At 70.6% G+C, this 227,105-nt stretch carries 201 protein-coding genes and 14 pseudogenes (1 of these 215 running past the window's edge); 123 read left to right on the top strand and 92 right to left on the bottom strand.

Annotated elements, in window-relative coordinates; translation table 11 throughout:
- Positions 1–768, top strand: partial view of an alpha-L-fucosidase gene (locus ACTMVF_RS15275; RefSeq protein ID WP_441271557.1) — the final stretch only. 783 nt of this gene lie to the left of the window's left edge; the window shows 768 of its 1,551 coding nt (coding positions 784–1,551); its start codon lies beyond the left edge, outside the window; it ends in the stop codon at positions 766–768.
- A gap of 59 nt (positions 769–827) precedes the next feature.
- Here ACTMVF_RS15275 and ACTMVF_RS15270 read toward each other — a convergent pair whose 3' ends face one another.
- The gene (locus tag ACTMVF_RS15270) at positions 828–1,262 is read right to left on the bottom strand and encodes a hypothetical protein (RefSeq protein ID WP_441271556.1); all 435 of its coding nucleotides are present in this window, start codon (positions 1,260–1,262) and stop codon (positions 828–830) included.
- An 88-nt stretch (positions 1,263–1,350) separates the two neighbouring features.
- On the opposite strand from ACTMVF_RS15270, the gene ACTMVF_RS15265 reads away from it, so the two are divergent.
- Complete coding sequence (locus tag ACTMVF_RS15265; RefSeq protein ID WP_441271555.1) at positions 1,351–2,022, top strand: helix-turn-helix transcriptional regulator; 672 nt, start codon at positions 1,351–1,353, stop codon at positions 2,020–2,022.
- 27 nt (positions 2,023–2,049) lie between these two features.
- Here the strand turns inward: ACTMVF_RS15265 and ACTMVF_RS15260 are convergent.
- A pseudogene (locus ACTMVF_RS15260) lies at positions 2,050–2,529 on the bottom strand (substrate-binding domain-containing protein); the annotation flags it as partial.
- A 13-nt stretch (positions 2,530–2,542) separates the two neighbouring features.
- Between ACTMVF_RS15260 and ACTMVF_RS15255 the strand changes: the two are divergent.
- A pseudogene (locus ACTMVF_RS15255) lies at positions 2,543–3,160 on the top strand (glycoside hydrolase family 38 C-terminal domain-containing protein); the annotation flags it as partial.
- A 106-nt stretch (positions 3,161–3,266) separates the two neighbouring features.
- Entirely contained in the window at positions 3,267–4,091 is an 825-nt protein-coding gene (locus ACTMVF_RS15250) for an N-acetylmuramoyl-L-alanine amidase (RefSeq protein ID WP_441271554.1), read from the top strand.
- Positions 4,092–4,124: 33 nt separating this feature from the next.
- On the opposite strand, the gene ACTMVF_RS15245 is transcribed toward ACTMVF_RS15250, so the two are convergent.
- Positions 4,125–4,277 carry a hypothetical protein gene (locus ACTMVF_RS15245; RefSeq protein WP_441271553.1) on the bottom strand — a complete coding sequence of 51 codons (153 nt, stop codon included), beginning with the start codon at positions 4,275–4,277 and terminating at the stop codon, positions 4,125–4,127.
- 240 nt (positions 4,278–4,517) lie between these two features.
- Between ACTMVF_RS15245 and ACTMVF_RS15240 the strand changes: the two genes are divergently transcribed.
- On the top strand, positions 4,518–8,090 hold the full coding sequence (locus ACTMVF_RS15240) for a tetratricopeptide repeat protein (RefSeq protein WP_441271552.1): 3,573 nt from the start codon (positions 4,518–4,520) through the stop codon (positions 8,088–8,090).
- Here the strand turns inward: ACTMVF_RS15240 and ACTMVF_RS15235 are convergent.
- A complete protein-coding gene (locus tag ACTMVF_RS15235; RefSeq protein WP_441271551.1) occupies positions 8,080–8,781 on the bottom strand; it encodes a FadR/GntR family transcriptional regulator in 702 nt (233 codons plus the stop codon). The two genes, ACTMVF_RS15240 and ACTMVF_RS15235, sit on opposite strands and share 11 nt — an antisense overlap.
- A gap of 196 nt (positions 8,782–8,977) precedes the next feature.
- Between ACTMVF_RS15235 and ACTMVF_RS15230 the strand changes: the two genes are divergently transcribed.
- Genes ACTMVF_RS15230 through ACTMVF_RS15195 form a run of 8 tightly spaced genes read left to right on the top strand, consistent with a single transcriptional unit; the run spans position 8,978 to position 16,861 of the window.
- On the top strand, positions 8,978–10,048 hold the full coding sequence (locus ACTMVF_RS15230) for a sugar ABC transporter substrate-binding protein (protein ID WP_441271550.1): 1,071 nt from the start codon (positions 8,978–8,980) through the stop codon (positions 10,046–10,048).
- Entirely contained in the window at positions 10,045–11,571 is a 1,527-nt protein-coding gene (locus ACTMVF_RS15225; protein WP_441271549.1) for a sugar ABC transporter ATP-binding protein, read from the top strand. The genes ACTMVF_RS15230 and ACTMVF_RS15225 overlap by 4 nt, the downstream gene beginning before the upstream one ends.
- Positions 11,564–12,589: an ABC transporter permease gene (locus tag ACTMVF_RS15220; RefSeq protein WP_441271548.1), complete on the top strand. Its 1,026-nt coding sequence runs from the start codon at positions 11,564–11,566 to the stop codon at positions 12,587–12,589. The genes ACTMVF_RS15225 and ACTMVF_RS15220 overlap by 8 nt, the downstream gene beginning before the upstream one ends.
- Positions 12,590–12,635: 46 nt before the next feature.
- On the top strand, positions 12,636–13,988 hold the full coding sequence (locus tag ACTMVF_RS15215) for an L-fuconate dehydratase (protein WP_441271547.1): 1,353 nt from the start codon (positions 12,636–12,638) through the stop codon (positions 13,986–13,988).
- Positions 13,985–14,740, top strand: a complete 756-nt coding sequence (locus tag ACTMVF_RS15210) for an SDR family NAD(P)-dependent oxidoreductase (RefSeq protein ID WP_441271546.1) — start codon at positions 13,985–13,987, stop codon at positions 14,738–14,740. Before ACTMVF_RS15215 ends, ACTMVF_RS15210 begins: the two co-directional genes overlap by 4 nt.
- On the top strand, positions 14,737–15,726 hold the full coding sequence (locus ACTMVF_RS15205; protein ID WP_441271545.1) for an aldo/keto reductase: 990 nt from the start codon (positions 14,737–14,739) through the stop codon (positions 15,724–15,726). Before ACTMVF_RS15210 ends, ACTMVF_RS15205 begins: the two co-directional genes overlap by 4 nt.
- Entirely contained in the window at positions 15,726–16,040 is a 315-nt protein-coding gene (locus ACTMVF_RS15200) for an L-rhamnose mutarotase (RefSeq protein ID WP_441271544.1), read from the top strand. Before ACTMVF_RS15205 ends, ACTMVF_RS15200 begins: the two co-directional genes overlap by 1 nt.
- Positions 16,025–16,861 (top strand): amidohydrolase family protein, encoded by an 837-nt coding sequence (locus tag ACTMVF_RS15195; protein ID WP_441271543.1) that lies wholly within the window; start codon positions 16,025–16,027, stop codon positions 16,859–16,861. The genes ACTMVF_RS15200 and ACTMVF_RS15195 overlap by 16 nt, the downstream gene beginning before the upstream one ends.
- Here ACTMVF_RS15195 and ACTMVF_RS15190 read toward each other — a convergent pair.
- Entirely contained in the window at positions 16,849–18,270 is a 1,422-nt protein-coding gene (locus ACTMVF_RS15190; RefSeq protein WP_441271542.1) for a lipase maturation factor family protein, read from the bottom strand. The genes ACTMVF_RS15195 and ACTMVF_RS15190 overlap by 13 nt on opposite strands.
- Before the next feature lie 121 nt (positions 18,271–18,391).
- Here ACTMVF_RS15190 and ACTMVF_RS15185 point away from each other — a divergent pair, with 121 nt between their 5' ends.
- From ACTMVF_RS15185 to ACTMVF_RS15175, 3 genes are all read left to right on the top strand, one after another.
- Complete coding sequence (locus ACTMVF_RS15185; RefSeq protein WP_441271541.1) at positions 18,392–19,648, top strand: DUF6777 domain-containing protein; 1,257 nt, start codon at positions 18,392–18,394, stop codon at positions 19,646–19,648.
- An 89-nt stretch (positions 19,649–19,737) separates the two neighbouring features.
- Positions 19,738–21,825 carry a SpoIIE family protein phosphatase gene (locus tag ACTMVF_RS15180; RefSeq protein WP_441271540.1) on the top strand — a complete coding sequence of 696 codons (2,088 nt, stop codon included), beginning with the start codon at positions 19,738–19,740 and terminating at the stop codon, positions 21,823–21,825.
- Between the two features lie 31 nt (positions 21,826–21,856).
- Positions 21,857–22,720: an Fpg/Nei family DNA glycosylase gene (locus ACTMVF_RS15175; protein WP_441271539.1), complete on the top strand. Its 864-nt coding sequence runs from the start codon at positions 21,857–21,859 to the stop codon at positions 22,718–22,720.
- 2 nt (positions 22,721–22,722) lie between these two features.
- Here ACTMVF_RS15175 and ACTMVF_RS15170 read toward each other — a convergent pair whose 3' ends face one another.
- From ACTMVF_RS15170 to ACTMVF_RS15160, 3 genes are all read right to left on the bottom strand, one after another.
- Entirely contained in the window at positions 22,723–23,376 is a 654-nt protein-coding gene (locus tag ACTMVF_RS15170; RefSeq protein ID WP_441271538.1) for an anti-sigma factor family protein, read from the bottom strand.
- 151 nt (positions 23,377–23,527) lie between these two features.
- On the bottom strand, positions 23,528–24,043 hold the full coding sequence (locus tag ACTMVF_RS15165; RefSeq protein WP_441271537.1) for a hypothetical protein: 516 nt from the start codon (positions 24,041–24,043) through the stop codon (positions 23,528–23,530).
- Between the two features lie 136 nt (positions 24,044–24,179).
- Entirely contained in the window at positions 24,180–24,728 is a 549-nt protein-coding gene (locus ACTMVF_RS15160; protein WP_441271536.1) for a sigma-70 family RNA polymerase sigma factor, read from the bottom strand.
- 211 nt (positions 24,729–24,939) lie between these two features.
- Here ACTMVF_RS15160 and ACTMVF_RS15155 point away from each other — a divergent pair, with 211 nt between their 5' ends.
- Positions 24,940–26,088: a CapA family protein gene (locus ACTMVF_RS15155; protein ID WP_441271535.1), complete on the top strand. Its 1,149-nt coding sequence runs from the start codon at positions 24,940–24,942 to the stop codon at positions 26,086–26,088.
- 57 nt (positions 26,089–26,145) lie between these two features.
- On the opposite strand, the gene ACTMVF_RS15150 is transcribed toward ACTMVF_RS15155, so the two are convergent.
- Positions 26,146–26,619: a MarR family winged helix-turn-helix transcriptional regulator gene (locus tag ACTMVF_RS15150; RefSeq protein WP_441271534.1), complete on the bottom strand. Its 474-nt coding sequence runs from the start codon at positions 26,617–26,619 to the stop codon at positions 26,146–26,148.
- A gap of 57 nt (positions 26,620–26,676) precedes the next feature.
- Here ACTMVF_RS15150 and ACTMVF_RS15145 point away from each other — a divergent pair, with 57 nt between their 5' ends.
- On the top strand, positions 26,677–27,504 hold the full coding sequence (locus tag ACTMVF_RS15145) for an alpha/beta fold hydrolase (RefSeq protein WP_441271533.1): 828 nt from the start codon (positions 26,677–26,679) through the stop codon (positions 27,502–27,504).
- A 54-nt stretch (positions 27,505–27,558) separates the two neighbouring features.
- Here the strand turns inward: ACTMVF_RS15145 and ACTMVF_RS15140 are convergent, their stop codons facing one another.
- Positions 27,559–28,020 carry a universal stress protein gene (locus ACTMVF_RS15140; RefSeq protein WP_441271532.1) on the bottom strand — a complete coding sequence of 154 codons (462 nt, stop codon included), beginning with the start codon at positions 28,018–28,020 and terminating at the stop codon, positions 27,559–27,561.
- 88 nt (positions 28,021–28,108) lie between these two features.
- Between ACTMVF_RS15140 and lysX the strand changes: the two genes are divergently transcribed.
- Together lysX and ACTMVF_RS15130 are read left to right on the top strand one after the other, a co-directional pair.
- Entirely contained in the window at positions 28,109–31,387 is a 3,279-nt protein-coding gene (lysX, locus tag ACTMVF_RS15135) for a bifunctional lysylphosphatidylglycerol synthetase/lysine--tRNA ligase LysX (protein ID WP_441271531.1), read from the top strand.
- 117 nt (positions 31,388–31,504) lie between these two features.
- A complete protein-coding gene (locus tag ACTMVF_RS15130; RefSeq protein ID WP_441271530.1) occupies positions 31,505–32,353 on the top strand; it encodes a polysaccharide deacetylase family protein in 849 nt (282 codons plus the stop codon).
- A gap of 29 nt (positions 32,354–32,382) precedes the next feature.
- Here the strand turns inward: ACTMVF_RS15130 and ACTMVF_RS15125 are convergent, their stop codons facing one another.
- Positions 32,383–33,057 carry a class F sortase gene (locus ACTMVF_RS15125; RefSeq protein WP_441271529.1) on the bottom strand — a complete coding sequence of 225 codons (675 nt, stop codon included), beginning with the start codon at positions 33,055–33,057 and terminating at the stop codon, positions 32,383–32,385.
- Positions 33,058–33,388: 331 nt separating this feature from the next.
- On the opposite strand from ACTMVF_RS15125, the gene ACTMVF_RS15120 reads away from it, so the two are divergent.
- A complete protein-coding gene (locus ACTMVF_RS15120) occupies positions 33,389–33,883 on the top strand; it encodes a hypothetical protein (protein WP_441271528.1) in 495 nt (164 codons plus the stop codon).
- A 99-nt stretch (positions 33,884–33,982) separates the two neighbouring features.
- On the opposite strand, the gene ACTMVF_RS15115 is transcribed toward ACTMVF_RS15120, so the two are convergent.
- The 3 genes from ACTMVF_RS15115 to ACTMVF_RS15105 form a co-directional block, all read right to left on the bottom strand.
- Positions 33,983–34,489, bottom strand: coding sequence for a hypothetical protein (locus ACTMVF_RS15115; RefSeq protein ID WP_441271527.1), 507 nt, complete (start codon positions 34,487–34,489; stop codon positions 33,983–33,985).
- Positions 34,490–34,743: 254 nt separating this feature from the next.
- Positions 34,744–35,508 carry a DUF4239 domain-containing protein gene (locus ACTMVF_RS15110; protein ID WP_441271526.1) on the bottom strand — a complete coding sequence of 255 codons (765 nt, stop codon included), beginning with the start codon at positions 35,506–35,508 and terminating at the stop codon, positions 34,744–34,746.
- Positions 35,509–35,523: 15 nt separating this feature from the next.
- Entirely contained in the window at positions 35,524–36,075 is a 552-nt protein-coding gene (locus ACTMVF_RS15105) for a hypothetical protein (protein WP_441271525.1), read from the bottom strand.
- Positions 36,076–36,454: 379 nt separating this feature from the next.
- On the opposite strand from ACTMVF_RS15105, the gene ACTMVF_RS15100 reads away from it, so the two are divergent.
- The 3 genes from ACTMVF_RS15100 to ACTMVF_RS15090 all read left to right on the top strand — a co-directional run bounded on the left by ACTMVF_RS15100 (position 36,455) and on the right by ACTMVF_RS15090 (position 40,708).
- Positions 36,455–37,444 (top strand): SCO0930 family lipoprotein, encoded by a 990-nt coding sequence (locus ACTMVF_RS15100; protein WP_441271524.1) that lies wholly within the window; start codon positions 36,455–36,457, stop codon positions 37,442–37,444.
- A gap of 319 nt (positions 37,445–37,763) precedes the next feature.
- A complete protein-coding gene (locus ACTMVF_RS15095; protein WP_441271523.1) occupies positions 37,764–38,576 on the top strand; it encodes an SAM-dependent methyltransferase in 813 nt (270 codons plus the stop codon).
- Positions 38,573–40,708 (top strand): putative bifunctional diguanylate cyclase/phosphodiesterase, encoded by a 2,136-nt coding sequence (locus ACTMVF_RS15090; RefSeq protein ID WP_441271522.1) that lies wholly within the window; start codon positions 38,573–38,575, stop codon positions 40,706–40,708. Before ACTMVF_RS15095 ends, ACTMVF_RS15090 begins: the two co-directional genes overlap by 4 nt.
- A gap of 99 nt (positions 40,709–40,807) precedes the next feature.
- On the opposite strand, the gene ACTMVF_RS15085 is transcribed toward ACTMVF_RS15090, so the two are convergent.
- Positions 40,808–41,692, bottom strand: coding sequence for a LysR family transcriptional regulator (locus ACTMVF_RS15085; RefSeq protein WP_441271521.1), 885 nt, complete (start codon positions 41,690–41,692; stop codon positions 40,808–40,810).
- A 119-nt stretch (positions 41,693–41,811) separates the two neighbouring features.
- On the opposite strand from ACTMVF_RS15085, the gene ACTMVF_RS15080 reads away from it, so the two are divergent.
- The 5 genes from ACTMVF_RS15080 (at position 41,812) to ACTMVF_RS15060 (ending at position 47,275) form a co-directional block, all read left to right on the top strand.
- A complete protein-coding gene (locus ACTMVF_RS15080; RefSeq protein WP_441271765.1) occupies positions 41,812–42,483 on the top strand; it encodes a succinate dehydrogenase in 672 nt (223 codons plus the stop codon).
- 1 nt (position 42,484) lies between these two features.
- Positions 42,485–44,434 carry a fumarate reductase/succinate dehydrogenase flavoprotein subunit gene (locus ACTMVF_RS15075; RefSeq protein WP_441271520.1) on the top strand — a complete coding sequence of 650 codons (1,950 nt, stop codon included), beginning with the start codon at positions 42,485–42,487 and terminating at the stop codon, positions 44,432–44,434.
- Positions 44,431–45,177 (top strand): succinate dehydrogenase/fumarate reductase iron-sulfur subunit, encoded by a 747-nt coding sequence (locus ACTMVF_RS15070; RefSeq protein ID WP_441271519.1) that lies wholly within the window; start codon positions 44,431–44,433, stop codon positions 45,175–45,177. Before ACTMVF_RS15075 ends, ACTMVF_RS15070 begins: the two co-directional genes overlap by 4 nt.
- A 302-nt stretch (positions 45,178–45,479) precedes the next feature.
- On the top strand, positions 45,480–46,250 hold the full coding sequence (locus tag ACTMVF_RS15065; protein ID WP_441271518.1) for a GNAT family N-acetyltransferase: 771 nt from the start codon (positions 45,480–45,482) through the stop codon (positions 46,248–46,250).
- A 14-nt stretch (positions 46,251–46,264) separates the two neighbouring features.
- A complete protein-coding gene (locus ACTMVF_RS15060; protein WP_441271517.1) occupies positions 46,265–47,275 on the top strand; it encodes a lysophospholipid acyltransferase family protein in 1,011 nt (336 codons plus the stop codon).
- Here ACTMVF_RS15060 and ACTMVF_RS15055 read toward each other — a convergent pair.
- Positions 47,265–49,601, bottom strand: coding sequence for an ATP-binding cassette domain-containing protein (locus tag ACTMVF_RS15055; protein ID WP_441271516.1), 2,337 nt, complete (start codon positions 49,599–49,601; stop codon positions 47,265–47,267). The two genes, ACTMVF_RS15060 and ACTMVF_RS15055, sit on opposite strands and share 11 nt — an antisense overlap.
- A 167-nt stretch (positions 49,602–49,768) precedes the next feature.
- Between ACTMVF_RS15055 and ACTMVF_RS15050 the strand changes: the two genes are divergently transcribed.
- Entirely contained in the window at positions 49,769–51,085 is a 1,317-nt protein-coding gene (locus tag ACTMVF_RS15050) for a phytase (RefSeq protein ID WP_441271515.1), read from the top strand.
- Positions 51,086–51,109: 24 nt separating this feature from the next.
- Here ACTMVF_RS15050 and ACTMVF_RS15045 read toward each other — a convergent pair whose 3' ends face one another.
- The 8 genes from ACTMVF_RS15045 to ACTMVF_RS15010 form a co-directional block, all read right to left on the bottom strand.
- A complete protein-coding gene (locus ACTMVF_RS15045; RefSeq protein WP_441271514.1) occupies positions 51,110–52,120 on the bottom strand; it encodes an LLM class flavin-dependent oxidoreductase in 1,011 nt (336 codons plus the stop codon).
- Positions 52,121–52,154: 34 nt separating this feature from the next.
- A complete protein-coding gene (locus ACTMVF_RS15040) occupies positions 52,155–53,540 on the bottom strand; it encodes an FAD-binding oxidoreductase (protein ID WP_441271513.1) in 1,386 nt (461 codons plus the stop codon).
- 144 nt (positions 53,541–53,684) lie between these two features.
- Positions 53,685–54,866: a GTP-binding protein gene (locus ACTMVF_RS15035; RefSeq protein ID WP_441271512.1), complete on the bottom strand. Its 1,182-nt coding sequence runs from the start codon at positions 54,864–54,866 to the stop codon at positions 53,685–53,687.
- Positions 54,867–54,872: 6 nt separating this feature from the next.
- Entirely contained in the window at positions 54,873–55,043 is a 171-nt protein-coding gene (rpmF, locus tag ACTMVF_RS15030) for a 50S ribosomal protein L32 (protein WP_030052879.1), read from the bottom strand.
- 83 nt (positions 55,044–55,126) lie between these two features.
- Entirely contained in the window at positions 55,127–55,534 is a 408-nt protein-coding gene (locus ACTMVF_RS15025; RefSeq protein ID WP_441271511.1) for a (2Fe-2S) ferredoxin domain-containing protein, read from the bottom strand.
- Positions 55,535–55,548: 14 nt separating this feature from the next.
- On the bottom strand, positions 55,549–57,144 hold the full coding sequence (locus ACTMVF_RS15020) for a solute symporter family protein (protein ID WP_441271510.1): 1,596 nt from the start codon (positions 57,142–57,144) through the stop codon (positions 55,549–55,551).
- Positions 57,145–57,146: 2 nt separating this feature from the next.
- The gene (locus ACTMVF_RS15015) at positions 57,147–57,833 is read right to left on the bottom strand and encodes a DUF485 domain-containing protein (RefSeq protein ID WP_441271764.1); all 687 of its coding nucleotides are present in this window, start codon (positions 57,831–57,833) and stop codon (positions 57,147–57,149) included.
- 58 nt (positions 57,834–57,891) lie between these two features.
- A complete protein-coding gene (locus ACTMVF_RS15010; protein ID WP_441271509.1) occupies positions 57,892–59,115 on the bottom strand; it encodes a right-handed parallel beta-helix repeat-containing protein in 1,224 nt (407 codons plus the stop codon).
- A gap of 123 nt (positions 59,116–59,238) precedes the next feature.
- On the opposite strand from ACTMVF_RS15010, the gene ACTMVF_RS15005 reads away from it, so the two are divergent.
- On the top strand, positions 59,239–59,730 hold the full coding sequence (locus ACTMVF_RS15005) for a phosphatase domain-containing protein (protein WP_441271508.1): 492 nt from the start codon (positions 59,239–59,241) through the stop codon (positions 59,728–59,730).
- 54 nt (positions 59,731–59,784) lie between these two features.
- Here ACTMVF_RS15005 and ACTMVF_RS15000 read toward each other — a convergent pair whose 3' ends face one another.
- The 5 genes from ACTMVF_RS15000 to egtA all read right to left on the bottom strand — a co-directional run bounded on the left by ACTMVF_RS15000 (position 59,785) and on the right by egtA (position 64,437).
- Complete coding sequence (locus tag ACTMVF_RS15000) at positions 59,785–60,000, bottom strand: dodecin (RefSeq protein ID WP_301995048.1); 216 nt, start codon at positions 59,998–60,000, stop codon at positions 59,785–59,787.
- Between the two features lie 66 nt (positions 60,001–60,066).
- Complete coding sequence (gene egtD, locus ACTMVF_RS14995) at positions 60,067–61,029, bottom strand: L-histidine N(alpha)-methyltransferase (protein ID WP_441271507.1); 963 nt, start codon at positions 61,027–61,029, stop codon at positions 60,067–60,069.
- Complete coding sequence (gene egtC / locus ACTMVF_RS14990) at positions 61,026–61,817, bottom strand: ergothioneine biosynthesis protein EgtC (RefSeq protein ID WP_441271506.1); 792 nt, start codon at positions 61,815–61,817, stop codon at positions 61,026–61,028. The genes egtD and egtC overlap by 4 nt, the downstream gene beginning before the upstream one ends.
- Positions 61,817–63,136 (bottom strand): ergothioneine biosynthesis protein EgtB, encoded by a 1,320-nt coding sequence (gene egtB / locus ACTMVF_RS14985; RefSeq protein ID WP_441271505.1) that lies wholly within the window; start codon positions 63,134–63,136, stop codon positions 61,817–61,819. Before egtB ends, egtC begins: the two co-directional genes overlap by 1 nt.
- On the bottom strand, positions 63,133–64,437 hold the full coding sequence (gene egtA / locus ACTMVF_RS14980) for an ergothioneine biosynthesis glutamate--cysteine ligase EgtA (RefSeq protein WP_441271504.1): 1,305 nt from the start codon (positions 64,435–64,437) through the stop codon (positions 63,133–63,135). Before egtA ends, egtB begins: the two co-directional genes overlap by 4 nt.
- Positions 64,438–64,753: 316 nt before the next feature.
- Here egtA and ACTMVF_RS14975 point away from each other — a divergent pair, with 316 nt between their 5' ends.
- Positions 64,754–65,584 carry a TIGR02452 family protein gene (locus ACTMVF_RS14975; RefSeq protein WP_441271503.1) on the top strand — a complete coding sequence of 277 codons (831 nt, stop codon included), beginning with the start codon at positions 64,754–64,756 and terminating at the stop codon, positions 65,582–65,584.
- Here ACTMVF_RS14975 and ACTMVF_RS14970 read toward each other — a convergent pair.
- The 4 genes from ACTMVF_RS14970 to ACTMVF_RS14955 all read right to left on the bottom strand — a co-directional run bounded on the left by ACTMVF_RS14970 (position 65,569) and on the right by ACTMVF_RS14955 (position 69,356).
- Positions 65,569–66,015: a type II toxin-antitoxin system PemK/MazF family toxin gene (locus tag ACTMVF_RS14970; protein WP_441271502.1), complete on the bottom strand. Its 447-nt coding sequence runs from the start codon at positions 66,013–66,015 to the stop codon at positions 65,569–65,571. The genes ACTMVF_RS14975 and ACTMVF_RS14970 overlap by 16 nt on opposite strands.
- Before the next feature lie 42 nt (positions 66,016–66,057).
- Positions 66,058–67,533, bottom strand: coding sequence for an SPFH domain-containing protein (locus tag ACTMVF_RS14965; protein ID WP_441271501.1), 1,476 nt, complete (start codon positions 67,531–67,533; stop codon positions 66,058–66,060).
- Positions 67,534–67,666: 133 nt separating this feature from the next.
- A complete protein-coding gene (locus ACTMVF_RS14960; protein WP_441271500.1) occupies positions 67,667–67,885 on the bottom strand; it encodes a hypothetical protein in 219 nt (72 codons plus the stop codon).
- A 46-nt stretch (positions 67,886–67,931) separates the two neighbouring features.
- The gene (locus ACTMVF_RS14955) at positions 67,932–69,356 is read right to left on the bottom strand and encodes an amidase (protein ID WP_441271499.1); all 1,425 of its coding nucleotides are present in this window, start codon (positions 69,354–69,356) and stop codon (positions 67,932–67,934) included.
- 221 nt (positions 69,357–69,577) lie between these two features.
- Between ACTMVF_RS14955 and ACTMVF_RS14950 the strand changes: the two genes are divergently transcribed.
- The gene (locus ACTMVF_RS14950; protein ID WP_441271498.1) at positions 69,578–70,966 is read left to right on the top strand and encodes a glycoside hydrolase family 43 protein; all 1,389 of its coding nucleotides are present in this window, start codon (positions 69,578–69,580) and stop codon (positions 70,964–70,966) included.
- A gap of 197 nt (positions 70,967–71,163) precedes the next feature.
- On the opposite strand, the gene ACTMVF_RS14945 is transcribed toward ACTMVF_RS14950, so the two are convergent.
- Positions 71,164–74,817: a LamG-like jellyroll fold domain-containing protein gene (locus tag ACTMVF_RS14945; RefSeq protein WP_441271497.1), complete on the bottom strand. Its 3,654-nt coding sequence runs from the start codon at positions 74,815–74,817 to the stop codon at positions 71,164–71,166.
- Positions 74,818–75,284: 467 nt separating this feature from the next.
- On the opposite strand from ACTMVF_RS14945, the gene ACTMVF_RS14940 reads away from it, so the two are divergent.
- From ACTMVF_RS14940 to ACTMVF_RS14895, 10 genes are all read left to right on the top strand, one after another.
- Entirely contained in the window at positions 75,285–76,331 is a 1,047-nt protein-coding gene (locus ACTMVF_RS14940; RefSeq protein WP_441271496.1) for a LacI family DNA-binding transcriptional regulator, read from the top strand.
- A gap of 143 nt (positions 76,332–76,474) precedes the next feature.
- Positions 76,475–77,722, top strand: coding sequence for a sugar ABC transporter substrate-binding protein (locus ACTMVF_RS14935; RefSeq protein ID WP_441271495.1), 1,248 nt, complete (start codon positions 76,475–76,477; stop codon positions 77,720–77,722).
- Positions 77,723–77,743: 21 nt separating this feature from the next.
- Positions 77,744–78,727: a carbohydrate ABC transporter permease gene (locus tag ACTMVF_RS14930; protein ID WP_441271494.1), complete on the top strand. Its 984-nt coding sequence runs from the start codon at positions 77,744–77,746 to the stop codon at positions 78,725–78,727.
- The gene (locus ACTMVF_RS14925; RefSeq protein WP_441271493.1) at positions 78,724–79,584 is read left to right on the top strand and encodes a carbohydrate ABC transporter permease; all 861 of its coding nucleotides are present in this window, start codon (positions 78,724–78,726) and stop codon (positions 79,582–79,584) included. Before ACTMVF_RS14930 ends, ACTMVF_RS14925 begins: the two co-directional genes overlap by 4 nt.
- Before the next feature lie 92 nt (positions 79,585–79,676).
- Positions 79,677–81,413 carry an amylo-alpha-1,6-glucosidase gene (locus ACTMVF_RS14920; protein ID WP_441271492.1) on the top strand — a complete coding sequence of 579 codons (1,737 nt, stop codon included), beginning with the start codon at positions 79,677–79,679 and terminating at the stop codon, positions 81,411–81,413.
- 266 nt (positions 81,414–81,679) lie between these two features.
- Entirely contained in the window at positions 81,680–81,865 is a 186-nt protein-coding gene (locus tag ACTMVF_RS14915; RefSeq protein ID WP_403330932.1) for a hypothetical protein, read from the top strand.
- 22 nt (positions 81,866–81,887) lie between these two features.
- On the top strand, positions 81,888–82,598 hold the full coding sequence (locus ACTMVF_RS14910) for a hypothetical protein (RefSeq protein ID WP_441271491.1): 711 nt from the start codon (positions 81,888–81,890) through the stop codon (positions 82,596–82,598).
- Entirely contained in the window at positions 82,595–83,626 is a 1,032-nt protein-coding gene (locus tag ACTMVF_RS14905) for a DUF6895 family protein (RefSeq protein ID WP_441271490.1), read from the top strand. Before ACTMVF_RS14910 ends, ACTMVF_RS14905 begins: the two co-directional genes overlap by 4 nt.
- Entirely contained in the window at positions 83,623–84,543 is a 921-nt protein-coding gene (locus ACTMVF_RS14900; RefSeq protein ID WP_441271489.1) for a DUF6895 family protein, read from the top strand. Before ACTMVF_RS14905 ends, ACTMVF_RS14900 begins: the two co-directional genes overlap by 4 nt.
- The gene (locus tag ACTMVF_RS14895; RefSeq protein WP_441271488.1) at positions 84,540–85,619 is read left to right on the top strand and encodes a serine hydrolase domain-containing protein; all 1,080 of its coding nucleotides are present in this window, start codon (positions 84,540–84,542) and stop codon (positions 85,617–85,619) included. Before ACTMVF_RS14900 ends, ACTMVF_RS14895 begins: the two co-directional genes overlap by 4 nt.
- A gap of 93 nt (positions 85,620–85,712) precedes the next feature.
- On the opposite strand, the gene ACTMVF_RS14890 is transcribed toward ACTMVF_RS14895, so the two are convergent.
- On the bottom strand, positions 85,713–87,077 hold the full coding sequence (locus ACTMVF_RS14890; RefSeq protein WP_441271487.1) for an alpha-lytic protease prodomain-containing protein: 1,365 nt from the start codon (positions 87,075–87,077) through the stop codon (positions 85,713–85,715).
- A gap of 218 nt (positions 87,078–87,295) precedes the next feature.
- On the opposite strand from ACTMVF_RS14890, the gene ACTMVF_RS14885 reads away from it, so the two are divergent.
- The 7 genes from ACTMVF_RS14885 to ACTMVF_RS14855 all read left to right on the top strand — a co-directional run bounded on the left by ACTMVF_RS14885 (position 87,296) and on the right by ACTMVF_RS14855 (position 93,980).
- On the top strand, positions 87,296–87,745 hold the full coding sequence (locus tag ACTMVF_RS14885) for a Fur family transcriptional regulator (protein WP_441271486.1): 450 nt from the start codon (positions 87,296–87,298) through the stop codon (positions 87,743–87,745).
- Between the two features lie 24 nt (positions 87,746–87,769).
- Positions 87,770–89,983, top strand: coding sequence for a catalase/peroxidase HPI (gene katG / locus ACTMVF_RS14880; RefSeq protein WP_441271485.1), 2,214 nt, complete (start codon positions 87,770–87,772; stop codon positions 89,981–89,983).
- A 222-nt stretch (positions 89,984–90,205) separates the two neighbouring features.
- Positions 90,206–91,312 carry an NAD(P)/FAD-dependent oxidoreductase gene (locus tag ACTMVF_RS14875; protein ID WP_441271484.1) on the top strand — a complete coding sequence of 369 codons (1,107 nt, stop codon included), beginning with the start codon at positions 90,206–90,208 and terminating at the stop codon, positions 91,310–91,312.
- Between the two features lie 177 nt (positions 91,313–91,489).
- The gene (locus tag ACTMVF_RS14870) at positions 91,490–92,185 is read left to right on the top strand and encodes a hypothetical protein (RefSeq protein ID WP_441271483.1); all 696 of its coding nucleotides are present in this window, start codon (positions 91,490–91,492) and stop codon (positions 92,183–92,185) included.
- Positions 92,182–92,469 carry a BON domain-containing protein gene (locus ACTMVF_RS14865; protein WP_441271482.1) on the top strand — a complete coding sequence of 96 codons (288 nt, stop codon included), beginning with the start codon at positions 92,182–92,184 and terminating at the stop codon, positions 92,467–92,469. Before ACTMVF_RS14870 ends, ACTMVF_RS14865 begins: the two co-directional genes overlap by 4 nt.
- On the top strand, positions 92,466–93,230 hold the full coding sequence (locus ACTMVF_RS14860; protein ID WP_441271481.1) for a metallophosphoesterase family protein: 765 nt from the start codon (positions 92,466–92,468) through the stop codon (positions 93,228–93,230). The genes ACTMVF_RS14865 and ACTMVF_RS14860 overlap by 4 nt, the downstream gene beginning before the upstream one ends.
- Positions 93,231–93,452: 222 nt before the next feature.
- Positions 93,453–93,980 (top strand): hypothetical protein, encoded by a 528-nt coding sequence (locus ACTMVF_RS14855; protein ID WP_441271763.1) that lies wholly within the window; start codon positions 93,453–93,455, stop codon positions 93,978–93,980.
- A 6-nt stretch (positions 93,981–93,986) separates the two neighbouring features.
- On the opposite strand, the gene ACTMVF_RS14850 is transcribed toward ACTMVF_RS14855, so the two are convergent.
- Complete coding sequence (locus tag ACTMVF_RS14850; RefSeq protein WP_441271480.1) at positions 93,987–94,550, bottom strand: hemerythrin domain-containing protein; 564 nt, start codon at positions 94,548–94,550, stop codon at positions 93,987–93,989.
- A gap of 72 nt (positions 94,551–94,622) precedes the next feature.
- Complete coding sequence (locus ACTMVF_RS14845; protein WP_441271479.1) at positions 94,623–94,805, bottom strand: hypothetical protein; 183 nt, start codon at positions 94,803–94,805, stop codon at positions 94,623–94,625.
- A 336-nt stretch (positions 94,806–95,141) separates the two neighbouring features.
- Between ACTMVF_RS14845 and ACTMVF_RS14840 the strand changes: the two genes are divergently transcribed.
- The 3 genes from ACTMVF_RS14840 (at position 95,142) to ACTMVF_RS14830 (ending at position 98,760) form a co-directional block, all read left to right on the top strand.
- Positions 95,142–96,392 carry a polysaccharide pyruvyl transferase family protein gene (locus tag ACTMVF_RS14840; protein ID WP_441271478.1) on the top strand — a complete coding sequence of 417 codons (1,251 nt, stop codon included), beginning with the start codon at positions 95,142–95,144 and terminating at the stop codon, positions 96,390–96,392.
- A 75-nt stretch (positions 96,393–96,467) separates the two neighbouring features.
- Complete coding sequence (locus ACTMVF_RS14835) at positions 96,468–97,919, top strand: FAD-dependent oxidoreductase (RefSeq protein ID WP_441271477.1); 1,452 nt, start codon at positions 96,468–96,470, stop codon at positions 97,917–97,919.
- A 61-nt stretch (positions 97,920–97,980) separates the two neighbouring features.
- Positions 97,981–98,760 carry an SDR family NAD(P)-dependent oxidoreductase gene (locus tag ACTMVF_RS14830; RefSeq protein WP_441271476.1) on the top strand — a complete coding sequence of 260 codons (780 nt, stop codon included), beginning with the start codon at positions 97,981–97,983 and terminating at the stop codon, positions 98,758–98,760.
- Positions 98,761–98,797: 37 nt separating this feature from the next.
- Here ACTMVF_RS14830 and ACTMVF_RS14825 read toward each other — a convergent pair whose 3' ends face one another.
- Positions 98,798–99,373 (bottom strand): GNAT family N-acetyltransferase, encoded by a 576-nt coding sequence (locus tag ACTMVF_RS14825; protein ID WP_441271475.1) that lies wholly within the window; start codon positions 99,371–99,373, stop codon positions 98,798–98,800.
- A 46-nt stretch (positions 99,374–99,419) separates the two neighbouring features.
- On the bottom strand, positions 99,420–100,073 hold the full coding sequence (locus ACTMVF_RS14820; RefSeq protein WP_441271762.1) for a phosphoribosyltransferase: 654 nt from the start codon (positions 100,071–100,073) through the stop codon (positions 99,420–99,422).
- A 146-nt stretch (positions 100,074–100,219) separates the two neighbouring features.
- Here ACTMVF_RS14820 and ACTMVF_RS14815 point away from each other — a divergent pair, with 146 nt between their 5' ends.
- The 3 genes from ACTMVF_RS14815 to ACTMVF_RS14805 all read left to right on the top strand — a co-directional run bounded on the left by ACTMVF_RS14815 (position 100,220) and on the right by ACTMVF_RS14805 (position 101,483).
- Complete coding sequence (locus ACTMVF_RS14815) at positions 100,220–100,672, top strand: YbhB/YbcL family Raf kinase inhibitor-like protein (protein ID WP_441271474.1); 453 nt, start codon at positions 100,220–100,222, stop codon at positions 100,670–100,672.
- Between the two features lie 64 nt (positions 100,673–100,736).
- Positions 100,737–101,003: a hypothetical protein gene (locus ACTMVF_RS14810; RefSeq protein ID WP_441271473.1), complete on the top strand. Its 267-nt coding sequence runs from the start codon at positions 100,737–100,739 to the stop codon at positions 101,001–101,003.
- Between the two features lie 147 nt (positions 101,004–101,150).
- Entirely contained in the window at positions 101,151–101,483 is a 333-nt protein-coding gene (locus ACTMVF_RS14805; RefSeq protein ID WP_441271472.1) for a hypothetical protein, read from the top strand.
- A gap of 3 nt (positions 101,484–101,486) precedes the next feature.
- Here the strand turns inward: ACTMVF_RS14805 and ACTMVF_RS14800 are convergent, their stop codons facing one another.
- The gene (locus tag ACTMVF_RS14800; protein WP_441271761.1) at positions 101,487–104,393 is read right to left on the bottom strand and encodes a glycosyl hydrolase 115 family protein; all 2,907 of its coding nucleotides are present in this window, start codon (positions 104,391–104,393) and stop codon (positions 101,487–101,489) included.
- Positions 104,394–104,741: 348 nt separating this feature from the next.
- On the opposite strand from ACTMVF_RS14800, the gene ACTMVF_RS14795 reads away from it, so the two are divergent.
- Positions 104,742–105,383 carry a phosphoribosyltransferase gene (locus tag ACTMVF_RS14795; protein ID WP_441271471.1) on the top strand — a complete coding sequence of 214 codons (642 nt, stop codon included), beginning with the start codon at positions 104,742–104,744 and terminating at the stop codon, positions 105,381–105,383.
- A 300-nt stretch (positions 105,384–105,683) separates the two neighbouring features.
- Positions 105,684–106,136 carry a hypothetical protein gene (locus ACTMVF_RS14790; RefSeq protein ID WP_441271470.1) on the top strand — a complete coding sequence of 151 codons (453 nt, stop codon included), beginning with the start codon at positions 105,684–105,686 and terminating at the stop codon, positions 106,134–106,136.
- A gap of 330 nt (positions 106,137–106,466) precedes the next feature.
- On the opposite strand, the gene ACTMVF_RS14785 is transcribed toward ACTMVF_RS14790, so the two are convergent.
- Both ACTMVF_RS14785 and ACTMVF_RS14780 read right to left on the bottom strand, forming a co-directional pair.
- Positions 106,467–107,612, bottom strand: coding sequence for a CapA family protein (locus tag ACTMVF_RS14785; RefSeq protein WP_441271469.1), 1,146 nt, complete (start codon positions 107,610–107,612; stop codon positions 106,467–106,469).
- Positions 107,575–107,886, bottom strand: coding sequence for a hypothetical protein (locus ACTMVF_RS14780; protein ID WP_441271468.1), 312 nt, complete (start codon positions 107,884–107,886; stop codon positions 107,575–107,577). The genes ACTMVF_RS14785 and ACTMVF_RS14780 overlap by 38 nt, the downstream gene beginning before the upstream one ends.
- A 357-nt stretch (positions 107,887–108,243) precedes the next feature.
- On the opposite strand from ACTMVF_RS14780, the gene ACTMVF_RS14775 reads away from it, so the two are divergent.
- Positions 108,244–109,656: an RtcB family protein gene (locus ACTMVF_RS14775; protein WP_441271467.1), complete on the top strand. Its 1,413-nt coding sequence runs from the start codon at positions 108,244–108,246 to the stop codon at positions 109,654–109,656.
- A 133-nt stretch (positions 109,657–109,789) separates the two neighbouring features.
- On the opposite strand, the pseudogene ACTMVF_RS14770 reads toward ACTMVF_RS14775, so the two are convergent.
- A pseudogene (locus tag ACTMVF_RS14770) lies at positions 109,790–110,026 on the bottom strand (NADP oxidoreductase); the annotation flags it as partial.
- Positions 110,027–110,063: 37 nt separating this feature from the next.
- The gene (locus tag ACTMVF_RS14765) at positions 110,064–111,023 is read right to left on the bottom strand and encodes a hypothetical protein (RefSeq protein WP_441271466.1); all 960 of its coding nucleotides are present in this window, start codon (positions 111,021–111,023) and stop codon (positions 110,064–110,066) included.
- Between the two features lie 201 nt (positions 111,024–111,224).
- Between ACTMVF_RS14765 and ACTMVF_RS14760 the strand changes: the two genes are divergently transcribed.
- On the top strand, positions 111,225–113,939 hold the full coding sequence (locus tag ACTMVF_RS14760; protein WP_441271465.1) for a LuxR C-terminal-related transcriptional regulator: 2,715 nt from the start codon (positions 111,225–111,227) through the stop codon (positions 113,937–113,939).
- A gap of 22 nt (positions 113,940–113,961) precedes the next feature.
- Here the strand turns inward: ACTMVF_RS14760 and ACTMVF_RS14755 are convergent.
- Positions 113,962–114,105 (bottom strand): annotated as a pseudogene (locus ACTMVF_RS14755) (ATP-binding protein); the annotation flags it as partial.
- Positions 114,106–114,737: 632 nt separating this feature from the next.
- Here ACTMVF_RS14755 and ACTMVF_RS14750 point away from each other — a divergent pair.
- From ACTMVF_RS14750 to ACTMVF_RS14735, 4 genes are all read left to right on the top strand, one after another.
- Complete coding sequence (locus ACTMVF_RS14750) at positions 114,738–116,198, top strand: glycoside hydrolase family 15 protein (RefSeq protein WP_441271464.1); 1,461 nt, start codon at positions 114,738–114,740, stop codon at positions 116,196–116,198.
- Positions 116,199–116,245: 47 nt separating this feature from the next.
- On the top strand, positions 116,246–117,856 hold the full coding sequence (locus ACTMVF_RS14745) for an MFS transporter (protein WP_441271463.1): 1,611 nt from the start codon (positions 116,246–116,248) through the stop codon (positions 117,854–117,856).
- Positions 117,857–117,891: 35 nt separating this feature from the next.
- Positions 117,892–118,431 carry a hypothetical protein gene (locus ACTMVF_RS14740; RefSeq protein WP_441271462.1) on the top strand — a complete coding sequence of 180 codons (540 nt, stop codon included), beginning with the start codon at positions 117,892–117,894 and terminating at the stop codon, positions 118,429–118,431.
- Between the two features lie 125 nt (positions 118,432–118,556).
- Entirely contained in the window at positions 118,557–118,754 is a 198-nt protein-coding gene (locus ACTMVF_RS14735; RefSeq protein ID WP_441271760.1) for a hypothetical protein, read from the top strand.
- 59 nt (positions 118,755–118,813) lie between these two features.
- Here ACTMVF_RS14735 and ACTMVF_RS14730 read toward each other — a convergent pair whose 3' ends face one another.
- Together ACTMVF_RS14730 and ACTMVF_RS14725 are read right to left on the bottom strand one after the other, a co-directional pair.
- Positions 118,814–120,223 (bottom strand): DUF2252 domain-containing protein, encoded by a 1,410-nt coding sequence (locus ACTMVF_RS14730; RefSeq protein ID WP_441271461.1) that lies wholly within the window; start codon positions 120,221–120,223, stop codon positions 118,814–118,816.
- Positions 120,220–120,861 carry a potassium channel family protein gene (locus ACTMVF_RS14725; RefSeq protein ID WP_441271460.1) on the bottom strand — a complete coding sequence of 214 codons (642 nt, stop codon included), beginning with the start codon at positions 120,859–120,861 and terminating at the stop codon, positions 120,220–120,222. Before ACTMVF_RS14725 ends, ACTMVF_RS14730 begins: the two co-directional genes overlap by 4 nt.
- A gap of 215 nt (positions 120,862–121,076) precedes the next feature.
- On the opposite strand from ACTMVF_RS14725, the gene ACTMVF_RS14720 reads away from it, so the two are divergent.
- From ACTMVF_RS14720 to ACTMVF_RS14700, 5 genes are all read left to right on the top strand, one after another.
- Positions 121,077–121,736 (top strand): HdeD family acid-resistance protein, encoded by a 660-nt coding sequence (locus ACTMVF_RS14720; protein WP_441271459.1) that lies wholly within the window; start codon positions 121,077–121,079, stop codon positions 121,734–121,736.
- 123 nt (positions 121,737–121,859) lie between these two features.
- The gene (locus ACTMVF_RS14715) at positions 121,860–123,218 is read left to right on the top strand and encodes a hypothetical protein (RefSeq protein WP_441271458.1); all 1,359 of its coding nucleotides are present in this window, start codon (positions 121,860–121,862) and stop codon (positions 123,216–123,218) included.
- Positions 123,219–123,592: 374 nt separating this feature from the next.
- Positions 123,593–124,057: an SHOCT domain-containing protein gene (locus tag ACTMVF_RS14710; RefSeq protein WP_441271457.1), complete on the top strand. Its 465-nt coding sequence runs from the start codon at positions 123,593–123,595 to the stop codon at positions 124,055–124,057.
- Between the two features lie 30 nt (positions 124,058–124,087).
- A complete protein-coding gene (locus ACTMVF_RS14705) occupies positions 124,088–124,537 on the top strand; it encodes a DUF7144 family membrane protein (protein ID WP_441271456.1) in 450 nt (149 codons plus the stop codon).
- 22 nt (positions 124,538–124,559) lie between these two features.
- Positions 124,560–125,942, top strand: a complete 1,383-nt coding sequence (locus ACTMVF_RS14700) for a diacylglycerol/lipid kinase family protein (protein ID WP_441271455.1) — start codon at positions 124,560–124,562, stop codon at positions 125,940–125,942.
- 198 nt (positions 125,943–126,140) lie between these two features.
- On the opposite strand, the gene ACTMVF_RS14695 is transcribed toward ACTMVF_RS14700, so the two are convergent.
- Entirely contained in the window at positions 126,141–126,605 is a 465-nt protein-coding gene (locus ACTMVF_RS14695; protein WP_441271454.1) for a hypothetical protein, read from the bottom strand.
- A gap of 129 nt (positions 126,606–126,734) precedes the next feature.
- A complete protein-coding gene (locus ACTMVF_RS14690) occupies positions 126,735–127,190 on the bottom strand; it encodes an archease (protein ID WP_441271453.1) in 456 nt (151 codons plus the stop codon).
- 122 nt (positions 127,191–127,312) lie between these two features.
- Here ACTMVF_RS14690 and ACTMVF_RS14685 point away from each other — a divergent pair, with 122 nt between their 5' ends.
- The 3 genes and pseudogenes from ACTMVF_RS14685 to ACTMVF_RS14675 all read left to right on the top strand — a co-directional run bounded on the left by ACTMVF_RS14685 (position 127,313) and on the right by ACTMVF_RS14675 (position 130,700).
- Positions 127,313–127,753: a TIGR03668 family PPOX class F420-dependent oxidoreductase gene (locus ACTMVF_RS14685; protein ID WP_441271452.1), complete on the top strand. Its 441-nt coding sequence runs from the start codon at positions 127,313–127,315 to the stop codon at positions 127,751–127,753.
- A 201-nt stretch (positions 127,754–127,954) separates the two neighbouring features.
- Positions 127,955–129,307, top strand: a pseudogene (locus ACTMVF_RS14680) (gluconate:H+ symporter); the annotation flags it as partial.
- 64 nt (positions 129,308–129,371) lie between these two features.
- On the top strand, positions 129,372–130,700 hold the full coding sequence (locus ACTMVF_RS14675) for an enolase C-terminal domain-like protein (protein ID WP_441271451.1): 1,329 nt from the start codon (positions 129,372–129,374) through the stop codon (positions 130,698–130,700).
- Between the two features lie 15 nt (positions 130,701–130,715).
- Here the strand turns inward: ACTMVF_RS14675 and ACTMVF_RS14670 are convergent, their stop codons facing one another.
- The gene (locus ACTMVF_RS14670; protein WP_441271450.1) at positions 130,716–131,528 is read right to left on the bottom strand and encodes an amidohydrolase family protein; all 813 of its coding nucleotides are present in this window, start codon (positions 131,526–131,528) and stop codon (positions 130,716–130,718) included.
- A gap of 257 nt (positions 131,529–131,785) precedes the next feature.
- Between ACTMVF_RS14670 and ACTMVF_RS14665 the strand changes: the two genes are divergently transcribed.
- From ACTMVF_RS14665 to ppk2, 4 genes are all read left to right on the top strand, one after another.
- Positions 131,786–132,214 (top strand): MarR family winged helix-turn-helix transcriptional regulator, encoded by a 429-nt coding sequence (locus ACTMVF_RS14665; protein ID WP_441271449.1) that lies wholly within the window; start codon positions 131,786–131,788, stop codon positions 132,212–132,214.
- A gap of 78 nt (positions 132,215–132,292) precedes the next feature.
- Positions 132,293–132,760: an SRPBCC family protein gene (locus ACTMVF_RS14660; protein ID WP_441271448.1), complete on the top strand. Its 468-nt coding sequence runs from the start codon at positions 132,293–132,295 to the stop codon at positions 132,758–132,760.
- A gap of 287 nt (positions 132,761–133,047) precedes the next feature.
- Entirely contained in the window at positions 133,048–133,890 is an 843-nt protein-coding gene (locus tag ACTMVF_RS14655) for a pectate lyase (RefSeq protein ID WP_441271759.1), read from the top strand.
- Between the two features lie 53 nt (positions 133,891–133,943).
- Positions 133,944–134,837 carry a polyphosphate kinase 2 gene (gene ppk2, locus ACTMVF_RS14650; protein WP_441271447.1) on the top strand — a complete coding sequence of 298 codons (894 nt, stop codon included), beginning with the start codon at positions 133,944–133,946 and terminating at the stop codon, positions 134,835–134,837.
- Positions 134,838–134,855: 18 nt separating this feature from the next.
- On the opposite strand, the gene ACTMVF_RS14645 is transcribed toward ppk2, so the two are convergent.
- The 5 genes from ACTMVF_RS14645 to ACTMVF_RS14625 form a co-directional block, all read right to left on the bottom strand.
- Positions 134,856–135,239, bottom strand: coding sequence for a luciferase domain-containing protein (locus ACTMVF_RS14645; RefSeq protein ID WP_441271446.1), 384 nt, complete (start codon positions 135,237–135,239; stop codon positions 134,856–134,858).
- A gap of 116 nt (positions 135,240–135,355) precedes the next feature.
- Positions 135,356–136,276, bottom strand: coding sequence for a YceI family protein (locus ACTMVF_RS14640; RefSeq protein WP_441271445.1), 921 nt, complete (start codon positions 136,274–136,276; stop codon positions 135,356–135,358).
- Between the two features lie 59 nt (positions 136,277–136,335).
- Positions 136,336–137,421 carry a maleylacetate reductase gene (locus ACTMVF_RS14635; protein ID WP_441271444.1) on the bottom strand — a complete coding sequence of 362 codons (1,086 nt, stop codon included), beginning with the start codon at positions 137,419–137,421 and terminating at the stop codon, positions 136,336–136,338.
- Positions 137,418–138,278 carry an intradiol ring-cleavage dioxygenase gene (locus ACTMVF_RS14630; RefSeq protein ID WP_441271443.1) on the bottom strand — a complete coding sequence of 287 codons (861 nt, stop codon included), beginning with the start codon at positions 138,276–138,278 and terminating at the stop codon, positions 137,418–137,420. The genes ACTMVF_RS14635 and ACTMVF_RS14630 overlap by 4 nt, the downstream gene beginning before the upstream one ends.
- Positions 138,279–138,303: 25 nt before the next feature.
- Positions 138,304–140,043: an FAD-dependent oxidoreductase gene (locus tag ACTMVF_RS14625; protein ID WP_441271442.1), complete on the bottom strand. Its 1,740-nt coding sequence runs from the start codon at positions 140,041–140,043 to the stop codon at positions 138,304–138,306.
- A 162-nt stretch (positions 140,044–140,205) separates the two neighbouring features.
- Between ACTMVF_RS14625 and ACTMVF_RS14620 the strand changes: the two genes are divergently transcribed.
- Positions 140,206–142,002, top strand: a complete 1,797-nt coding sequence (locus tag ACTMVF_RS14620; RefSeq protein ID WP_441271441.1) for a helix-turn-helix domain-containing protein — start codon at positions 140,206–140,208, stop codon at positions 142,000–142,002.
- Positions 142,003–142,031: 29 nt separating this feature from the next.
- Here ACTMVF_RS14620 and ACTMVF_RS14615 read toward each other — a convergent pair whose 3' ends face one another.
- Entirely contained in the window at positions 142,032–142,616 is a 585-nt protein-coding gene (locus tag ACTMVF_RS14615) for an AMIN-like domain-containing (lipo)protein (protein WP_441271440.1), read from the bottom strand.
- Positions 142,617–142,813: 197 nt separating this feature from the next.
- On the opposite strand from ACTMVF_RS14615, the gene ACTMVF_RS14610 reads away from it, so the two are divergent.
- The 4 genes from ACTMVF_RS14610 to ACTMVF_RS14595 all read left to right on the top strand — a co-directional run bounded on the left by ACTMVF_RS14610 (position 142,814) and on the right by ACTMVF_RS14595 (position 147,660).
- Entirely contained in the window at positions 142,814–143,980 is a 1,167-nt protein-coding gene (locus ACTMVF_RS14610; RefSeq protein ID WP_441271439.1) for an FAD-dependent oxidoreductase, read from the top strand.
- Positions 143,981–144,136: 156 nt separating this feature from the next.
- Positions 144,137–146,236 carry a molybdopterin cofactor-binding domain-containing protein gene (locus ACTMVF_RS14605; protein WP_441271758.1) on the top strand — a complete coding sequence of 700 codons (2,100 nt, stop codon included), beginning with the start codon at positions 144,137–144,139 and terminating at the stop codon, positions 146,234–146,236.
- 41 nt (positions 146,237–146,277) lie between these two features.
- Positions 146,278–146,733 (top strand): (2Fe-2S)-binding protein, encoded by a 456-nt coding sequence (locus ACTMVF_RS14600; protein WP_441271438.1) that lies wholly within the window; start codon positions 146,278–146,280, stop codon positions 146,731–146,733.
- Positions 146,734–146,793: 60 nt separating this feature from the next.
- Positions 146,794–147,660 carry a fructosamine kinase family protein gene (locus tag ACTMVF_RS14595; RefSeq protein ID WP_441271437.1) on the top strand — a complete coding sequence of 289 codons (867 nt, stop codon included), beginning with the start codon at positions 146,794–146,796 and terminating at the stop codon, positions 147,658–147,660.
- A 31-nt stretch (positions 147,661–147,691) separates the two neighbouring features.
- On the opposite strand, the gene ACTMVF_RS14590 is transcribed toward ACTMVF_RS14595, so the two are convergent.
- The 4 genes and pseudogenes from ACTMVF_RS14590 to ACTMVF_RS14575 form a co-directional block, all read right to left on the bottom strand.
- On the bottom strand, positions 147,692–148,555 hold the full coding sequence (locus ACTMVF_RS14590) for a hypothetical protein (protein WP_441271436.1): 864 nt from the start codon (positions 148,553–148,555) through the stop codon (positions 147,692–147,694).
- Between the two features lie 94 nt (positions 148,556–148,649).
- Positions 148,650–148,823: pseudogene (locus ACTMVF_RS14585) on the bottom strand (MmyB family transcriptional regulator); the annotation flags it as partial.
- 144 nt (positions 148,824–148,967) lie between these two features.
- A complete protein-coding gene (locus ACTMVF_RS14580) occupies positions 148,968–150,161 on the bottom strand; it encodes a CaiB/BaiF CoA transferase family protein (RefSeq protein ID WP_441271435.1) in 1,194 nt (397 codons plus the stop codon).
- A 48-nt stretch (positions 150,162–150,209) separates the two neighbouring features.
- Positions 150,210–150,668, bottom strand: a complete 459-nt coding sequence (locus ACTMVF_RS14575) for a MarR family winged helix-turn-helix transcriptional regulator (protein WP_441271434.1) — start codon at positions 150,666–150,668, stop codon at positions 150,210–150,212.
- A 156-nt stretch (positions 150,669–150,824) separates the two neighbouring features.
- On the opposite strand from ACTMVF_RS14575, the gene ACTMVF_RS14570 reads away from it, so the two are divergent.
- On the top strand, positions 150,825–151,178 hold the full coding sequence (locus ACTMVF_RS14570; RefSeq protein WP_441271433.1) for a hypothetical protein: 354 nt from the start codon (positions 150,825–150,827) through the stop codon (positions 151,176–151,178).
- A gap of 47 nt (positions 151,179–151,225) precedes the next feature.
- Here ACTMVF_RS14570 and ACTMVF_RS14565 read toward each other — a convergent pair whose 3' ends face one another.
- Positions 151,226–152,218 (bottom strand): helix-turn-helix domain-containing protein, encoded by a 993-nt coding sequence (locus ACTMVF_RS14565; RefSeq protein ID WP_441271432.1) that lies wholly within the window; start codon positions 152,216–152,218, stop codon positions 151,226–151,228.
- A gap of 182 nt (positions 152,219–152,400) precedes the next feature.
- Entirely contained in the window at positions 152,401–153,375 is a 975-nt protein-coding gene (locus ACTMVF_RS14560; RefSeq protein WP_441271431.1) for an alpha/beta hydrolase, read from the bottom strand.
- A gap of 234 nt (positions 153,376–153,609) precedes the next feature.
- Between ACTMVF_RS14560 and ACTMVF_RS14555 the strand changes: the two genes are divergently transcribed.
- Entirely contained in the window at positions 153,610–154,605 is a 996-nt protein-coding gene (locus ACTMVF_RS14555) for a TerC family protein (RefSeq protein ID WP_441271430.1), read from the top strand.
- 164 nt (positions 154,606–154,769) lie between these two features.
- Positions 154,770–155,651 carry an LLM class F420-dependent oxidoreductase gene (locus ACTMVF_RS14550; protein WP_441271429.1) on the top strand — a complete coding sequence of 294 codons (882 nt, stop codon included), beginning with the start codon at positions 154,770–154,772 and terminating at the stop codon, positions 155,649–155,651.
- Between the two features lie 10 nt (positions 155,652–155,661).
- Here the strand turns inward: ACTMVF_RS14550 and ACTMVF_RS14545 are convergent, their stop codons facing one another.
- On the bottom strand, positions 155,662–155,880 hold the full coding sequence (locus tag ACTMVF_RS14545; protein ID WP_441271428.1) for a hypothetical protein: 219 nt from the start codon (positions 155,878–155,880) through the stop codon (positions 155,662–155,664).
- A gap of 115 nt (positions 155,881–155,995) precedes the next feature.
- Here ACTMVF_RS14545 and ACTMVF_RS14540 point away from each other — a divergent pair, with 115 nt between their 5' ends.
- Positions 155,996–156,901 carry a LysR family transcriptional regulator gene (locus ACTMVF_RS14540; RefSeq protein ID WP_441271757.1) on the top strand — a complete coding sequence of 302 codons (906 nt, stop codon included), beginning with the start codon at positions 155,996–155,998 and terminating at the stop codon, positions 156,899–156,901.
- A gap of 110 nt (positions 156,902–157,011) precedes the next feature.
- Here ACTMVF_RS14540 and ACTMVF_RS14535 read toward each other — a convergent pair whose 3' ends face one another.
- Positions 157,012–157,575, bottom strand: a complete 564-nt coding sequence (locus ACTMVF_RS14535; protein WP_441271427.1) for an NAD(P)H-dependent oxidoreductase — start codon at positions 157,573–157,575, stop codon at positions 157,012–157,014.
- A 100-nt stretch (positions 157,576–157,675) separates the two neighbouring features.
- On the opposite strand from ACTMVF_RS14535, the gene ACTMVF_RS14530 reads away from it, so the two are divergent.
- From ACTMVF_RS14530 to ACTMVF_RS14515, 4 genes are read left to right on the top strand one after another with little or no spacing between them, the layout of a single operon-like run.
- A complete protein-coding gene (locus tag ACTMVF_RS14530) occupies positions 157,676–158,350 on the top strand; it encodes a TetR/AcrR family transcriptional regulator (RefSeq protein WP_441271426.1) in 675 nt (224 codons plus the stop codon).
- A 58-nt stretch (positions 158,351–158,408) separates the two neighbouring features.
- The gene (locus ACTMVF_RS14525; RefSeq protein WP_441271425.1) at positions 158,409–159,443 is read left to right on the top strand and encodes a LacI family DNA-binding transcriptional regulator; all 1,035 of its coding nucleotides are present in this window, start codon (positions 158,409–158,411) and stop codon (positions 159,441–159,443) included.
- An 18-nt stretch (positions 159,444–159,461) separates the two neighbouring features.
- Positions 159,462–160,640 (top strand): 4-hydroxybenzoate 3-monooxygenase, encoded by a 1,179-nt coding sequence (locus tag ACTMVF_RS14520; protein WP_441271424.1) that lies wholly within the window; start codon positions 159,462–159,464, stop codon positions 160,638–160,640.
- A 30-nt stretch (positions 160,641–160,670) separates the two neighbouring features.
- Positions 160,671–162,107, top strand: a complete 1,437-nt coding sequence (locus ACTMVF_RS14515) for an aldehyde dehydrogenase family protein (RefSeq protein ID WP_441271423.1) — start codon at positions 160,671–160,673, stop codon at positions 162,105–162,107.
- A gap of 9 nt (positions 162,108–162,116) precedes the next feature.
- On the opposite strand, the gene trxA is transcribed toward ACTMVF_RS14515, so the two are convergent.
- Complete coding sequence (trxA, locus tag ACTMVF_RS14510) at positions 162,117–162,503, bottom strand: thioredoxin (protein ID WP_301994950.1); 387 nt, start codon at positions 162,501–162,503, stop codon at positions 162,117–162,119.
- A gap of 131 nt (positions 162,504–162,634) precedes the next feature.
- Between trxA and ACTMVF_RS14505 the strand changes: the two genes are divergently transcribed.
- Positions 162,635–164,068, top strand: a complete 1,434-nt coding sequence (locus ACTMVF_RS14505) for a dihydrolipoyl dehydrogenase family protein (protein ID WP_441271422.1) — start codon at positions 162,635–162,637, stop codon at positions 164,066–164,068.
- 7 nt (positions 164,069–164,075) lie between these two features.
- Here ACTMVF_RS14505 and ACTMVF_RS14500 read toward each other — a convergent pair whose 3' ends face one another.
- Together ACTMVF_RS14500 and ACTMVF_RS14495 are read right to left on the bottom strand one after the other, a co-directional pair.
- On the bottom strand, positions 164,076–165,659 hold the full coding sequence (locus tag ACTMVF_RS14500) for an ABC-F family ATP-binding cassette domain-containing protein (protein ID WP_441271421.1): 1,584 nt from the start codon (positions 165,657–165,659) through the stop codon (positions 164,076–164,078).
- A gap of 145 nt (positions 165,660–165,804) precedes the next feature.
- On the bottom strand, positions 165,805–166,449 hold the full coding sequence (locus ACTMVF_RS14495) for a peptide deformylase (RefSeq protein WP_441271420.1): 645 nt from the start codon (positions 166,447–166,449) through the stop codon (positions 165,805–165,807).
- A 160-nt stretch (positions 166,450–166,609) separates the two neighbouring features.
- Between ACTMVF_RS14495 and ACTMVF_RS14490 the strand changes: the two genes are divergently transcribed.
- Positions 166,610–168,010, top strand: coding sequence for a PepSY-associated TM helix domain-containing protein (locus ACTMVF_RS14490; RefSeq protein WP_441271419.1), 1,401 nt, complete (start codon positions 166,610–166,612; stop codon positions 168,008–168,010).
- A 67-nt stretch (positions 168,011–168,077) separates the two neighbouring features.
- Here ACTMVF_RS14490 and ACTMVF_RS14485 read toward each other — a convergent pair whose 3' ends face one another.
- The 3 genes from ACTMVF_RS14485 to ACTMVF_RS14475 form a co-directional block, all read right to left on the bottom strand.
- On the bottom strand, positions 168,078–168,425 hold the full coding sequence (locus tag ACTMVF_RS14485) for a tetratricopeptide repeat protein (RefSeq protein WP_441271418.1): 348 nt from the start codon (positions 168,423–168,425) through the stop codon (positions 168,078–168,080).
- 95 nt (positions 168,426–168,520) lie between these two features.
- Entirely contained in the window at positions 168,521–168,967 is a 447-nt protein-coding gene (locus ACTMVF_RS14480; RefSeq protein ID WP_441271417.1) for a MarR family transcriptional regulator, read from the bottom strand.
- Positions 168,964–169,455 carry a MarR family winged helix-turn-helix transcriptional regulator gene (locus tag ACTMVF_RS14475; RefSeq protein ID WP_441271416.1) on the bottom strand — a complete coding sequence of 164 codons (492 nt, stop codon included), beginning with the start codon at positions 169,453–169,455 and terminating at the stop codon, positions 168,964–168,966. Before ACTMVF_RS14475 ends, ACTMVF_RS14480 begins: the two co-directional genes overlap by 4 nt.
- Positions 169,456–169,617: 162 nt before the next feature.
- On the opposite strand from ACTMVF_RS14475, the gene ACTMVF_RS14470 reads away from it, so the two are divergent.
- Positions 169,618–170,583 carry a pirin family protein gene (locus ACTMVF_RS14470; protein ID WP_441271415.1) on the top strand — a complete coding sequence of 322 codons (966 nt, stop codon included), beginning with the start codon at positions 169,618–169,620 and terminating at the stop codon, positions 170,581–170,583.
- Positions 170,584–171,501: 918 nt separating this feature from the next.
- On the opposite strand, the gene ACTMVF_RS14465 is transcribed toward ACTMVF_RS14470, so the two are convergent.
- The 4 genes from ACTMVF_RS14465 to ACTMVF_RS14450 form a co-directional block, all read right to left on the bottom strand.
- A complete protein-coding gene (locus tag ACTMVF_RS14465) occupies positions 171,502–175,176 on the bottom strand; it encodes a KAP family P-loop NTPase fold protein (protein ID WP_441271414.1) in 3,675 nt (1,224 codons plus the stop codon).
- Between the two features lie 802 nt (positions 175,177–175,978).
- The gene (locus ACTMVF_RS14460) at positions 175,979–177,316 is read right to left on the bottom strand and encodes a DUF3500 domain-containing protein (protein WP_441271413.1); all 1,338 of its coding nucleotides are present in this window, start codon (positions 177,314–177,316) and stop codon (positions 175,979–175,981) included.
- A 234-nt stretch (positions 177,317–177,550) separates the two neighbouring features.
- On the bottom strand, positions 177,551–179,014 hold the full coding sequence (locus ACTMVF_RS14455) for a sensor histidine kinase (RefSeq protein WP_441271412.1): 1,464 nt from the start codon (positions 179,012–179,014) through the stop codon (positions 177,551–177,553).
- An 8-nt stretch (positions 179,015–179,022) separates the two neighbouring features.
- On the bottom strand, positions 179,023–179,748 hold the full coding sequence (locus ACTMVF_RS14450; RefSeq protein WP_441271411.1) for a response regulator transcription factor: 726 nt from the start codon (positions 179,746–179,748) through the stop codon (positions 179,023–179,025).
- Positions 179,749–181,349: 1,601 nt separating this feature from the next.
- Here ACTMVF_RS14450 and ACTMVF_RS14445 point away from each other — a divergent pair.
- Positions 181,350–182,873 (top strand): DUF1996 domain-containing protein, encoded by a 1,524-nt coding sequence (locus tag ACTMVF_RS14445; RefSeq protein WP_441271410.1) that lies wholly within the window; start codon positions 181,350–181,352, stop codon positions 182,871–182,873.
- Between the two features lie 369 nt (positions 182,874–183,242).
- On the opposite strand, the gene ACTMVF_RS14440 is transcribed toward ACTMVF_RS14445, so the two are convergent.
- Positions 183,243–184,049: an alpha/beta fold hydrolase gene (locus ACTMVF_RS14440; RefSeq protein ID WP_441271409.1), complete on the bottom strand. Its 807-nt coding sequence runs from the start codon at positions 184,047–184,049 to the stop codon at positions 183,243–183,245.
- 123 nt (positions 184,050–184,172) lie between these two features.
- On the opposite strand from ACTMVF_RS14440, the gene ACTMVF_RS14435 reads away from it, so the two are divergent.
- Both ACTMVF_RS14435 and ACTMVF_RS14430 read left to right on the top strand, forming a co-directional pair.
- Positions 184,173–184,745, top strand: coding sequence for a PadR family transcriptional regulator (locus tag ACTMVF_RS14435; RefSeq protein WP_441271408.1), 573 nt, complete (start codon positions 184,173–184,175; stop codon positions 184,743–184,745).
- Between the two features lie 16 nt (positions 184,746–184,761).
- Positions 184,762–185,742, top strand: coding sequence for an NADPH:quinone reductase (locus tag ACTMVF_RS14430; RefSeq protein WP_441271407.1), 981 nt, complete (start codon positions 184,762–184,764; stop codon positions 185,740–185,742).
- A gap of 54 nt (positions 185,743–185,796) precedes the next feature.
- Here the strand turns inward: ACTMVF_RS14430 and ACTMVF_RS14425 are convergent, their stop codons facing one another.
- From ACTMVF_RS14425 to ACTMVF_RS14415, 3 genes are all read right to left on the bottom strand, one after another.
- Positions 185,797–186,078, bottom strand: coding sequence for an Lrp/AsnC ligand binding domain-containing protein (locus ACTMVF_RS14425; RefSeq protein ID WP_441271406.1), 282 nt, complete (start codon positions 186,076–186,078; stop codon positions 185,797–185,799).
- A 34-nt stretch (positions 186,079–186,112) separates the two neighbouring features.
- Positions 186,113–186,364 carry a hypothetical protein gene (locus tag ACTMVF_RS14420; protein WP_441271405.1) on the bottom strand — a complete coding sequence of 84 codons (252 nt, stop codon included), beginning with the start codon at positions 186,362–186,364 and terminating at the stop codon, positions 186,113–186,115.
- Positions 186,365–186,520: 156 nt separating this feature from the next.
- Entirely contained in the window at positions 186,521–187,153 is a 633-nt protein-coding gene (locus ACTMVF_RS14415) for a TetR/AcrR family transcriptional regulator (protein ID WP_441271404.1), read from the bottom strand.
- A gap of 222 nt (positions 187,154–187,375) precedes the next feature.
- Between ACTMVF_RS14415 and ACTMVF_RS14410 the strand changes: the two genes are divergently transcribed.
- The 5 genes from ACTMVF_RS14410 (at position 187,376) to ACTMVF_RS14390 (ending at position 192,791) form a co-directional block, all read left to right on the top strand.
- Positions 187,376–188,239, top strand: coding sequence for an MBL fold metallo-hydrolase (locus ACTMVF_RS14410; protein ID WP_441271403.1), 864 nt, complete (start codon positions 187,376–187,378; stop codon positions 188,237–188,239).
- Between the two features lie 54 nt (positions 188,240–188,293).
- Positions 188,294–189,907: an MFS transporter gene (locus ACTMVF_RS14405; RefSeq protein ID WP_441271402.1), complete on the top strand. Its 1,614-nt coding sequence runs from the start codon at positions 188,294–188,296 to the stop codon at positions 189,905–189,907.
- A complete protein-coding gene (locus ACTMVF_RS14400; RefSeq protein ID WP_441271401.1) occupies positions 189,904–190,848 on the top strand; it encodes a fumarylacetoacetate hydrolase family protein in 945 nt (314 codons plus the stop codon). Before ACTMVF_RS14405 ends, ACTMVF_RS14400 begins: the two co-directional genes overlap by 4 nt.
- A gap of 297 nt (positions 190,849–191,145) precedes the next feature.
- The gene (locus tag ACTMVF_RS14395; protein WP_441271400.1) at positions 191,146–191,865 is read left to right on the top strand and encodes a menaquinone biosynthetic enzyme MqnA/MqnD family protein; all 720 of its coding nucleotides are present in this window, start codon (positions 191,146–191,148) and stop codon (positions 191,863–191,865) included.
- Positions 191,866–191,987: 122 nt separating this feature from the next.
- The gene (locus ACTMVF_RS14390) at positions 191,988–192,791 is read left to right on the top strand and encodes an SDR family oxidoreductase (RefSeq protein WP_441271399.1); all 804 of its coding nucleotides are present in this window, start codon (positions 191,988–191,990) and stop codon (positions 192,789–192,791) included.
- Positions 192,792–193,269: 478 nt separating this feature from the next.
- Here ACTMVF_RS14390 and ACTMVF_RS14385 read toward each other — a convergent pair whose 3' ends face one another.
- On the bottom strand, positions 193,270–194,454 hold the full coding sequence (locus ACTMVF_RS14385) for an IS701 family transposase (RefSeq protein ID WP_441271398.1): 1,185 nt from the start codon (positions 194,452–194,454) through the stop codon (positions 193,270–193,272).
- Positions 194,455–194,611: 157 nt separating this feature from the next.
- On the opposite strand from ACTMVF_RS14385, the gene ACTMVF_RS14380 reads away from it, so the two are divergent.
- Positions 194,612–195,301, top strand: coding sequence for a hypothetical protein (locus tag ACTMVF_RS14380; protein WP_441271397.1), 690 nt, complete (start codon positions 194,612–194,614; stop codon positions 195,299–195,301).
- 33 nt (positions 195,302–195,334) lie between these two features.
- Here the strand turns inward: ACTMVF_RS14380 and ACTMVF_RS14375 are convergent.
- A pseudogene (locus ACTMVF_RS14375) lies at positions 195,335–195,462 on the bottom strand (IS5/IS1182 family transposase); the annotation flags it as partial.
- A gap of 179 nt (positions 195,463–195,641) precedes the next feature.
- On the opposite strand from ACTMVF_RS14375, the pseudogene ACTMVF_RS14370 reads away from it, so the two are divergent.
- Positions 195,642–196,176 (top strand): annotated as a pseudogene (locus ACTMVF_RS14370) (DUF6233 domain-containing protein).
- Positions 196,177–196,192: 16 nt separating this feature from the next.
- Here the strand turns inward: ACTMVF_RS14370 and ACTMVF_RS14365 are convergent.
- The 4 genes from ACTMVF_RS14365 to ACTMVF_RS14350 form a co-directional block, all read right to left on the bottom strand.
- Positions 196,193–196,321 (bottom strand): hypothetical protein, encoded by a 129-nt coding sequence (locus ACTMVF_RS14365; protein ID WP_441271396.1) that lies wholly within the window; start codon positions 196,319–196,321, stop codon positions 196,193–196,195.
- Positions 196,308–196,730 (bottom strand): hypothetical protein, encoded by a 423-nt coding sequence (locus ACTMVF_RS14360; RefSeq protein ID WP_441271395.1) that lies wholly within the window; start codon positions 196,728–196,730, stop codon positions 196,308–196,310. The genes ACTMVF_RS14365 and ACTMVF_RS14360 overlap by 14 nt, the downstream gene beginning before the upstream one ends.
- 634 nt (positions 196,731–197,364) lie before the next feature.
- A complete protein-coding gene (locus tag ACTMVF_RS14355) occupies positions 197,365–198,066 on the bottom strand; it encodes a relaxase domain-containing protein (RefSeq protein WP_441271394.1) in 702 nt (233 codons plus the stop codon).
- A 329-nt stretch (positions 198,067–198,395) separates the two neighbouring features.
- Complete coding sequence (locus ACTMVF_RS14350) at positions 198,396–198,785, bottom strand: DUF6223 family protein (protein ID WP_441271393.1); 390 nt, start codon at positions 198,783–198,785, stop codon at positions 198,396–198,398.
- 239 nt (positions 198,786–199,024) lie between these two features.
- Between ACTMVF_RS14350 and ACTMVF_RS14345 the strand changes: the two genes are divergently transcribed.
- Both ACTMVF_RS14345 and ACTMVF_RS14340 read left to right on the top strand, forming a co-directional pair.
- Positions 199,025–200,152, top strand: coding sequence for a sensor histidine kinase (locus ACTMVF_RS14345; RefSeq protein ID WP_441271392.1), 1,128 nt, complete (start codon positions 199,025–199,027; stop codon positions 200,150–200,152).
- Entirely contained in the window at positions 200,149–200,808 is a 660-nt protein-coding gene (locus tag ACTMVF_RS14340; RefSeq protein ID WP_441271391.1) for a response regulator, read from the top strand. The genes ACTMVF_RS14345 and ACTMVF_RS14340 overlap by 4 nt, the downstream gene beginning before the upstream one ends.
- Before the next feature lie 301 nt (positions 200,809–201,109).
- Here ACTMVF_RS14340 and ACTMVF_RS14335 read toward each other — a convergent pair whose 3' ends face one another.
- Together ACTMVF_RS14335 and ACTMVF_RS14330 are read right to left on the bottom strand one after the other, a co-directional pair.
- The gene (locus tag ACTMVF_RS14335; RefSeq protein ID WP_441271390.1) at positions 201,110–201,568 is read right to left on the bottom strand and encodes an SMI1/KNR4 family protein; all 459 of its coding nucleotides are present in this window, start codon (positions 201,566–201,568) and stop codon (positions 201,110–201,112) included.
- Positions 201,569–201,704: 136 nt separating this feature from the next.
- A protein-coding gene (locus ACTMVF_RS14330) for an IS5 family transposase (protein ID WP_441271389.1) occupies positions 201,705–202,516 on the bottom strand; the annotation gives its coding sequence in 2 pieces (ribosomal slippage) (positions 201,705–202,190 and positions 202,193–202,516; 810 coding nt in all).
- On the opposite strand from ACTMVF_RS14330, the gene ACTMVF_RS14325 reads away from it, so the two are divergent.
- Positions 202,507–202,839: a hypothetical protein gene (locus ACTMVF_RS14325; protein ID WP_441271388.1), complete on the top strand. Its 333-nt coding sequence runs from the start codon at positions 202,507–202,509 to the stop codon at positions 202,837–202,839. The two genes, ACTMVF_RS14330 and ACTMVF_RS14325, sit on opposite strands and share 10 nt — an antisense overlap.
- Before the next feature lie 363 nt (positions 202,840–203,202).
- Here ACTMVF_RS14325 and ACTMVF_RS14320 read toward each other — a convergent pair whose 3' ends face one another.
- Complete coding sequence (locus tag ACTMVF_RS14320) at positions 203,203–203,898, bottom strand: ester cyclase (protein WP_441271387.1); 696 nt, start codon at positions 203,896–203,898, stop codon at positions 203,203–203,205.
- 388 nt (positions 203,899–204,286) lie between these two features.
- Here ACTMVF_RS14320 and ACTMVF_RS14315 point away from each other — a divergent pair, with 388 nt between their 5' ends.
- From ACTMVF_RS14315 to ACTMVF_RS14280, 8 genes and pseudogenes are all read left to right on the top strand, one after another.
- Entirely contained in the window at positions 204,287–205,345 is a 1,059-nt protein-coding gene (locus ACTMVF_RS14315) for a TerC family protein (protein WP_441271386.1), read from the top strand.
- Between the two features lie 678 nt (positions 205,346–206,023).
- A pseudogene (locus ACTMVF_RS14310) lies at positions 206,024–207,146 on the top strand (amidinotransferase).
- A 660-nt stretch (positions 207,147–207,806) separates the two neighbouring features.
- Complete coding sequence (locus ACTMVF_RS14305) at positions 207,807–208,076, top strand: hypothetical protein (protein WP_441271385.1); 270 nt, start codon at positions 207,807–207,809, stop codon at positions 208,074–208,076.
- Between the two features lie 405 nt (positions 208,077–208,481).
- Positions 208,482–208,883, top strand: coding sequence for a hypothetical protein (locus ACTMVF_RS14300; protein WP_441271384.1), 402 nt, complete (start codon positions 208,482–208,484; stop codon positions 208,881–208,883).
- A 78-nt stretch (positions 208,884–208,961) separates the two neighbouring features.
- Positions 208,962–209,543, top strand: a complete 582-nt coding sequence (locus ACTMVF_RS14295; protein ID WP_441271383.1) for a carbonic anhydrase — start codon at positions 208,962–208,964, stop codon at positions 209,541–209,543.
- 14 nt (positions 209,544–209,557) lie between these two features.
- A complete protein-coding gene (locus ACTMVF_RS14290; RefSeq protein WP_441271382.1) occupies positions 209,558–211,036 on the top strand; it encodes a SulP family inorganic anion transporter in 1,479 nt (492 codons plus the stop codon).
- Between the two features lie 136 nt (positions 211,037–211,172).
- Positions 211,173–211,409 (top strand): DUF6186 family protein, encoded by a 237-nt coding sequence (locus ACTMVF_RS14285; RefSeq protein ID WP_441271381.1) that lies wholly within the window; start codon positions 211,173–211,175, stop codon positions 211,407–211,409.
- Positions 211,410–211,440: 31 nt separating this feature from the next.
- Positions 211,441–211,836: a DUF6256 family protein gene (locus ACTMVF_RS14280; RefSeq protein ID WP_441271380.1), complete on the top strand. Its 396-nt coding sequence runs from the start codon at positions 211,441–211,443 to the stop codon at positions 211,834–211,836.
- Positions 211,837–211,858: 22 nt separating this feature from the next.
- Here the strand turns inward: ACTMVF_RS14280 and ACTMVF_RS14275 are convergent, their stop codons facing one another.
- Positions 211,859–212,221, bottom strand: a complete 363-nt coding sequence (locus ACTMVF_RS14275; protein ID WP_441271379.1) for a helix-turn-helix transcriptional regulator — start codon at positions 212,219–212,221, stop codon at positions 211,859–211,861.
- A gap of 522 nt (positions 212,222–212,743) precedes the next feature.
- Here ACTMVF_RS14275 and ACTMVF_RS14270 point away from each other — a divergent pair.
- On the top strand, positions 212,744–213,385 hold the full coding sequence (locus tag ACTMVF_RS14270; protein ID WP_441271378.1) for a carbonic anhydrase: 642 nt from the start codon (positions 212,744–212,746) through the stop codon (positions 213,383–213,385).
- Between the two features lie 44 nt (positions 213,386–213,429).
- Here ACTMVF_RS14270 and ACTMVF_RS14265 read toward each other — a convergent pair.
- Positions 213,430–213,730, bottom strand: a pseudogene (locus tag ACTMVF_RS14265) (L-threonylcarbamoyladenylate synthase); the annotation flags it as partial.
- A gap of 277 nt (positions 213,731–214,007) precedes the next feature.
- Between ACTMVF_RS14265 and ACTMVF_RS14260 the strand changes: the two are divergent.
- From ACTMVF_RS14260 to ACTMVF_RS14250, 3 genes and pseudogenes are all read left to right on the top strand, one after another.
- A pseudogene (locus ACTMVF_RS14260) lies at positions 214,008–214,978 on the top strand (L-threonylcarbamoyladenylate synthase).
- 151 nt (positions 214,979–215,129) lie between these two features.
- On the top strand, positions 215,130–215,645 hold the full coding sequence (locus ACTMVF_RS14255; protein ID WP_441271377.1) for a hypothetical protein: 516 nt from the start codon (positions 215,130–215,132) through the stop codon (positions 215,643–215,645).
- Between the two features lie 722 nt (positions 215,646–216,367).
- Positions 216,368–217,607: pseudogene (locus ACTMVF_RS14250) on the top strand (IS110 family transposase).
- 22 nt (positions 217,608–217,629) lie between these two features.
- Here the strand turns inward: ACTMVF_RS14250 and ACTMVF_RS14245 are convergent.
- The 3 genes from ACTMVF_RS14245 to ACTMVF_RS14235 form a co-directional block, all read right to left on the bottom strand.
- Positions 217,630–217,860 (bottom strand): hypothetical protein, encoded by a 231-nt coding sequence (locus ACTMVF_RS14245; protein WP_441271376.1) that lies wholly within the window; start codon positions 217,858–217,860, stop codon positions 217,630–217,632.
- Between the two features lie 216 nt (positions 217,861–218,076).
- The gene (locus ACTMVF_RS14240) at positions 218,077–218,400 is read right to left on the bottom strand and encodes a hypothetical protein (protein ID WP_441271375.1); all 324 of its coding nucleotides are present in this window, start codon (positions 218,398–218,400) and stop codon (positions 218,077–218,079) included.
- A gap of 656 nt (positions 218,401–219,056) precedes the next feature.
- Positions 219,057–219,275, bottom strand: coding sequence for a hypothetical protein (locus ACTMVF_RS14235; protein ID WP_441271374.1), 219 nt, complete (start codon positions 219,273–219,275; stop codon positions 219,057–219,059).
- A 98-nt stretch (positions 219,276–219,373) separates the two neighbouring features.
- Between ACTMVF_RS14235 and ACTMVF_RS14230 the strand changes: the two are divergent.
- From ACTMVF_RS14230 to ACTMVF_RS14205, 6 genes and pseudogenes are all read left to right on the top strand, one after another.
- A pseudogene (locus tag ACTMVF_RS14230) lies at positions 219,374–220,191 on the top strand (IS5 family transposase).
- Positions 220,192–220,399: 208 nt separating this feature from the next.
- Entirely contained in the window at positions 220,400–220,684 is a 285-nt protein-coding gene (locus tag ACTMVF_RS14225) for a hypothetical protein (protein ID WP_441271373.1), read from the top strand.
- Between the two features lie 170 nt (positions 220,685–220,854).
- A pseudogene (locus ACTMVF_RS14220) lies at positions 220,855–221,700 on the top strand (helix-turn-helix domain-containing protein).
- A 213-nt stretch (positions 221,701–221,913) separates the two neighbouring features.
- Positions 221,914–222,336, top strand: a complete 423-nt coding sequence (locus ACTMVF_RS14215; protein ID WP_441271372.1) for a hypothetical protein — start codon at positions 221,914–221,916, stop codon at positions 222,334–222,336.
- Positions 222,323–223,663: an ATP-binding protein gene (locus ACTMVF_RS14210; RefSeq protein ID WP_441271371.1), complete on the top strand. Its 1,341-nt coding sequence runs from the start codon at positions 222,323–222,325 to the stop codon at positions 223,661–223,663. Before ACTMVF_RS14215 ends, ACTMVF_RS14210 begins: the two co-directional genes overlap by 14 nt.
- Positions 223,660–227,034 (top strand): hypothetical protein, encoded by a 3,375-nt coding sequence (locus tag ACTMVF_RS14205; protein WP_441271370.1) that lies wholly within the window; start codon positions 223,660–223,662, stop codon positions 227,032–227,034. Before ACTMVF_RS14210 ends, ACTMVF_RS14205 begins: the two co-directional genes overlap by 4 nt.
- Positions 227,035–227,105 lie beyond the last annotated feature (71 nt).

Raw genomic sequence — 227,105 nt, 5'->3', positions numbered from 1 at the left:
AGCTGGTACACCCTCGTCCGCTCCCTCGCGCCGGACGCCGTGATCGCCGTGTCCGGCCCGGATGTGCGCTGGGTCGGCAACGAGGGCGGGCTGGCGAGGGAGGACGAGTGGAGCGTCGTACCGGTCCAGGAGAAGGATTACGGCCGGACGGACTACGCCCTCGCCTACGACGCCCCCGACATGGGCAGCAGGGACGCCCTGGTGAAGGCCCGGCCGGTCGCCGACCACCTCCAGTGGTGGCCGGCCGAGTGCGACGTGTCCATCCGGGACGGCTGGTTCTACCACGCCGACCAACAGCCGAAGAGTGTCGAGCAGTTGACGGACATCTACTTCCGGTCCGTGGGCCGCAACTCGGTGCTTCTGCTCAACATCCCGCCGGACACGGACGGTCTGCTGCCCGCGGCGGACGTGGCGCGGCTGCGGGAGTTCCGCGAACGCGTGGAGCGCGAGCTCCCGCAGGACCTGGCACGGGGCGCCCGGATCACCGCTTCCCCGGGGCGCATCGCCGTCGATCTCGGCCGGGAGCGGGAGGTGGACCGGATCCGGCTGGCGGAGGACATCGGGTACGGGCAGCAGGTGGAGAGCTTCGTCGTCGAGGCGCATCGCGACGGTGCCTGGACGGAGGTGACCAGGGCCGGGACGATCGGCCTGAGCCGGATCGTGCTGCTGGCGGCTCCGGTGCGGGCGCGGCGGTGGCGGGTACGGGTGACCGGTTCGCGGGCCGCTGCCCGGCTCGTGGAGTTCGGGCTGTACCGGTCGAGGGTCTGACCGGGTTCCGTGGGGCGGTCACCAGGGCTTCGGCGACGTGGTGACCGCCCTCCCTCGCGTCAGCGCGGTCCGGCGCCGTGATAGCGCTGGGCGAGCCGCGCCAGTGCGACCGCGCCGAGCAGCAGGCCGAAGTCGCGCAGCGCGATGTCGTAGTAGTCGGGAATCGTCAGCAGGTTCACGATGATCCCCGCGAGCCAGCCGGCCACCAGCCAGCCCCCGAAGCGCGGCGCCACCGCGACGGCCAGACCGGCGACGATCTCGATCACGCCGACGGCATACATGGCGGCCTGCGCGCTGCCGGGGACGATGTCGTTGATCCACGGAGCGAGGTACACCGGCCAGTCGACGAGCAGGTTGGTGAACTTGTCCAGCCCGAACAGCACCGGCGCGACGGCGAACCCCACGCGCAGGATCCAGAAGGCCTGGTAGCCGGGGTCCGTGGTGATGGCATGCCGCCCGGTGCCGGGCGTGGCGGTCGAGGATGCGGACGACATGGCGCCCTCCTTCTATAAACAATGTCTGTTATCGATAGAAGCGCATCCTGTCTCTTTAGTCAATGCCGGTTGGTTTTACACTGGCCTCGTGGACCACTCGAAGGACGCACATCGCGACGACCTCTCCGCCATCGCGGCGCTGGAGGAGCCGACGCGCCGTCGGCTGTACGAGCATGTGGCGCGCAGTTCGGGCCCCGTGGGCCGGGACGAGGCCGCCCAGGCCCTGGGGCTGGCCCGGCAGACAGCGGCGTTCCATCTGGACCGCCTGGCCGGCGAGGGGCTGCTGGACGTCGTCTACGAGCGGCGCAGCGGGCGAACGGGGCCGGGTGCCGGGCGGCCGGCCAAGCTGTATCGGCGTTCGAGCCGGGAGGTCGGCGTAAGCCTGCCCGAGCGGCGCTACGACCTGGCCGGGCGGCTGCTGGCCCAGGCGGTGGAGGAGTCCGACGCCACGGGCGAGCCGGTACGCGCGGTGCTGCACCGCAAGGCGACCGCGCTGGGTGAGCGGCTGGGCGGCCAGGCGGCGACCGGAGTCGTGGACCTGCTGGAGCGGTACGGCTTCGAGCCGCGCCGTGAGGGGGAGGCCGTCGTCCTCGGCAACTGCCCCTTCCACGAGCTGGCGCGTGAGCACACCGAGACGGTGTGCGGGATGAACGTCTACCTGTTGCGCGGTGCGCTCGCTGCCTCGGGCGACACCTCGTTCGAGGCGCGCCTGGCGCCGGCTCCGGACCGGTGCTGTGTGGTGCTGGAGCCGGTCCCCTGAGCCCGGCCGGGGATTCCGGCGAGGCGATCAGTCGGTGCGGGCCGCCCCCGTGCTCTCCCGTGCGATCAGCCGCGGCACCGGCACCCGCACGGTCCGAGCCGGGCCTCCGTCCAGCAGCGCCGTCAGCTCCGTCGCCGCCGTACGGCCGAACTCCACGCTGTCCCGGGACAGCGCGGACAGCCACGGCTTGACCATGCGGCACAGCGCGGAGTCCTCCCAGGACACCACCGAGACGTCCGCCGGTACCGCGAAGCCGAGTTCGCCCGCGGCGACCGCCCCGGCGACGGCCATCACGTCGTTGTCGTAGATCAGGGCGGTCGGGGGAGTGCGGACCTCCAGGACCCGGCGGGTGACAGCCGAGCCCTCGGCGTCGGAGTAGTCGGTGGTCACCGACCGCACCTCGGTCAGGCCACGGCGCCCGGCCTCGGCGCGCAGGGTGCGGATACGGCGCTCGGTGTGGGCGAGGCCCGGCAGGCCGGCGATGTGCACGATCCGCCGGTGGCCGAGGCGGGCACTTCTCCCCACGCACACCAACACCAGCTGGGAGGCCGCCAAGTTCGAGGCCTGCAACCACCGCTTCGTGCACCTGGAGGAGCCGGGCTGGAGCGTCGCCCTCGTCAACGACTCGACGTACGGCCACGACGTCACCCGCACGGTCCGCACCGACGGCGACCGCGGTACGACCACCACGGTCCGCGTCTCCCTCCTGCGCGCCCCGCGCTTCCCCGACCCCGAGACCGACCAGGGCGTCCATCGCTTCCGGCATGCCCTGGTGCCGGGTGCGGGCATCGGGGACGCGGTGCGCGAGGGCTGGCGGATCAATCTGCCGGAGCGGTCGATGAGCGGTGCGCGGGAGGTGGCGCCCCTGGTGACGGTGGACCGGGAGGCCGTCGTGATCACGGCCGTCAAGCCGGCCGACGACTGCAGCTCGGACGTGGTGGTACGCCTCCACGAGGCCCACGGCGGACGGGTACGGGCCACGCTGGAGGCGGACTTCGAGGTCGCGGACGTCACGGCGACGGATCTGCTGGAACGCCCGCTGCCCGAGGCGCCGTCGTACGACGGGCGCCGAGTCGCCCTGCGTCTGCGGCCCTTCGAACTGGTGACCTTGCGGCTGCGGCGGGGTCAGGAGCAATGAAACCGACCGGCGGCGCGCCGACGTGATAGCGGATGCCAACTGGCCCCACACTCAATCCAGTTGGCATCCGTGATGTCCCTAATCCTGGCGCGCCCTGGAGGCAATCATGAAGCTCGTCACACGGGCCCAGCTCGGCTGGCCCGCATCCGCCGCACCGGCGCAGACATCGACCAAGGGCGTGAAGGTCCACTACGAAGGCGCGCCCGTCAGCACCAAGCTCCTCGACGACCACGACCTCTGCATCGCCGAATGGAAGTCGATCCGGGCCTCCCACCTGGCGAACGAGAAGGAGAACTACTCGGACATCGCCTACAACTACGGCGCCTGCCCGCACGGCCACCTCCTCGAGGGCCGTGGTCTGCGCAAGCGCACCGGGGCGAACGGCAACCAGGAGCTCAACCGCGGCCACTACGCGATCGTCGGCCTCGTCGGCAACAAGGGGCTCACCGAACCGACGGACGCGATGCTCGGCGCGATCCGCGACGGGATCGAACTGCTGCGCCGCCATGGCGCCGGCAAGGAGATCAAAGGGCACAGGGACGGTCACGCCACCGCATGCCCCGGAACCCACCTGTACGCGTGGGTGCAGAAGGGAGCCCCACGGCCGGGCGGTGGGTCGGGCGGTTCGGACCCGGGCCCGGCTCGGCCGGTGGTGGATCTGTCGCGGGTGGTCGCCGCGGCCCTGCACGACCCGGCCAAGGCCGGCACGCCGGTGTCGTACGCGGGGGTGAAGACCGTGGAGAAGGCGCTCGTCGCGGAAGGCCTCCTCGAAGCGAAGTACGCGGACGGCCACTTCGGCGGGGCCACCGTCAAGGCGTACTCCGCCTGGCAGCACCGGTGCGGATTCTCCGGCGCGGACGCCAACGGCATCCCCGGCAAGGCCACCCTGCTCGAACTCGGGCGACAGCACGGCTTCGACGTGAAGTCGTAGCTCTGAGGCGTCCCGCCGATCGGGCCGCCGCGGTCAGGAGTGGATCAGATCGAGCAGCCAGCCGATGACGGCACGGGCCGAAGCGGTGATCGAGCCGATGAACAGGGCCCGCGCCAGCGGCCTGCACTTCGTACGGGTGGCCCGGTCACGCAAGGCGGGGCCGTCGGACTTGCGGTCAAGGGACATCGTTCCTCCAGGTGAGGCGTTGGCGGTCCGGTTTGGGACAACCGGTCGCCGACGAGCCTCGGGCCCATTTCGGCGCGCTGCCTCAGTTGCGACGAGCACACCGGTGGGACGCGAGCTCGCGCCGGTCACGCGCACGGGACCGACCCGGTGCGAGAGCATGATGCGATGAGTGGCGACCACGGGGGCGGACCCACAAGGCGGCCGCGGAGGCTGGCACGGGCACGGGCGGGGCCGGGCCCGTTGGGCGCTCTGAAGGACTTGCTGTACCGGGTGTACCTGGCGGCGGATGCCCCGACGCTGGACGAGATCGTCGAGGACATCGCGGCAGACGATTCCCTGACCGGGGCACCCGGGCGTGACACGGTCCGACGCTGCATCAGTGCACCCGATGTGCCTGCCAACCAGGCCGACGTGCTTGCCGTGGCAGTCGTACTCGGCCGTCGCGCCGCCTGGAACCGCGAGGAACTGACCATCAGGGTCAGCGAGTTGTGGGTCGATGCGCACCTCGACGAGCAACCGGGCAAGCCGCTCTGCGCGGTCTGCGACCCCTTCGCGCTGGAAGTGCACCGGGCCATCGACCTCGGCCCGCCTGCGGCCGGCACGGCGCTGCCGGAATTGCCGGTCTACGTCGCACGCGCCCACGACGCGACGCTGCTCACCGTCGTGGCGGAGGCCGCGGCGGGCAGCAGTCGTCTCGTGACGCTGGTGGGCGAGTCGTCCACCGGCAAGACACGCGCGTGTTGGGAAGCCCTGCGCGCCCTCCCGGCCGGATGGCGCCTGTGGCACCCGATCGACCCCACGAGGCCCGAGGCGGCCCTCGCCGAACTCGCCCTACTGGCGCCGCGCACCGTGGTCTGGCTCAGCGAAGCCCAGCACTACCTCCTCACCCCCGCCGCCGACCTCGGCGAACGCGTCGCCGCGGGGCTGCGTACCTTGCTGGACGACCCGCGCCGCGCACCGGTCCTGGTCCTGGGCACGATGTGGCCCGAGTACTGGACGAGGCTCACCACCTCGCCGGCCGCACGGACCGGCGTGGATCCCCACGCCCAGGCCCGCGCGCTGCTGACTGGTCACGAATTGCGGGTCCCGGCCGCCTTCAGCGGACCGGACCTGAGGGCGGCCGCCCGGCACGCGGAGCACGACCCGCGTCTGAAGTACGCCGTTGAGCACGCGGAGCAGGGGCAGATCACCCAGTACCTGGCCGGCGCTCCCGCCCTGCTGGAGCGGTTTCGCACGGCGCCTGCCGCGGGCAGGGCCCTGATCAAGGCCGCGATGGACGCCCGGCGTCTCGGGCACGGACTCGCCCTGCCCCTGAAACTGCTCGAAGCCGCTGCCGAGGGCTATCTCACCGACGATCAGTGGGATCTGCTCGGTGACGACTGGCTGGACGCGGCCCTCGTGCAGGTCGCCACGCCTCTGCGCGGCACCCGCGGTCCCCTCAGCCGCATGCGGCCACGGGGCGGACGGACACTGCCGGCGGAACCCTGTCTCAGACTCGCTGACTACCTCGACCAGCATGGCCGCGGCATCCGGCGTACGGCCCCCGTTCCCGAAGCACTGTGGAACGCCCTCGCCGCACATGCGGCCCCGGGCGACCAGCTCAAGCTCGCCCGGGAGGCCCGCGATCGAGGGCTTCTCCGGATCGCGGCCCGTCTGTACGACTCGGCCGCGGCGGCGGGCGACCCTGGTGCTCTCCTGGCCTTGGCCGACATGCTGGACGAAGCCGGGCGCCCGGACGAGGCTCTCGACTGCTGTCGGCGCGCGGCGGAGAGCGGGGGCGTGCCCGCCGTCTGGGCCGCAGCGGAGATGCTGCACGACAACGGACGTGCCGCCGAGGCCCTCGCCTGGTTCCGACGTGCGGCCGAAGCCGGTGACGAGCGGGCGGTGCGAGCGGTGGCGGAGCTGCTGGAAGAGGCGGGCGGCGCCGAGGAGGCGATCCCCTGGTACCAGCGTGCCGCCCGCGCCGGTGACCGCCACGCCCTGCGGGTGGCGGCCCACCTGTTGAACCAGCTGGGCCGGACGGACGAGGCCATCGCTTGGCTGAGACCCTGGGCGGAGGGCGGCGACGGCCAGGCAGCGCGCATCATGGCCAGATTCCTTGGCCGGGCGGGCCACCTGGAGGAGGCCGCCGAGGCCTATGGGCGCGCTACCGCCCTCGGTGACCCGCATGCCGCACGGGAGATGGCTCTCCTGCCGACACGGCCGGGCCGGGGGGCCAGCGCCAGGGCCGTGAGGGACTCGGCTGGCGGCCGTCCCGACACGATGGAGAGCGAGGCCGGGCCGCGGGCTGGTGAGAGCACCGAGGAGACGCTCGCGCGCTTGCGGGGCCGCGCCGACGAGGGCGACGGGCAGGCCATGCGGGCCATGGGGGAGACACTGCGGGACGCCGACCGCACGGACGAGGCGTTGGCATGGCTGCGCCGTGCTGTCGACGCCGGTGACGCCGGCGCCATCATGCCGCTCGGCGACATGATGGCCGAGGCCGGCCGTATCGACGAGGCACTGGGCTGCTATCGGAGAGCCGCGAACGGCGGGGAAGCCGGCGCGGTGTGGGCGGCGGCACGGATGCTGAACGAAGCCGGACGTGTGGACGCGGCGCTGGACTGGTACCGGCAGGCCGCCGAGGCGCACGGTGACGGACACCAGTGGATGGCGACTCGCACGTCAGCTAGGGAGGAGCGGCTGGAAGAGGTCGTCGCATGGCTTGAGGGCGTGGCAGGCGACGGTGACCGCGAGGCCGAGCAAGTCGTGGCTGCCAGGCTCGGGGAGACCGGCCGGGTCAGGGAGGCGGTCGACCGGTACCGGCAGGCTGCCGAGGTCGGCATCGACGATGCGGTGGAGACCGCTGCCGAACTGCTGGCCGAAGTGGGCGAGGTCGACGAGGCGCTCGACCTGCTCCGGGAGGATGCCGACGTCGGCGACACCGACGCGCTGTGGGATCTGGCGAGCATGCTGCGCGAGGCCGGGCGAACGGAAGCCGCGATCGCTGCCTACCGCCGGGCTGCGGCAGCGGGCAGCGAGGACGCCGTGTGGTCCCTCGCCGCCCTGCTGTGCGAGGAAGGCCGGGCGGTCGATGCCCGCGACTGGCTGCGCTTCGCCCCACCCGGGGGCACGCCGATGTCGGGCACCGAGATCGTGGACACCGTGGCCGGGATGCTGGACGAGGCCGGCCACCTGGACGAGGCGATCAGCTGGTACCGGCATGCCGCCGACGCCGGAAGCCGCCTTGCCCTGGAGCGGGCCGTCGAACTGAGCGCTGAGACGGGCCGGACGCAGGAGACACTCGGCTGGCTGCAGCGCAGGGCGGAAGGCGGAGACACACAGACGGCACGGACCATGGCCGAGATCCTGGCCAAGGCGGGTCGGGTCGACGAGGCGTTCGCCTGGTACCGGCGTTCGGCCGAGCAGGGCGACCCGTATGCGGCCCGGGAGGCCGCGGACATGTTCGCGCGGGCCGGCCGACCATCGGATGCCCTCCTGTGGCTGCGGGAGCACGCACAGGTCACAGGAGACGTCAACTGCCTGTGGAAGGGCGCCGGGATGCTCCTGGAAGGGGGCCGCATCGACGAGGCGGTGGCCTGGTACCAGCAGGCCGCCGACTGCGGTTACCCGCTCGCGCTGCCGCGGGCGGTGCAGTTGCTGCACACCGCCGGTCGGACGGACGAGAGCCTGCGACTGCGCCGGTTCGGCTGGGAACCGGACGGCTCCATCGCCGGGCCCTGGCAACCGCGGACTCCGGGCGGCGTGCCGGGCCGGAGCACCGCCGGCGAGGGCCACGTCCGGACCACCGCGCGAGGTACGGTCACGTACTGAGCTGCGCCCGCAGCCACTCCTCCACCTCGCCCACATGCGCGGCCGCCGCGGCCCGTGCCGCCTCCGGGTCGCGGGCGACCAGGGCGCGGTGGATCGCGGCGTGCTCGCGGCGGGTGCGGGCGAAGGCGCCCTCCTCCTGGTAGCCGCGCCAGACGCGGGCGCGGAAGGTGCGCGAGGACAGGCCCTCCAGGATCGCGGCCATGGTGTCGTTGCCGGCGGCGGCCGCGATCTCGCGGTGGAAGGCCAGGTCGTGGGCGAGGATCTCCTCGGGGTCGTCCGTGGCGTTCATCGCGGTGAGGTGCTTCTCGACCTCCGCCAGCTGGTCCGGTGTGATCCGCGCCGCCGCCAGGGCCGTCGCCGTCGACTCCAGAATGCGGCGCACCTCGAGGAGTTCCACCAGACGCGGGCCGCGGGAGAGGTCGGCGACCACGCCGAACGTCTCCAGCAGGTCGCCGGCCTCCAACTGGGTGACGTAGATGCCCGAACCGTGCCGGGCCTCCAGCACGCCCAGCACCGTCAGCGCCCGGATCGCCTCCCGCATCGAGCTGCGGGAGATGCCGAGCCGGCCCGCCAGATCGCGCTCGGTGGGCAGCCGCTGGCCGGGCTCCAGCCGTCCCTCCGCGATCATCGCCTTGACCGCCTCGATGGCGCGCTGCGTCACGGTGCCCTTCTGCGGGGCTGTCTCGTCCACGCCGTTCCTCCCGTCGCCCGAGGCGCCTGAGGGTGCCCGGTGTGCGGCAGTGTAATCACCAGGGTGGTCGGACCACTATGGCCGGAAACTGCGAAATTCCGCTCCCGAAGGGTGTTGTATCGGCGAAGTGGTCTGATAAATATGCGGGCATCTGCTCGGACCATGTGCTCGAACACGCTCAACGAGGAGCCGCCAGATGCACGGCACAACAGCGCGGAAGCAGAACAGCTCACGCAGGGGCAAAGCGGTGGCCGCGGTCGTCGGCGCCTCGCTGGTGCTCGCCGCCTGCGGCAGCACCAAGGACACCGGCGCCGCGAGCGCGGAAGGCGGCGGCAGCGGCAAGGTCGGGGTGATCCTGCCGCTGCTGACCTCGCCGTTCTGGCAGTCGTACAACGACTACGTGCCGAAGATGGCCAAGTCCGAGGGCGTCGACACGCTCAAGACGGTCAACTCCAACAGCGATCCCTCTCAGCAGATCACCGACATCAACAACCAGCTCAACCAGGGCGTGAAGGGCCTGGTCGTCGCCCCGCTGGACAGCGCCGCCATCGAGGCCGGGCTCGACCAGGCGGAGCGCAAGGGCGTGCCGGTCGTCGCCGTCGACGTGGCGCCCGACAAGGGCAAGGTCGCGATGGTCGTGCGGGCCGACAACATGGCGTACGGCGAGAAGGCCTGCCAGTACCTCGGCAAACAGATCCCCTCCGGCAAGGTCGTGCAGATCATGGGCGACCTGGCCTCGGTCAACGGCCGTGACCGCTCCGAGGCGTTCCGGGCCTGCGTGAAGAAGAACTTCCCCAAGCTGAAGGTCCTGGAGATACCGGCGAAGTGGGAGTCCGACACCGCGGCCTCCAAGCTGGACACCCTCCTGAACGCCAACCCGGACATCAAGGGCATCTATCTGCAGGCCGGCGGCGTCTACCTCGCGCCGACCCTCCAGACCCTGAAGTCCAAGGGGATGCTGAAGAAGGCCGGGCAGGCGGGCCACATCACGATCGTCTCCAACGACGGCATCCCGCAGGAGTACGACGCCATCCGCAAGGGCGAGATCGACGCGACCGTCTCCCAGCCCGCCGACCTGTACGCCAAGTACGGCATGTACTACATCAAGGCGGCGATGGAGGGGAAGACCTTCCAGCCGGGGCCGACCGACCACGACTCGACCATCGTCAAGCTGCCCAGCGGCATCCTGGAGGACCAGCTGCCCGCCCCGCTGGTCACCAAGGACAACGTCGACGACCCCAACCTCTGGGGTAACGCGGTCGAATGAGTACGCAGGTACGGAAGACCGTGATCACACCCCTCGTCGAGGCCCGCGACATCGTCAAGCGCTACGGCCCCACCACTGCCCTCGCCGACGGCCGCCTCACGGTGCTCCCCGGCGAGTCCCACGCCCTCGTCGGACGCAACGGCGCCGGCAAGTCGACCCTGGTCAACATCCTCACCGGCCTCCAGGCGGCCGACGAGGGCGAGGTCCGCTTCGACGGCGACCCCGCGCCCGCACCGGCCGACCGCGACGCCTGGCGCCGCAAGGTGGCCTGCGTCTACCAAAGGCCCACCGTCGTCCCCGAGTTGACGGTCGCCGAGAACCTGTTCATCAACCGGCAGCCGCTCAACCGAGGAATCATCAGCTGGCGCAAACTGCGCGCCGAGGCCGCCGAACTCCTCGACACCTGGGACGTCCACGTCGACCCCGAGGCCCGCACCGCCGACCTCAAGGTCGAGGACCGTCAAATGGTGGAGATCGCCCGGGCGCTCAGCTTCGGCGCCCGCTTCATCATTCTCGACGAGCCCACCGCCCAGCTCGACAACCGCGAGATCGAGCGGCTCTTCACGCGCATGCGGGCGCTGCAGGACTCCGGCGTCACCTTCCTGTTCATCTCGCACCACCTCCAGGAGGTGTACGAGGTCTGCCAGACCGTCACGGTCCTGCGCGACGCCCGCTGGATCACCACCGCCCCGGTCGCCGAACTCCCGCGCCGGGCGCTGGTGGAGGCCATGGCGGGGGAGTCGCTGGAGGCCATCGCCGAACAGGCCGTACAGCAGCCGGAAGTCGGTCACGACGCCCCCGTCCTGCTGGAGGCACGGGGGCTGACCTCACCGGCGTACCGGAACATCGACCTCACCGTCCGCCGGGGCGAGGTCGTCGGACTCGCCGGGATCAGCGGCAGCGGCAAGGTCGAACTCGCCGAGTCCTTCGCGGGACTGCACACGCCGACGGCAGGTACGGCCCAACTCGACGGCAGGCGGCTGCCGTTCGGCGATGTGCAGAGCGCGCTGAAGGCCGGAGTCGCCTGCGTCCCCCGCGACCGGCACGACCAGGGCCTCGTCGCCGGCATGACCATCGGTGACAACGCCACCATGAGCGTCCTCGACCGGCTCGGCCGCTTCGGCTTCGTCGGCACCGACCGCAAGCGCGGCTTCGCCGACGCCCTCATCAAGCGTCTCGACATCCACACCGAGGGCCCCGACCAGCCCGTTTCCGACCTGTCCGGCGGCAACGCGCAGAAGGTCGTCATGGCCCGCGCCCTCGCCTCGGACCCTCGGCTGCTGGTGCTGATCAACCCGACCGCGGGCGTCGACGTGAAGTCCAAGGAGTCCCTGCTGGCCCGCGTGGACAGCGCCCGGGAGGACGGCATCGCCGTGCTCGTCGTCTCCGACGAACTCGACGACCTGCGCCGCTGCGACCGCGTCCTCGTCCTGTTCCACGGCCGTGTCGTCGCCGAGCACCCGGCGGGCTGGCGCGACCACGAGCTGATCGCCTCCATCGAAGGAGTGGACAACCATGGCTGACACCAAGGCCCCACCGGCCCTGCCCGTGAAGGTGCCGGACGCCCGTGCCGCCAGGACGGTCCTGCTCCGCCGCGCCCGTGAACTCGCCCTCGTACCCGCCCTGTTGCTGCTCCTGGTGCTCGGCGCGGTGGTCAACGACTCGTTCCTCACCGAGCGCAACCTGATCTCCATCCTCGGTGCCTCGGCCGCGCTCGCGATGGTCGTGCTCGCCGAGTCGCTCGTCCTCATCACCGGCAAGTTCGACCTGTCCCTGGAGTCGGTGGTCGGCATCGCGCCCGCCGTGGGAGCGCTCCTCGTGCTGCCCGTCGCCCAGTCCGGCTGGGGCACCGAACTCCCGGCCGCGCTGGCCCTGTTGGCGGTCCTCGTGGTCGGCGCGGCCGTGGGTGCCTTCAACGGCATCCTGGTCGTGAAGTTCAAGCTCAACGCGTTCATCGTGACGCTCGCGATGCTGATCGTCCTGCGCGGTCTGCTGGTCGGCTCGACCAAGGGCAAGACGCTGTTCGGGATGCCCGACAGCTTCTACTCCCTCGCCACGACCACGTTCCTGAGCATCCCGATGTCGGTGTGGCTCGCGGCAGCGGCCTTCGCGATCGCCGGGTTCGTGCTCAAGTACCACCGCGTCGGACGCGCCCTGTACGCCATCGGCGGCAACGCGGACGCCGCCCGCGCGGCAGGCATCCGCGTCGAGCGCGTGATGCTCGGCGTGTTCGTCGTCGCGGGAACGCTGGCCGCCGCCGGCGGGATCATCCAGACCGGCTACGTCGGGGCGATCAGCGCCAACCAGGGCAACAACATGATCTTCACCGTGTTCGCGGCCGCGGTGATCGGCGGCATCAGCCTGGACGGCGGCAAGGGCACCATGTTCGGCGCCCTGACCGGCGTACTCCTCCTCGGCGTCGTCCAGAACCTGCTCACCCTCGCCCAGGTCCCGTCCTTCTGGATCCAGGCCATCTACGGCGGAATCATCCTGGTCGCCCTCATGATCGCCCGCCTGACGACGGGTCGGGCCCAGGACTGACCCCGCGCCGACCTCATCATCGACGGCACCGACCGAAAGGCCCTCCGTGTCCCCGACCCCCGGCACCCCCGCCCGCATCACCGCGGTCGACACCTACGACATCCGCTTCCCCACCTCACGCGAGCTCGACGGCTCCGACGCGATGAACCCGGACCCCGACTACTCGGCCGCCTACGTCGTGCTGCGCACCGACGCCGCCGACGGGCACGAGGGGCACGGATTCACCTTCACCATCGGGCGGGGCAACGAGGTCCAGGTCGCCGCGATCGAGGCACTGCGCGGACATGTCGTAGGCCGGCCCGTCGACGAACTGTGTGGCGACCCGGGGACCCTGAACCGCGACCTGATCGGCGACAGCCAGCTGCGCTGGCTCGGCCCCGAGAAGGGCGTGATGCACATGGCGATCGGGGCGGTCATGAACGCCGTATGGGATCTGGCGGCCAAGCGCGCCGACAAGCCGCTGTGGCGGCTCCTGGCCGACGCCGACCCGGAGTGGATCGTCCGGCAGATCGACTTCCGGTACCTCACCGACGCGCTCACGCCCGAGGAGGCGCTGCACCTCCTGCAGCGGGGCCGGGAGGGGGCGCAGGAGCGCACGGTGCGGCTCCTGGAGCGCGGATACCCCGCCTACACCACCTCGGCCGGCTGGCTCGGCTATGACGACGACAAGCTCACCCGGCTCGCCGCCGACGCCGTCGCCGACGGCTTCCGGCAGATCAAGCTGAAGGTCGGCGCCGACCTGGCGGACGACGTACGGCGTTGCCGCGTCGCCCGCTCGGTGGTCGGGCCGGACATCCGCATGGCGATCGACGCCAACCAGCGCTGGGACGTCGAGGAGGCGATCCGCTGGACCAAGGCCCTCGCCGAGTTCGACCCGTACTGGATCGAGGAGCCCACCAGCCCCGACGACATCCTCGGCCACGCGGCGATCCGCAGGGCCGTCGCCCCGGTGAAGGTGGCCACCGGCGAGCATGTGCAGAACAGGGTCGTCTTCAAGCAGCTTCTCCAAGCCGGCGCCCTCGACGTCCTGCAGATCGACGCGGCCCGTGTCGGCGGCGTCAACGAGAACCTCGCCATCCTGCTGCTCGCCGCCAAGTTCGGCGTGCCGGTGTGCCCGCACGCGGGCGGCGTCGGCCTCTGCGAACTCGTCCAGCACCTGTCGATGTACGACTTCGTCGCCGTCACCGGCACCACCGAGGACCGCGTGATCGAGTACGTCGACCATCTGCACGACCACTTCCTCGACCCGGTGGTGATCAGGGAAGGTCACTACACGGCACCCACCGCGCCGGGCTTCTCGGCCGCCATGCGACCCGAGTCGATCGCGCGGTACACGTTCCCGGACGGCGCCTTCTGGGCCGCCGACCTCCAGACGCAGAAGAAGGGGCACGCGGCATGAGCGACTTCGACGGTCTCAAGGCGCTGGTGACGGGAGGTGCCTCCGGTATCGGCCGGGCCACGGCCGAACTCCTCGCCGCGCGTGGCGCCCAGGTCGCCGTCCTCGACCTGGACCCGTCGTCGGTGGAGAAGCCACTGCTCGCCTTCCGTGCCGACGTCACCGACGACGCCTCCGTGCGTGAGGCCGTGTCAGCCGCCGTGGCCGACCTCGGCGGACTGGACGTGGTGATCAACAACGCCGGCATCGGCGCCCAGGGCACCGTCGAGGACAACGACGACGCCGAGTGGCACCGGGTCCTCGACGTCAACGTCGTCGGCATGGTCCGGGTCGCCCGCGCCGCCCTCCCGCATCTGCGCGCCTCCGCGCACGCGGCGATCGTCAACACCTGCTCCATCGCGGCCACGGCCGGGCTCCCGCAGCGGGCGCTGTACAGCGCGACCAAGGGCGCCGTGTACTCCCTCACCCTCGCCATGGCCGCCGACCACGTCCGCGAGGGCATCCGCGTCAACTGCGTCAACCCCGGCACGGCGGACACGCCCTGGGTCGGCCGCCTCCTCGATGCCGCCGCCGACCCGGCCGCCGAACGTGCCGCCCTGGAGGCCCGCCAGCCCACCGGCCGCCTCGTCTCGGCCGCCGAGGTCGCGGGCGCCATCGCCTACCTGGCGAGCCCGCTCTCCGGCGCCACGACCGGCACCGCCCTCGCCGTCGACGGCGGCATGCAGGGCCTGCGCCTGCGGCCGGTGGGCCAGTGAGGCGGCTCGGCGGCAGCGGCGTCCAGGTCAGCGAACTGGCCTTCGGCGCCGCGGCCATCGCCAACCTCTACACCGAGGTCGGCGAGCAGCAGGCGTACGAGGCGGTGGACGCCGCCTGGCAGCGCGGCATCCGCTACTTCGACACCGCCCCGCACTACGGCCTCGGCCTGTCCGAACGCCGCCTGGGTGCGGCCCTGCGCGAGCGCCCCCGCGACCGGTACGCGATCTCGACGAAGGTGGGCCGCCGCCTGGAGCCGTCCGACGCCATGGGCGACGACCTCGCCCACGGTTTCGCCGTCCCCGCCACCCACCGCCGCGTCTGGGACTTCAGCGAGGACGGCGTACGCCGCACCCTGGAGTCGAGCCTGCGACGCCTCGGCCTCGACCGCGTCGACGTCGTCTACCTCCACGACCCCGACGACCACGCCGAGTGGGCCTTCCGCGAGGGCTACCCCGCGCTGGAGAAGCTCCGCTCGGAGGGCGTCGTCGGCGCGATCGGCGCCGGCATGAACCAGGCGAAGATGCTCACCCGCTTCGTCCGCGACACCGACGTCGACGTGGTGCTGTGCGCCGGCCGCTACACGCTGCTCGACCAGGAGGCGCTCGTCGAGTTGCTGCCCGCCGCCGAGGCACGCGGCACGTCCGTCGTCATCGGCGGCGCCTTCAACTCCGGCCTCCTGGCCGACCCGAAGCCGGGCGCGACGTACAACTACGCCACCGCGTCACCCGAGTTGCTGCACCACGCCCTGCGCCTGAAGTCCGTCGCCGACCGCCACGGCACCACCCTGCGCGCCGCCGCGCTGGCGTTCTGTGCCGCCCATCCGGCGGTCGCGAGCGTGCTCGTCGGTGCTCGCTCGGCGGCCGAAGTCGTCGACTGCGCCCACCAGTTCGCGGCTCCCGTGCCGGCCGCCTTCTGGCAGGAGCTGCGCGACAGCGGTCTCCTGCCGCCCGACGCCCCCGTGCCCGCCCTCGTCGAGGAGCCGTGATGAGAGTCGCCCTGCACACCAAGGTCCGCGCGGACCGCATCGCTGAGTACGAGGCCGCCCACCGCGAGGTCCCGAAGGAGCTCACGGACGCCATCCGGGCCGCCGGCGCCACGTCCTGGACGATCTGGCGCAGCGGCACCGACCTCTTCCACCTCCTGGACTGCGAGGACTACGGCCGCCTCCTCGCCGAGCTGGAGAAACTGCCGGTCAACGTGGACTGGCAGGCCCGCATGGCCGAGCTGCTCGACGTGGTGCACGACTACTCCGGCGAGGGCGCGGACGCCGGCCTGCCCGTCGTATGGGAGCTGCCGTGATCGTCGACGCCCACGTCCACGTCTGGGACCTGTCGGTACGGGACCAGGACTGGATCGACGAACCCAGCCCGCTGCGCAGGAACTTCACGATCGAGGACCTCGCACCCGACGCCCGCGCCGCCGGAGTCGACCGCACGGTCCTCGTCCAGACGATCACCGTGCCCGAGGAGACCCCGGAGTTCCTGGCCCTCGCCGCCGAGCACGAGCTGATCGCGGGCGTCGTCGGCTGGACCGACCTCACCCGCCCGGACGTCGCCGACGAGCTGGCCCGGCTGCGGGAGCTGACCGGCGGGCCGTATCTGAAGGGCATCCGCCACCAGGTCCAGGGCGAGCCCGATCCGGAGTGGCTGCTGCGGGCGGACGTACGGCGCGGACTGGCCGCCGTGGCAGCGGCGGGGCTGGTCTACGACCTGGTCGTGCTGCCGCACCAGCTGCCGGCGTGCGTCAAGGCCGCCGCGGACCACCCCGGCCTCACCTTCGTCCTGGACCACCTGGGCAAACCGCCCATCGCCGCCGGCGCCCTCGAACCCTGGGAAACCGCCGTCCGCTCCCTGGCCGCCCTCTCCAACACGGTCTGCAAGCTCTCCGGCATGGTCACGGAGGCCGACCTCGCCTCCTGGACGGTCGACGACCTGCGCCCGTACGCCGACGTCGTCCTGGACGCCTTCGGCCCGGACCGGCTGATGTTCGGCTCCGACTGGCCGGTGTGCACCCTGGCGGCGTCCTACGGCCAAGTGGTCGCCACGGCGCGGGAGTTGACCGGCGAGTCCGATCACCAGCAGATCTTCGAGGCGACCGCCACCCGCGTCTACGACCTCTGAGCGACCCCGGCCAGCCTGGTCGGCGGCAGATACTCCCGCACATACGTCCGCTCCCAGCACGCGCCCGTCTCGCGCAGCTCACGCCAGGTCGTGTAGCGGTAGCGGAAGAGGCGGGCACGTACGTAGCGGGGCGGGGCGTCCGGTGGGAACGGTGAGCGGCGCAGGAGCTTCAGCGTGTCGCGGTCGTTCTCCAGGAGCCGCTCCACCAGGGCGCCGAACCACGCCCCGGCATACGCGGGCGACAGCGCGGCGAACCACATCAGCCAGTCCAGCCGCAGGTGGTAGGGCGCGAACTGGCGCGGCCAGCGCCGGGGGTCGCCGGGCTTGCCCTTGAACTCGTACTCCCGCCAGTCCGAGTCCTCTCGCGGTACGTCGTCGTCGGTGCCCTCGATCACCACCTCGTACCGGATCCTGCTGACGCTGCCGAACGCGCCGTAGGTGTTGACCAGATGGAGCGGGTCGAAGGAGCGGTTCATGATCTGGCGGCGGGAGATCATGTTGGCGACCGGGTGGTAGCTCAGGAACACGAGCAGTGCCGCGACCGCCAGGACCACGACCTCGTACCACAGCGGCGCGTCCGGCACGGCCGGCGGATCGCTCGGCCACTGGACCGCCGACAGGGCCAGCACGATGGTGATCCAGTTCAGCCAGGAGAAGTTGCCCGACAGAACCAGCCACAGCTGGGTGACGATCATCAGGGAGGCGGCTGCCGTCGCGATCGGCTGCGGGGTGAACAGGAGGACCGGCACGACGAGTTGGGTGAAGTGGTTGGCGGCCACCTCGACACGGTGCACGGGCTTCGGCAGATGGTGGAAGAACCAGCTCAGCGGCCCCGGCATCGGCTGGGTCTCGTGGTGGTGGTCCAGGCAGGTGAGTTTTCGCCAGCACTCGTCGCCGCGCATCTTGATCAGACCCGCCCCGAACTCGACCCGGAACAGGATCCAGCGCAGCAGGAACAGCACCACGACCGGCGGCGCCACCTCGTCGTTGCCCAGGAACACGGCGAGGAAACCGACCTCCAGCAACAACGACTCCCAGCCGAACGAGTACCAGGTCTGACCGACGTTGACGATCGAGAGATACAGCACCCACGGGATCAGCCACAGCAGCATGGCGCCCCACAGGGGCACCATGGAGTCCAGCCCGGCCAGCAGCGCCGCCGACACCGCGCAGCCCGACCAGGCACAGACGGCGAAGAACCGGTCCGAGTAGTGCAGTTGGAAGACGCTCGGGGCGGCCTTGAAGGGCACCCGCTCGACGAAGCGCGGCACGGGCAGCATGCCGCGTTCACCCATCAGCGCCCGGAACTGCAGGGCCGCCGTCAGGAAGGCGACGAGATACACGCCGGCCAGAGCCCGCTGGAAGACCAGCCGGCTCGTCCAGTACTCCGGTGCGATGAACCACTCCACGGCCGTGTCCTCCTCTCCTCATTGTCGCGCCGCCGACCCGGGTGACACTGCGTATACCACGCCTCCGTTTGCGTAACCCAAGTGAGTGAAGCAGACAATGGTGCAGGCAGTGGGGGACGACATGCCCGACGACAGGCGGGAGGACATGGTGCGGACACCCACCCGAACCATCGTCACGGCCTGCACGCTCTCGGCGGCGCTCGCCGTCACCGGCTGCGGCGCGGACGACGGCGACAAGGCCCCGGAATCGAGCGGGGAAGTCCTCCTCCAGCCCGCGGCGGGACAGGGGCCGGATCCCTTCACGGACACCACGGCGACCTCGACCGTCACCCCGTCGCCGGTCACCCGAACGCCGAGGCCGGCGCACTCGGGGCGGGCCGGGCTCCGGTCTCTGTCCGGCGAGACGCCCGGCCTGTACGCCGGTACCCGGGGCGCCGGCAGCTGCGATGTCCAGCGGCAGATCGACCGGCTCACCGCCGACCGGGCCAGGGGCCGGGTCTTCGCCCAGGCCGCGGGCGTCTCCCAGGCATCGATCCCCGGCTATCTGCGCGGACTGACCTCGGTCGTGCTGCGCGCCGACACAAGGGTCACCAACCACGGGTACCGCGACGGCATGGGAACGGGTTACCAGTCCGTCCTGCAGGCGGGAACCGCCGTCCTCGTCGACAGCCGCGGTGTGCCGCGTGTCCGCTGCGCCTGCGGAAATCCGCTGGCCCCGCCCGTCGGCCTGCGCGGCAGACCCGGCACCAGCGGCCGGGCTTGGCAGGGATACCGGCCGGACCAGGTGATCGTGGTGGCCCCGACGACGCAGCTGATCACCAACATCACGATCATCGACATCGCCGACAACACCTGGATCGAACGGCCGATCGGCCATCGTGGCCACGGCCGCGACCACGTCGTACGGCCGCCGAAGCCGGTGACCCCGACCCCGGTCCCACGCCCGCACGACAGCGCCTCCAGCGCCTCGCCCGGCGAGAGCAGCGCGTCCCCCTCGCACAAGTCGCCGACCGACTGCGCGACCCCGACGGTCACCGTCACCCCCAACCCTGGCGCCACCGACCCGCCGCCGAAGACCGTTCCCGCCGAGTGCCCGTCGGCCACCGTCACGGCGTCGCCCCCGACGGCCGACCCCGGCCGTACGCCCGCGTCGCCGGAATCCTCCGAGCCCGCGGAGTCCCCCGAGGAGTCGACCCCGTCCGACTCCCGGACGACACCGGACACCTCCCCGAGCCCTCCGGACGCCCAGCAGGAGACCGGCCACCCCGAGGCCGTCCCCGACACCCCCGACGTGCCCGACGGCGGCGGGCGGATCCCCGACGACCCGGGCACCACCGACAGCATCTTCGGCAGCCCCACCGACGTCTTCGACGGCTGACCGGGGCAGGGGCGACGTCCCGCCCACGGTCCGCAGGCAGTTCCGTCGCCCCAGTCGAAGATTCCGGCAAATCCTGGCAAGGTGGCCCCATGGTTGATCGGGGAGCGAGCGCCCTGTCACTCCCGGACGACTGGCCCGCCCACCCGGATCCGATCCTGGCGCTCAACCGCATGGGCAGTTTCGACTGGGACCTGGACACCGGTCTGTTCCACATGGACGCCCAGGCCCACGAGGTCTTCGACCTGCGCCCCGACGAATACGACGGGCACCCCACGACCCTCGCGGTCCGCGTGCCGCCCCCCGAGGCCTACCGGCTGGACGGCCTGGTCTCCAAGGCCCTGAAGGACGGCAGCGAGAACTACGGCGCCTACTTCCGCATCCGCTGCCGCGACGGCACGCTGCGCTGGACCCACACCCAGGGCTACATCCGCCGTGACGACACGGGCCGCCCGCGCCGCATCATCGGCATCCTCCGCGACGCCACCGACGAACTCGCCGAGAGCGAGGAGCGGCGCGAGCAGGCGGCCGAGGACGAGGCCCGCCGGCAGCAGACCAGCGTCGTCCAGCTCACCACGGCCGCCCTCGCGCACGCCCGCACCGTCCAGGACGTCATCGACGTCCTCAAGGACACCCACGGGCTGAGCAACCTCGGCGCCACCAGCCTCGTCATGGGCCTGGTCGAGGCCGGCCGCATCCGGCTGGTCGCCGAGGGCCCCGCGGGCAGCTTCGTGCCCGGAACCCTGGTCACCCGAATAGACGAGCAGTACCCGATGAGCGAGGTCGTGCGGACCCTCAGCCCGCGCTTCATCGAGTCGCCGGAGGAGTTCGCGGACCGCTACCCGATCCTCTGGCCGCACATCACCGACCTGAACATCACGGCCGCCGCCTATCTGCCGCTGATCGCCCAGGCCCGGCCGATCGGCGCCATCGGCCTGCTCTACAGCGACCGCGGCGGCTTCTCCCCCGAGGACCGCAACGTGCTCGTCGCCCTCGGCAGCAGCATCGCGCAGAGCCTGCAGCGGGCCATGTTCTACGAGCAGGAGAAAGACCTCGCCACCGGTCTCCAGCAGGCCATGCTGCCGCGCACCATCCCCAGCGTGCCCGGCGCCGACATCGCCGTCCGCTACCGCGCGGGTTCTGCCGCAGGCTCCCTCGGCCGGGACATCGGCGGCGACTGGTACGACCTGATCCCACTGCCGGGCGGCCGGGTCGGCGCCGTCATCGGCGACGTCCAGGGGCATGACACGCACGCCGCCGCCGTCATGGGCCAACTGCGCATCGTCCTGCGCGCCTACGCCGCCGAAGGACACACCCCGGCCACGGTGATGGCCCGCGCCTCCGTGTTCCTGCACGAGCTGGACACGGACCGCTTCGCGACCTGCCTGTACGCGGAGGCCGACCTGTCCACCGGAGTCGTGCAGGTGGTCCGCGCCGGCCACATCGACCCGCTGATCCGGGAGCCCGGCGGCGCCTGCCGTCGCGTCCCGGTCGAGGGCGGGCTGCCCCTTGGCCTGTCCGCGGAGTTCGGCCGGCTCGAATACCCGGTCGGCACCATCGAGCTGGACTCCGACCACACCCTGCTGCTGTGCACCGACGGCCTCGTCGAACAGCCCGGCGTCGACCTCGACGACGGCATGCGGACCCTGACCGCGCTCATCGCCACCGGCCCGGACGACGTGCGCGACCTCGCGGACTGTCTCATCGACGTGGCCGAGGAACGCGGCGGCGACGACGACGTGGCCCTGCTCCTGCTCCGCCGCCGCGTCCTGGACGCCCCACAGTCCGGCGGCCGCCTCCAGCAGCATGTCGCCCCCGGCGATCCCGAGGCCCTCACCGGAGCCCGGCACATGATCCGCGCCGCCGTGCGCGCCTGGGGCGCGGTCGACCGGGCAGACGAGGTCGAGCTGGTCGCCGACGAGCTGATCACCAACGCCCTGATGCACACCGAGGGCTCCGCCATCGTCACCCTGCGGGTCCTCACCGGCTCCGAACGCCGGCTGCGCGTCGAGGTCGAGGACTCCTCCAGCGCACTGCCACGCCGCCGCGAGGCGGGGGAGTCGGGCGTCTCCGGGCGCGGCCTGCTCCTCGTCGACCTGCTCACGGACGTGTGGGGCGTGGAGGCCCGGGGCGGCGGCAAGGCGGTGTGGTGCGAGTTCGTGGTGCCGGAGCGGAGCTGAGGCTGTCGGTGCCGGGTGGCACTCTGGACGTATGCCGGAACTCCCCGAGGTCGAAGCGCTCAAGGACTTCCTGACCGAGAACCTGGTCGGCCACGAGATCGTCCGTGTGCTGCCCGTCGCGATCAGCGTCCTCAAGACATACGACCCGCCGGTCACCGCCGTCGAGGGCCACGAGGTCGGCGCAGTGCACCGCTACGGCAAGTTCCTCGACCTCGTCACGGCCGACGGCCCCCATCTGGTGACCCACCTGGCCCGCGCGGGCTGGCTCCACTGGAAGGACGAGCTGCCGAGCGGGCTGCCCCGTCCCGGCAAGGGCCCGCTGGCGCTGCGCGTGGCCCTGGAGACCGGCGCCGGCTTCGACCTCACCGAGGCCGGTACCCAGAAGCGCCTGGCGGTGTACGTCGTGCACGATCCCCAGGAGGTCCCGGGCATCGCCCGCCTCGGCCCGGACCCGCTCGCCGCCGACTTCGACGAGACGCGGCTCGCGGCCCTGCTGAAGGACGAGCGCCGCCGGCTCAAGGGCGCCCTGCGCGACCAGAGCCTCGTCGCCGGGGTCGGCAACGCCTACAGCGACGAGATCCTGCACGCGGCGAAGATGTCCCCCTTCAAACTGGCGTCGTCACTGACACCCGAGGAGACGGCGAGACTGTACGAGGCCCTGCGGACGACCCTCACCGAGGCGGTCGAGCGCTCGCGCGGGGTGGCGGCCGGACGTCTGAAGGCCGAGAAGAAGAGCGGCCTGCGCGTCCACGGCCGCACCGGCGAACCGTGCCCGGTGTGCGGCGACACCATCCGCGAGGTCTCCTTCAGCGACTCCTCGCTCCAGTACTGCCCGACCTGCCAGACGGGCGGGAAACCATTGGCGGACCGGAGACTGTCGCGGCTGCTGAAATAGCCTCACCGCGGCTGGAGCGTCACCAGGTGCTCCCCGCCCGCCGTCCTGACCTCGTAGCGGACGATCTCGTCGGAGTGCATGGTCGAGGCGCCCCTCATGGTGTTCGCGCGGGCATCGTGGTCGGAGCCGTGCCAACTGGTCACGGTCTCTTCCGAGCCGTCCCGGCCGATGGCGATCAGGTGGCAGGGACGCTGACCCGACGCGTCCTTCACCTTCAGCTCCACCTGGCTGCCGTAGGCCTCGTTCTCGGTGGTGACCTGCGCCCACACACCCGACCGCGCGTCGGTCGCCTCGACGACCCGCACGGCCCCGCCGTCGCTGCCCGCCACCATCGCGACTCCGGGCCCGGCGAGGGCGATCACCACCGAGGCGGCCACGGCGTACATCGTGCGTCGGCGCCGGGCGCGGTGGCGGGCCGCCACCGTTTCGAGCAGCCGGTTCAGCAGCTGCGGGCCCGGCTTGGCCATGGGGTGCACGAACTGCGGTGTGGACCGCCGGTACAGCATCAACTGGCGCGTGACGGGCCCGAACTCGGTCACGTGTGCCGCGCAGCGCGGGCACTCCATGAGGTGGTCCTCGAAGCGGAATGCCTCCGCCTCGTTCAGCACGCCGAGCGCGTACGCGGCGACGTCGCGATGCCTCTCCAGGGACCTCATGCCGAATCCTCGTGCCGTTGGGTGTGGGGTGGGTTACTCCTTGCGCCCACTGGTACGCACCAGGCAGTCGAATCACTCAAGCCACGTACAGAATCGCAACCGAATGATTCGGAGCCGCCCGGGACGAGGATTGGTCCGAGGAGAAAAGAACTTAGAAAAGATGGATGGCGAGGTGCCCGAGCGGCAGTCCCAGCTGCCACGCCGGGGTCCACACCTTCGGCCCCTCGTCCTCACCGACCAGCGCACCGCCGCCCGGCACCGCGTTCAGATCGGGCGCGAGCAGCTCGGTTTCCTGCAGCCAGCGCCAGGCCGCCTCGGCCAGCTCCAGGTCGGGTGCGGGCCGGCCGGAGTCGACGGCCTCGGCCGCGAGGCCCGCCATGCGCTCGCGCACCCAGTCCTGCCACGGCTGGTCGTACGCCGTCAGCGACAGCCAGGTCTCCAGCTGGGAGACGACCCGGATGCCGGAGAGTTCGCCGTCGGTGTCGGACAGGAAGATGGTCAGCGCCAGGGCATCGCGCCCGGCGCGGAACTCGAAGGACGTCGGCGGCATGAGATCGCCGGTCCGCAGCAGCTCGTCGGCGATGTACTCGGCGTACAACCACGCCATGGGGACGGTGAGTTCACCGCCGCCGGTGCCGTCCGTGCTCTCTTGACCTCTGTGCAGCATCCCTTCCTGCCTTCCTCCGGTGAGTGCGTCGCCCGACGACCCCGGGCCCCGATCCGGAACACGGATGAGGACAGCCGATTACTCAACCGGGGTGTTCAGCAAGGCGCTTTACGGAGGTTTGACTCAGCCATTGGTTTCATTGCAGGTCGGCCGCGTATCCCGGAAGCACCCTGCGCAGGGCGCGCAGCGCGTAGTAGGCGCGAGACTTCACCGTACCGGGCGGGATACCCAGGGTTTCCGCGGCCTCCGCAACACTCGCCCCTTGGAAGTACACGAGCACCAGGACTTCACGGTGCTCCGGAGTGAGTGTCTTCACAGCCTCGCGGACATCGAGCATCTCCGCGGCGCGCTCGGCGTGGTCGGAGATCACGCGCGCGTTCTCCAGGATCGCGTCCCCGACCTCCGGCGGCCGCGCCTGCCGGGCCCGCCGCGCGTCGATCGCGAGCCGCCGCCCGACGGTCAGCAGCCAGGGCCGTACGGAGTCGAAGTCGTCGGCGCGCAGGGCCTCGGGATGCTGCCAGGCGCGCACCAGTGTCTCCTGCACGAGGTCCTCGGCGCGCTGCCGGTCGCCGTCGCAGAGCCGGAGCAGCAGCGCGAAGAGGGGCCGGCCGTGCTCGCGCTGCAGTGCGGCGAGCTCGTGCTCGGCGGTCGTCGTCCCGTTCGTGAGGGTGGTTCCGGCCGTCATGGCCGTATGGCATCGCAGGCGGCCGTTGTGGGACAGAGCACACACACGGATCTGCGGCGGACGGTCGATCGCGTCGGCGAACGGTACGACGAACGGTTCCTTCCGCCTAGCCGGGGCGCGCCGGACGGGCTAATGGAAGCGGCCGGATTGTTTGCGAGGCTGCCCGGTTTCATACGTATTGGTGGGTAATACGACCACACGGGGTGAGCTGATGATTGCACGCAGTCGACTCGTGGCCCTCGCTCTGACGGCCGCCCTCGCCGCGGGCGCCGCCTGCCAGGCCAACGACCACAAGGCGCCGGGACACCCGGGCGCCTCCGCCAAGGGCCCCCGCGGCTTCACGCTCGTCGCCTCCGGCGACATCCTCCCGCACACGTCGATCATCGACCGGGCGCGCTTCGACGCGCGCGGCTCCGGCTACGATTTCCGCCCGATGTTCGCCGGCGTCGAACCCGTCGTCTCCCGCGCCGATCTGGCGCTGTGTCATATGGAGACGGTCTACGGCGCGGACGGCCGGTACTCCGGCTACCCGGCCTTCAGGTCCCCGCCGGAGGTCGCCAAGGGGATCGCCGCCACCGGCTACGACGGGTGCTCCACCGCCTCCGACCACAGCCTCGACGACGGCGCCGCCGGCATCCTGCGCACCCTGAACGCCCTCGACGGGGCGCGCGTACGGCACGCGGGGACGGCGCGCACCGAGGGTGAGGCGCGCTCCGTGAGGGTGCTGCGCGCGGGCCCGGCCAAGGTCGCGCACCTCGCGTACACGTACGGCGTCAACGGCTTCCCGCTGCCGCCCGGGCAGCCCTGGGCGGTCAACCTGATCGACGAGAACAAGATCCTGGCGGACGCCCGCGCCGCCCGGAAGGCGGGCGCCGACGTGGTCGTCGTCTCGCTGCACTGGGGTACCGAGTGGCAGGACGCGCCCGACGCCACGCAGACGACCCTCGCCCGCGACCTCACGGCCGCCCGTGCCGGTGACCGCCCCGCCATCGACCTGATCCTCGGCACCCACGCCCATGTCCCGCAGGCGTACGAGAAGGTCAACGGCACCTGGGTGGTCTACGGCATGGGCGACCAGGTCGCCGGCGCGATGTACAACGAGCAGGGCGTCCAGGACCCGCGCGGCAACCAGTCCACCCTCGGCCGCTTCACCTTCACCGCGCCGGACGAGCCCGGCGGCCGCTGGGAGGTGTCGAAGGCCGAGTTCATCCCGCAACTGTTCGACATCGACGCCGGCCGCGTGATCAACCTCAACCGGGCGCTCGAACAGGGCGCCGAACTGCGGGGTGTGCGTGACCGGATCCGGGACATCGTGCTGAGCCGGGGCGCGGCCAAGGACGGGCTCACCATGGGGGAGTAGGTCGGTCCACGTCGGTCGGGCCGCGTCCGTCGGTCCATGTCGCTCACTCCATGTCGGTCAGTCCGCGTCCATGTGGTCGAAGGTCTTCAGCATCTCCTTCAGCACGCGCACGCAAGCCCGCAGCTCGCCCTCCGTCAGATCGCCGCCGACCTGCCGGTTCAGGGCGTGCTCGCGGGCGAGGATCGCGGTGATGACGGCCGTGCCCTCGTCCGTGATCCGGATCAGCGAGGACCGCTGGTGCGCGGGGTTGGGGGTGGCCTCGACCCAGCCCCTGGCCGCCGCCTCGTTGACCATGCGCTGTACGAACTGCCGGGTCAGCGTCATGACCCGGCCCATCTGGGGCACCGTCATGGGCCCGTACCGGTGCAGCAGGACCAGGACGGAGCGCACGCCGACGGACACGCCCTCGACCTCCTCGCCCTGTTCGAGCTTGCGCAGGCCGCGCCGGTAGAGCGCGCCGATCAGGTCGAACACCTCGCTGATCCGGTCGCCGAGGTCGTCGGGGGAGAGGGGCTTGCCGGAGTCGTCCACCGGACCATCATGACACCTGGGTTGCCAAACTTCCCTGAAGGTGACACCTTGGTTGTCATGATGACAGCGACGACAGCTTCGGATCTGCGTTTCTTCGCCTCCCCGGACGGCGACCTCGCCTACCGCGACACCGGTGCCGGGGACCTCGTGGTCCTGGTGCACCCCGGGTACGTAGACCACCGCGTCTTCGACGACCAGATACCGGCGCTGGTCTCCGCCGGCTACCGCGTGATCGCGCCCGACGTACGCGGGCACGGCTGCTCCGCCAACGCGAGCAAGCCGTTCCGCTGGGCCGACGACCTCGGCGACCTGCTGCGCCATCTCGATGCCGGACCCGCCGTCCTGGTCGGTGTGTGCATGGGGTCGGCGGTCGTCACCGACACCGTGCTGGAGTACCCCGAGCTGGTGCGGGCGGTGGTCGTCAACGGCGCCGGGACCAGCGCGTTCGAGTACTCCGATCCGTGGACGCTGGAGCGCGTCGCCGAGTCGGCCCGCATGCTGGGGGAGGGCGACGTCGCGGGCTGGATCGAGGCCTTCGCCAAGAACGTCTCGGGGCCACATCGCGCCGTCGACGAGGTCGCCCCCGACGCCGTGCGCAGGATGCGGGAGATGGCGACGCACACGATCGCCAAACACACCGCCGGCGAGACGGACTGGCACGTGCCCCTCGACGCCCCCTGGAGCCGGGTGCCCAAGATCGACGTACCCGTCCTCGCCGTCCACGGCGCACTCGACGCGGCCGACGGCATCGAGATGGCCGAGCGGGTCGTCCGAACCGTGCCGAACGGCCGCTCGGTGACGATCGAGGACACCGGGCACTACCCGAACCTGGAGAGGCCCGAGGTCTTCAACGAGATCCTGGTGGACTTCCTACGGGCTCTCTGAGGCCGGTCGGTTCAGCCCTTGGCCGGGCGTCCCGCCCGCCCTGTACGGCGGGGCCTACGGCACCACCGTCACCGGCCACCGCCCCGCCTTGACCAACCGCACCGCGACGGAGCCGACGATCCGGTGCCCGGCCTGCTCCGAGGCGCCCACCACCACGGCGTCGGCCTTCAGGTCGTCGGCCGCCTTCACCAGGCCGTTGTAGGGGTCGCCGTGGAAGGTGTGGAACTCCCAGCGGACGTCGAATATCCCCTTGAGCCGCTCGGCCGCGTCCCGGATCTGGGCGATCAGGTCCTCGGCGATCTCGTCGGTCGTCTCCGCGACCGGCGCCCCGAGCGCCGCGCCTGCCGTCATCACCGGCTGCACGTACACGACGGCGAGCAGCGCGTGCTGCCGTCGCGCGAGACCGCCGGCGTAGGCCGCCGCGCGCAGCGAGGAGTCGGAGCCGTCCACCCCGACCACGATGACCTTGGGCCCGTCCGTGCCCCGCTCGAACCGGTGCGCGTGCTGTTCCGTCACGGCACGGAGGCTATCGGAGACCGCAGGTCCCGCCGCCGGGCAGGGCGCTCGACGGGCGAACGGGCCCAGGGCTTCCTACAGTCGGAACATGAGTGCCACCGTGGAGGCCGTCCCGGACAAGGACACCACGGGCCGGATACGGTCGCCCGGCGACGGCCTCCTGAGCAGGGTGCCGGAGGGTTTCGCGACGTTCTTCGGCGCCCTCGGACTGCTCTGCGTCCTGCTGGCCCTCATCCCGCCCTTGCGCACCGCGCTCCGCCCGGTCGTGGCCGCCCTCGACCAGATCATCGTCCCCGTCAGCGCCAACCTCGCCTACGCGGTTTTTCTCTTCCTGCTCGCCGCCGCGACGGCCGCCCGCAAGAAGATCGCCTGGTGGCTGGTCGTCGTCTACCTGGGCCTGCTCGTCCTGGCCGACCTCCTCGGCACGGCCCTCGGCGAGTACGCCGACGCCGTCCCGTCCCTCGTCGTGTGCGGCCTCGCCCTGGCCCTGCTGGTCGTCGCCCGGGGGGAGTTCTACGCCGCGTCCCGCCATGCCGCCGTACGACGGGCCCTCGGCGTCCTGGCCGCCGGGCTCGGCATGGGGATCCTCGTCGGCTGGGGGCTGGTCGAGCTGTTCCCCGGCACGCTGCCGCGCGGCCAGCGGCTGGCGTGGGCCGGCGACCGGGTCTGCGGCGGCCTGGTCTCCGGCGCCTCCTACGACGGACGGCCGCCGCGCCCCCTGTCCTTCCTGCTCGGCCTCTTCGGCGCGCTCGCCCTCCTCAACGCCGCCGCGACGCTGTTCCGCTCGCAGCGCATGGAGGCCGCCCTGCACGACGACGAGGAGGCCCGTATCCGCGCCCTGCTCAAGGCGTACGGCGACCAGGACTCCCTCGGCTACTTCGCCACCCGGCGCGACAAGGCCGTCATCTTCTCGCCCAGCGGCAAGGCCGCCGTCACCTACCGCGTCGAGGCCGGCGTGTGCCTCGCCGGCGGGGACCCGGTCGGCGACCGGGAGGCCTGGCCGCACGCCATCGCCGCCTGGCTGGACGCGGCCCGCCGGCACGCCTGGGTGCCCGCCGCGATGGGCGCCTCCGAGGACGGCGCCCGGGCATACGCGCGCGCCGGACTCGGCGCCCTCCAGCTCGGCGACGAGGCGATCCTGAACGTGCCGGACTTCGACCTCGACGGCCGCGACATGCGCGTGACCCGGCAGGCCGTCCACCGGGTCCGCCGCACCGGCGCCCACTGCCGCATCCGCCGCCACTCCATGCTCACCGAGACGGAGATGGAGCAGGTGATCGACAAGGCCGACCACTGGCGCGACACCGAGACCGAACGCGGCTTCTCCATGGCCCTGGACCGCCTCGGCGACCCGGCCGACGGCGGCTGTCTCCTGGTGGAGGCCCTCGGCGAGGACGGCGAGCTGCTCGCCCTGCTCTCCTTCGTGCCCTGGGGCAAGGACGGCATCTCCCTGGACCTGATGCGCCGTGACCGCGGCGCCCCCAACGGCGTCATGGAGTTCATGGTCGCCGAACTGTGCGCGGTGGCCCCGAAGATGGGCATCCGCAGGATCTCCCTGAACTTCGCCGTGTTCCGGTCGGTCTTCGAGGAGGGCGCCCGCATCGGCGCCGGACCCGTGCTGCGGCTGTGGCGACGCCTGCTGCTGTTCTTCTCCCAGTGGTGGCAACTGGAGGCCCTCTACCGCTCCAACGCCAAGTACCGGCCGCAGTGGTTCCCCCGCTTCCTCTGCCACGGCGAGGCCGCCTCCCTCGCCCGCATCGGCCTCGCGTCCGCCATCGCCGCGGGATTCCTCTCCGTACCCTCGCTGCACAAACTCCGCAGAAACGGGCACCCGCGAGGCGGGCCGCGTCCCGCGACCACCGAAGGACTGCCCTCGCTGGCGGCGCTCGGCCTCGCCGGAGGGGACGAGGCCGGGGCGGCCCGGCCGGATGCGGGCCTGCCCGAGCAGGTCCGCATCCGGCACCACACCCTCGACCGGCTGCGCGCCGACGGCATCGACCCCTACCCGGTGGGCATCCCGGCCCGCACCCACGCCCTCGCCGACGTCCGAGCGGGCGAGCAGGTCACCGTCGCCGGCCGGATCATGCTCGAGCGCGACTTCGGCGGCCTCGTCTTCGCCGTACTGCGCGACTGGTCCGGCGACCACCAACTCGCCCTCACCCGGAGGGACACCGGCGCCGCCCTCGACCGCTTCACCGCCGACACCGACATCGGCGACCTCGTCACCGCCACCGGCCTGGCCGGCGTCAGCGACAAGGGCGAACCCACCGTCTTCGTCACCTCCTGGCAGCTCGTCGGCAAGTGCCTGCGCCCCCTGCCCGACAAACGCCGCGGCCTCGCCGACCCCGAGGCCAAGGTCCGCATGCGCTACCTCGACCTGGTCTCCAGCCCCTCCGCCCGCGACGTGGTCCGCACCCGCTCCACCGCCGTCCAGGCCCTGCGCCAGGGCCTGCTGGAGCGCGGCTACCTGGAGGTCGAGACACCGGTGCTCCAGCAGATCCACGGCGGCGCCAGCGCCCGCCCCTTCACCACCCACATCAACGCCTACGACCTCGACCTCCATCTGCGCATCGCACCCGAGCTGTACCTGAAACGGCTGTGCGTGGGCGGCCTGGAGAAGGTCTTCGAGATGGGCCGCACCTTCCGCAACGAGGGCGTCGACCACAAGCACAACCCCGAGTTCACGATCCTGGAGGCCTACCAGGCGTACGCCGACTACGACGTGATGCTCGACCTCGTCCGCGAGCTGATCCAGGGCGCCGCGACCGCCGCCTTCGGCTCACCTGTCGCCCGCAAGGACGGCGAGGAGTACGACATCTCCGGGCAGTGGCCGGTCAGGACGGTGTACGGCGCGATCTCCGAGGCGCTCGGGGAGGAGATCGACCCCGGCACGGAGCTGCTCAGGCTGCACAGGTACTGCGACCGCGCGGGCGTGCCGTACACGGCCGACGACGGCCACGGCGACATCGTGCTGGAGATGTACGAGCGGCTCGTCGAGGAGAAGACCCGGCGGCCCACCTTCTACAAGGACTTCCCGACCGACGTCTCCCCGCTCACCCGTCGGCACCGCGACGACCCCCGGCTCGCCGAGCGCTGGGACCTCGTCGCCTTCGGCACCGAACTCGGCACCGCCTACTCCGAACTCACCGACCCCGTCGAGCAGCGCCGCCGCCTCACCGCCCAGTCCCTGCTCGCCGCCGGGGGAGACCCCGAGGCGATGGAGCTGGACGAGGACTTCCTCGACGCCCTCGAGTACGCCATGCCGCCCACCGGCGGCCTCGGCGTCGGCGTCGACCGACTGGTCATGTTCCTCACCGGCCTGACGATCCGGGAGACCCTGCCGTTCCCCCTGGTGCGCCGCCGCTGACACGCCGTCATGAGCTCCGCGGCCGACGCAACCGGAGCTGCGCCGGTCGGGCGTTTTCCTGCCGCCGTACCGGTGTCGCCGTGGTGCGTCGGCCCCTCACCGGGCGACTGATCACTCATGACGAAGGATCAGTCGCCCACCCGTCCGCTCACGCGACGCCGTGCACTGTTCGCCGGTGCCGCCGCGGTCGGAGCCGCCGGCACCGCCGGACTGTTCGCGACGGTCACGGACGAGGAGCCGGTCAGGACCGCCGCCCCGGCCGCGGGCCCGCAGGCGCACCGCGCGCTCAAGCCCTCCGCCTACCGTCTCGAACCCCTGACGGGTTACGGCCCGCCCCGCGCGGCGCACCGCCGCACGCTCGTACGGCGGGCACCGTACCTGCGGGTGTCCGGCAGGGGCCGCACCATGGTGCTGACCTTCGACGACGGCCCCGACCCCCGCTACACCCCGCACATCCTGGACACCCTGCGCGAGTACGACGTCCGCGCGATGTTCTTCGTGTGCGGCGAGATGGTCGCCGACCACAAGGGGCTCGTGGCGCGGATGGCCGACGAGGGCCACGTCGTCGGCAACCACACCTGGTCCCACCCGCTGCTCACCCGTCTCAGCCGCGGCCGGATCCGCGCCGAGATGGAGCGCACCTGCGATGTCGTCGAGGAGGCGTACGGCGAACGCCCGGCGTGGTTTCGCGCGCCCTACGGCGCCTGGAACCGCGCCACCTTCCAACTCGGCGCCGACCTGGGCATGGAACCGCTCGCCTGGACCGTCGACACCCTCGACTGGACCACGCCCGGAACCCGCACGATCGTCGACCGGGTGGAGCACGGTGCCGCCCCCGGCGTCGTGGTGCTCTCGCACGACGCCGGGGGCGACCGCTCCCAGAGCGTTCGCGCACTGCGCGCCTATCTGCCGCGGCTGCTGGACTCCGGCTATTTCGTCACCGTCCCGGAACGGAAATACCGCTGACGGCTCTCGCCGGCCCGGCCGGGGAAGGCTCAGCGGACCTCGACCAGGCTGGCGAAAGCGACGACGTTCCCGTCATATCCGTTCTGCTTGGAGAAACCGCCGCCGCAGGTGATGACCCGCAATTCGGGGGTCCCCTTGGAACCGTAGACCCGGTCGCCGGGGAAATCGTTCTTCTGGAACACCTCGATGCCGTAGACCTCGAAAACGGCCGTCTTTCCGTCCTGTCGGACGATCTCGACGCGATTCCCTTTCTGCAGGCCCCCGAGACCGTAGAAGACGGCGGGGCCCTGAGCGTTGTCGACATGGCCGACGACCACCGCGGTGCCCTTCTCGCCGGGGGAGACGGAGCCGGTGAACCAACCCGCCAGGTTCGGGTCCTCCGGCGGCGGCGCGCCGACCCAGCCGTCCACGTCCAGACCGACCGGGATCACCGGTGCGTCGACCTGGATCCCGGGGATCCTGACCCGGTCCGGCAGGGCGTACGGCAGCGGCTGCACGGCACCGGCGAAGATGCTGCCGGACACCCGGCCGCCGTCCGCCGCGGCCGCCGTCGCGGGCTGCGGCGGCCCCACGTCGAACTCCCCCGAACCATTGCGAATGAGTGCGAGGCCGGTGAGCAGAACCAGCGCTATCACGCCCCAAGGAGCACGCTTCTTCCGGCGTTCCTCCTCTTCGGCCAGTTCGGCCAGTTCGGACGCAGACATTCGACTTCCCCTCTCGACGCGGCCGTCGCCACGTCATTCGCGCATACCAGAACGCTAAGTCCCGGGCGCGCAACCGGCGACGGGGCGGATACGAACGGGTGGTCCGACGCCCTTCGGTGCGCCATCCGAGTTGCCGCTGACAGGAAAATTCTGACGGTCCGTGACCTGCGGCAATATCCGATTGTGGGCTTATGCGGCGGCGTGTCCTCTCACCAGGACGGACCATCGCCGAAATGCGGCCCCGGGCACGGCATCTGAGGGTCTTTCTGGGAGGTGCTTTCTCGCCGATCGACCGGGGACGGTTCCCGGGGCGCCTTCCGCGGAGGATCACATGCGAACTACTCGTGCCCTGGCGGCCGCTGCCACCGCGGTCGCAGCCCTCGGACTCGCCGCCCCGGCGGCCACCGCTCGGGACGGCATGATCGGCCCGAGCAATATCGTCGCCCTGCCCAGTGTCATCGCCCGCGGGGCACCGCTGACCATCACCGTCGACGGCTGCCCGCACGGCGGCACGGCGACCTCGGACGCGTTCCGGCCCACGCGGTTGACCCCGGTCGGCGGCAGCACGGCCAAGGGCACCGCGATCATCGACAGACACGCGAAGCCGGGTGCGCACAGCATCACGGTCACCTGCACCGGCGCCGGCAGGCCGCTGACCCACCCGAACGCCTTCACCGTCATCGGCGGCGTGCGTGGCGGTCTCGGCGGCAGCAGCTCCACCGGTGCGACACCGACCGACATGGCCATCGGAGGTGGGCTCATTGCCGCGGCCGTCATCGGTGGCGGGGTGTTCTGGATGCGCCGCCGGGCGGAGAAGCGGATCTGAGCTGTTGCCCGTCGCCGACATGTCGCAGGTTCCCAGGCCTTCGCCCCGGCCCCCGTCGAGGGGATCCGGGGCGAAGGCCTGTGCGGGTGGGGCCTGACGTCAGGTGTCGTCCTCGCCGGTGGGGCGCCGGGACAGGTGGTACGCCGTCCCGAGCGAGGCCGCGATGAGCGCTCCGCCCAGGCCGATCTCCTTCAGGTCCAGCCCGGCCAGACTGCCACCCTCCCCGGCGTGCACGCCATGCTGCGGGTGAGGACGCATCGGCCCGGGCCGCCCGCCGGCGATGGTGAGGTCGACGCTCTGCCAGAAGGTGCCGCAGTAGAACGACACCTCGTACACGGCCCCCGGTCTGGCGTCCCGGTCGACCGTGACCCTCGTCGTCGTCCGCCCCCTGGGGATGGTGACCGTGTCGAACACCCCCGACGAGACGGCCACGCTCTGGTCGCAGCCGGTCGCGCGCAGCTTGACCTGGCCGCCGGGCGCGACCGTGGTGGGCAGTACGTTGACCCAGAAACCCGAGGCGTCGCCGCGCGCCTGGGCGGCGGGGGCGGCCATGGCAAGGGCGCTGACGGCCAGCAGCGCGGCCGAAGCGATGCGTATCGCGTGCATGGTGTTTCCTCCCGGGTCCCCGAGGAGCAGCCGCGGACTTGTTCCGCTTGCGCCGGAAATGCACCTCGATGACCGGAACGCTAGAAAGGCGCACACACCTGCGCGATCGCTGTCGTGCGAATGGGGCAAGAGTGTGGGCCGCTCAGGGGACGCCGTTCCCGCGACCGGGGGACGCGAGCGACATGGCTGATGCTCGCCGAGTGCCGACGCCGCCTCTCGCCGCGTCCCCCGTCGGTCAGTCAGGTGCGGGCCGGTCAGCCCTTGATGTGCGGGAAGAGGTCGAGGAACGGTTCCGCCGACGCCGTGACGCCACGGCTGTAGGGGGCGTCGAAGTCCCAGATGAGGAAGAGCAGGAAGGCGATCAGCGCGGAGAACAGCCCGGCCAGGATCAGCTCGCGGGCCGTGCGCCGGATCTGCAGGGCGAAGATCATCCCGATGGTGACGACGCCCCCGGCGATCAGCCCGAACCACACCACGCCCGGCATGGTCTCCCCGGTCGAGCTCGCGCGGGCGTTGCGCGCCTGGTCGGCGGCGGTCACCTGATCGACGAGCGGCTGGTAGGCCTGCGCCTCGAAGTCCGACCTCGGCTCGTAGTCGGTGATGTCCTCACGGAGGCGCTGCAGGAGCTCGGTGCCGCGTTCGGTGACCCGGCCGTCCTCACTCATCGTCTTCCATTCGGTGGTGACGACGTGTCCGACATAGACGTTGACATCGTCGCGAATACGGTCACGGATGTCGGCCGGATAGACCCGGACGCGTTCCGAGATCTCGTGCAGGGCCACGGCCTCCGCCTGTACATGGTCCTCGGCGGCGCTGCGGCCCTCCCACACGCCGGCGATGGCCAGACCCAGGACGATGGCGTACACCACACCAATCCACATCGTCATGTACTCGATGACGTCCGGGGTCTCGGAGGGATCCTCGTCCTCGGGGGCCGTGCGGTGCCGTAGGAGGGTGATGATGACCACCACGGCGCAGGCGGCCAGCATCGCGAGGGTGAGAACAAGCCATTCCGGCAACAGAAGCCTCCAGGGTCAGCGCGGTCGCAGTGCGGCGACGGCGACGATCGCGGGCGCCGCGATGAGCAGGACGAAGGTGAGGGGTGACGGGGCGTCGTGCGCCGGCCGCCGGTGCGGCATGGCGCGGTAGGGCGGGTAGTGCACCGGGGCCATGGACGGACTCGGGGCGGGCTTGGCCGACGGCTTCGGCGTGGGGGTCGGGGTGGGTGTGGGTGTCGGCGCGAGGGTCGGGCGCGCGCGAGGTGGAGCGGGCGGGGGAGGCGGAGCCGCCGGAGGCGGGGGCGGGGGCGGGGTCGGGGGAGGCGGCGGTGGAGGCTCGGGTTTCGGGGTGGGCGTGGTCTTCGGGGGTGGCGTGGGCGTGGGGTCCGGCGTCGGAGTGGGTGTGGGTGTCGGTGTGGGGGTCGGCGTAGGGGTCGGCGCCGGGCACTGCGGGGGCGTCGGCCAGGTGAGGGTTCCGACGACCGCCACCGCCTTGGCGCCGTCCGGGCCGGTGTCGGCGTACGCGCAGACGTCGGCCACCGCCACACCGGCCGGTGCCGCCACCAGGAGCCAGGTCAGCGTCACCACCGTCAACACCCTTGTCGTCAGGGTGGATTGGGTCGGTTCGAGTCCATACACGACCAAGATCTTGAGGCCATACCGCGCTTCCACGGGCCCGAGTAAGGGCGGATTGCCCCGAACGAGCGACCCGAGGCCCCTGAAACGTTTGAACGGCAGGCGCGGATGTGACCGCCGAGACGCACGCACGCACGCGCGTGCGACGCGAGACGGGGGTGTCAGGGGGGGAGAGGGGCCTGCGTTCACAGGGCGGACGCGGGTGTTGTCACAGCAATCCGAAAGAAATTCGTGCGTCGGTTGAACACGACCATGGCTTTCGTGCGTACCCCTTGTCGTGCGGCGGCGCAGCAGGGCGCTGCAACACCCTTGTGATTATGGGGAGTTGAAGATGAAGACCTCGTGGCGGAGCGCCTCGCTCGTGGTGAGCGCCGTGGCGGTGGCGGCGCTGACGACGGCATGCGGCTCGGAGACCGCGCCGCCGGCGAGCAGCCAGAACGTGGGTGCCACGGCCGCGGCCGGTGATTACGGAAGTGCCGGTACCGGCCTTGGGAACGGATCCGGATACGACCCCGGTGCGGCGGGTCAGGAGAGCGCCGCCACACAGGCCGCCACCGCCGGTGAGCTGTCCGTTTCCACCAACCAGGAACTCGGCGAGGTACTGACCGACAGTGCCGGTCTGACCCTCTACCGCTTCGACAAGGACACCGCGGACCCGGCCAAGTCCAACTGCGACGGCGACTGCGCGAAGAAGTGGCCGCCGGTCCCCGCGGACGACGCCACGGCCGGCGCCGGTATCGACAAGGCGCTGCTGGGCTCGGTCACCCGCTCCGACGGCACCAAGCAGCTGACGGTCGACGGCTGGCCGGCGTACCGCTTTGCGAAGGACACCAACGCGGGCGACGTCAACGGCCAGGGTGTGGGCGGCACTTGGTACGCGCTGTCCCCCGACGGCAAGAAGGCGCAGGGGGAGGGCGGTGCCGAGGCGGCCGGCCTGCCCGGTCTGTCCACCCGCAAGGACCCCAAGCTCGGCGAGATCGTGATCGACAAGAACGGTCACACGGTCTACCGCTTCATGAAGGACTCGCCCTGGCCGATGAAGACGGCGTGCACCGGCGAGTGCCTGGAGAAGTGGCCGGTCATCGAGCCGGTCGACGCCGAGGACACCGAGGGCATCGATCTGAAGGGGTCCGGTCCCAGGGGTCAGGGTTACGTGGTCTTCGACCGGCCCGACGGGCTGAAGCAGCAGACCATCGACTGCGTCCCGATCTACACGTTCGTGAACGACAAGAAGCCCGGCGACACCAACGGCCAGGGCGTCGGCGGCACTTGGTTCGCCATCCGCCCCGACGGCCAGCCGGTCGGCGCGCCGGAGCAGTAGAAGATCACACCTCGCCAAGGTTGATCCCCGGCACGCCCCGCTCACCGGTCCGCCCCCTGAAGCCTCACGCGCAGGGGGCGGACCGGTTTGTCGTCATTCACCGTCCTTCACCGTGATTCTTCGCCCTCTTTCGCCATCGTTCGCGGCTCTGTGGAATGCTTCGGATGCTTTTGACGGAGGGCACACGGGGGCATCAATTCGGCACGTGCCGCTGGCAGTGACCGGGAACGGATGGTCAATTTCCGTTTCCGCTCGCTCCTTTGGCGGGCGATCAGTAGCCTCAGCTCGAACACCGGATCGCCTACGCCTGGAGAGATAGATGGAGCGTCCCGCCTGGGCCCCACGGAGCATCGATATCTCGGTGCCCAGTGTCTCGCGAATCTACGACTACTACCTGGGCGGTTCGCACAACTTCGAGGTCGACCGGGAAGCGGCCCGCAAGGCCATGGAGTTCATGCCGGGGCTCCCCAAGATCATGCAGGCCAACCGGGCGTTCATGCGCCGCGCGGTGCGCTTCGCGGTCGACGAGGGCATCACCCAGTTCCTGGACATAGGCTCCGGCATCCCGACGTTCGGCAACGTCCACGAGGTGGCCCAGGCGGCCGACCCCGCCGCTCGCGTGGTGTACGTCGACCACGACCCGGTCGCCGTGGCACACAGCCAGGCCGTCCTGGAGGGCGTGGACGGCGCGGACGTCGTCGCCGCGGACCTGCGCAAGCCCCGGGACATCCTGGGCAGTTCCGTGGTCGAGAGCCTCATCGACCTGAACCGGCCAGTGGCACTGCTGCTCGTTGCCATACTGCACTTCGTGGAGGACGAGGACGACCCGTACGAGGCGGTGGCCCAGCTGCGCGACGCGCTCGCGCCCGGCAGCCTGCTGGTGCTCACGCATGCCTCGTACGAGGGAATCCCGCTGCCCGAGGAGCGGGCCAAGGGCACGGTCGACGTATACAAGGACATTCGCAACCCGCTGATCATGCGCTCGCGCGACGGAATCGCGCGGTTCTTCGAGGGGTACGACATGGTGGAACCGGGACTGGTGCCGATGCCGCTCTGGCGGCCGGACACAGCACCGGAGGACGAGGATCCGTTCGCCTTCTCCGGGTTCGCCGGCGTGGGGCGTACGGCGTGAGCGCGGGGCCGGACGGGCCGGAGGACAGACTGCGCCGGTTCGCGACGATCTGGAGCCGGGCCGTCTTCCCGGTGACCTCGACGTCGTCGACCCGGCCGGAGTTCGAGGAGCAACTGCTGCCGCTGGCCCGGCGGTTGAGCGAGGCACTCAGGGCCAGGACCTTCGACGCGAACGCGGGCAAGGCGGTCGGTGCCGCGCTGGTCACCGCGCACTGCACCGATCCCGAGGCGCTCAGCCGCTCACTGGACTGTGTGGACGCCTACCTGGTGCTCTACTGCGGCACCGAGGGCGACCAGGAGGACCAGCGGGCCCGCTCGGCGCGGCTGCAGCACGCCATGGCCGCCGGGTTCGCGCAGGCGCTGCGCGAGCGGACACTGGCCGAGCAGGAGGCGATCTCCGCGGCCGCCCTCAAGGCGCAGGGCGTGGTCGCGCAGGCGCTGCACGCCACCGAGGCCCGCTTCCGCGCGGTCTTCGAGGGCGCGGCCATAGGAATCGGCATCGCCGACCTGGAGGGCAACATCCTCCAGGTCAACGGCGCCCTGCTGCGCATGTTCGGCGTCTCCGAACAGGCACTGCGCAGCCGCAACGTCATGGAGTGGACCCACCCCGAGGACGCGCCGCAGACCTGGAAGCTCTACGACGAACTCGTCCGCGGCGAGCGCGAGCACTACCACGTCGAAAAGGCCTTCTACCGGCCTGACGGAACGGTCCTGTGGACCAACCTCACGGTCTCCCTGCTGCGCGACCCCGACGGCAACCCGCAGTACCAGCTGGCCCTGATGGAGGACACCACCGAACGGCGCCTGCTCAACCTGCGGCTGCGCTACGAGGCCACGCACGACGCGCTGACCGGCCTGCCCAACCGCACCTTCTTCTTCGAGCGCCTGGAGAAGGCACTGGGCGCCGGGGAAGGCCAGCGGTTCGGCCTGTGCTACCTCGACCTGGACGGCTTCAAGACCGTCAACGACAGCCTCGGCCACGCGGCCGGCGACCGGCTGCTCGTCGAGGTCGCCGACCGGCTGCAGTCCTGCGCAACGGCGCCCGGCGAGATGGTCGCGCGGCTCGGCGGCGACGAGTTCGTGGCGCTGACCACCGGCCCCGACACCGAGCACGAGGTCGACGAGCTCGCCGCCCGCATCATGAACGCGCTCATCGCCCCGATCAGCGTCGACGGCCGGGAGCTGACCGTGCGCGGCAGCATCGGCATCGTCGAGGGACCGGCCGGGGAGCGCAGCCCGGCGGAGGTGCTGCGCAGCGCGGACATCACCATGTACCGGGCCAAGTCGGCGGGCGGCAACCGCTTCGAGCTCGCCGACGAGGAGGCCGACGCCCGCGCCATCACCCGGCACGGGCTGACCACGGCGCTGCCGACGGCCCTGGACCGGGGCGAGTTCTTCATCGAGTACCAGCCGCTGGTCCATCTCGGCGACGGCAGCGTGCGCGGCGCCGAGGCCCTGGTGCGCTGGCTGCACCCGCAGCACGGCATCCTCGGCCCGGACCGGTTCATCCCGCTCGCCGAGCACACGGGACTGATCGTTCCGCTCGGCCGCTGGGTCCTGGAGCAGTCGGTGCGTCAGGCGCGCGAGTGGCGAGAACGCCACGACGACGCGGGCCCCCTCCGCATCAACGTCAACCTCTCGCCGTGCCAGCTCACCCACCCCGGACTGGTCCAGGACACGGTGGACATCCTGGAGCGCGCGGGCGTGGCGCCGGACGCCCTCTGCCTGGAAGTCACCGAGTCCGCCCTCATCGGCGCCGACGACGACCTGCTCAAGCCCCTGCGCCGGCTGGCCGAGATGGGCGTCGACATCGCCCTCGACGACTTCGGCACCGGCTACTCCAACCTCGCCAACCTGCGCCGGCTGCCGGTGAGCGTGCTCAAGCTGGACCGCTCCTTCACCCAGAGCATGCAGCAGTTCCCGGCCGACCCCGTCGACCTGAAGATCGTCCAAGGCATTGTGTCCCTCGCCCACAGTTTGGACCTGGCGGTAACGGTGGAGGGCGTGGAAACGGGCGCCCAGGCCGAACAACTGCGCATCCTCGGCTGCGACACGGCCCAGGGCTGGTACTACGCGAGGCCGGGCCCACCGGAGAGGCTGCACGAACTGGCGCTGGTGGATGCAACGGGCTGAGGGGCGCGGGGAACTGCGCGCGCGACCACCGAAGACCCGCAGCCCCTCACGGCGCTGACACACAACGGCGCTTCCGGGGGACGGCGCCCGAGCGGACGGTCACCGCTCGAGCAACATCCGCTGCAACTCCCGCGCGGCCCGGGGCGGAGCCACATCACTGCGGTGGGCCAGCGCGATCGTCCGGTGCAGCCCGGGCCGGGCCAACGGGGTGACCCGTAGCCCGCGCCCGGACCGCGCGGCCACCATCCGCGGCACGACCGCAACCCCCAGCCCTGCCCGCACAAACCCCAATACCGCGTCCATCTCCCCACCCTCCACCGCGAAATCCGGCTCGAACCCAGCGGAGCGACACGCGGCCACGGTCAGCTCCCGCAGGTCGTAGCCGTGCCGGAACATCACCAGGCGTTCGCCCTCCAGGTCGGCGATGCGCACGGTGCGCCGGCCGTCGCCCGGCCGGGGCGCCTCGGGTGAGGAGACGACCACCAGGTCCTCGCGCAACAGCTCGACCGTGGTGAGCGCGGGGGACGGGGTCGGCAGGGGCAGGACGACCAGCGCGAGGTCGAGGGCGCCGCGCGCCAGCTCCCGTACCAGGTCGTGCGAGCCGCTCTCCTCGATCAGCAGCTGGATGCCGGGATAGCGGTCGTGGAAGGCGCGCAGCACGTCCGGGAGCAGGCCCGTGCACAGGCTCGGGGTCGCGCCGAGCCGGACCCGGCCCTGACGCAGCTGCACCAGTTCCTGCACCTCGTGCCGTGCGGTGTCCGCGTCGGCCAGGATGCGCCGGGCCAGCGGCAGCAGGGCCTCTCCGGCGTCCGTCAGCGTGATGTTGCCGCGCGCCCGCAGGAACAGGTCCGCGCCCAACTCCCGTTCCAGAGCCTTGATCTGCTGCGACAGCGAGGGCTGGGCGACATGCACCAGGTCGGCGGCCCGGGTGAAGTGCCGGGTCTCGGCGACCGCCACGAAGTACTGGAGCTGCTGGAACTGCATCCAGCCAGCATAGCCAGTGCCTATCGAAACGAGCCGGACCATGTCTTGGACCGATAGGGAGGTTCGGCCCTAGCGTCCTGTCCATGGCTCTGGCAACGCGGACGGATCGACGGCCGTCCATGGCACGCACGGTGTGGAACTCCACCGTCGGCAAGAAGACCGTGATGGCGGTCAGCGGGCTGATCATGCTGCTGTACCTGGTCGTCCACATGATCGGAAACCTGAAGATCTTCTTCGGGGCGGGCGAGTTCAACCACTACGCGCACTGGCTGCGCACCGTCGGCGAGCCCTTCATGCACTACGAATGGACGCTCTGGCTCGTCCGGGTCGTGCTGGTCGCCGCCGTGGTCGCCCACGCCACCTCGGCGTACCAGCTCAGCCGCCGCGACATCAAGGCGCGCCCGAGCAAGTACGTGCACAAGAAGCCGCGGGCCTCCTACGCCACCCGCACCATGCGCTGGGGCGGCATCATCCTCGGCCTGTTCATCGTCTGGCACATCCTCGACCTGACGACCGGCACCGTGCACTCCGGCGGCTTCCAGGAGGGCCACGCATACCAGAACGTCGTGGACACCTTCTCCACCTGGTACGGCAACGTCATCTACATCGTCGCGATGCTCGCCCTCGGCCTGCACATCCGGCACGGCTTCTGGAGCGCCGCCCAGACCCTCGGCGCCGGCAGCCGCACCCGCGACCGCGCCCTGAAGACCGTCGCGAACGTCCTCGCGCTGCTGCTCACGGCCGGCTTCATCGCCGTACCCGTGGGCGTCATGACCGGAGTGGTGAGCTGACATGACTTCCTATGTGGACTACAGGACCGGCGAGCCGGTCGTCGACGGCAAGGCACCGTCGGGCCCGGTCGACGAGCGCTGGGACAAGCGCCGTTTCGAGGCCAAGCTGGTCAACCCGGCCAACCGCCGCAAGCACACGGTGATCGTGGTGGGGACGGGGCTGGCCGGCGGCTCCGCGGGCGCCACGCTCGCCGAACAGGGCTACCACGTCGTCCAGTTCTGCTACCAGGACTCCCCGCGCCGCGCCCACTCGATCGCCGCGCAGGGCGGTATCAACGCGGCCAAGAACTACCGCAACGACGGCGACTCCATCCACCGGCTCTTCTACGACACCGTCAAGGGCGGCGACTTCCGGGCGCGGGAGTCGAACGTGCACCGGCTCGCGCAGATATCGGTGGAGATCATCGACCAGTGCGTGGCGCAGGGCGTGCCGTTCGCCCGGGAGTACGGCGGTCTGCTCGACACGCGCTCCTTCGGTGGCGTCCAGGTGTCCCGGACCTTCTACGCCCGCGGCCAGACGGGACAGCAGCTGCTGCTCGGCGCCTATCAGGCCCTGAGCAGGCAGATCGTCGCGGGGAACATCGAGATGCACCCCCGTACGGAAATGCTCGACCTGATCGTCGTCGACGGGCGGGCGCGCGGGATCGTGGCCCGGGATCTCATCACCGGCAGGATCGACACGTACTTCGCGGACGCGGTCGTACTCGCCAGCGGCGGCTACGGCAACGTCTTCTACCTGTCGACGAACGCCATGAACTCCAACGCCACCGCCATCTGGCGGGCCCACCGGCGCGGCGCCTACTTCGCCAACCCCTGCTTCACCCAGATCCACCCCACCTGCATCCCGCGCACCGGCGACCACCAGTCCAAGCTGACGCTGATGAGCGAGTCGCTGCGCAACGACGGCCGGATCTGGGTGCCGAAGGCCAAGGGCGACGACCGTCCGGCGAACAAGATCCCCGAGGACGAGCGCGACTACTACCTGGAGCGCATCTACCCCTCCTTCGGCAACCTGGTCCCGCGCGACATCGCCTCCCGCGCCGCGAAGAACGTCTGCGACGAGGGGCGGGGCGTCGGGCCCGGCGGCCAGGGCGTCTACCTCGACTTCGCCGACGCCATCAAGCGGATGGGGCGCAAGGCCGTCGAGGCCAAGTACGGCAACCTCTTCGACATGTACCAGCGGATCACCGACGAGGATCCGTACGAGGTGCCGATGCGGATCTACCCGGCCGTGCACTACACGATGGGCGGCCTGTGGGTGGACTACGACCTCCAGACCACCATCCCGGGTCTCTTCGCGATCGGCGAGGCCAACTTCTCCGACCACGGCGCCAACCGCCTCGGCGCCTCCGCGCTGATGCAGGGACTGGCCGACGGCTACTTCGTGCTGCCGGCGACCATCAACGACTACCTCGCCCGCAACCCGCACCACGAGTCCGTCACCGCCGAACACCCCGCCGTACAGGAGGTGTTGGCGGAGACCGAGGACCGGCTCAATCTTCTCCTGTCCGTCGACGGCGACCGCACCCCCGACTCCTTCCACCGTGAGGTGGGCGAGCTGATGTGGGAGTTCTGCGGCATGGCCCGCACCGACAGCGGTCTGCGCAAGGCCCTGGAACGCATCCCGCAGATCCGCGAGGAGTTCTGGCGGCGCATCAAGGTGCCGGGCACCGGCGAGGAGTTCAACCAGTCGCTGGAGAAGGCCAACCGCGTCGTCGACTACCTGGAGCTCGCCGAGCTCATGTGCCTCGACGCCCTGCACCGCAGCGAGTCCTGCGGCGGCCACTTCCGCGAGGAGTCGCAGACGCCGGACGGCGAAGCGGCCCGCAGGGACGAGGAGTTCGCCTACGCGGCCGCCTGGGAGTTCACGGGCACCGGCGAGGCGCCGACCCTGCACAAGGAAGACCTGGTCTTCGAGTACGTCCACCCCACCCAGCGGAGCTACGCATGAAGCTCACCCTGCGCGTCTGGCGGCAGAAGAACGCCGACGCCGAAGGCGCCATGTCCACGTACGAGGTGGACGGGATCTCCTCCGACATGTCCTTCCTGGAGATGCTCGACACCCTCAACGAGGAGCTCATCCTGCGCGGTGAGGACCCGGTCGCCTTCGACCACGACTGCCGTGAGGGCATCTGCGGCGCGTGCTCGCTCGTGATCAACGGCGATGCGCACGGGCCCGAGCGGACGACCACCTGTCAGTTGCACATGCGGTCGTTCAAGGACGGCGACACGATCGATATCGAGCCGTGGCGGGCGTCCGCGTTCCCGGTGATCAAGGACCTGGTCGTGGACCGGTCCGCGTTCGACCGGATCATCCAGGCCGGTGGTTACATCACCGCGCCGACGGGGGCGGCTCCCGAAGCGCATGCCACGCCGGTGCCGAAGCCGGATGCCGACTTCGCGTTCGAGCACGCCGAGTGCATCGGGTGCGGGGCGTGTGTCGCCGCCTGTCCGAACGGGGCGGCGATGCTGTTCACTTCCGCCAAGATCAATCACCTGAATGTGCTGCCGCAGGGGGCGCCTGAGCGGGAGACGCGGGTGCTCGACATGGTGGCGCAGATGGACGACGAGGGCTTCGGAGGATGCACGCTCACCGGTGAGTGCGCCACCGCCTGCCCCAAGGGCATCCCTCTGATGTCCATCACGAGCATGAACAAGGAGTGGCTGCGGGCCACCCGGAAGGTGAAGCGGTAAGCCGGGCCGCACAGCAGACGTTCGCCGACAGGTGCGGACGGGCGGGGCCGGGAGTGGTGCTCCCCGGCCCCGTCTCGCGTTTTTGCGCCCGCCAAGTGAACGGCACCGGATCGGCCGGCTGACCGTACGGGCACCGGAACATGGACGGCCGGTACCGGCCCGTGCCGTTCAACATTCGCACATCCACTCTCCTGGCACCGGTCACGCATACGCCAACCGGCATCGGAAGAACAGGGGCGGCACATCGCATCGCTCCCACCGCTCTCCGCTCGCCGTCCCCGGCCCGTGACCAGGAGTAAGCCATGACCGGCGCACTGACCGTCGAACGCCCCCCGCAGCCCACGGCACCCACCCGCTACACCGTCGGCCTCGCTCGCCACGAGGAGGACGTGCGCGCCGCCCAGCGGTTGCGGCACGATGTCTTCGCCGGTGAGATGGGGGCCCTGCTGTCCACCCCGCAGCCGGGCCTCGACATCGACGCCTTCGACGCGTACTGCGACCACCTGCTGGTCCGCGAGGAGGTGTCCGGGCAGGTCGTCGGCACCTACCGGCTGCTGCCGCCGGAGCGGGCCGCGGTCGCGGGCCGGCAGTACTCCGAGGGCGAGTTCGACCTCACCCGCATCGACTCACTGCGCCCGAACCTGGTCGAGGTCGGCCGCTCCTGCGTCCACCCCGACCACCGCGACGGCGCCGTCATCAGCCTCATCTGGGCCGGCATCGCCCGCTACATGGTCGACCGCGGCCATGAGTGGCTGGCCGGCTGCTGCTCGATCCCGCTGGCCGACGGCGGCACGCTCGCCGCCGCGACCTGGGACCGCGTACAGGCCAAGCACCTGGCCCCGGAGGAGTACCGCGTACGACCGCTGCGCCCCTGGCAGCCGACCGCCCCCGCACCGGCCACCCGCACCGAACTCCCCGCCCTCCTGCGCGGCTACCTCCGCCTCGGCGCCTGGGTCTGCGGTGAGCCCGCGCACGACCCGGAGTTCGGCGTGGCCGACATGTACGTGCTGCTGTCGATGCGCCGGGTCAACCCGCGCTATCTGCGGCACTTCCTCTCCCTCGTCCCGGCGTGACGGACGTGGCGGCCATGAGCACCCACTCCCTCGGTGCCGTGCGGGTCCCCACGGCGACCGCCCCCGAGGCCGGGACGACCGGCTCACCGGCCGGGCGGGCCCACCCCGTCGAGGCGGCGAACCTCTGGCGACCCCACGCGCCCTGCACCCCGCAGGCGTGCGTGGACGCGACGGGGCCCGCCAGGGCCGTACCGCTGGCCGTTCTGCACCTCACGGCGGTCCTGTTCCTGCTGGTCGTCGGCTGCCTGGCAAGTCCGCTGAGCGCGCGGATACCCGCGGCACTGATCCGGCGCTGGTGCGGCTGGGTCGCCCGGGCCGCCGGAGTCCGGGTCCGCATCAACGGCGGCGCCGCGCCCGACGGCGGGCTGCTGCTCGTCGCCAACCACGTCTCCTGGCTGGACATCCCGCTGCTCGCCGCCGTGCGCCCGGCCCGGATGCTCGCCAAGTCGGAGATCCGGCAGTGGCCGGTGGCGGGATGGCTGACCGCCCGAAGCGGCGCCCTGTTCATCGACCGCGACCGTATCCGCGCACTGCCCGAGACGGTGGCCAGGATCGCCGAGGCGCTGCGGGCCGGCGAGGCGGTCGCCGTCTTCCCCGAGGGCAGCACCTGGTGCGGCCGCGCCCAGGGCCACTTCCGCCGGGCCGCCTTCCAGGCAGCCCTCGACGCGGGCGTCCCCGTCCAGCCGGTCCGCCTGCACTACCGGACGGCCCAGGGCGCGCCCGGCACGGCGGCCGCCTTCGTCGGCGAGGACTCGCTGCTCACCTCGGTGTGGCGGGTGGTGCGGGCACGTGAGCTGGTCGCCGAGGCGGAGGTACGGGAGCCGATGGCGCCGGGCAGCCGACCCGACCGCCGTTCCCTGGCCCGGGCGGCCGAAGCGTCCGCGCTTGGCGGGGCGCGGCAGGTCCAGGTCCCCGGCCCGCGGCGCACCGTGCCCTTCCCGGTGCCCGGTGCTGTCCGCACGGCGCCCGTCGCCGGCACCGAACAGCCGCCGCCGGTCCCGGCGCGCGAGGCCCTTACGGCATGACCCGGGCGAGATACGGCGCCGTTGCGCTGCCTCTCGCCCGCGCCACCCGGGCGGGCGGACCCGCCGCCACGATCCGTCCGCCCGCGTCACCGCCGCCCGGCCCCAGATCGATCACCCAGTCCGCGCCCGCCACGACGGACATGTCGTGCTCGACCACGACGACGGTGTGCCCGGCGTCGACCAGCCCGTGCAACTGGCGCATGAGCACCTCGACGTCGGCCGGGTGGAGCCCGGTCGTCGGCTCGTCGAGGAGGTAGAGGGTGTGGCCGCGACGGCCGCGCTGGAGCTCGCTCGCCAGCTTGATGCGCTGGGCCTCACCGCCGGACAGCTCGGTGGCGGGCTGCCCGAGCCGCAGGTAGCCGAGACCGACGTCGAGCAGGGTGCCGAGGCTGCGGGCGACGGCCGGCGTGTCCGCGAAGAAGTCCGCGGCCGACTCGACCGTGAGGTCCAGCACCTGCGCGATGTTCCGTCCCCGGTAGGCCACTTGGAGCGTCTCGGGGTTGTAGCGCGCCCCACCGCAGTCCGGGCACGGCGCGTACGTGCTCGGCAGGAACAGCAGCTCGACGCTGACGAACCCCTCGCCCTGACAGGTCTCGCAGCGCCCGCCCACGACGTTGAAGGAGAAGCGCCCGACGCCGAAACCACGGGCCCGCGCCTCGTCGGTGGCCGCGAACACCTTGCGCACGACGTCGAAGAGCCCGGTGTAGGTGGCGAGATTGGAGCGCGGGGTGCGGCCGATCGGCTTCTGGTCGACCGAGACCAGGCGGCCCACTCCCGCGAGGTCCTCGGTGATCTCGCCGATGAGCGTGGACTTGCCCGAACCCGAGACGCCGGTGACGGCCGTGAACACCCCGAGCGGGAACTCGGCGGTCACCCCGCGCAGGTTGTGCCGGGTGACCGGGCCGACCTTCACCTGGCCGTGCGGTGCGCGCACTTGGCGTACGGCGGCGGGGGAGTCGTCGAAGAGGAAGCGCGCCGTCGCCGACTCCGCGACCGCCGCCAGCTCGGCCACCGGCCCGCTGTGCAGCACCTGCCCGCCGTGCTCACCCGCACGCGGCCCCACGTCGACCAGCCAGTCGGCGCCGCGGACGACGTCGAGGTGGTGCTCGACCACGAACACCGTGTTCCCGGCCGCCTTCAGCCGCTCCAGCACCGTCAGCAGCGCCTCCGTGTCCGCCGGGTGCAGTCCCGCGGACGGCTCGTCGAGGACGTACACGACACCGAACAGCCCGGACCGCAGCTGGGTCGCGAGCCGCAAGCGCTGGAGTTCGCCCGCCGAGAGCGTCGGCGTGGCGCGGTCGAGGCTGAGGTAGCCGAGGCCGAGCTCGACGACGGGTGCGATACGGGACTTGAGGTCACCGGTGAGGACCCGGGCCGTCTCCGACGAGGCTTCGCCGTCCAGCGTGCCCGCCAGCTCCGTCAGCGGCAGCGCGGCCAGCTCGGCGATCGTCCGGCCGGCGAAGGTCACCGCCAGCGCCTCGGGCCGCAGCCTGCTGCCGCCGCACGCCGGACAGGGCGCGGAGGCGAGGAACCGCTCCGCCTTGGCCCTGAGGGTGGGGCTCTTGGAGTCGGAGAAGGTCTTCATGACGTACCGCCGGGCGCTCATGTACGTGCCCTGGTACGGCCGTTGGATGCGGTCGGCGTCGCGCACCGGGTGGACGGTGACGACCGGCTGCTCGTCGGTGAACAGGATCCACTCGCGCTGCTCGGCGGGCAGCTCGCGCCAGGGCCGGTCGACGTCGTGGCCGAGCGCGTCGAGGATGTCGCGCAGGTTCTTGCCCTGCCAGGCCCCCGGCCATGCGGCGATCGCGCCCTGCCGGATCGACAGCGACGGGTCGGGGACCAGCAACTCCTCGGTCGTACGGTGCACTTGGCCCAGGCCGTGGCATTGCGGGCACGCCCCGGCCGCCGTGTTCGGCGAGAAGGCGTCCGAGTCGAGCCGCTCGGCGCCCGGCGGGTGGTCGCCCGCGCGGGAGAACAGCATCCGCAGGGAGTTGGAGAGGTTGGTGACCGTGCCGACGGACGAGCGGGACGTCGGCGCCGAGCGGCGCTGCTGGAGCGACACGGCGGGCGGAAGACCGCTGATCTCGCCGACCTTCGGCGCCCCGACCTGGTGGATCAGCCTGCGTGCGTACGGCGCGACCGACTCGAAGTAGCGGCGCTGGGCCTCCGCGTAGATCGTGCCGAAGGCGAGCGACGACTTCCCGGAACCGGACACGCCCGTGAACACGGTCAGCACATCCCGCGGAATGTCGACGTCCACGCCCTTGAGGTTGTGCTCACGGGCGCCGCGGACGCGGACGTACGGGTCGTGCGGGGAGTGCATGGGTACGAGCTCCGGGATGCGTGAGTCGGCGGCGTGGGCAAACCCCGCGATTCTATGCGAACCAGACGCTCGCCCGTTCGAGCCACCTGATGTTCACGAGGCCGTCGGCTCACTCACACCGGCCACCCATAACGTCTCGCCAGTCTCCCTTCCTACCGAGGAGTATCGTGAGCGTTTCAGCTCTGAGCACTCTCACCGCCGCGCTGCTGATGGTCTCGGGCGCCGCCGCCCCGCAGCCGGTCGCCGTCTCCGCCCGCGTCGAGACACCCGCCGTCCACGACGACGAGGCGGGCGGCAACGCCGACGCCGACGACCCGGCCGTCTGGATCGACCCCGACCACCCGGGCCGCAGCATCGTGATCGGCACCCTCAAGGAGGCCGGCCTCGACGTGTACGGCCTCGACGGCAGACGGCTCCAGCACATCGCGGCGCCCGAGGCCCCGAACGACGACGCCGCACCCGGCCGCTTCAACAACGTCGACGTCGTCTACGGCTTCGAACTGGGCGGCAAGAAGACCGACTTGGCCCTGGTCAGCGACCGCGGCCGGGACCGGATCCGGGCCTACGCGATCGACCCGGCCGCCGTGGCGGCGGGCAGGCCCCCGCTGAAGGACGTGACGGCGGCCGACGCCGCGCCGGTCTTCTCCGCGAGCGAGGCCGAGGTCGACGACCAGCGCACCGCCTACGGGCTGGCCGCCTTCAGCGACGACGACCACGCGTACGTTGCCGTCTCGCGCCGCTCGGAGACCCGGGTACGGCTGCTCCGGCTGGAGGACCGCGGCGGCCGTATCGGGTACCGGACCGAGGACACCCTCGACCTGCCCGCCTCCTTCACCCTGCCGAACGGCAGCAGCTGGACGCCGTGCGCCGACCCCGGTGACCACGCGCAGGTCGAGGGCATGGTCGTGGACCAGGAGCAGCACGTCCTGTACGCGGCCCAGGAGGACGTCGGGCTCTGGCGGATCGACCTCGACGACGAGGAGTTCGACCGGCCCGAGCTGATCGACCGGGTGCGGGAGTACGGCACCCCGTGGACGTACGACGCCGAGGAAGAGGAGTGCGTCCTCGACACCGCCCACGACCCCGGCTTCGGCGGTGAGCACCTGAGCGCCGACGCCGAGGGCGCCGCGATCTACCACGCCGCCGACGGCACCGGATACCTGCTCGCCTCCAGCCAGGGCGACAACACCTTCGCCGTGTACGAGCGCCAGGGCCGCAACGCCTACCTCGGCTCCTTCGCCGTCACCGACAGCGCCGCCACCGACGGGGTGCAGCACTCCGACGGTGCCACCGTGGTCAACGTCCCGCTCGGCCGGTCCTTCCCCAAGGGCCTGCTCGTCACCCACGACGGCGAGGCCACGCCGGCGGACGGCGACCGGGAGGGCACGAACTTCAAGCTGACGGGCTGGGAGTCGGTGGCCACCGCGTTCCCGAAGCAGCTGACGATCGACACCCAGTCGTTCGACCCGCGCGACACGGACTGACCCGCGGCCGCCCGCTCGCCCGGATCATGCCCCGACGATCCGGGCGAGCCGCCGGTAGGAGTCCACCAGGGCATCGCGGTCGTACGTACTGGTCGTGACCAGCACCTCCTGCGCGCCCGTCTCCTTCAGCAGCGTCTCCAGCTCGTCCGCGACCTGCTCCTCCGTGCCCGCGATGTGCCCGGTGAGGCCGCCCTCGTAGAAGCCGCGCTCCTTGTCGGTCATCTTGTCGGTCATCGTGAGCGCCTCGACGCGCTCGGCGGGCGGGAGCGGAGGGAAAGTGCCGTGCGTGCGGGAGTAGGCCATGGACCAGGCCTCCGGGACCAGCAGACGCCGGGCATCCTCCGGAGTGGCGGCCACCGCGACCGTGCCGGAGATCACAACATACGGCTCGCTTGCCCAGGGGGAGGGGCGGAAGTGGTCACGGTAGTGGTCGATGCCGCGCCGCATCCCGGCCCGGTTCCGGAAGTCACCGATGACCATCGGCAGGCCCGCGCGGGCGGCGATGTCCGCGCCTTCCCCCATGGCCAGCACGAACGGCGGCACGGTCAGGCCCTCGGCCGGCCGCGCGTGCACCCCTGTGGGCGAGGTGCCGAGGAACCAGCCGAGCAGCTCCTGGAGCTGAGCGGCGAAGTCCTCCGCGTCCCCCTTGTCCCGCCCGAGCGCCTTGCGCACCCCGTCCGTGAAGCCGACGGACCGCCCCAGCCCCATGTCGATACGGCCCGGAAAGAGGGACTCCAGGACGCCGAACTGCTCGGCCACGACCAGCGGTCGGTGGTTGGGCAGCATCACCCCGCCGGTCCCGACCCGGATCGTACGGGTCGCGGACGCGACAGCGGCGGCCAGCACGGTGGGCGCCGAGCCGGCGACGCCGGGTACGCCGTGGTGCTCCGAGACCCAGATGCGGTGGTAGCCGAGTGCCTCGATCTCCTGCGCCAGCCGTACGGTGTCGCGCAGCGCCTCTCCGCCGGGGTGGCCCTCGCGCGTGCGGGAGCGGTCGAGGACGGAGAAGCGGGTCGCGGCGATCACGGAACTCATACAGGGTTCAACACCTGGGAGCCCGCCGGATTCCTCACGGTGCGACGTTGTGGTTGAGACGGAACAGGTTCCCCGGGTCGTAGCGCCGTTTCAGATCCCTGAGACGGGCGTAGTTCGCGCGGTAGTTGGCCTGGACGAGGTTCTGGTCGTCGCCGTCCATGAAGTTCACGTACCCGCCGCCCATGGAGTGGGGTTCGAGCGCCCGGTGGAAGGCGCGCACCCAGCCCTTCTGGGTCTCGCAGTCCTCACGCGTGGTCAGGGTGGGGCTGAGCCCGATCGAGAAGTCGGCGTCGCGGTAGGAGAAGGCGGTCTCCTCCGGCCCGACCCGGTGGCACGCGCCGTCGAGCGCGAAGACGACGCTGACGCTCTGGATGGACGGGGTGTCGGCGCCGTACTCGACGAACGCGTCGATGGCGCCGTCCGGCAGGCCCCTCATGAAGGAGCCCTTCCAGTAGTGGTAGAGCCCGGCGGGAACCAGGTCGTCGAAGAGGGTGTTGATCACCGGGTACGGCATGCGTTCCAGGTGCCTGCCGAGCACCGGCCCGAGCGCGGCGACGCGGGCCCGGATCGCGTCGTCCTCGTCCTCCGGACCGGTCCAGCAGGCGATCATCCCGCAGACCGGACGCCCGTGCCAGCGTTCGGGCAGGAACGGCACCGGCGGCCCGAGGCCGACGACGAAAATGGCGCCGAGTCTGTCGTCCGCTTCGGCGATCAGCTCCCGGTATCGGCGGATGACGTCGCCGTCGAGCGGGAAGAAGGTCGGTCCGCCGAGGATGCCGTCGATGGGGTGCAGACGGTACGCGAAGGACGTGACGACCCCGAAGTTCCCGCCGCCGCCGCGCACGGCCCAGAACAGGTCGCTGTGCTGCTCGGCGCTGCAGGTCACGAAGTGTCCGTCGGCCGTCACCAGGTCCACCGAGACCAGGTTGTCGCAGGCCAGACCGCAGCGGCGGTCCAGATAGCCCATGCCCCCGCCCGTGGTCAGACCGCCCACGCCGGTCGTGGAGACGATGCCGCCGGTGGTGGCGAGACCGAAGGCGTGCGTGGCGTGGTTGACGTCCGCCCAGGTGCAGCCGCCCTCGACCCACGCCGTGCGGGTCTCGGGATCGATGCGGATCCCGCGCATCCGTCCGAGGTCGAGGACGACACCGCCGTCGCAGGTCCCGTAGCCGGGGACGCTGTGGCTGCCGCCGCGCACGGCGAGCGGCAGGCCCTGGTCGCGGGCGAAGTCCACCGTCGCGATGACGTCGCCCGCGTCGACCGCCCGCACGATGATCGCGGGCCGCCTGTCGTGCATCGCGTTGTAGACCTTGCGGGCCTCGTCGTAACCCGGATCGCCGGGCTCGACGATGTCACCGCGCACGGCCCCGCGCAGCCGCTCCAGCAGCTGGTGGTCGAAGGTCGGCGTGTAGGTGGTCATGATCGCCACCTGCCTTCCGCTCCTGAGTAGGGAAGGGGTTGCTCGAGCAGGGGAGGGGGCACTCCCCGGTCCGCGCCGGAACTCTCGCACTCTGCGAGCAGGACCGGCCCCTCACCAGAATAGGCAGGCCGGGCGCCGCGGGACTCAGTGCACGGAGACCTCCGCCGGCGCCGCGTGCTCGTGGTCGCAGACGTCGTCGATGCCGTACGTGTCCCAGGCGGGGAACGGGTCGGCGGCCGGGAGGCCCTCGCCGTCCGCCATGAGGCACTCGGCCAGGGCGGCCCGGAGCGGCTCCGCCCGCAGATGCGTGCCGATGAAGACCAGCTCCTGCGCGTACGGCGCCTCGGTGTCCCGGGCGGCGCTGGGCTCGAAGCGGGCGACGGCACCGGCCTGCGACCACAGCCCCGTCACCTGCGGGCGGCTGGCGAGGGTGAAGAACCCCTTGGAACGCAGCACCTTCCCGTATGCGCCGCTGTCGAGCTCCTCGGTGACGAAGGTGAACAACCGCTCGGGGTGGAAGGGGAGTTCGGAGCGGAACACCGTGGAGGAGATCCCGTACTCCTCGGTCTCGGGGACGTGGTCGCCGTTGAGTTCCCGCACCCAGCCCGGGGCCTGTTGGGCGCGCTCCAGGTCGAACAACCGCGTGCCGAGCACCTCTTGGAGCGCCACTTGCCCCTGTACCGTGTCGACGATCCGGGCGGCGGGGTTGAGCCGGCCCAGTGCCGCCCGCAGCCGGTCCGCCGTCACGTCGTCCACCAGGTCGAGCTTGTTCAGCACGATGACGTCCGCGAACTCGACCTGGTCGATGAGGAGATCGCTGACGGTGCGCTCGTCGTCCTCGTACTGGTCGAGGCCGCGCTCGGCGAGTTCGTCGCCGCTGTCCAGCTCGGTCAGGAAGCCCGCGGCGTCGACGACCGTGACCATGGTGTCCAGCAGGGCGAGGTCGCCGAGGGTGGCTCCGTCGTCGCGGGCGAAGGCGAAGGTGGCCGCGACCGGCATGGGTTCGGAGATGCCGGACGACTCGATGAGGAGGTGGTCGAAGCGGCCCTCGCGGGCGAGCCGGTCGACTTCCTCCAGGAGGTCGTCGCGCAGGGTGCAGCAGATGCAGCCGTTGGTCATCTCGACCAGGCGCTCCTCGGTCCGCGACAGCGCGGCCTCGCCGCCGCGCACCAGCGCCGCGTCGATGTTGATCTCGCTCATGTCGTTGACGATGACCGCGACGCGCAGTCCCTCACGGTTCGCGAGGACATGGTTGAGCAGGGTCGTCTTGCCCGCCCCGAGGAAACCGGACAGGACGGTGACGGGCAGACGGCTCTCGTACGGCATTACCGGTCAGCCCTCGGGGCGCAGCAGCCCGCGCTCGTACGCCTTGACCAGGTGCTGCGGCACGAGGTGGCTGACGCCCTCGATGGTGACGGGCACGAGCTGCGGCGTGCTCGCCTTCCACTGGGCGCGGCGGTGACGGGTGTTGCTGCGGGACATCTTCCGCTTGGGGACAGCCATGACGGACCTCCTCGGTGGGTGAACACCGAGGACGCTACATGAAAATGGATCCCATTAACAATTGCCTGCTGTTCGGCCCGCGGTCAGCGACGGGACCGCACCCGTGCGTCCCGTGGCGGCCGGATGAACTGCAGCTCCAGCGTGACGGGCGGATCGGCCAGGCCCGGTCCGCCCGCGGCCGCCCACCGCACGATCTCCTCGATGCCGTCGTCGTCCATGGCGAAGCCCACCCAGGTGGCCCGTCCGCCGGCCCGGCGCCCGGCGCCCGACGGCTGGACGACGATCACGTTGGCCTGGTCGCAGGGGCCCAGGCAGTCGGTCGTACGGACCTGGAAACCGTGCTCGGCCCCGGCGGCGCGCAGTTGCTCCACCTGCCCGGCGTGGTCGGTGCCGGGGTGCTTGCGCGGATTGCCGCAGCAGCAGCCCCGGCAGACGACGAGGGTGCAGGGGCGCTCGCGGGCGGCGCCGATCAGGAACGTATGAGTGGGCATGACAGAAGCATCCCCTACTCCTTGGTGCCCACCAGCATCCGCACCTCGAACTCCTCGTAGGCGGCGTCCTCCTGCGGCTCCTGGCGGTGGCTCAGCACGGTGCCGAGCCAGCCGAGGAAGAAGCCCGCCGGGATGGAGATGATGCCGGGGTTCTGCAGCGGGAACCAGGCGAAGTCGGACTCCGGGTAGAACGAGCCCGGCGTGGAGGAGACGACGGGGGAGAACAGGACCAGCAGGACCGAGCAGGCCAGGCCGCCCCAGAGGCTGAGCAGCGCCCCCTCGCCCGTGAAGCGGCGCCAGAAGAGGGTGTAGACGATCGTCGGCAGGATCGCGGACGCCGCTATGGCGAAGGCGAGGAAGGCGAGCGTCGCGGTGTTGGCGCCCCAGGAGACGAGGGCGAGCATCATGGCGAGGACACCGATGACGGCCGCGGACAGCCGGGCCACCATCAGTTCCTCGGTCTCGCTCGCGCGGCCCTTGCGGATCACCTCGCCGTACAGGTCGTGCGCGAGCGACGAGGCGGCGGCGAGGGTGAGGCCGGCCGCGACCGCGAGCAGGGTGACGAAGGCGAGGCAGGACAGCAGGGCGGTGAGGATGCCGCCGCCGAGGGCGTTGGCGAGGAGCAGGACCGCGGAGTCGCCCTTGTGGTCCGTCTCCGCGATGGTCTCGCGGCCGACGATCGCGGTGGCGCCGAGGCCGAGGATGCCGGCGGCCAGGCACACCAGGCCGACCAGGCCCACCGCCCACACCAGGGAGGAGCGCAGTACGTCGACCTTGCGCGGGGCGAGCAGGCGCATCAGGACGTGCGGGAGCGCGGCGAGGCCGAGGACGATGGCCAGTTCCAGGCTGAAGAAGTCGAGTTTGCTGGTGGTGCTGACGCCGTAGCGCAGTCCGGGTTCGAGGAACTGTGTGCCGGTGCCGCTGTGGTTCGCGGCCGCGGAGAGCAGGGCGTTCGGGTTCCAGTCGTAGTGGTGCAGCACCATGACCGCGGTGACCGTCACGCCCGCCACCAGCATCACGGCCTTGATGATCTGGATGACCGTGGCGCCGGGCGCGCCGCCGATGGCGGCGTACACGATGACGATGGTGCCGATCACGATCACGCACAGGGTGCGGGTCGCGGCGCTGGGTTCGCCGGTGAACTGGGTCAACAGGGCCATGCTGCCGACGAGTTGGGCCACCAGGTACAGCGTGGTGATGGCCAGGGTGCACACGGCGAGGGCGAGCCGTGCCGGGCGCTGGAGCCGGGGCAGGCGCAGGGCCAGGGTGTCGCCCAGGGTGAACCTGCCGGTCCGGCGCAGGGGTTCGGCGATCAGCAGCAGCACCATCATCCAGGCGACGACGGTGCCGGCGAGGTACAGCAGTCCGTCGTATCCGGTGAGGGCGACCAGGCCGGTACTGCCCAGCAGGGTCGCGGCCGACAGATAGTCGCCGCACATGGCGAGGCCGTTGCGCAGCGGGGACATGGTGCGGTTGCCGAGGTAGAACTCGCTGAGCTCGTCGCGCTGAGGGGCTGTCAGCAGCGCCATGAACAGCGTGACCACGACCACCGACAGGAACAGCACGAACGTCAGGTTCAGGCTGAACCGGTCGACGATGCCTGCGGACATGGTCACCACGTGCGGTACCCCCTGGAGCCGGGCTGGACGGTCGGCTGACTCTCGCCGCGGTGCGCGGCGGAGCGGAGCGAGTTGGCCTCGTGCTGGTCCAGCCGCGAGCCCAGGCCGCGGGCGAGCGGGTCCACCCGGGTGCGCATGTGCCGGACATGGCACCAGGCCGTCACGCCCATCACGACGAACTGCCCGAGACCCAGGGCGAGACCGAGCGTGAGGTGACCGAGCAGACGCTGGTTCATCAGGCCGGGGACGGAATGCGACAGCAGGACGTAGAGCAGGAATCCACCGACGGACAGGAGTGTCGCGCGGACTCCGAACCTGCGCTGGGCGCGGCGCAGTGAGTGAAATTCGGGATGCTCGGATATGCGCTGGGACGGCGCGGGCCTTGCGGGTTCATTACTCGGGGAACTGGATGTGAAAGAATTGTCGTGCCAAGGTGAAAACTCGGGCACAGGCGCACCTTCTTTGCTGCGGCATGCCGGACGTACGGGGGCGCGGGCTTTGTGACGGGGAGTGGGTGAGCGGCGGCGAGTCCGGAAGCCGGAGTATGGCAGCGGGCTCTTTGAAGAATCAACCGCCGCGATGAATTGCCCTGCTCCGGTGGCGCGTTCACGCCCCTCGTGATAATTTCGCTGCCTTGTATGGCCTGCGAAAAGAGCCCTCCGGGAAATAGTCCGGACCATTTGTTCCGGCCGGACTGTCTCAAACACGCCTCGTGCGGGACAGCCCGGCCCGAGCGGTTCAGAACCGGGCGCCGACAGCGGCGCCGCTGCGCGGCACGAGGAAGCTCGGCGCCGACGGTAGCGATCCGTCGGCGGAGCGCGGGCCGGTGATCGGGGTCGGGTCGGTGCTGAGCACCGAGGACGCGTTCCAAGTCCCGCCCAGGTTCCAGGAGTTGCCGCTGGCGGTCGTCCCCGTGCCGACGGCCGCCGCGCGTGCGTCGGCGACGGACAGATTGGCCGTCAGGGTGGCGGTGCCGCCCGAGACGTCGGCGTCGAATCCGGTGCCGGCGTTGGCCCACGTCGTGGTGCGGGTCATGGTCAGGGCGCCGGGATTGCCGTTGTCCGTGACGCCGTGCGCCGCGTTCCGATACGCGATCGAGTTGCGCAGGGCGTGGCCCACCGACGGGGCCGGGCTGCCGCCGCCCATCTTGAAGCCGTTGCCGTCGCCCGAGAAGTCCGGGAAGTTCCAGCGGTTGTAGCCGTTGCCGTACGCGATCGTGTTCTCGATCAGAATCGGCGAGGTGAACTTCCAGGCGTCGAACCCGTCGTCGACGTTGTTCCACAACCGGGCACCGCGCACCACGTTTCCGGTTCCGCTGCCTTCCTTGATGGCCAGGCCGTCGGCGCTCTCGCCGTTCTTGCGCGGGTCGCGGTTGCCGTAACTGTCCAGATTCAGGATCTGGTTGTTGCTGGAGGAACCCTGGAGCTGGAAGCCGGACTCGTAGTTGTCGTGCGTGATCAGCCGCGAGAAGACGTTGTTGTCGCAGCCGTCGCAGTAGAGGCCGTACGGGCCGTTGACCAGCTCCAGACCGGAGATCCGCCAGTGGGAGGCCTCCATGTGGATCGCCCCGCGTTCGGCCCGGGGAATGCTGCCGCCCACCGGCGTGTGACTGGCGGGCAGTTGCTCGCCGTCGACGACCACACGCTCGCCCTGGTAGGGGCCGAGGCCGATCGGCTGGGAGGCGGTGCCCGAGGTGGTGATGGTGATGTTGTCGGTGAGGGCGTAGGTGCCGCCTCGTACGGTGATGACGTCGCCGGGCTGCGCCAGGTCCACGGCCCGCTGGATCGTCCGCAGCGGCTGGGCCAGGGTGCCCGGCGCCGAGTCGCTCCCGTCGGTCGCCACCACGAGTGTCGTCGCGCCGGACGCCGCACTCGCCGGGCCCAGTACCGTCATCAGGGCCGCACCCACCGCTGCCGCCGTCCAGATCGCCGTACCGCGCATGCCGCTCGCCGTGTTGCGCATGGGGCCTCCCGCCTCCGCCTGTATGCCGTGTCGCACAGCAGTGGCCGCCCGGGGCGCGGAGGTTGCCGGGGTGCGGGGCGCGTGGCAGGGGGGAATTGCCGGGCAGGACCTAGGGTGAGTGCTGTGACCGACAGCAGCAAACGCCCGCTCGCCGTGTTCGACCTGGACAACACCCTCGCCGACACGGCACACCGTCAGCACTTCCTGGAGCGCCAACCGCGGGACTGGGACGCCTTCTTCGCGGCCGCCCCACAGGACCCGCCCCTCGCCGAGGGCATCGCGCTGGCGCTGGAGAGCGCGAAGGAATGCGAGGTCCGCTATCTGACCGGACGGCCCGAGCGCTGCCGGCGTGACACGCTCGACTGGCTCGCGGCACACGGGCTGCCCGAAGGGCGTGTGTACATGCGGCGCAACGACGACCGCAGGCCCGCCCGGCGCACCAAGCTCGAGATCCTGCGCCGCCTCGCCCGCACCCATGAGATCCGGGTGCTGGTGGACGATGACGAGCTGGTCTGCGAGGACGCCGAACGGGCCGGTTTCACCGTCGTACGGGCGCGCTGGACCGCCCCCTCCGCCGCGCTGAAGGTGGCGCAGGAGCGGGAGGGGCGGACCTGAGGACCGGGCGCCGTCGGCACATCCCGCCTGCTCTGCGGCGCCCGGCACGCACCGCTACTCGGCTTCCTCCAGACGGAAGCCGACCTTCATGGTCACCTGCCAGTGCGCGATCTGCCCGTTGTCGAGCTGGCCGCGCACCTCGGTCACCTCGAACCAGTCCAGGTTGCGCAGGGTCTGCGAGGCGCGCTCGATTCCGTTGCGGATGGCCTGGTCCACGCCCTCGGGCGAGGTGCCGACGATGTCCGTGACCCGGTAGGTGTGATTCGACATGCGGGTGCTCCTCTCACACACGTCACTCCACGGTGCCCCAAGGCGGGACATCGCGCGAGCCGTCCGTCACCGCGCCACGCTCAACGACAGCGCGAAACGACCCTGACCGTCCGTCCACCAGTGCGCCAGCTCCAGCCCGGCCGCCGACAGTTCCGCGCGGACACCGTCCCGCCGGAACTTCGCCGACACCTCGGTGCGCATCTCCTCGCCCGCCGCGAAGTCGACGGCGAGATCGAGCGCGGGCACCTTCACGGTCTGCGCCGTACGGGAGCGCAGCCGCATCTCGATCCACTCGTTGTCCGCGTCCCAGAGCGCCACGTGGTCGAAGGAGCCGGGATCGAAGTCGGCGCCCAACTCGCGGTTGATCACCGTCAGCACGTTCTTGTCGAAGGCGGCCGTCACCCCGGCCGCGTCGTCGTACGCCTCGACCAGGACCCTCTCGTCCTTGACCAGATCCGTGCCGAGCAGCAGCGCGTCACCGGGCGAGAGCAGGGCGCGGACGGAGGCGAGGAACGTGGCCCGCTCGGCCGGCAGCAGGTTGCCGATGGTGCCGCCCAGGAATGCCACCAGCCGGGGCCCCGGCGTGTCCGGCAGGGCCAGCCCGCCGGTGAAGTCGGCGATCAGCGCATGCACGTCCAGCCCGGGCCGCTCCTCGATGAGCGCGTGCCCGGCCTGGGTGAGCGCGCTGTCGCTGACGTCCACGGGGACGTACGTGTGCAGCTCGGTGAGCGCGTCGATGAGGTACCGCGTCTTCTCCGAGGAGCCGGAGCCCAGTTCGACGAGGGTGCGGGCGCCGGTGACCGCGGCGATCTCCCTGGCCCGGCCGACGAGGATCTCGCGCTCGGCGCGCGTCGGGTAGTACTCGGGCAACTCGGTGATCTGCTCGAAGAGTTCGCTGCCCCGCGCGTCGTAGAACCACTTCGGCGGCAGCGTCTTGGGTGTGCTCGTCAGGCCCTTCAGGACGTCGGCGCGCAGTGCGGCGTCGGTGGCGTCCTCGGGCAGGGTGCGGGTGACAAGGAACGGGCTCACGTGCTGGGCTCCTTCGGTGGTGCCGGTGCCAGGGTGTCGCTCGGGTCCTTGAGCGGGGTGAGCAGCACATCGGTGCCGCTGGCCGCGAGGAGGGTGCGGTCGGGGACCTCCTGCCAGTGCGGATCGTCGTCGTAGGGCTCGGAGGCCACGACGGTGCCGCCGCCGGTCCGGGTCAGATACCAGAGGGTGTCGCCCCAGGCGGTCGCGGTGATCGTCTCGCCGTTGGTGAGCAGCAGGTTCAGCCGGGAGCCGGGGGCCGCCTCGGCGACCTCGAGGACGGTGTCGGCCAGTGCCTGCCCCTGCTCGTCGCCGCCGCGCAGCCGGGCCAGGACCAGCGCCCACACGAGCGCCGAGTCGTTGCGGGCCTCCATCGACAGCAGATCCGTCGCGGGCAGGGCCGGGACCAGCGGCGCCAGTGAGCCCGGCCAGCCCTTCACGGCGCCGTTGTGGCTGAACAGCCAGGGGCCCGCGGCGAACGGCGCCGCCGCGGCCTCCGCGTCGGCGCCCGCCAGCGTCGCGTCCCGTACTGCGGCGAGCAGCGCGGTGGACCGTACGACGCGGGCCAGATCGGCGAAGGACAGGTCCGCCCAGATGGGCCCGGCCCGGCGGTAGCGCGCCGGCACCGGGTCCCCCTCGGCGTACCAACCGACCCCGAAACCATCCGCGTTCACGGTCCCGTACCGCTGCCGCCGAGGCGCCCACGACTGGCGGTACAGGCCGTGTGCGGGTTCCACGAGGAGCCTGCCGAGCGGTTCCTCGGGGCCCACATAGGCGAGGTGACGGCACATCAGACGCCCCCCGCGGAGCGGGCGGTGCGGAATCCGGAGAAGATCTGCCGCCGGATCGGATAGTCCCAGTTGCGGAAGGTGCCCCGGCAGGCCACCGCGTCCACCGCGAACGAACCGCCGCGCAGCACCTTGTACTCGGGCCCGAAGAACACCTCCGAGTACTCCTTGTACGGAAACGCCTGGAACCCCGGGTACGGCGCGAAGTCGCTCGCCGTCCACTCCCACACGTCACCGATCAACTGCCGTACGCCGAGCGGCGATTCGCCCTCCGGGTAGCTACCGGCCGGCGCGGGGCGCAGATGCCGCTGGCCGAGGTTGGCGTGCTCCGGTGCCGGGTCGGCGTCGCCCCACGGGTAGCGCATCGAGCGGTCACCGGCCGGGTCGTGCCGGGCGGCCTTCTCCCACTCGGCCTCGGTGGGCAGCCGGCGCCCGGCCCAGCGGGCGTAGGCGTCGGCCTCGTACCAGCACACATGCACTACCGGCTCGTCGGGCGGGACGACCTCGGTGACGCCGAAGCGGCGCCGCAGCCACTGCTTGCCGTCCCGGTGCCAGAACAGCGGGGCGTTGATGGAGTGCTGCCGGATGTGCGCCCAGCCCTCCGGCGTCCACCAGCGTTCGGTGTCGTAGCCGCCGTCCTCGATGAACGCCTGGTACGCGGCGTTCGTCACCGGGGTCGTGTCCATGTGGAAGGGCGCCACCTCGCGCCGGTGCGCCGGGCGTTCGTTGTCCAGCGCCCACGGCTCGGTGGAGGTGCCCATGGTGAACGGGCCGCCGGGGACCAGGACTTCGGACGGCCCCGTGAACAGCGGCGCCGGGTCCGGGTCGGGGGCGGTAAGGGCCTGCGGTCCCTTGCGGAGCTGATGGGTGATCAGCATCGTCTCGTCGTGCTGCTGCTCGTGCTGCGCGATCATCCCGAAGGCGAAGCCCGCCTCGGTCAGCCGCGTCCCGTGGAAGGCCGTGCTCTCCAGCAGGTCCAGCACCCGGCCGCGCACTTCGGAGGCGTAGTGGCGGGCCTCGGTCGGTGGCAGCAGCGGCAGTGAGGGGCGTTCGGCGCGCGGGTGCTCGAAGGCGTCGTAGAGGCCGTCGATCTCGGGCCGCATCGCCTCCCGCCCCGCGACCGCCCGCAGCAGCCACTGCTCTTCCTGGTTGCCGATGTGCGCGAGGTCCCACACCAGCGGGGACATCAGCGGCGAGTGCTGGGCGGTGAGGTCGGGGTCGTCGACGCAGGAGGTCAGCAGGGTCGTACGGGCACGAGCGGTGGTCAGGGTGGTGAGCGCCCGCTCGCGCAGCGCGTCCGCGTCGAGGGCGGGGTCGGTCATGTGCGGATGTCCTTCCCGTGCAGGGTGCGTTCCGTGCCGTACAACTCGTCCAGCAGGTCGTCGGCGGGGCAGCGCCCCTTGATCACATAGCGGTCCCGGAACGCCGCCACGGCGGCCGTGACCTCAGCGGTGGCCCCGAGCCGGGGCAGGGCCTCCAGTGCCGCCGCGAAGCAGACGACGGCCACCTCCTGAAGCTCGGGGTCGGCGAGGCCCGAGCGGGCCGCGTCGATCCACAGTGGGTTGTGCGGCGCCGGCAGCGACAGGGAGCGCTCGGCCAGGGGCTTCACGGCGCGGTAGGCGGTCTCGGCCGCCTCGGGGTCGTCGAAGAGCGCGGTGGTCACGGCGAGCGGCACGATCCAGCCGTCCTCGCCGGGCTGCGCGTCGATCATGCGCAGTTCCAGATGGCCACGCGGTCTGACCGGCGGGAACAGCGTCGTGAGGTGGTAGTCGAGGTCCTCGTGCACCGGCGGTCTGGGCACCCCCGACCGGGTCCACTCCCGGAACGTCAGCCCGTCCGGGACGTGCCACGGGCCGCCGTCCTGACGTACGCACATCACCGGAGCGTCCAGGACGTGCCGTGCCCAGGCGGCCCGCGGATCGCCGTTCAGCTCAGGCGCGCCCGCGCGGCCGGCGCCGATCTCCATCCACAGCAGCTGCCGGGTGGAGAGCCAGCCGGTGGGTTCGTGCCCGGCCACGGGGGAGTTGGCGAAGGCGGCGACCAGGACCGCGCCCAGCTGGTGCGCCAGCCACCAGCGCCGCCCGTGCCCGAGCGGGCCGGGCTCCTCGTATCCGGCGTCCAGGCACACCTGCACGGAGGCCGAGGTGCACATCATGGCGCGGCCGGCCGGGCCCGTGCGGTCCAGACAGGCCTCCATGGCGTCGTAGCGCGGCTCGCGCAGGAACCGGCGGGGCGAGCGCCAGGGGTCGTTGCCGATGCCGACGAGACCGAGACCGTGTTCGCGCAGTACCGCGCGGGTGGCGTCGAGGTCGGCGGAGACGGTACCGATGCACTCCATCAGGGAGGCGGCGGGCGGCGAGCTCAGCTCCAGCTGGCCGCCGGGCTCGACGGTGAGCGCCGACCTCAGGGGCACGGTCCGCAGTGCGGCGTAGGCCGCTTCGAGTCGTTCGGGCGATACGGGGAGCCGCGGGCTGCGCAGCTCATGGACGAGCCATTCCACTTCGACCCCGAGGGTGCGGGGCGGGCCGGTCTTGAAGCAGATGCCCCGGACCAGGGCCTCCACCTCGGGTTCGGTGACTGCGGTGCGAGGCTGCTCCTTACAGTCACTCACCGAATCTGACATGTCGGGATCCTCCTGAGAGTCCACGATGCCGCCCGGCCCGGATCTTGTGGGCGGGCCGGCACACTCGTCCCACCCAAGACGCTCACGTCGCATCGCACAAGGGTGCGTACCGGCACGTTCCGGGTCGGTAACCTCCGCTCTCCGGGCGTTCGCAGGGACTTTCCCGGTCGTTTTCGGTCGGCTGCCGGGCCCGGGAAACTCTGTTGCACCGCAGGACCAGCATCGCTCAGGATGCCTGCGTGAGCACGACGGGGGAGATCACCACGGGGGAGATCGCGCGCGGTCGCGCGGTCATGGCGCGCACGGGGGTGGCGCCATGAGCGCGCGTCTGCGCGGCATCGCGCAGCAGACGGAACAGATCGTGGCGGCGGGGACGTACCGCGCGCCGGACGGCCGCGAGGTGTCCATCGGGGCGGCGATCGAGGCGGCGCGGGACGGCACGGGGATGTACGGGCCGGACCCGGTGCCGCATCCCGTAGCGCACGTCCCCGTGGGGGCCACGTTCTTCGAGGTCACGGGGGAGAGCAGCCTGGAGGCGGCCCGTCGGCTCGGCGCGGGGACGGCCGTACTGAACTTCGCCTCGGCCCGCAATCCGGGCGGCGGCTATCTGAACGGCGCCCAAGCCCAGGAGGAGGCCCTGTGCCGCGCCTCGGCGCTGTACACCTGCCTGCTCGAAGCCCGCGCGTTCTACGACCACCACCGCGCCCATCGCGACCCCTTCTACACGGACCGCGTCATCCACTCACCCGGCGTGCCCGTCTTCCGCGACGACCGCGGCCGTCTGCTGGACGAGCCGTACCCGGTCGGCTTCCTGACCGCCGCCGCGCCGAACGCGGGCGTCGTACGGCGTACGACGCCGGAGCGCACGGCCGACCTGCCGCACGCGCTGGCCGTACGGGCCGAACGCGTGCTGGAGACGGCCGCGGCGCACGGGTACCGGCGGCTGGTGCTGGGCGCTTGGGGCTGCGGGGTGTTCCAGAACGACCCGGCGCAGGTGGCGGGCGCGTTCAGGGAGCTGCTCGGATCCGGCGGGCGGTTCGCCGGGGCCTTCGAGCACGTGGTGTTCGGCATCCTGGACCGCACGCCCGAGAGCCAGGTGCGAGCCGCGTTCGCCCGGGCGTTCCCGGCGCGTCAGGTCCAGCCGTAGCGCTCGTGCAGCCGGTGCCTGACCAGGTTGAACCGCCCCCGGTCCAGGGCGCACGCCTCCCGGCGCATGCCCTGCTCGTGCAGCCGGAGGATGCGGTCCACGTCCACCCAGGAGTCGCGGCCCGTCCGGTCCCACGGCCCGCTGCCGATGGCGACCCACTCACGGTCCCCGTCGTGCCGCTTGCTCGACAGTTGCACGGCGAGGAAGGTGCCGGTCGCCTCCCGGGCCACCACCAGCACCGGGCGGTCCTTGCCCCGCCCGTCGTTCTCCTCGAAGGGGACCCAGGTCCAGACGATCTCCCCGGGGTCGGGGTCGCCATCGTGCGCGGGGGAGTACTCGGTGCGCACTTTGCCGACCTCGCGGGGGTCGGCTTCGGAGGTGGCTGACGGACCGAGCCGGCCCGGGACGTTCTCATCGGTGGGGATGCTCACGGGGGCACCTTAGAGGCTGCCCCCGCGCGCACGCCCGCCGGGTCACTTCTCGTCCATCGGCACCTTCTGGTTCTGGGCGAGCCCGTTGAGCGGGGAAGTCCCGTTCGGCGCCTGCCCGTTCCGGTCCATCGACGCGAGCAGCTGACGCGCCAGCCCCAGCCCCGTACCGCCCATGGTGAGCGCTTTGGCGAACATGTCGGCCATGCCATCGGCGCCGTTGAGCAACACCATGTTGTCGACGTTGCCGAAGGCGGACGCGCCGGCCTTGACGATCTCCGGCCAGTTCTCGGCGAGTTGCTGAGCGATCACGGCCTCCTGGTTCTCGGCGAGCGCGGCGGCACGGGCCTTGATGGCCTCCGCCTCCGCGAGTCCCTGCGCCTTGGTCGCCTCGGCCTCCGCGAGGCCCTTGGCCTGAGCAGCGGCGGCTTCCGCCTCGCCGGTGGCCCGAGTCGCCGCGGCCATGGCCGCACCGCGCGTCTTCGTCGCCTCCGCCTCGGCACCCGCGGCCGCCTTGACCCGGGTCGCCTCGGCCGCGGCCGCCAGCTCCGTCTCCTTCGCCTTGGCCTGCGCCGCCGAGATCCGCGCGTCACGCTCGGCCTCGGCCAGCGTGCGCTTCTCGTACGCCTGCGCGTCGGCGGGCTTGCGGACATCCGCCTGGAGCTGCTGCTCGCGCCGGTGCGCTTCCAACTCGGCGACCCGCGTCTCCTGGACGACGACCTCCTGGCGGGCGGCGGCGTCGGCGAGCGGTCCGGCCTGCCGGGCCTTGGCGCCCGCCTTGTCACGCTCGGCCTGGTAGCCGGCTTGGAGGATCTCGCTGTCCCGGGTCGCCTCGGCCATCCGCGCGAACGACTGCTGCTCCGCCTCCGTGGCCAGCCGGTTCGCCTCCGCCTGCGCGATGCGCGCGTCCCGCTGGACGGCCGCCGCGTGCGGCATGGCGAGGTTCTGGATGTACCCGGTCGGGTCCTCGATCTCGTGGATCTGCAACGAGTCGACGATGAGCCCCAGCTTCTCCATCTCCGTACCGCACGCCGCCCGGGTCTGCCCGGTGAGCTTCTCGCGGTCGCGGATCATGTCCTCCACCGTCAACCCCCCGACGATGGACCGGAGATGACCGGCGAAGACGTTGTGCACCCGCTCCGACATCAGCTTCTGCTGGTCCAGGAAACGGCGGGCCGCGTTGGCGATCGACACGAAGTCGTCGCCGACCTTGAAGATGACCACGCCCCGCACCTTCAGCGGAATACCCTGGTGGGTCACGCAGTCCACCTGCAGCTCGGTCTCGTTGAGATCGAGCGACAGCTTGCGCACCGCCTGCACACCGGGCAGCACCAGCGTGCCGCGCCCGGTGACGATACGGAAGCCCAGGCCCTCCTCGATGCCTTCCGTACGGTGCCTGGAGCCGGAGATGATGAGCGCCTCGTTCGGTTCCGCGACCCGCCACATCATCTTGAACACACCGATCAGCACGAGGACGGCGGCTACCGCCGCCCCCGCGACGACGCCGATGACCATCGGCATTCGCCCCCTTTGCATGGTGCCCTTGCGGCACCGAACGAAGGGAGTGTGCGCCTGCGCGCGGCCCGGGTACAGGCGCCGGCGGATCCTTGTCGAAAACTTGACGCGGACGGCTCTCACCTGCGCCCGAGCGGGCTCAACTGTCGTATGCGGGCTGGACGTAGACGGTCCTCGGCGGCAGGTACTCCACCACCATCACCACCGTGCCCCGCTCGATGCGGTCCGTGCCGGAGGCGGGATGGGCGAGGAAGTGCTCGGCGCCGCCGCGCACCCGGACGATCACCTCGCCGACGAGCCCCGGCCCGATCGTCCCCGTGACCCGCCCCATGAGCCCGACCATCGACGCGTCGTCCATGGCCACAGGGTAGGGCCTGTGCCGAAGGGTTGGTGTCGGTGTCGCCTCAGACGACCGCGATGCGTTCTTCCTCGCCCTGCTGCGGCGGCCACAGCTCGTGCCAGCGCAGCTCCGCCTCCAACTGCGCGGCCAGCGAGATCAGCAGGGGCTCACTGTTCGCCGGCCCGAGCAACTGGGCGCCGACGGGCAGCCCGCCCACGAATCCGGCCGGGACGTTGATGCCCGGCCAGCCCAGGACGTTCCACGGCCAGGCGTAGGGGCAGGCGGCGATCATCGCGCGGTCGGTGGCGAAGCCGCCGAGTTCGAGCATCGCGCCGATCCGGGGCGGGGGAGCGGCCGTGGTGGGGGCCAGAATCACGTCGTACGACTCGTAGAACGCGCCGATACGACGGTGCAGAAGCGCCTCCGCGCGCCGGGCCGCCCGCAGCGGCACCCCGCCGAGCAGCCGGCCCAGCCGGGCGGCGTCCCGGGTGCGCGGGTCGAGCAGTGCGGGGAACGGCGTCGCGCTCACCCACTCGGCGATGCCGACCGTCGCGCGGGGGACGAAGGTCAGCCCGATCTGGCCGTACGGCGGATCCGCCGCCTCGACGAGGTGCCCCAACCCGCTCAGTTTCTCGGCGAGTTGGACGACCCTGGCCCGCACTTCGGGTTGCAGCCGGGCGGGCACGGCGGTGAACGGCGGCTTGAGCGAGAGTGCGATGCGCAGCCGGCCGGGGTCGCGGCCCACCGCCTCGGAGGCGTTGATCGCCGGCGGCCGGTGCGGGTCGAGGTCGTGGTTGCCGGCGGCGGCGTCCAGCAGGAGGGCGGCGTCGGCCACCGTACGGGCGAGGGTGCCGTTGACGGTGATGCCCTGGAACGACTCGCCGCGCGGCCAGGTGGAGATGCGGCCGCGCTGCGGCTTGATGCCGACCAGATGGGTCCAGGAGGCGGGGATCCGCACCGAGCCGGCGCCGTCCGAGCCGAGCGCGGCGGGCACCAGACCGGCGGCGACGGCGGCCGCGGAACCGCCGGACGAGCCGCCCGGCGTGTGGTCCGGGTGCCACGGATTGCGGGTCGCGCCGAAGGCGGGTCCCTCGGTGAACGGCCACTGCCCCAGCTCGCAGGTGTTGGTCTTGCCGACGATCACGGCACCGGCCGCGCGCAGCCGCCGCACCGCCTCGCCGTCCTCGGTGACCGGGGGGAACTCCCCGCTGCAGCCGAACGCGGTCGGTTCGCCGGCCACGTCCATGTCGTCCTTCACCGCGACCGGCACGCCGAGCAGCGGCCGGCGCACTCCGGCGGCGAGCTCCTCGTCCGCGGCCTCCGCCTCGGCGAGCGCGGCCTCGGCCCGGACCACCCGGAAGGCGTTGACGGACCCCTGGGTCGCCTCGATCCGCGCCAGCGCCTGAGCGACGAGCGCCCGCGAGGTCACCTCCCCGTCGGCCAACGCACGGACGGACTCGGCGAGACCTGCGGCACGGTCGGGTGTCATACGGGCACCTCCGGGACGACGTTGTCTACCGAACGGTAACCTCCAGGGGTGCGGCCGTGGAACGTTTACGCCCGGTGCGGCTCCCAGGTTCACCACAGGTTTCTCCCAGGTCCCCTCTCTCGCTGCGCAAACCATTGACGCGCCCGGACCTCACCCCTACCTTCTGATCGAATTTCCGAACTGCGTTCGTAATACCGAACCACGTTGAGGGAGAGCCGCCCGTGATCAGACGTCCCCCCACCCCGTCCCGCCGCAGCGTGCTGCGCGCGATGGCCGCCCTGCCCGCCTCGGCGCTGATCCTGGGCGAGGCCCCCGGCCTGCTCGGCACGGCACTGGCGGCCGCACCGCCCAGCGGCTCGGCCACCCGCTACACCATCGTGCCGTTCCTGAACAGCAACGACGGGACCGTGAACGTCTATCAGTCGGACGACGCCACCGACTTCCGACTGGCCAAGGCCTCCGCCTACACGCCGCCCAGCAACCGCATCCGCGACGCGAGCATCTTCAAGCACACCAACGGCTACTACTACATCACCTACACGACCCACACCTGGCAGGACACCAGCACCACCATCGGCTTCGCCCGCAGCACCGACCGGGTCAACTGGACGTTCCTGTACGACTACACGGTCCCGATCGCCAATCTCTCCCGGGCGTGGGCGCCGGAGTGGTTCGTCGACAGCGACGGCAGCGTGAACGTCATCGTGTCCTGCTCGACCACCAACGACGAGTGGATCTTCACGCCGTATCTGCTGAAGGCCACGAACTCCGCGCTGACGACGTGGAGTTCACCGGTGGCGCTGTCCGGCATCGGCGCGAACCACATCGACACCTTCATCGTGAAGATCGGCTCCACCTACCACGCCTTCACGAAGAACGAGACGACGAAGTACATCGAGTACGCGACGGCGTCCAACCTCACCGGCCCCTACACGATCTCCCGCACGGGCAACTGGGCGGGCTGGGGCAGCTACCGTGAGGGCCCCGCTCTGGTGCAGCTCGACAATGGCGGCTGGCGGCTCTTCTTCGACGGCTACGGCGACGGCACCTACTACTACACCGACAGCTACGACACCTTCGCCACCTGGTCCGCCCCGGCCGCCCTGCCCGCCGTGTCTGGAACGGCCCGCCACTTCACGGTCATCAAGGAGACCGTCTCGGGCGGCCCGACCCTGGCGAAGAACGTCACCCGCTCCTTCCGGTCGGCCAACTACTCCACCCGGTACTGGCAGGTGCAGTCCTCCCTGCTCAACCTCCCGGTGGTCAGCAGCTCGAGCGCCACCGCCGAGAAGCAGGCCTCGACGTTCACGGTCGTGGCCGGCCTCGCCGACGCGAACGGCTACTCCTTCCGCGACTCCTCCGGCAGGTACCTCCGCCACTGGGACTTCCGGGCCCGCTTCGACACCAACGACGGGACGTCGACGTTCGCCAAGGACGCCACGTTCGTCGCCCGCACGGGCACGTCGAGCGGCTCGATCCGCTTCGAGTCGTACAACTATCCCGGCCACTACCTGCGGCACTACAGCTACCAGCTGCGGGTGGAACGGTCGGACGGAACGGACCTGTTCCGACAGGACAGTTCTTTCGTACCGGTGACGTCCTGGGCCTGAGCAGCACCCTTGCGGCTCGATCAGGCCGGAGCCGGCTTCGAATGGCAAAACGCCCGGATCCGCCAACCGTGACGGACCCGGGCGTCTGCTTGCGGCACCGGCGGCGGGGTGGGTGCGCCGCTGCCGGGCGGGGCGTGGAACGCTGTGCCCCGCTGCCGGCCTCCGTGCGCATCACCTTGCCGCCGGTGGTGTTCACCTCATCGCGCCTGCCGCGCGTAGGGCGCGACGGTGATCCGGTCGATCAGCGGCGCGTAGCGGGAGCGGAGCAGCACGCCGGGGAAGGTGTCCGAGGCGTAGGTGGTGCCGTCGAAGTTGGGCAGTTCCTCGGAGCGGAAGGTGATCGTGTTCTGTCCCTTCTCGAGGTGGACCGGGACGGTCAGTTCCCAGAAGTTGTTCTGATGGAAGGTGTGGGGGAAGCCGACGCGCCGTATCTCGCCGCCGTTGACGGAGATGTCGGCGTGGCGGGCCAGCGGGTCCGGGTTGTAGTGGGTGGCGGGGGACTGCTCGGGATTGGAATAGCGGATGCGCAGCGCGTACAGGCCCGTACGGTTCGCGGCGACGGTGAACGTCGCCGTGTTGCCGTTGCCGGGGTCCCCACCGATGCCGCTGATCGCCGTGCCGTCGGTGGCCAGCGAGAGCGGGGCGAGTGCGGCTGAGCCGGCGAGCTCGGCGTCCTGCGCCTCGTACGTACGCGCTGGGAGCGCGCCCTTGGTGGGCGTGACCGTCAGGCGGTCGACGAGGGTGGTGGCCGAACCCGCGGCCACGGTCACCTTGTTGATGCCGCCGGAGAGGGAAACCGCCACGCTGTTTCCGTCCTTGTCCAGGCGCAGGACGTGGTGGCCGTTGACGGAGAGCCCGGCGCCCGAGCCGCCGAGGGTGTCGACCTTGAGGGTGGCCTCGCGGTCGGCGGGTGAGTAGACCCAGAACGTGGCGGTCCCCTTCTTCGGGAGCCGGGCCGCTCCCGAGCCGGTGGCCGGCTGCTTCGGCAGGTCGTAGACGGGCTGCGCTCCGCCGCTCAGCCAGGCCAGTTCCCCCTCGTACACCTGGGTGGCGGCCGAAGCCTCCGGCAAAGACAGGGTGAGGCGGTCGACGATGGCGTCACCCTTCGTGGCGCGCTTGCCGTCGAGGCTCTTCGCGGCGAGCGTCAGGGTGTGCTTGCCCTTGGTGAGGTGGACCTCGGTGTCGGTGTGGTCCCAGACCACCCACTTGTAGCCGAGCGGCAGGTACAGCTCCTGCTCGCTGTCCGCCTTGCCGTCCACGCGCAGAAACACGTTGGTGGGGCCCTGCTCCTTCACCTCGTCGAAGGTGTTGAGGGAGTTGGCGAAGACGCTCAGGTCGTAGGTGCCGTCCTCGGGCACGTCCACGGTGAAGTCGAGCGTGACGTCCGAGCCGGTGCGCAGGCCGCCCACGTTGTAGCCGCCGGAGGTGTAGAACTTCGACACGTCGCGGGGTGAGCCCTCCGGGCCGTTCCTGGAGTAGCCGGAACCGGTGTGGGCCGCGTCCTCCGCCTCGTACGATCCCTGCCAGCGCGTGGGCGGGGACTGCGTGGCCTTCGCCTTGCCGGCCGGGCTGAGGACGATCTCGTAGGCCGAGGACTCCTTCAGCGTCGGCAGCGCGCCGTCACCGAAGTCGACGACCACCGTGCCGTCGTCACCGACCTTCAGGTTCTGCTCGGTGAGCAGCTTCGGGCCGGAGTTGTCGCCCACCTGCCCGCTCCACTCGATCTCCCGCACCCATGCGTGCACCCGGTCGCCGAAGACCTTCTTGGGGACGCCGGCGAAGGTGATGTGGCCCTTGCCGGTGGAGCCGCCGAAGATCAGCCGGGCCTGCTTCTTCTTCTCGTCGAGTGTGGCGACGCCCTGCATGGTGTAGTTCTCGCCGGGGAACGGCGGGGCCACCTGCACCGTGTGTCCGCTCATCGAGGCGTACGAGTTCAGCAGCCACCACTGGCCGTTGCCGCGGCCCGACTGCACCGCGGAGTCGGAGAGATTGCCGTCGATGTTCCAGTACGCGATGTCGGCGTCGACTTTGGACTCCTCGATCGCGGACACCCACTGGATCATCTGGCCCGGGACAGAGGTGTGGTAGTTGAAGGCGTACTCGTTGATGTTGACCGGGAGTTGGGTGCCCTCGCGGTCGGTGCCCTTGAACAGCTCCTTCTCCCAGGTCCGGTACTTGGCGACGCTGTCGCGCACCGCCTCCGGGTGGCTCAGCTCGTGCCAGGTGATGACGTCCGGGAGGGTGCCGGCGGCCAGGGCGTGGGTGAGGAAGCCCTTCACCTGGTCGTACAGGATGCTGGTGTTGGGGCCGGCGATGCGGGCGTCCGGCATCTTGGTCCTGATGAGCTTGTAGGCGTCGTCCCAGGCGGCGAAGAAGTCGTCCGGGTCATTGAGCCAGCTGACCTTGTTGTAGCTCCACTCGCCGGTGCCGAACATGTTGCCCTCGGGCTCGTTGAACGGCACGAAGACGATGTTGTCCTGGTACTCCTTCGGCAGCTTCAGGACCTGGTCGACCTGCTTGGTGATCTTCTCGTTGTAGAGCTTGATCTTCTCCTCGGGGCTGTCCCCCGGCCACTGGTAGGGGAAGCCGCGGTGGATGTCGGTCATGTAGATGTACACGTCACCGTCGGTGGAGTCGGCCAGCGGCTTGACCACCTCCAGCGCGTCGGCACCGGGGTGCTGCGGACCGTCCTGCGCCTTCGTGGAGACCGTGCGCAGGCCCATGCCCTCCATGAGGTTGTTGGTGGGGACGTCCGGTCCGTACACGCCGTAGAGGGTGCCCGAGGCGCCGCCGTGGAACGCGCCGGTGTCCGAGCCGAGGTCGACGGTCAGCTGCCCCTCGCGGACCACGGTGACGGTCGCCTTCACCGCACGCCCGGCCGCCGTTCCCGACACCATGAACGTGCCGGGCTTCGCGTACTTCTCGGACGGTACGGGGTCCCAGGCGACCGGTGTGTCGCGGTCGTAGCCGTCGGAGTAGGCGGAGCGGACGGCGGCGGGGAGGGAGGGCGCTGTCCCGGTCGTCGTGCGGACGTCGAAGGACGTCTTCGAGAGGTCCTGGACGGTGGGCACGGTCCCGACCGTACCGGCCACCTGCTCGGCGCTGAGCGCCGCGTGCCACACGGTGAAGTCGTCGATCGCGCCCTTGAGCAGCGGGTCCGGCCAGAGGGACTTGCCGATGTAACCGGCGGCCGTGGCCGAGCTGTCCAGCAGCTCCCTGGCCTTGATGCCGGTCTCGGCGGAGGAGACCGCCACGCCGTCGAGGTAGGTGGTGAGCCGGCCTGCGGTGGTGTCGAGGGTGACGGTGACCGTCCGCCACGCGTTCGCGGGAAGCATCGCGTAGCCGCGGACCTGTGCCTCCGCTCCGCCTCCGCCGGTGGTCACGGAGGTCTGGAACAGCCCGTTGCTGTTGTACGGGGTGCTGAAGAGGTACTTGGTGGTGTTGGTGCCCAGATCGAAGATCCGCTGCCACGGCGACTTGTCGCCGCTCCACTTCACACGGGCGGAGACCGTCAAGTCGCTTGCGTCGCCGAGCACTTCCCGGGGCAGGCGGACGTATGCGCCGTTGGAGTCGGGTGGCCCGCCGGGCAGCGCGAGGGCCTTGCCTCCGTCCGGGCCGGCGATGGACTGGGCGGTGGAGCCGTTCACCAGGCTCGCCGTCAGGCCGTTGCCGGAGCTGTCGCTGATCTTCCCGGTGGCGAGATCGTCCTGGTCGAAGGTGTAGCGGGCGATGGGCTGGGGCGCCTCGGCCGCCTGCGCGGGACCGACGGGTGCGGCCAGCAGGCCCGCGCCGAGGGCCAGCGCCGCGGCGGCCGGAGCCCGGCGCCGGGCGGATCTGTCAGCGGATGGCATGGATTGCGTCCTCAATCCTCGAGTAAGGGTTTTCCGGTCGGCCCATCTCGATCGGCACCTCGTCCACGTGCCGTCTCCAGAGCGGGGAATCCAACGTGTCCACATGTCGAATCGGTTCGATCGCATGCGCCACAAGGGCATGCGACCTCTTCAGGGTGGCCCGGATGGCGGCCCTGCTCCCGGGGTGGATCCACGGTCGTCGGAAGGATCACTTCATCGAACCGGTTCGGGGAAGCTAGCACCGGGCAACCCCGCCAGCAATCCCTCCGGCGCAACGTTCTCCCGGTGGCCTGGGGGGTCGTGGAAGAATGGTCAGGGGTGTTGACAGGTCTTCGAGCGGTTCCTACCGTCACTTGACGCGAACCGGTTCGACGGCCGGCCTCGCTCCTCCTCACATCCCACACCTCATGACCGGTGCGTGCTCCCCTCCGTCCGAGGCGCCGAACCGGTTCGAGCAAGGAGTCGCCGTGAACATCGGTGAGATCGCCCGGCGGGCCGGTGTCTCGCGGAGCACCGTGTCCTACGCGTTGAGCGGCAAGCGCCCGGTCTCGGACGACACGCGGCGGAAGATCCAGCAGGTCGTCGACGAGCTGGGCTACCGGCCCAGCGCCAGTGCGCGTGCCTTGGCCAACGGCCGGACCAGCACGATCGGCCTTGTCTTCCCGCCGGCCGGCAACCACTACACCGGGATGCAGCTGGACTTCATCGGCAGTGTGGTGGAGGCCGCCGCGGCCCACGACTACGACGTGCTGCTGTCACCGAGCGGCGTCGACAGCGACCGCTCGTTCCAGCGGCTGCTGGGGGAGCGGCGGGTGGACGGCGCGATCCTGATGGAGATCAGACTGGAGGACGACCGGGTCGATCACCTGGCCGCTCTGGGCTTCCCCGCCGTCGCCATCGGCCGCACCGCCCGTCCGGAGGGCGGCTGGTGGGTCGGCCTGGACCACACCGCGCTGGCGGCGGCGTGTGTCCACCACCTCGCGGACCTCGGCCACCGCAGGGTCGCCTTCGTCAACCGTCCCGAACAGCTGCTGCGGGCCGGCTACGAGTCCGCACACCGGGGACTGGACGGGTTCACCAAGGCCGCCGCCGAACGCGGGCTGACCGTGCGGACGTACTCCTGCGGGGACGACGCCGCGTCCGGTCAGGCGTGCCTGGAGCGGATTCTGCACGACGACCCGGCCACCACGGCTCTGGTCACGCTGAACGAGGCCGCACTGGGCGGCCTCTACCGAGGGCTCGCCCAAGCGGGCCGCCACGTGCCGCGCGACTTCTCCGTCACCGGTGTCGTGGCCGGCCGCTGGGCGGAGACGGTGACCCCGCAGCTCACCGCGGCGGACGTACCGGCGGAAGAGATGGGGCGGCGCGCCGTCGAACTGCTGATGGAGCGGCTCGACCATCCCGACGCGCCGCCCCGGCACCATCTCCTCACGCCCCCGATCTCCCTGCGCGCCAGCACCGGGCCGGCGGGAATCACGCCCACCGCGGACGCCGGGGCCGGTACGACGCCCTGACCCCGCGCCCACGTAACTCACCCACGTAGTCCTCCTCACGTCACCGGACGCTCGAACCGCTCCACAGCGCCGTTCGCCGTGCCCGGACCTCCTCACCACCCCGTGCCCTCGGCACCCGCATGCCAAAAACAAAGGAACCCTCAATGAACCGCTCCTCCAGACAGCGCCGTCTGACCGCCGCAGCCCTGACCGTCGTCGCCGTCGCCGGCGGCATCACCGCCTGCTCCTCCGGTTCGGGCAGTGCCGACGCCGAGGGCGCCGACAGCGGCACGTACACCGTCTGGGACCCCTACCCGCAGTTCGCCAAGGGCTCGGCGTGGGTGAAGCTGCTGGACAAGTGCGGTACCGAGGCCGGTGTGAAGATCAAGCGGACCGGCTTCGACACCAGCGACCTGGCCAACAAGACCCTGCTGGCGGCCCAGCAGGGCAACTCCCCGGACGTCCTCATCGTCGACAACCCGGTCGTCTCGACCCTGGCCGAGGCGGGCGTGCTCACCACCACCGACGAGAACAAGCTGGACACCTCGAAGGTGGACCCCAACCTGCTCGCGGCCGGCCAGTCGGGCGGCAAGGCATACGGCACCCCGATCGGCGCCAACACCCTCGCCCTCTACTACAACAAGAAGGTCCTGAAGGAGGCCGGGGTGGACATCGCCTCGGTCAAGGACTGGAAGTCGCTGACGGCGGCGCTGGAGAAGGTCAAGAAGGCGGGCAAGAAGGGCATCACGTTCTCGGCGATCGGCACGGAGGAGGGCAGTTTCCAGTTCCTGCCGTGGTTCTGGGGCGCGGGCGCGCAGCTGACCGAACTCGATTCCGCCCAGGCCGTGTCCGCGCTGTCGCTGTGGAAGGACTGGCTGAAGCAGGGCTACGCCCCGAACTCGGTGCTCAACAACACCCAGACGACCAGCTGGCAGGAGTTCGCCAGTGGCGACTACGCGTTCAGCGAGAACGGCACCTGGCAGCTCGCGAACGCCGAGAAGACCGGCTTCGACTACGGGGTGCTTCCCATTCCCGCCGCGACGGGAGGCAGCGCCGCGGCCCCGACCGGCGGCGAGTTCGTCACCATCCCGGTCCAGGACGACACCGGCCGCTACGCCACCTCCCAGAAGCTGACGACCTGCCTGACCAGCGGCCAGAACCTGTACGACACCGACACCACCCTGTCCTACGTGGCCCCCACCAGCGAGGTCCAGGACAAGCAGGTGGCGGCGAACGCCGAGCTGAAGCCGTGGGTCGACGCGGTCAAGGCGGCCAAGGGACGCACCAGTGACGACCTGGGCACCAAGTACCCCAAGATCTCCGAGCAGTTGTGGAAGGCCGTCCAGTCCGCCCTCAGCGGGTCCAAGTCGCCCGAGGACGCGCTGTCCGCGGCCCAGTCCGCCGCCAAGTAGCCAGGATTTCCCGGACCTCAGATGAACCACACGACACAGTTGCCGGACCGCCGGCCCGTGCCCGCCCGGAAGGGGGCGGCCACCGCCGCCCCGCCCCCGGCCCGCACCGGGAAACGGCGCCGGCCCACCTCCACGCAGTGGGCCGCCTGGGGCTTCCTCACGCCGGTGACCCTCTACCTCGTCCTCTTCTACGCCTATCCGCTGTACCGCAACATCGACCTGAGCCTGCGCAACTACACGGTCCGCTCCTTCGTCCAGGGCGACGCGCCCTTCACCGGCCTGCAGAACTACCGGACCGTCTTCGACGACCCGACCTTCGCCCCGGCCCTGCTCCACACCGCGGTCTTCACCGCCGTGTGCCTGGTCTTCCAGTACGCCATCGGCCTGGCGCTCGCGGTCTTCTTCAACCAGAACTTCCGGCTCTCCGCCACCCTGCGCGCCCTGTTCCTGGTGCCCTGGCTGCTGCCGCTGATCGTGTCGGCCTCCACCTGGTCGTGGATGCTCAACAGCGACTCCGGTGTCGTCAACGCCGCCCTGCACGCCGTGGGCATCGGCCCGGTGAACTGGCTGACCTCACCGTCCTGGTCACTGACCTCGGTGGTCATCGCCAACATCTGGATCGGCGTCCCGTTCAACCTGGTGGTGCTCTACAGCGGACTGCAGTCCATCCCGGCGAGCCTGTACGAGGCGGCCGCCCTCGACGGGGCGAACGCCTGGCAGCGGTTCTGGCGCGTCACCTTCCCGCTGTTGCGCCCGGTGTCCGCGATCACGCTGCTGCTGGGTCTGGTGTACACGCTCAAGGTCTTCGACATCATCTGGATCATGACCAAGGGCGGTCCGGCGGAATCGTCCACCACCTTCGCCACCTGGTCCTACCAGCTCGGCTTCGGCAACCTGCTCCCCGCGTTCGGCCCCGGAGCGGCCGTCGGGAACCTGCTGGTCGTCGCCGCCCTGGTCTTCGGCCTGGTCTACGTCAGAGTGCAGCGAAAGCAGGATGCCTCATGACCACCGCGACCACACCCCTCACCACCCCGTCACGACCGCCCCGGCGACGGACCACCTGGTGGAAGACGGCCGTGGGCCTCGCCCTGACGGCGGTCATGCTCTTCCCGGTCTACTGGATGCTCAACGTGTCCTTCACCCGCGACCGCGACATGCGCAAGAGCCCGCCGGATCTGCTGCCGATCCACGGCACCCTGGCCGGCTACCGTGCCGTCCTGAACGAGCAGTTGCCCTACCTCGGCACCAGCCTCGTCATCGGCCTGGGCACCGTCGTCCTGACCGTCGCCCTGTCCGCGCCCGCCGGCTACGCCCTGGCCAAGCTGCGCCCGCGCGGCGGCGGCATCCTGAACTTCGTCCTGCTGGCCGCCCAGATGATCCCCGGCATCATCATGGCGATGGGCTTCTACGCCATCTACCTCCAGCTCGGCCTGCTCCAGTCCGTCCCCGGCCTGATCGTCGCCGACTCCACCCTCGCCGTCCCCTTCGCCGTGCTCATCTTCACCGCGTTCATGTCCGGCATCCCCGGCGAACTGCTCCAGGCCGCGAAGACCGACGGCGCCGGGCCGCTGCGCACCTTCTGGTCGATCGTGCTGCCGATGAGCCGCAACGCCGTCGTCACGGTGTCACTGTTCGCCTTCCTGTGGTCCTGGTCCGACTTCGTCTTCGCCGGCACCCTCGTCAACGGCGGCGCCCACGAGCCGATCACGCTCGGCATCTACCACTACATCGGCAACAACAACCAGGAGTGGAACGCCATCATGGCCACCGCCGTCGTCGCCTCACTGCCGGCCGCGGTCATCCTCGTCCTCGCTCAGCGCTACGTCGCCGCCGGCGTGACCGCCGGTGCCGTCAAGGACTGAGTTCTCCAAGGACTGAGCCCCCTCCCGTCACGATCGATCCGGCCGCACCCAAGCCGGCCGGTGCCCCCTGCTCGAGAAACGAGTCCCCCGTCATGACCGCCGCCCGATCCGGCCCGGCCTTCTCCGTCCAAGACATCCCTTTCAGCACGTACGGATCCTGGTTCGACATCTCGCCCGTGGTGGCGGAGAAGACGTATGCCGAGGACCTCCACCTCGTCTCGCACCAGAACGGCATGCACGCCGTCCTGCGCCTGGTCCCCCTCAACCCGCTGACGGGCAGCCGCGCCGAGACCCACGTCGAGGCGACTCCGGGCCTGCTCAGCTGGGTCGGCCCGGCCGGGCGGGTCGACCTCGCCTACGAGTCGCCGGACACCGTACGTCTGCGGGGGAGCGGCCTGGGCATCGGAGTCTTCGCGGCCGCGCACACCCTGACCCCGTTCAGCGGCACCTACTTCTTCCACGACCCGGCCGCGCAGGGGCACGTGTTCACGTCGTACGAGACCGGACGCCGATACCGCGTCACCGTGCTGTCCGGTGCCCTCACCGACACGGCGGGAGCCCAGGCGCTGGGCGGCGCCGAGCGGGGCGTCGCCGTGACCGCGCAGGCGGACGGCGTCTGGGAGATCGCGATCGACGAACTCGACACCTCCCGCCCGCCGTACGCGTTCTCGGCGCCCTTCGACGACATCGTGGAGTCCGCGCAGGGCCTGTTCGCGGACTTCGTCGACGCCGTGGCCCCCTGGCGCTCGTCCGCCACCCCGGCGGCCGAACTCGCCGCCTACGTCGTCTGGTCGGCCACCGTACGCCCGACGGGCCTGGTCACCCGGCCGGCCGTGCTGATGTCCAAGCACTGGATGGACAAGGTATGGAGCTGGGACCACTGCTTCAACGCCCTTGCCCTGGCGCCGGGCCGGCCCGGACTGGCCCTGGACCAGTTCGCCCTGCCCTTCGACCACCAGGACGACAGTGGCGCCCTGCCCGACTCGGTCACCCATTCCGAGGTCCTCCACAACTTCGTCAAGCCACCCATCCACGGCTGGGCCTTCGGCCACCTGCGCCGTCGGCTGCCGACGCCTCCCCGCCAGGCCGAACTGGCCGAGGTGTACCACCGGCTGGAACGCTGGACCGACTTCTGGCTCACCGCACGGCGCGCCCCCGGCGCCGGACTGCCCCACTACCAGCACGGCAACGACAGTGGCTGGGACAACGCCACCACCTTCGACCCCGAACGCGTGGTCGTCACCGCCGACCTGGCCGCCTTCCTCGTCCTGCAACTCCTCGAACTCGCCACCCTCGCATCCGAGTTGGGCAGACCCGACGAGGTGGACCGATGGACGCGCACAGCCGACGAGACCCGGACGGCGCTGCTCGACCAGCTCTGGACGGGAGACAGGTTCGTCGCACAGGGGGTCGCCACCGGGGACACCTGGAGCAGCGCCGGCCTCCTCGACCTGATGCCCATCGTGCTGGGCGAGCACCTGCCCGGCGAGATCAGCAGCGCCCTGGCCGACCGCATCAAGGCCCATCTGACGCCGTACGGCCTCGCCACCGAACTGACCACGTCGCCGCACTACCTCGCCGACGGCTACTGGCGCGGCCCGATCTGGGCGCCCGCCACCGTCCTCGTCGAGGACGGCCTGCGTCGCGCCGGCCACCAGCGGCTCGCGGACGACATCAGCGCCCGCTTCCGCGCCCTGTGCGAGACCCACGGCTTCGCCGAGAACTTCGACGCCCTCACCGGGACGGGCCTGCGCGACCGCGCCTACACCTGGACCGCCAGCAGCTACCTCCTCCTCGCCGAAGCACACGCCCACCGCGACAGCCACTGACCGGCCGCCTTCCCGCACAGCCGGCGAGCGCCCTCGGCACCAAGAAGAACCAGATCTGGCGCCTTTCGGACAAGAGCTGACATCCGGTGACCCCATGAGGACGGGACGGACGTCGATCCGCTGCGATCCGAACGAAGACAAGGCCCAGTTGGCACAGCACACAAGGAATGTGAGGTATCGGGTCTTCTGGGAAAAGATGCGCGCTCTGTGGCCATGTGGTGACCTTGGTTGTGGAGGCTATGGCTGACCCCAGAGGAGATGGTGATATGCCTTCCATGGACAAGGCGATCAAGGACATCACGGGCGTCCGGAGCGACCTAGAGGCGGCACTTGACCCCGCCGAGCCCGACGGTGTCTTCCGTGACAGCCGCGAGTGCGCCGCTCTGGCACTGCTCTCCGCAGACACCAAGCTGCTGCTCTCCCCGCCGACCCCTCGCCCCAAGAAGGGCTGAGTGGACTGACGGGAGCGGCTGAATGGAGCAGTCAGGCACTTCGGCCCTCTTGCAGGGCGCGGTGCAGGACCTTGCGTCCGACGTGGTCTCCGCCCTCCGGGGCGGAGACCACGTGCGCATGGCCGGCACGGGAGCGACGGACGACCTCGAGGGCAACTTCGCCCTCGCGGCTGTACGCGTGTTGGGAGCAGACCTGCTGCTGCCGCACGTACTCTTTCCGACTCCGCCCGCCCCGGAGGTACTTGCGGTGTTCCGCAGGACGGTGGAGGCCTTCCCGCCGCGCGCCGACGCGGCACCCACCGTCAAGTGGAGCCACTGGGCGATGAGTCGGACCTTGGGACGGCTCGCCCCGTCCCTGCCCGGCGTACCCGCCGGGGAGCGGCGCGCGGAAGCGGACGCCCGCTGGCTCGACGAGGCGACGTGGCAGGTGCTGACGCACCAACTCGCGGTCCTGGCCCCGCTCGCGGTGCCCGGTGAGGACTGCGCGGTGGCCCGCGCCGCCCGGCGCCGCCCGGTCGACGTGGCCCGGGGCTTCGTGCGGGCCGTGCGCCGCAGGGACTGGCAGCAGGCGGCCGGCGCGGGACGCTGGCTGACCCTGCTCGACGGGGTCCCGGACACACTCGGCCTCGAGGCGGGGCTGGACTTCGTGGAACTGATGGGCGGCAGCGACCCCCGGGTGGCCCTTCAGGTCCAGGCGGCACGGGTCATGCGGGCGGCCGGAGCGCTCGTATGACCCCCCTGGGCGTCAGCGAGATCCGTGAGGTGGGTGCCGCCGCGTTCGCCTGGCTGTCCGCGCACCGGGGCGACTTCGCGCTGGGCGAGGACGCGCTCACCGCGGACGGCCACGTGGACGCCACCTGGAAACCGCTCGGCGAACTGGCTCAGACGTGCGAGAGCGTACGCGCGCACACCCCGCCGTCGGATCCGCTGCACACCTGCGCGGCGGATCTGCTGCGGTTCGCCTGGCAGCAGACCGGCCGGGGCGAGCTGTTCCTCCGGCTCCAGCAGACGGAGCCGTTCGCGACGTATCCCCTGGAGATCTACTCCGTCTTCGCCTCGGCCGGGCTGCGGCACCGCGGATACGAGGCCGCCGCCGCCCTCACGGCCCGCACCCGGAGCTGGCGGCTCACCGAGCAGGACCCCACTCGCAGGCTCGGCGTGCTGAAAGCCGAGCGGCGCAGCGGCATCCGACGCCCGGAGCCGGACGCGGAGGTGCTGCGGCGCACCTGGCTGGGCGGACTGCCGGAACCATGGACCTTCGAGCGCTCCTCGGGATACGCGCTCACCCACGTCGTCTTCCACCTCACCGACTGGGGTCGCACCCCCGCGGGCGTCCCCGACGACCTGGCCGCCTACCTGGCCCACTGGTTGCCGCCCTGGCTCGACACCTGCCTGGACGCCGGGATGTGGGACCTCGGCTGCGAGCTGCTGGTCGTGGCCGCGAGCCTCCCGTACCCGCCCGACCACGCGACCCTTCAGCACGCCTGGACCAGGATCGCGCGGGCACAGCACGACTCCGGCGCGCTCCCGCAGCAGGCCCCGGACTCCCGGGACGACGCCGGAGCGGACCCGGAGCCGGACTTCCTCCAGTGCTACCACTCCACCCTGATGGCCGCCTTCGCGGCGGCACAGACCGTCAAGTACCTCACCGGCGAAGGCCACGAAGGCCACCACGAGGGCGGTGTGGGCGGTTTCGAGGACCGCGCCCCGTACGTGGGCGGCACGCAGAACCGGTACAGGGGACAAGGAGTGCCCGGATGACCGACACCCGACTGATGCACACCGTCGGCGTGCGCGCCCTGGAGTGGCTGTGGGCCCATCGCGACGGCTTCCGTCTGGAGCCCGACGTCGATCCGGAAGTGGGCTTCCTGGAGCGCTTCAAACCGGTCGGCGAACTGGCCCTGATCTGCCGGGTGCTGTTCCGCGAGGGCGTGGCCGGATCACGGCAGGCCGAGCTCGCGCGCAAGCTCCTCGACCACACCTGGCGGCACACACTGGACGGCGGCCGCATGCTGGTGCGCGGCCAGCGCATCGAGCCGCTCTCGCCCATCCCCTTCGAGGTGTACCTGCCGTACAAGGAACTCGGGTACAGCGAGCCCGAGGTGGAGCGCGCCACCGTCCTCTACCACCGGCTCGACAGCTGGGCGGCGCTCGAACTGGATCCGACCCGGCGCCTCGGACTCTCCGCGTTCCAGCGCCGCTTCGGCCTCACGCCCCGCACCCCCGAGGCGGACATCGTCGGCTCGACCTGGCTGGCCCGAACCCCCGAGCCCTGGACGGTCAGCGGGCACATCGCCTACGACGTCACCCACACGGTGTTCCACCTCACCGACTGGGGAGAGCACCCCGACGGCCTGCCGCCGGACATCGCCGACTACCTCGCCATGTGGCTGCCGGTCTGGATCGACGACTGGCTGGACCTCGAGCGCTGGGACCTGCTCGGCGAACTCCTGGTCGTCGACGCCTGCCTGCCCCGTCCCACCCTGGACGAGCGGGCCTGGGAGGGGTTCGCCGCCGCACAGCAGCCCGACGGCGCCATGCCCGCCGTACGGACGATGCCCGAGGGCGAACCGGAGGACGTGTTCGACATCGTCTACCACCCGACGCTGGTCGCCGCTTTCGCCTCGGTGCTGGCCACCTCCCGCGCCCTCACCGAGCTGACGCACGCCGCCTCATGACCGGCCCGGCCACGCCCTGGCCGGGCGCCGAGGACGACAGGGCCCCCTCCCGTGCGGTGGGCCTGCTCGGCACCGACGACACCTGGCGGGAGCGGCTGGAGCGCGCCGTCGGCGCCATCGACGCGCCCGACACCGTCTTCGCCGTCTCCCGTGCCGGCCGCCGCATCCTGCACTGCGGTGGCACCGCCCCACCCCCACCGGTCGCTCGGCAGGACCTGCGCTACGAGATCGGTTCGGCCTCGAAAGCGTTCACCGGCTTGTTGCTGGCCCAGCTGATCCAACGCGGGCTGCTGACCGGGGGCGAGCCGGCCGCCGCCTGCCTGGACCCGGGCCGGCGGACCGAGGCGGACCCGGTGACGCTCGCCCACCTCGTCACGCACACCGCCGGACTGCCCGCCCTGCCGGCCGGCTTCTACCGGCGGGCCCTGCCCGCCTGGCGTACCAACCCCTACGGCCGCTATCCGGCCGAGCGGGTCGCCGACGCCTTCCTGCGTCACCGCCCCCGGCACCGGCCCGGCACCCGGTGGCACTACTCCAACTTCGGCGTCGCCGTGCTCGGCCACGCCGTCGCGGCGGCGACCGGCACCGCGTGGGAGGAACTGCTCGGCGCTCATGTGCTGCGGCCGCTCGGCCTGAGCGGTACCGCGCTGCGGGCGGAGGACCCGAAGACCGACGCCGTCGGGCACGGCAAGGACGGCCGTACGCCCACCTTGGCCTTCGACGCGGGCGGCTTCCAGGCGGCGGGTGCCGTCCGCGCCACCCCGCACGACCTGCTCACGTTCCTCGAAGCGCACCTCGACCCGGCCGGCTCCCCGTGGGCCGACGCCCTGCGGGCGGTGCGCACGCCCGTGCTCCGACGCGGCCCGGGGCACCGGCACGTGCACACGATGGCGTGGTTCCGGCACCCCACGAACGGGGGGCCGATGTACTTCCACAGCGGGGCGACCCTCGGCCAGCAGGCCTTCCTGGGCTTCCGGCCCGACACGGGCACGGCCCTGGTCGCCCTGTGCACTCGCCGCTTCCGCGCCCGCGACTCCTTCATCGCCACCGCGTACGCGCTTCTCGCGGAGGAGTAGTCCCCCAAGTCCCCGAAGTCCCCGAAGTTCCCGCGGAGCGGCCGGTGCGGGGTGGGGCCCCGCACCGGAAGAGTCCCCTCCGACGTACGACTCCTACAACCGCTGCCACAGGGCAGGAGTGGCGCTCGGCGACCACGCGCCCTGCGCCTGGTGGGTCTGCACGCACTGGTAGCGCACGCCCGCGTGGGTCACCGTCGTGCCGACCTCGTAGACGCGGCCCGCGGTCCATGTCTCCGTCGCGTCGTTGTCCTCCGGAGCGGGAGTGCCGGCCTGGGCGGAGGCGGTCTTCAGGACGAGCCCGAAGTCGCTGAGGATCGGGTTGATCGGCTGGTAGAAGGTGGTCCCGCCGTCCGTGCAGTCACCCGAGCCACCCGAGGTCACGCCCTGCGCCTGGGTGCCCGAGACGTACGGGCCGCCGGAGTCGCCCGGTTCGGCGCACACGGTCGTCTCCGTCACGCCGTTCACGGTGCCCTGGGAGTAGCTGACACTCGTGTCGTGCTGCTCGATGGTGCCGCAGTGCCATCCGGTGGTGGAGCCGGAGCGGCAGATCGACGCCCCGACGAGCGCCTGGACCGAGCCGGTGACCTGCGTGCGCTGGCCGTCCTCGCCCTTCACATCGGCCGTGGCGGTCCAGTCGCTGTTGGCGGCGACCCAGGACATGTCCTTGCCGGGGAACGTGGAGGCCTGGAACGTGCCCTGTTCGGCCATGTTGGAGCCGGCGGTCGAGTCGCCCTGGCTTCCGCAGTGGCCCGCCGAGGCGAAGCCCTGCTGCTGGTCCTTGGTGACGGAGAACCCGATGGAACAGCGGGCGGAGCCCTCGATGTAGTAGGCGTCGCCCCCGACGAGGTCCGCCAGCAGCCGTGGTCGCTCGGCCGACACGCGGACGCCGACACCCTTGCCCGCGACGCCGGCGGCCTTGATGAAGGCGGTCGCCGCCGAGCGCTTGGTCGCCTGGACGACGACACGGTTCTTCGGTACGTCGACGTACCAGACCGGCGTGTCGTGCGTCTTCACGCGGGCGGCGGCCGTGTCCAGCTTCTTCTTGACGGCCCGGAGTTCGGTCAACGGCCGCTTGACGACCGCGGCCTTCGCGCCCTGGGCCTTGATGGCGGACACGTCGGCGGCGTGCGTGGTCGCGACGGTGAGCTCGGCGGAGGTCGCTCCCCTGAGCCAGGCCCCCGCGAAGTGGTCGCCCAGGGCGTTGCGCAGGCGCCCCGCGCGGACGCCCGCCTCCGCCTCGTTGACCAGCCGCTCGGCCGCCTGACCGGGCTTCAGTTTCAGGTCACGCTCCAGGGCACGCAGCACCGCCGCCGGTGGCCGGTCGGCACCGAGCGTCTGGGCGGCGCTGGACGCGGGCGGCGGCTCGGCCGCGCCGGCCGAGGGGACCCCGGTGAGGACGAGGGCGCCGAGAGCGGTCAGGGCGGCGCGGCGACCGGCCGCGGTATGTCTGCCGAGCATGCGATGTACCTCCATCGAGTGCGAGTGGGCTTCGACCAGCTCAAGACCTTGACGGAATGCCGTGCACCGATGCCGTAGGAGACGTTTTTTCGCGCTTTGGGGGACTTCGGGTGGTGCCATGTGCACCACTGCCATGGCGCCCGGCCAGGTGGAGTGCGCCAAACTTTCATCATTCGTTTTCTTGAATCATTCGTGTTTGGCGAGGTAGGTTGTCTGCCATGACCGCATCCCAGACCCCGACCCCCGCCGATGAGCTGCGCGGTGCCGGCCTGCGGGTGACCGCCGCGCGTGTCGCGCTGCTGGAGGCTGTCCGGGCCGGTGACCACCTCGGTGTCGAGGCCATCGCCTCCGGGGTGCGTGATCGCGTAGGCCATGTCTCCCTGCAGGCCGTGTACGAGGGCCTCCACGCACTCACGGCGGCAGGGCTCATCCGCCGTATCGAACCGGCCGGGAGCCCGGCCCGGTTCGAGGGGCGTATCGGCGACAACCACCACCACGTCGTGTGCCGGTCGTGCGGTGTGGTCGCCGACGTCGACTGCGAGGTCGGCGAGGCGCCCTGCCTGACCGCGTCCGACGACCACGGCTTCGCGATCGACGAGGCCGAGGTCATCTACTGGGGCCTGTGCCCCGACTGTTCCACTGCCGGCAGTGCACCCCGAGCACTGTGATCCACCTAGTTCGGAAGGTTTCCCATGGCTGAGAACCCCGATGCGATCGTCACTGACGCGAAGACGGAGGGCACCGGTGGCTGCCCCGTCGCGCACGATCGTGCCCCCCACCCGACGCAGGGCGGTGGCAACCGTCAGTGGTGGCCGGAGCGGCTCAACCTGAAGATCCTCGCCAAGGACCCGGTCGTCGCGAACCCGCTGGGCGAGGACTTCGACTACGCCAAGGCGTTCCAGGCCCTCGACCTGGCGGCCGTGAAACGGGACATCGCCGAGGTGCTGACCACCTCGCAGGACTGGTGGCCCGCCGACTTCGGCAACTACGGCCCGCTGATGGTCCGTATGGCCTGGCACAGCGCCGGCACCTACCGCATCAGTGACGGCCGCGGCGGTGGCGGCCGTGGCCAGCAGCGCTTCGCGCCGCTGAACAGCTGGCCGGACAACGGCAACCTGGACAAGGCCCGCCGTCTGCTGTGGCCGGTGAAGAAGAAGTACGGCCAGTCCATCTCCTGGGCCGACCTCATGATCCTCACGGGCAACGTCGCGCTGGAGTCGATGGGCTTCGAGACCTTCGGCTTCGGCGGCGGCCGCGCCGACGTCTGGGAGGCCGACGAGGACGTGTACTGGGGTCCCGAGACCACCTGGCTCGACGACCAGCGCTACACCGGCGACCGTGAGCTGGAGAACCCGCTCGGCGCCGTCCAGATGGGCCTCATCTACGTCAACCCCGAAGGCCCCAACGGCAACCCGGACCCGCTGGCCGCGGCCCGCGACATCCGTGAGACGTTCCGCCGCATGGCGATGAACGACGAGGAGACCGTCGCGCTGATCGCCGGTGGTCACACCTTCGGCAAGACCCACGGCGCCGGCCCGGCCGACCACGTGGGCAACGACCCCGAGGCCGCCTCCATGGAGGAGCAGGGCCTGGGCTGGAAGTCCACCTACGGCACCGGCAAGGGCGGCGACGCCATCACCTCCGGTCTCGAGGTCACCTGGACCACCAAGCCCACCCAGTGGAGCAACGACTTCTTCGACATCCTCTTCGGCTACGAGTGGGAGCTGACGGAGTCCCCGGCCGGCGCCAAGCAGTGGGTGGCCAAGGACTCCGAGGAGATCATCCCGGACGCGCACGACGCGTCGAAGAAGCGCCGTCCGACCATGCTCACCACCGACCTCTCGCTGCGCTTCGACCCGATCTACGGTGAGATCTCGAAGCGCTTCCACGAGAACCCGGACCAGTTCGCGGACGCCTTCGCCCGCGCCTGGTACAAGCTGACCCACCGTGACATGGGCCCGAAGTCGCTGTACCTCGGCCCGGAGGTCCCGCAGGAGACGCTGCTGTGGCAGGACCCGCTGCCGCAGGCGGAGGGCGAGGCCCTCGACGCCGCGGACGTCGCGGCCCTCAAGGCCAAGCTCCTGGAGTCGGGCCTGACGGTCTCGCAGCTGGTCTCCACCGCGTGGGCGTCGGCCTCGACGTTCCGCGGCAGCGACAAGCGCGGCGGTGCCAACGGCGCCCGCATCCGCCTGGAGCCGCAGCGCGGCTGGGCGGTCAACGACCCGGACGAGCTCGCCCAGGTCCTGCGCGTCCTCGAGGGCGTCCAGGCCGAGTTCAACTCCGGTGCCAAGAAGGTCTCCCTGGCCGACCTGATCGTCCTCGGCGGTTCCGCCGCGGTCGAGAAGGCCGCCAAGGACGCCGGCGTCGACGTGGAGGTCCCCTTCGCGCCGGGCCGGGTGGACGCGACCGAGGAGCACACCGACGTCGAGTCCTTCGCCGCGCTGGAGCCGACCGCGGACGGCTTCCGCAACTACCTCGGCAAGGGCAACCGGCTGCCGGCCGAGTACCTCCTGCTCGACCGCGCCAACCTGCTCACCCTGAGCGCCCCCGAGCTGACCGTCCTCGTCGGCGGCCTGCGCGTCCTCGGCGCCAACCAGGGCGGCTCGACGCACGGAGTGTTCACCGAGACGCCGGGCAAGCTGACCAACGACTTCTTCGTCAACCTGCTCGACCTGGGCACGACGTGGAAGTCGACGTCCGAGGACCAGACGACCTTCGAGGGCCGTGACGCCTCGGGCGAGGTCAAGTGGACCGGCACCCGTGCCGACCTCGTCTTCGGCTCGAACTCCGAGCTGCGCGCGCTCGCGGAGGTCTACGCGAGCGACGACGCGAAGGAGAAGTTCGTGACCGACTTCGTCGAGGCCTGGGTCAAGGTCATGAACCTGGACCGGTTCGACCTCGTCTGATCCTTTCCGAACAGGACGTCCAGGCCGGCCCGCACGGGCCGGCCTGGACGTCGTCGTTCGGGCGCAGGTGCCTCACAGGGCGCGCCTTTCACAGAACGCGCACCGAACACCATCAATTCTTTAAGTTTCAAATGATAGGCTCGCCGACAGGGGAGCGGCCGTCGGTGGCCCACCCGCCGCGCCACTCGCTCCTTCTCCCCCCACCAGCACAGGAGAATCGGCGTGAGTGACGGCGACGTAGTGGTGATCGGCGGCGGCTATGCGGGCGTCCGTCTGGCGAAGCGACTGGACGCGACGGCGCGGGTCACGCTGGTGGACCGCAAGGAGGTCTTCTTCCACCGCATCGCCTCCCTGCGCGCCGGCGTGCGCCCGGACTGGTCGCACAGCCCCTTCATCCCGTACGACCGGCTGCTGCGCAACGGCCGCGTGGCCGTGGGCAAGGCCGTCCGCATCGACACCGCGCAGCGGCACGTGATGCTCGCGACGGGGGAGCGGCTGCCGTACGACGTGCTGGTGATCGCCACCGGCGCCGACTATCCCGAACCGGCCCGCTTCTCCGGCACCACCACCGAGGAGGCGGTGAAGTCCTTCGCCACGCACCAGGAGCACATCGCCTCGGCGGAGCACATCCTGGTCGTCGGCGGCGGCCCCTCCGGAGTCGAGCTCAGCGCCGAGATCCGCCTCGCCCGCCCCGACGCCCGGGTCACCCTCGCCCACTCCGGACCGGAGCTGCTGCACGCCACGGGCAGCGCCCGGGCCGGACGCAAGGCGCGCACCTGGCTGGAGTCCCATGACGTGGACGTGCGGCTGGACGCCTTCATGTCCCCCGGCAACGACTTCGGCACCTACCGCGACGCCCGCGGAAACGTCATCGCCGCCGACCGCTCCTTCTGGGCGACCGGCACCACGCCCAACACGCTCTGGCTGCGGCTGGCCGGGCACGGGGACTGGCTGAACGAGGCGGGACACGTGAAGGTCGACCGGGCGCTGCGCGTCCAGGGGTGGCTGGAGGTGTTCGCGGTCGGCGACGTGAACGACGCCACCGAGGTCAAGATCACCCCGGCCGCGCTCGCCCAGGCCGACCTGGCGGCCCACAACATCCGCGCCTATCTGAACAGCGCCGGCAAGCACCGCAAGGAACCCCGCTTCTACCGGCCGATCCACCGCACCCCGCTCATCGTGCCGTTCGGCCCGGCCGACGGCGTGACGATGCTGCCCGTGCCGGGCGGCGAAACGGCGGTCCTTGGCGGCCGCACCACGACCCTGGCCAAGGCGAAGACCCTCATGACCCCGTACATGAGACGCCAGCTGGGCTACTCGGCGGCGTGATCGGACGGGCCGGCACCGCCCCGGCACGGCTCCGGCACTGTCCCGCACGGAAGAACACAGCGATACGACTCGTCGCCGTATCGAAGCCGCGGTGGTGGGGTACCCGGAGCCTTTCCAGCCCGCCTCGGGCCCCGGCAGGGGTCCGCGCCGGACGGCCGGACGGCGAACGGAGTCGTCATGACGCGGAACCGGGAGAGCGCGACGCCCCCTCAGCGAGCCGGGGCTCCCCGGCTGCGCCCGGTCAGGGAGAGCCCTGTCCAGCCGGTGTCGCGGGAACCGCACGCGCACAACAACCACGAACCGCCCCATGATCGCAGCCAGGCGATTCTCGAGGCGGCGAAAAAGGTCGGCGCGCTCCTCAAAGGCAGCGGGCACACGTTCGCCCTGGCCGGGAGCGTGGCCGTCTACGCCCACGGCGGCAGCGGTCACCTCCGGCACGACGCCGACTTCTGCGTACGCCGCGCGGACGCCGAAGCGGTGGCGGCCACGCTGACCGAAGCCGGCCTCACGGTCCGCACCCCGCCGGAGGACTGGCTGCTGAAGACCACGTGCTTCGGCCAGGAGGTCGACCTCCTCTTCGAGCTCGGGCACCGCCCGGTCACCTCCGACATGCTGGCCCGGGCCCAGGACCTCCCGGTCGACTCGGTGCACATGCCCGTCCTGGCGGCGACGGATCTCATGCGGGCGCTGATCGAGCCCTTCTCGGAGCACCACTGCGACTTCGGGCCGGTGCTCGCCGCGGCCCGCGCCCTGCGGGAGAAGGTCGACTGGGACGACGTACGACGTTCCTGCGGGGACAGACCGATGCCCGCCGCGTTCTTCTTCCTCCTGGAACGCCTGAACGTCATCGCCCCACAGAAGGAGCCCCGATGAGCGGATACGCCGCCCGGCCCGCTCCCGGCGCCGGCGGAGCGCAGAGCCTGGACTACCGCGTGGCCCATCTCGCCGACCATCTCGCCGCCGGCGACCTCGGCGAGCTGGGCGTGCGGATCGAGATCCGCGGCGAGGCGGTTCTGCTGACCGGCACCGTGCCGTCCGCGCAGTGTCGGGACGACGTCCTGCACATGGCCCGCGACGAGCTGCCGGGAACCCCCGTCCACTGCGACATCGTGGTCGCTGACGCCTCCGCGCCCGACCACGCCGAGGAGGTCGAATGATCCGGATAGCGGCCGTCGGGGACATCCACATGGGGCCCGAGAGCAAGGGCCGGCTGCGTCCCTCGTTCGAGACCCTGCCCGACAGCGCCGACGTCCTGCTGCTCGCCGGGGACCTCACCCGCCACGGCACGCCGGAGGAGGCGCGGGTGGTCGCCCGCGAGATCGAGGGCCTGGCGGTCCCGGTGGTCGCGGTCCTGGGTAACCATGATCACCACGCCGACTGCGCCGAGGAGGTCGCCGCCGTGCTGCGGGACGCGGGTGCGCGCGTCCTGGAAGGGCAGGCGACCGTGGTGGGCAACGGCGGCGCGCGCATCGGCGTGGCCGGTACGAAGGGGTTCGGCGGCGGGTTCGTGGGCCGCTGCGCCGGTGAGTTCGGCGAGCCGATCATGAAGGAGTTCGTCAGGTACTCGCGTTGGCGCGCCGACACCCTGCGGGACTCGCTCCTGGAACTGCGGGAGCAGGACTGCGACGTACGCATCGCCCTCACCCACTTCTCCCCGGTCCCGGACACGCTGGCCGGCGAAGCACCCGAGATCTACCCGTTCCTCGGCAGCTATCTGCTGGCCGAGGCGATCGACACGGCGGGCGCCGACCTCGCGGTCCACGGGCACGCACACCTGGGCACGGAACACGGCATGACCAGCGGTGGCGTGAAGGTGCGCAACGTCGCGCAGCCGGTCATCGGCCGGGCGTTCCACGTCTACCACCTTGCCGGGCCCGAGCGGACGCCGGTCGGCGCGTCGGGCGGCCGGGCGGGCTGAGCCGGTCGTCGAGCCGGTGGTCGCGTTGTTGCTGTGCCGCTGTGCCGCTGTGCCGCTGTGCCGCTGTGCCGCTGTGCCGTTGTGCCGCTGGGCCGTTGTGCGCGGTGTCGCGGTGTGTGGCGAGGCCACGCCGCTCACGAGGCCGCGGGCATGTCGCGGCCCGGGGCCGCGGGCTACCTTTGATGGATTCCCTTGCTCGCCAGTACCTCGGACGGCCCGGCAGTGCTCGCAGATCTCTCCTCGCTCATCGCGGCGACCACCCAATGGCTCACGCGTTCCTACCCGGCGTGCGGCGGCGCTCTGGCCGCTGCCCTCGGCGAGGTGCAGGCCCGCCAGGCCGTCACGGTCGCGGCGTGGCTGCGCTACCCGACGCCGACGGACGCCGCGTTGGTCGGGATGGCCGGACCCGGCGGCTCGACCGGCCTGGACTGGATCACCGGCGCGGACACGGCCGCCCACGACGAGGCGGACGACTTCGCCTGGCGCACCTGGGTGGACGAGGTCGTGGCCAGCTGGGCGGCCTGCCTGCTCAGCGACGCCGAGCTGGCCCGGTTGGCGGTCGCCGCGCTCGCCGACGGCGGCCACGCGAGAGGTGCGCCGGTCGAGTTCCGCCGCCTGGTGTCGCCCGACACGCGGGACCGCCAGGCAGCGGTCCTCCTGCGCCACCCCGACCTCGTCGCCCCGGTGGCCGCCCTGCACCGCCCCGCACTCCACGAGCGCCTCGACCCGGGCCGGGCGCTCATCGCCTGAGCGGGGTCAGTCCTTCTTGCCGCGCCCCGTCAGCGCGTCGCGCACGCGGTCGATCAGGCCGACTCCCGGGGCCAGCAGCTTGTTGGCCGGCGGCTTGTCCGGCGCGGACGGGTGCGGGCGGGTCGGCGCCAGCTCCTTCGCCTGCCGCACCTTGTCGCCCAGGTCGTCCAGCGTGTTCCCCGGGCACGCCGCACGCAGCTCGGGGAAGAGGTTCTGCTCCTCGTCGGCGATGTGCGAGCGGATCTCGGTCGTCAGCATCCCGATGAGCCGGTCGAACTCGGGATCATCGGCGTCGCACGCCTCCAAGTCCTTCATCATCTGCTCGGCCCGGGAGTGGTCGTTGGTCTCCTTGTCGGCCAGGGCGTCGCCGTTCGCCAGGTGCTCCCGCACGGCCGGGTACAGGTAGGCCTCCTCGGCGACCGAGTGCCGGACCAGCTCGATCGTGGCCTGGTCGGCGTACAGCCTGCGGTCCTTGTCTCCGGGCGGAAGTGCCTCGATGCGGCCGAAGAGCTCCTCGACCTCGCGGTGATCGGTCATCAGCTCGTCGATGACGTCCCCACCGTGACCCATGTCCTTCACCTCCAGGAACCGACGGGGTCCGGACGGCCCCGCCGCGGCTCCGAGTGCCCGCGGCCGCCCGGCTCACTCGTGTGGGTCACGTCCACGGAGGCGGTCGGTGTCCATGGTCGTTTCGGTGGCGTCGTCACGCTCGCCCTCGGCCTGGGAGGGCGTCGTGTACTCGGGAGTCGGATGGTCGGCCCGAGGGATGTCGGCGTCCTCGCGCTCGCCCTCGGCCTGCGACGGGGTGTGGTGGCTCACGCTCATCGTGTCGTCCCTCCTGCGTACGGGACGGTCGGTCGGCCCTCCTCCGGGGCGGGGAGGGATCCGGCACCGTCGAGCGCACGACCGGGTACCCCCTCGCCCCGACGACGACACTGTGCCCTCGGCGGGCATCGCCGCCGCCTGACGGGTACCCGTCCCCGGACAGCAGGGCTCGGCGGCGGAAGGACGGGCGGTGCATGAGCACCCATACTGGCTCTACGGGTACATATGGGCGCATCTGTTCCCCCGTGCCGGCCGCCTTCCGGACCGGCGGCCACCAAAGTTCCAGGTGAGGTTTCCTCCGCCCGCAGTACCGCTGACCTCGAACGGGAGTTCCGGATGACGATCAACCAGCACCCGTCGCCTGTCCCGGCCGTCCCGTCGGATCTGCGGATCGGCCTGCTCGGCTCGTACGGCGGATGCAACATCGGCGACGAAGCGATTCTGATGTCTGTACTGAGCTGTCTGCGCGCCCATCGGCCGCAGGCCCGGCTCGTGGTCTTCAGCCGCAACGCCGACCACACCCGCAGCCATCAGTGGGAGGCCGACGAGGTGGTCGACTGGGAGGGCGTCCCCCAAAAACCCGTCCTCGACGCCCTCGCCGGACTGGATCTGCTCGTGCTGGGCGGCGGCGGGATCCTCTACGACGGGGAGGCGCGGCGCTATCTGCGGTTGGTGAAGGCGGCGCACGAGCGCGGCGTACCCACCTTCGCCTACGCGGTCGGCGCGGGCCCGCTGCGCGATGCGGACGACCGGGAGGCCGTGCGCACCGTGCTGCCGGAGATGACCGAGATCGTCGTACGCGACGAGGAGTCACGCCTCGTCCTGGAGGAGGTCGGCGTCGAGCGCGAGCTCACCGTCACCGCTGACCCGGCGTTGCTGCTCACCCCGCAGCCCTTCACCGAACAGATGATGCGGCAGGAGGGGCTCCCCCTGGACACCCGGCTGGTCGGGATGTCCGTGCGCGAGCCCGGCCGGGCGGCGGAGAAACTCGACGAGGACGACTATCACGCGCTGCTCGCCGACGTCGCGGACTTCCTCGCCCGGCGCCTGGACGCGCACGTGGTCTTCGTACCGATGGAACGCCAGGACGTCCGGCACGCCCACGGTGTGCTGTCCCGGATGAGCGCCCCGGACCTGGGCCGCATCCTGCACAACACCTACAGCCCCGGCGAGGTCCTCGGCTTCATGAGCCACCTGGACCTGGTCGTGGGCATGCGGCTGCACGTCGTGATCTTCGCCGCGCTGTCCGGCCTGCCCGTGCTGCCGCTGCCGTACTCCGGCAAGGTCTTCGACTTCGCCCGTCGTACGGGGGCGCCCGCGCTGGTCGGTGTGGCGCGGGAGCAGGCCGGGCTGCTGCTCGCCGAGGTGGACCGGCTGTGGGACGAGTTCCCGCGGCGGCAGGAGGACATGAAGGCCCGGGTACAGGGGCTGCGGACCCTGGCCCGGGAGACCTGTGCCCGCTGCGGAGCCCTCCTGGACTCCATCGACCTCGACGGCGGCAGGCGCGCCGCAGGGCGGGCGGAGGGGGCCGACCTGATTCTGACCCCGGGCACGCCGACGGCCGACCCGAGCGGCCCCGGGGTGTGACAGCGGCCAGTGCCGCGGGCCGGCGGCCGTAACGGAACGCGCCGTCCGCAACCGACCCAGTCGACGGGAGAAGCGATGCCGATCCTGGAACCATCCCGCCCCGTCCGGACCGTCACCCTGCCACCGCGGGAGGCCCGCCACGGCGGCCGCACGGACGTCCTGGTCGTCGGCGGCGGCCCGGCCGGCACCGCGGCGGCCTATGCGGCGGCCGACGCCGGCGCCGACGTCGTCCTCGTGGAGCGCTACGGCTTCCTCGGCGGCAACGCCACCGTGGCGCTGGTCATGCCGCTGATGTCCTTCCACAACGAGCAGAAACAGGCCGTGTTCGACGAGAACGGGGACCACAGCAGGCTGCTGCCCACCGACCACGGCGAGGGCGACCCGGTGGTGGCCGGCTTCCTGTGGCTCCTGCTGGACCGGCTCACCGCACGCGGCGGCTGCATCCCGCCGTCCCCCGCGACCGGATACACCGTGCCGTTCGACCCGGAGATCTACAAACTCGTCCTCCTCGACCTGCTCGACGATGCGGGCGTGCGCATGCTGTTCCACTCCTTCGCCTCCACCGCGCTGCCCCTCGACGACGGCTGGCGGGTGGTCTTCGAGACCAAGTCGGGTCCGGTGGTGATCGACGCCGGAGTCGTCGTCGACGGCACGGGGGACGGCGACATCGCCGCCGCCTGCGGGGCGCCGTACGAGATCGGGCGGCCGGAGGACGGGCTGGTGCAGCCGATGACGCTGATGTTCCGCGTCGTCGACTTCCTGCAGCCGCGCTTCTCCCAGTACGTCGGCGAGCATCCCGACCAGTGGCGGGGCGTGCACGGGCTGTGGGACCTGGTCCAGGAGGCCACCGAGGCGGGCGAACTGCGCCTGCCCCGCGAGGACATGCTGTTCTTCGGCACCCCGCACCCCCGCGAGGTCAGCGTCAACAGCACCCGGGTCACCCGGGCGCTCGGCACCGACGTGTGGGACCTCAGCCGCGCCGAGTACGTCGCGCGCCGCCAGATGGAACAGATCGACCGCTTCCTGCGCGGGCACGTGCCCGGCTTCAAGAAGTCGTACGTGGCGCAGAGCGGGGTCCAGATCGGCGTACGGGAGACCCGCCGCATCCTCGGCGACTACCACCTGACCGGCCATGACATCCTCGCGGCGCGCGCCTTCCCCGACGCCGTGGCGCACGGGGCGTACCCCGTCGACATCCACAACCCCCGGGGCAGCGGCACGGTCCTCAAACGCGTCCCCCGCGGACGGTTCTACGACATCCCCCTGCGCTGTCTGCTGCCCAAGGACACCGACCGTCTGCTGGTCGCCGGGCGCTGCATCTCCGGCTCGCACGTCGCGCACTCGTCCTACCGCGTCATGCCCATCTCCATGGCGACCGGCCAGGCGGCCGGGGTCTGCGCCGCCCTGTCCGTACGGCTCGGCCGCAGTCCCCGCGACGTGCCCTATCACCTCGTCCAGCGCGCGCTGCGGCGCCAGGGCGCCCACCTGAGCCTGGACCCCAGGGAACCCGCGTCGCAACGCGGCTGACCCGCCGGGCACTTGACGCCCCGAGCACTGACGCGGTGAGCGCGCCGCCTAGGGTGCGGGCATGACCTCGCATCCCTACCTCTCCGAACTCTTCTCGCTGGACGGCCGGGCCGCCGTGGTGACCGGCGGCAGTTCCGGCATCGGCCGCGCCATCGCCGAGGCCCTCGCACGCGCCGGAGCGAGCGTCGTCGTCGTGGCCCGCAGGGAGGCGGAGTTGGCCGCGACCGTCGGCGAACTGACGGCCCACGGCTGCCGAGCGGCCTGGGTGAGCGCCGACCTGAGCACACGCGACGGCGTGCGCGCGGCGGCCGAGGAGGCGGTCAGCGCGTTCGGCGAGCCGGACATCCTCGTCAACAGCGCGGGGATCAACCTGCGGCCCCCGCTGGGTGAGTTGGGCGAGGACGTGTGGGACACCACGATGGCCGTGAACCTGGAGGCGCCCCATCTGCTGGGGCAGCGATTCGGGCCCGGCATGGCCGAACGGGGCTTCGGGCGGATCATCCACATCACCTCCCAGCAGGCGCACCGGGCGTTCGTCCAGAGCGGCGCCTACGGCGTGTCCAAAGGAGCGCTGGAGTCGCTGGCCCGTTCCCAGGCCGAGGCATGGTCGCCGTACGGCGTCACCTGCAACACGCTCGTGCCCGGGTTCGTCATGACGCCCCTCAACGCACGCCTGTCGTCCGACCCCGAGAAGGTGGCGGCACTCGCCGCGCGCACGATGGTCGGACGCAACGGCCTGGCCGAGGACTTCGCCGGCGCGGCGGTGTTCCTCGCGAGCCGCGCCTCCGCGTACGTCACCGGGCAGGCGATCTTCGTCGACGGCGGGTTCTCCGTGCACTGAGCCCGGCACGGGCCGATCGGGCGGCCCCGCAGCTCCGTCAGCCCCGCAGGTCGAGCCGCATCAGGATGCGAGGATGACCGGCCAGGACCGAGGTCGTGTCGGCCGCGTGGACGAACCCGGCGCGTTCGAAGTTCTTCCGGAGCCCGGCGTACGCCATCGTCAGGTCGACCTTGGCGTCCCCGTTGTCGAGGGGGTACGCCTCGATCACCGGCGCGCCCCGGTCGCGGGCGAAGTCGACCGCGCCGGCGATGAGGGCGTGGGTGATCCCCTGCTTGCGGTGGCCGGGGCGGACGCGGATGCACCACAGCGACCAGACCGGCAGGTCGTCGACGTGCGGGATCTTGCGGTTCCGCGCGAAGGACGTCGCCGAGCGCGGCGCCACGGCGGCCCAGCCGACCGGCTCGTCCCCGTCGTAGGCGAGCACCCCCGGGGGAGGATCCGCCCGGCACAGCTCGGCGACGTACTCACCGCGGGCCGGCCCGCGCAGCTCGTTGTTCAGCTTCGACGGGATCCGGTAGCTCAGGCACCAACACACGCTTGCCTGGGGCGACTTCGGACCCAGCACCGCACGGACGTCCTCGAAGACCGAAGCCGGGCGAACCTCGATGGCCATGGCACCACCCTGTCACGCGGCCGGGCGCACGCGCACGGCTTGGCCGTCACGCCGGGGCGTGGAACGCGTGCAGCGTGTCCGCGACCTGCGTGTCGGAGACCTGGCCGAAGTCCTCGTACCACTCCCCGACGGCGTGCAGGGACGGCGGCTGCACCAGGCACACGAGGTCGTCGCACTCGCTGCGGACGGCGGCCGTCGTCCGTGGGCTGCCCACGGGCACCGCCAGGATCAGCCGGGCCGGACCGTGGCGGCGCAGGAAGCGCAGCGCCGCCGTGGCCGTCAGGCCGGTGGCCAGGCCGTCGTCGACGAGGACGACCGTGCGGCCGTGGACGGGCGGGGCCGGGCGGCGGCCGCGGTACACGTACTCGCGGCGATGCAGTTCGTTGCGTTCGCTCGCGACGACATCGCCGAGCCGGTCCTCGGACAGATGCATCATCGCCAGGCCCTGCCGGTCGTACAGCGGCGGATCGTCGGCCACGATCGCGCCGATGACCGTCTCCGGACGGATCGGGGTACTGATCTCGCGGGCGACCAGCACGTCCAGCGGGGCGTGCAGGGCACGGGCGACCTCCGCGGCGACGGGCACGCCGCCGTTGGGCAGGGCCAGCACGAGCAGATTGATCAGATCGCCGGAGTCGGCCCACTCGACCAGCCGCAGGGCGAGTTCCCGTCCGGCGTGGGTACGGTCGCGGAATGGCACGGCGCTCATCCCCTCGAGGTCGGCGCAGCCGCCGAGTTCCCGGCGCGGGACGCGGTGAAACGGGGCGCCACCGCCACCGACCCGGGTGGCCGCACCCGGGTCCGGCATCGCGTGTCGCCTGTGCCCGGATGGGTACTGCGGCGCGCATGACTGACATCGAACTCAAGAGCTCGGCGTTCGAGGATCACGCGATGATCCCGCGTCGTCACGCCCTGGAGGGACAGAACGTCTCTCCGCCCTTGACCTGGTCCGGAGTGCCCGACGAGGCGGCGGAGCTGGCCCTGCTGTGCGAGGACCCGGACGCGCCGTCGGGGACCTTCGTCCACTGGCTGGTCACCGGCATCGATCCGCACACGGACGGGTTGCCGGCCGGCGCGACGACCCCCGGCAGTCACCCGCACCGGAACGGCTACGGAGAATCGGGGTGGGGCGGTCCGCTGCCCCCGGTCGGCGACGACGCGCACCGGTACTACTTCCGCCTCTACGCCCTCCCGGCCCCCGTCTCCGTCCCGGAGGCGGCCACTTCCGACGAAGCACACCAGGTGCTCGACCGGCAGCAGCTGGCCAGCGGAACACTCGTGGGTCTCTACCAACGCTGACGCCCCGCCCCACCCGGCCGGTACGCCAGGTGCGCACGCGCCGCGCAGAGCGCATGGTGGTGGCATGAGCACGCGTCCCCCAGTGGTGGTGCAGCCGCCCGCGTCGGACGGCGGGCGTCAGGTGACGATCCGCGGTGAGCCGACCGGCATCGCGTACAGCCTGTTCGACGTGCTGGACCTGCTGCACCGCGCGGGCCTGCCCGGCGAGGACCGGGCCGTCGACGACCCCGAGCTGATCGAGTGGCAGGGCGGCGGACCGTACGACTGGAACGAGACGGAAACGCCCGACGCACCTGACGCACCCGACACGCCCGATAGGCCGAACGGGTGAACGCGGACGCCACCCTCGTACGGCCCGGACGCCACCCTCGTACAGCGCAGAGGCCACCCTCGGATGTCCGAGGTTCCCGGCGGAGCGCCGCTGACCTTGACTGGCAGCGGCAAGTCCGAACGGAACCACGACATCACGGGGACCCACATGAACCGCAGGAAGAGCACCTTCGCAGCCGGCCTGGCCACCACCGTCTCGGCCCTGGCCCTCACCCTCGGCGGCATGGCCGCCCCCGCACAGGCCGCGGGGACCGTCGACTGTGACGGCTGGGTGCACAACAACAACCCGGACCATGGCATCGCGGGCTGCCAGAACAACACCGACCGCACCGTCACCTTCCGCGCCGAGGTCGTGTGCGGCTGGGCCCCGGACGTCTCCGGCCAGTGGGTGACGCTGGCGCCGGGGCAGTACAGCGAGTCCTCGGGCGTCTGCGCGGTCTACAGCTCGGGTGTCGGCAGCGTGGGCTGGACCATCCAGTAGCGGCTACGGGCCCGGTGCCCGATCCGGATCGGGACGGAACACCGGGTGGTAGCTCTCCGGCGGCGCCAGATAGCTGAGGGGCAGCCCGCCGGTGTCGATGACGATCTGGTCGACGGCGATGCCCGGGTCGACCATGAAGATCCGCAGGATGTGCTCACCGGGCTCGTCCACCGTCACCGTGGCGGTCAGCTTCTCGACGCCGTCCTCCACGTTGCGGGCCCAGGCGTCGCCCCGGTTGCCGGTGGCGACTGCCTGGCCCGCCAGGACGGTGGCGGGCCGGTCGTCGAGCGCGACGGCCAGCCGGCGGTGGCCGCGCTCGTCGAGGGACGGCAGCCGGAAGACGGTGACCGGGAAGGTACCGGCCCCGCCGAAGCGCACCCGGTACCTCAACTCCGGCGCCTTGGTGGCGAAGTCGGTGGTGACGGGGGCCGCCGTCGACGGCACCGCCTCCAAGGCGCCCGTACGGCGGCCCAGCCCGTGCACCACGCGCCAGCGCGCCCCGCCACGCGCAACCCGCTGGTCGGCGTGGACGGCGTCGATCGAGACGTACCCGTGGGCCTCCACGAACCCCCGGGCCCGCCGACGTGCCCGCTCACCGTCGTTGACCACCCGCAACGGCACCTCGACCCGCTGCCCCGCCCCGCTGACGGCGACCGTGGCGTCGTAGGTGCCCTCCGGTATCCGCGCCCAGTCCAGCTCCACCCACACCCGGGTCTGCTCGGTCACAGAGCCGCCTGCCGAGCTCAGCAGCACCCAGGGGTGGCTCGCCTCGGCCGACCAGTCGAGCGGCAGGAAGCCGGTGTTGAAGACGTCGAGGAAGCGCCGGTCCCGGGTGTAGGAGGAGAAGGACAGCGGGCGCTCCGCCCCGGTCTCGTTGCCCTCGGCCGCCACCCCCAGCCCCGAGGTCTCCTGCCGGGCGACCCGGGTGACGGGCGGGCGGCCGGGTGCTTTCGGAATCTGGGAGGGGTACGGGTTGACGATCCCGTCCCATTTCCCGCCCGCCACCTCGGCGTTGTACCGCTTGGTCAGCGCTGCTTCCTCGGCATGGGCCGTCTCGGCCAGGTCCGCGAAACGGTTGGTCCCGGCCCCGCGTCCCTGGCGGACTGCGAGCGCGTTGCGGTCCGCCCAGTAGTACTTCAGGTTCATCAAGTACGCGCCGTGCACCGGGTATTCGACCAGCTCGAAGAAGGCGTCCCGGCACTGTTCGGGCACCTTGGCCCCCACCGTCCGTACCCGCGCGAGCAGCCGCTCGTACTCGGCCATGCGGCGGCCAGCCTCGTCGCCGTGGTGGATCACGGAGAACACCCCGCGGTCGATGAACTCCGGGCGCCGCTCGGCCGCGAGCCGGTAGTACTCGGTACGGATGGCGGCGATCTCCCGCCCGTACCGGTGGCCGAACTGCCGCCCGGCCCACTCGGCCAGGAAGTCCTCCACGTCGTCGGCGTCCCACCGGTCCACGTCCCAGGCCATGTCCATGGAGAAGGACAGGCCGGTCTCGATCGACTTGACGTCACCGACGTTGAAGATCCACATCCGGTCGACGCCGTGCTCGTACACCCGCCGTAACTCCTGCCAGACCTTGGCGAGTTGGGTGGTGTCCAGCCACAGATAGCTCTTCGGGCGGCCCCAGTAGGAGAGGTGGTAGTAGATGCCGTTGCCGCCGGACCGGCCCCGCTCGGCGTCGTTCGGCAGCTGGCGCATGTTGCCGTGGTTGTCGTCCGGCCAGATCAGCGTGACGTCGTCGGGGACCTGGACACCCGCGTTGTACAGCTCCAGGACCTCCTTGTACGGGATGAAGATCTGCGGCTCGACGGCCGCGCCGACCTCCTCGGCCAGGATGCGGCGCTGGTCGGCGATGATGTCGTTCATCACCGCGACCTTCTCGGGAATGGTCGTGGCGTGCTTGGTCTCCAGCGCGCTGTCGTGCAGACCGCGCATGCCGATCGTCCAGCTGCTCTCGTACCTGGCGTTCTGTCTCGCCCGGGCTCTCCAGTAGTCGGAGATGACACCGGGGTTCACCGTGTAGTCGTACACCGGCAGCGCGCCGTCCGCGCCCCGGTGCTCCTGTGCCCACGGCGCCCACTCGTGCACGCCGTTGCGCAGCAGGGCCTCGGGGTGGCTGGAGCCGACGACGATGCCGTAGCGGTCGGCCAGTTCGGGGTTCTCGCGGTGCTTGTTGAAGAAGTCGGAGTACGGATGCATCGCCGGCCACAGGTAGTTGGCCTTGAGGCGGAGCAGCAGCTCGAAGACGCGCTTGTACGTCTCGGGGCCGATGTTCTTGTCCGGCTCCTGGGTGCGGTGCGACCAAGTGGTCAGGTTCTGCTCGTCGTTGATGAAGATGCCCCGGTAGCGGACGGACGGCTCGTACCGCTTGAGCGGCCCCGCGGGCACCGTCACCGTGTCACGGCGGGGCACGGGGACGTCGGCCCACCAGTACCACGGGGAGACGCCGATGCGCTCCGAGGTGTCGTAGATGCCGTAGACCGTGCCGCGCCGGTCGCTGCCCGCGATCACCAGGGCCCGCTCGACGCCGGGCAGCGGACGCTCCACCACCTGCGTGACCGACGCCTCCCAGCGCCCCTTCACCCGTGAGACGTCGAGGCGCCCCTGTGCCACGAGCCGGTCGACGACGGGACTGGCGCCGAGGGTGCCCACCAGGATCAGGTTCGCGGCGCCCGTCTCCGGGAGGGTGTGACCGAGTTTGGGCCGGACTCCGCTGACCCGTTCGACGTCCGCCTGGAGATCACCGGCCGCGCGGATCACCGCGGGGTCGTCCGCCGCGTCGATGTACAGCTCGACGGCGGCGCCGCCTCGGACCAGGGGGAAGTCGGGCCGGTGCGACGCGGCTCGGGCGGGGGCGGCCGTGGCGAGGACGCCGGGCAGCAGCGGGGCCGCTCCGGCAGCGGCCAGGCCCCTCAGGAACGCCTTGCGAGACGGCTGGGGCGGCTGGGACCGGAGGGATGGGCGGGGCGAATCGGGGTGCGGCACGAGACGCTTCCTTTCCGCGCGTGCGTGAGCGTGCCATGCGGGGGCATGGCGTGCGTGGGCATTGCGTGCGCTGGCATGGCGTGCGTGGGCATTGCGTGCGCTGGCATGGGGTGCGTTGGCATGGTCAGGCTAGAAAGCGCTTGCCCTCGGGAACCCTAGGCCAGCCCGTCCCAGCGGTCCAGACCCCTGCGGCGCCGGAAGCCGGGCGAGGCCAGCGGTGTGTCCGGTGCCGGAGGACGGGTACGCGGCGACGGACGGAAGGGGAAACCCATGCAGTTCCGTGACCGCAGGGAGGCCGGGCAGGAGCTGGCGGAGCTGCTGCGCATCCGGCAGGAGAAGGGCGTCCTTGCGCATCCCGTGGTCCTGGCGCTGCCGCGCGGCGGTGTCGCGGTCGCCCGGGAGATCGCCCGGGTGCTTCAGGCCCCGCTGGACGTGCTCGTCGTCCGCAAGATCGGGGCTCCGCACCACGAGGAGTTCGGGGTCGGCGCGCTCGCGGGCGACGGCCCTCCACTCTTCGACGACCAGACGCTCCACCGGCTGGGACTGAGCGAGGCCGACCTGGCGCCGGTGGTGGATCGGGAGCGCAAGGAGCTGCGGCGGCGGGAGGAGCGCTATCGGCAGGGCCGGTCGGCTCCCCGGCTGCGCGACCGTACCGCCATCGTCGTCGACGACGGCGTCGCCACCGGCTCGACCGCACGCGTCGCCCTGCGCGCCGTACGCCACCAGGAGCCCGAGCGCCTGGTCCTGGCCGTGCCGGTCTGCCCACCGGAGGCGGCCGAGGAACTGCGCCGGCTGGTCGACGACTTCGTCTGCCTGCACCAGCCGAGGCTGTTCAGCGCGGTCGGCGAGTGGTACCAGGACTTCGGCCAGCTGACCGACGCCGATGTGCTGGAGGCGTTGCGCGGCGAGTGAGGCTCCGCCGCCCCGCGCCCGACGCCGAGGAGGACCGGCCGGGCGGGGGCGGTTCATGGGGTGGGCCGGGCAGGGTGCTTCGTCAGCGTGAGCGGCTGTGACGGGTCGCAGGGCCGCCGCCCCGCTGGAGTTCGGCGGTCGCATCACGGAGTCCACTCGTCCACTCGGAGCCAGGCGCACCGGCAGATTCTCGCCGTACGTTCAACCTGAACAGTTGGAGGTACTTCACTTCAGCGCGGCACCCGAACATGGTGAAGCCCTCACGAACCGTGACGGCAACAACCATGAGGGGAACGCACTATGAAGAAACTGGCCGCCCTGGCCATGACCGGTGCGATCGTCGGCGGCACCCTGCTGGTCACCGCGACACCTGCCTCCGCAGCCACCGGCAGCTGGCGTGCTTACGGCAACACGAACCCGATCACCTCCAGCTCCAGTACGTGGCGTTGCGCCGGCACCAAAGCGCTCGCCACCGATGTGGGCGCGCAGGTCTGCGCGGTCAGGTCGGCAAGCGGGGCCTCCGTGCAGGGGGCGGTGATCGTGCGCAACAACCGGTCCAGCCTCTACTCCGTCGCGGCAGCGATGGACCTGTACAACTCCTCCGGCAAGCTGGGCGAATGGGTGTGCTCATCCTCAGGGGTCGGGGCGAACTCGTGGTCGGTGTGCTTCGGGCAGACCCTCTCGCAGAGCGGCTCGGTGGACTCGGTAGGGATCGCCAATGGTGTAAACCTCGGCATATCGCCGAAGGTCTGAACCCGAGCTCGTCGAAGCGGCGCGCATCCTGCCGGGTGCCCAACGTCCGACACGGTCGCTGAACTGAGAGGAGCGTGACGTTCGCCCCTCTCGCGGCGCGGGCGTTGTTCCTGGGCGTGGTGATGGTCCCCGGGCCAATGGGACCATCACCACCGTCTCGTCTGCCGGAACTGGGCGTCAGGGCACACCAGTTCACGGATCGGCTGTAGCAGTTGGGTCTCGTCTCCGCCGGATCGTCGTTCGCGGCCCGCAGACGACCTCGCCGGCACTGTCCTACGAAGCGATCGAAGACGGCAACAGCTTCTGAGCCATTCCCGAAGCCCCTGGGTCTCACCGATCCCACGAATGACCGGTTCGGGCCCGCCCCTGAAACGGAGGACAGCTTCTGAGCACACCGTCCGCGCCAAGGGCAAGAGGGATGCCGGGGCTGATGCGGTCGAGGGTGGTGTGCAGCCAGGCGCGGTCCTCGGGCGGGGCGGGCTCCAGGCGCATACGGCGGGCGATCAGAGGCACCATCCGCAGCTCGGTGAGTTCGCCCGTGTCCGCATCCACCGTCACGAGGTGGGCGATGCGCAGGTCGTCGCGGTACTGCTCGTAGCCATGGATGCCCTCGTAGTCGTCGACGAAATCGCCGCAGCCATGCAGGATCAGCCGGTCCCGGTAGACCTCGAGGGGTCGGGGGTGGTGCGAGGAGTGGCCGTGGACGACGTCGGCGCCGCCGTCGACCAGGGCGTGCGCGAAGCGGCGCTGCTCGCGGGGGACGAGGTAGCCCCAGTTGGAGCCCCAGTGCACGGAGACGACGACGATGTCGCCGGCCCGCTTCACCTGCCGTATGTGCCGCACCGCGGCGGCGGCCGTGGCGGGCGAGAGCTCGGGCAGGTAGGCGACGCCGGGGCGGTCCGCCGTCGCGGCCCAGTCCGTGGGGATGCCGCTGTCACCGGCACCGAGGGCGAACACGAGCACGCGGCCGCCGTGGGGGAGCGGGAGCGCCACGGGCGCATACGCCTCTTCGGCGCTCCGCCCCGCGCCCGCCGTCCGCAGCCCTGCGCCGTGCAGCACGTCGAGCGTCTCCTCCAGGCCCGCGCGGCCGAAGTCCTGCACATGGTTGTTGGCCAGCACGCAGACATCGGGCCGGGCCACCGTGAGCGCGGGAAGGTTGGCCGGATGCATGCGGTAGTGGACCGCCTTGCCGGGCTCGAACGCGTCGCTGCGCGTGACGGACGTCTCCAGGTTGACGATCCGCACGTCCGGGTCGCTCGCCTCCAGCAGCCGCAGCGTCTCGCCCCAGGGCCAGGACGGGTCGACCGGCGCCGGGATCGGGCCGTTGACCGCCTCCGCCATGCTCACGTACGACCGGGCGTCCGTGACGTACCCCTCCCGCAGCACCGGGTCGCCGGGCCGGGCCAGGATCTGGTCGACGCCGCGTCCGAGCATCACGTCACCGCAGACGAACAGCGTCACCGTGCCGCCGCTCATGTCTCAACGGTACGAGGTCGGGGGCGGGGTCGGGATTCCGCAGCGGGCGGGGTTGTTGGGCGCTGCTGGGGCTGAGGTGGTGGTGCGGGTCATGGATCTTGTCGGGGGTGGTGCTGCGGTGGTGAGTGTCGGTGGTGGGTGCGCAGGCGCACCGGGTGCCGGGACCACCCCACGGCCGGGATCGTTCGGCGGTGCCGAGTACGTCGTGCAGGCCGCGGATCTCGTCGCGGGTGTTGCGGGTGGTGCGCCGCGGTGGTGCCGGCTGCGAGGGCACTGTGCAGGCCGTCGGCCATGCGCGGCCAGTCGCCGGGCCCGGCGTGGGCATGATCGCGGAGAGCCCCAGCGTTTCGCTCTCCTGCGTCGCCGGGGGGGCCGGGGGCGAGCGTCTCGCCGGACTCCCGGGCTGCCGATCGGATGTGTGGACGGGGAGGTCTCCGGTCGCGTGGGCCCGACGCGTGGACCGGCAGGTCCCCGTCGGGCACCTGACCCCGCAGGTCACCGCCTCGCACACCCCCAGGCAGGCACCCCCCGATGCCCCCAGCGCCCCGCGATAGGGAGCCCCCCACGCGGGTACCCCGCACCTGCGATGCCGGGTGCGGGAAACCGCCGAGCCGCAGTGCGGGAGGCTGCCATGGAACTGGTCCAGGAAGCTCCCCACCGCTTCCGTATCGACCCGCACGGCCCCATGCGGGTGCCGGGCGTGGTGTTCGCGTCCCGGAAGTTGCTGAACGACGCCGAGAAGTCACTGGAGCAGGTGGCCAACGTGGCCACGCTGCCGGGCATCGTCGGCGCGTCGTACGCCATGCCCGACATCCACTGGGGCTACGGCTTCCCCATCGGCGGCGTCGCGGCGACCGACGTGGCCGAAGGCGGGGTCGTCTCGCCCGGCGGGGTCGGCTTCGACATCTCCTGCGGGGTACGGCTGCTCGCCGCCGACACCGACCAGGAGGGGCTCGGCTCCGCGCTGACCGAGGTGATGGACGGCCTGGACCGGGCCATCCCGCGCGGCGCCGGCCCGGGCGGGGTGTGGCACCTGACCGGCCCCGGCCAGCTGGAGCGGATCCTGCGGGGCGGCTCCCGGTACGCCGTGAAGGAGGGGCACGGCGAGGACCGCGACCTGACGCGCTGCGAGGACGGCGGGGCGGTCGCCGACGCCGACGTGGACCAGGTGAGCGCCCGCGCGCGAGAGCGCGGGCTCGGGCAGGTCGGGAGCCTCGGTTCCGCCAACCACTTCCTGGAGGTGCAGCGCGTCGACGAGGTGTACGACGAGACGGCCGCAGCCGCGTTCGGTATCGCCGTCGGCCAGGTGTGCGTGATGATCCACTGCGGTTCCCGCGGCCTCGGCCACCAGATCTGCACCGATCACGTCCGCCTGATGGACCGCGCGATGACCCGCTACGGCATCAAGGTCCCCGACCGCCAACTGGCCTGCACGCCGGTCCAGTCGCCGGAGGGACAGAGGTACCTCGGCGCGATGGCCGCCGCCGCCAACTACGGCCGCGCCAACCGCCAGTTGCTGTCCGACGCGGCCCGCGAGGTCTTCCGCCACGCCGCGGGCATCCGGCTGTCCCTGGTGTACGACGTCTCCCACAACCTCGCCAAGATCGAGTCCCACCCGGTGGCCGGAACCCGCCGCACTCTCTGCGTCCACCGCAAGGGCGCCACCCGCGCCTTCCCGCCCGGCCATCCGGACCTGCCCGACGACCTGCGCGAGGTCGGCCAGCCGGTGCTGATCCCGGGCACGATGGGCACCGCCTCGTACGTCCTGGTCGGCGTGGCGGGCGGAGACGCGTTCTCCTCCACCTGCCACGGCGCCGGCCGCGTCCTCAGCCGCCACCGGGCCGCCCGCGCGGTGGGCGGCCGTGAACTGCGGGCCCGGCTGGAGTCGGCGGGCATAGCGGTACGCCCCCGGTCGCTCCGAGGCCTCGCGGAGGAGACACCCGAGGCCTACAAGGACGTGAGCGAGGTGGTGGCCGCGAGCGAGGGCGCAGGGCTGTGCCGGACCGTGGCTCGGCTGGTTCCGCTGGGGGTGGTGAAGGGCTGAGGGGGAGGAGCTGTGGGGAAGGGGCCGGGCGCTCGTACGGGTCGTGTGGCTCTTGCGTCTGCTCCGGACCCGTACGTCTCACACCTCCACAGCCACTGGCCTCACACCTCCACAGTCACCGGCCTTAGAACCCCTAACGGAAAGCCACCGTGCCGCCCTCCGTTTCCTGGTGGCTCGGTCCGGCCGCGTATGCCGGCGGAGGGGCGATTGCCTGGGCATCCGCTCCCTCGCCGACCCACAGCGCGATGAAGAGCGCGGCGGTCGCTTCCAGGAGTCCCGCACGTTCGAGACCGCCGCCAGCCACGGGTTCACAGCCCACGTCCCGCACCAACTCACGCACACGCACGAGAGTCGTCTCGTCGTCCCCGCACGGAGAGCGGGGACGTCAGCAGTGATACGCCTCACGGTCAAAGGGGCCTGTGGTGGCGCCGGTACCAGAGCGCGCCGACTGCGGCGGACGCCACGGCCAGGGCGATGCCGAGGACCGGCCAGCTGCTGTCGGCGATGCGCAGGCCCGCGAGGAAGGTCACGACGGTAAGGACGATCGGCACGAGCAGAGAGAGAAGTGCGCGGAGTGCGGCCGCCACTGCTTCCGGTTCGGGGCGGGCGGTCCGGTGGCGCGGTGTGGGTGCGGTGTCGGCGAAGTAGTAGGCGAGGACACGGTCTGCCAGGCGGGCGTCGGCGCGCTGGTAGGACATCGCCATATACGGGAGCCAGACGAGAGGGGCGACCAGTCCGACCAGGAAGACCAGGCCGAGGAGCAGCCACCGCCCGGCCTGGACGGCGACCCGGCGCACGCGCCCGCCTGCCTCCTGCCTCTCGTCGCCAGGCGTGAGCACGCCCAGGAGGCGGGCCATACGCAGGGTGACGTCCCACAGGGCCGCCCATCGGCTGCGGCGGCGGGTGGGTGCGCGGGCAGCATGTCCCATCCGGGCGAGCGCGTGCTGCGCCTGCCCGGTGTCCTCGTACACGCCCTGTAGGACCAGGAGTTCGCCGGCGCGGGCGTTCGCCGTGGGGTCGCGCCCGTCAAGGGCGGCCAGCTCCAGGACGGTACGTGCCTGGCGGAGAAGCGCCGCGCAGAACGCTACGGGAATGAGCACGAGGAATGGGCCACCCACGACGGATCCCTCCGATACGACGGCCCGTCGGCCGCGAGCCACTACCCCGGCCCGGAGCTCTGCTTCGGTGGCGTCGGGGTGGTTCCGCCGAAGCGAGGCAATTGCTTCGGGCACGGCCGGACCGATGCGGCGAACGGCGAAGTCGGCGAGGAGTTCGGGGAGGTGCTCGGGATCGGTGACGACCGACGCCAACAACGAGCGTTCCGGGGACGGCTCCTTGCGGGAAGCCGCAGTGTTCGGATTCTCCATGTGTGACACAGATCGTATCTATCACGAGTCATCCTGATCCAGGCGGCATGGCCACTTCATCCTCTTTTGCCCCGCCAAGGAGCCGCGGCTGAGGGCGATGGCCTGGTGAACGGGGCATTGGCCAGTGCCCGCCATGCGCCGTGCGAAGCGGCAGGAGGACTGGGATGCTGATTGAAGAGGCGCAGCCCATGACCGCAGCCCATGACCTTGCCTTGCCGGACAGTGGTGGAGAGCGCTGTGGCAGAGACCCAGGAGAACGTTCCGGGGCCGGTCGGTCCAGCCGTTCGGTGCACCGATCCCTTGGGGGACCCGTTTCTACGCACCCGGATCGTGCTGCCGACGAGGCCCACCACATATCTGCGGCGCCGGCGACTCGTCCGGCACCTCGATCAGGCTCTGCAGACACCTATGACGCTGGTCAATGGACCGGCCGGTGCGGGCAAGACCCTGCTGGCCGCCGACTGGGCCGCCGGCCTCGGGCTCCCTGTCGCCTGGCTCACCGCCGCAGTGGGAGACCGGCGTCCCGGGGTCTTCTGGGCGTATGTCATTCAGGCCCTGCGCGCCTGCGGTGCGCTGACGCCCGGCCCGGTCGGGTTCCCGGCGGACGCGGCGCGAGTGGATGGCAGGCTCCTGGCAGCGCTAGCCGCCGAACTGAACGATCGTGACCGGCCCGTGGTCGTCGTGCTCGACGAATACGACCGCGTGACCGCCCCGGAGGTCGCGGAGCAGCTGGAGTTCGTCCTGCACCACGCCGGGCAGGGGCTGCACCTGGTCCTTGTCACCCGCACGGAGCCGCTGCTGCCGCTGCACCGTTACCGGGCGGCCGGCGAGCTGACGGAGATCCGTGCCGCCGAGTTGGCCTTCACCCCCGAGGAGGCGGTCGCGCTGCTGGAGCTGCACGGGCTGAGCCTTCAGGTCCCTGCCGCCCGCGCCCTGGTCGACCGCACCCGGGGCTGGGCAGCCGGCCTGCGCCTGTCCGCCCTGGCCGCTCGGGAGAGCGGCGACCCGGAGCTCTACCTGAAGGAGTTCGAGGCGGACCGGAGTACGATCGCGGACTTCTTGCTGGCCGAGGTCCTCAAGGGGCAGACGGATGAGACACAGGACCTCCTGCTGCGGGTCAGCGTCCTGGAGCGATTCTGCCCTGATCTTGCCAACGCGCTGACCGGCCGGACCGATGCCGAGCCCATTCTCGTCGGGCTGTACCGCGCGAACGCGTTCGTCGAGCACCTCGGACGATCCTGGTACCGGCTCCACCCGCTGTTCGGGGAGATACTCCGGGCTCATCTGCGCGTGCGCCTGCCCGGTGTCGAGCCGGAGCTCCACCGGCGGGCCGCGCGGTGGCTGCGTCGTTTCGGATTCCTGCCGGAGACCGTCGCCCACGGCGCCGCCGCGGGTGACTGGGATTTCGCCGCCGGTGCCCTCATAGACGACCTGGCGATCGGCCAGCTCTTCACCGGCCTGCGCTCAGGCGATCTGGCCCAGTTGTTCTCCCACATGGAACCCGGCGCCACTAGCCCCGCGACGGACCTCGTGCGGGCGGCCCGCGATCTGTCCCGGTTCGACCTCGACCATGGTCTGGCGAACCTGCGCCGCGCCGAGGAGCATCTGGCGGACGATGCGCCCAACCGGGCATCCGCCCAGCTGAGCTGTGCGCTGCTGGAGGCGCTGGCCGCCCGGCTGACCGGATGTCCCCCAAGGGCCGAGAAGGCCGCCGAAGCGGCCGACGCGCTACGGCGGGAAGTCCCGGAGGACCTCCTGGGGAAACATCCCGAACTCCCCGCTCTGCTGCTGACCCATCTGGGGTCGGCGCGTCTGTGGGCCGGGCGGTTCGAGGACGCGCGCGCTGCCCTGGTCACCGTGGCCGGTACTCCCCGCGGAGCGTGCACCGCGCTGCCCCGGGAGGAGTCGTGGGCGCACCTGGCCCTGCTCGACTATCTGAACGGCTGGCTCGGCCGGGCGGAGCGCAAGGCCCTGGCGGCGGTGTCCGAGGCGGAGCAGGTCGGCCTGCCCCAACCGTCCGGCTCCGGTATCGGACGGCTGGTCCTGGCCGCCGTGGCCGTGGACCGCCACGAACTGGGCCGAGCCCAGGCCCTCCTCGACGAGACGGCCCACCTCCCGTCGGAGAGACGTGACCCGGTTCCGACAGCTGGACGTGCCCTCGCCACGGCTCGTCTCCTGTTGGTCAGGGGCAAGGCACGGGCCGCCATCGAGGCGGCGGACCCGGCCGTCTCCGCCGCCGTGACTTCACCTTGGGCGGCCAGCCATGGAGCACTCGTCGCCTCCGCCGCCCACCTGGCCGAAGGACGGCCGGACGAAGCCGCCGAGGTGCTCCAGAGCGTGTCCGGCGACCAGCCGGCGTGTGCCGTCGAGGCCGCGGCGCTCCAGCTCGCCTCAGGACGTCCGGGGGCGGCCATCGACCTGCTCGACAGCATCCACACCCAGGTCGGGACGGGTCCGGCGGTGGCTGTGAGGGCAGCGCTGGTGAGGGCTCAGGCCGCGGAGGAGGCAGGAGACACCGTCACCGCCCGCAGGCTCGTGGCGCAGGCGCTCCTCGACGCCCGGCGCGAGCGGCTGCGGCGTCCGTTCCTCGATGCCGGAGCGTGGATCCGGCCTCTCCTGGCCACGGCTCCGCTGCGCGAGCTGGCAGCGGGTTGGCTGACGCCCGGCCCGCCGCCACGCGGTGAGCGGTCCCGGCCGGAGCCGCTGTCCCCTGCGCTCGTCGCGGTGGAACTGAGCGGACGCGAGCGCGATGTCCTGGAGCGGCTGGCCCGGATGCTGTCGACGGAGGAGATCGCCGCCGACCTGTACGTGTCGGTGAACACGGTGAAGACCCACCTCAAGAGCGTCTACCGGAAGCTGGCGGTGAACCGGCGGGGCGACGCGGTGCGCCGCGCACGCGACCTGCGGCTGCTGTGATCGCTCGCCGTAGGGGTTCCGTTCAGGGAACGGGCGGCAGCTTCTGCTCGGTCCAGATCGTTTTGCCCGGAGCCGTGTACCGGGTGCCCCACGCCTGGGCGAGCCGGGCGGCGATGAACAGGCCGCGTCCGCCCTCCTCTGCGGCGCCGGCGTGCCGCAGGTGGGGCAGTCACGGACTCCTCACCGGTCACGGTGGGATCCAGCGTGAGGCCCACGCCCCCCTCGTACGGCGTCGAGCACGCCGACACGGGCCCGGGCCCGCTCGCGCACACGATGCGTCCCAGCAGCGGCATGCCGGTGTCCAGGACCTCGCTCAGGAGGGCCTCGACATCGGCGTCGACCATGTTGTAGATCTCGCGGGCCGGGCGCCCCGCCAGCTCGTCCGCGGCCACACCCCCACATGGCGGGAGTCGCGGTGTTGATCCGTACGACCCGCAATGCGGTATCCCGCAGATGCAGCCCGATCGGTGACTGCTCGAACAACGCGTCCAGCATCGCAAGGGCGTCTCGTCCACCAGTCGGCCGGCAGCGTCGTGTGCCATGGAGCTCACCTCCCGGTACCGTGTCCCGCGCTCGCTTTCGGCGCACCGCCGTCGAGGACACGCACCAGGATGTCCTTCCAGCGTTCTCGGCGCCACGGGCCGCTGCATCCGAGGGTGCGAGCGGTCTCCGGGGGCGGCGGCCCTCGGGAGGACTCACCCGCGGCGGGGGAGGCGGGCCCGGTCCGGCGTGGCCATGGTGGGCATACACCGGGCGTTCCATGGCGACCGGGACGTGCCGCCGGAAGGAGCACCGATCATGCGACGTTATCCCCCGATCGCCGATCACGGGATGGTCGGCGACCTGCAGACCGCCGCACTGGTCTCCTCCGACGGCACGGTCGACTGGCTGTGCGCGCCCAGGTTCGACTCGCCCAGCGTGTTCGCCTCGCTGCTCGACCACAACCGCGGCGGGCACTTCGCCGTCTGGGCCGACACTCCACGGCCTCCGATCCAGCTGTACCTGCAGGACACCGCCGTGCTGGTGACCCGCTTCCTCGCGGAGGACGGAGTGGGCGAGGTGGTCGACTTCATGCCTGTGGAGCACCCGGAGCGACCGGCGGGGCGGCACCGGCTGGTCCGCATCCCGCGGGTGACGCGCGGCCGGGTCCGCTTCACCCTTCAGTGCCGCCCTCGCTTCGACTACGGCCGTGCCGGCCACCGGATCGACCTCGCCGAAGACGCCGTCCGTTTCGACACGCCCGGCGCCCGGGCCACGCTGCAGACGGCCGGCCCGGTGACGTGGACCCGCGACTTCTGGCACGCGTGGATCCGCCGCAGCCGGTACCGCGGACGCTGGCAGGACATGGTGAACCGGGCGGCCATCACCCTCAAGCTGCTCACCTACGCGCCCACCGGAGCGCCCGTCGCGGCCCCCACCGTGGGGCTGCCGGAGCAGATCGGCGGCGGACGCAACTGGGACTACCGCTACACCTGGGTCCGGGACGGCTCGATGTCGGTCGGTGCCCTGCTGGGGCTCGGCTACTTCGAGGAAGCGCACGCCTTCCGCAGCTGGCTCGGTGACCGGCTCAGGGCGAACCGCACGGTCAACGGTGAACCCTTGCAGATCATGTACCGGATCGACGGCGACCCGGACCTGCCGGAAGAGGTCCTCGACCACCTGGAGGGCTACCGAGGGTCCGCACCGGTACGCGTGGGCAACGACGCGGCGGGCCAGCTCCAGCTCGACATCTACGGGGAGGCGGTACTCGCCCTGTCCCAGGCGGTCGACGACGCCGCCGAGGTGCCGCCGTACGACGGCCGGCAGTCCCTGGCCGGCGTTCTCGACTGGCTGGTCAAGGCGTGGAACCGGCCCGACGAGGGAATCCGGGAGACACGGGGCGGGCAGAAGGACTTCACCTACAGCCGCCTGATGTGCTGGGCGGCCTTCGACCGGGGCATCAGGATGGCCAAACTCGTCTCCGACAGCCTCGTCTACCGCTACGACCCCGAGGCGTCCCCGGACGGCCTGCGCGGCAGCGAGGGCACGTTCTCGCTGTGCAGCTTCCTGTACGTGGACGCGCTCGCACGGGCGGGACGGCTCGGACCGGCCCGGTACGCCTTCGACAAGATGCTCACGTACGCCAATCACGGCGGTCTGTTCGCGGAGGAAGTAGGTCCCACGGGAGAGCAACTCGGCAACTTCCCGCAGGCCTTCACCCACCTCGCGCTGGTCACGGCCGCTCTCTCCCTCGACCAGCAGATGGACGCCGCCGGCTGAGCATCGCCCAGGACAGGTGTGTGGGCCGACTCGGCGAGGTGAACAGCGTGAAGCACTGGCGGGCTCTGATGGTCCTCGGTACGGCCCAGTTCCTGATGGTCCTGGACACCTCCGTCATGAACGTGTCCATCAGTCAGCTGGTCGAGGACTTCGACACGGAGGTCACCGCCATCCAGGCCGTCATCACCTTGTACGCGCTGGTCATGGCGGCCTTCATGATCATCGGCGGCAGGTTCGGGGACATTCTGGGGCGTCGCCGTATGTTCCTTCTGGGACTGGTCGTCTACGGCGCCGGGTCGGCACTGACCGCCGCGGCACCCACGCTGTGGGTCCTGGCGCTGGGCTGGTCCGTCATCGAGGGCCTCGGAGCCGCCATGGTGCTGCCGGCCATGGCCGCCCTCGTCGCGGAGTCGTACCGCGGGCGGGACCGGGCCATCGCCTACGCGGTCATCGGCGGCCTCGCCGGCGCCGGAATCGCGGTCGGCCCCCTGCTGGGCGGCTGGGTGACGACGTATCTGACGTGGCGGCTGGTCTTCGCCGGCGAGGTCGTGGTCGTCGTGGCCGTCCTGCTGTGCCGCCGGGTGATCGCGACACCCGCCCCGACCGGCCCACGTCCCCGGCTGGACTGGATCGGCGCGGTACTCTCCGCGGCCGGACTGGGGCTGGGCGTGCTCGGGGTGCTGCAGAGCAGCACTTGGGGTTGGGTGCAGCCCCGCAACCCTCCCTTCACCGTCTTCGGCTTCGCCCCGACACTGTTCGTCGTCGGCGCCGCGGCGGCCGTCCTGGCCGTCTTCCGGCACTGGGAGCGGCGGCGGGACGAGCAGGGCGCCGACCCCCTGGTGCACCTGTCCCTGCTGGGCAGGCCCGTGCTGCGGTCCGGCCTGTTGACGCTGCTGAGCCAGAACCTCATCCTGCTGGGCCTGTTCTTCGCCATCCCGCTGTATTTGCAGGTGGTTCAGGGGTTCGATGCCTTCGAGACGGGAATACGCCTGCTCCCGGTCTCCGCCACCATGCTCGTGACCTCCCTGTCCGCGTCCTCGCTGGGGCGGGTGATGGGGCCGCGGCGGGTGGTCCGGCTGGCCCTGGTGGCCCTTGCGGCGGCCATCGTGTGGCTCCTCGCCACCATCGACCCGGTCATCGACGACGCGCAGTTCGCCGGAGCCATGGCCCTGCTGGGGGTGGGCGTCGGCCTGCTCGCCTCGCAACTGGGCAACGTCGTCCAGTCCAGCGTCGGCGAGGAGGAACGCAGTGAGGCGGGAGGGCTCCAGTTCACGGCACAGAATCTCGGCTCGGCGCTGGGCACCGCGCTCATCGGGTCGATCCTGATCGGTGCGCTGGCCCACGCCTTCACCACGCAGGTGGACGACAATCCGCAGCTGTCCGAACAGACCCGTGAGCAGGTCGGTGTCGCACTCCAGGCCGGGATCACCTTCGTCCCCACCGATCAGGTGCGCTCGGCGGCGGAGCGCGCCGGGCTGCCGCCGTCCGAGGTCGACGCCGTCGCGGACTCCTACGCCTCCGCGCAGCTGGACGGTCTGAAGGCGGCGGTCCTGGCCACCGGCGGTGTCGCTCTCGCCAGTTTCCTGGTCACGCCCCACCTGCCGACCGCCCGGGAAAGCCGTCCGCGGCAGCCGGACGCCGATGACCGGCAGGAGTGACCGGATCGACGCGCTGAGTTCGGAGGGAGCCACCAGTGTCAAGGATCAGCACCAGCCCGGCCACGGCCCGTGGGGCCCGTCGGGCCGAGCGCCGGGCCGAGCGGCGAGCCCACGCGGACTACACGGGCGGCGTCTACGGCTCCATGCTCGCGGCATCCGTGGTGATCGGCGCGGGCTCCTTGGGCTCGTTCCCCCGCACCGAGTTGGTGCTGCTGCTGTTGCTCACCAGCGTGGTGTTCTGGGTCGCGCATGTGCATGCCCAGCTGTTCGGGGCGCGCCTGGCGCAGCAGGCTCTGGACCGCCGGGTCGTGGCTCACGTGTGCCGTGACGAGTGGCCGATCGTCAAGGCCGCCGTTCCGCCGGCCGCTGCGGTGGCCGTCAGCCCGCTCCTGGGCCTGGACGTACGAGGTGCCCTCTGGCTGGCCCTGTCCGTCGCCGTGGTCGGCCAGGTGGGCTGGTCCGTGGCCGCGGCACGCCGCGCCGGTGCTCCGCCGCGGCTCATGGCCGCCACCGCGTCGGTCAATCTGTTGCTCGGCCTGCTGATCATCTCCTTCAAGATCGTCCTGACACATTGATCCCCGGCGTCCGGTCGCCGGGCGACGGTCACCTGTACCGGGTGAGGCCCGAAGGAGCGCGGAGGCGGACGATCGCAGGTAAGGGCGCCGTCCGCCAGTCCCTGCCGTTCGTGGGAGAACAGCTCGTGCGCTACGAGATCCGAGTCGAGGGACACCTGTCGGAAACGCTGGCCAAAGCCTTTCCGGAGCTGGGCCACGTGGTGATGGCCAGCCAGACCGTCCTGTTCGGCCCTGTCGTGGACGAGGCGCATCTGTACGGGCTGCTGGCGAGATGCCAGTCACTGGGACTGCGCGTCGTGGAGATGCGGCAACTGCCGGAGTGACGGAACGGGCGGCGTGCCACGTGACGTGACCTGCCAAGGGGCAGCCCTCGGAGCCGTACTCAGAGCCGCTCCGCCTTGATCCGGCCCTCGCGGCAGGCGGTGTCCAGCGCGGCGAAGTCCCGCTCGTTCTGGTCGGCGTAGGACTCGGCGAACTCGGTGAGCGCGCGGTCGAAGCGGTCGCCGGCGCCCAGATAGGCGGCAAGGGCGATGGGATCGCCCGAGCGGGCGTGGGCCCGTGCCAGGGACGCCCCGCACAGCCGGCCGAAGAGGGCGAGCAGGTCCGGCCCCATGGTCTCCGGCTGTGCGATGCCCTTCCAGTCCCACAGTTGGCGTACGTAGAAGTCCCGGTCCTGCCCGTCGAGGCCTACGACGTGCGTCCAGCCCAGGAAGATGTCACTGGTCGTCTGGATCAGGCGCTGTCCGGTGACGACCCGGCGCCCCTGGTTGTCGTAGCGGTCGCCGCCCGTGTGGGCGGACAGCACCGACTCCTGGGCTTCCTTGGCCTGAAGCAGAAGCGGATCGTCGTCGTCCCTGCCGAGCAGGAGCAGAATCCAGCAGCGCGTGCCGACACTGCCGACGCCCACCACCTTCCGGGCCATGTCCACCAGACGGTAGTGCCGCAACAGGTGGCGGCGTTCGGACGGCAGGGTCCGCGCGTACCCGTCCAGGAGGGTCCGGAGCTGCCTCTCGCGTCCCTCTTCGGAGGGGTTGTCGAGCAGTTGGTCCAGCGGCGTGATCAGCGGGGGGTCGGGAGTGATACGACGGCCCTGGGCCGTGACCCTGGTGAGCTTGGCGAAGGCCCGCAGATGGGTACGTGTGCGGGCCCGCTCCGTCGCGCGGGCTGCACGGCGCGCCGACGCCTCGTCCCCCGCCGAGGCCAGCAGCTCCCGCATCGTGTCGGCGTCGTCCTGGGCGTACCAGACGTCCAGGGTGCGCATGCCGGCGAACTCGCGCATCCGCTCCCGGTACGCCCGCACGCAGGCCCGCACCGTGCTGTTCTGCTCCTTGATCGAGAAGCCGTTCGCCCGGGCCGCCGTCACGAAACCGGCCGCCAGCCGTTTGACGTCCCACTCGAACGGTCCGGGCAGGGTCTCGTCGAAGTCGTTGATGTCGAAGACCAGACGACGCTCCGGCGAGGCGAGCAGCCGGAAGTTCAGCGGGTGGGCGTCCCCGCAGAGCTGCACCTGCAGCCCGGTGTTGGGGAGGGGTGCCAGATCGGCTGCCATGATCGCGGCCGCGCCGCGGTAGAAGCGGAACGGTGACTCCAGCATGCGGCCGTAGCGGATCGGCACCAACTCCGGGACTCGCTCGGCCGACTGAAGCTCCACCACCTCGATGGGGTCGAGTCGCTGCTGTGCGGTCTCGTACCAGCCGTGCGACGAACGCGACGCCCGTCTGCGGGCGTTCCTGCCGTACTCCGCTCGCTCGGCCGGGGACAGGGACGCGGTGAAAGTGCTCGGCACGGTCACGGTCCGGCCTCCTCGTCCGGCGTCCCGGCGTCAGCGCCAGAACGCGCTTGAGTCGACGGCTCGCGGCGCTGCCGGCGCAGCCCGGCCTCGACCGCGCCCGCCAGCACGCGTGCGGCGATGCCCACCAGCAGCAGTCCTCCCGCCATCTGCAGCATCGTCAGCACGCGCCCGGTCTGGGAGTGGGCGGTGATGTCCCCGTAGCCGACCGTGCTGAACGTGGTCAGTGTGAAATACAGGGCGTCCGTCCTGGTCAGCGACTCGCTGAAGGAGCCCGGGGCGGAGCGGTCCAGCAGGTAGTAGGCGCCGGCGAAGAGGACCAGGAACAGCACGAGCGTGGCGGCCAGGGCCTCGACGGCCCTCAGCCGCGGGTGAGGTGAGCGCGCGATGACTCGTACCTCCCACGCGAACACCAGCAGCACCGCCAGCAGGCCGCCCAGGAGCAGCACCGACGCGCCGGCCGTACCGCGCTCGTCCAGAGGCAGCAGGTAGTAGGCGGTGACGAGGCCGACCGCGATGAAAACGGCGCGGGCGACGGCGACGAACGCCGCCCACCGGCGGGGGCGGAGCCGCCGACGTGGCCGGTGCGTGTCCGGCCCGGACCGGGCGCGGTCCGTCCGGGCTGTGCTCGGGTCGTTCATCTCGTGTCTTCTCGTTCCGACCGGCCGGAAGGCAGTTGGCCGGGCGCCAAGGACCTCCACCTCACCGCCATGGCGGCGTCGATGGATCACCCGTGGTGGGTGATCCGGTCACCGAGCGGCAGGCGTGACCCTGAAGCGTGTCAGGTGCTCGCGCACTGCCCTCACCCCGCCTCGTCGGCTTGCGGAGGCGACGGCTGATCACGCGAGGAGGAGTCATGACCATGCCGCGTGGTCCGGCATCGCACACCGGGCAGGAACACGAGCCCGACGGGGCGGCCCCCGGTCCGATGGGCGACTCCGCGGACGTACTCGCGCGGCTCGGTCGTTCCTGGACCTGGATCCTGGGCGCGGCCCTTTCGACGTTGGTGCCGGGCGTCCTGATCCTTGTCCGGCCGGACGCGACCCTGCACGTCCTGGCGGTCCTCATCGGCCTGTACCTGCTGGTGACCGGGGCGTTCCGGTTCGTGGACGTCTTCGCGCGGGAGGCGCACGAACGGCTCCCGGGGCTGCTCTTGGCCGTGCTGTACGTCCTCGCCGGGGTGCAGTGCCTGCGGAACCCGCTGCAGACGATCGCCGCTCTCTCGCTGATCACCGGAATCGTCTGGCTCGTGTCCGGCATCCTCACCCTCTACACGGCCCTCTCCATCGAGGACCTGCCGCACCGTGGCGTCGTCACGGGTGCCGCCGTACTCGCCATTGTCGCGGGGATCGTGGTGCTCGCCCTGCCGGCCGAGTCGGCCCGCGCCCTGACGCGGCTGCTCGGCCTGTGGCTCGTTCTGCTCGGCCTGGCCGAGGCGGTGCTCGCCTTCGCGTGGCGGGCCGCGCTCCGAAAGGCGCACATCACGGGGCCGCACGCCCCCGCCAGGACGGCCTGACACCTCGCCCGCCGCTCAGGCGGGCGTGACAGACGCACCGGGCCCGCTCGGTCTCCTCCCGCTCCGTCATCCCAAGCGGCGACCATCGCGGTCGGGGCGGCGCACACACGGAAGGGAGCATCCATGAACCCGGCCGCCACCCCGGATCCGCCGGATCCCGGCGGATCCTCCCACCAGGAACACGTCCTGACCGCCGAGGAGCGAGCGGAATACGAGCGACTGCGCCGTCACGCGGCGGTACGCCACCGGCGGCTGCGCCAGGCCGGCTCCTCGGTCCTCCTCCTGCTGGCCCTGCTGCTGGCGCCCATGGCCGTCGTGGCGGCCTGGGTCCAGGACACGGTCTCCGACACCGACCGGTACGTGGAGACCGTGGCCCCGCTGGCGTCCGAGCCGCCCGTGCAGGAGGTCGTGATCAACCGGCTTACGGACCGCGTGGTGAAGAACGTGGACGTCGCGGCGGTGACGGACGCCCTCACCCAGGCCCTCCAGGACGCCGGGGCACCACCCCGCGTCGTGGAGGGGGCCGAATCCCTCACGGGTCCGCTGCAGAACGCGGTCAGGAGCGTCGTGGACCGCATTGTCACCCGCGTGATCACCGGCGATGCCTTCCAGCAGGTGTGGGAGGGCGCAAACCGGCGGTCGCACGCCGCCGTGGTGAACATGCTGACCGGGGAGAACGAGGGTGCCGTGCGCGCCGAGGGCGGGACCGTCCGACTGGACGTGGGAGAGGTCGTCAACGAGGTACGGGAGGAGCTCGTCGACGCGGGCTTCGACAAGGCGGCCGCCATCCCGGACACCGACCGGACGATCACACTGTTCGAGACGGAGAAACTGGGCAAGGCGCAGGACGCGATGCGGCTGCTGGACATCCTCGGCACCTGGCTGCCCGTCCTGACCGTCGTACTCGCCGCGCTCGCCGTTTGGACCGCGCCCGCACACCGGGTGATGCTGATGATCACCGCGACGGGTGTCGGCGTGATGATGGTCGTACTGCTCGTCGCGCTGGCCGTCATGCGACGGGTCTATCTGGACTCGGTCCCGCCCACGGCACTGCCCGCCGACGCGGCCGCGGCGATCTACGACACGTTCGTCCGGTTCTTGCGCGACAGCACGCGCACCCTGCTGGTCGTCGCGGTGATCATCGCGTTGGTGGCGTACCTGTACGGTCCCGGTCGCCCCGCCCGCGCCGTCCGCACGACGGCGGAACGAGGCACGGCGGCCGCCGGTCAGGGGCTGCGCCGCGCTGGAATGCGCACCGGGTCCACCGGACGCTGGCTGGCGGACCACCGGGCGTGGACCACCGGTGGCGTCATCGCGGCCGGAGCGCTGACGCTGCTGCTCTGGAACCACCCCACGGTCGGAGCGGTGGCGCTGGTTCTCGGCGTCGCCCTGGTCGTCCTGATCATCCTGGCGATCCTCGCAGCTGCCGCCGGACCGGCCGAACGGGCGGTGGACCAGGCGGCGGAACGGGCCGCCCCGTGAGGCATGGCCGGGAAGCCCGGCCTCGAGGCGCGCGCCCCGCGGGCGCACGACGCTCCGCAAGCGCACGACGCTCGGCTGCCGCACGGCGTCCGGCGGGCACGCGGCCGAGCGGGTCGCGGCCTGCCTGCCGTCCGCGTCCCTGGACCGGGTCCACGGACCTGCTGCTGTCCCGCCTGTCGGCGCCCAACGTCGTGAGGGCTCCCGTACAGCGGGCCACGCAGTCGTCCCTCACCGCGCGCCCGCTGCTGATGCCCGTGACCGGGCAGCGCGTGCACACTCACCCGCGCCGGGTGAGGCAGCCCGGCGCTTGCCGTGGGCACGCTGAAGACGGCAGAGAACCGCTGCCGGGCGAAGCCCCTGGACGGAGGACCGACATGAGTGCGCAGACTTACCTGGCGTACGACTTTCCGCTGCTGAGCGCTTTCTGGACCATGTTCTGGTTCTTCCTGTGGATCATGTGGTTCGTCCTGCTCTTCCGGATCATCGTCGACATCTTCCGTGACGACCGGCTGAGCGGTTGGGCGAAGGCCGGCTGGCTGGTGTTCTGCCTCGTCCTGCCCTTCCTGGGCGTGTTCGTCTACGTGATCGCCCGCGGCAAGAACATGGGCCGCCGGGAGGTCGCGCAGGCGCGTGCCCAGCAGGACGAGTTCAAGGCCTACATCAGGGAGACCGCGACCGGCGCCCGGCCGAGCAGCGTCGACGAGCTCGCCAGGCTGTCCGAGATCCGCGAGCGCGGCGCCATCACGGACGAGGAGTTCCGCAGGGCCAAGGAACTGGTCCTGGCCGGCCACGGTCCGGCGGAGCCCTCGGGCTCCCCCACTCATACCACCGGCCGCTGAGCATCCCGACAACACGAGACGAGGCGCAAGATGACCGGGACACACACACGGCCTGCACACACGACGGAGCAGGCATGGGCAGGCGGCCTGACCGCCTTCGCAGCCGTGATGCTCGCCATCGCCGGACTGCTCGATATCTTCCGGGGCATCATGGCCATCGCCGAGGACGACATCTTCGTCACGACGCGCAACTACGTGTTCGAGTTCGACCTGACCAGCTGGGGCTGGATCCACCTCGCTCTGGGTGTGGTCGCCGTGATCGTCAGCGCAGGGCTGCTCAAGACAGCGATGTGGGCGCGCGTCGCCGGCGTGGCCATCGCCGGACTCGTCATCATCGCCAACTTCCTCTCCCTGCCGTACTACCCGGTGTGGTCGGTCGTGATGATCGCGATCTCGGGCTTCGTCATCTGGGCCCTGTGCACGGTCCGGCGCGACAATCCCTTCGCCCTGTCCGAGGAGCGTCCACCGCACAGGATGTGAGGCGGAAGAGAAGGGCCCACAGGTGGGACCACACGGCCGGAACACGGGGGGCTCGGGAGAGGCAGGGTCCGCGACCATACGCGAGGGCAGCGCCGGACGGGCCCGCCTCGCCGTGCTCGCCCTGCTGGGAAGCATCCTGGTGCCGCTCGTCGCCGCCGGTCTGCGGAGCGTGCTGTGGGTGCTGGTAGGCGTCGCCGGACTGGCGCTCGCCGCCGTCGGGGTGTGGTGGACCCTGGCGCACACCGGAGTGCTCCGTGGCCTCGGCGCGGCCCTGTCGGTGGCCGCGCCGATCGCTGTCCTGGCCCTGTATGCCACGTTCGGCATGCTGGGACCGGCCTTGCTGTCGCTGGCCCTGTGGGTACTGGCCATCACGGCGGCACGTACGGCCCTGAGCCGCGGGCACACCGCCTCCGAGCAGTCCGAACAGGTTGTCGCAGAGCCGCCCGGCACCCCCTGGATCGTCATGAATCCGCGCTCCGGTGGCGGCAAGGTGAGCCGTTTCCACCTGGTGGAGAAGGCCGGGGCGGCGGGCTGCCGGGTGGTCCTGCTCGACGCGGGCCAGGACGTCGCCGAACTGGCCCGGCAGGCCGTCACCGAGGGAGCCGATCTGCTGGCGGTGGCGGGCGGCGACGGCACCCAGGCGCTGGTGGCCGAGGTGGCAGCCCACTATGACGTGCCGTTCGTGGTGATTCCCGCCGGTACCCGCAACCACTTCGCGCTCGACCTCGGCCTCGACCGCGACGATCCGGCGGCGGCCCTGAAGTCCCTGACCGACGGCGTCGAACTCCGTGTCGACCTCGGGTACGCCGCGGACCGGGTCTTCGTCAACAACGCCTCGTTCGGGACGTATGCGTCCGTCGTCACCGACCCCGCGTACCGGGAGGCCAAGGCCCGCACGACCCTGCGCATCCTCCCTGGCCTCCTCGCCGGCGAGGACGCGCCCAGACTGCGAGCGCGGGCCGACGGAGCGTCCGTCGAGGGCCTGCAGGCACTGCTCGTCAGCAACAATCCCTACGGACGTGCCGTCGACGCGGCCCATCCGGGGCGCAGGGAACGGCTGGACTCGGGCCTCCTCGGCGTGGTGTGCGTGCGGGTCGCCAACACCGCTCAGGCTGCCCGCTTGGTGCGCGGTCGGCGCTCCGGGGGACTCATGCGGCTGAGTGCCGGAGAAGTCGTCGTCGAAGCCGGCACGGACACCCTCCCGGTCGGCATCGACGGAGAGCACGTCGTTCTCCCGTCACCCGTCGTGTGCCGCAGCGCAGCCGGAGCACTCCGGGTGCGTGTGCCACGCCGTCGCCCCGGTACACCACGACGGGCGAGCGGAGCGACGGCCGACTGGCCACGCGTGGCACGGCTGGCGCTGGGCCGCCTGGTCCCGGGCCGAGGGCAGGACGTTGCAGCCTGAGGACCAGTTCCCGGCGTGGGATTCACCAGCAGTGATGGAGAACACCTGCTCATGAGACCAGGTCCAGGGCTGTCCACCTGCGAGACCCCGTGTCGACGTGGGACCTGAGCTGAACCACGGGATCCCCTTGCTATTCGCCTTGCGTGACCTGGGCCCGAATGGTCGCTGACGCGGCAATGTGCCCCCCGCTGGCGTTACCTACCAGAACAGCGTCTTTCCAGGGTCCTCTTGTCGCCGCCGGGCCACCTGTCCTTCCCTGTGCCCTGTCCGCAGGCTCCCGCCGGATGGACTCGCCAGACAGCTGTCGGTGAGGGAAAGGGACATGTGCATGTGCGCGTGCGCTGCCGCCGTCCATGAGTTCGGGCGGAACAGATACTGGGCTGCGAGGCGGCCAATGACGACCTCCCACGGGCTGCCCAGCGATCGCCACGAACGCCCGATGCGATGCGCGCGCAGCGCAGGTACATCGACGACGCCGACGTCGAAGCAGCGATCGAGGAGGTGGACAACAGCGAACTCGTTTCGCTGCTCGCGGAGTTCGTCCACCTCCCGCGGGGCCGACGCCGCACCTTGCGCCTCAGAGGCCTCCTCATCGGCCTTTACCTCTGCACTCAGGACACCGGCGGAAAGATCATTCTGGAACGGGTCACCGACGTCCTCCACTTCTGCCTCTCCCCACGTCTGCGCGAGCCGCTGGACATCCCCGAGTACACCGACGACGACCAGGGCTTCGAAGCGGCCTGTGGTCGTCCGCCGACTCTTCCACGCGATTACACGCCCACAGTCACGGCCTCACACGTCCACAGTCACCGCGCACGACCACCCGTACGGGTCCGGCCCGATGCGCAGCCCGTGCCAGGAGATGCCCTTCGGGCTGGCGCCGGTGACCTCCACGTCCGTCAGTTCGACGAGCGCGAGGCGTACGTCGAGGTCGCCGTCCGTGATGTCGGCCTCCAGGTCGACGGGCACCCGGCCGTCCACGTCGAGGCGGAAGACGACCTCGTCGAGGAGCGCCGTCAGCAGGCCCTCGTCGCTGTCCTGTTCGAGCCGCACCCGCTCCACCGAGGTGGGCCGTACCGCCGTCACGTCCGCGAAGCACTCCACCATGCCCAGCGCGGCCTCGACCAGACAGCGCTCCCGGCTCGCGCCCCACGCCTCGACGCGGACGTCGGCCGTGTGCGGCACCGCCCGGTGGCCGCTGGCACCGTGCCGCCGTGTCTGGATGTCGTCGTCGGTGTCGCCGACCATGTGCACTCACCTCTGATCCGCTCGGCCGGCCAGGCCCAGGAGGTCGGTCCCACGAGGGGTCGTACCTCGATAGGGGTACCCGCGTGAGGGCACCCGTACCGCTGAGGCCGAAGGAGCGGACAGTGCCGGACATGGAGGAGGACGAGGCGCGCCGCCGGTTCGCCGCTGCCCGGGTCGCGCGACTGGCGACGGTCGACCCGATGGGACGCCCGCACCTGGTGCCCGTGGTGTTCGCCCGGCGCGGCGACCGGATCGTCACCGCCGTCGACCGCAAGCCGAAGCGCTCCGAGCGGCTCGGGCGGCTACGCGATATCGCCGCGCACCCGACGGTCAGTCTGCTCGTGGACGCGTACGACGAGGACTGGGACCGTCTGTGGTGGGTCCGGGCCGACGGCGACGCCCGGACCCTGCTGCCCGACGCGTCCGACGAGAGGACGCGCGACGAGTACGCCGTCGCCATCGGCCTGCTGCGGCAGAAGTATCCCCAGTACCGGCAACAGCCCCCGGCGGGCCCGGCGATCGTGATCACCGTTGTCCGCTGGAGCGGCTGGCGGGCCCGGTAGATCGGCGCGGGTGCGCCCGCCCTCGTGAACCAGCGCGGTGCGCGTCCGCCCCCGAACATCCTGCGCGCGTGTGCGCCCGCGAATCCGGCGCCGCAGACCCATTGACCTCGACCAGCCACGAAACATAATCTCCGTCCTCATATGTAGACGACGTCTTTATATGAAGACCCCGTTCGTCGGGGTGAACGCGGCCGACGTTCAAAGGAGAACCGCAATATGCCGCTCGTGGTGGTCGGGATCAGTGTTCTGGTCCTGCTCGTCCTGATGACCAAGCTCAGGCTGAACGGCTTCGCCGCCCTGCTCCTGGTGGCCGTGGGCGTAGGCCTGGTGCAGGGGATCGGGTTGGAGAAGATCCCGGACGTCCTCGCCGAGGGCATCGGCGACCAGATCGGCGACACCATGCTCACCATCGGGCTCGGTGCCATGGTCGGCCGGGTGATGGGCGACTCCGGCGCCGCCCAGCGGATCGCCGGCCGGCTCCTCGATCTGTGCGGGCCGCGTTGGGTGCAGGTGGCCATGGTGCTGACGGCCATGCTCATCGGCGTGACGATGTTCTACGAGGTGGCCTTCGTGATCATCGTGCCGATCGCCTTCACCCTCGTCCGGGTCACCCGCTCGAACCTGCTGTGGGTGGGGTTGCCCATGTCGATCGCCCTGTCCACCATGCACAGCTTCCTGCCGCCGCACCCCGGCCCCACAGCGGTGGCCGCCACCTTCCATGCCTCCGTCGGACTCACCCTGTTCTACGGCCTGTTCATCGCCGTCCCGGTCGGCGCGCTCATCGCCCTGCTGTGGCCGCGACTGCCCTTCGTCCGCGCGATGAACCCCGCCATCCCCAAGGGCCTGGTGAGCGAGCGGGTCTTCGACGACGACGAGATGCCCGGCCTGGGCTGGTCGCTGTCCATCGCCCTGCTCCCCGTCGTCCTCATCGCCGGGGCCGCCGTGACCGACCTGACCGCCTCAGGGGACAGCGGCCTGCTGCACTTCGTCGCGTTCATCGGCTCGGCGCCGATCGCCCTGCTGCTGACCCTGCTCGTGGCCGTCTGGGCGTTCGGCCCGCGTATCGGCCGCAGCCTCGCCGAGGTCAGCGCCTCGTGCAAGGAGGCCGCCCAGGCGATGGCGATGATCCTGCTCGTCATCGGCGCGGGCGGTGCCTTCAAGAACGTCCTCGTCGAGGGCGGGATATCCGACTACATCAAGGACGCGACCGACGGCTGGTCGATCTCCCCGATCGTCCTGGCCTGGCTGATCGCCGCCATCCTCCGTGTCGCCCTCGGCTCCGCGACGGTCGCCGTCGTCACCGCCTCCGGCGTGGCGCTGCCCCTGCTTGCCGGCAGCGGCGTCCACCCCGAGGTGATGGTCCTCGCCGTGTCCTGCGGCTCGATCGCCTTCTCCCATGTCAACGACCCGGGATTCTGGATGTTCAAGGAGTACTTCAACCTGTCCGTCCTGGACGCGATCAAGGCGCGCGCGACGTACACGACGGTGCTGGCGATCCTCGGTCTGGGTGGCGTACTGGTGCTGGAACAAGTCCTGGACGCCATGAACCTCTGACCATCTCCCCCCTCTCCACCCCTCTTCACTCGGTCGTCACTCACGAGAAGGGCACCGCCCCGCAATGAGCCAACCCGTCGTCACGAAGTTCGCCGTCCATCCGGTCGCCGGCCACGACTCCATGCTGCTCAACCTCTCCGGCGCGCACGCCCCGTACTTCACCCGCAACGTCGTCGTCATCGAGGACTCCGAAGGACGCACGGGCCTCGGTGAGGTGCCGGGCGGGGAGAAGATCACGCGGACCCTGCGCGACGCCGAATCCCTCGTCGTCGGCGCACGAGTGGGCGACTACAAGCGCGTCCTGCGCGCGATCGAGGCGACCTTCGCCGATCGTGACGCGGGCGGTCGCGGCGCCCAGACCTTCGACCTGCGGACGACGGTCCACGCGGTCACCGCCGTCGAGTCGGCACTCCTCGACCTGCTCGGGCAGCACCTGGAGGTCCCGGTCGCCGCCCTGCTGGGCGACGGCAAGCAGCGCGACGCCGTGCGGGTCCTCGGCTACCTCTTCTACGTCGGCGACCCGGACCGGACCGACCTGGACTACGTCCGCGATCCCGAGGCCGATGTCGAGTGGTACCGCATCCGGCACGAGGAGGCGCTGACCCCGGAGGCGATCGTCCGGCAGGCCGAGGCCACCTACGACCACTACGGCTTCCGTGACTTCAAGCTCAAGGGCGGTGTCCTGGCGGGTGCGGAGGAGGTCACGGCCGTACAGGCCCTCAAGGAGCGCTTTCCCGAGGCACGGATCACCCTCGACCCCAACGGCGCCTGGTCCCTGCGCGAGGCGGTCGAGCTGTGCCGTCCCCTCGTCGGCACGCTCGCCTACGCCGAGGACCCCTGTGGGGCGGAGGGCGGCTACTCGGGCCGGGAGATCCTCGCGGAGTTCCGCAGGGCCACCGGGCTGCCCACGGCGACCAACATGATCGCCACGGACTGGCGGCAACTGGCCCACGCCCTGGCCCTGCAGTCGGTCTCCATCCCGCTCGCCGACCCGCACTTCTGGACCATGCAGGGCTCGGTGCGCGTCGCCCAGCTGTGCAACGCCATGGGACTGACCTGGGGGTGTCACTCCAACAACCACTTCGACATCTCCTTGGCGATGATGGCCCACTGCGGGGCGGCGGCACCGGGGGAGTACAACGCCCTGGACACGCACTGGATCTGGCAGGAGGGACGGGAACGGCTCACCGTCGAGCCGCCCAGGATCACCGGCGGCGAGGTCGCCGTGCCGGACACGCCCGGACTGGGGGTCCGGCTGGACCGGGACCGGCTCCTGGCGGCGCAGGAGCTGTACGAGGAGAAGGCGCTGTCGGGCCGCGACGACGCCGTCGGGATGCGGTACCTGATCGACGGCTGGACCTTCGACGCGAAGCGGCCCTGTCTGGTGCGCTGAACCCCTGAGCCGGAGTCAGAAGGCGAAGACGCGGCGGGCGTTGCCGTACAGGAACAGCTCCCGCGTCTCCTCGTCCAGGTTCAGGGTGTCCAGGTGCTCCAACGCGCGACTCGGCGTGATCATGGGGTAGTTGGAGCCGAACAGGACCTTGTGCCGGCCCCGACCGCGCAGATACTCCACCAGCTCCGGCGGATAGCGGCGGACGGTGTAGGCGCTGGTGTCGATGTACACGTTCTCGTGCTTGTCGGCGACCGCGATCATCTCCGTCGTCCACGGGTGGCCGATGTGCCCGCACACGATCGTGAGCTCGGGGAAGTCCAGCGCGACCTGGTCGATGTACGGGATGGGCCGCCCGGTCTCCGACGGCCGCAGCGGGCCCGTGTGCCCGACCTGGGTGCAGAACGGCACCCCGAGGTCCACGCAGGCCGCGTACAGCGGGTAGTACAGCCGGTCGGTGGGCGGCAGCCCCCACAACCACGGGATGATGCGCAGCGCCACGAAGCCCAACTCCTCGACGGCGCGCCGCAGTTCCCGTACCGCCGCCATGGGCCGCGCGAGATCGGCGCCCGCGACGCCGCGCAGCCGCCCGTCCGACCGCTCGACGAAGGCGGCCACCTCGTCGTTGTCGATCAGCGGGCCCTGCGGCCCGTACCAGGCGGCCGTGAGGCCGACCTCCACGTCCGCGGCCTCCAGCGCCGCCACCGTGACCTCCACGGGCAGTTCCTTGTCGAGCCGCTCCATGCCGGTCCACCGGCGCAGCGACTCGAACATCTCGTGGTGGGAGTGGCGCAGCGTCGGATGCTGCATCCAGGCGTCGATGACGGGCACGGGTTGCCGCCTCTCTGCGGTCGAAAGGAAGGGGCGGGGTGCGTCGCGCCAGGCGTCCCGCGTGGTTTTGGTGACGGCGATGGTGCCCTGGGCCGATGGTGGAACCGGCGGTCATCTCACCGGCGCCGGCCGCGGCTTCCGCGGCGAAGGGCAGCGCGTTGTGCGCCAGGTCGAGGGACCCGTTCACGCCGCCCACCCCTCACTTCATCAGTGAAGTGAGGATGGCGCCACCTCACGACGTCTGTCAACATCGGTCCATGCCCGAGCCCGATCAGCGTCTGTTCTTCCTGCTCCAGCGGGCGGCCCACCAGCTGCGCACCGTCTCCGACCGGCGCCTGCTGGCCGCTGCCGGGATCACCACAGCCCAGCTCGGTGCGCTGTTCGCGGTCCGTGACGAGCCAGGCATCACCCAGCAGCGGCTGGCCCGCGCCCTCGGCCTGCGCGAGTCCGCCGTCACCGGGCTGGTCGGCCGGCTCACCGCGGCCGGTCTGGTCGTCAAGCGGCCGCATCCGCGCGAACACCGGGCGGTGGTGTTGGAGTTGACCGGCGACGGGGCCGCCGCGCTCGACGCCGCGCAGCCGGAGGTCGACCGGTTCAACGCCCAGGCGAGGACGCTGCTCGGCGAGGACGGGTTCACCCAGGCGGCGGTGGCGATGCGTGCCCTGGCGCACTGGGAGTCCCCCTGAGGCGGGTGTAAGCGGGCCCTTCGTGGCGTTCGGGTCCGTCCGGCTGCCGTTCCGTACTCCCGCCACTATCGTGAGGCCATGTACTCGACGCGGGTCTCCCGGCACGTCAACGCCTCGCGCGCGGCCGTGTACCGGGCTCTGCTGGAGGCGGACGCCGTCGCCAAGTGGCGGGTACCGGACGGTATGACCGGGCATGTGCACGAGTTCGACGGCCGGGAAGGCGGGGCGTTCCGCGTCTCGCTCACGTACGACATGCCGACCGGCACGGGCAAGTCGGACGCGCACACCGACACCTACCACGGCCGCTTCGTGACACTCGTGCCGGACGAACGGGTCGTCGAGGAGGTCGAGTTCGAGACCGACGACCCCGGGCTGCGCGGCACGATGCGAATGACCACCACCCTCACCGACGCGGACGGCGGCGGCACGGACGTCCTCATCCTCCACGAGGGGGTCCCCGACGCCGTGCCGCCGAAGGACAACGAGACGGGCATGCGCATGTCGCTCGCGAACCTGGCCCGGCTCGTGGAGGCCGAACAGCGGTGACCTCGGCGGAAAACTGACCGGCAACCTCTGCGCGCCCGGTGGCGACTGACCGGTCGAGGGGCCCCCGGCCTCCCCGATCGACGAACGAGAGCCACCACATGAGCACGAGAGCAACGACCCGAGGATCGCACCGCAAGAGACCCGGTCACCGCCGTCCCCTGCTGATCGGCGCCGCGGCGACGGCCGTCGTAGCCGTGGCCGTCACCGCCGGTGTACTTCTTGCCTCGTTCACCTCCGGGCCCGGCGCGGACGACAGGGCCGGCCGCACGAGCCGGACACCGGCCGTACTGAACGCCTCGCCGTCGTCGCCCGCGAAATCCGCTTCGGCGTCCCCGTCACCCTCGAAGGCCTCACCCTCACCCTCCCTCTCCGCCTCCCCGCGCAAGAGCCCCAAACCCTCGGCGCCCGCCACCCCGGCACGGTCGACCGGCACTCGCCTCGCCGCCTGGCCCGCCCCCACCGCCGACAAGCCGGTGACCACCACCATCGAGGTCTCCGGCAGCTACGACGGCGGCCTCAAGCGCTTCCACGGCTCTGGCGCCCTCGGCAGCGACGGCCAGGACGAGGACCAGGGACCGCTCTTCGAACTCGCCGACGGAGCCACCCTGCAGAACGTGATCCTGGGCTCCCCGGCCGCCGACGGCGTGCACTGCCTGGGCAGCTGCACCCTGCGGAACGTGTGGTGGCAGGACGTGGGCGAGGACGCGGCGACCTTCAAGGGCACGTCGGCGTCGGCGACGTACCTCGTGATCGGCGGTGGCGCGCGAAAGGCGGACGACAAGGTCTTCCAGCACAACGGCGCCGGAACCCTGACCATCGAGAGCTTCCAGGTCGAGGACTACGGCAAGCTGTACCGCTCGTGCGGCAACTGCGACACGCAGTACCAACGGCATGTCGTCATCAGGAACGTGAAGGCGACCGGCCCCGGCAACGCCCTCGCCGGAATCAACACCAACTACGGCGACACGGCGACCCTTTCGGGCGTGCGGATCGTCGGCGACGGCGGCCGGGACATCACCGTCTGCGCCCGCTTCCAGGGCAACGACTCCGGTGCCGAGCCCAGCGAGACCGGCAGCGGCCCGGACGGGTCGCACTGCCGGTACAGCTCGTCGGACATCACCTATACGTGATCTTTGCCTGGGGTTCGCCGACTGTATGAAAGCGCTCGCTTCCATGGGTGTGTATGGACACCGAACTGCTGTCAGGGCTGCGCGTCGACTACACCGATCAGGACGACCCCGTGCTGATCCGGCCGGACGGCAGCCCGGTGGACACCTGGCGTGAGAACTACCCGTACCAGCAGCGCATGGAGCGCCCGGAGTACGAGTGGCACAAGCGTCTGCAGCAGATCGAACTGCTGAAGCTGCAGAGCTGGATCAAGGAGACCGGGCGCCGTCTCGTCATCGTCTTCGAAGGGCGGGACGCAGCCGGCAAGGGCGGCACCATCAAGCGCTTCACGGAGCACCTCAACCCGCGCGGCGCCCGGGTCGTGGCGCTGGAGAAGCCGACCGAGCGTGAGCGCGGCCAGTGGTACTTCCAGCGGTACGTCGAGCATCTGCCGACCGCCGGCGAGATCGTGCTGTTCGACCGGTCCTGGTACAACCGGGCCGGTGTGGAGCGCGTGATGGGCTTCTGCACGGACGACGAGTACCGGCGCTTCATGCGGCAGGCGCCCGCCTTCGAGCGCATGCTCGTGGATGACGGCGTCGACCTGATCAAGTTCTGGTTCTCGGTGTCCCAGGGCGAGCAGCGCACCCGGTTCACCATCCGCCAGGTCGACCCCGTACGGCAGTGGAAGCTCAGCCCCATGGACCTGGCCTCGCTGGACCGCTGGGAGGACTACACCGCAGCCAAGGTCGCCATGTTCCGCGAGACGGACACCGAGCACGCGCCCTGGACCGTGGTGAAGAGCAACGACAAGAAGCGGGCCCGCGTCGAGGCCATGCGCAGTGTGCTGGCCCGCTTCGACTACACCGACAAGGACGAGGAGGTCGTCGGCACCGCCGACCCCCGGATCGTCGGCGCGGCCGCCGGCCTGCTGGAGGCGGGCGAGGACGACTCCGTGCACGGGAGCTGACGCTCGTCCGTCCCGGCTCTATCCGCGGGGCAGCACTGTGACACGACGGAAGTTGCACGCGTTCCCTGCCGGGCGCCCGGCAGGGGAGGGCCGGTTCTGGTGAGCCTTGAGCGCGGCGCTGACCAGGCTCATCAGCAGATCCACGTCCGTGTCGCAGTCGAGATGGACGGTCACCCAGTCCGAGCCGGGGACCAGCCGGATCGCGGTCGACTCCCGCAGGTCGTCATGGAAGCGCCGGATGGCCGACACCGTCAGATGCAGGTCCACGTCCCGGTCGGAGTGAAAGTGCACGATGTCGCTGTGGACGGAGCGCAGTGCCCGTCCTGCGCCGCAACTGGCCGGGCCCGAGCTGAGGTCGGGCCAGACTTCCAGTCGTTCCATGGCGCGTTGGGCCGGTGTCATGACCCCATGGTCACCCGATCACCGCGCCGCAACCAGAGGTTGAGCGATTCGTAACCGGGGCGTGAGCTGTCTGACAGCGGCCCGGAGCCGACCGTGAGGACGGCGCGGGACGTCGGCTAGGCCGGCGGCGTCGGCGTGTCGTGCGTGCGGTACATCGCCTGCACGTCCAGCTCCAGCTGGACCGTGGGACCGACGACCGCGATCCCGCGGGCCAGCATGCTGCGCCAGTTCAGGGTGAAGTCCTCCCGGTGCAGCTCCGCCTTGGCCAGCGCCGCGCACCGCAGTTCCTCGCCGTAACCGCCGTTGACCGATCCCAGGTAGGTGGTGTCCAGCTCCACCGAGCGGCTCACTCCGTGCATGGTGAGCGAGCCGTGCAGGGTCCACTTGGCGCCGCCCCGGTAGGCGAACCGCGTGCTGGCGAAGTCGATGTACGGGTAGCGCTCGACGTCCAGGAAGTCCGCCGAACGCAGATGGTTGTCCCGGGTGTTGTTGCCCGTCGTGATGCTGGCCGCGTCGATGCGCACCGACACCTGGGACTCGGTCATGTCGGGCGCCACCCGGATGCCGCCCGTGAACCGCTCGAAGCGGCCGTGCACATGGGCCATGCCGACGTGCTTGGCGATGAACCGGATCGCCGTGTGCGGCGGATCGAACAGCCAGGTGCCGGCCGCCGGCAGTTCCAGCTGCCGGGCCGACGTCAGCTGGACGCGCATGGCGGGCAGCGGCGGACCGGCGACGACGTCCAGGGTCTCCCGGTGCGGTGTCAGACCCTCGGCCGTGATCATCAGGCTGTAGCGGCCCGGGGGCACCGCGGCGAAGAAGAGGCCGTACGGGTCCGTCGTCCCGGACGCCACCACCTGGTGCGAGTCCAGCGCGGTCACGGTCACGTCGGCGCCGCGCATCGGCAGCCCCACCGGGTCCAGGACCTCGCGGCCCACGACGCCGGCACCGGCCGGCACGGGCAACGGGACACCTTGCGCCCCTCGGGAGCGTCGACTCCCCCGGGAGTTTCGACTCCTGAGCAGACCGAGGGGCATGGCGATCACCTTTCTTCCGGCGTGGGGGGGGGCTTCGAGCGTGGGGGGAGGGAGGACGGTCAGTGGGCGGCCGCGGTCGGCGGTGGTGTGCCCTCGTACGCCGCTCGCAGGAGGGCGAGCACGCCGTCGGCCGTGACGGGGCGCGGGTTGGCGTACGCCTCGCCCGCGGTCTGCGCCGCGGCGGTCGCCAAGTCGGCTTCGCCGAGGCCAAGTTCGGCGAGGGAGCGGGGCGCGCCGAGGCGTCCGGCCAGTTCCCACAGGGCCGTCGGCGCGTCGACCGCGTCCAGGGCACGGGCCACCGCGGCGGCCGCGTCCGGGGCGGCGGGCGCGTTGTGGGCCAGGGCGTACGGCAGCACCACCGTGTGCGTCTCGGCGTGCGGCAACCCGAAGGTGCCGCCCAGGACGTGGCAGAGCTTGTGGTGCAGGCCCATGGTGGTGGCGCCCAGGCAGGACCCGCACAGCCAGGCCCCGTACAGGGCGCGCCCGCGTGCCTCCGGGGACGTCGGCTCCTCGGCCACCGTCGGCAGCGCCCGCGCCATCGCCCGTACGCCCTCCTCGGCCATCAGCGCGATCAGGGGCGAGGTGTCGGGGGCGTACAGCGCCTCGACGGCGTGCGCGACGGCGTTGACACCGCTGGTCACGGAGAGCGGTACGGGCAGGGAGAGGGTGAGCTCGGGGTCGTAGACGACGCTGCGGGGCAGCACCCTGGGGTCGCGGCCGGTGCGCTTGGCGCCGTGCTCGGTCAGGCCCCAGACCGGGGTCATCTCCGAGCCGGAGTACGTGGAGGGCACCGCGACGAGCGGCAGGCCGGTGCGCAGCGCGATCGCCTTGCCGAGCCCGATCGACGAGCCGCCGCCGACCGCCACGCACCCGTCGGCGCCCGCCGCGCGAGCCGCCTGGACGGCCACGTCGGCGACCTCCACGGGCACGTGCATCCGGGCCCGGTCGTGCACCCCGACGCACACGGGGCCGAGCGCGTCCGCGACCGCCCGCGCCGTGTCCGCGCCCCGCGTCCCGCACACCACGAGCACCCGCCGCAGCCCGAGCCGCCCCACCTCGTCCGGTGTCGCGGACACCGCCGCGCCGGGCCGGAAGACGACCCGCACGGGCGGGGCCTCGTAGGAGAAGTCGAGGACGTCCCTCACGCGCGCTCCAGTACGAGGTCGAAGCGGGCGTGCCGGAAGGGGTTCGCCACGCCGAACTCCCGTGCCGCCGAAGGCTCGTCGACCGGGGCGAAGTCCGTGACCAGGTTCGGCTTGACGGCGAACACCGCGTCCGAGTCCAGGTAGTCGCTCCCCGCCACGAAGATGTGCGTGGTCACCGAGGTGTGCCCCGCGGCCGAGGCGATGAAATGGATGTGCGCGGGCCGGTAGGGGTGCCGTCCGGTGGCCCGCAGCAGCCCGCCGACCGGTCCGTCCGTAGGGATCGGATACGGGCTCGGCACGCAGGTACGGAACCAGAACCGTCCCTCGTCGTCCGCGGTGAACAGGCCTCGCCCGTTGCCCGAAGGCTGCACATCCGGCTGCTGCACGTCGTAGAAGCCGTTCCCGTCGGCCTGCCACACGTCGACGACCGCGCCGGGCAGCGGGCCGCCGTCCCGGGACAGCACCCGCCCGCTCACCACGCACGGCTCGCCGCCGCCCACCAGGTCGATGTTCGCGCCGAGCTCACGCACCGGCGAGGCGGTCATGTGGAACGGGCCCAGCACGGTCGACTCGGTGGCGCCGGGCCCCTGTCGCTCGTTGATCGTCTCCACGAGCATCGACAGCCCGAGCACGTCCGACAGCAGGATGAACTCCTGCCGGGTGTCCGTGCAGGCCTGCCCGGTCGCCGTCAGGAAGCCGATCGCCCGCTCCCACTCCTCCTGCGTCAGCCGTGTCTCGCGCGCGAAGGCGTGCAGATGCCGGACCAGCCCGGTCAGCAGTTCCCGCAGCCGCGGATCGTCCGTGCCCCGCAGACTGGCGACCACCTCGTCCGTGACCGTCGTGTCGTCGCCGCCCATGCCGGCTCCTTCCTGGGCGCTCATCTCAACCGTGCCCGAGAATCCGCCGCAGCGCGCGCGTGAGCAACCCTTCGGCGTCCTCGGCCGCGTCGGCATGCCGGAACGCCACATACCCGTCGGGGCGTACGAGCAGGGCGCCCGCGTCGGAGATCTCCCTCAGGTCCGCCCAGTCGCCGTACGGGTCCTCGTACTCCTGGCCCGGTCCGACGACCACCGTGGCGATGTCGAGGGGCTGGGCCGCGGCGGCCCGCACCCACGCCTCGCCGCCGATGCCGGTGAGCAGCGTGAAGCGGCCCTTGCCGACGGTGTCGAGGGTGGACAGGGTCCGGGTCCCGGAGGTGATCCAGGCGTGCGGGAGCTTGGCACCGGGGCGGGAGGTGGGCTGGTGGTGCAGCTCGGGGTCGCGGGTGAAGCCGGGGTCGGGCGTGCCGTCGGGGACGACCGCGGCGGAGGCGTAGCGCTGGTTGAGGTCGACGCCGTGCGCGTTGAACTCGTACACCTTGAAGTCGATCGCCTCGCGCAGCGCGGCCCGCTGCTTGGCGGCCGCCTCGGTGGCGTCCTTGCGGGCGGCGATGTTGGCCCACAACTGCTCGGGCGTCTGCGGCGAGAGCCCGTCGAGCGCCTCGAAGATCGGGGCGGTCTCGGCGATGGACTTGTTGGCGCGCGTCACGATCTGCTTGCCGACCGGCGCCCGCTCCACGGTGTAGGTGTCGAGGAGGCTGGGCGTGGCGACGCCGTCGAGGACGAGCTTCAGCTTCCAGGCCAGGTTGTAGGAGTCCTGGATGGAGGTGTTGGAGCCGAGCCCGTTGGACGGCGGATGGCGGTGCACGGCATCGCCCGCGCAGAACACCCGGCCGTTGGCGTACGTCTCCGCGTACATCTCGTTGACCGTCCACGCCGAGGACGACTTGATGGTCACCGGTATCTCGTCGTCGCCGACCAACTGGCGTACGACGGACAGCGCGTACTCCTCGGTGAGGTCGGGGGCGCCCGCGCTCACGTCGTAGCCCCAGACGATCAGCCACTCGTTCCAGGGCCGCACGCAGCGGACCAGACCCGCGCCGATGCCGCCGACCGTGGCGCCGGGCGCCAGCACCCAGTAGAGGGTGGAGGGCCGGTGCGCGGTGTACTTGCTCAGATCCGCGTCGAAGACGATGTTGATGCTGCCCGCGACACCCATCTGACCGCCCATCGGCAGCCCGGCGTCCTCGGCGACCTTGGACCGGCCGCCGTCGGCGCCGATCAGGTACTGGGCGCGGATGGTGTACTCGTCGCCGCGCAGCCGGTCCTCGACGGTGACCGTCACTCCGCCCTCGTCCTGGACGAAGGACTTGTAGACCGTGCTGAAGCGGAAGTCGGTGCCCCGGGCGATCGCCGCGTTCACCAGCACCGGCTCCATCAGGTGCTGCGGCATGTCGCACATGCGGGTCGGGCTCGCCAGTTCGTGCGCGGCCTGCACCAGCGGGTCGTTGCCCCAGGAGCGCACCCGGCCGAGCTCCTCGCCGGCCAGGCTGGTGCAGAAGGTCGTGTTGCCCATCAGGCGCTGGGGCGTGGCCTTGGCGATCACCTCGTCCTCGACGCCCAGATCGCGCAGCACCTCCATGGTCCGCTGGTTGGTGATGTGCGCGCGGGGCGTGTCGGCGAGGCTCGCGTACCGGGTGACGACCATGTTGCGCACGCCGTAGGTGCTCAGGGCGAGCGCGGCCGACGCGCCCGCCGGGCCGCTGCCCACGATCAGTACGTCGGTCTCGACAACGGTGTGCACGACAGAACGCTCCAGGAGATGAGGCAGGAGATAAGGACGGGAGACGCCTACGGACTCCGACCTTTCAAGATCATGGAGCGGTGTGGCCGGTCATGGGTGTCTCAATTCGAGACAACCCACCGTCGTCGCGCGCGTGACGCCCCGGATACGGTGAGCGGTGCCATGACCACCGCCGAACATCCTCCTGCCCTCGCCCCTCTCCGCCATGCGCGCGAACGGTTCCTGACGGGGCGCCCGCTCCCGGAGGGCGTCCCCGAGGACGTCGTCGCGGCCTGGCGGCGCGCCCGGTTCTTCGGCGTACGGCCGGATCTCGACGGCTCGGTGGGGGAGTCGGCGCACCCCGTCGACTCGCCCCTGCTGGAGGCGGCGCGTCCCGTGCTCACGCGCCTCGCACAGGCCCTCGACACCGGACGGTCGGCCCTCGTGCTCACCGACGAACGGCTGAGGGTGCTGTGGTCGGCCGGCAGCGCGCCCGGCGACGACGCGTGCCGCGACCTGTCCGAGCGGGAGGTCGGCCACAACAGCGCCGCGCTCGCCCTGCGCACCCGGCGCCGGGCCGAGGTGCACGGTCCCGAGCACTTCCTCGACCTGTGGCAGGACGTGTCCGCGGTCAGCGTGCCGCTGCTCTCCCCTGAGACGGGACAGGCGCTCGGCACCGTCACGGTCGCCTCCGGCCTGTGCGCCGGCTGCCGCCCGCACCCCGGCGCCGCCCTCGCCGAGGCGGCCGCGACGGCGGTGGAGGCGGAACTGCGGGCACGCGCGCGTACCCCGGAACGGGCACTGCTCGACGCGTTCGAGCGGGCCGCGCGGGGGCGCGAGCGGGCGGTCGTCGCGCTGGACGGCCGCAACCGCCTGGTCAGCGAGGCGGCGGCCCGCCTGGCCTCGCCGCAGGTGCTGGAGGCGTTGGAGCGGGGCGCGCGGGCGTGGGGGAGGGGAAGCGGGAAGGGCAGCGGGAGGGCGGCCGGTGAGTCGTACGAGATCTCGCTTCCCGAGGACGCCGGCTGCACCGTCGAGATCACTCCGGTACTGCATGAGGGCCGCGCCCTCGGCCTGGTCGCCGTGCTCGCACCACGCGCCGTGGAGCCGGCGCCGTCGCCGCCGCGTCCGGGGAGCGCGTCGGTGGGGAGTTCGGTGCCGTGGCGGCACGCTGTCGCGCAGGCGACGGCCCTGGCCCGCACCAAGGGACCCCTGCTCGTCGTGGGCGAGCGGGGAACGGGCAAGACCACGCTCGCCCTCGAACTCCTCGACGGCATGGCCCCCTTGGTCGTGGACGCCGCCGAATCACCCGAACTCGGCATCAAGACCGACGGACGCAGCGAGACGAGGCTCCTCCCGGCCGGAGGCTGGGGCAGGGTCGGCGACCGCCCGCTGCTCCTGCGGCACGCCGAACGACTGGCCCAGCCGGACGTCGCCGCCCTCAACTCCCTCCTCGACGAACGCCCCGACGTCCACCTGGTCGCCACCTACACTCCCGGCCCTTCCCCCGGCCCATGTCTGCAGCGCCTCCTCGACACCCTCGCGGCCCGCTCGGTGACCCTGCCCGCCCTGCGTGAACGCCCCGAGGACATCAGGGAGTTGCTCCCCGCCCTCGTGCCCGGCCCGGCACCCGGCAGCCCCCCGCTGACCTGGACGCTGGAGGCGCTGCGGGCCCTGGAGCAGCATCCCTGGCCCGGGAACGTCACCGAACTCGCCCACCTCGTACGGGCGTTGGCGAGCCGGCGGCGGGTCTGCGGGCCGGTGCGGCGCGGCGAACTGCCCGATCCCGTCCGGGAGGGGCCCGCGGGACGCAACCTCAGCCCGATGGAGCTCGCCGAGCGGGCCGCGATCCTGGAGGCGCTGCGCCGCCACGGCGGCAACAAGGCGCGCGCCGCGGCGGCGTTGGGGATCGCCCGGGCGACCCTCTACCGGAAGCTACGGGGATACCAGGGGCGGGACGCCTCGATCACCCAGAAGCCCTGATCGCCCGCAGCCCGGTCCAGATGCAGCCCTCAGCGCGCCCCCGTCCAGTTGTGCGCCACGTCGACCACGATCCGGTCGGTCGCCACCCACACCCGGAACGGCAGCCGTGCCCGGACGCCGAGCCCGATCTGCGTGTCCCCTTCGAAGCTGCCGGCGAAGCGTGCGTCCCTGAAGGTGCGGTAGCCCGTGAGGTCGACGCCCTTCAGGCGCTGACCCGCACGCACGGGATACGTGGGCTGCCCGGTGTCGGGGTCATAGGCGGGGGCGGCCACCCGCACCTCGATGACGGCTCCGCCGCCGACGGGAATGTGGTTGCCCGAACCGTCCTGGTAGAGGCGGCTGACATACCTGACGGAATAGCCGAGGCCGCGGGTGCCCGCGCCGGGAACGTCGACGACCATGCGGTCGAAGCAGGCGTGCCGGCCGGTCCTGATGTTCGTCAGCGACTCCGACGTGGCGGCGGAGCGGGTCTCGGCCTGACTGCCCCAGCCGGTGGGGCAGGCCGTGGTCTGGGTGGTGGTGGCCGTCGTGGCGTCGGCCGGGACCGCCGCCACACCCAGCGTGGCGGCCATGAGCGCGACTGTCGTCGCCCATGCGGTTCTGTTTCGTCCCATTGCATCCCCTAGAAGGGTGGTGTGTCTGATATTAGGCAAGACATTCGGGTCGACGGAATGGTTGCACCGTTCCGGAGGTCATCGGTCCGGGCTGTACAACGATCGGCGGCCCGCTCGGGAACCCGCACCGCGCTCGGGACGTTCCAAGAAGGACGGCTGCTGCTCACGGGGGGCGGCACGCGTACCAGGGGGCCGATGTGACGCGGTTGATCGTCATCGGGGGCGGGATCGCCGGTGCCGGAGCGGCTCTTGCCCTGCACAAGGCCGGATTCGACGTCGCGGTGCACGAGGCGCACCCCGACTCCGCCGAGGACATCGGAGCATTCCTCACGCTCGCGAGCAACGGCATGCGCGCCCTGGCCCAGGTCGACGCCTCGGCGGCGGTCACCGCGATCGGCTTCCCGCTGACCTCGATGCGGGTCCTCGACGACACGGGCGCCGAGGTGGCCCACATGCCGCTCGGCGAGGCAGCCACCCCGCACCTCGGATACCGGTGCCTGCGCCGCGGCGACCTCAACGCCGCCCTGCAGGCCGAGGTCGAGCGCCGGGGCATCGCCCTGCGGCACGGCACCCGCCTCACGTCGGTCGAGGACGGCCCGGACGGCGTCACCGCCCACTTCGCCGACGGCAGCACGGGGACCGGCGACCTGCTCATCGGCGCCGACGGCCTGAACTCCACCGTCCGCCGGCTCACCGCCCCCGAGGCGCGGCCGGGTTATGCCGGCCAGTACGTTTTCTACGGCTACACCGGCGCCGCACCCGGGTCCGGCGACGGCGAGACCATCACCATGGTGCGCGGCAGCACCGTCGCCTTCGGGTACGCGGTGTCGCCCGAGGGGGAGACGTACTGGTTCGCACGCGTCTCCGACGCCCCCTTGGCAGCCGACGCCATCGCGCACGGCACCCCCGCCCGGTGGCGCGAGCTGCTGCTGCCGCTGCTCCGCAAGGACTCCACTCCCGCCGCGGACCTCGTCGCGGCCACCCCCGACCACCTCATGGTCACCAACGCCACCGAACTCCCCACCGGGACGCCTTGGCGCTCCGCCCGGACCCTGCTCATCGGTGACGCCGCCCACGCCGCGTCCCCCGCCACCGGGCAGGGCGCCTCGATGGCCCTGGAGGACGCCGTCGTCCTCGCCAAGTCCCTGCGCGACGCGCCGGACACCGACGCCGCGCTCCGGCTCTACGAGACACTCCGCCGCCCCCGCGTGGAACACAACATCACCGTCAGCGGCAACATCTCCCGCGGCATCCACACCCCCGCGGGCCCCGGCCCCCGAGGCGCGAGTGCGAACCGGCCGGGCGACGACGAGCTCATACGGCAGCTGGAGTGGGGCACCGACCTCTGGCAACTCGCGCCGTAATTCCATGCGGCAACCGACGCGGTGATCGATGCGGTAATCGATGCAGCGGCCAACCGGCGCAACCCCGGAGTGCACCGGCCCCTCATACAGATCGAACCAGCCCGGGTTCACGGAGAGGAGCGCCTGTTGGCCCGCCAGTTGTCCCGCCGCCAGTTCGTGGTCTACTCGCTCGCGGCGACCACCCTGACCGTCGCGGCCCCGCTCGGCTGCGACGGCTCGACCGCGGAAGGCGCCGAGGAACCCGCGAACGGCGGCCGTGGATCGTCCGACGTCCTGGTGACCGGCACCGACGCGGAGATGCTCGTCCTCGAGGTCACCCCGGCCAACAGGGTCGTCGTACGGCTGCCGCGCGTCGAGGTCGGCCAGGGTGTCACCACCGCCGTCGCCATGATGATCGCCGAGGAGCTGGACGCCCGGCTCGCCGACGTGGACATCCCGCTCGCGGACGCCCGCAGCGAGGGCAACCAGTTCACCGGCGGCTCCAATTCGGTCAGTTCGCTGTACGGACCGGCCCGGCAACTGGCCGCCACCGCCCGCGCCAAGCTCGTCACCGCGGCCGCCCGCCGCTGGCACGTCCCCGCGCGGACGCTGCGCACCCGGGGCACCAGAGTCTTCGCCCCGGACGGACGTACCGCCACCTTCGGATCGCTGACCAGGAGCGCCGCCCGGATCACCCGGCCGACCGTGTCGACCCGGCCCAAACCGGCGACCGAGCATCGGCTGATCGGACGGCCGACCACCCGCATCGACGCCCGCGACATCATCACCGGCAAGGCGAAGTACACCGGAGACCTCACGGTGGCCGGAGCGAAGCCGACGGTCGTGGCCCGGCCGCCGACCATCGGCGGGAAGGTCGTCTCGGTCGACTCCCGGGCCGCCCGCGCCCTGCCCGGCGTCCACGCGGTCATCCAGATCGACGGCGGAGTCGCCGTGGTCGCGGACACCTTCCACCACGCCTTCCAGGCCAAGGACGCCCTCCGGATCGAGTGGGCGCCGGGCCCACTGGCGCCCTTCTCCGACGCCCAGATCCGCTCCCGGCTGCGCGCCGCGGTCCCGAAGCTGGACACCCCGCCGCGCGGATCCGCGCAGACGGAGGCCGAGTTCGAGTTCGCCTTCGTCAGCCACGCACCGATGGAGGTGCTCACAGCGGTGGCGGACGTACGCGCACAGCGGGCCGAGATCTGGTTCTCCTCCCAGACGCCGCAGTCGGCGCGCGAGGAGATCGCCTCGGTGACCGGACTGCCGGTGTCGAAGGTCCGGGTCCATGTCCTGCGCGGTGGCGGCTCGTTCGGGCGCCGCCTGAACTACGACGCCGCGATCGAGGCGGCCCTGATCTCCAAGAAGGCACGCCGGCCGGTGAAGCTGATGTGGAGCCGGGCCGACGACATCCGGCACGGCAGAATGCGCCCGGCCACCCACCACCGGATCCGGGCCAGCCATGCCCAGGGCAGAGTGGTGGCCTTCGCCCACGCGACAGCCTCGGTCAACGAGTCCTTCGAGAAGCAGGGCCTGTCCACTCAAGGCGGCGCGCGCTCCGCCGTACGCGCTCCCGCGGCGGCCCCACTCCACAGCGACAGCGGCCTCTACAACTTCGGCCGCCTGTCCGGCGATTCGGGCTCGGTCGACCTCGCGATCCCGCTCGGAGCCTGGCGCTCGGTGGACTCCGGCACGGTACGCACCGCCGAGGAGATCGTCGTGGACGAGGTCGCCCGCAGCCTGGGGAAGGACCCGGTCGCCTTCCGCCGTACGACACTGCGGAGCAAGACCGTCAAGGCCGTACTGGACAAGGTCGCGACCGCCGGGAAGTGGGGCCGCACCATGCCCGCGGGGCACGCCCAGGGCGTCGCCCTGCACGAGGAGTACGGCTCCTGCGTGGCCTGCCTCGTCGAGATCGACGCCGTCGATCCGAAGAACCCTCGGGTGACCAAGGTCGTGATGGCGGCCGACGTGGGAACGGCCGTCAACCCGCGTGGCCTTCAGGCCCAGCTCATGGGCACGGCCGTCGACGGGATCTCCACCATCCTGCGGGCCGGGCTGCACATCGACCGGGGCGCCGTCCGCGAGAGCAGCTTCGCCGACTTCCACTACGCCCGCCAGCGGCACGCCCCCCAGCACTTCGAGGCGCACATCATGCCCTCCCGGCGCGATCCCGGCGGAGCCGGCGAACTCGGCGTCCCGGCCGCGGCCGGCGCCGTCGCCAACGCCTACGCCCGGGCCACCGGCACCAAGCCGCGCCGCTTCCCCCTCGACTTCTGAGCCGCCTTCGGCTTTCCGAGCCACTTTTCGAGAAGGTACCGATGCCGTCCTACTCCTTCACCCTCAACGGGAAGCGCGTCACCGTCGACGCACCCGCCGACATGCCCCTGCTGTGGGTGCTGCGCGACCTGCTGAACGTCACCGGCCCCAAGTACGGCTGCGGCGTGGGCGCCTGCCGCGCCTGCACCAGCCATCTCGACGGCGACGAGATCCAGCCCTGCGTCGTCCCGGTCGCCGACTGCGCCGGCCGCAAGGTCACCACCATCGAGGGCCTGGCCGACGGCGACAAGCTCCACCCCGTCCAACAGGCCTGGCTCGACTGCGACGTGGCCCAGTGCGGCTTCTGCCAGCCGGGCCAGATCATGGCCACGGCCGCCCTCCTGAAGAAGACGCCCCGGCCGACGGACGCCGAGATCGACCGGATCGAGAACGTCTGCCGCTGCGGCACCTACTCCCGGATCCGCGAGGCGATCAAGAAGGCGGCCGCCGACAGTTGACCAGCCGACGGTTGGCCAAGTGACTTCAGTACGGTCGCAGGCCGCCGTACCCTGATCGCCGTGCACAACTCCTGCGAGGGCCCGGGTGCCACGGCGGCGCGGTTCACCGGGCTTGCGGTGACCGACGAGCGACCGCTCTCGGGGGCGCTCGCCGAAGTCACCCTCGACGGCGGCCGAATGGTCATGGTCAAGCGCGGCGACGGCCACCGCGCCGCTCAGGCGGAGGCGGCGGGGCTGCGCTGGCTGGCCGACGCCCACGCCGTCCGCATCCCGGTTGTGCACGGCCATGACGGGCAGTGGCTGGTCACCGACCGCGTGGCGACCGGTCGGCCCAGCGCGGACGCGGCGGAACACCTCGGCAGCGACCTGGCCGCCCTGCACGCCGCCGGCGCACCCGCGTTCGGCGCCCCACCGCCCGGCGGCCCGGAGGACGCGTACATCGGGCTCGCCCCGATGCGCAACGTCACCGGCCCCGACTGGCCCCGCTGGTACGCCGAGCACCGGGTGCTGCCGTACCTGCGCCGCGCGGTCGACGACGGCACGGTCCGCAGTGCGGAGGCGCCCGTGATCGAGCAGGTCTGCGAGCGGCTCCCCGAACTGGCGGGCCCCGCCGAACCGCCCGCCCGGCTGCACGGCGACCTCTGGAACGGCAACGTCCTGTGGGGCGCCGACGGGCACGCCTGGCTGATCGACCCGGCCGCGCACGGCGGGCACCACGAGACCGACCTGGCCATGCTGCACCTCTTCGGCTGCCCCCACCTGGACCGGATCCTGGACGGCTACCAGCGGACGGCCCCCCTGGCCGACGGCTGGGCCGACCGCATCGCCCTGCACCAGCTCTTCCCGCTCCTGGTGCACGCCGTCCTCTTCGGCCGCAGTTACGCGGAACAGGCCCTCACGGCGGCCAGGGCGGCCTTGACGAGGTGACGTACGACGAGTCCCCTACAGCAACAGCGACTCAGTCGGTGCCGCGCACGGGACGGCCCGTGAATGCGTCCAGCAGGGTTCGGTCGCCCAGCGGGCGGTCCAGCTCGACCGTCACCTTCTTTGCCAGTAGTTGGAGCGTGCAGGGACCGTCGCTCGTTCCGACGATGTGGCCGGACAGGACCACGCTGCCGTCCGTCTCCAGCACGTCCACGGCGGGTCCGTCGTCGCAGGCCCCGTGGTGGGCCAGTACCGTGACGGACCTGCCGTCGGGGGCCACCTCGACCACCTTGTCGAGTTCCCACAGATCGTCGCTGAGTTGGTCGACCGGTCCGATGGGCGGCTTCGGAGGCTTCGAGGGCTTGAGGGCGACCTGCGTGAGCGGGGTGTCGTAGCCCTCGATGGTGAACAGCCAGACCGGCACGGTGGCCGGGCCGCGGCTGGTGGCCAGCGTCGTCTCGCTCAGCTTCGCCCCGGTCACGGTGAGGCGCGGCGCGGGGGAGTCGTCGCCGTCCAGCTTCTCGTACGCCTCCCGCGCCCCCATGAACGGCAAGGTGAGCGAGCCACCGTCCTGCCATGTCACCTTCGCATGCTCCTTCGGGGTCTCGGGGAGGTCACCGCGCAGTACGAAGTTCTGGGTGAGGTACGCCTCCTTGTCGGCGTCGTTGTGGAAGGCGTCCTCGGGGAGTTGGACCGGGTCCGCCATCGGGTAGTAGCCCCTGCTCCACATCTCGGCGGCCGGTGAACCGTCCCACGCCTTGGCCACCTTGAGGGCGCGGGGCCTGGTCTGCGGCGCCGGTTCGGATGCGCCCGAGCCTGCCGGGCCGGCGCCGCATCCGGCGGTGAGCAGCCCGAGCGCGGTGAGCAACTGGACGGTGCGTGAGGTGGTCGTACGCATGGATTCCCCCGAACGGACTCGCGATGGACGCGGCAGCGGGGACGGCGTCGAGCCGTCCCGACACTGTGACGCACGCGGGGCGCGCCGCGTTCGGTCAGACCAGCGACTGGGTGCCGAGGACGGCGAGCAGCGCCAGCTTCTCGGCCGCCTCGGTGCCCGGCTCGGCCGAATACACGAGGATGCGCAGGTCGTTGCCCTCGACGCGGAGCAGGTCGCACTCCAGTGTCGGCAGGCCCACCTGCGGATGTTCGATCGTCGGGCGGGAGGCGGCCTCGGCCCGGTCACCCACGTCTGCGACCCGGATCACCCCGCCTACGCCTACCCGGGCGTCGCGTACCCCGCCTCGAACCTGGTGACATCGGGCCGCCGATGTACTCCGCCCCCTCAGGTGACCCCTTCAGGTGGCCGTGCCTCAGATGACGGCGTCGGCGCGCAAGGCCTCGATCTCCTCGCCGGTACGCCCGAGTTCGGCGAGGATCGCCTCGGTGTGCTCGCCCACCGCCGGCACCGGCTCCATCCGCGCGGGCACTCCCGCGAGGTCGGCCGGCGGCAGCAGGGCCCGCACGGTCGCGCCCCCGGGCACGGCCACCTCGCGCCAGCGGTCGCGGCCGGCGAGGACCGGGTGGTCCAGGAACGCGGCGACGTCGTTGACCCCGGCGCAGGCGATGTTGATGGACTCCAGGTCCTTGAGGATCTCCTCGGCGCCGGAGCGGGCACAGCGCTCGGCGACGACGGCGTTGAGCTCGTCGCGATGGGCCACGCGGGCGGAGCTCGTCGCGAAGCGCGGATCGTCGGTCAGCTCGGGCCGGCCGAGGAACTCCGCACACAGGACGGCCCATTCGCGCTCGTTCTGGATGGAGAACAGCACCTGCCTCCCATCGGCGGCCGTGAAGGCGCCGTACGGCGCGAGGGTGGGGTGCTGGGTGCCCAGCCGCCGGGGCTGGCTGCCGCCGTACTGCGTGTAGTAGGCGGGCTGGCCCATCCACTCCGCCAGCGCCTCGAACAGGGACACCTCCACCGGGTGGGCCGTACCCGTGGTGGCGCGGGTGAACAGGGCGGTGAGGATGCCGCTGTAGGCGTACATCCCGGCGGCGATGTCGGCGACGGAGATGCCGACCCGCGCGGTCTCGTCGGGCGTCCCGGTCAGCGACACCAGACCGGTCTGGCACTGCACCAGCAGGTCGTACGACTTCCGGTCGGCCCACGGCCCGGACGTGCCGTACCCGGAGATCGTGCACGGGATCAGCCGTGGCCACCGCTCGCCGAGTGCCTCGACACCCAGACCGAGGCGGTCGGCGGCGCCCGGCGCCAGGTTCTGCACGAACACGTCGGCGTCGTCGAGGAGTCGGTGCAGGATCTCGCGGCCCCGCGGATCCTTGAGGTCCAGCGTGAGGGACTCCTTGGACCGGTTGAGCCACACGAAATAGCTGGAGTGCCCGTGCACCGTCGTGTCGTACCGGCGGGCGAAGTCGCCCTCCCCGGGCCGCTCGACCTTGATCACGCGCGCTCCGAGGTCGGCGAGCTGCCGGGTGGCGTACGGGGCGGCCACGGCCTGCTCCAGGCTGACGACGGTGATGCCGGACAAGGGGAGAGGGGGCGCGCTCATGCGGGCCATTAGTACGTGCCTGTCCGGGGTCCGTCAACGGGCCGCAGGTCAGGCGGGCACCCGGAGCGTCTCCACGGCTCGCACCAGCGGGGTCAGTTCGGGATTCTTGGCGGCCTCGTCGAGGGCCTCGCGCAATGCGGCCTCGTTGGTCGGCCGTGCCTCTTCCAGGAGGTCGCGGCCGGCTTCGGTGACGTCGGTGTAGATGCCGCGGCGGTCGGTGGGGCAGAGGTAGCGGGAGAGCAGGCCGCGGTCCTCGAGGCGGGTGACGAGGCGGGTGGTGGCGCTCTGGCTGAGGACGACGGCGTCGGCGACCTGCTTCATCTGCAGATGCCCGCCTTCGCCGTCGTGCTGGCGGCTGAGCACGTCGAGCAGGGAGTACTCGCGCACGCTCAGGTCGTGCTTGGTCTGCAGGGCGCGCTCGATGTGCGCCTCGATCCTGCCGTGCAGCAGGGAAAGGGCGCACCAGCCCTGGGCGAGGGCGGTGAGCGCGGGGTCCGTGGCGGTCATGGCGCCGGTGTCCTCCGTCCCGAGATGGATGACATCCAGGATATGCCATACGTGAAATTTCCAGCGAAGGCGTGTAGGGCGCGTCTGCAAGCATCGCGCGGAACTCCGTGAAACTCCGTGGCCGTCGCGCCCGCGGCGTGGGTATCGTCGGCTGCCATGATCAGCCCGCGCCCGACCACCACCTTGTGGCGACCCACCGGCCCCGAGGAACTGGACCTGGTTCGCGCACGCGACTGGCGTGCCTGGCCGCCGCGGTTGCCCGAACAGCCCATCTTCTACCCGGTGCTCAACGAGGACTACGCGGTGAAGATCGCCCGGGACTGGAACGTCAAGCACGACGGCGCCGGCTTCGTGACCCGGTTCGAGGTCGAGTCGGAGTTCCTGCGCCGGTACCCCGTCCGGCAGGCGGGCGGCAAGACGATTCTCGAGCTGTGGGTGCCCGCCGAGGAACTCGACGAGTTCAACGCCCATATCGTCGGCGCGATCGAGGTCGTGCACGAGTTCCGGTGACGGCGGCTTCCGGTGACGGCGGCGCCCCCCTGAGGTCGCGGCCTGCCCTAGGGCCGCGCCAGGTGCCGCATCGCCAGCGCCAGCCCCAGCCGGAACCGGCCCTGCGGAGTGCGCAACGGCCAGCCCAACAGGTGCTCGGCATGGACCAGGCGCTCCTGGAGGGTGGAGTGGTGGACGTTGATCTCGGCCGCCGCCGCCCGCAGGCTCACCGTCGAGGCGACGGCGTGCAGCGTGGTGAGCAGCCAGGGCGCGGCCGCCGCGGCCGCCTCCAGGGCCTGCACGTCGGGCGGCGGCTCGGCGCCCGGCACGACCAGGCCGGCGAGGAGCGCGACATCGCCCAGTTCGTCCGCGTGCACGACGCCCGGGCCCGGGTCCTGTGCGGTGCCCTCGGCCGTGAACCGGAGTGCGATGCGGGCCTGCGCCCAGGAGCGCGGCAGATCGAGCACCGGGACGGCGGGGCCCACACCCACGCGGCCGGCGGGCGGCTCGGCGTCCGGTAGCGCGGGGACGATGCGGGGACGGCCCTCCAGCGGGGCGAGGACACGGGCCCGAGCGGCGGTGTCCAGGCCCAGACGGCGGGCCGCGTGCAGCCGGGCCGATTCCGGAGCCGTGGCGTCGAGGACCGTCTCGACCAGTGCGGGATCATCGGTCGGCGCCCGCCCGCGCGTCCGGTCGAGAACGAGCCGTATCGCCCCGGCGGCCCGCTCCAGGATCACCGCGTCGACGACACTCGGCTCCGCCCCCTGAGCCCGCTCCAGCCACAGCGCCGCAGCGCCGCCCGGCGTCAGCGCGGCGGAGGGCCAGGCGGCATCCGGCGGCAGCTCGCTCTCCCGCCGCGTCCCGTCGGCCTCGACCCGCACATGCACCCGCCGGTCCACGTCCACCAACCGCGCCGGCACCCCGGCCAGCACGGCGGCACCGCGCACCAGCGCCTCCAGCCCGGCCCGCGACTCGGCGAGCCGATCGAAGTACGCGATGACCCGGACGGCAGCACCGGCATCCGGATCCAACGCGGTCAGACGTCCGGCCAGCTCTTTCATAGGCCCATGGTGCGGCATGCCGTCAAGGGAACCGCGTCCACTTCAAGACGCCGGGAAGGCTCACCCACCCAGGGGTCGCGGGGAACTGCGCGACAAGCCACCCCCCACCCGCACCCGCCAAGCCACAGAACTCGGCAGACGAATAGGCACACCGCAGCCCCCGCTCCAGCGCCCCCGGCGTTTCAGCTGCTCAGCAACCTCGTCAGCCACGCCAGATGCGCCCCCCGGCACGCCTGCGACAGCGCCGCCTGCGGGGCAAACCCGTCGAAGCCGTGGAACCCGCCGGGCCACACGTGCAACTCGGCCACCCCACCGGCCTGCCACAGCCGCGAGGCATAGGCGACGACCTCGTCACGGAACGTCTCCGCGGAACCGACGTCCAGGAAGGCCGGGGGCAGCCCGGACAGATCCTCCGCACGGGCCGGCGCCGCATACGCCGGAACGTCAGGCCCCCCGCGGCGCTCGCCGAGCAACGCCGTCCAGCCGGTCTCGTTGGCCGTACGGTCCCAGACACCGAGCCCCGCCATCTGGTGGACGGACGGCGTGTCATTGCGGTCGTCCAGCATCGGGCACATCAGCATCTGACCGATCAGCCCCGGCCCCCCACGGTCCCGCGTCAGCAGCGCCAGCGCCGCGGACAGTCCGCCCCCCGCGCTGGCACCCGCGACGACGATCCGCTGCGGGTCGCCGTCGAGCTCGGCGGCGTGCTTCGCCGTCCACTCCAGACCGGCGTACACGTCCTCGATCTGCGCCGGATACGGATGCTCGGGCGCGAGCCGGTACTCCACGGACACCACGACCGCGTCCAGCTCCTTCGCCCAGGCCAGCGGCACGTCGACGCCGACGCGGTTGTTGCCGATGACCAGACCGCCGCCGTGGACGTGGTAGATCACCGGCCGCGGGCCCGCGGCCGGCGGGGCGGCCGGCCGGCAGATCAGCAGGGAGATCTCGGGCGCGCCCGCGGGACCCGGCACCGCCCTGTCCTCGATCTCGAAGAAGCCGTCCATGGTCAGATCCAGCTGGGCCAGCATCTGGATCCCCGGACCTTGGCGGACCTCGGCTATGTCGTCCATCGTGAGGCCGGGTGAGATGACGTCCTTGATGAGTTCCAGGGCGGCGGCGAGCTCGGGATCGAACGGGGGCGGGACGTGGGTCATGGCTTCTCCTCACACGGGGGCACCTGATGCCCGGGCGGCTCTGTCGTCATGATCAGCGCACCGGTCCCGACCGGAGGGCCGCCGTTCGGCGGAACCTGCCCGCCGTACGGCGGGTGGCACCCGGCGTAACCCGGAGATTGCCAGGACATGACCCGCTGTTCACCTGCCGTAGGTGGAAGTCATCACCAGTGGCGACAACGCTGTCAAGGCCCCCCTGCACCAGGAGTACCACCAGTGAACGTCTCCCTCTCCGTCTGGCTGTTGACCGTCGTCGCCCTGTGCGCGCTCGTCGCCGTGGACTTCTTCATCGGTCGCAAGCCCCACGACGTCTCCATCCGGGAGGCGGGCACGTGGACGGTCGTCTGGATCGTCCTGGCCTGTCTGTTCGGCCTCGGCCTGTTCATCTACGGGGGTGGCAAGCCGACGGGCGAGTTCTTCGCCGGGTACATCACCGAGAAGTCGCTGAGCGTCGACAACCTCTTCGTCTTCGTCCTGATCATGGGGAAGTTCGCGGTGCCCTCGCAGTACCAGCAGCGTGTGCTGATGGTCGGCGTGATCATGGCCCTGGTGCTGCGCGCCGGCTTCATCGCGGCCGGCGCGGCGATCATCTCCGCGTTCTCCTGGGTGTTCTACCTCTTCGGCGCCTTCCTGATCTGGACCGCCTGGAAGCTGGTCCAGGACGCCCGCAAGGAGGAGCACGAGGAGGAGTACCAGGAGAACAAGCTGCTGAAGATGGCGGAGGAGCGCTTCGGCGTGGCCGACCGCTACCACGGCACCAAGCTGTTCATCACCGAGAACGGCAAGCGGATCATGACCCCGATGCTGGTCGTGATGCTCGCGATCGGCTCCACCGACGTCCTGTTCGCCCTCGACTCCATCCCCGCCATCTACGGGCTGACCCAGGACCCGTACATCGTCTTCACCGCCAACGCCTTCGCGCTGATGGGCCTGCGGCAGCTGTACTTCCTCATCGGCGGCCTGCTGAAGAAGCTGGTCCACCTCAGCTACGGCCTGTCGATCATCCTCGGCTTCATCGGCGTCAAGCTCGTACTGCATGCGCTGCACGAGTCCGGCGTCCACGTCCCCGAGATCAGCATCCCCTTCTCACTCGGCTTCATCGTGCTGGTCCTCGCGGTCACGACGGTGACCAGCCTGCGCGCTTCGAAGAAGCAGGAGCAGGCAGAGGCCGAACGCGCGGCAACAGATCCCACGCGCGCCCCGCGGCGCTGACCAGCGCGACCAGCGCGCACACGCCGCTCCACCCGAAGCGGCCATGTACGGCGGATGCCGTTCCGCACTCGGGGACCGACTCGCCGGCCGGGCTTGACTTCGAGAGCGCTCCAAGTTCTAGCGTCGTCGGAGTTGGTACCAGGTCGGGTGAACGGAGACAGGCCATGCGGGTCGGCGTGCACATCAACCGGTTCGACCACCCCGGAGGAGGCCCCGCGCTCGGCGCCGAACTCGCCGCCGCGGGCGCCGCCGCCGAGGCGGCCGGCGTGAGCTGGCTGTCGGTGATGGACCACTACTTCCAGATGGAGTTCAACGACCGCGCCGAGGACCCCATGCTGGAGGCGTACACGACCCTCGGCTACCTCGCCGCCCACACCTCCACCGTCCGCCTCGGCGCCCTGGTGACCGGCGTGACCTACCGCCATCCCGGCCTGCTCGCCAAGATCGCCACCACGCTCGACGTGCTGTCCGGCGGCCGGGCCACCCTCGGGATCGGCGCCGCCTGGTACGGCCGGGAGCACGAGGGGCTCGGCGTGCCGTTCCCCTCGGTCGCCGAGCGCTTCGAGCGGCTGGAGGAGACCCTGCGGATCTGCCTGCAGATGTGGGACCCGCAGGCCGACGGCCCGTTCGAGGGCAAGCACTACCGGCTGGCCGAGACCCTGTGCGTGCCTGCGCCGATGAGTGCCCCGCACCCCGAGATCATGATCGGCGGGGGCGGGGAGAAGAAGACACTCCGGCTGGTGGCCCGCTACGGCGACGCGTGCAACCTGTTCACCACCTCCCCGGAGGAGGTCGGGCACAAGCTCGACGTGCTGCGCGGCCACTGCGACACCGAGGGACGCGACTACGACGAGATCCGCAAGACCGTCGTCTACACGGGCGAGGCGGCCACCGAGGGCGACCTCGACGCCTTCACGCGGGACATCGCGGGCTACACCAAACTCGGTATCGACACGGTGATCCTCGGCCCGCGCACCGGCGAACCGGCGGCGTTCATCGAGAACTTCGCGGCCTCGGCGGTCCGGCGGCTGGCCGAACTCGACTGATCCACCGCGCTCAACGGCACGGCGCGTCCGACCGGGCGTCGGCCGGGCGGCTGCGCGAGACGATCCGCATCCCCCGGGCATCGACGACCCGAACCTGCAGCGAGCCGCAGCCGCACCGCGTCCACACCGTGCTGCCCCCCGCCGTGCTGTGCCGGGAGACCACCTGGAAGGGCTCGGCGCCGTCGGGCCACCCGCAGTGCGGGCAGACGGTGCCGGTGGTGCTGGTCATGGCGACTCCTCGTACGTCGTGGCTGGTTGACCGTCGCGACACAACCAAGGGTGCGGTGCGGACTTCGTACACGTCCAGGTTGACTTTCTGCACCTCACCTTGAAGCGTGGGCTTCATGATTGACCTGCGCCGACTGCACGTGCTCAGGGCGGTCGCCCACTACGGCACGGTCACCGCGGCCGCCCGCGCCCTGCACTTCACGCCCTCCGCCGCCTCCCAGCAGATCCGGCAGCTGGCCCGCGATCTCGGCGTCGACCTGCTGGAACCGCAGGGGCGCGGGGTGCGCCTCACTGCGGCTGCCGAGAGCCTGCTCGCGCACGCGGACGCGATCCAGGCCCGCTGGGAGGAGGCCGAACTCGACCTGCGCGCCGAGTACAGCGCTCCTACCGGACAGCTGCGCGTCAGCGGCTTTCCCATGGCCGTGTCGGTGCTGCTGGCGCCCATGGCGGTACGGCTGCGGGCGCGGTATCCGCAGCTGACCGTACGGATCCAGGAGACGGGGGTGCCGGAGAGCTTCGACCTGCTCTTCGAGGGTGAGGCCGACCTGGCCGTGGTGGAGGTAACGCCGCACAACCCGCCGCTGAGCGACGCGCGCTTCGACCAGCAGCCGCTGCTGGACGACCCGTACGACCTCGTCGTCCACGAAGAGCATCCGCTGGCCGGACGCGGGAGCGTCGACCTCGCGGAGGCGGCGCACGACGACTGGATCGCGCCGGTGCCGGAGAGCGCCTGTCGCCCGCATGTGATGTCGGCGTGCGCGGCGGCCGGATTCACCCCCGGCGTGGTCCATCACGCGCTGGACTGGAACGTCACCGCCCACCTGGTCGCCCACCGGCTCGGCGTCGCCCTGATCCCACGGCTGGCCCAGCTGACCCCGCACCTGCCGATCAGCCGGGTGCGCTGCGTGGGCGATCCCCATCGCAAGGTGCTCACCTGTACACGCCGGGGCTGCCGGGAACGCCCGGCGGTGAAGGCGGCGTTGGAGGAGCTGCGGGAGCTCGCGGTCACGGCGGTGGCCTGACGCGAAGGAGCGGCCCGGCACGGAGTCGTGGTCCGGCATGAAGTCGTGGCCCGACACGAAGCGAGGCCGGAGCTCTGGGCTCCGGCCTCTGTGGGGGTCCTGCGGTCCGATCAGGCGGCAGCCGTCTCGCCCGCGTGCCCGTGGACGCGGGCGATGACCTCGGTCAGCTGGGCGGCGACCTCGGCGTCGTCGGCCGGGTGCGTCTCGGCGAAGCGGGTCAGCGAGCCGGGGATCGCCAGCTTGACGTCCTCCAGCACCTTGCCGCCGGCGATGCCCACCGACTTGCGGGTCTCGTCCTGCGCCCACACGCCGCCGTACTGGCCGAAGGCGGTGCCGACCACGGCGACCGGCTTGCCGCCGAAGGCACCGGCGCCGTACGGGCGGGACAGCCAGTCGATGGCGTTCTTCAGCACGGCCGGGATGGTGCCGTTGTACTCGGGGGAGAAGAGCAGGAACCCGTCGGAGGCCTGCGCGGCCTCGCGCAGCTTGGCGGCGGCGGCGGGGACGCTGCCCTCGACGTCGATGTCCTCGTTGTAGAAGGGGATGTCGGCGAGGCCCTCGAAGAGCACGACCTCAGCGCCCTCGGGAGCGAGCTTGACGGCCGCCTCGGCCAGCTGACGGTTGTGCGAACCGGCGCGAAGGCTGCCGACGAGCGCGAGGATGCGAACAGACATACGAACTCCAAGGGTGCTGAAACACTGCCGTCACGAACCGGACCGAGGTCCGGTTACGTTTCTAGCACCTTAACCGGACCGCGGTCCAGTTTCATCCCCGATGCTTTACGCTGGCTTCATGTCCGCCGTACTGCCGCCCTTCCCCCAGCCGCAGGAGCCCGTCAGCAAGCCTCCGTTGCTGGAGGTCGGTTCCGCCGCCGACGAGCCCTGCCTGCGCGCCGACGCGGCCCGTAACCGCGCCCGGCTGCTGGAGGCCGCCGCCCGGCTGATCGCGGAGCACGGCGCGGCCGGGGTGACCATGGAGGCGGTGGCCGCGGAGGCCGGGGTGGGCAAGGGGACGGTCTTCCGCCGCTTCGGCGACCGCACCGGTCTGCTGACGGCGCTGCTGGACCACTCCGCGAGGACGCTGCAGGCCGACTTCCTCGGCGGGCCGCCGCCGCTGGGCCCCGGGGCACCGCCGGTGGAGCGGCTGCGGGCGTTCGGCGTGGCGGTGCTGTACCGCGCGGCCGAACAGCTGGACCTGCAACTGGCCGCCCAGCCGGAGCCGACCCGTCGCTACTCCCACCCCTCGATCCGGGCGCTGCACACCCACGTCACGGTGCTGCTGCGGCAGATCCTGCCGGACGCCGACTGCGATCTCCTCGCCCAGACGCTCATGGCGTATCTCGACCCCGCCCTGGTCCACCACCTGACCAGGCAGTGCGGCATGCCCATGGAGCGACTGGAGAAGGGCTGGCTCGACCTGGTCGACCGTGTGACACGCACCGGGGCGTGAACACCGGCAGACCCTGACCCGGACCCCACTCACAGGCTCTGCAAAGATGCCGTACGTCATGGTGCAGATACCGAAAACGCCCGCGCCCGCTTCCCCCGCACAGCGCTCGGTACCCACGAGCGCCGATGTGGCCCGCCTGGCCGGCGTCTCGCGCGCGACCGTCTCCTATGTCCTCAACAACACCAGCGCCGTCCGGATCAGCGAACCCACGCGCCGCCGCGTCCACGACGCCGCGAAGGAACTCGGCTACGTCCCGCACGCGGCCGCCCGCAGTCTGCGCGCCGGGCACAGCCGTATGGTCCTGATGCCCGCGCCGAGCTTCCCCGCCGGTTCCCTGTACGGCCAGTTCCTCGGCGACCTCCAGACGGCGCTCGGCCGCCTCGACTACACCGTCGTGCAGCACGGCAGCGTCGCTCTGCACGGCGACGAAGCCGCCCGCGCCTGGGCCGAGCTGCGTCCCGTCGCCGTCCTGGTGTCGGGCTCCGGCCTCGGCCCGAAGGGTGTGACGGTGCTCAAGCGCTCCGGCGTCCGGGCCGTGGTCTCGCTGGGCCCCGAGTCCGTCGAGGGCGCCCACGCCCTGCTGATGGACTACGAGGCCGTGGGTCACTGCGCGGGCAGCCACCTGTACGACCGCGGCCGGCGCCGCATCGGCGTCGTCGTGCCCGAGGAGGACGGCCTGGAGTCCTTCTCCACACCCCGCCTCGAAGGCGTACGGCGCGCCCTGCACGGCACGGACGCCACCGTGACCGAGCTGCCCCTCGCCTACACGGAGGCGTCCGCCGCGCGGCTCGCCGCCCGCTGGCGCGACCTCGGCCTCGACGCCGTGTTCGCCTACAACGACGAGTACGCGATGCTGCTGATGCGCGCCCTGCAGGACGAGGGCGTCCGCGTCCCCGCCGACACGGCCGTCATCGGCGCCGACGACCTGATGCTCGGACGGCTGCTGCGGCCTAGGCTGAGCACCGTGCACATCGAGCTGCCGTCCGGCCGTGAGCTCGCGGAACTGGTCGACCGCGCGGTGCGCAACCCCGGCACCGCACCCGAGACGCACAAGGTGCTGGGAGCGACGGTGGTGCACCGCGAATCCAGCTGAACCCAGGGGAGGCGGGACATGCGCACGACCGTCGGCATCATCGGAGGCGGCCCCGCCGGACTGCTGCTCGCCCGCCTGCTGCACCGCGCCGGCGTCGACTGCGTCGTCCTGGAGAGCCGCACCCGGGAGTACGTCGAGCAGCGCCAGCGGGCCGGGATGCTGGAGCAGGGCACGGTCGACGCGTTGCGCGAGGCCGGCGCCGCCGAGCGGCTGACGGCCGAAGGGCTGGTGCACCAGGGCATCGAGCTGCGCTTCGACCGGGAACGCCACCACATCGACTTCCCTGCCCTCACCGGCGGCCGTACGGTGACGATCTACGCCCAGACCGAGATCGTGAAGGACCTCGTCGCCCTCCAACTTGCCGAGGGACCGCCGTTGTTGTTCGAGGCCGAGGCGCTCGCCGTCGAGAAGCCGGAGAGCGCGACGCCCGTCGTACGGTTCCTGCACGAGGGCCGCGAGCAGACGCTGACCTGCGAGTGGGTCGCCGGCTGCGACGGCTTCCACGGCATCTCCCGCGCCGCCTTCCCGGCCGGGGCGAGCCGCTCGTACGGGCACGACTATCCGTACTCCTGGCTCGGGATCCTGGCCGAAGTGCCGCCGTCCTGCGACGAGTTGATCTACGCGCGCGGCGAAGGCGGCTTCGCCCTGCACAGCATGCGGTCGGCGTCGGTCTCCCGGCTCTACCTCCAGGTCCCCGACCACACCGACCCCGACGACTGGCCCGACGACCGCGTCTGGGACGAACTCGCCGCGCGCTTCGCCATCGACGCCGACTGGACCCTCAATCGCGGACCCATCACCGTCAAGTCCGTGACGACGATGCGCAGTTACGTCCACGAACCGATGCGCCACGGGCGGCTCCTGCTCGCCGGGGACGCCGCCCACATCGTCCCGCCGACGGGGGCCAAGGGCCTCAACCTCGCCGTGTCGGACGTACGGGTCCTGGCCCGCGGCCTCATCGAGCTGCACCGCACAGGGAGCGTGCAACTCCTCGACAGTTACTCCGAGTTGTGTCTCCAGCGGGTGTGGCAGGCCACCCGTTTCTCGGACGACATGACTAGGATGTTGCATGTTCAACCAGACGGGGATGCGTTCGACCACCGGATGCAGCTCGCGCGGCTGCGCCGGATCACGGCATCCCGTCACGCGGCCGCCGAACTGGCGGCGAACTACTCGGGACTTCCGCTCCCCCTGTGAGTCCCGCTGGTGATCGAACGGAGAGTCGCAATGCCGTTGCTCGACCCGAAGACCTGGCAGTCCAGCTCCCTGTCGGGAGATGAGTACGCCGTCACCGAGCCCGCCACCGGCGACACGCTCGGCACCGTCACCCTGGCCGGCGCCGCGGACGTCGGCACGGCCGCCGAGGCAGCCCGCGCCGCCCAGGCCGAGTGGGCACGCCTCCCGCACTTCGTCCGCGCCGCCGTGCTGCGCAAGGCCGGCGACCTGTTCACGGCGCACGCCGACGAGCTGCGCGAGTGGCTCGTGCGCGAATCCGGCTCGATTCCCGGCAAGGCCGACTTCGAGCTGCACGTCGCCTCCCAGGAGTGCTACGAGGCCGCCGCCCTCGCCTCCCGCCCGGCCGGGCACATCCTGCCCAGCGAGGCGCCCCGGCTGTCGTACACGCGCCGGGTCCCCGTCGGCGTCGTCGGCGTGATCGCCCCGTTCAACGCCCCGCTGATCCTCTCCATCCGCTCCGTCGCCCCGGCCCTCGCGCTCGGCAACGCGGTCGTGCTGAAGCCGGACCCGCGCACGGCGGTCTGCGGCGGCCTCTCCCTCGCGGCGATCTTCGCCGAAGCGGGCCTGCCCGAGGGGCTGCTGCACGTCCTGCCGGGCGGTCCGGAGGTGGGCCAGGCGCTGGTCGCCGACCCGCGCGTGCCCGTCATCTCCTTCACCGGGTCCACGGGCGCGGGCCGGGCCGTCGGCGAGGCCGCCGGACGCCATCTCAAGCGTGCGCACCTGGAGTTGGGCGGCAACTCCGCCCTGATCGTGCTGGAGGACGCCGACATCGACGCGGTGATCTCCACGGCCGCCTGGGGCTCGTTCTTCCACCAGGGCCAGATCTGCATGACGACCGGCCGCCACCTCGTCCACCAGTCCCTGTACGAGGAGTACGTCGAGCGGCTCGCGGCCAAGGCCGACTCCCTCGCCGTCGGCGACCCGCACCGCGCCGAGGTCCACCTCGGTCCGCTCATCGACTCGGGCCAGCTGGGCAAGGTGCACGGCCTGGTGGAGGCCAGCACCTCCCGGGGCGCCAAGCTGGCCGCGGGCGGCACCCACGAGCAGCTCTTCTACCGGCCGACCGTACTCGCCGGCGTAGACGACCAGACGCCCGCGTACGCCGAAGAGGTCTTCGGCCCCGTCGCGCCCGTACGCCCCTTCAGCACCGCCGACGAGGCCGCCGCCCTCGCCGCGGCGAGCTCCTACGGCCTCTCCCTGGGCATCGTCACCGCTGACGCCGCCCGCGGCCTCGACCTGGCCGAGCGCATCCCGACCGGCATCGTGCACATCAACGACCAGACCGTGAACGACGAGGCCGTCGCGCCCTTCGGTGGCATCGCCGCCTCCGGTACCGGGGCCCGGTTCGGCGGCGAGTCCAACCTGGAGGCGTTCACCGACGTGCGCTGGACGACGGTGCGCGGCGACGTGGCGGCATACCCGTTCTAGACCTGGGCCCTACTGGCCGTTCTGCTCGGCCTGTGCCTGCTGAGCGGCCACGGCCTGGTGGACCTCGTCCATGTCGAGCTTCCTGGCCTGCCCGATGACGTCCGCGAGGGCGGCCTCGGGCAGCGCCCCGGGCTGCGCGAACACGGCCACACGGTCACGGACGATCATCAGCGTCGGAATCGACTGGATCCCGAAGGCGGCGGCCAGCTCCGGCTGCGCCTCCGTGTCGACCTTGCCGAACACAAGATCAGGGTTCTCCTCGGCCGCCTTCTCGTAGACCGGGGCGAACTGACGGCACGGCCCGCACCAGGACGCCCAGAAGTCGATCAGGACGAACTCGTTGTCCGTGACCGTCTCATCGAAGTTCTCCTTGGTGAGCTCCACGGTGCTGCTCATGGCGTATTCCCTCTTCCTGGTGTCGGGGCGAAGCCGTCGGCGACAACACGACCGTACGGCTGGGTATTCCGTCGTATCTCGGCGCGCGTACCCGTGTGGCCAGGCCGCACACCACCCGTAAGACTGACCCCATGACGGAAACGGATTCCAACGCATACGACGTCGTGGTGCTCGGGGCCGGGCCCGTGGGGGAGAACGTGGCCGACCGCACCCGCGCGGCCGGCCTCTCCACCGCGGTCGTGGAGAGCGAGCTGGTCGGCGGCGAGTGCTCGTACTGGGCCTGCATGCCCAGCAAGGCGCTGCTGCGCCCGGTCATCGCCCAGGCCGACGCCCGCCGCCTGCCGGGCCTCAGCCAGTCGGTACAGGGCACCCTCGACGCGGCCGCGGTCCTCGCCCGACGCGACGAGTACACCTCGCACTGGCAGGACGACGGCCAGGTCGGGTGGCTGGACGGCATCGGCGCCGACCTCTACCGCGGTCACGGCCGCCTCGCCGGACCCCGCGCCGTGGAGGTGACCGGCTCCGACGGAGTACGCCACGTCCTGACCGCCCGGCACGCCGTGGTCGTCTGCACCGGCAGCGGCGCCCAGTTGCCCGACCTGCCGGGGCTCGCCGAGGTCAAGCCGTGGACCAGCCGCGAGGCCACCAGCGCGAAAGCCGCGCCCGGCCGGCTGGTCGTCGTGGGCGGCGGCGTCGTCGCCACCGAGATGGCCACCGCCTGGCAGGCCCTCGGCTCCCGGGTCACCCTCCTGGTCCGCGGCAAGGGCCTGCTGTCCCGCATGGAGCCCTTCGCCGGCGAACTGGTCGCCGAGGCGCTCACCGAGGCGGGCGTCGACGTCCGCACCGGCACCTCCGTCGAGTCCGTGACCCGGGAGAACGGCACGGTCGTGGTCGTCACGGGCGGCGGCGACCGCATCGAGGCCGACGAGATCCTCTTCGCCACCGGACGCACCCCGCGCACCGACGACATCGGCCTGGACACGGTCGGCCTGGAACCCGGCTCCTGGCTGGAGGTCGACGACAGTCTCCGCGTCACCGGCAGCGAATGGCTGTACGCGGTCGGCGACGTCAACCACCGCGCCCTCCTCACCCACCAGGGCAAGTACCAGGCCCGCATCGCGGGCGCCGCCATCGCCGCCCGCGCCTCCGGTGTGCCCCTGCTGGAGTCCGACCCCTGGGGCGCCCATACAGCGACAGCCGACCACGCCGCCGTCCCGCAGGTCGTCTTCACCGACCCCGAGGCCGCCGCGGTCGGCCTGTCCCTGGCGGAGGCCGAACAGGCCGGCCACCGCGTCCGCGCCGTCGACGTCGAGTTCTCCTCGGTGGCCGGCGCGGGCCTCTACGCCGACGGCTACCGCGGCCGCGCCCGCATGGTCGTCGACCTGGAACGCGAGATCCTCCTCGGCGTCACCTTCGTCGGCCCCGGCGTCGGCGAACTCATCCACTCGGCGAGCATCGCCGTCGCCGGCCAGGTACCGATCGGCAGGCTGTGGCACGCGGTTCCGTCGTATCCGACGATCAGCGAGGTGTGGCTGCGGCTGCTGGAGTCCTATCGCGACAACTGAGCCCGCCTCATCCGGCCACCGACTCCAGGTAGTCCTCGCTCCACAGATCCTCCTCGCCGTCCGGTAGCAGCAGGACCCGGTCCGGGCGCAGCGCCCCGATGGCGCCCGCGTCGTGGGTGACCATGACGATCGCGCCCGGATACGCGCCCACCGCCGCCAGGACCTCGGCCCGGGAAGCGGGGTCCAGGTTGTTGGTGGGCTCGTCCAGGAGCAGCACGTTGGCGCCGGAGTGGACCAGGCCCGCCAGGGCCAGGCGCGTCTTCTCCCCTCCGGAGAGGACACCGACACGTTTGTCGGCGTCGTCGCCGGAGAACAGGAACGCGCCGAGGACACGCCGGACCTCACCGTGGGTCAGATGCGGGGCCGCCGAGGCCAGTTGGGTGCTCGCCGTCGCATCCGGGTCCAACGTGTCGTGTTCCTGGGCGAAGTAGCCCAGGCGCAGTCCGTGCCCGTGGACCACCCGGCCGCCGTCGGGACGTTCCTGACCGGCCAGGACGCGCAACAGCGTGGTCTTTCCCGCGCCGTTGGGCCCGAGAACGACCAGACGGCTGCCCCGGTCGACGGCCAGATCGACGCCCGCCAGCACGCGCTGGTCGCCGTACGCCTTGCTGAGGCCGACGGCGCCCAGGGGGATGCGGCCGCACGGCTCCGGTTCGGGCAACCGGATCCTGGCCACCTTGTCGCTGCGCCGCACCGGTTCGAGGTCGGCGAGCATACGGTCGGCGCGGCGGGCCATGTTCTTCGCGGCCACGGCCGTCGCCACGCGGGCCCGCATCCTCTCGGCCTGGGCGTGCAGCGACGCCGCCTTGCGCTCGGAGTTCGCCCGCTCCCGGGCCCGCCGCCGCTCGTCGGCCTCCCGCTGGGCGAGGTAGGCGTCCCAGCCGGTGTTGTGCACGTCGATCGTGGCGCGCTGCGGATCCAGGTGGAACACCCGGTTCACCGTGGCGGCCAGCAGGGACGTGTCGTGGCTGATCAGCACGAGCCCGGCGTGATGGCCGGCCAGAAACGAGCGCAGCCAGGCGACCGAGTCCGCGTCCAGGTGATTCGTCGGCTCGTCCAGCAGCAGGGTGCCGTGCTCCGCGAACAGGATGCGGGCCAGCTCCACACGACGGCGCTGTCCGCCCGACAGCGCACCCAACGGCCGGCCCATCAGCCGGGCCGGAAGTCCGAGACCCGCGGCCACCCGGGCCGCCTCGGCCTCCGCGGCGTAACCGCCGGCGGCCTGGAACCGGGCCTCGACGCGCACATAGGCGTCCATCGCGCGCCGCGTACCGTCGGCCATGGCCTCCTCGGCACGGCGCAGGGCGCGTACGGCTCCATCGAGGCCCCGCGCGGACAGGATCCGGTCGGTGACGGTGACCGTCGGGTCGGCGGCGCGGGAGTCCTGGGGCAGATGCCCGACCTCGCCGGTGCGGGTCACCGTCCCGGCGGCCGGGGGCAGCGTGCCGGCAAGCGTGTTCAACAGGGTGGTCTTTCCGGCGCCGTTGCGGCCGACCAGGCCGATGCGGTCGCCGGGGGAGAGGTGGAAGGAGATGCCGGACAGCAGCAGACGCGCGCCGACGCGCACGTCGACACCACTAACGGTGATCATGAGAAGACGCTCCGAACAAGCAATCCGAACAAGCAAGAGGACACACGGGTGGCGTGGAAGCGGGTCCTCGGCTAGGAAATTCGGGGCGTAGACATGCGGTCAGGCTAACGCGGGCGCCGGGCCGGACGCCTTCGAATTTTCTCGGTCACGGCAGCTCGAAGCCCAGCGCCTCGGCGGCCCGCGCCGGCGTCGGCGCCGCCCAGCGCTCCGCGATCGCCTGATTCGAGGCGAGGGAGCGCAACTCGGCCCGGTCCAGGTAGAGAACCCCGTCGAGGTGGTCCGTCTCGTGCTGCACGATGCGGGCGGGCCACCCCGTGAACACCTCGTCGACCACACGCCCGTGCTCGTCCTCGCCCGTCAGCCGCACCTCGGCGTGCCGGGCCACCACCGCCTGATAGCCCGGCACACTCAGACAGCCCTCGAAGAACGCGGCACGAGCGGAGCCGACCGGCTCGTACGACGGGTTCACCAGCACCCGGAACGGCTGCGGCACCCGTCCGCGCGCCAGCCGCACCTCCTCCGGCACCGGTGCCGGGTCCTCGATCACCGCGATCCGCAGCGCCACACCGACCTGCGGTGCGGCGAGGCCGACGCCCGGCGCCGCGTGCATGGTGATCCGCAGAGCCTCGACGAAGCGGGCCAGCAGCGCCGGGTCCAGCTGGCCGTCGAAGCGCTCGGTGGGACGCCGCAGCACCGGGTCGCCGGCCGCCACGATGGCCAACGGCCCCTCATTGGCCAGGAGTTGCTCGACCTGCTCGGCCAGGGGTGCGCGATCGCTCGGAGTTGCCATCGCGCCAGCATGCCACGGCGTACCCACCACTCACCGACTCCCCTGTGACGTACGCCACGTAACAAGTCGGGAACTCGACGGACCCTTCGCCCGACTACTGGACCGCTACATCAGACAGAGAACGTCCCCACTCCCCGTCCCACCCCCGGAGATGCCGCCGATGTCCACCGCTCCCTCGACCGCCACCGAGGAGTCGACGCAGCCCGACGCCCCGGCCTCGGCGCCCCGCAGATGGGCACCGCTGCGCCCGCTCGTCCTGCGTCTGCACTTCTACGCCGGAGTGCTCGTCGCGCCGTTCCTGCTCGTCGCCGCGGCCACCGGCTTCCTGTACGCCGGCGCGTTCCAGGCCGAGAAGATCGTGTACGGCCACGAGATGACCGTCCCGGTCGGCGACGAGAAGCTGCCGATATCCGAGCAGGTCGCCGCCGCGCGCAAGGCCCACCCCGAGGGCACGGTCTCGGCGATCCGGCCCTCCCCGGCGGACGACGCCTCCACCAGGGTCCTGCTGTCCGGCGTCAAGGGCGTCGACGCCGACCACACGCTCGCCGTCTTCGTCGACCCGTACACCGCGAAGGTGCGCGGCGCCCTCGAACAGTACGGCTCGACCGGCGCGCTGCCCCTGCGCACCTGGATCGACGAGTTCCACCGCGATCTGCACCTCGGCGAGAACGGCCGCCTCTACAGCGAGCTCGCCGCGAGCTGGCTGTGGGTGATCGCGGGCGGCGGCCTGGTGCTGTGGTTCTCCCGCCGCCGCGCCCTGCGCAAGGTGCGCGGGACCAGCGGGCGACGCCGCACGCTCGGTCTGCACGGCACGGTCGGCGTCTGGGCCGCGGCCGGCTTCTTCTTCCTCTCGGCGACCGGCCTGACCTGGTCGGCGTACGCCGGCGCCAACATCGACGAGCTGCGCACCTCGCTCGGCCAGGCCACCCCGTCCCTCTCGGCCGCGGCGGGCGGCGACCACGCGGCTCACGGCGCCGCCGCGGGCACCGGCGGGAGCGGCGAGCACGGCATCGGCCTCGACAAGGTCCTGGCGGCCGCGCGCGCCGAGGGCCTGGGTGAGCCGGTGGAGATCGTGCCGCCCGCCGACGCCTCGTCCGCGTACGTGGTGAAGCAGGTGCAGCGCAGCTGGCCGACGAAGCAGGACTCGGCCGCGATCGACCCGGCCACCGGCGAGGTCGTCGACGTGCTGCGGTTCGCCGACTACCCGGTGCTGGCCAAGCTGACCCGCTGGGGCATCGACCTGCACACGGGCGTCCTCTTCGGCCTGGCCAACCAGATCGCCCTGATGCTGCTCGCGCTCTCGCTGATCGTGCTGATCGTGTGGGGCTACCGCATGTGGTGGCAGCGCGGCCGCGGCTCGGCTTTCGGTCGCCCCGTCCCGCGGGGCGCCTGGCAGCAGGTGCCGCCGCAGATCCTGGTCCCGCTGGTGGCGGTCGTCGCCGCACTCGGCTACTTCGTGCCGCTGTTCGGCATCTCGCTGGCCGCCTTCATCGTGGTGGATGTCGTCCTCGCAGAGGTGGCCCATCGGCGGGGGACGCGGACGCCCGCGGAAGTGAACTAGCGGGAGGAAGACTTGGGGCCCGGTTCCGGGGGGGAACCGGGCTCCAGGTATTGCTTGCTCGCACCGTTCAGAGCCGCTCGAAGTCACCCGCCAGCGCCGAGGCGAGGCGCAGGTGCGGCTCGGCTTCCTCGTGCCGGCTCTGCCGTTGCAGGGTGCGGCCCAGCATCAGCCGGGCGTAGTGCTCGACGGGGTCGCGCTCGACGATGACGCGCAACTCGTCCTCCGCGCGCCGCAGTTGGGCCGAGTGGTAGTAGGCGCGTGCCAGCAGCAGCCGTGTTCCGGTCTGCTGCGGGGCCTCCTCGACCAGCTTGCCGAGGACACGCGCGGCGGCGGCGTAGTCCTTGGCGTCGAAGAACATCTGCGCGCGCTCCCAGCGCTCGGCCGGTGTTCCGTGGTCGTAGTACGTCGTGTCCACTCGTGCCTCCTTCGGCTTCGACGCCGTCAACGGAGTGCGTTGGTTCAATATTCCACTACTGGCTCACAGGGCCATGGGATCGCAGGGCCGCTGGGTCACTGGGGCGCGGCGGCGAGTTCGGCGTTGGCCCGCTCGGTGATGAGGGCCAGCACCCGCCTGGCGGCGGCCAGGTCCTCGGTCGGGATACCGGCGTAGATCCGGGCCGTGATGGGGGCGGTCGCGGCAGAAGTCCTGTCGTACAGCTCCCGTCCGGCGTCCGTGATCCGCACCTTCGTCGGCCCCTGAGGGGCCAGCAGCTCCGCGGCGATCAGCTCGTCGACCACGGAGTGTGCCTGCGCGGCGTCGATCTTCAGCGCGCCGACGACACCGTCGATGACGTGATCCCGCTCGACCGGCCCATCGGCGACGGCGGCGAGTCGGAGCGTGACCGACTGCTGGAATGTCGCGCCGTGACGGTCCAGTGCGCGCTCGAGGACCGCGCGGGCGGCGTAGTGGGCCAGAGCTATCACTCGGGGGTTGACCAGGGGAGTGGCGGTGGTCATGACTGCTCCTTGTCGGACTCGCTGTCGGTGGCAAGCGGGTCAAGAGGCGCGTCGAGCAGGGTCGCCAGGTCGCGTGTGAACTCCCGGGTGCGGGCGCTGTCCAGGCCGCCGAGCGGCGCCAGCAGCTGCTGCAGAAGGCCTTGGACGACCTTGATCGCCTGCCGGGTCCGCTCGCGTCCCTGCTCGGTCAGCGCCAGCTGCACCGCGCGCGGGTCGCGGGGATCCCGGGTGCGTTCGAGGAGGCCGGCGGTCTCCAGGGAGCGCGCCAGCTTCGAGACGTACAGCGGTTCGAGCCCGGTGTGGTCGGCGAGGCGCCGCTGACTGGGGCGCTCTCCGCGGCGCTGCATGCCGTACAGCGAGGCCACCAGCGCGTACTGCGCGTGGGTGAGCCCCAGCGGGGTCACGGCCCGGTCGACCGCGACCCGCCACTTCGTGGACAGGCGCCACACCAGGAAACCGGGCGAGACGTTCTCAGAACCCTTGCTCATAGCCGGATACCGTACATGGCTACTATGTACATGGCTACTATTTTCGGGGATCCATGACGGGGATGCATGACGGGGACGCATCTGGAATGCATCGGGAATGCATCGAGACAGGCCCGGGTGACGGACTGACGAAGCGACCCCGGCGGGGCTAGTTTGGGCGACATGAGCAATCTTGATCGCGAGGCTGTGCCCGCCGTCTGCGGCGGCCGCGGTTTCGTCGTGGCGGAACCCGTACGCGAACTTCTCAGCCCTCGCCACGTCAAGCTCGGCGAGTCCAGCGAAGTCCGCCGTCTGCTGCCCAACCTGGGCCGCCGCATGGTCGGCGCCTGGTGCTTCGTCGATCACTTCGGCCGCGACGACATCGCCGACGAGCCCGGCATGCAGGTGCCGCCGCACCCGCACATGGGGCTGCAGACGGTGAGCTGGCTGCACGAGGGCGAGGTGCTGCACCGCGACTCGACGGGCAGCCTCCAGATGATCCGGCCGCGCGAGCTGGGCCTGATGACCTCCGGCCGGGCGATCAGCCACTCCGAGGAGAGCCCGAAGTCGCACGCCCGCTACCTGCACGGCGCGCAGCTGTGGGTCGCCCTTCCGGACAGCCACCGCCACACCGACCCGCACTTCGAACACCACGCCGAGCTGCCGGTCGTCACGGCGCCGGGCCTGCGGGCCACGCTGATCCTCGGCGGCCTCGACGGCGCGACCTCACCCGGCACGACGTACACCCCGATCGTCGGCGCCGACCTCGCCCTCTCGCGCGGCGCCGACGTACGCCTCCCCCTGGAACCCGGCTTCGAGTACGCCGTCCTGTCCATGTCCGGCGAGGCCCACGTGGACGGCGTCCCGGTGCTGCCCGGCTCGATGCTCTACCTCGGCTGCGGCCGCACGGAACTCCCGCTGCGCGCGGAGTCGGACGCCGGGCTGATGCTCCTCGGCGGTGAGCCGTTCGAGGAGGAGTTGATCATGTTCTGGAACTGGATCGGGCGATCTCAGGAAGAGATCGTACAGGCCCGTCAGGACTGGATGGAAGGCTCCCGGTTCGGGGAGGTGAAGGGGTACGACGGTGCTCCCCTGCCTGCACCGGAACTGCCGCCGGTGCCGTTGAAACCGCGGGGAAGGGTGCGCTGACCTGCGGGAACGCGTCAGCATTGGTGGCCGCGGGTCGGAAGACGGTCGGGCCATTCTCGCTGTCTTCCACCTGCTTGCCGGAAGGCGTCCAAACAGCCGGCTGGCTCAGGCCGGTGCGGTTGGCGATTCCATGGTGTGGCTGTCTGTGGGTGGCTTTGGCAGGACTCTTGCTGGCCTAATGCTGACTTTGCTGACGCCTTGTCAGGCTGGGATGCGAGGTCCTTTTCCCAGCTTCAGCGCATGTGTAGGCGTTTGCAGGTTCGGCGGTGTCCGGACCGATGCTGACCCGGCTGGCGGTCGGGGTCAGGCGTTGCGGAGGGACGGCGTTGCTCACACTGCCGCCTTGTTGAGATTCCACAAGATTCCGATGTCACCGCTGTCTGTCGGCAGCGCCGCTTGTGTCCGATCCGAAAAGCGCTGCGTCGGAGAGGGGCTAGCAGGTTCTTGGTCTGCTGGTGGTACATCACGTACATGGCTCAGACCAGTGCGAATACGAGGTTCTAAGGGGCGTTGGCCCGTGTATGGTCCGGATCTTGTTCGTGCGCGGGCAAGGCGAACATCAGGCGATGCCCGTGGACCCGGCGGAGTCCGAGGGAACATCCCCGCGGGTGCGGGGAGCACACCCCGGCACAGATCAAGTCCGCTGAGCGCACGGGATCACCCCCGCTGACCGGCCCGCCAGCTAAGGGACGTCCCGTCGGTAGGGGCAGTTGTCACAGGGGCGCGGCGCGGGCGGCGCGCATCGGTGAAGACACCAGCCCAGTATCGCCTGCTTATCAGGCTAGGGAACACTCACCTGAGACCGCGTCTGCGACCGCCGACGTGGCAGTTCGGTTGACGAGTCGTGTGCTGTGACGGGGCGGTCGACCTTCTGCGCTGTATGGCGATTCTTCGAGGTGTCTGGCTTGCGGTGGCACTTCAGTCGTCGTTGCTGCGGCTGATGCGTCGTGTTCTTAGAAGGCCGGTGCGCTCGGTGCTGTAGCCGACGGCCGTCAGTGCCTTGATGCCGTGATCTTCGAGGGTTTTCCACTCTTTGACACTGACCTCGACGGCCTCACGCACGATCTTCCTCATCCCCTTGGGGACGGACTCCATGAGCTGCGGCAGGTACTGGATGGCGAAATCGGCGGCTCCCTGATTCTCCTTAAGCATGGGCAGGAGGACCGTCTGGATCAGGTCGCGGCGGGCGGCGATGTTTGTGACGTCCGCGGCCTTCCACAGGTCGAGGACGGCGCGGCGGTCTGGATTCCTGGATGCACGCTCGTACCTCTCCACCAGGAGTTCAGCCGTCAGCGTGTCCGGGAGCGAGGACCATCCGGCCGAGGCCAGCGTCTGCACCGGCAGGCGAGTGCCCGGGCCCGCCAGCAGATCCCTCCAGAAGCTGGCCTGGTCCTGCGCGGGCAGAGTGGCCAGCCGTGACGCCACCGCCTGAAGCAGTGCGGTGCCGGCCCGCATCGGCGACTGTTGGCGCAGGCCCGCAGAGACGGCCTTGAGTAGCTCCGACGCCGAGGGCTCTTCGAGAGCGATCCACGCGGCCAGGGTTTCGCCGGCCTGGCTGGGGCAGCGTCGAGCGTGCTCGGCCATGGCCGCAGCTGCCGGCAGCGGCTCAAGACCGTTCCGGTCGACGCCGCTGGTCGCCAGCAGGTGGCGCGCGCGGACCTGTAGACGGGTGTGCTCGTTCCCGGGCAGCCAGCCGCCCTCGTCAAGGGCAGTGACCAGGGCGCGGGCTTCGTCGGGCTTCAACGGAGCGGAACCGGGAGAGCTCAGGTCGCGCAGGCAGTCGTTCACGAGAGTCTCGATGTAGGTCACGATCGTGCTGTCGTGCTCTACGAGGAGGCCGTCCCCGTCGGTGAGCAACTCGGTGACAGCTGCCGCTTGGTGACGGACGAAGGCGGCGCGCTCCAGTAGGCCGCTGCTTTCCAGCGGCCGCAGTACGTCGAGCAGCCGTAGTTGCTCCGCGGCTTCCTCGTCGGTCGAGGGACGGGACAGCGAGCGCAGGACAAAGGAAGTGAGCTGCGGATGCTGGCCGGGGGGCTGGTCATCGAAGAGCCGCATGAAGCTGTTTGCGGCGCGGCCGACCTGCTCGAGTGTTGCAGCGTTGTCGGGTTGGCTGGCCATCGTCCAGAGCTTCTTCATCAGGGTGTCGAACTCGACGATCATTTCGGCGACAGGTGATCCTGAATCCAGCAGTCCCAGCCATGCTGGCCAGCGGCTAATAGAACGTCGGTGGGTACTCGAAAGCACCGCCCGAGCCAGGGCAGTCTCCCGCACGATGGGGATGTCAGCCGCGTGCTGTTCGACGATGTCCCGGCCCAGTTTGCTATCTGTGGCCAGCAACAGTCCTACAACGGCATGTGCCGCTTCAGGGCATTCCTCGCACCAGTGCGTTAGGAGCTCCTTCAGTCGCCGCAGCACCTCGTCGGGGGACCTTGGCTCCGGTTGCTGTGTTGAGGTGACGGCTGCCAGCTGGTCTTGTTCTTTCGTCCATTCCTCGTGTTTCTCGATCAGTGCTCGCAGTTCGTCGGCGACGTGGGGTGCAACCTGTTCCATGAGGATCGCCGCTTGAGGAGAGGGGAGTTGGGCGAGCATGTCGGCCATGTCTTCCTCGTCGCCCAGTAGATGGTGCGACACCAGCTGTTCGACGAGGCTGGGGTCGGCTGCCAGGGCTGGTTCGACGTGGCGCATCACCATGGCGGCAGTGGAGGCACTGCTTCGGACGGCAGAGTGTCGCAGGACGATCGTGCGTATCTCTACTGCTGCCGGACGGTCACTGGCCAATGCAAGCCGCCAGCATCCAGGCAGTACCTCGTCCGGCAGGGCGTGCGGTGAGTTCGTCAGGATCGGCGTGAGCGTTTCGACTGCGGTGTCCGCCGTGCCGTTCAGTGAGACGGCTGCGTCACCGCATACGGCCAGGACGGCGTGGGTGACGTTCTCCTCCTCCAGGCCGATCGCGTCCCGCGCCTGCTGCAGGAGCAGAGCCAGCGCGGCAGAACGGTCCTCGGCAGGAAGACCACCGATAGAGGAGAGCACAGCATCCAACTCGGCGTTCTGGGCGTGCTGTTCCAGCGTCTCGGCCACAGTGGCGGGCAGCCCGAACACGCTGCCACTGGTCTCCATGAAGATCAGGTCACGACCCGGGCCCGGCACGTTCCGTGTCTTCTTGAGATAGGCAACGAGCTGCTGCCCGTGATGCTTTCGGACCTCAGACGCCTTCTCTGCCTGCTCGCCGTCCTCGTTCCCTTCAGGGCCCTCAGGGTCACTGAGATGCTGGTCGACGGCTGCATCGAGGTTCGCATAGCGTCGTGCGGCCGCCTTGACCTGCTCTCTCACGGGGAAGTCCAGATCGGCCCTGGGGTTGGCGTCCAGCGCCAATACGAACGTGCACAGCCGGTGGTCGAGCAGCAGGTCCCGGGCGAACAAGGGGAACTCCACCCGAAGGCAGACCAGCTTGGCGATCTCCGCAACCCGCGCGGCGGGGTCGTTCTCCAGCAGCCCGTCCGTAGCTCTCCGCTGAGCGAGCCGATACGTCAGGACGAACGTGTTCAGTAGCGCCTTCACCCGGCGAGGACTGCGCACATGCGAGGGCACGAGAACGCTCACCACCAGATTGACGTCGATCGTCGCCCAGAGACCGCCCCGGCCGCGCACGAGGTCGGCGGCGAAGCTGGTCACCTTCGGCACCAGCAGCGGCGGGAGACTGAGCTGGTACTGGAACACCTTGTCCAGATAACCGCTTCCGCTGCTGTAGTACGGGTTGATCGCGTCGGCAGGCGTGGCCTGCTCAAGGGCACGGGTAAGCGCCTCTTCCAGGACCTGCTGGTCTGCAGCGACTACAAAGACGCAGCCGTCAACCCCCAGGAACGTGCGCAGGGCATCGAGCGTCGCCACGACATCGGAAGGCTTACAGCGGTCCAGTTCATCCACGAACACGACGAGCCGGTCCACGCGGGAGCGTTTGACGAGGTCGGCGAAGAGCTTCTCGAACTGCTCGTCGCTGTCGGCTGCTTCCGTTTTGTGCTCACGAGTAAGGGTGCGCGAGACGAGGACCATCAGGGACGTCAACAAGGCCGCCGGCGCGATGCCAGCCTTCAGCGCTCCAGCCAGCATGTTGGCGAATGTAGGTCGGAAGGCCCCTCCGTGTACCGAGGCAAAGAGCGCCATGGAGACGGCGAAGAAGGCGACGACAGCGCCGAACATCCAGCCGAACATCCTTAGCAGGCGCCACACGGCGCCCCGCTCGAACTGAAGCTTCACGGCGACCCGTCCGCCGTACAGTTCGTCGTGGAACTGCGCGTCCTTGATGCCCAAGGCGGTGGCGACCGCGATGATGAAGTTCCTCCGCAGTGGGTTCTCCGCGTACTTGAAGGCGTCGAACCGTACAAAGCGTACGTTCCGCTGCTTCTGGAGCAGCCCTCTGAGTAGATTGGCTACACCCGATTTGCCGGAACCCCAAGGTCCCCATACGGCGATGTTGGTCGGCGTAGGGGCGGACAGCACCACGTCATAGAGCTGCTCAGCGATGTGACTGTGAGCCAACCGGTCACCCTGGGCGTCGTCGACCTCGCGGTCCCGGATCAGGTCGTCCGGCTCCATGCGACTGCTGTCCCTTTGCGCCACTGTCGCCCCGCTCTCGGGCTCTGTGCCCACGTCCCCCTGAAGTGCACGGTCTGCACCGTTACTTCACCTGCACAACACGATAAGCGGTACCACCGACAACAGGGCGCTCTGGCGTTCACGAGCGTCTCCCCATGCCTCGCTGCCGCGCACACTGTTTGGCATATGGATTCCTGGTCCGCGTAGTAGCGGCGGATTCGTTTTGGAGCTGAAGTAGATCGGGGACGGTGTAGTTGAGCTGTCCGCGTTGGGTTCGGCGGTTGCTGATGACATTCAGCGTCTTCGGGTGCGGTGTGAATGGGTCTTGGGCGGGTTGGGACTGCGCTTCCAGCGCGTCGGCCAGCTCACGCAGACGTCGGCCACGAGTTGCCCCAGTCTGTCCGGATAGGCTGCGCCGGAGCTACCTTCACATTCGCACCTGGCAGCAAGCAGCGATCATGTGGACAGGCCCCGCCGGAGATGCTGGCGAGCGTTAGCAGACCGACAACGGCCTGCCATGGAGTGTTGGGTGGCAGGCTGGTCACAGACATTTTTGGATCTCCAAGCCCCTGGGCGAGGCACCGGTGAACCTCGTCGATCTTGCGTGACGACCAGTGCGTCCGGCGTTGGTCACTCCAGGCACTCGACCCGCGAGGGCACCTACTGTAGGTAGGACAACCTCTAGGCTCAAGGTCGGGGCGACGAGGCTTGGTGCGGTGCAGCCTGTTGTCCCGTACGGAGCGCGAGGGCCGCACCCGGAGCGGGTGCGGCCCTCGCGATGACGGGATTCTCGGTTGCTACGTCACTGGTGGTGCGGTGACGTCAGGTAGTGCTGTCGAAGGAGCTCCTTTCCGTAGTCGTTGCCGTTGGGGGTGCGGATGATGGAGTGCACGTGCATCTGGGTCGCGCCGCTGCCCTGGGTGGCGCCGTACGCGCCCGCGAGCGGGCCGGGGGCCTGGCAGTCGACCTCGACCCAGACGACCGGGCTGTGTACCCGGACGTAGAAGGCGGAGTCGTCCTCGATGCCGCCGGCCCAGGTCACGTAGGTGTCGTTGAGGTGCTTGCGGACCTCCGCCATGCGTGCCTTCGCGGCGTCGGCCTTGGCGCGGCCGGCGAACGCCTCGACGATGCCGAGCAGTTTCTTCTTCTGGGCGGTAGTCAGCTTGTTGCAGCGCAGGCCCGTGTACGCCTGGACCGCGTTGTCGGAGAAGGCGCCCGCCTTCATCGACTCGTTCGACTTCGTCGAGGACTCGATGGCGACCTTCTGCTGCGCCTCGGTCAGGCAGTTGATGAAGGCCAGGCTCGCGACGACCTCCTCGTGGCAGACGGTGACGGTCTCGCCGTCGATCTCCATGGAGGTCGGCTCGGAACCCCAGAAGCAGGGGCTCATGACGACCTGGTCGCCGAGTACGAAGTAGTTGATGACCAGGTGGTGGCCGTCGAACTGGAAGCCCCAGGGCTCGGTCGCGGACGGGGTGCCCATCACGGTCCAGTAGAAGGCGTCCTCGTTGAAGGCGTTCGTGTTGCCGATGGCCTCGCCTGCCGCCTGGTTGATCTTTCGGATCTTCTCCGTCGTCTCCAGGCCGTCGGCGCTGAGCGACGACTTCAGCAGGGCGGTGCCCAGGGCCTTCTGGTCGTCGCTCAAGTCGGCGAGGGAGACGCCCTGACGCTCGTAGGAGTCGATGTTGCTCCAGAGCCGCCACTCGGTGGAGTGGACGGTGAACTGTGTCGAGGACTTCTGGGTGTCGGTGAGCCCGGTCAGGAAGGCGTTCGCGGCGGCGATCACCGGAGCGGTCTGGACGCCGGTGGAGTGGATCGTGAAGAGCTCGTCGATCCGCTTGCCGTCGGTGGTGAGGCCGAAGAAGTCCTCGGTGATCGATTGGTTGCCGGGGCCGGTGCCGCCGCCCGGGCCGCCGCTGGGCGCCCCGCTCGGAGTGGCGAAGGCGGTGGTGTCGGCCGTGCCGGTGGTGTCGTCGGCCAGCGCGGCCCAGGCGCCGGCGCCGCCCATCGTCGCGACGGCGGTGGCGCCGCTGGCGAAGAAGACCTTCCGCATGAAGTTGCGGCGGCTCGCGTGAGCGCGGCGGTCGGTCTGTGACTGCGGCTCGTGCGCCGTGGACTCTCCGGTGTCAAGATCGGACATCGTCGCCGGCTCCCTTCGTCGTTGGCGCGTCCATGCCGGACGGCCGGGCGAGAACGACTCTGGCGGAGCAACCTGATTTGAAACTGAATTGGGGTTTCCAGGAGCTGGGAAAACCCGGGTGGGCAGCCCCGTGACAGCGGGGTGACCTGGGTGTATGTGAGATTGCTGAGAGTTCGTGGGCGGGTGTTCCCCGGTCCTTGGCACGGTCCTGGAGCTGTTTGGGGCCCGCGTGGTTCAGCCTTCTTGCGGTGGCAGTGTGTCGGCGGTGGCCGCGGGTGGCAGCTCGATCGTGAACACAGTACGGCCGGGTTCGCTTTCGACGCTGATGCGGCCGTCGTGTGCCGATGTGATGGCGGTGACGATGGCCAGTCCCAGGCCGGTTCCGCCCTCCGCGCCGGTGGTGCGGGAGCGGGAGGTGTCGGCGCGTGTGAAGCGTTCGAAGACCGTGGGGAGGAGCTCGGGTGGGATGCCGGGCCCGTCGTCGTGTACCCGGATGACGCACGACCGCTCCGTCGCCTCGACGGTGGCCGTGACCGTGGTTCCGGGAGGCGTGTGCGTACGGGCGTTGGCCAGCAGGTTGGCCACCACCTGGTGCAGTCGTGCCGCGTCGCCGATCACCACCGCGGGGGCGTCGAGGAACACCGCGATCTGCCACTCGTGTTCGCTGCTGGCGGCCCGCGCATCCCACATGGCCTCAGCGACCAGGGTGGTGAGATCCACCTCTGTCCGCTTGAGCGGCCGTCCCTCGTCGAGCCGGGCGAGCAGCAGCAGGTCCTCCACCAGAGCAGTCATGCGTACGGACTCGGCGGAGACACGGCGCCAGGCGAGTGCTGGTTCGATCTTGTCGGTGCCGCGGTCCATCAGGGCCGCGTAGTTGACGATGGAGGCGAGCGGTGTGCGCAACTCGTGGCTGGCGTCGGCGAGGAAGCGGCGCATACGTTCCTCGGTGCGCTGACGTTCGGCGAGTGAGGACTCGACGTGGTCGATCATGCGGTTGAGGGCGGCGCCCACCTGTCCGGCCTCGGTCCTGGAGTCGGTGTCGCGTTCGGGCACCCGGAGGAGCCCGGTGACCTTGCCATGGCCCAGCGGGGCACGGGAGACCCCGACCGCCGTAGCAGCCACCCTGCTCAGCGGCCGGAGCTTGCGCCGGATGACGATGGCGCAGACGCATCCGGCGACGGCGAGCCCGGCGGCCGCCACACCGGCCTCGACCGCGACCAGGCCGTTGATCATGTCCAGTACATCGTCCATGGGCAGGCCGACGAGGACGGGCAGGCCCTCGCCGTCGATGGCGGTCACACGGTAGGTGCCCAAGCCGGGGACAGCCCGGGTGTGGAGGGATCCGTCCGTGGGGATGCCGTCCAGCGCGGCGACCTGGGCCGTCGTGAGAGGTTGTGGCACGGCGTCCTGGTCGACGTACTCGGCGGCGACGACATCGTCCTTGGCGTCGAGTCGGGCGGCGATGGTGCCGGCTGGCTGCCCCCGCTCGTTGAGGAATCCCAGGTCCGTGGCGTCCCCCGTCCGGCGCTGGAGACCGCCCTGGCTGCGCTCGGCGGCGTCGCTGACCCGCTGGTCCAGGTTGCCCAGCAGATAGGCGCGTTGGGCGTAGATGGTCGTGAGCGCCATCGCGGCGCACACCACGGCGAGTGTGAGGCTGATGGACAGCAGCAGGCGTGTGCGCAGGGAATGTCCGGGCATCCGGGGTCTCATCTGTCCTCCCCGGCCGGCCTGATGGTGTAGCCCATCCTGCGGAGTGTGCGGATCATCGGGGCCCGGCCCTTGTCGATCTTCCTGCGCAGGTTGGAAATGTACGCCTCCACGAGGTTTCCACTGGCATCGAAGGAACTGCTCCACACGAGGTCGAGGATCTGAGCCTTGCTCAGCACTTGGCGCGGGTGGCTCATCAGCAGCCACAGCAGGTCGAACTCCTTGGCGGTCAGTTCGATGGGCGTCCCGTCGCGGTGCGCTTCCCGCGTTTTCTCTACCAGGACCAGATCCCCGACGGTCAGGACGGACTTGTCGGTCTTCGCCTCCTCGACACCGGCCCGGCGCAGCAGACCGCGCAGCCGCAGCACGACCTCCTCCAACGAGAACGGCTTCGTCACGTAGTCGTCCGCTCCCGCGGAGAGGCCGTCGATCCGGTGTTCCAGTGCGTCCCGGGCGGTGAGCATGAGAACGGGCAGGTGGGGGTTCTCGTAGCGCAGGCGCCGGAGCACCTGGACGCCGTCCAGGCCGGGCAGCATTCCATCCAGGATGACGGCGTGCGGTGCGCAACTGCGTGCGGTGTGCAGCGCGCTCTCCCCGTCGGCCGCCGAGTAGGGCCGCCAGCCCGCCTCGCTGACGGCCACGGACAATGTCTCGACGAGTCCGGGCTCGTCATCGACGATCAGCACGCGGATCGGGACCTCGTGACCTTCGGAAGAGGCAGACATGTTTCGATCCTGTCGGGATTGCCTGGAGCTTTCTGTGCCACGCCTTGGCGAGACCTGTGGATTGGCGCCCGGGGGACGACTGCCGCGGCATCGGAAGTCTCGCCGGCCGGCTCGTGCGGGGCCGCCCTCGTGCTGCCGTAGCCCTTCGGCATGACTCCGACGCGCCGCCGGAGTGCTTGAGGGCACGATGGGCCTCGCGTGCGTCCTGAGGCCGCCCGGCCACCGGGGTAGTGAGGGTACCCCGCCCGTGATCACACACCGGATGGTGGTGGGAGTGGCCGTGACCGCGCCCTGCCTGAGGTCGTCGACTCCGGGGTCTGCTGTGGGCAGGTCGGCGTGCGCGGAGTCTGCCCGTTCGGCGTGGCGGCATCCGTCGGCATGACGTGTCGTCCGCTGGTACGAGCGTTTCCCTAGCGGTCCGAGCCGCCACGATTCAGGGCGCCGCAGCCCTGCTTGCAGTACGGACGGTGGCCCTGACAGGGACTGTGTCTCTTGACTCACGCGCCTGCGCTTGCAGGAGCGTTGATCATCCCAAGCATCGCTCTCGTCACCCCGTTGATGCCGGCCGCGGTGGGCATCGCGTATCCGCACGGGCTGTCCAGATCGACAGTGTTCCTCGCGGCCGGCTGGTTCTTCGTCGAAGCCATATCCTCTGGCCACACGGCGTGCTGACGTCAGCAACCCCGACCGGTGTCAGCCTTCGTCCCCAAGGGCGCATACGGTGCGTCCCGTCTTGACGGCTGAACGGTCAGGCTGGTCGGCCGAGGCAACGGTCACCGTGGCTCCGAGGCCGGTGGTCGCCAGGAACCCGCAGCCGATAACCCTCAGGGGACTCGATGCCGCGGGCTTGTGGTTGTCGTGCTGGTTGGGCCTGCTCATGTCTGACTCCACTTGGTTCTCACCGTCACTCCGGGCTGGTGGCGAGGGGCCAGGCTTGCCGGTTCAACAGACTGAGTGAAGCTGGTTGGCCGTCGTGTCAACCTCTCGTAAGAATTGGCCCGACCTTCCCGCCTCAGCTACGTCCAGCCGAATGTGCAGGTGTGCACCGCGCACTGGGATCGGGGGCAAACGGCCGTCGGTCTTGTCCGATCGAGGGAGGGCGGGAAGTCCTCCGGTGGCCGTTGTCGCGTCAGGGCCGCCGCAACGGCAAGGACGTCGTGCACCTGGCTGAGCCCTGGCCGTGTCATCGCTGCAGGAGCCCTCTGGCGTGAGCGTCGTACTACGACCGAAAGCTGTCGCAGCCGCACGCCGTCGTGAGGTGCCTTCGCGCTTCGCGGATGGCGTCAACCAGCGCTCGCGACGTCCTGGGTCGGCGCGGCGAGTTCTTACGAGAACCTGACGTGGCGACCCAATTCCTGCGTCGCAGCAGTCCCACGGGTAACTCTGGTCCCTGAACACAGGGTTCGACGGATGCGTCGAGAGCCGGAGGAGCCGTGAGCGAAGGGACCAAGGATCCCGGACGCCCGGCCTCGCACGACGACCGACTGGCCCTTCGTCGGCAGGGGCTCCTCAGCAGGGCCCCACAGGCAGGACATCGCTTCCTCCTGGTGTGACTCACCTCGTGAAGTGGTGTTCCACCCAGGAGAGTTCGGAGGAAATCCATGGGGCGCAACTCGCGCAAACGATCGAAGACCACGAGCGGCAAGGTCATTGCCGCCGCCGCGGCTCTCACCCTCGGAGCAGGCGGGCTGGTGGTCGTGAATGTCTATGCCTCCGCCCACGAGACATCGGGCGGCAACACCGTCAAACGGTCATCTCAACGTGGGACCGGCCAGGCCGCGGCCTCGGAAGCCTCCACCATTGACTGCCCCGACGTCGGCAGCCGGCTGCAGCAGGTGCCGGACCAGGCCAGGGCGGAGGTCGACAAGCAGCTTGCTCTGCTGGACAGCCAGATCTCCGAGGCCTATCAGAGGCTGCAGAGTTCGGCCCAGGCCATACAGCAGGACAGCAACTTCGCCAACAACGCGATCATGGGTCCCCTGAAGGACAAGCGGGTCGCGACGATCGACCGGATCGCCATCACCATCGGCAGGGTGGGGGACAGGCCGCAGGGTCTTGAGTCGCTGGCCGCCTGCACGCTGCGCGCTTCCGGCAACCAGAACGACACCAGCAACGATCAGAACGGCGGCCAGGAGCAGGGCCAGGAGAACGGTCAGGGAGAAGAACAGGGCAACGGGCAGGGGCAGCCCGCCGGTGGCGGACAGGCAGGTAACGGGCCTGTCGCCGCCGACTTCGTCGACATCTCCACGGTCCAGCCCAACGCGACAGCACCGCGCGTGTCGCAGGAGGCCTCCCGGGGGACCTTCACCACTCAGTGCGGTGTGAACGAGAACAAGCTGTACAATAGCGACAACGTCATCGTCGCGCCTGGTGTGGACAACGGCGCCCATCACACGCATGACTACGTCGGCAACCAGGCGAACGATGCGTTCGCCGACAACGACGACTTCGCGGGCGGCGAGACGACATGCCGGAACCAGGGCGACAAGTCGTCCTACTACTGGCCGGTCCTGCGGCTGCAGGACGGCACCGAGGAGTTCGATGCCGGGCAACAGGGCGGCGGTGCCGAGGGCAATGCCGGCAAGATCCTCACCGCGTCCGAGGTGACCCTGGAGTACGTGGGCAACGCGAACGGCAAGGTGGTGGCCATGCCCAAGTTCCTGCGGATCATCACCGGTGATGCCAAGGCGTTCACCAACGGCACCGCGAACGCCAACGCGGCGTGGAGCTGCACTGGCTTCGAGGACCGCCAGCTGACGGACAAGTACCCGGTCTGTCCCGAGGGCAGCAGCGTGGTTCGGACGTCCAAGTTCCAGAGTTGCTGGGACGGTCAGAACATCGACAGCGCCAATCACCGCGCCCACGTCGCCTTCGCCGATCCGAACACGGGCGCCTGTCCGAGTGGCTTCAAGGCCATTCCGCAGCTCGTCCAGCGTCTGGTCTACGACGTGGACGCACCCAGCCTGAACGACAACGGCCAGTCGAGCCCGTTCTATGCGGTGGACGGCTTCCCGGAGCAGATGCACAAGCCGATCACGGACCACGGTGACTTCGTCAACGTCTTTGACGAGCAGCTGATGAACGACATGGTCCAGTGCATCAACACCGGCCGCCGGTGCCAGTGATGGCACGGCATTGAGCTGCTGTCCGGGCCCTCGGTGACTGCTGGCAAACGCCCACGACTGAGACCGAGACGCGTCGGCGACGGGTGTACGAAATCCGTCGTCCGGCACGTTGCTTCAGTCAGAAGATCCTGGCCGGGGTCAGGTCCGGCTGCCGGAGGCGTGGTCGTGTTCACCGCCGGTACGGGGGGTGAGGCGGACGGCCCGGCCCAGCAGAGGGCCCGAACGGCCTGCGGAACCCAATTCGCCCGTGGCAGCCTGCGCGTGGGCGGCGAGACGGCGAGTGCTGCTTGTGGAGGCCGACCGTCAGCTGACCCGGGCCCTGGATCAGCGAGGCGGCACACTGGTCGCGCCGCAGCGCCCGGCCTCGGCCTATGCGGCGGGGTTGAGGGCGAAGGGAAGGATTGCGTCGGCCATCGCGCCGGGATCGGTGAGGTACGCGTCGTGCGCGTGGCCGGGGATCTCCACGAGGCGGCCGTTCGGCAGGGCCTGCTGCAGACGCCGGGAGGTGTCGGTGAGCCACGGCGGACTGAGCTGCCCGACCACCAGAAGTGTCGGGGTTTCCAGGAGCGAGAACCGCTCCAGGTCGTCGCCGAAGGCGTCCATGGCGCGGATCTCACGGGCCCAGGTGGGGGTCATCGACGCTCGTACGGACCACACCGGCTCGCGGCGGAACGCCTCGATCGCTTCCTCTGGCAGCTTCAGGAAGTTCCGCAGGCCGAGGGTCAGAGCGTGGTCGAGGAAGCCCTTTTCCACCGCCTGCTCGAACGGTGCGAGGGACTTCCCGCCGACGGGCCCGTGCAGGGGCACGGGGGGCTCGTAGAGGATGAACCCGGCGGGAGGCTGCTTGAGGGCGAGGCCCAGGGTGACGAGCCCGCCGTAGGAGTGGCCGAGCAGGATCGCGTCGGGGCCAGCGAGTTCGAGGACGGCGGCGATGTCTTCCTGCTCGCGCTCGATGTCGAAGTCGGAGCTGTCGCCGCCGGCTCCGTGGCCGCGGCGGTCGACGGCGTACGTGGTCATGTGAGGTGCGAGGACGTCGGCGAGAAGCTGCCAGTCCTGGGCAGCGCACAGGGCTCCGGGGGACACCACCAGGGGGCGTCCCTGCCCGGTGACAGTGACGCCGATGGCGGTGCCATCGGCGGAGGTGACCTGAGTCTGCTGGGGGCTGATGTCGGTCATGGTCTCTTTCCTTGCGGGGACGTGGCCCGGTCGTGCGGTGCTTCACGGGAGTGACCCGGAATCCGGTAAGGCACGCTACATCGATTCGATGTGTACATCGAATCGATGTGAGACGATGGCGTCATGCTGGAACTCGCGATCCTGGGCTTCCTCGCCGACGGCCCCCTGCCCGGCCACGAGCTACGCCGCCGGGTGGCCCAGCTGTCCGGGTACACGCGTCCGGTGAGCGACGGCAGCCTCTACCCGGCCCTCAGTCGCCTCACGAAGACGGGGCTGCTGGAGCGGCACACCGAGCCGAGCGCGGGCGCCGCGCGGTACGTCCTGAGTCTGACCGAGGTCGGGCGTGCCGAGATGCTGAAGCGGCTGCGCGAGCCCGCCGAGCACGAGATCACCGACTTCACGCGGTTCTTCACCATCCTGGCGTTCCTCTCCCAGCTCCCGGACGTCTCCGACCAGCACGCGGTGCTGCGCCGGCGGCTGGAGTTCTTGGAGGAACCAGCGAGCTTCTTCTATGACGGCGACCGCGCCCTGCGGGCGGAGGACGTTGACGACCCCTACCGGCGCGGCATGCTCCTCACCGCCCGCGCCATCAGCCGCGCCGAACGCACCTGGCTGCGCGAGGTCCTGGGCGAAGACGACCCCAGCCCCGACGCCGCGCATCCAGTAATGGACCCGTTACGCTCGATGAGCGCGTGAGATGAGAGGCTTGCACATGCTTGCATCCTGGTATGACCGACAGGGCCGGGCATCCGATGCGCTCCAGGTGGGCGAACTGCCCGACCCGCAACCTGGCCCGGGCGAGGTGCGCGTGCGCGTCACCGTGTCGGGCGTCAACCCCGGTGACACCAAGAAGCGGCGCGGCTGGCTCGGTTCATCCATGCCCTTTCCCCGTGTGATCCCGCACAGCGACGCGGCCGGCGTCGTCGACGCCGTCGGTGAGGGAGTCGACAGCACGCGGGTGGGGCAGCGGGTGTGGGTATATGGTGCCCAGTCCTACCGGGCTTTCGGCACCGCCGCCCAGTACGCGGTTGTACCGGACCACCTGGCTGTGCCCCTGCCTGATCACCTCAGTGACGAACTCGGAGCCGCCCTGGGCATCCCCGGCGTCACCGCGCACCGGGCCGTGTTCGGCGACGGCTCGGTCGACGGCAGGGCCGTGCTGGTGCAGGGTGTTCTCGGCGGTGTCGGATCGCTGGCGGCTCAGCTTGCCCGCTGGGGCGGAGCGACCGTCATCGGCACCGTGACGCGCGGCAAGGACCTTGATCGCGTCGACGGCTCCGTGGTGTCCCACGCCGTGGCCCTCGACCAGGACGACCCGGCCAAGGCGATCCGAGCCTGCGCGCCCCAGGGTGTGCACCGGATCGTTGAGGTGGCGCTCTCCGACAACGCCGATCTGGACGCCGAGGTGGTGGCGGGCGACGCGGTCATCGCCGCTTACGCCACCCGGGCCGACCGGCCCCAAGTGCCGTTCTGGCCCCTGCTGTTCGCCAACGTGACCCTGCGCCTGATCGGCAGCGACGACTTCACCGTCGAGGCGAAACGGCAGGCGGCCCGTGACCTCACCGCCGCTGCGGCCGTCGGTGCCCTCAGTGTCGACATCGGTGCCCGCTACCCACTGGACCAGATCGCCCAGGCCCACGACCGCGTCGACGTCGGTGGTCGCGGCCGAGTTCTGGTCTCCATCCCCCAGTGAAGGCACCGCAGGCATCTGCGTCTGGGTCTCAGACATACGGCTGCGCTGTGCCGCTCACCACTCTTGCTTGACCAGTTTCATGGTCTGGTGGGAGATGGTCCGACTGACACCGGGTAGGCGGAGGAACTTGGTGGTCTGGAACCGCTCGTACTCGGCGACGTCGGCGACCAGGACCCGCAGGATGTAGTCCGGGCTCCCGAACACTCTGCGGACCTCGACCACTTCCTCCAGTGCGGCGACCGCGGACTCGAACTCCTCCAGCGAGCGTTGGTCGTTCACCGTCACTTCGACCGCGACCGTGACCTCGAACGAGCGCCCCGCGGCGGCGGGGTCCACCCTCGCGTGGTAGCCGGTGATGACGCCCTCTTGCTCAAGGCGCTTGACCCGGCGCAGGCAGGGAGCCGTGAATGGTGTTGCCGTCCAGCTCGTTGCCCTGCACGAAGACCGCGTGGTCGGCTCCCGCTTTCGCACTCTTCGTCGTCGCGTCTTCGTGCACGCGGGGGACTTCCCCCGCCGAGGCGATTGCCACCGTCGTCGCGACAGCCGCCGAGGCGAGCATGCCGGCCCCTGCCATGGTCAGCCGCACCTGCAACTTTGACTTGCGCCTGGTATGCCTGCTCACGCCTGACTCCTCGTACCTCGCCGCCACCGCCGGTCGGTGACGTGCAGAGCCAGAGTTGCCTGTGGGACGGGTGGGGTGACGGCGATCCGGTCCCGCGTCAGCTTCTCGTAAGAACTTCCGTTCACTCCGGAGGTTCCAGCTGCGGTCCCGGTCGGCTCATCCGGAGGTGAGGAGGCCCCGCAGGGCGATGTCGAGCGCGGCATCGAGTCTGAGGGGCAGGTCGAAGGGCGGTGGTTCCTCCCGGATCCATCGCAGGACAGAGGAGAAGTAGCAGGACGCGAGCAGGGCGCCGGCCTGGTCTGAGTCGACCGTCCGCCGGATCTCGCCGCGCCGCTTTCCCTCTTCGACGATCTTCGCGAGTTCGATTTCGAGTGACGGATCCTGCAGCAGTCGGCCGAACCGCGCTGAGGCGTCCATCAGGACAGTGGACTCCGCGCGGGAGGCGACGTTGAGTTCGGCCATCTCCCGCAGATAGCGCCTGAGTCGCTCGCCGACCGGCAAGTCTTCTGCGTGCTCCTGGCCGAGGATGGCCGCGACCAGTGCTCGGCGGCGGGCGCCCCACTCCTCCAGGAAGCCGACCTTCTGCGAGAAGTGGTTGAACACGGTGGCTCGGGCAACGTCGGCGGCATCCGCGATCTGGTCCATGGTCGTCGCCTCGTAGCCCTGGTCGACGAACAGTCCCACAGCAGCTTCGTACAGCTGGTCGCGGACCTGGCGGCGCTTGCGCTCGCGGCGCCCGGGCGCCGACGCCTCGGCTGGGGGAGCCGTTCCTGGGTCCGGGATCTTCATGAACTCCAGTACAGCACAGCGCCGCACGCCTCTTGACCTCTTCGCCGAGCCGGATCTAGATTCCAGTCCATTGATGGACTCAAGTCCATCAATGGAGAAACGTCTCGCATTGTTCGCGAGGCACGGACAGGAGGCAGCGTGGCTTCCGTAATCCCCTTGACGGGCCGTGTGGAGGTTGGCGACGGCTGCCATGCCTGGCTTGCGAGCCAGGGTGGCTGGGGCATGAGCAACGCCGGGCTGGTCGTCGGCCGGGGCACGTCGCTGCTCGTCGACACCCTCTACGACCTGCGGCTGACCGCAGAGATGCTCGACGCATTCGCTCCCGTGACCGCCGACGCCCCCATCTCGACCGTGGTCAACACCCATGGCAACGGCGATCACTGGTTCGGCAACCAACTGGTGGCCCATGCCGAAATCGTCGCGGCCCGCGGCTCACTGACCGACATGCGGCAGGTGGGCCCGGCCGAGATGCGGCAGCTGACCGTCGCGCCCGAGCTCACCGGGCGCTTTGCCCGCCGGATCTTCGGCCCCTTCGACTTCACCGACGTCACCCCAGTCCTTCCGGAGCGGGTGTTCGACGGCGAACTGGTGCTGGACATAGGTGGCACGGAGGTCCGTCTCATCGACGTGGGCCCCGCGCACAGCGCGGGCGACACGATCGTCCACGTGCCACGGGCCCGTGTCGTCTACACCGGCGACATCGTGTTCGCCGGCGCCACCCCCGTCGTATGGCACGGGCCGTTCACCAACTGGCTCGCCGCCTGCGATCTGCTCCTCGGTCTCGACGCCGACGTCATCGTGCCCGGACACGGCCCGGTCACCACCAAGAAGGCCGTCCGGAACATCCGCGACTACCTCGAATTCGTCCACGAGCAGGCCGTCACCCGGTTCACCGCCGGCATGCCGGTCATGGACGCCGCACACGACATCCGCCTCGGGCGCTTCGCCGAGCTGGACGAGAGCGAACGGCTCGCCGTCAACGTGCACACCGTTTACCGGGAGCTCGACCCCTCCCTGCCGCCCCTCGACGGCCCTGGCCTGTTCGGCCGCATGGCCCAACTCGCCTGCGCTCACCACGGTTTCTGAGCCGCCGGTCATTCCCCGGACCGCCCGGTCCCCTGGCCATCCCAAGGAGGAGACATGGTCTCCAGCCCTGCCTACGACCCACCTGCCGACCCGTCCGCCACCCCGCGGGCCCGGCACACCGCAACGATCGTCGCCGGCTGCCTCGCCGTGTGCCTGGCCCAGATCGGCCTGGTGCTGCCCGCCGCGATCAACGGCGTCATCCAGCACTCCCTCCAGACCTCCGGCGCCGAACTGACCTGGATCAGCGACGCGTTCCTCGTGCCGGCCGCTGTGCTCGCGCTGACCTTCGGCGTCCTCGGCGACCTCTACGGTCGTAAGAAACTGCTGGTGGGCGGCGCCCTGCTGGCCGCCGTCGGGTACGCGGTCTCCGCTACCTCCCACTCCGCGGCGCAGCTGATCACCGGCCAGGCCCTCTCGGGCATCGGCGCCGCCGCCCTCTTCCCCGCCTCGCTGGCCGTGATCACCGCAAGCACGCCGACGCCGGCCGCCCGGGCCCGCGCCCTCGCTTCGTGGACCACCGCCCTGTCCCTCGGCGCGCTCATCGCCCCGCTGCTCTCCGGCGTCGTCGTCGAACTCACCTCCTTCCGCTGGGCGTTCGCCGCCACCGGGCTGCTCGCGCTCGTGGCGGCGGCAGCGGCGTGGCTGCTGACCGGTGAGTCAAGCGCTCCTGAGGGCCGCTCACTGGACTGGCCGGGGCAGGTCACCATCGCGCTGTCTCTGCTGGCCCTGCTGTACGGCATCATCCAGGGCCCTTCGGACGGCTGGGGCTCGACTCCCGTCGTCCTCTCCTTCGTCACCGCTGCCGTTCTGCTCGTCGCCTTCGTCTGGGCGGAGAACCGCAGCGCCTCGCCGATGCTGCGCCTGGAGCTGTTCCGCATCCCGGCCTTCGCCGCCTCGGCCGCGATGGCGGTCATCGGCATGTTCGGCTTCCTGGGCGGGGCGTATGACCTGAGCATCCGGCTCGGCGTGATCCAGTACAAGAGTCCGCTGGAGGCCGCGGTGCCCTTCCTGGTGATCCAGGGCATCACTCCGTTCATCTGGCCGCTCCTGGTCCGGCTGCTGCACAAGGTCGGCCCCGGTCCGATGCTCGTCGCCGGCTTCACGGCGTTGGCTGTCGCCCAGCTGTGGCTGCGCGAAGTGCCGATACACGAGACCGGCCTGGTGCCCCTGCTCGGCCCGCTGGTCCTCAACGGCGTCGGCTTCGGCCTGGTCGTCGCCGCGATCACCGCCGCCGCCGTCAACGTCGTACCGTCCAGCCTCACCGGCATGGCCAGCGCCACCACCAGCCTGGTCCGCGACCTCGGCCAGACCCTCGGCCCGGCCGTCGTGGGCGCGGTAGCCCTCGGCATGGCGACCAGCCGGCTGACGGACGGCCTGGCCGACGCGGGACTCACACCCGCCGAACACGGAACCGCAGCGGCCGTCCTCGACGCGGGCGGACCCATCGCCCTGCACACAGCTGAGCTCGGTCCGCTCAGCGCCAAACTCGCCCCTCTGACTGAACGGGCTCTCGCCGACGGTTACAACAACGGGCTAATCCTCACCGCGATCGCCTGCGTGGTCGCCGCCGTCATCGCCGCCGCCTTCCTGGGCATCCGGCAGACCGGCGACGGTTCGCCAGCTGAGACCGACGCACCGGTCACCAAGCCAGAGGGGATCCGAGCATGAAGTATGCGACCTTCTTCCGCGACGGTCAGCAGCACTCCGGAGTCGTCATCGACGACCGGGTCCACCCCTTCGAACACGGCGCAGGCCTGCTGGAACTCATAGAGGCCGGCGCAAGCGACCTGCGAGCCGCCGGAGCCCGGGCCCTGACCAGATCGCCGCCCTTCTCCCTCGCCGAGGTCCGGCTGCTGCCACCGATCCAGCCCCCGACCGTACGGGACTTCATGACCTTCGAAGGCCATGTCGCGGGCGTCGCAGAAGGATACGGCGACACCGTGCCCGAGGAGTGGTACGCGCAGCCCGCGTTCTACTTCACCAATCCGTACGCGATGATCGGCGCCTTCGACGACGTCCCGGTTCCGCCCGGCTGCCGGCGCTTCGACTTCGAACTGGAGGTGGCGGCCGTCGTCGGACGAGCCGGGCAGGACCTGACTCCCGAGCGGGCACGCGACCACATCATCGGCTACACCATCCTCAACGACTGGTCCGCCCGAGATCTGCAGGGCCGCGAGATGAAGGTCAAACTGGGCCCGGCCAAGGGCAAGGACACAGCCACCACTCTCGGCCCGTGGCTGGTCACCGCTGACGAAATCGAGCCCCACCGCGACGCCGACGGATTCCTGGACCTCAAACTCACGGTGGACGTCAACGGCGAGACCGTCGGGCAGGACACCCTCGCCAATATGGCCTGGACGTTCGAGGAGATGGTCGCCTACGCCTCACGAGGCACCTGGGTCCGCCCCGGAGATGTCCTGGGCTCCGGTACCTGCGGCAACGGCGGATGCCTGGCCGAACTCTGGGGCCGCCACCGCATGTTCGAACCGACGCCCTTGGAGCCCGGCGACACCGTCACCATCACGGCCCAGGGTTTGGGCACCCTCAGCAACACGATCGTCGAGGGAGTGGACCCCGTTCCCATCGCTTCGGCGCGCCGCAGACTGTGACGCCTCGCGATGCCCGCGCCCGTGGCGGCGGTGACCTTCCGGTGGACCGCTGCCACGGCACCAAGCCGTGATCGAGGAGACGGCATCGTCCGGCAGCCCACGGACCAGGGTCTGTTGTGCCGGGCATATGGTGCCGGGCGTGGACACTGCTGATGAACGGGCCCGCCGGGCAGGGCGCCCGCGCGTGGGCCGCACCGGCTTCCTGAACTGCGTTCCCTTGTTCTGGGGGTTGGCCAGAGCGCGGCGCTGCTGAACATCGACCTGGTCGAGGACACTCCGCATGCACTGGCACGACGGTTGCTGGCCGGAGACCTCGACATCGCGGCGGTGCCGGTGGCGGAGTACCTGCTCCACCGTGACCACTTGCTGCTCCTGCCGGATATCGCAGCGGGCAGTGACGGGCCCGTCATGTCGTGCACGATCCTCGCGAAAGTACCGATCGTGGAACTGCAGGGCCGGACCGTCGCGATCGCGTCGAGCAGTCCGACCTGCGGTCGACTGGCCCAACTGCTCCTGGATCGGCAGGAGATGGAATGCCCGCAGTACGTCACTTCTTCCGAGGACCTTGACGACATGCTGCATGAGGCGGACGCGGCGGTACTCACCGGCGACTTGGCGCTGCGTTACGCGATAGACCGGGTCGCACGTGACGGACTGCACGTGTACGACCTGGAAGCGCTGTGGAAGCGGCGGACCGGCCTGCCTTTCGTGTTCGGCGTGTGGGCGGTCCGTCGCGATGTGGCCGCGCAGACACCGCACATGGTGCGAGAGGTCCACGGTGCTCTGCTTGCGGCGCGGGATCTGGCGAAGACTGAGGCCGCCGAGCTGGCGCGGCGCGCGGTTCGGTGGGAGGTTTTCGATGCCGCGACCCTGGAGTACTACTTCACTGGCGCGCTCGACTTCTTTCTGGCAGAGCAACAGTTGGCCGGACTCACGGAGTTCGCGCATCGTACCGGCCATCAGGACTTCACCGTGGATAAGACGGGTTCGGCGGCGGTCTTCGCTTCGGTGACGTAATGGCCCAGCAGACCGAACTCTGCCAAGCCCGTCATGAGTGAGAGCGTTCTCCCAGATGAGACGGCATGCTGCGGTCGGCTGCCGCTACTGTTCAGCGCATGAGCTTGAGGAATGCACGTGCCATGGACGTCAGTTCGGCCCATGTGATCGTGACCGGAGGGTCGAGCGGTATTGGCCTGGCCACGGCCCGGCTGCTCGCGGAGCGGGGCGCGAAGGTGTCCCTGATCGCGCGGGGACGGGACCGTCTGGAGGCGGCGGCGAAGGAGCTGTCGGCCGTTGCGCGGACGGCCGACGTGGCCGATCAGGCGGCCCTGACCCTCGCGATCACCGAGCTCGAACAGGAACAGGGACAGCCCTGCGACATCCTGATCACGTCGGCGGGTCTCGCTCGTCCGGGGCACTTCCTGGAGCTGCCGGACGAGGTCTTCCGAGAGATGATCGAGGTCGACTACTTCGGGACGCTGCACGCGCTCAGGGCCGTGGCCCCCGGCATGGTGAAGCGCGGGCGGGGCAGCGTGGTCGCGGTGTCATCCGCCGCCGGGCTGATCGGGATCTTCGGCTACAGCGCTTACGGACCGGCCAAGTTCGCCGTACGCGGGCTGATGGAGTCGATACGAGCCGAACTGACGCCGCACGGAGTGCACGTCGGGGTTGTCTTCCCACCGGACGTGGACACCCCGCAATTCGCCGAGGAGAACCGGTGGAAGCCGCAGGAGACCCGGGCGGTCGGCGGAACGATCAAACCGCTGACCGCGGAGAAGGTCGCGGCGGCGATCGTGGCGGGTATCGACCGGCGGCGTTTCGTGATCTGCCCGGATACAGGCACGCTGGCGCTGGCGCGGTTCGGCAGTGTGTTGATGCCGCTGCTCAACCGGGAGTTCGACCGCAGGGTGAGGTCGATCGCCAGGGCGGCCAAGGGGATTTGACCCACGCAAATGCAAGCCCGGTCAGAGGGAAGTTCCCCCGATCTAACGGGAGTCAGTTGCCAAACTCGGCTCAAGCCTCCGCGTGGAGCGGCCGTTGGTCACGCCAGCACATACGGGACCGCGGTCGCCGCCCACTTGCTCGAAGGCACAACCGCCAACTGGCATGTAGGACAAGCTCAGTGGTCAGGCCGCTCGAGTTCGCCAACTGATCGGCCCCCATGCAGCGGACGCCATCCTGGCCCGTATCGCCCACTCGCTGATGGATGTCTTCGCCAACCGCGGAGAGGCGGACCTCATCACCGAAGGCGCCGCCTAGTACTGCAACGGTGTTTGTGCTGATTGCTGGGCAGTTTTCAGGGGCTGTGTCCGCGTCGCTTGTAGTGGCTGACGCGGGCTTGGTGTTGGCGTCGTCGACGCCAGCGTGACCAGTGCAGGATGTGGTCGACAGTGACGGGCCGGCGGTCGGTGAGGCGGGTGATCAGTCGTCTGATCTCGGCAAGGCTGAGATGGATGAGCTGGGAGGATCCGTTTCTGCTTTGTCGCTGTCCAGCTCACGGGCTCGCAGGATGGTCAAGCAGGCGTGAGCGGCCATGGCCAGGGTCATGTGGCGGTGCCAGCCGGGATAGCGGCGGACCTGGTAGTCGTCCAGGCCGCATTCCTGCTTCGCGCTCTGGAAGCATTCCTCGATGGCCCACCTGCTGCCCGCGATGCGGATCAGGTCGTCGAGGGTGGTCTCGGTGGGGCAGTAGGCGATGTAGTAGGAGACCTCCCCAGGCCGGCTGACGCTGCGGCGGGCGATGACCCAGTGGCGGCGATCGGGCCGGTGCCAGGGCCGCACCTCGACGCGAGCCCAGTCGTAGATCCGCAGGCCGTGAGCCCCGGTGCCGCAGGAACGGCGCTTCCACTTCTGCCGCGGCAGGCCGTTGAACAGGTCGTGGACGGGGTGGTCGATCGCCCAGCGGGTCACGACGGTGTCGTGCCGGGTGGTGGCCATGACGTGGAAGACATCGGCCTGCTCCAGCTCGAAGCGCCAGCCCTTGGAAAAGCCATAGGCGGCATCGGCAGTCACCCACCGAAACGGGATCCGGTCCGCGATCGCGCGACGGACCATCGCCTTCGCCATGGCCACCTTCGTCTCGAAGGCGACGTCGTCACCGATGCCGGCCCGGCGGCACCGCTCGCGGTCCTCCATCCAGGACGTGGGCAGATACAGCCGTCGGTCGATCAGTGTCCGTCCACGTGGGGTCGCATAGGCGAGGAAGACGCCAATCTGGCAGTTCTCCGTCCGCCCGGCGGTGCCGGAGTACTGCCGCTGCACCCCGGCCGACCGCATGCCCTTCTTCAGGAAGCCTGTGTCGTCCACGATCAGGACGGCCTCACGGTCACGGAGGTGCTCGACGACGTAGTCACGCACGTCATCGAGTACCTCGTCGGCGTCCCAGTCGATCCGGTTCAGCATCCGGTGGATGCGGTCCGGGCCTGAATGGCCGGCCTGCTCGGCCAGCGTCCAGCCGTTCTTCCGCCCCAACGGAGCGATCAGCCCGCGCATATAGGCCAGTGCCGACTCCCTCGGCTCCGACCTGCTGAACCGGTGCACGAACCGCTCGTGCAGAGCGGTCAGTTCACCGGCCCACAACCTGACATCAGCAAGGTCCCCACCCATAGCCACACCAACGACCAACCTGGCCAGCAGTCACAACAAGCACCGTTGCAGTACTAGGGCCTGTGTGATGTCGTGATCAATCGGTTCTGTCACTCGCATGGGTGGCAATGTCCGTCAGGAGTGCTCGGTTGCTGTCGGGTAACCGAGACTGACCATCGTGACTTCACCGACACCTTTGGGGCGGCGCCACATGCTCCGCCAAGCGGCCGCTGCCGCCCTTGTCGGCACGGGACTGCTGCTGGCCACTGGACCGAACGCCCAAGCAACTCAGCGCCGGGCCGCCGCGCTGCTGCCGATTGGGCAGACCATCAACATGTCGATGAACGCCTTCGGTACCAGTCTGGTGGTGCCACTGCCCCCGCCTCTTCCCCGCTTGAACTTCATCGGCAGCATTGCGGTGGAAGTCCTTGTCGGCGGCCCGAGTTTCGTCCGTCTTCGGACCCTGAACTTCGCCATGGCTGCCAGTCATCCGCTGCTCGGGCAGGTCACGCTCAAGCTTCCCGACATCGACGTGTCCCCCCTAAGCACCCTCGAGATGGGTCCGGGCGGGCTTATGCACACCTGGGTCCAGTCGATGGACATGATCTTCGAGCGGTTCGGTGACCTCGCTGGACCGCTCTTCTTTGAGACCACCCAGCCCGCAAAGGCAAGCGGCAGCATGCCTACTTTCCCGCCCCCGCCTCGGGGCACCAACCCCGACGGGTCGCCCACCGGCGGCGCCTTCCTCAAAGCGGCGGGACCCATCCACTTCAAGCCGAAGAACCTCCTGCCCGTCGGCCTGCCTCTGGATCTCTCTGCCGTCCAGTTGCAGTGGGACGGCGTCAACGAAGAACATCTCCTCGCCTAGGGCAATACACCTAGGGCCTGTGTGTGGGTGTGATCAAGCAGGTGTCTGCAGGAGGTCGTTGGTCCAGATCATTTCGATGCGCGGAGGTGGAGGCCGGCAAGGTAGCTCTCGGGTGTCTTGTCGTATCGGGTCGCGATGCCCCGCCAGGCCTTCAGCTTGTGGGGCCGGGGAATCCGGTCATGCCGTCCCTCTCTGCCGCCTGCTGGTCGCGCCCATCCTCTCCGTGACGCGCTGATCTACGCCACTGCCCTACTCAGGTGGTGCGGCCGGGAGTTCCAGGCGAGGCAGCGGCCGTGGCTGACTTCCTACTGTGGTGGCCGTGACGACGCCTTCCGAGCCGATGCCGGTACCCGTGCGGGTCGTGCTGCCCGCCGACCCCGTGCTCGGGACTGAGCAGCAGGAGATCGTGGCGCGGCTGTGGAAACGACGCCAGACAGAAACGGGCTGGTTGTACCTGGTGGGCCCGCCGTCGTACCGAGATCTCGAGGACGTCGACGTGGAGGCGGCGGAGTACCGGGTGTGGGTGCGTGCCCCGGAGCATGTGCGGCGGGTCGACGGCGTCGACTACGACCAGGTCGTCACCGAGAGGTTGGAGCGGTCGCCGCAATCAGTGGTCCGGGAGGTCCTCGGGGAGCGCCGGCCTTCGGGGTGGGTGCTGCAGAAGGTGGGCGGCGGGCGCGGTCCCGCCCAGGGTGTCCTGCACGCTCTGCGAGGAGGCGCCGAAGGACGCGCCGCTGCTCGACTGGAAGCGCGCCCTGGACGTCGCGGCGAACCCAGCGACGCGGCAGTGCGTGCTGTGCGGGTGCGCCCAGGAGCTCACCCCGCTGCTGAAGGGCTTCGACCACATCACCGGCTCCGATCCCGGCGAGTCCTGAACAGGCCAGCCCCAGGCTAGGCGTTGATCTCGATGTCCTCGGAGCGGGACGCCCCTTGGAGGGCGATCGCTCCGTCGTAGACGACCCAGATCGCCCCGGCCGCCGTCAGGCACTGCTGGCGGCTGCGGGCCTCATCGACGTCCACCCTGGCCCCCAGCCGCCCGGGCGCCGGCCACCGCGGGCGCGCGGTCCCTGATGGTCGGGTGGGGCTGCCCCGTCTCCCCCGAGGATCGGACGTGGTGGTCGATCACCGCGACCGCCGTCTCCCGCGCGAGTTCGAACGTGGGGCTGCCGTACGCGGCGAGCAGCTGCTCGCGCTCGGCAGCGCCCAGGGTTTCGTACGGGCAGGTCTGGAGGGCGACCAGGGCGTGGTGCTGCAGGACGCCTCGGACGCTGCCGGACCGGCTCTCATCGGGGCCGGTGAGCGGAAGGCCGGCGATCTGCGGCCCTTCCAGACAGATGCTGGAGGCGAGCCGTACGCGGCGGCGCCGATCAGCGTCACCACCCGGGGACGATCGGCTTCCGGGACGTCCTCGCCCTGCCGCAGGTGCCACAGCACCAGCTCGTCAGCGGCGGAAAGGCAGTATTCCCAGGTGGCTTGGGGAGGGCGCAAGGCTCCGGTCATGCCGCGACCGTATCGGAGGGCCAGTTGGCCGGTTGGGGGGAGTCGCGTTCCTGTCCGGGCACGGCTCGAACAGGCGTGTCATTCGGCCGGTTATCCTGCGGGCGAGGCGGCTGGTGGTCGCCGCCTAGAACAGGACGCACGATGTCGACTCCCCCGCCCCCGGTCTCCGAGCCGGACCCGTCCGCGCTGACCTGCCCCGGTGACCGGGTCGGTCTGTGCGCCGGCTGCCAGCGCAAGACCCACAAGTAACGGCTCCGGTGGCTGCCCGCTGTGCCAGTGGTGCATGGCGCCGGTGCAGGAGAAGTGGGGCCCGGGCGTGCGTTACGTCAGCACGCGCGCGTAGGCAGCCGCAGCAGGGAGAGGACTGATCGCCGGACGGCCGTGCTCGAGGCTCTCTACGCTCCGGATCATGAACTGGACGAATGAGCTGGCCGTCTTCGGAGCCGTCACCGGTGCGGCCGGCTTCGGCTGGCAGATATGGAGCCACCGCCTCACCGGTGGCCGTGTCGAGGTCTTGTCCACCCGGCAAAGAACCGGCCCTCCCTCCTTGATGACTACAAGCCCTACCTGGACGGCCGGGGTCCGGCGGCCGGGCTGGGGAACGGTGAGCTGACGCGAGTGGTCGGACAGGGCGCGGTCGGCGATGTAGTCGTCCAGGCCGCGCGTGAACTCCTGGCCGCGCAGGGTCTCCAGCAAGTGACGGCGGGCTTCGGCCAGGACGTGACGGCGGGCGAAAAGTGCCGCGCACGGTGAAGACGACCGCAGCGACGTCGACGGCAGCGAGCGCGGTGTCCACCACCGGGTCCACCCTGGGCCCGGATCGCCGCATCCGCTGTGCGGCAGCGCTGAAGGAGCCCGTCGACCACCTGCTTGCCGAACTTCAGGAGCGCGGACGCCCGCCACCATGCGAGCAGCTGCTTCAACGGGCGCGGGGTCTTCTTCTCGGGGCGGGTCTCCTGCGCCGCCCACCAGGCCAGGCCCTGGCGGGCGCGCTCGCCGGGCAGCCGCCCGTGCTTCTGCGCGTACTTGTAGGTGAGGCCTTCCAGAACGTCCTCGATCCGCTGACGGCGGGTCGACGACCAGTCGATCAGCTCGGAGTCGACACCGGCTATCTCCATCACCGGGCGCAGGCCCGGCGTCACCTCCCGGGGCACCGTCGCCAACCCCAGCTCCTCACACACCTCGGTCGTCATCGCGAGGGTGTAGAGCGTCCCGGCGGCCACCACATGCTGGTAGAGGCGAACCGTGTCCAGAGCGCCCCACACCGGTGTAGGCCGGCACTCGGAGTGTCCCGTGCCGCTGTCGTCGCCTGGGCCTTCCCGGTTGTCTCATTTGAGGGACATGGCATTTCTGTCTCACGATCTTGTCCCCTCTCGGGTGTCATCGGCAGGTCTGTCCCTATCCAGGTCTTCCAGGAACGACCCAAACTCGGGAAACTGGTCGACCCGGACCGGGTAGCCATTGCCGGTCCGCGGGCGTAGTTGACCCTTCTGGGGCCCTGAGGCACAGGCCCTCGCCGTACTCGTCACGGGCCCGCGCCTGACCATGTCCGGCCGCGTTCGTATTCGCTGCGGCCGGTCAGCCGGTCAGCCGGTCAGCCCGTCAGCCGGTCAGCCGGTAGGTCTGTGCGGCGGAAGGGGGCCCGAGCCAGGCCCCCGAGGACTATGCCGATCAGCCCTATCGCGATGGCAAAGACGGATCCGACTACCCCATTGCCGGTGCCGGGACCACCGTCGGCGATGGCCAGCGCCACCCCGGCGAGAACTATGCCGGTCAGCCCGACCGCCATGGCCACGATGGCACCGGTACGCCCGTTACCGGTGCCGATACGTCCTTTAGCGCGGGCCAGCGCCAGCGCGCCGATGGCCACACTGGCCAGCGCCACCAGATCAGCCACAACGGACGGACCTCGCCCTTGGATGCTGTAATCCTCGGCGGCGGTCACAAGTTGGATCGACATCGTCAGGGCTTCGGGTGAGTTCATGTCGCTCTCCTCTTTCACGACTTTCACGCGTTTCGTTTCCGAGATTCGGATGTGTCCCGATCGTGCCTGCCGACCGCGCCGCCGGTCGTCCCGCAGGCGCAGGCACTTTGCGCTGCCGCCGATGCCGCAGGCTCCTGCTGCGGATGCGGCAGGCGCCGCGCGGCTACCGCGGGCGCGGTAGCCGACCACTCCTCCACGAGCGGGACTCGCCTGCAGCGACCCCTGGCTAAGGTGCGCGCATGGACAAAGGACGGTTTGGTGTCCCGGCCGGTGTCAGGGACTGGACGATCGCCCTCGGTGTGGCGGCCCTGCTGCTGGGCACCGGGCTGTCCGGGGAGCACCCCGACGCGGACCCCGACGTGCTCGGCTACGCGCTGCTGGCGGCTGGCGGCCTCGCGCTGGCCGCGCGTCGCCGCGCTCCGCTGGCCGTCCTGGCCGTCACCGGGCTGAGCGCGGTGGGTTACCAGGCGGCCGGTTTCGACGTGCTCGCCGTCTCGTACCTGGTTGCGGTGTACGGCGCGGTGCGGGCCGGGCACCGCGCTCTCACGGTGGCGGCGTCCGTGACCATGCTGGTTGTTCTTCACCTCACTGTGCTGGTCTTCCACGGTGGGCCTGCGGGCGAGGCTTTGGCGCAGGCCCGCCACGTCCTTGAGGTTGCCTGGCTGATCGCCGCGTTTGCCGCCGGGGAGGCGCTGCGCCAGGCCGAGCAGCGGGCGGACGAAGCCGAACGCACCCGGGAGGAGACAGCGCGGCGCCGCGCAGATGAGGAGCGGCTGCACATCGCGCGGGAGCTGCATGATTCGCTCACTCACCAGATCTCGATCATCAAGGTGCAGGCGGAAGTCGCCGTCCACGTGGCCCGCAGGCGGGGTGAACAGGTACCCGAGGCCCTGCTGGCAATCCAGGCGGCCGGACGTGAGGCGACCCGGGAACTGCGCGCCACCCTGGAGGCGCTGCGCGATGACGACACCACCCCGCCCCGCGGGCTCGACCACATCCCGGAGCTGGTGGAGCAGGCGAGCAGGGCCGGCCTTGAAGCGACGTTGACGATCGGGGGACAGCGGCCTGACGTGCCGGCCGCGGTGGGCCGGACCGCCTACCGGATCGTTCAGGAGTCGCTGACCAACATCGCCCGGCACGCCTCTGCCGCGACCGCGTCGGTCCGCATCGACTACCGGACCGACTCACTTGCCATCCAGGTCGATGACGACGGCAAGGCCACGCCGGACACGGTGCCGATGCCCGGCCTGGGGCTGCTCGGCATGCGTGAACGCGTCACCGCCCTCGGCGGCCGCCTGTGTGCTCAGCCGCGCAGCGAGCGCGGCTTCACCGTCCAGGCCGAACTCCCCGTGGACCACACCTCATGATCCGTGTCCTGCTGGTCGACGACCAGCCGCTCATCCGCAGCGGATTCCGTGCACTCCTCAACCTCGAAGACGACATCGAGGTGGTGGCCGAGGCCGCCGACGGCGCGGAGGGCCTGGCGCTCACCAAGCAGCACCTGCCCGACATCGTGCTGATCGACATCCAGATGCCGGTCGTCGACGGCATCGAGGCCACCCGGCGCATCGCTGCGGACCCGGCCCTGGCCGGCGTGCACGTCGTCATCCTCACCAACTACGGCATGGACGAGTACATCCTCGACGCGCTGCGCGCCGGCGCCGCCGGATTCCTCGTCAAGGACATCGTGCCGGACGACCTACTGCACGCCGTACGGGTAGCCGCCCGCGGTGACGCGCTGCTCGCCCCGTCCATCACCCGCAAGCTGATCAACCGGTACGTCACCCAGCCCCTCCCCACCACTGGTGCCGCACTGGAGGAGCTGACCGGCCGCGAACGCGAGGCCGTCACCCTGGTCGCGCAGGGCCTGTCCAACGACCAGATCGCCGACCGCATGGTGATCAGCCCGATGACCGCGAAGACCCATATCAACCGGGCCATGACCAAACTCCACGCCCGCGACCGCGCCCAACTCGTGGTAGTCGCCTACGAATCCGGCCTGGTGACGCCACGCAACCTCTAACATCCAAGGGCCGGGGACAGGGTGCGCCTCGATGATCCCCTTATCTCCGCCCGGCATCGTGCACACCTGACGCGGCGGTCGCTGCAGCAGGCCGTAGCCCCGCACGACGCGCCGGTTCAACAAGGGCGCGGCTCCGGCTGCGTGCGGGGCGACGCCTCGGCCATGGCCCGCAGACCTTCCTTGCGCGAGAGCGTGAGGTTTGCCGACGCTCAAGCAACTGGCCGACCTCGACGAGGCCGCGAGTGCGTCTCATCGCGTTGTCCCTTACAGCGACTAACAGAATGGGCGCCGGGAACTGTACCTATAGGTATCCCGGCTCGCCGTCGGCGACGAACCGTGTCAGGGATCGCTCCAGCAACTCCAGAAACTGCCGCAGGTCATCAGCCACCTTGTCGAGTTCCGGGTCGTCCAGCGACGCCGTCCGCGTGCGATAGACCGCACCACTGGGGCAGGCGACGTAGGACAGGCCGCCACCGTTCGAGCCAATGACCAGGCCATGGGCCTTCCGGTCCGCGCCCAGGTCTACAGCGCCGTACTCCTGGAGCCGCAGCAGGACGTCACTTGCCGGGTCGATGAAGTAGCCGTTGCCGACGTCCTCCCAGGTGACGTCGCCGATGCTCTCGTAGAAGGTAACCAGGTCAGCTGGAATGAGGCTCACTTGGGCAAGCGTGCGAGCCGCGGCGTGGTCCTCGTGGTCGGCTGGCCGGACCTCGTTGGTGCCAGGGGGAAAGCCGTGCCGACTCTCGAACTCGCCTGTCATCGCTGCCAGGGTCCCCGAGACTCTGTCGATCCACGACGCCAGCCAGGAGGGCGAAAGTGAACGGTCAATCATGAGGCCGGATCATGACATGAGCCACGGACACCCACGCGGTGACCAGCGACCTTGCACCCCAATGTCAGCGCAGTGCCTTGAGTTGCCGGTGGGTGATGAGGCGGCAGGCGAGTTTGAGGAACGCTTCGTGGATGTCGGCCCTGTGTTCCCAGCGGACACGTAGCCGCCGGAAGCCGTGCAGCCACGCAAAGCTCCGTTCGATCACCCAACGGTAGGTGCCCAGCCCAGTGCCGTGTCGGGCTCCGCGGCGGGCGATGGCCGGGATGATGCCTCGCTCGCGGGCCTGGTCGCGGTAGATGTCGTGGTCGTAGCCGCGGTCGGCGAACAGTGAGTCGGGCTTGCGGCGGGGATGGCCGACCCGGCCGCGGACCGGCGGGATCGCCTCGAGCAAGGGCAACAACTGGGTGACGTCGTTGCGGTTGCCGCCGGTCAGCAGGACCGCGAGCGGGGTGCCGTGCCCATCGGTGATCAAGTGGTGTTTAGAGCCGGCGCGGCCTCGGTCGACCGGCGAGGGGCCCGTGTGCTGCCCCCTTTTAACGCCCTGACGTGGGAGGAGTCGACCACGCAGCGGGACCAGTCGAGCCGTGAGACCGCGTTCAGTTCGGCCAGCAGGACCTCGTGCAGCCGCTGCCAGACGCCGGCCTCGTTCCAGTCCCGCAGCCGCCGCCAGCAGGTCATGCCCGAGCCGAAGCCCAGCTCCTTGGGCAGGTACTCCCACTGGCTGCCGGTGTGCAATACGTACAGGATCCCGCACAGCACCTCCCGGTCCGGCAACGGTTTACGCCCTGGGTACCGAAAGCGCCTCGCGCGCTGCGGCAGCAACGGCTCAAGACGGTCCCACAGCTCATCCGACACGATCCACGGCGATGTCCCCACACCGGACCGAACGCTCAACTACCGCCCTGGACACGGCCATCAGGGGCGATCCGCCTCATTGTGTTAGCTGTTGTAAGAGAGGGGAAACCGAGGTCGACGGCAAACCAACCATCACACTGACCAAGGAAGAGGACGGCGCCACCACAAACACCTACGTCGCCACGGAGGACGAGCCCTACATCCTCAGGGTCGTCACAAAAGGCGGGGGCGAGCCCGGCGATCTCACGCTGACCGATTACGACAAGCCCGTTTCGGCGACCGCTCCATCATCTGAGGACGTAGTCGCTGTGGAGGAGCTGGAACAATTGGGCGGTGCATCCTGAAGGCCAGGGCAAGCGGGCGACCGCGCAGGAGAGTTCGCGCAGCAGCCAGCCGGGGCTGGCGCAGGCGAACCGGTCGTCGCTGACAAGGTTCGCGGCGCAGGCGTCCGCCAGCAGGTCGACGAACCCGGCGAAGGGCCATAGGCCGTAGGCGCCCGCGGGGTCGTCGAAGGCGTTGCGGCCCTCGATGTCGTCGCAGGACAGGTGCTACGGCGTGCCGGGCGACGGCCGAGCGCTCGGTGATCACATCGCGAGTTTCCTCGCCGCTGCCGTTACCGACGGCCACGGCACACGATTGAGGGGCGGCCTCCATAAGACCGCCCCTTACTCGGCGTGCCGTCTCACGCAACCAGAGCCTGGGACGGGTCAGGCTTGCACGGCCCCCAGTTGCCGCATCAGGCCGAGGTCGTCCCAGTTCCACCAGCTCTCGGCGATCTTGCCGCCCTGGCAGCGGAACGTAGCGTGCCCGGTTCCGGCGACGTCCCGGTTGGTGGGCTCCAGTCCCTGGTAGGTGCCGGTGTGCCGACCCTGGAAGGTGATCCGGCAGGTCACCAGGTCGCCCTCGGCGATCATGCTCTCCACGGTGAGCCGGGGATTGAAGGCGTCCAGGATCTCGCCGTTCTCCCGCTTGGCCTGGGCGAGGTCCACGTCGTAGGAGGAGAGGGAGGGGTCGTGCTCCCGGTAGTTGCCGGTGCACAGCTCGTCGGCGAGGTCGAGGTTCTTGGCGTTGATGACCTCGTCGAAGAAGCGGCGGACGACGAGCTTGTTGAGCTGCTCGTCCCGTACGACGTCGAGGTCCGTGAAGGTGGGCGTCTCCTCGCAGGCGGCGACGAGTTCCTCGAAGATGCGGTTGGTCTCGGGGAGGTTGGAGTTCTTCATCGCCTCCTCGTAGGACGGGAACTCCACGATCTCGACGACATGGTTGGAGTCCCCGCGGTCCCGACCGACGATCGAGTGCGTGGCGGTCCGCTTGCCCTGGGTCGCCTCGACCCAGCTGTCCATCAGCCGGTTGAGTTGATCGACATTGCTGGTCTTGCAGTCGATGAGTTGGACGAAGGTCATGAGCCTCTCCCACGTGTTGAGTGACGCATGCCAATCAATCGGCAAAATTCAGGCTATACCCGGCTCTTTGCCCTTGCCTCTCTTCGCCACCGCCCGCATGCCCGCAGGGCAACCGCCATAGCCTGCGGTACGCCGCTGATCAACTTCGGACAGCGAGAAGCCCGTCTACGCGACCGCCCGCGACCGCCAAGTCCTCCGGGGCACCCGGCCCGGCGACGGAGACCTCCGCGTACCGAGCGCCGCTCGCCTCGTGGCGTGCACGCACCGCGAAGCTGACGCGGCCAGACATGCTCCGCCCCCAGCCCTGATGTCGCCCGGTCCAGTGAAATGTCGCAGACTCCCGTATAGGAGCCCGTATCAGCGTGGGCCGCCGAGAAGGTGACGGGTTGTGCCTGAGGTCCCGTTCTGGCTGTGGGGGGCGTTCGCGGCGACGGTGGTGGTGTCGCTGGCGGTGGACCTGCTGGCCCACCGCACCGCGCACGTCATCGGCTTCAAGGAAGCTGCCGCCTGGAGCGCCCTGTGGGTGAGCCTCGCTCTGGTCTTCGCCGGTGTCGTCTTCCTCGTTCTCGGCGAGACAGCCGGCACCGAGTACACCACCGCGTGGCTGCTGGAGAAGAGCCTGTCGGTGGACAACCTGTTCGTGTTCGCGGTGATCTTCGCCTACTTCAAGGTGCCGCGCGCCTACCAGCACCGGGTGCTGTTCTTCGGCGTGATGGGCGCCCTGGTCTTCCGCGGGATCTTCCTCTCGCTCGGTGTCGCCGTCGTCAGCCGCTTCACCGCGGTGCTGTTCGCCTTCGCCGCCGTCCTGTTCTACAGCACCTACAAGCTCCTCAAGAACGAGGAGGAGAGCTTCGACCCGGGCAAGAGCTTCGCCGTGCGGATGCTCCGCAACTTCATGCCGGTCCGGGACGAGTACGCCGGCATGAAGTTCTTCGTCAGGGAGGCCGGCAAACGTGTGGCCACCCCGCTTCTCGCGGTAGTCGCCGCGATCGAGGCAGCCGACTTGATCTTCGCCGTCGACAGCGTCCCCGCTGTCCTCGCTGTCAGCGACGACGCCTTCATCGTCTACACCAGTAACGCGTTCGCCATCCTGGGCCTGCGCGCCCTCTACTTTATGCTCTCGGGCCTGCTGGACCGCTTCCACTACCTGAACAAGGGCCTGGCGATCATCCTCGCTTTCATCGGCATCAAGCTCATCCTCCAGGCATCCCACAAGATGATCAGCCCAAGCATCCCGGAAATCCCCTCACCGATCAGCCTCGCGGTCATCGTCGTTGTTCTGGCCGCATCCGTCATATTCAGCCTGCTGCGACCCGCCCCACTCCACCTGACAGCCGCCGCACAGGATGAGAAAGCACCCTCCCTGTCAGACCCCCCAACCGAGAACCCCGGACCTGCCGGCGCACATGGTGAACAGGACCAGCAGCGGGATGATCCGCCCCGGTAACACCCTGGCCAGCGCACTGATCATCACTGCGGTGAACGACCTGCGGCCCGTCCCCTTCCCCGGCCACACAGCCTATTGTTAAAGAATGAGCAAAGCCGCGCACGAGACCGACCCGCCAGGGACGCAGGTGTGCTCGGTCTGCAAGCACCCCCTCGAAATGACCATCAGGGGACGGCACAAGACTCTCGGAATCTTCGTGCCGGTGTGGGGCCCGGGCACCTGCCACAACCCCGACTGCCCCGAGTACCTGGAGAAGCCGGAACACAAAAGGCCCCAAGACCATTGACCGTCAGACGGGACGCCCAGCCCACGGACGCTACTCCGGCCGGGGCATGGGACTCACAGTGAGCCCCGCTAGTCGGTCACTTGCCGGGGCCATCAGGGCTGCGCGGATGCAGGCCGAGGTCACCGCGCACGCGGCCCCGGCCGTACAGGCACGCACTCGGCGGCGCTACGCGTACCGGGGGGATGAGTGCGGCGGTACACGGACTGTCGGCGGTGTTGTGGCGCATGCGACGCGGACAGCCCTGCCAGGCCACCTTGAGTAACGTGTTGGGTACAGGCAATGACGAGTTTCTGCGATGTGAAGCGGTTGAACATGGCGGTAGCACTGAGGTCCGGCATTCTGACGGCGGTGGCAGACAACGATGCCCATGCGTGGGCTGTGGACTGCACGTGATGTCGGCGTCATCGGCCACGACAGACAACGCCACGGAGCCTCTCGTTTCGCCGGTCAATTCACACAACGAGTGGGACCCGCTGGAGGAGGTCGTCGTCGGGCGTCTCGAAGGCGCGACGATCCCTTCCAAGCATCCGGTCGTGGCCTGCAACGTCCCACCATGGGCGGCGCGTGTGCAGTGGCTTGCCGCAGGCTTCAAATATCCGCGTGTGCTGATCGAGCGGGCGCAGCACGAACTCGATCAGTTCATTTCTCTCCTGCGGTCTCTCGGCGTCACGGTCCAGCGCCCGGACGCGGTCGACCACAGGCGACGCTTCGGCACCCCGCACTGGTCATCGCGGGGTTTCTGCAACACCTGTCCGCGCGACAGCCTCCTCGTGATTGGCGACGAGATCATCGAAACCCCGATGGCCTGGCCCTGCCGGTACTTCGAGACCCACTCCTACCGCCCGATCCTCAAGGACTACTTCCGGCGCGGCGCCCGCTGGACGGCGGCACCGAAGCCGCAGCTCACCGACGAGCTGTTCGAGCAGGACTTCCGTGCACCCAAGCCCGGCGAGCCCATGCGCTACATCCTCACCGAGTTCGAGCCGGTCTTCGACGCCGCGGACTTCGTGCGCGCGGGCCGGGGATTTGTTCGTCACCCGGAGCAATGTCACCAACCGGATGGGCGTCGAGTGGCTGCGGCGCCATCTCGGACCGGGCTATCGCATCCACGAGATCGAGAGCCGCTGCCGCACGCCCATGCACATCGACACGACGTTCGTCCCGCTCGGCGCCGGCAAGGTCCTGGTCAATCCAGAGCACATCGACGTCGACCGCCTACCCGACGTCCTGAACTCGTGGGACGTCCTGGTCGCCCCTGAGCCCGACCCGATCGACGAACTCCTGCTGAGGATCACCTCGATGTGCGGCAAATGGCTCAGCATGAACGTGCTCATGGTCGACGAGAGGCGGGTGGTCGCGGAGCGGCACCACACCGGCATGCTGCGCGCGCTCGAGCAGGGGGGGGTCGAGCCGATCCCGTACGACGTCATGCACTACGCGCCGTTCGGCGGCTCATTCCACTGCGCGACCCTCGACATCCGGCGCCGCGGCGCGCTGGAATCGTATGTCAGTTGACTGCAGGGTGCCGGTGAGAGGTCCCAGCAACAAACCGGGCGGTGCCTGCCTGCCGGGCCACAGAAAGCAGGCCCCCCGCGCAGTTCCACACCTCGAGCCGACTCGGCGAAGCCCTCAAACTCGGTGACCGACCGCGCTGGGAACAGCCGCGCAGGAAGCCCACCGGAGGAGCGGCCTCACCACCACCTCCAAACACTTCCCCGATGAAAGGGGGAATTCAGACGATACCGGGGCGCCCGATCCTGGATCAGCGCCGATGTCCGGTCGGCCGCGCCTGCGCCCATCTACCAGGAGGCGTACGGACCGTGGACCCGGTCTGCGGTGCACCATGAGGGAAGAACCTGCCGGGGGCATCGCGTGCAGTGCTGTCTGCGGCCGTACTGACCGCCGTGCTCGTGGTTCCCATGGTCGCATTGGCCTGGCGTCTGTTGGACCGTCGCCCCTGGGCCGACCTGGGGCTTCCTTCGTTGCAGGTGGCTGGGCGGCCCCCGCCGCGATCGGATTCACGCTCTGTCTGGGACTGGGCTGGGCGGAGATCGCTCCGCCGACGTCCGCCGCGGAGATCACCGGGGTCGCCGTGCTGTTCGCCGTTCTGGTGTTTCCCTATGAGGCGCTGCCCGAAGGGTTGGTCTCTTCACCCTCTTCGGGTTCCTGGTCGGTGTGGCCCCCACCCTGAATCGGCTCTTCATCTTCTTCACTTTCGCGCTCGTCCTGGGAGTCTTCCGCGCCGCCACCGGCGACATCGCGGCCGGCGTCAGGTTCCAGCTCTCCTTTCAGACCGTCGCGCAGCTCTTGGACAGCGAGGGCGCGGTATTCGAGGTGTCCGGGACGGCCGCACTCGCCCTGGGCGGCTTTCCCTTCACATTGGAGTGGATGGCCATGGTGCGGCTGCGTCGCGAGCGCCTGGACTGGAAAACTCCTCAACCGTAGGGCGCTCTTCCGCCATTCCGGCCAGTCCGTCACGAACTCGGGCAGGGCCGACTTCCGGCCGCTGGGCGTTCCTCAGCCCCGGGTCCGGACTTCCTTCCAGAAGGCGTCAACCCGCGACGATATTGAAGGGCAGTCACCGCAGGGAGACATCTGGGCAATCTCTCGGTCGCGGCGCCGACCCGGGACACCCAGCGGCTCGTCGAGCTTGTGACCCGGCTCAAGGGGACGAACTTCAGCACATCGAAGGCCAGTTCACGCCACCCACGACACGCTTTCAGGCTCTCTTCAGGTCGAAACCTTAAGTTAACCCTGCAAAGGATTTTGCAGGGTTATTGTGTTTCTTGGTGGATCATTGACTAAGCGTTGGCATGTTCTAGAGACCGCGAACTACCTGGAGGGAGGCTCATGTTCCGAAGCGCGACAGCCCGGACCGTGGCGTCGATCCTCGCCGCCGTCCTGCTCGGCCTCCAGGTTTTCGCGTCCACCGCATCCTTCGCATCCGCGCACACAGCCCGTCACGCCGTGGCCAAGGGTCAGCCCGGAATCAAGCCCTCCGGGAAGGCGCTGCGCGACGAGACCGTCACCTGCCGGGACGCCGGCCGCCACGGGGATCCGACCGGCCCCCTGGGCACCCGCGACCGGCACCGCACTGCCGCCGACTGCGCACCCGAGGCACCCGACCGTCCGCACCTGAGGCAGGGGGCCTCGAAGGCTGACGAGCCGGGCACACCCCGTACCGCGCACCACCGCACGTCGAGAGCCTCAACGGGGCACTCCCCGGCGGCACTTCAGGTATTCCGCTGCTGAGCAGCAGAGCAGCCCCCCACACACCTGTCCTGTCAGCCCGACGCGCCCCCACGGCGCGCCAGGAGGAGTCACCACATCATGCAGCCCCTCATCGACAACGCCCGCATGTTCGGACAGCGCCCTGAGGAGTTCGCCGGCCTTGGCAAAGGCCAGTCGCCCGAGGTCCTGTTCATCACCTGCTCCGACTCCCGGGTCGTTCCGGCCCTGATCACGGGGGCCCGCCCCGGCGAGCTCTTCGAGCTGCGCACCGCGGGCAACATCGTCCCGCCGTACGCCTTGGAGCACCCCACCAGCGAGGCGGCCACCATCGAGTACGCCGTAGAGGTCCTCGGCGTCCGCGACATCGTGGTCTGCGGCCACTCCCACTGCGGCGCCGTGGGCGCCGTGGTGCGCGGCGACGACCTGAACGCCGTACCCGCCGTGCGCGACTGGCTCGCGCACGCCGCCGACGAGCCCAAGTGCTCCGACAAGGCCGACCCTACGGTCGCCGAGGCCGTGCAGAACCACGTCCTGACGCAGCTCCTGCGGCTGCGGTCCTACCCCTGCATCGAGAAGCGTCTGCAGGCGGACCAACTCCGGCTGCACGGCTGGTACTACGAAGTGCACACCGGAGCGGTGCGCGAACACCGTGTGGAGACCGACACGTTCGAGGCGTTGTGAGGGGGCTGACAGTGGTGTCGAAGTTCCCTTACCTGCGGCAGGACTTCGCCGCCTCCATCGTCGTCTTCCTGGTCGCCGTGCCGTTGTGCGTCGGTGTGGCGGTCGCCTCCGGCGTCCCCGCGGAGCTGGGCCTGATCACCGGCATTGTCGGCGGCCTGATCACCGGGCTCATGCCCGGCAGCAGCCTTCAGGTGTCCGGCCCGGCCGCGGGCCTGACCGTGCTGGTCTTCGAGGCGGTCAGTGAGTTCGGCGTGGCCGCGCTCGGCGTGATCGTACTGATCGCCGGACTGCTCCAGCTCGCCATGGGCTTCCTCAAGATCGGCCGCTGGTTCAGGGCGATATCCGTCGCCGTCGTGGAGGGCATGCTCTGCGGCATCGGTCTGGTGATCATTGCCGGCCAGATCTACGCGGCGGCGGGCCTGAAGGCCCCGGAGACAGGCATCGGCAAGATCGTGGGACTGCCCGGGGCGTTCGCCGACGCGCTCGGCAGCACCGAGGCCGTGACCTCACTCGCGATCGGCGCGGGCACCGTCGCCGTCATCGTGCTGTGGAAGAAGATGCCGAAGGCGGTGCAGGCCGTGCCTGGCGCCCTCGCGGCGGTGATGCTGGCCACTCTCGCCTCGCTCGCCTTCAGCCTGCCGGTCGCCACGGTCGAGGTGGAGGGCCTGCTCGGCGTCATCCAGCCGCCCGGCGCGGGCGCCTTCGGTGAGCTGGCCAGCCCGGCCATCTGGGGCACGATCATCGCGTTCGCGCTGATCGCCTCGGCCGAGTCGCTGTTCAGCGCGGCGGCGGTGGACCGGCTGCACGACGGTCCACGCACCCAGTACGACAAGGAGATGATCGCCCAGGGCGCGGGCAACACGGTATGCGGTCTGCTCGGCGCGCTGCCGATGACCGCGGTGATCGTGCGCAGTTCCGCCAACGTCAACGCGGGCGCGAAGACGAAGGCGTCACGGGTGCTGCACGGCGTGTGGCTGTTGCTGTTCGCCGCCGCGCTGCCCTCCGCGCTGGCGCTGATCCCGCTGCCCGCGCTCGCAGGCATCCTCGTGCACGCGGGCTGGAAGCTGATCCCGTTCCGCCAGATCGCCGGTCTGTGGCGGGGCCACAAGGGTGAGGCGCTGATCCTCATGGTCACGGCTGTGTCGATCGTCGCGGTGAACATGTTCGAGGGCGTGCTCATCGGTCTGGCCCTGGCGGTGATCAAGACCGCCTGGGAGGCATCGCACCTGAAGACGGAGGTCATAGACAAGGGCGCCGGGCCGATCCAGGTGTACCTGTCGGGCAACGCGACGTTCCTGCGGCTGCCGAAGATACTCGACAGCCTGGAAGCCCTTCCCCAGGACCGGCCGATCGAGGTGGATCTGTCCGGCCTGCACCACTTGGACCACGCCTGCCGCACGGCCCTGGAGAACTGGGCCGAACGGCACAGCGCACCCGACACCGACCCGGTGAAGGTCACAACCGCCGAACCGGTGAAAACCACGACTCCGTAAGGGCCTCGCCGTAGAGGTCCGCCGCCCGGCCGGAGGCTCGACCGAGCCTCCGGCCGGGCATATCGCTGAAAGTGGTGCGAATACTTACCTAAGCGCAGGAACCCGGCGCTACGGTCTGGACAGAGCGGAGGTCGCGGTGGCGGAGCATCCTGTGATCGGGTATCTCGTCTGGGCGATTCTCTTCGGTGCTGTGTTCGCCTGGGAGGGCATCGCCCTTATGCGGACCGGTGATGCTTTCCCTACCTTGAGTGATGCCTTGGGTGCGGTCATGCGCTACCCGGTGGGCCGGTGGGCGTTGTTTGCGCTGTGGCTGTGGTTCGGCTGGCACACCTTCGTCCGCGGCTGGCACTTCCTGCTCCGGGACGCCCCCTGACGGCCCGCCGGTGGATCACAAGGCTCGCATCGTGCTCCCCACCCACCTGAACATCGCGATCATGCTCGCGGGCTACCTCCTGGTCATGGGCTACCTCGCCCTCGGCCTGCTCTTCCTGCGCCGACACCCGACAGAGCGCGAACAGCTGACCGGAACCGAGGGTCGGCGCATGAAACGCGGCTGGTCCGGCTTCATCCGCCAGGTGGTCTTCACCGCGATCGGTGGATACGTCCTGCTGATGGCCGTCGTGGTCGGCTACTACCACGGCGTGGCGGCCCTGGGCGGCCAGTTCCTGGCCAGCGCGTTCACCGGCAGCGCGACGCTCGTGGGGATCGCTCTGCCCGTTTTCATCGTGGCGTCATGGCTGGTCGAACGGCGGCGGCGAAGTCATCGACCGGCTCTCGGAGTTCGTCGACGGCCTCGATGACGCCAGCCGCCCAGTGCCTGTTTCACATTCCCTGTGGGCAAGCGATGTCAGCACCCGTGCTCGGTGATGCGGTCGGGGTGCCGGACGTGGGCCCTTCGCCGTGATGGGTGAAGAGCTCCAGCAGTGCCCGGATGGGCAAGCCCTCTTCTGCCGGGTGGCGGAAGGCGCCATCCAGGTGGACGGTGTAGCGAGTGCGGCGCCCGATCCGTTCCCGGCTGAGATAACCGGCCTGTTCGAGGTCCGAGACGATGCCCTGGGCGGTGCGTTCGGTGATGTGGCAGGCCGCGGCGATGTCACGGATGCGTGCCGTGGGGTTGCGGGTGACGGCCAGGAGCACGCGGGCGTGGCTGGTGAGAAACGTCCACCCTCCGGCTTGCTCGCCCACGATGAGCCCCCCCGCTCCTTCGGCACCGCCCGGCTGGCACACCGGCAGGAAAGTGCCGGAAACCTGCTTCGCCCATTGTCGCCGGGGAAACAGCGTCCGTGGTCAAGACGGCGTGCCGGACTCGGAGAACCCGGGCTCGGCAGGTCGAATGGTGATGAGATGGATGCTGGCCTGCTGGCCGGTTTCCGCGTGACGCGGCGGTCATCAGCGTGATGGACGGCCCAGCTGGTTTCGGCGTCACATGGACGTCACAGTCCCCGGCAGATCCACTCCTGTGGCGTACATCCCTGTCCCGAGGGGCGTCGTTGGGCGGTGTGTGACGGCGTCGTGGGACGAAGAGACTGGCGCATGGCCAGGCGGTACGGGCACGCCGTTGTGGGCCGAGCAGCTCCGCAGCGCGCTGAGGCGGCAGGTCGAAGGCGACATCGCCCGGCGTTTGGGTGTGCCGCCAGCGGAAGTGCGCACGGCGCCGTGCGTGGACCTGGCCGCGCGTTTCCCCTGGGTGGGCCGTAGCCTGCGGCCATGACTGAGATACCGACGCCGACTCCCGATGATGCCTTCGAGATGCTGCTGGCCGGCAACCAGCGGTTCGTCATCGGCTCGCCGGAGCACCCCAACCAGGACGCCGTACGCCGCACCGAGACCGCACCGGCTCAGAGTCCCTTCGCGGTGCTGTTCGGGTGTTCTGATTCCCGGCTGGCCGCCGAGATTATCTTCGACCGGGGGCTGGGTGATCTGTTCGTGGTGCGCACGGCCGGGCATGTGATCGGTTCGGAGGTGCTGGGCAGCATCGAGTATGGGGTGAGCGTGCTGGACTGCCCGCTGGTCGTGGTCCTGGGCCATGACTCGTGCGGCGCGATCGCGGCTGCCTGCGCCGCCGCCGACGGCGGCAGGGTGCCTGCTGGCTTTGTCCGTGACGTCGTCGAGCGGGTGACGCCGAGCGTGCTGGCGGCTCGCGCCGCCGGACGCGAGCAGGCTGAGGAGATTCTCGATGAGCACATCCGGCACACCGTCGACCTGCTGCTGGACCGCTCCCGCGTCCTGGCCGAGCGGGTGGCCGCCGGCCGCCTCGCCGTGGCGGGCCTGTCCTACCGGCTGGCCGACGGCAGTGCGCAGCTGGTCGCCTCCCATGGCCTGAGCAAGGCTGCTGCCTTCGCACGGTGAAACCCGCTGCCGCCCGCCCGGTGTTCAGCGTTCCTGGAAGCGGTCGGGAACGCCTTGCGGAGCTGGACGGCGCCGATCGCGCCGCCCGCAGCAGGAGGGGGACGATGCCGGTAACGTCCACGATCGACGACGGCACGGCGCCGCCGGGGTGGGGCTAGCGTCGAGGTAGACAGTCACCGCCTCGCCGAGCATGGTCCAGGCCGCGTCGCAGTCCTGGGGGGACGGCTGCCCGGTCAGGTTGGCGCTGGAGACGGCCAGTGGCCCGGTCTGGCTGAGCAGGTCGATGGCCACCGGCTGCGCGGGCATACGGACCGCCACCGTGCCGTGGGACTCGCCCAGGTCCCATCCAGAGGGTCCGCCGCTACTTCACGCCGTCGCCGGAGGCGATCGCCGAGGTCACCAGTCTGATCGCACCAGGCGACGCCCGGCGGTGACCGGCCAGCCGGCGTAGGGCCTGCGGGTTCTACGCTGAGCCGGGTTGTCCTGGCGCTGTTCACCGGTGCCGCCGTGACAGCTGTCGTGCGGCCTTCGCTCACGCGGTGCCGTCGGCCCTGGGTTCGTCGTTATGCGCAGACGAGACCATGGAATGTGTTAGCGGAGCAGTGAGAGGATCGCGAGGGGGATGGCAAGAACCGGTGACATCGAGAAGGCGGCCGGTGTGCTGCGCGCTGGCGGGCTGGTGGCCTTTCCGACCGAAACCGTCTACGGTCTGGGCGCCAACGCCGAGGACTCCGCCGCCGTCGCGCGCGTCTTCCAGGTCAAGGGGCGCCCGCCCTCCCACCCGCTGATCGTCCACCTCGGCGGCGCTGAGCTGCTGGGCGACTGGGTCGAGGACGTGCCTGCGACGGCGCGCCTGCTGGCCGAACGCTTCTGGCCGGGGCCACTCACGCTGGTCCTGCGGCGCGGTCGCCGAGTGCCCCTCGAAGCAACCGGTGGCCTTCAGACGGTGGCCGTGCGGGTGCCCGACCACCCCGTCGCGCTCGCGCTGCTGGCAGCCTTCGGCGGCGGTGTCGCGGCCCCGTCCGCCAACCGCTTCGGCTCGGTCAGCCCCACCACGGCGAACCACGTCCGTGCGGAACTCGGTGATGCCGTCGACTTCGTGCTGGACGGCGGCCCCTGCGAGGTCGGCGTCGAGTCGACCATCGTCGACGCCACGGGCGAGATCCCGAGTGTCCTTCGGCCCGGCGGGGTGACGCGCGAGGATCTCGAAGCGGTGCTGGGGTGCCCGCTTGCGGTCCACTCGACGAGCCGCGTTCGGGTGCCGGGCCAGCATCCGTCCCACTACGCGCCGCGTGCGCGGGTCGTCCTCGTCGAGCCCGAGAAGGTCGTCGTCGAAGCGGAGCTTGCGCAGGAGCTGGGGCACCAGGTGGGCGTCTTTCTTCCCCCTCCTTCGCCGACGTTCCGGTCAAGGCGCACGCCGTGCTGGCGGTCCCCGGTTCGATGGCCGCCTACGCGCGCGGGCTGTACGGGTTCCTGCGCGAAGTCGACCAGCAAGGGTGCGACCTCATCGTCGCGTCCTTGCCGGCGGAGGAAGGGCTGGGACTCGCAATCGCCAACCGGCTCCGCCGCGCAGCGGGGCCCCGGCCCTCTTAAGTGACCAGCACCGACGCCGTTGGATGTTCCCGGACTCGGCCACCGCTGCTGAACCCACGCACCATTCGGCGGCCCAGGGCTGTGGACGCGATGGATGGATCCGCGGCACAGCGGGCTGCGTGCCGACCTCCTCAAGGCGCATGGTGGTGGGATGGACAGGCGTCCTCCCGTGGTGGTGCTGCCACCCGCGCCGGACGGCGGGCGGCGGGTGACGATCCACGGCGAGCGCATGGGCACCGCGTACAACCTGTTCGACGTGCTCGACTTCCTGCATCAGGCCGGCCTGCCCTCCAAGGACACTGCCGTCGACGACCCCGAGCTGATCGAGTGGCGCGGCGGGGGGCCCTACGACTGGAACAACACGGCCTTACGTCGGCCTCAGCCGATGTCGAACAGCAGTCCCCTCGTCGGCGGGATCAGGAGGCGACGACACGGCCGGTCACCAAGTCCGCCACTGCCACGGCCAACGAGACTGTGGCTCCCGGGCCCCGGGAGGCCGCCGGACGCAACAGACGGGCGGCTCGCTCCTGTGGCGGCCCGCTGCGGGTACGTTCTGGACGGCCTGAGCCTCAGCAGCGCGGAGGACCAGCGCGCGGTGCGGGACGCCCTCGATGAACTGCTCGACCTGGTGGTGCTCGCAGGCATCCTGCCCCCAGCCGCCACCTGACGGCCGAGCCGGGCAGCCCGTGAAACCTGTTGCAGTGGATGTTGCGCTAAGCGTTGCGCCAACGTGTTGCGGTAGGTGTTGCGCACGCCTCCACAGCGTCCCGGAGTTCGCCCAGGTCACCCCGCGCGTTCGGCGTGGTCGGGCCGCTGACATCCCCGTTGCGGCCCCCTTCGCCCATGCCCTAATCCGTAGTTAAGGGCATCCCGATGGAGCGGAAACTTCGTGGGATGTTCGAGTACGGGGCTGTGATGCCTCTGGCCGGCCGGGTCGACTGAGACCTTCGCATAGAGCGGCGCGCGGTCCCGGTGCTCTGGTGTGATGGCGGTTCTCGGCAGAGCGGGTGCTGTTCGGCGTCTTTGTGGCCGCCACCACGAACGATGGGCGTTGGCGCCCGTCGGCGCTGGACGGACGCCTGCCCATGCCTGGGCCTTGAGGCCTCCAGCCAGAGCGGCGCCGTTCAGCGTCGACGAGCGTCAACACCCGTCGCTCGATCACTCGTTGGTGTTGGTGGTGCGAGCCCACTGCATGGTGACCTCTTGATACGCCCGAGCCGTTCGAGCTCCCGCGCAGACCGAGGCCCGTGAGGTGCGCTGGTGCCACGAACGGCTAGTGAGGTGTCGGCCCGACCTGAGGTGCGGTCGAGGCCTGGGATTAGGTCGCTCGCGTGGCCCGCATGCGCTCGTGACCAGCGCAAACGCCCTGCGTATAGGGGAGGAATCAACTTGATCTACTGCGGAATCGACTGGGCAGAACGCACCCACGACGTCGCCTTGGTCGACGACACCGGCCAACTGGTGGCCAAGCGGCACATCACCGACGACGCGGCTGGCTACAAGCTGCTTCTGGAACTGCTCGTCGAACACGGCGACACCGAGGAGAACCCGATCCCGGTGGCGATCGAGACGTCCCGCGGCCTGCTGGTCTCCGTACTACGGACCAGCAAACGGAAGGTCTACGCGATCAACCCGATGGCTGCCGCCCGCTACCGCGACCGGCACAGCGTCTCCCGCAAGAAGTCCGACCCCGGCGACGCCCTCGTCCTGGCCAACATCCTGCGCACGGACATGCACGCCCACCGCCCGCTGCCCGACGACTCCGATCTCGGCCGCGCCATCGCCGTACTCGCCCGAGCTCAGCAGGACGCGCTGTGGAACCGGCAGCAGCTCGCCAACCAGCCCCGTTCCCTCCTGCGTGAGTACTATCCGGCCGCCCTGGAAGCCTTCGCCACCTGGACCAACGGCCTGTGCCGCCCCGAGGCCCGCGAGCTCCTCAAGGTCGCACCGACCCCCACGCGGGCCACGCGGTTGACCCGCACCCAGCTCCAGGCCGCCCTCAAACGCGCCGGCCGCAAGCGCGGCATCGAGGCAGAAGCCGACCGCATCCGCGACATCTTCCGCGCCGACTGGGCCCACCAACCGCCACTCGTCGAGGACGCCCTCGGCAAACAGATGCTCGCCCTCCTCACCCAGCTGGAAGCCGCCTGCACCGCCGCCGACCAGCTCGCCGAGGCGGTGGAAGAGGCGTTCCCTCAGCACCCGGACGCGGAGATCCTGCTGAGCTTCCCCGGGCTCGGCATCCAACTCGCCGCCAGGATCCTGGCTGAGATCGGGGACGACCGCAACCGCTTCGCCGACGCCCGCGGCCTGAAGGCCTACGCCGGCTCCTCGCCCGTCACCAGAGCCTCCGGCAAGAAGTGCGCCATCACCAGACGCTGGGTGAAGAACGACCGCCTCAACCACGCCGGCTACCTCTGGGCGTTCGCCGCCCTGCGTCACTCACCAGGAGCCGGCGTCCACTACCGCCGACGCCGCGAGATCGGTGACTGGCACGCGGCCGCCCAGCGCAACCTCTTCAACCGCATGATCGGCCAGCTCTACCACTGCCTCCAGCACCGCAAGTGCTATGACGAGACCCTGGCCTTCCCGCCCCCCGCTCGAAGCCGCAGAATCAGCTGCCGCATAGATCACGGCTGGCCGGGTCGCCCTCACTCAGGGATGACCAGTCCACGCTCGCGCAGCTGCGGCAGGCAGATCTCGAGGCAGGCTTCCACCGAGGCGGCATCAGTACGCACGAGCAGGCCCTCGTGGAAGGGGACACCGCTCGCGACGAAGGTCCACGGCCTCACTCCGTCACGCATGCGTTCCGCATCCGCCTTGAACAGCACCGTGACCCCTTGCTCGGCCAGCGCCGCCATGACACGCACCACGTCGACCACCGTTACACCCCACCTGTTCGAATAGGCGGGTAACACTACCTGGGCTACCAGGACCCCGACTTGACGGCAAAGCAAGGTGAGGTGTCTGGCTGGAGTTGAGGGAGAGGAAGAGGCGGGATGGGCGGCGCGGACGCAGCCGGGGATCGGGGCGCGCTCGCCCATGTTGCGCGTCGGCGCTGCCGCCGCGCCGGGGCGCCGACGGGGCGGCGGCCGGTGTCAGTGGTCCGTGGGCGGCCCTACGTGCAGTGACCACTGCCCGGTGAATTCGTCCAGGTCGATGCGCAACGGCTCCAGCGCGTCGGCCTCCTGGACGTCGGCCCGGATGATGCGGCCGGTTCCCAGATGCAGCGACACCCGCAACTGGCGGCCGATCCGGTTGGGCACCTCCATCCCCATGAGCGGGAGAGACAGCATGGCGCCGGCCTTCAGCACGAACGGCAGTTCAATGCTCTGGCCGTCGTTCTCGAACCGCACGGGTGCGTGGAAGATGACTGCGGGGTTGAAGATCAGCTCAGTGCGCCGGGCCCGTTTCCATCCCACCCGTTTAACGGCCCGCAGCCGCCACAGGGCCCGCCGGAGGCGGTGGCCCGGGGACGGGCCGTTTGTCGTCGCTTGTATCGGGGCGGTTCTGAGAGCGCGTCAGCTGGCGGGGGCATCCGGGCGTCCGCCGGTCCCGAGCGCTCGCCGCGGGCCTCGGGGTATCGCCGCATGGGCTCCGAGCACTCCGCGGGCTCGCAACTCGTCAAGGTCGGGGATGCGGACACCGGGGAGTGTGTCGAGGAGGTCGGCCTGGGCGGCACGGATGCTGTTCACGGAAGCCTGAGGGCCGGGGCCAAGGGTGCGGCGGGTCACTCTGGTCATCGTACGGGCGGCCGCTGGCGCGGCTGGCACTGCAACTAAGCGGTGGGATACCGACGAAGACCTGCGGCCTGCGGTTTTGCGGCGGTTCCTGGGTGGGGATCCCGTGATACCGCTGGGAGAATCCCGGGAGTTCCGGGCCCTGGTCGATCGCTGATTCGGGCCGGTCCAGTCCTGGACCGTGACGCACCCATCCGACCGGTCCGCCGGGCGGCTACCCGCTGCGTATGGTGCCGCCGGCGCCCACCGAGGGGTGAGCGAAACCCGTCACGAGCGGCACCGGCTCCAGCGTGTACGCGATTCCCACCGGACTGCCCGGTCACGGCCGCCGCCGCTAGCTAGGGAGTCCACTTGTACTTGCCGCCGCCGACCCATCTCACGATCGACGGGTCGTCGAGATCCACATGCGTCAGTCCCGCCTGGTGCGCGAGCCGGATCACGTCGAGCATGTCGTGAGCGGTGCCCGCAGTCGTGCCACGGATCTGGACGATGCGAAACGGGGGATCGCCAGGATTGACGGCGGAAACGACAATGGGAGGACCTGCGTAGTCGCTCATGTCTCCAGCTTGTGGCAGCGGCATCGCGGGCGCATGCGGGCGTGATCGCCCTAGGCGGTGTCTTCAAATGATCTTGAGTGGTGGATCATGGTCGGGTGATACGTCGACATGAACTGTCGGATGCCGAATGGGAGTTCGTCCGGCCGCTGCTGCCCGCCTCGTTGCGGGGCAGGAAGAGGCTGGACGACCGCACCGTGCTCAACGGGATCGTGTGGAAGTTCCGTACGGGGACGGCTTGGCGGGACGTGCCCGAGCGGTACGGTCCGTGGGCCACGCTGCACACCCGGTTTCGCCGGTGGGCCCTGGACGGCACGTTCGAGCGGATGCTCCAGGCCGCCCAGGCGAGGGCGGACGCGACCGGAGACATCGACTGGCTCGTGTCGATCGACTCAACCGTGGTCCGTGCCCACCAGCACGCTGCCGGGGCCCGAAAAGGGGGCTCCGCAGCCCCGGACTCGGTCGGTCCCGAGGCGGCCTGACCAGCAAGATTCACCTGGCATGCGATGCCCTGGGACGACCGCTCGCCTTCACCGTCACAGGCGCGAACACCAACGACTGCACCCAGTTCACCGCCGTGATGGACGCGATACGGGTGCCCCGCCTCGGGCCGGGACGGCCCCGTGTCCGGCCCGACCACGTCATCGGCGACAAGGGCTACAGCTCGAAAGCGATCCGGGCCTGGCTCAGGCGGCGGGGTGTCGGCCATACCATCCCGGAACGTTCCGACCAGATCCGCAACCGGCTCCGGCGCGGCCACCGCGGCGGGCGCCCGCCCGCCTTCGACAAGCGGCGCAACGTGGTCGAACGCTGCTTCAACCGCTTGAAGCAGTGGCGAGGCATCGCCACCCGCTACGAGAAGACCGCCGAGTCCTACCAAGCAGCCGTCACCCTCGCATCGCTCCTGATGTGGGCGTGACATTTGAAGACACCCCCTAGTGCCGCATCAGGCAACGTTCGCCCTGTTCACGACGCATCGCTTGGTTGCTGTGCCTGGCGGCACCGATGTGTTGCGTCGATGGAAGTCACGCACCTGCGGTAGAGCTGGCTACGACGTGCATAGTCGGAACACCGAGTTCGGTGCGTGCGGCCGAGATGGCGGCGAGTCGGGCTGCGGAAAGGTACAGGTGAATGGCCTCGCCAACGGGCTGCCGCACAGCCTCGGTAAGTCGCTCGGTGAGGGCATAGTCGGCGTCGGCCACCGGTTGAGTGCAAAGGATGTGCACCTCGACGTGAAGCAGCCAGAGACGGCTGGTCAGGTCTGCGGCCTCCTGCGCGGTCACCTCCTCGCCAGCGGAACGCCGCTCCGCAGCTCGTTCGAGTTCTCGTACGAGTGCGAAGAACCGGATCAGGACGTCTTTGCGTTCGTCTCGAAGACGGAGAACGGCCGCGTGCTGATCTTGCTGTTCTGATGATCGTGCGCCACCGCTCACTGAGAAGGGTGCCAATGATGCCGATTCCGGCACCGAGTAGTCCGCTGGCGGCCGTGATGATGTTCACCCAGATGCCCATGACCACCCACTGTGGCGCATGGTCGAGAGCCTTGAGCCGTAGTCCGGTAAAGGACGGCCAGAATGATCACGTGGCTGAACGTGTGCAGGTCCGGGAGATTGATGACGACGAGGGCAGGCGGCTGCTGCGGATCATCCGCAGAGGCACCGGGTCGGTGGTGACCTGGCGGCGGGCCCAGATGGTGCTGTTATCCGCGCAAGCCATGCCCGTGGTCAAGATCGCCGAGGTGACGTTCACCAGCCCGGACCGGGTCCGGGACGTGCTCCACAACTTCAACACTGACGGCTTCGACTCGCTCTACCCGAAGTACAAGGGCGGCCGCCCGAAGACCTTCACCCTCCCGGAACGCCGGGAGATCAAGAAGATCGCCAAGTCCAAGCCGGCCGAGCATGGCCTGCCGTTCTCGACCTGGAGCCTGGCCAAGCTGGCCGACTTCCTGGTCGCCGAGGGGGTGGTCGACGAATCAGCCACGAGGGCCTTCGGGTCCTGCTCCGCGAGGAGGGCGTCTCGTTTCAATGCGTGAAGACCTGGAAGACCTCACGCGACCCGGACTACGCGGCCAAGAAGGCCCGGGTCGAGCATCTCTACGCGATCGCCGACGGCGAGGTCATACCCGAGGAAGGCGAGCCCGAAGTCATCTTGTGCCTGGACGAGTTCGGGCCGCTCACCCTCCAGCCCCACCCCGGTTCGGCAATGGGCCGAACGTGGCGGCCGGCACAAGGATCCCGATCGTGAGCCCCGGCCCCGCCGCCGGGCGACCTACACGGCGCTGGCCGCCGTCCGGGCGCCGGTCGAGCATGGCTTCGCGCACCTGAAGAACTGGCGGGTACTCGGCAAGGTCCGCACCGACCCGAAATGGGCGACCGCCTTAGTCCGGGCTCTGCTGGTCCTCTGGAACCGCGAAGTCGTCCGCTGACCGATGACCTAGACGGGAGTCATGCGCTCGTGACCAGCCCGAGTACCCCGAAGCCCGCGCACACCAGCCTCATGACTAGGGACTTCACGATGCACATCGCTCACTGAAAGCGGCTGCCGGGCGCCATCCCATCTGGGGGCGCCCGGCAGCACGCACCCGCTCGATGAGAAGAATGGCGTGACAAGTCCCGCTGTAGTGGGCTTTCATTTCTCCATGGCTTCTCGCGGGCAACTGGCTTCGGCCATCGGGGTATTGGCTTCCGTGGCCGGTGGAGTCGCGACCAATCGTGTCGAGGGTGCGCTGTGGGCCCAGGCCGTGTGGTTCGCGGCCGCGGCCACGTTCGCCGGGTCGGCGGCGTGGCTGATGCGCCGCCCTGTCCCTCTGGCCGGGGACGACGAGGAGGATCCTCAGCCCGGCAATCCGCGACCCGGTGACGGGCCCTCGGGCCGGTCGCTGCGACTGACCGACACCGGATCGGCCACTGGGCGTGAGGCGAACACCGGTGTGACAGCCCCGGCCGACGCGATGCCCGACGATGTGATCGTCGAGCGAACCGGCGATGCGAACGCGACGGACGACGGCATCGCCAACGCAGGCGTAAGGATCACCGGGCGGGACCCACATGAGCCACGGTGAAGGCCGGCCGGAGCCGGGTTTCCGGCTGAGCAACACCGGCCGTGCCCAGGGCGGGGACGGCGCGGACGTCAACAGCGGATTGCAGATCAAGGATTCCCGCAACGTCAACATCAACAGCCCCATCTACAACAGCTTCTTCGATCCCCAGTACGCACCGCTGGCGAGCAGGATCATCAGCTACGGCGAGTTGATCGCCGAGCGGACGAACGGGTTCGTCGGGCGCCGATTCGCCACGGACGCCGTGGACGCGTTCCTACGCGATCGACGCTCGGGTTATCTGGTGATCGAGGGAGAACCGGGGATCGGGAAGACGACCCTCCTCGCGCAGCTCGTCAAGACCCGCGCCTATCCCCATCACTTCGTGGTCGCCACGCAAGGCGTCACCAGGGCCGAGCAGTTCCTGGCCAACATGTGCGCCCAGCTGATCGCCACTTATCGCCTCGACCAGCAGAACTGGCTGCCGCCCGAGGCGACCCGGGACGGGGCCTACCTCTCCGAACTGCTCCGGCTGGCCGCTCAAAGCCGCAGCACGGACACGCCTGGCGGCCAGAACATCGTGCTCGTCGTGGACGCCCTGGATGAGGCCGAGGCCGCCGCGGACGTACGGGCGAACGTGCTCTACCTTCCCAAGCACCTGCCCGAGGGTGTCTTCTTCATCGTCTCCAGCCGGACACGTGACCGCACCGACCTGCGACTACAGGCCGATTCCCTGGGCTACTTCACTCTGGACTCACGCTCGGACGCCAACCTCGCCGACATCTCCCTCTATGTGGAGGCTTTCGCCGCTCGGCCGGCTCTCAGGGCCCGTCTGACAGACCTCGGCCTCACGGTCCCCGCATTCGTGTCAGCGCTCGTGGACAAGGCCGAAGGCAACTTCATGTACCTGCACCACGTGCTCCCGGCCATTGAAGAGGGCAGGCTCGGCGGCGGCGGATTGGACGAACTCCCCGCCGGTCTGCGCGCCTACTATGACGCCCATTGGCGCCAGATGAAGGCCGAGGGCGGCGAGGAGTGGTTCACGTTCCGGCAGCCGGTGATCGTCTACCTCGCGGCCGCGAAGAAACCGGTCAGCGCTCGCCAACTCGCCACCATGAGCAGAATCCCGTTCCCACGGGTGGCCGACACCCTGCGACTGTGGCGGGAGTTCATCCAGATCGAAACGGTCGCGGGAATGCCGCGCTACCGCATCTACCACATGAGTTTCCAGGACTTCCTGCGGTCGAAGGAAGAAGTCCAGGAAGAAGTCCGGGAAATGGATCTGAAGCAGGCCCACAGCCGGATCGCCGACCATCTCATGGCACGGCACCTACCGGACGGCCGGCGTTGACGGAGGACACCCTCGACCACATCGAGGGCCTGGCCGATGCGGAGGACGAGGAAGACATCGAGTACCTCCTCGACTATCTCGCCGATCACCTCACCGAGGCCGGGCGCGATGTCGATCTGCGTCATCAGATCACGCCGAAATGGCTGGAGTTGAAGCGGACCCATCAGGGTCTGGACGCCTACCGGAGCATGGCCCGCGACATCTCGCTCGCCTTGAAGGCCCTGCCGACGACGACCGAGGAGCTTCCGGAGTTCCTGCGCCTGTGTGTGCTGGCAGGCACCCTGAACACCCTGGTCACCGACATGCCGCCGGAGGCGCTGGCCGCGCTCAGTCGTGCGGGCCGCATCGACGAGGCGCTGACGGCCGTCACCATGATGACCGGCCGCCGACGCCGGGTGACGGCCCTGCACTCCATCGCGTCGGGCTGCGCCGATATGGCGCCGATCGAGGCAGGGGCGTTATGGCTCCAGGCGCAGTCCCTGGCCGAACAGCTGCCCGACGACGCTCAGGCGGGCCGCCTGCTGGCGGCCATCGCTCGCGGCCGGACCGAGGCATGGGCGGACGGATCCGGGCTCGGCCCCGCGGAGCTGGCCGACCAGCGGCTGACGCTCAGTCAGTCCAGCGGCGCAGCAGACGAGTTGCTGATCGCCGAAGGCAGAGTCGATCTCGCGGCCGTCCACCTCGCCTGCGGACGGGCGACGCAGGCACAGCACCATCTCCACCAGGCCCGCCCCGTGCTCGCGCGGCTCACGCCGAGGCGGGACGAGCAGCGTTTCTCAGCGGTGTTCGAGGCCTTCACCGGCCTGGCCGTCGGTGCGCAGGACCCCGGGCTGCGCACGGTGCCGCACGAGGGTCTGTGGGAGGACCCAGGACAGGCGACACTGCTGGCGGCCACCCGGATGACCCGGGCCACCGCGCTGGCCGCCTGCGCCGTCGGCGCACGCCGAGCGGGTGACCCGGACCTGGCGGCCCGCGCACTGGACCAGGCGAAAGCCACAGCGGGACGCAAGGGCACGATCGGATACTTCTCCACGCTCGCCATGGCGGTGGCGGCGGTCCGTCCGCACGCGGTCCAGGAGGTGAAGGAGGCCGTGGCAGCCATCGACTCCCTGATCCGCGAACTGGACACAAAGGAGGCACAGCTCAGGACCAAGGCCACCTGGGGCCCGACCCGCATGGACGCGTTGTCGGGGAACGCGGCGCGGATCGACCATGGGCGAGACGGCGCCGAGATCCGTCTGCTGCACCAGGAGAACCGCGTCACCCGATGTGCCGCCTACGCCCGGGCCGCGGTCGCCCTCCAGCGCATCGGTGACACCAGGGCCGCAACCGACCGGTTCGCCCGGGCCACCGAACAGATCGCCGGACTGCCCGGCGACCGCGGCACGGCGATCACCGCGCTGCTGGCCGCCGCACCGGAACTCAACGCGGACGCCGAGGCGGCCACAGCGGTCACCGCCTCCATCGTCGACCGCTTGATGCTGGACTGGACGAACGCCCTCGAAGGAGCGATCAATGGCCCTGAGGGATCGGACACCCTGATTCGCACGCATGCCGGAGCCGCCGACGTACAGGGACTCCTTCGGATGGCGTCCGCGGCGAGGTCGTCCGGCAAGCAGCCCGAGGCGGACGTGATCCGTGCCGAACTCGCCTATGAGCTGGCGCGGTCGGGGCAGGGCCGCCGCGCCCGTCGGCTCGCCCGTACCGCCGGTCGTCGCCCCCGGTGGAACGGCTCGGGAGACCACACCTTCCACCGACTGGCCCTGGCCGCCGACGCGTTCGCCGCGCTGGGACGGACCCGAGCCGCGCACCGCAGACTGCGCTCGGCCCGCCGAGCCATGGACCGCTGGTGGGGCGAACCGGAAACGATCCTCGGCCTGATCGGCGGACTCATCCGGCTGATCCTGACCGACGATGACGACGATCACTGGTTCGAGTCGCCCGAGAGCGTCACCGCCTGCTGCGCCGCCATGCTTCGCCCGGCTCTCCTCAGCCATGACATCAAGACCACCCACTGGGTGGTGGACCGTCTCACCCGCCTCCGACAACCCCACCTCTTGACAGCCGCACTGGCCGACGGAATCAGCAGGGCGCGGCAATCGGATCCCGAGCCCGAGTTCCCCGCGCACCTGCGAGCGCCGCTGTCGGCCGCGCTCGTCGCGGCGAGTCAGGCGCTCCCCGATGACGTCGAAGCGAACCTCCGTGTCCTCCAGGCCCTGGAGGATCTGCGCGACGAGGAGGCCGCGGCGGCCGTCGCTTCATCGGTCCTCGACCACGGGCCCGGCCGCAGCGCCTTGCTGCGGTTCCGGGCGGATGCCTGCCTCATCGGCGACGATCGTCCTGATCACCTCAAGAACGCCCTGACGGCCGTGTCCGCCCAGGACGATCCCGACCGCCGCAGATGGATGATCGGTGTCGTGCTGGACAGGCTCCGGTACCGCACCTACCAGCCGACGGACACCGACCTCCACCGTCTCCTGGAACTCGTCGAGGCCGACAACGACCCGGAGAGCGCCGCAGCCCTCCTCGATTACGGCATAGCGCTGCCGCCGGGAATCGCTCATGTGACGGTAGTGACGGCCGCGACCCACAGCATCCGGCGCCTGAGCCTGGACGCGCCCTACCTGAACGCGGCGCTCGCCAAGGCAGCCGCAGTCGAGGACGATCGCTCACTGGCGACCACCACGCTCGCTGCCGGCGCACGCTCAGCCGCCCGTACCGTCTCCGACCACGACGACGTCACGGCGCGAGCCGACACCGAGCCCGGCGCCATCGCGGGCTATCTGGAGGCTGTGGCCCCGGCGTTGAGAACGCTCGACCCGACCGGAACCCTGCAACGCCGCATCTGGTCGAGGATCCACTCACTCGACGGCTTCCGTACCGAGCACGAGATCGGTGGTGGTCGGCGACACCGGCCTCCGGTGGCCGATATCGCCGTGTACACCCTCGCTCCACTGATCCTTTTCCCGCTGTACTGGCCGTACTTCACCATGATCAACTATGTGGGCGTCAGCCTGATGGTCTGGATCGGCAGCGGCAGCTACGGACCGTGGTGGCTCGTGGCGGGCGCCGCCCTCATAGGCACCACCGTCCGCGCCTTCCGATCCGTCTCCCGCCGCGAACAGCCGCCCTCACGCTGGGCGGCAGCCACGGTGTGCCCCCTCATGGCACCACCGATGCTCCTGGGCGCGTGGTGCAGCGCGAACGGGTTCGTCCGCCACTGGCTGTCGGGCGTCTTCCACGGCAGCCCGACATCCGTCGCCGTCCTGTTCACGATCTCCTGCTGCGCCATCGCCGTCACGCTCGGATACCAGACCTGGAAGATCTGGCAGAACGACCCTCGCGCACACGGCGGCGTCCGACAACGCTAGGGTCCGTCTTCAAAGATCGCAGTGTGGTGGATCATGGTGGAGTGATACGCCGTCATGAACTCACCGATCAG

The organism is Streptomyces sp. SD31, assembly GCF_052068475.1.
Classification (GTDB): Bacteria; Actinomycetota; Actinomycetes; order Streptomycetales; family Streptomycetaceae; genus Streptomyces.
The sequence above is the reverse complement of the archived record's forward strand: the minus strand, read 5'-3'. Positions and strand labels throughout refer to the sequence as shown.

Bases quoted from the DNA above. Each gene is read 5' to 3' on its own strand.
- ACTMVF_RS15270 (WP_441271556.1), bottom strand. From the start codon at position 1,262: ATGTCGTCCGCATCCTCGACCGCCACGCCCGGCACCGGGCGGCATGCC.
- ACTMVF_RS15250 (WP_441271554.1), top strand. From the start codon at position 3,267: ATGAAGCTCGTCACACGGGCCCAGCTCGGCTGGCCCGCATCCGCCGCA.
- ACTMVF_RS15245 (WP_441271553.1), bottom strand. From the start codon at position 4,277: ATGTCCCTTGACCGCAAGTCCGACGGCCCCGCCTTGCGTGACCGGGCC.
- ACTMVF_RS15230 (WP_441271550.1), top strand. From the start codon at position 8,978: ATGCACGGCACAACAGCGCGGAAGCAGAACAGCTCACGCAGGGGCAAA.
- ACTMVF_RS15225 (WP_441271549.1), top strand. From the start codon at position 10,045: ATGAGTACGCAGGTACGGAAGACCGTGATCACACCCCTCGTCGAGGCC.
- ACTMVF_RS15220 (WP_441271548.1), top strand. From the start codon at position 11,564: ATGGCTGACACCAAGGCCCCACCGGCCCTGCCCGTGAAGGTGCCGGAC.
- ACTMVF_RS15210 (WP_441271546.1), top strand. From the start codon at position 13,985: ATGAGCGACTTCGACGGTCTCAAGGCGCTGGTGACGGGAGGTGCCTCC.
- ACTMVF_RS15200 (WP_441271544.1), top strand. From the start codon at position 15,726: ATGAGAGTCGCCCTGCACACCAAGGTCCGCGCGGACCGCATCGCTGAG.
- ACTMVF_RS15195 (WP_441271543.1), top strand. From the start codon at position 16,025: ATGGGAGCTGCCGTGATCGTCGACGCCCACGTCCACGTCTGGGACCTG.
- ACTMVF_RS15185 (WP_441271541.1), top strand. From the start codon at position 18,392: ATGCCCGACGACAGGCGGGAGGACATGGTGCGGACACCCACCCGAACC.
- ACTMVF_RS15180 (WP_441271540.1), top strand. From the start codon at position 19,738: ATGGTTGATCGGGGAGCGAGCGCCCTGTCACTCCCGGACGACTGGCCC.
- ACTMVF_RS15175 (WP_441271539.1), top strand. From the start codon at position 21,857: ATGCCGGAACTCCCCGAGGTCGAAGCGCTCAAGGACTTCCTGACCGAG.
- ACTMVF_RS15170 (WP_441271538.1), bottom strand. From the start codon at position 23,376: ATGAGGTCCCTGGAGAGGCATCGCGACGTCGCCGCGTACGCGCTCGGC.
- ACTMVF_RS15165 (WP_441271537.1), bottom strand. From the start codon at position 24,043: ATGCTGCACAGAGGTCAAGAGAGCACGGACGGCACCGGCGGCGGTGAA.
- ACTMVF_RS15160 (WP_441271536.1), bottom strand. From the start codon at position 24,728: ATGACGGCCGGAACCACCCTCACGAACGGGACGACGACCGCCGAGCAC.
- ACTMVF_RS15155 (WP_441271535.1), top strand. From the start codon at position 24,940: ATGATTGCACGCAGTCGACTCGTGGCCCTCGCTCTGACGGCCGCCCTC.
- ACTMVF_RS15145 (WP_441271533.1), top strand. From the start codon at position 26,677: ATGATGACAGCGACGACAGCTTCGGATCTGCGTTTCTTCGCCTCCCCG.
- lysX (WP_441271531.1), top strand. From the start codon at position 28,109: ATGAGTGCCACCGTGGAGGCCGTCCCGGACAAGGACACCACGGGCCGG.
- ACTMVF_RS15130 (WP_441271530.1), top strand. From the start codon at position 31,505: ATGACGAAGGATCAGTCGCCCACCCGTCCGCTCACGCGACGCCGTGCA.
- ACTMVF_RS15125 (WP_441271529.1), bottom strand. From the start codon at position 33,057: ATGTCTGCGTCCGAACTGGCCGAACTGGCCGAAGAGGAGGAACGCCGG.
- ACTMVF_RS15120 (WP_441271528.1), top strand. From the start codon at position 33,389: ATGCGAACTACTCGTGCCCTGGCGGCCGCTGCCACCGCGGTCGCAGCC.
- ACTMVF_RS15115 (WP_441271527.1), bottom strand. From the start codon at position 34,489: ATGCACGCGATACGCATCGCTTCGGCCGCGCTGCTGGCCGTCAGCGCC.
- ACTMVF_RS15100 (WP_441271524.1), top strand. From the start codon at position 36,455: ATGAAGACCTCGTGGCGGAGCGCCTCGCTCGTGGTGAGCGCCGTGGCG.
- ACTMVF_RS15095 (WP_441271523.1), top strand. From the start codon at position 37,764: ATGGAGCGTCCCGCCTGGGCCCCACGGAGCATCGATATCTCGGTGCCC.
- ACTMVF_RS15085 (WP_441271521.1), bottom strand. From the start codon at position 41,692: ATGCAGTTCCAGCAGCTCCAGTACTTCGTGGCGGTCGCCGAGACCCGG.
- ACTMVF_RS15080 (WP_441271765.1), top strand. From the start codon at position 41,812: ATGGCACGCACGGTGTGGAACTCCACCGTCGGCAAGAAGACCGTGATG.
- ACTMVF_RS15075 (WP_441271520.1), top strand. From the start codon at position 42,485: ATGACTTCCTATGTGGACTACAGGACCGGCGAGCCGGTCGTCGACGGC.
- ACTMVF_RS15070 (WP_441271519.1), top strand. From the start codon at position 44,431: ATGAAGCTCACCCTGCGCGTCTGGCGGCAGAAGAACGCCGACGCCGAA.
- ACTMVF_RS15065 (WP_441271518.1), top strand. From the start codon at position 45,480: ATGACCGGCGCACTGACCGTCGAACGCCCCCCGCAGCCCACGGCACCC.
- ACTMVF_RS15060 (WP_441271517.1), top strand. From the start codon at position 46,265: ATGAGCACCCACTCCCTCGGTGCCGTGCGGGTCCCCACGGCGACCGCC.
- ACTMVF_RS15055 (WP_441271516.1), bottom strand. From the start codon at position 49,601: ATGCACTCCCCGCACGACCCGTACGTCCGCGTCCGCGGCGCCCGTGAG.
- ACTMVF_RS15045 (WP_441271514.1), bottom strand. From the start codon at position 52,120: ATGAGTTCCGTGATCGCCGCGACCCGCTTCTCCGTCCTCGACCGCTCC.
- ACTMVF_RS15040 (WP_441271513.1), bottom strand. From the start codon at position 53,540: ATGACCACCTACACGCCGACCTTCGACCACCAGCTGCTGGAGCGGCTG.
- ACTMVF_RS15035 (WP_441271512.1), bottom strand. From the start codon at position 54,866: ATGCCGTACGAGAGCCGTCTGCCCGTCACCGTCCTGTCCGGTTTCCTC.
- rpmF (WP_030052879.1), bottom strand. From the start codon at position 55,043: ATGGCTGTCCCCAAGCGGAAGATGTCCCGCAGCAACACCCGTCACCGC.
- ACTMVF_RS15025 (WP_441271511.1), bottom strand. From the start codon at position 55,534: ATGCCCACTCATACGTTCCTGATCGGCGCCGCCCGCGAGCGCCCCTGC.
- ACTMVF_RS15020 (WP_441271510.1), bottom strand. From the start codon at position 57,144: ATGTCCGCAGGCATCGTCGACCGGTTCAGCCTGAACCTGACGTTCGTG.
- ACTMVF_RS15015 (WP_441271764.1), bottom strand. From the start codon at position 57,833: ATGGTCCGGACTATTTCCCGGAGGGCTCTTTTCGCAGGCCATACAAGG.
- ACTMVF_RS15010 (WP_441271509.1), bottom strand. From the start codon at position 59,115: ATGCGCAACACGGCGAGCGGCATGCGCGGTACGGCGATCTGGACGGCG.
- ACTMVF_RS15000 (WP_301995048.1), bottom strand. From the start codon at position 60,000: ATGTCGAATCACACCTACCGGGTCACGGACATCGTCGGCACCTCGCCC.
- egtC (WP_441271506.1), bottom strand. From the start codon at position 61,817: ATGTGCCGTCACCTCGCCTATGTGGGCCCCGAGGAACCGCTCGGCAGG.
- egtB (WP_441271505.1), bottom strand. From the start codon at position 63,136: ATGACCGACCCCGCCCTCGACGCGGACGCGCTGCGCGAGCGGGCGCTC.
- egtA (WP_441271504.1), bottom strand. From the start codon at position 64,437: ATGTCAGATTCGGTGAGTGACTGTAAGGAGCAGCCTCGCACCGCAGTC.
- ACTMVF_RS14975 (WP_441271503.1), top strand. From the start codon at position 64,754: ATGAGCGCGCGTCTGCGCGGCATCGCGCAGCAGACGGAACAGATCGTG.
- ACTMVF_RS14965 (WP_441271501.1), bottom strand. From the start codon at position 67,533: ATGCCGATGGTCATCGGCGTCGTCGCGGGGGCGGCGGTAGCCGCCGTC.
- ACTMVF_RS14960 (WP_441271500.1), bottom strand. From the start codon at position 67,885: ATGGACGACGCGTCGATGGTCGGGCTCATGGGGCGGGTCACGGGGACG.
- ACTMVF_RS14955 (WP_441271499.1), bottom strand. From the start codon at position 69,356: ATGACACCCGACCGTGCCGCAGGTCTCGCCGAGTCCGTCCGTGCGTTG.
- ACTMVF_RS14945 (WP_441271497.1), bottom strand. From the start codon at position 74,817: ATGCCATCCGCTGACAGATCCGCCCGGCGCCGGGCTCCGGCCGCCGCG.
- ACTMVF_RS14935 (WP_441271495.1), top strand. From the start codon at position 76,475: ATGAACCGCTCCTCCAGACAGCGCCGTCTGACCGCCGCAGCCCTGACC.
- ACTMVF_RS14930 (WP_441271494.1), top strand. From the start codon at position 77,744: ATGAACCACACGACACAGTTGCCGGACCGCCGGCCCGTGCCCGCCCGG.
- ACTMVF_RS14925 (WP_441271493.1), top strand. From the start codon at position 78,724: ATGACCACCGCGACCACACCCCTCACCACCCCGTCACGACCGCCCCGG.
- ACTMVF_RS14920 (WP_441271492.1), top strand. From the start codon at position 79,677: ATGACCGCCGCCCGATCCGGCCCGGCCTTCTCCGTCCAAGACATCCCT.
- ACTMVF_RS14915 (WP_403330932.1), top strand. From the start codon at position 81,680: ATGCCTTCCATGGACAAGGCGATCAAGGACATCACGGGCGTCCGGAGC.
- ACTMVF_RS14910 (WP_441271491.1), top strand. From the start codon at position 81,888: ATGGAGCAGTCAGGCACTTCGGCCCTCTTGCAGGGCGCGGTGCAGGAC.
- ACTMVF_RS14905 (WP_441271490.1), top strand. From the start codon at position 82,595: ATGACCCCCCTGGGCGTCAGCGAGATCCGTGAGGTGGGTGCCGCCGCG.
- ACTMVF_RS14900 (WP_441271489.1), top strand. From the start codon at position 83,623: ATGACCGACACCCGACTGATGCACACCGTCGGCGTGCGCGCCCTGGAG.
- ACTMVF_RS14895 (WP_441271488.1), top strand. From the start codon at position 84,540: ATGACCGGCCCGGCCACGCCCTGGCCGGGCGCCGAGGACGACAGGGCC.
- ACTMVF_RS14890 (WP_441271487.1), bottom strand. From the start codon at position 87,077: ATGCTCGGCAGACATACCGCGGCCGGTCGCCGCGCCGCCCTGACCGCT.
- ACTMVF_RS14885 (WP_441271486.1), top strand. From the start codon at position 87,296: ATGACCGCATCCCAGACCCCGACCCCCGCCGATGAGCTGCGCGGTGCC.
- katG (WP_441271485.1), top strand. From the start codon at position 87,770: ATGGCTGAGAACCCCGATGCGATCGTCACTGACGCGAAGACGGAGGGC.
- ACTMVF_RS14870 (WP_441271483.1), top strand. From the start codon at position 91,490: ATGACGCGGAACCGGGAGAGCGCGACGCCCCCTCAGCGAGCCGGGGCT.
- ACTMVF_RS14865 (WP_441271482.1), top strand. From the start codon at position 92,182: ATGAGCGGATACGCCGCCCGGCCCGCTCCCGGCGCCGGCGGAGCGCAG.
- ACTMVF_RS14860 (WP_441271481.1), top strand. From the start codon at position 92,466: ATGATCCGGATAGCGGCCGTCGGGGACATCCACATGGGGCCCGAGAGC.
- ACTMVF_RS14850 (WP_441271480.1), bottom strand. From the start codon at position 94,550: ATGGGTCACGGTGGGGACGTCATCGACGAGCTGATGACCGATCACCGC.
- ACTMVF_RS14845 (WP_441271479.1), bottom strand. From the start codon at position 94,805: ATGAGCGTGAGCCACCACACCCCGTCGCAGGCCGAGGGCGAGCGCGAG.
- ACTMVF_RS14840 (WP_441271478.1), top strand. From the start codon at position 95,142: ATGACGATCAACCAGCACCCGTCGCCTGTCCCGGCCGTCCCGTCGGAT.
- ACTMVF_RS14835 (WP_441271477.1), top strand. From the start codon at position 96,468: ATGCCGATCCTGGAACCATCCCGCCCCGTCCGGACCGTCACCCTGCCA.
- ACTMVF_RS14830 (WP_441271476.1), top strand. From the start codon at position 97,981: ATGACCTCGCATCCCTACCTCTCCGAACTCTTCTCGCTGGACGGCCGG.
- ACTMVF_RS14825 (WP_441271475.1), bottom strand. From the start codon at position 99,373: ATGGCCATCGAGGTTCGCCCGGCTTCGGTCTTCGAGGACGTCCGTGCG.
- ACTMVF_RS14815 (WP_441271474.1), top strand. From the start codon at position 100,220: ATGACTGACATCGAACTCAAGAGCTCGGCGTTCGAGGATCACGCGATG.
- ACTMVF_RS14810 (WP_441271473.1), top strand. From the start codon at position 100,737: ATGAGCACGCGTCCCCCAGTGGTGGTGCAGCCGCCCGCGTCGGACGGC.
- ACTMVF_RS14805 (WP_441271472.1), top strand. From the start codon at position 101,151: ATGAACCGCAGGAAGAGCACCTTCGCAGCCGGCCTGGCCACCACCGTC.
- ACTMVF_RS14795 (WP_441271471.1), top strand. From the start codon at position 104,742: ATGCAGTTCCGTGACCGCAGGGAGGCCGGGCAGGAGCTGGCGGAGCTG.
- ACTMVF_RS14790 (WP_441271470.1), top strand. From the start codon at position 105,684: ATGAAGAAACTGGCCGCCCTGGCCATGACCGGTGCGATCGTCGGCGGC.
- ACTMVF_RS14785 (WP_441271469.1), bottom strand. From the start codon at position 107,612: ATGAGCGGCGGCACGGTGACGCTGTTCGTCTGCGGTGACGTGATGCTC.
- ACTMVF_RS14775 (WP_441271467.1), top strand. From the start codon at position 108,244: ATGGAACTGGTCCAGGAAGCTCCCCACCGCTTCCGTATCGACCCGCAC.
- ACTMVF_RS14765 (WP_441271466.1), bottom strand. From the start codon at position 111,023: ATGGAGAATCCGAACACTGCGGCTTCCCGCAAGGAGCCGTCCCCGGAA.
- ACTMVF_RS14760 (WP_441271465.1), top strand. From the start codon at position 111,225: ATGACCTTGCCTTGCCGGACAGTGGTGGAGAGCGCTGTGGCAGAGACC.
- ACTMVF_RS14750 (WP_441271464.1), top strand. From the start codon at position 114,738: ATGCGACGTTATCCCCCGATCGCCGATCACGGGATGGTCGGCGACCTG.
- ACTMVF_RS14725 (WP_441271460.1), bottom strand. From the start codon at position 120,861: ATGAACGACCCGAGCACAGCCCGGACGGACCGCGCCCGGTCCGGGCCG.
- ACTMVF_RS14720 (WP_441271459.1), top strand. From the start codon at position 121,077: ATGACCATGCCGCGTGGTCCGGCATCGCACACCGGGCAGGAACACGAG.
- ACTMVF_RS14715 (WP_441271458.1), top strand. From the start codon at position 121,860: ATGAACCCGGCCGCCACCCCGGATCCGCCGGATCCCGGCGGATCCTCC.
- ACTMVF_RS14710 (WP_441271457.1), top strand. From the start codon at position 123,593: ATGAGTGCGCAGACTTACCTGGCGTACGACTTTCCGCTGCTGAGCGCT.
- ACTMVF_RS14705 (WP_441271456.1), top strand. From the start codon at position 124,088: ATGACCGGGACACACACACGGCCTGCACACACGACGGAGCAGGCATGG.
- ACTMVF_RS14690 (WP_441271453.1), bottom strand. From the start codon at position 127,190: ATGGTCGGCGACACCGACGACGACATCCAGACACGGCGGCACGGTGCC.
- ACTMVF_RS14675 (WP_441271451.1), top strand. From the start codon at position 129,372: ATGAGCCAACCCGTCGTCACGAAGTTCGCCGTCCATCCGGTCGCCGGC.
- ACTMVF_RS14665 (WP_441271449.1), top strand. From the start codon at position 131,786: ATGCCCGAGCCCGATCAGCGTCTGTTCTTCCTGCTCCAGCGGGCGGCC.
- ACTMVF_RS14660 (WP_441271448.1), top strand. From the start codon at position 132,293: ATGTACTCGACGCGGGTCTCCCGGCACGTCAACGCCTCGCGCGCGGCC.
- ppk2 (WP_441271447.1), top strand. From the start codon at position 133,944: ATGGACACCGAACTGCTGTCAGGGCTGCGCGTCGACTACACCGATCAG.
- ACTMVF_RS14645 (WP_441271446.1), bottom strand. From the start codon at position 135,239: ATGACACCGGCCCAACGCGCCATGGAACGACTGGAAGTCTGGCCCGAC.
- ACTMVF_RS14640 (WP_441271445.1), bottom strand. From the start codon at position 136,276: ATGCCCCTCGGTCTGCTCAGGAGTCGAAACTCCCGGGGGAGTCGACGC.
- ACTMVF_RS14630 (WP_441271443.1), bottom strand. From the start codon at position 138,278: ATGGGCGGCGACGACACGACGGTCACGGACGAGGTGGTCGCCAGTCTG.
- ACTMVF_RS14620 (WP_441271441.1), top strand. From the start codon at position 140,206: ATGACCACCGCCGAACATCCTCCTGCCCTCGCCCCTCTCCGCCATGCG.
- ACTMVF_RS14615 (WP_441271440.1), bottom strand. From the start codon at position 142,616: ATGGGACGAAACAGAACCGCATGGGCGACGACAGTCGCGCTCATGGCC.
- ACTMVF_RS14600 (WP_441271438.1), top strand. From the start codon at position 146,278: ATGCCGTCCTACTCCTTCACCCTCAACGGGAAGCGCGTCACCGTCGAC.
- ACTMVF_RS14590 (WP_441271436.1), bottom strand. From the start codon at position 148,555: ATGCGTACGACCACCTCACGCACCGTCCAGTTGCTCACCGCGCTCGGG.
- ACTMVF_RS14580 (WP_441271435.1), bottom strand. From the start codon at position 150,161: ATGAGCGCGCCCCCTCTCCCCTTGTCCGGCATCACCGTCGTCAGCCTG.
- ACTMVF_RS14575 (WP_441271434.1), bottom strand. From the start codon at position 150,668: ATGACCGCCACGGACCCCGCGCTCACCGCCCTCGCCCAGGGCTGGTGC.
- ACTMVF_RS14570 (WP_441271433.1), top strand. From the start codon at position 150,825: ATGATCAGCCCGCGCCCGACCACCACCTTGTGGCGACCCACCGGCCCC.
- ACTMVF_RS14565 (WP_441271432.1), bottom strand. From the start codon at position 152,218: ATGAAAGAGCTGGCCGGACGTCTGACCGCGTTGGATCCGGATGCCGGT.
- ACTMVF_RS14560 (WP_441271431.1), bottom strand. From the start codon at position 153,375: ATGACCCACGTCCCGCCCCCGTTCGATCCCGAGCTCGCCGCCGCCCTG.
- ACTMVF_RS14550 (WP_441271429.1), top strand. From the start codon at position 154,770: ATGCGGGTCGGCGTGCACATCAACCGGTTCGACCACCCCGGAGGAGGC.
- ACTMVF_RS14545 (WP_441271428.1), bottom strand. From the start codon at position 155,880: ATGACCAGCACCACCGGCACCGTCTGCCCGCACTGCGGGTGGCCCGAC.
- ACTMVF_RS14540 (WP_441271757.1), top strand. From the start codon at position 155,996: ATGATTGACCTGCGCCGACTGCACGTGCTCAGGGCGGTCGCCCACTAC.
- ACTMVF_RS14535 (WP_441271427.1), bottom strand. From the start codon at position 157,575: ATGTCTGTTCGCATCCTCGCGCTCGTCGGCAGCCTTCGCGCCGGTTCG.
- ACTMVF_RS14530 (WP_441271426.1), top strand. From the start codon at position 157,676: ATGCTTTACGCTGGCTTCATGTCCGCCGTACTGCCGCCCTTCCCCCAG.
- ACTMVF_RS14525 (WP_441271425.1), top strand. From the start codon at position 158,409: ATGGTGCAGATACCGAAAACGCCCGCGCCCGCTTCCCCCGCACAGCGC.
- ACTMVF_RS14520 (WP_441271424.1), top strand. From the start codon at position 159,462: ATGCGCACGACCGTCGGCATCATCGGAGGCGGCCCCGCCGGACTGCTG.
- ACTMVF_RS14515 (WP_441271423.1), top strand. From the start codon at position 160,671: ATGCCGTTGCTCGACCCGAAGACCTGGCAGTCCAGCTCCCTGTCGGGA.
- trxA (WP_301994950.1), bottom strand. From the start codon at position 162,503: ATGAGCAGCACCGTGGAGCTCACCAAGGAGAACTTCGATGAGACGGTC.
- ACTMVF_RS14505 (WP_441271422.1), top strand. From the start codon at position 162,635: ATGACGGAAACGGATTCCAACGCATACGACGTCGTGGTGCTCGGGGCC.
- ACTMVF_RS14500 (WP_441271421.1), bottom strand. From the start codon at position 165,659: ATGATCACCGTTAGTGGTGTCGACGTGCGCGTCGGCGCGCGTCTGCTG.
- ACTMVF_RS14495 (WP_441271420.1), bottom strand. From the start codon at position 166,449: ATGGCAACTCCGAGCGATCGCGCACCCCTGGCCGAGCAGGTCGAGCAA.
- ACTMVF_RS14490 (WP_441271419.1), top strand. From the start codon at position 166,610: ATGTCCACCGCTCCCTCGACCGCCACCGAGGAGTCGACGCAGCCCGAC.
- ACTMVF_RS14480 (WP_441271417.1), bottom strand. From the start codon at position 168,967: ATGACCACCGCCACTCCCCTGGTCAACCCCCGAGTGATAGCTCTGGCC.
- ACTMVF_RS14475 (WP_441271416.1), bottom strand. From the start codon at position 169,455: ATGAGCAAGGGTTCTGAGAACGTCTCGCCCGGTTTCCTGGTGTGGCGC.
- ACTMVF_RS14470 (WP_441271415.1), top strand. From the start codon at position 169,618: ATGAGCAATCTTGATCGCGAGGCTGTGCCCGCCGTCTGCGGCGGCCGC.
- ACTMVF_RS14465 (WP_441271414.1), bottom strand. From the start codon at position 175,176: ATGGAGCCGGACGACCTGATCCGGGACCGCGAGGTCGACGACGCCCAG.
- ACTMVF_RS14460 (WP_441271413.1), bottom strand. From the start codon at position 177,316: ATGTCCGATCTTGACACCGGAGAGTCCACGGCGCACGAGCCGCAGTCA.
- ACTMVF_RS14455 (WP_441271412.1), bottom strand. From the start codon at position 179,014: ATGCCCGGACATTCCCTGCGCACACGCCTGCTGCTGTCCATCAGCCTC.
- ACTMVF_RS14450 (WP_441271411.1), bottom strand. From the start codon at position 179,748: ATGTCTGCCTCTTCCGAAGGTCACGAGGTCCCGATCCGCGTGCTGATC.
- ACTMVF_RS14445 (WP_441271410.1), top strand. From the start codon at position 181,350: ATGGGGCGCAACTCGCGCAAACGATCGAAGACCACGAGCGGCAAGGTC.
- ACTMVF_RS14440 (WP_441271409.1), bottom strand. From the start codon at position 184,049: ATGACCGACATCAGCCCCCAGCAGACTCAGGTCACCTCCGCCGATGGC.
- ACTMVF_RS14435 (WP_441271408.1), top strand. From the start codon at position 184,173: ATGCTGGAACTCGCGATCCTGGGCTTCCTCGCCGACGGCCCCCTGCCC.
- ACTMVF_RS14430 (WP_441271407.1), top strand. From the start codon at position 184,762: ATGCTTGCATCCTGGTATGACCGACAGGGCCGGGCATCCGATGCGCTC.
- ACTMVF_RS14415 (WP_441271404.1), bottom strand. From the start codon at position 187,153: ATGAAGATCCCGGACCCAGGAACGGCTCCCCCAGCCGAGGCGTCGGCG.
- ACTMVF_RS14410 (WP_441271403.1), top strand. From the start codon at position 187,376: ATGAGCAACGCCGGGCTGGTCGTCGGCCGGGGCACGTCGCTGCTCGTC.
- ACTMVF_RS14405 (WP_441271402.1), top strand. From the start codon at position 188,294: ATGGTCTCCAGCCCTGCCTACGACCCACCTGCCGACCCGTCCGCCACC.
- ACTMVF_RS14400 (WP_441271401.1), top strand. From the start codon at position 189,904: ATGAAGTATGCGACCTTCTTCCGCGACGGTCAGCAGCACTCCGGAGTC.
- ACTMVF_RS14390 (WP_441271399.1), top strand. From the start codon at position 191,988: ATGGACGTCAGTTCGGCCCATGTGATCGTGACCGGAGGGTCGAGCGGT.
- ACTMVF_RS14385 (WP_441271398.1), bottom strand. From the start codon at position 194,454: ATGGGTGGGGACCTTGCTGATGTCAGGTTGTGGGCCGGTGAACTGACC.
- ACTMVF_RS14350 (WP_441271393.1), bottom strand. From the start codon at position 198,785: ATGAACTCACCCGAAGCCCTGACGATGTCGATCCAACTTGTGACCGCC.
- ACTMVF_RS14345 (WP_441271392.1), top strand. From the start codon at position 199,025: ATGGACAAAGGACGGTTTGGTGTCCCGGCCGGTGTCAGGGACTGGACG.
- ACTMVF_RS14340 (WP_441271391.1), top strand. From the start codon at position 200,149: ATGATCCGTGTCCTGCTGGTCGACGACCAGCCGCTCATCCGCAGCGGA.
- ACTMVF_RS14335 (WP_441271390.1), bottom strand. From the start codon at position 201,568: ATGACAGGCGAGTTCGAGAGTCGGCACGGCTTTCCCCCTGGCACCAAC.
- ACTMVF_RS14325 (WP_441271388.1), top strand. From the start codon at position 202,507: ATGTCCCCACACCGGACCGAACGCTCAACTACCGCCCTGGACACGGCC.
- ACTMVF_RS14320 (WP_441271387.1), bottom strand. From the start codon at position 203,898: ATGACCTTCGTCCAACTCATCGACTGCAAGACCAGCAATGTCGATCAA.
- ACTMVF_RS14300 (WP_441271384.1), top strand. From the start codon at position 208,482: ATGTTCCGAAGCGCGACAGCCCGGACCGTGGCGTCGATCCTCGCCGCC.
- ACTMVF_RS14295 (WP_441271383.1), top strand. From the start codon at position 208,962: ATGCAGCCCCTCATCGACAACGCCCGCATGTTCGGACAGCGCCCTGAG.
- ACTMVF_RS14270 (WP_441271378.1), top strand. From the start codon at position 212,744: ATGACTGAGATACCGACGCCGACTCCCGATGATGCCTTCGAGATGCTG.
- ACTMVF_RS14255 (WP_441271377.1), top strand. From the start codon at position 215,130: ATGGACAGGCGTCCTCCCGTGGTGGTGCTGCCACCCGCGCCGGACGGC.
- ACTMVF_RS14235 (WP_441271374.1), bottom strand. From the start codon at position 219,275: ATGAGCGACTACGCAGGTCCTCCCATTGTCGTTTCCGCCGTCAATCCT.
- ACTMVF_RS14215 (WP_441271372.1), top strand. From the start codon at position 221,914: ATGGCTTCTCGCGGGCAACTGGCTTCGGCCATCGGGGTATTGGCTTCC.
- ACTMVF_RS14210 (WP_441271371.1), top strand. From the start codon at position 222,323: ATGAGCCACGGTGAAGGCCGGCCGGAGCCGGGTTTCCGGCTGAGCAAC.